The sequence below is a fragment of the Bradyrhizobium sp. MOS003 genome (assembly GCF_003020125.1).
GTDB lineage: Bacteria > Pseudomonadota > Alphaproteobacteria > Rhizobiales > Xanthobacteraceae > Bradyrhizobium.
Window position 1 is genome coordinate 1 of record NZ_PYFW01000008.1, and the last position, 225,941, is coordinate 225,941.

The following is a 225,941-nucleotide window of genomic DNA, read 5'->3' on the forward strand; positions in this document are numbered from 1 at the left end:
CCGTGGGTGCCCGGCCGGCACCCGGTCTTCCCTGCGCCCTCTCCATTCAAGAGGGTGAAGAGATCAAGCAAAGCTCGGGCGAAATCCGCCGCGAGGATGCAAATCTGTGTCTGCGGAGCGAGATGCGGATTGAAGGAGCGAGCCCATCACCACGTCATTGCGAGCGCAGCGAAGCAATCCAGAGTCTTTCCGCGGAGGGATTCTGGATTGCTTCGCTGCGCTCGCAATGACGACGTTGGATGCAGTGTGCGCGAAAACCACGCTCTCGTGCCCCGGACGCAGCGCAGCGTCCCTTCGACGATGCGCTGCAGAGCCGGGGCCCATGCATCAACAGGCCCTGGCTTGCTGGGTCCCCGCTCTGCGCAGCAGCGCAAGGACGCTGCAGCGCGTCCGGGACACGAGAGAGACCCACGATCGCCATGCCTCCCCTTAGCGAGAGCACTTGCCACAAGCAATCCAGACTGTCTCCGCGAAGGCGTTCCGGAAGCCCGGACTGAATGCGCCGCGCGCGAAGCTGTGTCTCACTCCCCCTGGACCCATTCGGCGACGCCGCGCCACAGCGTGTCGCGGTGCTCGGGGCGGAAGAAGCCGAAATGGCCGATTGCCCTGGCGCCGACGTCGGACGGCTTGACGTCGAGCACCTCGGGCTTGATCGCGGTGAAGCCGCTCGCGAGCAGCTCGACCGCCGGCCGCGTCGCCCAGGGATCGTCTGAGAAGCACAGCGCCCGCAGCTCGCCCTTGAACTTTGCAAAATTCTCCAGCGCCGGCAGTTTGGAATCGAAGAGGTAGCGCGGGCTCGAGACCCACTCGGCCCATTGCAGGAAGACGTCCTTGGGCAAATCCTCGCCGACGCCGGCCCAGCCCGGCGCATAGCCGAGCGTATGGGCGAGCGGTACGCCGATGAGGTTCATGAAGGCGAAGACGCGGTATTTCTCCGGCGAGGTCATCAGCCGCCAGGTCGCGGCCTGCGAGGCCACGAAGGCGGCACGCGAGATTTCGCTGTTGTTGGCGATCAGCCCCAGCGCCTGGCCGCCGAAGGAATGGCCGACATAGGCAAGCGGCAGCGTGTTGTACCGCTCGCGCATCCAGCTGACCGCGGCGGTGACGTCGAGCGCGGCCCAGTCCGACATCGAGGCCTTGAAGCCGACCAGCGATTTCGGCTGGTTGTAGCCGACCATCGCGGGGCGCCGGCTATCGCCGATGCCGCGATAGTCGTAGGTGAGCACCGCGCAGCCCCGATGGGCGAGATAGGAGGCAAAGCCGCGATAAATTTTTCGCGGCACCGCGGTCGCGGAGTTGATCAGCACGGCATGGCGCTTTGTGCCGCGCGGCAGGAACAGGGTGCCGGTCAGGGCATACCCGTCGGTCGCCGGGAAATTGATCTCGTCGATGAAAACGTCGTCCGGTGCCGCGTCCATGGGCGCAAGGTATCCTGCCAGTTGCCTCGCCCGCCCAGCAAATGCGAATTTGGCTTTCCCCGCAAGGGTTTGCCGTTCAAGGCGGATTTACGTCTGGCGATGTCGTGCCAGCCTGTGTATAAGGCGGCCCTCGCAACCCCTAGATCAGGTTGTGCTTTTTGCTTCACGGAGAGATTGCGATGTCCGAGCGGTGGACGCCCGAGTCCTGGCGCAGCAAGCCGGTGCTACAGGTGCCCGATTATCCCGACGCCAAGGCCCTGGCCGACGTCGAGGCGCAGCTTGCGACCTTTCCGCCGCTGGTGTTTGCGGGCGAGGCGCGCAACCTGAAGAAGGCGCTGGGGCGCGTTGCGGCCGGCGAGGCTTTCCTGCTGCAGGGCGGCGACTGCGCCGAGAGCTTCGCCGAGCACGGCGCCAACAACATCCGCGATTTCTTCCGCGTGCTGCTGCAGATGGCGGTGGTGCTGACCTATGCCGGCGCCGTGCCGGTGGTGAAGGTGGGGCGCGTTGCCGGCCAGTTCGCCAAGCCGCGGTCCTCGCCGACCGAGAAGATCAATGGCGTCGAGCTGCCGAGCTATCGCGGCGACATCGTCAACGACATCGCCTTCACCAAGGAAGCGCGCATTCCCGATCCGCAGCGCCAGCTGATGGCCTATCGCCAGTCGGCCGCGACGCTGAACCTGCTGCGCGCCTTCGCCACCGGCGGTTACGCCAATCTCGGCAGCGTGCATCAGTGGATGCTCGGCTTCCTCAAGGATAGTCCGCAGTCCCGCCGCTACAAGGAGCTGGCCGACCGCATCTCGGACGCGCTCAACTTCATGCGCGCCTGCGGCCTCGATCTCGAGGCCCATCCCGAGCTGCGCGCCACCGATTTCTACACCAGTCACGAGGCGCTGCTGCTCGGCTACGAGCAGGCCATGACCCGCGTCGATTCCACCACCGGCGACTGGTACGCGACCTCGGGCCACATGATCTGGATCGGCGACCGCACCCGCCAGCTCGATCACGGCCATATCGAGTATTTCCGCGGCATCAAGAACCCGATTGGGCTGAAATGCGGCCCGTCGCTCAAGCCCGACGAACTCCTGAAGCTGATCGACGTGCTCAACCCAGACAACGAGCCGGGCCGGCTGACGCTGATCGGCCGCTTCGGCTCGGACAAGGTCGGCGAGCACCTGCCGAACATGATCCGCGCCGTGAAGCGCGAGGGCAAGGTGGTGGTCTGGTCCTGCGACCCCATGCACGGCAACACCATCACATCGACCTCGGGCTACAAGACGCGTCCGTTCGACCGCATCCTGTCGGAGGTGAAGTCGTTCTTCACGATCCATGCCGCCGAAGGCACCCATGCCGGCGGCGTGCATCTGGAGATGACCGGGCAGGACGTTACCGAGTGTATCGGCGGCGCTCGCGCGATCACGGACGAGCACCTCAACGACCGCTATCACACGGTCTGCGATCCCCGCCTCAATGCCGAGCAATCCATCGACATGGCTTTCCTGATTGCCGAGCTGCTCAAGCAGGAACGCGCGGGCAAGGCCACGCCGATGCCGGCCGCAGCGGGGCTCTAGGGTCTTGCTGCGGATCTGGAAGGCCACGATCAATTCCCGTAACGGTCTGGCCTTTGCGTTCCGATCGGAGCAGGCCGTCCGCGAGGAGATTTTTGCGCTCCTGCTGTCGCTGCCGCTGGCCTGGCTGGTCGGTGCGACCGCGATGCGCGCGGTCGAGCTGGTCTGTTCGGTTGCGTTCGTGCTGACCGTCGAACTGCTCAACACCGCGATCGAGAAGCTCGCCGACCGGCTGACGATGGATCACGACAAGCAGATCGGCCGGGTCAAGGACATGGGCTCGGCGGCGGTCGGCGTCGCGCTGCTGATGGCCGGCGCGTTCTGGATCATCGCCATCATCGAGCGACTGGGATTTATCTGATCGGAGCGCCGCGGCCATGACCGAACGTCTCAAAGCATTCGCGGTCACGCTCGCCCAGCTCAATCCGACCATGGGCGACATCGAGGGCAACGCCGCCAAGGCGCGCGATGCGCGCGCGCGCGCCATCGCCGACGGGGCCGATCTCGTGCTGTTTCCGGAATTGTTCATCGCCGGCTATCCGCCGGAAGACCTGGTGCAGAAGCCGGCCTTCCAGGCGGCCTGCCGCGCCGCGATCGAGGCACTGGCGCGCGAGACCGCCGATGGCGGGCCCGCCATGCTGATCGGCACGCCCTGGGCCGAGGACGGCAAGCTCTACAATGCCTGCGCGCTGCTCGACGGCGGGCGCATCGCCGCACTTCGCTTCAAATGCAATCTGCCGAACTACGGCGTGTTCGACGAGAAGCGGCTGTTTTCGCGCGGCCCCGCGGCGGGCCCCGTGACGGTCCGCGGCGTGCGCATCGGCGTCCCCATCTGCGAAGACATCTGGCTCGAAGAATCCGAGGATTACGAGAACGTGGTCGAGACGCTGGCCGAGACCGGCGCCGAGATCATCCTGGTGCCGAACGGTTCGCCTTACTCCCGCGACAAGAATGATGTGCGCCTGTCGGTCGCGGTCGCCCGCGTCACCGAGAGCGGGCTGCCGCTGGTCTATCTCAACCAAATCGGCGGTCAGGACGAACTGGTATTCGACGGCGCCTCCTTCGCGCTCAACGGCGATCTCTCGCTCGCAGCGCAACTGCCGTCCTTCGAAGATAGCATCGTCACGCTGCGCTTCACGCGAAACGGCGACGACTGGCGTTGCGCGGGACCGATCGCGGAGCAACCCGAGGGCGACAAGGCCGACTATGCCGCCTGCGTGCTGGGCCTGCGCGACTACGTCGTCAAGAACGGGTTTCCCGGCGTGCTGCTCGGCATTTCCGGCGGCATCGACTCCGCGCTGTGCGCGGCGATCGCGGTGGATGCGCTCGGCGCCGACCAGGTGCATGGCGTGATGCTGCCGTATCGCTACACCGCGGCACACTCGATCGCCGATGCGGGCGAGCTCGCCGGCCATCTCGGCATTCGCTATGAGGTGCTGCCGATCGCGGAGGCCGTGACCGGCTTCGAGACCATCCTCTCGGGCCTCTTCAAGAACCTGCCGCCTGACGTCACCGAGGAAAATCTCCAGGCCCGCAGCCGTGGCACGCTCTTGATGGCGATCTCCAACAAAACCGGGCTGATGGTGGTGACGACCGGCAACAAGTCGGAAATGTCCGTGGGCTACGCCACGCTCTATGGCGACATGAACGGCGGCTTCAACCCGATCAAGGACATCTACAAGTCACAGGTGTTTCGGCTGGCGGCCCTGCGCAACGGCTGGAAGCCCGACGGCGCGCTTGGGCCTGCAGGCGAGGTGATCCCGCCCGACATCATCACGCGGCCGCCGTCTGCGGAATTGCGCGAGAACCAGCGCGATGAGGACTCGCTGCCGCCTTACGACGTGCTCGACGCGATCCTGAAGCGTCTGATCGAGCGCGAAGAGCCGCTCGATCACATCATCGCCGCCGGTTTCGATCGCGAGACCGTCACCCGGATCGACCATCTGCTCAACGTCGCCGAATACAAGCGGCGCCAGGCCGCGCCCGGCGTGAAAGTGACGCCGAGAAATTTCGGCCGCGACCGCCGCTATCCGATCACCAACCGCTTTCGCGACAAGGGCGAGAAGCAGCCCGCGCCGGACGAGACGCTGGTCTCGCGCGGCAGCAAGGCGTCGATCGACGCATTCGAGGGGTGAGGGCACGGTTTGTTGGGCGGACGCCGTCGCCGCATTCCACAGTCATCATCCGCGAAAGCGGATGATCCAGTACTCCGCGGCGGGCATTGTCGGATACGCCATCTGCCGCGGAGTACTGGATGTCCCGCCTTCGCGTGGCATGACAGTTGAGATTGGAGCAGGCGCCTTACGCTATTTCTGCTGCTGCGGCAGGAATGTCGGGCCGACCGAGCGGATCGGCTTGTTCTCGGAGCTCGCAGCCGCGCCGGTATCCGGCGTCGCAGCCGGTGCAGCCGCCGTCGTCGGCGCGGGAGCTGCGCCCTTTTTGGCGTTCGCAGGCGTGCCCTTGTTGAGCCGCTGCTGCTGCATTTTCTTGGCGCTTTCCTCGGTGACGATGATGTCGCCCTGCTGCTCGGCCGCCGTCTTGTCGTCGGCGGATTTCAGCGCGTCCGCCCAGGTCTGGCCGGCCGCCTTGCAGGAGCAGGACGGGTTGAACTCGCTGCGGAATTTGAAAGCGGTCGGCAGCGCCGTGTAGGGCTGGCCGCTGATCGAGACCGCCGAGTTCATGTCCTCGCCGGGATTGCGATGGGTGTAGAGCACGGCTTCCGCGGCCGGGCACAGCGCCTTGCAGGTCTTCTCGTCGTCGGGGAAGCGCGCCGGCACCGTGGCAAACGAGACCGGGAAATAGGCGCCGTCGCAGGTGCGCACGCACACGGTGCGGAAAGTGCCGGATTGCGGCCCGAGATCGGAGGGCGGCACGCCTTGCGGATTGCCCGCGTTGTTGCCGCCGAACAGATTGCTGAGGAAGTTGCCGCCGCCTTGGCCTTGCGCGGCGTTGGCGTATTGCGGGCCGCAATTGTTTTGCGCCAGCGCCACTAGTACCGACCGGCGCTGACTGTCGCGCTCCGGGCTGTAGCCGCCGCCACCGCCGCCGCGCAGGCGTTCGAGATTGCCGGTGATCTGGTCCAGATTGGCGCGCATCTGCTGGATCTGGGTGTTGACCGGGCCACATTGGGCCGATTGGCCGTTGAACAGCGAGAAGAAGCCGGAGGAATCGCAGCCCATGCGCTTGGCCTGCATGGTGACGCGGTCGAGCTCGGCCTGCTGCTTGGCCTGGGAGTCCTGGTAACGGCGGATCTGCTCCTCACGTGCGGGGTCGCCACCGCCGCCGCGGTCGAGCGCCGCGAGCTGGCCTTCCAGCCGCACGCACATCGGATTGGGTCCAAGTCCGTTCTGACCGGGCTGCGGCGGCGGTCCGGGCGGGCCGGCCTGCGCGAAAGCGCCGGTGACGAGCACGGCCGTGCTCAAGAGCACGGTGCAGGCAAGGACGAAGCGGGCACGGGAGAGGGATAGGAATTCAGGCATATCCGCCATTCTAGCGAGGTCACGGCCCGATGTGACGTTCCACGTGACTTGGAAGGGCCGAAGCGCGCCCTCCCATAGCCGCTTCCTGCGGCATCGTCACGTCGTTTCGGGGGGCCAAGGGACCGGCCTAAGTTGCGCCAGCTCCGCGTAAATTAGCGCTGGCAGGTGATTGCGACATATTCGTCGCAATGGCCATGGGAGCAATTTGTGCCGGATTTGGGGACAGAGCCGGTAATTTCGTCGGGATCGACCCGGCGGTAGCTTGATGCCTGGGCAAAATCTCGTGACTGGCAATAGGTCCGGGCGACGGAGGCGCCGCATTTGTCACCCTTGGCCAGGCACTGGTCGCCGTAGCCGTTGGCGATGATGAAGACGCGGGTCTCGGCGCAGGCGCCGGATGCGGCGAGGATCGAGGCGCTGAAAATGAGCGCGAGCAAGGATCGCATGAAAATACCGAGAGACAAAAAGGTGGAACAATCAGGTTTCAAAATGGACTCAAATAGTTAAGGATATGAACTATCGGGATCCATCGTCCGGGTAAATGGCGTTCGCGCGGCTCCCTTGACGCGGGGCCGCCTCATAGCCCATATGTTCCGCATGAACGGTCTCCTCGCCATTTGCACCATTTGCGAGATTACGAGCTAGCGATTCGCTGGCTGGAGCCGTCTTTTCTCAAACACGTTGAGAGACCTGGACGCCCGGCCAACAGCCGACGGGTATCCATATGGAATTGCGCCTCTACGATACGCTGAGCCGGGAAAAGCGCACCTTCGTGCCGCTCGATCCCAAGAACGTCCGCATGTATGTCTGCGGACCGACCGTCTACGACTTCGCCCATATCGGCAATGCGCGGCCGGTGATCGTGTTCGACGTGCTGTTTCGGCTGCTGCGCCACCTCTACGGTGAGGCGCACGTCAAATATGTCCGCAACATCACCGACGTCGACGACAAGATCAACGACCGCGCCGCGCGCGATTTTCCGGGCCTGCCGCTCAACGAGGCGATCCGCAAGGTCACCGAGCAGACCGGCGAGCAGTTTCACGCCGATGTCGATGCGCTGGGCTGCTTGCGGCCGAGCGTCGAGCCGCGCGCGACCGAGCACATCGGCGAGATGCGCGAGATCATCGAGCGGCTGGTCAAGGGCGGCTTTGCCTATGTCGCCGAGGATCACGTGCTGTTCTCGCCGCAGGCGATGAACGCTGCCAATTCGACGCTGCCGCGCTATGGTGCGCTGTCGAAGCGTTCGCTCGACGAAATGATCGCCGGTGCCCGCGTCGATGTCGCGCCCTACAAGCGCGATGCCACCGATTTCGTGCTGTGGAAGCCGTCCAAGCCCGGCGAGCCGTCATGGCCGTCGCCTGCCGGAATCGCGGTTGAGGGGCGCCCAGGCTGGCACGTCGAGTGCTCGGCGATGGCCTGGAAGCACCTCGGCGAGCATTTCGACATCCATGGCGGCGGCATCGATCTCGTGTTTCCGCATCACGAAAACGAGGTCGCGCAGACCTGCTGCGCCTTCCATCGGGAGCGTATGGCGAATTATTGGATGCACAACGGTTTCCTGCAGGTCGAAGGCGAGAAGATGTCGAAGTCGCTCGGCAACTTCATCACCATTCACGAGCTGCTCAAGGATTGGCCGGGTGAGGTGCTGCGGCTGAACATGCTCAAGACGCACTACCGCTCGCCGATCGACTGGACCATGAAGTCGCTGGAGGAGAGCGCCAAGACGCTTGACGACTGGTATCGTGTCGCGGCCGACGTTGCGCCCGGCGAGCCGGCTGCGTCGGTGGTCGAGCCAGTGCTCGACGATCTCAACACGCCGCTTGCGATTGCAGCGATGCATGGCCTGCGTGGAGGTGACGTAGGCGCTCTGGCGGGCTCGTTGCGCCTGCTCGGATTCCTGTCCGAGAGTGCCGCGCAATGGGAAGGCCGCAAGCAGCAGGCCAGTGGCGTCGACGCCAAGGAGGTCGAGGGCCTGATCGCGGAGCGGACGGCGGCGCGTAGCCGCAAGGACTTCAAGGAATCCGACCGCATACGCGATCTGCTCGCTGCAATGGGCGTTGCGATCAAGGACTCCAAGGACGGCACCACTTGGGAGTTTTCGCGATGAAGCGGCCCGACACGCCTTTCCCGCGGCACTGGATCTATTACATCGCGCTGAAGATCGCGCTGCTCGCGGGCGCCGTGGCGCTGGCGCTTAAACTCTACGGGATGTGGTGAGGACGATGGGACAGACTTTGCCAAAGCCCGGCCTGCGGCCGTTCCTGCCCGATGACGTGCCGGTGCTCGCGGCGATCTTCGCGGCCAGCATCGAGGGGCTGACCGGTGACGACTATAACGAGGCGCAGCAGCAGGCCTGGATGGAGGCGGCAGAAGACGAAGAGTTCGGCAAGCGGCTCGCGGCCGATCTGACGTTGATCGCGACGATGGAAGGCTCGCCTGTCGGCTTCGCCTCGTTGCGCGGCGCCGATCACATCCACATGCTCTATGTGCATCCGGCTGTCGTCGGGCAGGGTATCGCGACCATGCTGGTCGACGCGCTGGAGAAGCTCGCCGGCGGCCGCGGCGCGACCAGCCTCTCAGTCGATGCCAGCGACACAGCGCAAGGATTTTTCGCCAAGCGCGGCTACGTCGCCATGCAGCGCAATACCATCACCGTTGGAGACGAGTGGCTCGCCAACACCACGATGAAGAAGACGCTCGGAGCGCCGCAATGAGCAAGGAGCGTCTCTATCTGTTCGACACCACGCTGCGCGACGGCGCGCAGACCAACGGTGTCGATTTCACGCTGACCGACAAGCAGGTCATCGCCGCGATGCTCGATGATCTCGGCATCGACTATGTCGAGGGCGGCTATCCCGGCGCCAATCCGACCGACACCGAATTTTTCGGCAGCAAGCCCAAGCTCGCCCATGCGCGCTTCACGGCGTTCGGCATGACGCGACGCGCGGGCCGCTCGGTCTCGAACGATCCCGGCGTGGCCGGGCTGCTGGAAGCGAAGGCCGACGCGATCTGCTTCGTGGCGAAGGCATCCGCCTATCAGGTGCGCGTCGCGCTGGAGACGACCAAGGAGGAAAATCTCGCCTCCATCCGCGACAGCGTTGCGGCGGCGAAGGCTGCCGGTCGCGAGGTCATGCTCGACTGCGAGCATTTCTTCGACGGCTACAAGGAAGATTCGAGCTTTGCGCTCGCTTGCGCCAAAGCCGCCTATGAGGCCGGCGCGCGCTGGGTGGTGCTGTGCGACACCAATGGCGGCACCATGCCTGATGAGATCGAGGCCATCGTCACCGAGGTGACGAAGCACATCCCCGGCGATCACGTCGGCATCCACGCCCATAACGACACCGAGCAGGCGGTGGCCAATTCGCTCGCCGCGGTGCGCGCCGGCGCGCGGCAGATCCAGGGCACGCTGAACGGTCTCGGCGAGCGCTGCGGCAACGCCAATCTGTGCTCGCTGATCCCGACGCTGAAACTGAAAAAGGACTTCGCCGACGCTTTCGAGATCGGCGTCACCTCCGAGAAGCTGGCGACCCTGGTCAAGGTTTCGCGCACGCTCGACGACATGCTCAACCGCGTGCCGAACCGGCATGCTCCTTACGTCGGCGAGAGCGCCTTCGTCACCAAGACCGGCATTCATGCATCCGCGGTGCTGAAGGACCCGCAGACCTACGAGCACGTGCTGCCGGAGACGGTCGGCAACCACCGCAAGGTCCTGGTCTCGGACCAGGCCGGACGGTCCAACGTCATCGCCGAACTCGACCGTGCCGGCATTCCCTACGAGAAGAGCGATCCGAAGCTGACGCGCCTCGTCGAGGAGTTGAAGGAGCGCGAGGCGGCCGGTTACGCCTATGAATCCGCCAACGCCTCGTTCGAGCTGCTGGCGCGCCGCACGCTCGGCAAGGTGCCGCATTATTTCGAGGTCGAGCAGTTCGACGTCAATGTCGAGCAGCGCTACAATTCGCATGGCGAACGTGTCACCGTCGCTTTGGCCGTGGTGAAGGTCGACGTCGCCGGCGAGCATCTGATCTCGGCCGCCGAAGGCAACGGTCCCGTCAACGCGCTTGACCTTGCCATGCGCAAGGATCTCGGCAAGTACCAGAAATACATCGAGGGCTTGACGCTGATCGACTACCGCGTGCGTATCCTCAACGGCGGCACCGGCGCGGTCACACGCGTCCTGATCGAGAGCGAGGACGAGAACGGCGACAGCTGGACCACGGTCGGCGTTTCCCCCAACATCATCGACGCCTCGTTCCAGGCGCTGATGGATTCGGTGATCTACAAGCTCGTGAAGTCTGGCGCGCCGGCGTAAGGCCATGGCGGCGCCACAAACGCCGTCATTGCGAGCGTAGCGAAGCAATCCAGAATCCCTCCGCGGGAACAGTCTGGATTGCTTCGTCGCAAGGGCTCCTCGTAATGACGAGGAGGAGAGGGGGAGCGCCGCCAATGATCGACCACATCTCCGTCGGCGTCAGCGATCTCGAACGCTCCGCAAAATTCTACGAAGCCACGCTCGCCGCCCTCGGCCTTTCGCGCCTCGTCACGCGGCCGCGCACGGTCGGTTTCGGCAAGGCCTATCCGGAATTCTGGATCAATCTGCGCGAAGCCATGCCGCCCGTAGCCCCCGAAAGCGGCGTTCATATCTGCCTGCGGGCGAAGACGACAAGCGAGGTCGATGCTTTTCACGCCGCAGCGCTGTCCGCCGGCGGCGCCTCGGACGGTGCGCCCGGCATCCGTCCGCACGATCGCGTGCGCTACTACGCGGCGTTCGTCGCCGACCCCGACGGTAACCGGATCGAGGCGGTGACGTTTCCGGCAGAGTAGGGCGCTACAGCTTGCGCGCGACTTCCGGCGCGAGATCGCGCTGGCTGTCGGGAATCTGCGCAGCCGCGGCGCGGAGCCGCGGGACGATCTCCTCGACCTTGTCCGCCTTCAGGATATCGACGGAAAGACCGGCGCGAATGAACTGGGTTTGCCGCATATGGGACACCAGAGAGAACAGTGGCTCCCAGAAGCCGTCGACATTGGCGAGTAGCACCGGCTTGGCGTGACGGCCGAGTTGCTGCCAGGTCAGCTGCTCGACCAGCTCTTCGAGCGTGCCGAGCCCGCCGGGCAAGGCCACGAAGGCGTCGGAGCGCTCGAACATCAGCCGCTTGCGCTCGTGCATGTCTGGCGTGACGACCATCTCCTGCACGCGGGTCAGCGCGTTCTCGCGCATCCGGAGGAAGTCAGGGATGATGCCTGTGACAGTGCCGCCGTGATCCAGCACCGAGGTTGCGACCGCCCCCATCAGGCCGAGCGAGCCGCCGCCATAGACGAGGCGGATTTTGTTGTCCGCCAGCGATTTGCCAAGCGCCTTCGCCGCTTCGATGAAGTTGGGATTGGTTCCGGGGCCGGAGCCGCAATAGACGCAGACGGTTTTGATCGTGCTCATTGGTGCCATGATGCATTGCAGCGAAGAGGCGTCAAGCCCAATCGGTGATTCGATACTCCCGGGAATTTATCGGTAAATGGCGACAAACAATGAAGATACGCCATCTGGCGGGGTGCGTTCGCCCTCGGAAGCTTCTATATGACGAGCGAAAATCGTGAATCGCAACGCGGCCCGCATTCGGTGGGCTTTCAGGCTGTTTTGATGAATCCTCCCCATTCGCCCCATGGCTCCGAGGCGCCCGAGCCGGCCGGCGGACCGCTGGAACGCGCGACGCTGATGGGCACGCTGGCGCATCTGTGGCCCTATATCTGGCCGGGCGATCGCTTCGACCTGAAGATGCGCGTGGTCTGGTCGATGGTGCTGCTGCTCGCCGCCAAGCTGATCACGCTCACGGTTCCCTTCAGCTTCAAATGGGCGACCGATGCTCTGACCGGCGCCAACACGGCGCCGGTGCAGGCGGACAATTGGCACCTCTGGGTGATCGCCTCGCCGCTGCTGCTCACCGCGAGCTACGGCGTGATGCGGATTGTGATGGCGGTGCTGACGCAATGGCGCGACGGGATCTTTGCCCGCGTGGCCATGCATGCGGTGCGCAAGCTCGCGACCATCACCTTCATTCACATGCACGAGCTCTCGCTGCGCTTCCACCTCGAGCGCAAGACCGGCGGCCTGACGCGCGTGCTCGAGCGCGGCCGCGAGGGCATCGAGGTCATCGTGCGCATGGTGATCCTGCAACTGATCCCGACCATCGTCGAGGTCTCGTTGCTGCTCGCGGTGTTGCTGTGGCAGTTCGACTGGCGCTACGTGGTCGCAACCCTGATCACGGTGACGGTGTACATGTACTACACCTATGTCGCGACGGAGTGGCGGATCGGCATCCGCCGCAAGATGAACGATTCCGACACCGAGGCGAACACCAAGGCGATCGACTCGTTGCTCAACTACGAAACCGTCAAATATTTCAGCGCCGAGGCGCGCGAGGCGCAGCGCTATGACAAGTCGGTCGCGCGCTACGAGGAGTCGAGCATCCAAGCCTACACGTCGCTCGCCGTCCTCAACACCGGACAGGCCGTGATCTTCACGCTGGGTCTGACCGCGACCATGCTGATGTGCGCGATCGGGGTGCGCAACGGCACCAACACGGTCGGCGATTTCGTGCTGGTCAACGCGATGATGATCCAGCTCTACCAGCCGCTGAATTTCATGGGCATGGTCTATCGCGAGATCAAGCAGGCGATCATCGACATCGAGAAGATGTTCAACGTCCTCGGCCGCGAAGCCGAAATCAAGGACGTGCCCGATGCGAAGCCGCTGGTGGTCTCCGCCGGCAATGTGCGCTTCGAGGACGTGCGCTTTGCCTACGAGCCGGCGCGGCCGATCCTGAAAGGTATCAGCTTCGAGGTGCCGGCCGGCAAGACGGTCGCTATCGTCGGCCCGTCGGGTGCGGGCAAATCGACCATCTCGCGGCTCCTGTTCCGTCTCTACGACATCTCCGGCGGCAGGATCCTGATCGACGGCCAGGACATTCGCGAGGTCACGCAGTCCAGCTTGCGCGCCTCGATCGGCATGGTGCCCCAGGACACCGTGCTGTTCAACGACACCATCCGCTACAACATCCGCTACGGTCGCTGGGACGCCAGCGATGCCGAGGTCGAGGAGGCGGCGCAGCTGGCGCAGATCGATCGTTTCATCCGCATGGCACCGAAGGGCTACGAGACCCAGGTCGGCGAGCGCGGGCTGAAACTGTCGGGCGGCGAGAAGCAGCGCGTCGCGATCGCGCGCACCGTCTTGAAGGCGCCGCCGATCCTGGTGCTGGACGAGGCGACTTCGGCGCTCGATACCCATACCGAGCACGAGATCCAGGGCGCGCTCGACCGCGTGGCGAAGAACCGCACCTCGCTGGTGATCGCGCACCGGCTTTCGACCATCGTCGGGGCCGATGAGATCATCGTGCTGGACCAGGGCCGCATTGCCGAGCGGGGGACCCACGCCCAGCTGCTCGCGCATGGCGGTCTCTATGCCAGCATGTGGAACAGGCAGCGTGAGGCGGAGGCTGCCCGCGAGAAACTGGCCAAGATGGCCGACGCCAGCGAGGCGCCCAACCGGGAGCCGCCGCCGGTCGACGACGCCCTGACGGCGCCTGCGGCAGCGGTGTGACCTTGTCTCCGGTCCCAACTCTGGCCTAAACAGGCCCGCGCGACGACCCGCGCCATTAACCCCGAGCGGCAAATAGCAATGTCCATTCTCGATTCGATCCAGCGTCAGATCCCGCCGATCCACAAGGAGGGCTATCCCTTCATCGGCGGCTTTGCGCTGGCAAGCCTTGTCCTGTTCTGGCTGTGGTCGCCTCTGGGGTGGATCGGCACGATCCTGACGGTGTGGTGCGCGCTGTTCTTCCGCGACCCCGTCCGTGTGACGCCGGTGCGCGATGGGCTGGTGGTGTCGCCGGCCGACGGCCGCGTCTCGATGATCACCATGGCGTTGCCGCCGGCCGAGCTCGGGCTCGGCGACCGGCCGCTGCCGCGAATCTCGGTGTTCATGAGCGTGTTTAACTGCCACGTGAACCGCGCTCCGGTCGCGGGCCGGGTGGACCGCATCGCTTACCGGCCCGGCCTTTTCATCAATGCCGAGCTCGACAAGGCCAGCGAGGACAATGAGCGCAACTCGCTGGTGATCTCGACGCCGACGGCGCGGATCGGCGTGGTGCAGATCGCAGGGCTCGTCGCCAAGCGCATCGTCTGCTTCGTCAGGGAGGGCCAGGCGATCGGCGCCGGGGAGCGCTTCGGTCTGATCCGCTTCGGCTCCCGGCTCGATGTCTATCTGCCTGTGGGGACCAAAGCGCTGGTCTCGGAAGGGCAGACCGCGATCGCCGGCGAGACGATCCTGGCCGATCTTGCCGGAGACGACCCCAGCCGCGCCTTCCGCGCCAATTAACCAGGCCTGTGGGGGCCTCCCGCCCCAATGGCGGAGGGAGACGCGGCTTGCTATATCTCGCCTCGAGGTGAGGACCCGCGATGACGCCCTATGACTTCAAAGACCCCGATGTGCGCCGCCGGCGGTTCCGCCCGATTCCGGTGCGGATGCTGGTGCCCAACGTCATCACGCTGCTGGCGATCTGCGCAGGCCTGACCTCGATCCGCCTGTCGATCGAGGGGCGGATGTCGCTCGCCGTCTACGCCATCGTGTTCGCGGCCGCCCTCGACGGTATCGACGGCCGCATCGCGCGCATGATCAAGGGGCAGTCCAAGTTCGGCGCCGAGCTCGACAGCCTTGCCGATTTCGTCAATTTCGGCGTCGCCCCCGCGCTGATGCTGTATTTCTGGCAGCTGCACGAGCTCGGCAATGCCGGCTGGATCGCCGCCATGGTGTTCGCGATTTCCGGCGGCCTGCGCCTTGCGCGCTTCAATGCCACCATGGATGATCCGAACAAGCCGGCCTTCGCTGCCAATTTCTTCACCGGCGTGCCGGCGCCGGCCGGCGCGATCACCGTGCTGCTGCCGATCTATGTCGCGTTCCTCGATCTCGGCCGCTGGCCCGCCGTGATGACGGCAGCCTATACGCTGCTGATCGCCTTCCTGATGGTATCTCGCCTGCCGGTGTTCTCCGGCAAGACCAAGCGCATGCGCGTGCCGCCCGAACTGGTGTTGCCGGCATTCGTCGCGGTGATCGTCTTCATCGCGCTGCTGATCGCCTATCCCTGGCACGTGCTGTCGATCGGCACGGTACTGTATCTTCTCGCTTTGCCGCTCGGCTACAAATCCTATCGCGACCAGGCGCGCGCGATGGAGGCGACCGGGCCCTCGGGAAGCGAGGTCACCTCGCCGCCATCGGCACCGACGCTGGCGAATTTGTCGGAGCCTCCCAACGACGACGACGACGACCGTCCCGGACGGCTGCACTGAACGGCGGCACGCGGATATCTGCCATGAGGCCCCCCGAGTTGGGTTGAGACCTGATCTCGGCTATATCGCCCTGTGACGGCGGCATCGCGTCAATCAGCCGCCAATCTGGGAGAGAACGCCGTGACCGAAAAAGCGACCGGGCCGCTGCCCGCTTCCGTCCTCGAAGCGCTGGGCCGCTACGACACGCCGACGATCTGCAACGCCATGGAGATCGTGGCGCCCGAGCGCCGGCTGATCGGCTACACCACCAAGCAACTGGTCTGCCCGTTTCCCGACCTGCCGCCAATCGTCGGCTATGCCCGCACGGTTGCGATCCGCTCGGTGCTGAAATCCTCGCTGCCCGCCGAAGAGCAGTCGAAGCGCCGCATCGAATATTACGAATATGTCGGCACCGGCCATGGACCGCGCATCTCGGTGATCCAGGACATCGACGGCCCCGATGTCGGCTACGGCGCGTTCTGGGGCGAGGTGCAGAGCAACGTGCACAAGGCGCTCGGTTGTCTCGGCGTCATCACCGACGGCTCGATCCGGGACATCCCGCAATGGGCCCCTGGCTTCCAGGCGCTGGCGGGCTCGATCGGCCCCTCGCATGCCTGGGTGCATGCGGAAAGCTTCGGCGGCGAGGTGCGCGTCGCCGGCATGACCGTGAAGTCCGACGATCTGATCCACGCCGATCAGCATGGCGCCATCGTGATCCCGCTCGACATCGCTGCCAAGCTGCCGGAGGCCGCCGAACTCTGCGGCCGCCGCGAGACGCCGATCCTGGAGATCGCCCGCAGTCCCGATTTCTCGCTGGAGAAGCTGAAGGCGGCGCTGAAGCGCTCGGCGGAGATTCACTGAGCTTACGGCGATGATGCCTGCCGAGGGCCGCCCTGTTCGGTCAGAAACAGTGCGGCCTGATCGGGCTCACCGAGCATCGCGGCGGCGCATCCGATCAAGGTGAAGCCGCCTGCGAGATCCCACAGCGTGATGTCGTCTGCGCTGTGGGTGCTGTGAATCAATCGTGCTGCAATCACGGCGAACGCTGCTTCGACGAAGAGCAACGCGCTGAATGCCGGCAGGACGAGTTCCGGCTCGAGCAGGTGAAGCGCCAGCACCGCCGGCACCGCGGTGAGAAGACTGAACAGCGTCAACATTGCGATGGCTCCCGCCATGGGCATGTCGCGCTGCTACATGACAGCAAACGAACCACGGCTTCGATGTGGCGCAGGGCCGCAGCCGCAGCGCGCCCTGTTGCGGCCGGTATGGTTAGCGAACGGTTGAAATTCCTATCGCCGGGCGGCAATTCGTGGCTCGCAAGCGCGGCTACCACGCTGTCCGAACTTAACCTTTACGCGGCTTTAAGGGCGGCGCTCTAGGGTTCCTGATGCGGTTCGGGGTTGGGCCGCGCCAGCGGCCAGGACGGCCGTTGTTGCGTACGCGTTGGAGTATGCCATGGACATTATGACAGGCGCCGGACTTGCGGGCGGATTAGCCGTTATTGTGGCCATGGTGCTGATGGGCGGCGATCTGCACATGTTCATCAGTGAACATGCGATGATCATCATCTTCGGTGGCTCCGGCGCCGCGACCATGATCCGTTTCCCGCTGTCGGTGCTGATGCACGGCCTGCCGCTCGGAATGAAGTTTGCCTTCACGATGAGCCGGCTGTCGGCGCATGACCTGGTGGACGAGCTTGCCCGCATCGCCGAGATTGCCCGCAAGCAGGGACCGGTGGGACTGGAAAAGGTCGAGACCGACGAGCCGTTCCTCGCCAAGGGCATCCGCTACGTCGCCGACGGTTACGACCTCGATTTCATCAGAGACAATCTGGAGCGCGATCGCGACAATTTCCTGTTGCATCTCAACGAAGGCAGCAAGATCTACCGCGCGATCGGCGACTGCGCGCCCGCGTTCGGCATGATCGGAACGCTGATCGGCATGGTGCAGATGTTCTCGAACATGTCGGATCCCTCGAAGCTCGGCCCCTTCATGGCGACCGCGCTGCTGGCTACGCTCTATGGTGCGCTGGTCGCGAACCTGCTTTGTCTGCCGATCGCCGACAAGCTGCACACGAAGCTGATCGACGAAGAAACCAATCGTACGCTGATCATCGACGGCATTCTGATGATCCGCGATTCCAAGAGCCCGACCTTGGTGCGCGAGATGCTTCTGGCCTATTTGCCTGAGAAGCATCGCCATGCCGAAGGCGAGCCGGTTCCGGCGTGACGACTTACGCCGGGGTCTGACCGATGGCAAAGAAGAAGCGCGAAGAAGCACACGGCGGCCATGGCTGGTTCGTGACGTTCGCCGATCTGATGGCCTTGCTGCTGGCGTTTTTCGTGATGCTGGTCGCGTTTTCAACCCAGGACGCCAATAAACTGAAGATCGTTGCAGGCTCCATGCGCGAAGCCTTCGGCGTCCAGAGCGAAGCCCGTTACGCCGGCATCATCGAATCCGACGGCCTGCCGACCCGCGCGCGGCTGAAGAACGTCGACCACATCCAGCCAGAAGAGTCGTCGAACACGCCGACGCCGGACCAGGAGGATCACGACAAGACCTCGGGCGCGAGGATGAAGGTCGACCGAAATTTCGCGCTGGCCGCCGCCTCGCTGAGGCAGGCGCTACAGGACATGCCGGAACTGACCGAGATTTCCAAGCACATCATGTTCGAGGAGACCAAGCAGGGCCTCAACCTGGAGATCGTCGACCAGGACGGCCGTTCGATGTTCGCTGACGGCTCCAAAGTGCCCTATGATCGCACCCGCCGGCTGGTCGAGAAACTCGCGATCCCGCTCAAGGCCACGCCGCTGCGCGTCTCCATCGCCGGCCACACCGCGGCTGGCTTCGTGCCGAACCGCAGCGACTATGGCGCCTTCGATCTGTCGGCCGACCGCGCCAACGCCGTGCGCCAGATCCTCGAACGCGAGGGCCTGCCGCCGTCGCACATCTTCGCCGTCTCCGGCAAGGCGGATACCCAGCCGCTGTTTCCCGACGATCCCTCGCTCGCGGCCAACCGGCGGGTGACCATCACCTTGATGCGCGAAGATCCGCCGCTGCCGCCGAATCTGAAGCCCTAGGCCTCTTGCGCTACCATTTTACCTGAGGCATGTCGTCACGCTAGCGACGAACGTGGCCGCGACGTCACAGCATCCGGCTCGGCGCCTGCTATGGTGGTGGGCCGATTGACAGGCGCGCCGGAAGCGTCGAAAGGCGCCGGATCAATTCCAGGGAAGAAGCGTTTTCCACCTCCATGACGGCGAGCATCACACAGGCCGAGACCCAGGACGGGCCGGTCACCTCGGGCTTTTGGTCCCTTACTCTCGGGAGCATTGGCGTCGTCTTTGGCGATATCGGCACCTCGCCGCTTTACGCATTCCATGAGGCCGTCAGAGGCGCAGCCCATGGCGAGCCGGTCTCCCGGGTCATCGTGCTCGGCGTGCTCTCGCTGATCCTGTGGGCGCTCTTTATCGTCGTCACCGCCAAATACGTCCTATTGCTGCTGCGCGCCGACAACAACGGTGAGGGCGGCACGCTCTCGCTGATGGCGCTTGGTCAGCGCGCGCTCGGGCGGCGAAGCTGGTTCCTGCTCGCGCTCGGCGTGGTCGGCGCCTCCATGTTCATCGGCGATTCCATGATCACGCCGGCAATCTCGGTGCTGTCGGCGGTCGAAGGTCTCAAGCTCGCCACGCCGGCGTTCGAGCACTATGTCGTGCCGCTCACCGTCTTCATTTTGGTGCTGCTGTTCGCGGTCCAGAGCAAGGGGACGGCGCTGGTGGCCTCGGCGTTCGGACCGGTGATGGTGATCTGGTTCACCTGCCTGGCGGTGATGGGCGCCGTCCATATCGCCGACGATCCGTCGGTGCTGGCCGCGATCAACCCCTATTACGCGCTGGAATTCCTGCTGTCGCACGGCACGATCGGCCTCGTCACGCTCGGTGCCGTCTTTCTGGCGGTCACCGGCGGCGAGGCGCTCTACGCCGATCTCGGCCATTTCGGCCGCAAGCCGATCCAGTCGGCCTGGATGTTCTTCGTGCTGCCCTCGCTGCTGATCAACTATTTCGGGCAGGGCGCGCTGGTGCTCTCCGATCCCAGTGCGATCGAGCATTCCTTCTACCGCATGGTGCCCGAGTATCTGGTGCTGCCGCTGGTCGGACTTGCGACCGCGGCGACCGTGATCGCGAGCCAGGCGGTGATCACCGGCGCTTATTCGCTGGTCTACCAGGCGGTGCAGCTCGGCCTCTTGCCGCGCTTCGAGGTGCGCTATACCTCCGAAACTCATGCCGGCCAGATCTATCTGCCGCGCGTGAACCGGCTGCTGCTGATTGGCGTGATGCTGCTGGTGCTGTTGTTCCACACCTCCAGCAATCTGGCGTCCGCCTACGGCATCGCGGTCTCCACCACCATGGTCGCCGACGGCATCATGGGCTTCGTCGTGATCTGGAAGTTGTGGAACTGGCGCGCCGCGACAGCGGCCGCCGTCATCATGCCCTTCGTCATCGTCGACATGACTTTCTTCAGCGCCAATCTGCTCAAGCTGCTCGAAGGAGCCTGGGTCCCATTGCTGTTTGGCGTCGTCATGGCCGGGACGATCTGGACCTGGCGGCGCGGCACCGGAATCCTGATCCAGAAGACGCGCCGGATCGAGGTGCCGCTGGACGATCTGATCCGCAGCCTGGAGAAGCGGCCGCCTCACGTCGTCAAGGGCACGGCAGTATTCCTCACCAGTGATCCTTCGTTCGTGCCGACCGCGCTGCTGCACAATCTCAAGCACAATAAGGTGCTGCACGAGCACAACGTGATCCTGACCATCGAGACGGCGCAGACGCCGCGCGTCGACCTGGCGGAGCGGTTCCGCATGGAGAAGATCAGCGACAAGTTCTCCAAGGTCCGCCTGCGCTTCGGCTTCATGGAGCAGCCGAACGTGCCCAAGGCGCTCGCGATCGCGCGCAAGCAGGGCTGGCAGTTCGACATCATGTCCACGTCGTTCTTCGTGTCGCGGAGGTCGTTGAAGGCGTCGGCGCAGTCGGGCATGCCGTTGTGGCAGGACCATCTGTTCATCGCGCTCAGCCGGTCGGCCAACGATGCCACCGACTATTTCCAGATTCCCACCGGGCGCGTGGTTGAAGTCGGAACTCAGGTCACTATCTGAGCGGGACTGGCGCATCCATGCGGAAATTGCATGGCAAGTGCCCAAAATCGGGCTAGGCTATGCCAGCAGCGCAGGACTATAAGCCGCGCGCTCTTCCGCCGTTGTGCAGTGAAGCATTTTAGAGGCCATCGGGCTCTCCCATGACAAGTGACGTAGTGATTTCCGCCCCGGAAACGGCGGCGGCCAATGGGCATGGCGACGCCCACACGACCGCCGGCTTCAGGGCGCTGACGCTTGGCAGCATCGGGGTTGTCTATGGCGATATCGGCACCAGCCCGCTTTACGCGTTCCGTGAAGCGGTGATGGCCGCCTCGGGCGCGGAGGGGGTGCCGACGCCGGCTGCGGTGCTCGGCGTGCTGTCGCTGATCCTGTGGGCGCTGATCGTGGTAGTCACGCTCAAATACGTCGTGATCCTGCTCCGCGCCGACAACAATGGCGAGGGGGGCACACTGGCGCTGATGGCCTTGGCCCAACGCGCGGTCGGAACCGGCGGGGCGACCATCGTTCTGCTCGGCATCATTTCCGGTGCGCTGTTCTATGGCGATGCCGTGATCACGCCGGCACTCTCGGTGCTGTCGGCGATCGAGGGCATGAAAGACGTCACGCTGCGGTTCGAGCCCTATATCGTGCCGCTGACCGTGATCATCCTGGTTGGCCTGTTCGCCGTGCAATCGCGCGGAACTGCCCGGGTCGCCGCCTTCTTCGGCCCGATCATGTGCGTCTGGTTCGCTGTCCTTGCCGTGGCGGCGATCCATCCCATCATCCAGCAGCCGCAAGTCCTGTACGCGCTGAACCCGCTCTATGCGGTCTCTTTCATGCTCCACCACGGCATCATCGGCTTCGTCACGTTGGGGGCGGTGTTCCTGGCGGTCACCGGCGCCGAGGCGCTCTATGCCGACCTCGGCCATTTCGGCAAGCGGCCGATCCAGACCGCCTGGCTGTTCATCGTGCTGCCGTCGCTGGCGCTGAACTACCTGGGGCAGGGCGCGCTCGTGCTCGGCGATCCCGGCGCCATCGTCAGCCCCTTCTTCCAGCTCTTCCCGCAAGGCTTCTTCCGCGGCTGCATGGTCGTGCTCGCCACCATGGCAACCGTCATCGCCAGCCAGGCGGTGATCACCGGCGCGTATTCGCTGACGCGCCAGGCGATCCAGCTCGGTTTGCTGCCCCGCTTCGAAATTCGCCATACGTCGGAAGCCCATTCCGGCCAGATCTTCATTCCCCGCATCAACCAGCTGCTGCTGGTCGCGGTGGTGCTGCTGGTGCTGCTGTTCCGCTCGTCCAGCGCGCTGGCGTCCGCCTACGGCATCTCCGTCACCGGGACCATGGTGGTCACGGCGATGATGGGCTTCGTCGTGATCTGGAAGGTCTGGCGCTGGTCGCCGCTCGCGGCCGGAGCGCTGATTGCGCCGTTCCTGTTCCTCGACCTCACGTTCCTGGCCGCCAACCTGCTCAAGGTGTTCGAGGGCGGCTGGGTGCCGCTGGCGCTCGGCGCGCTCATGATCATCCTGATGTACACGTGGCGGCGCGGCAGCCGGCTGCTGTTCGAGAAATCGCGCAAGCTCGAGTTCCCGCTCGCCGATCTCGTGGCGATGCTGGAGAAGCGGCCGCCGCAACGGGTGCCCGGCACCGCCGTGTTCCTGACCTCGGACCCGCTCAGCGCGCCGACCGCACTGATGCATAGCCTGAAGCACTACAAGGTGCTGCACGAGAAGAACGTCATTCTCACCATCGAGACGGCGCAGACCCCGCGGATCGATCCGGCCGAGCGGGTCAAGCTGGAGCAGATCAGCCCGACCTTCTCCAAGGTGACGCTGAAGTTCGGCTTCATGGAATCGCCGAACGTGCCGAAGGCGCTGGCGATCGCCCGCAAGCTCGGCTGGCAGTTCGACATCATGTCGACCTCGTTCTTCCTGTCGCGCAGGACGCTCAAGCCGGCCGCCCATTCCGGCATGCCGCGTTGGCAGGACCGGCTGTTCATCTCGCTCAGCCGCTCCGCCAACGACGCCACCGACTATTTCCAGATCCCGAGCGGCCGGGTGGTCGAGGTCGGCACCCAGGTGACGATCTAGCCGCCAGGCAACGCCGCACTTCAAGTCGCTGCGATTTAGCTTTAACTTGCGCCCCGGGGCTCAAGCCTTTGTAGCGCTTGATTTTCGTGAGCCGAGAGGCGAGGTTGCCGCCGGCCGGGACACGTCCGGCGGGCACGCGCGACGTTGGAGGATGATGTGGCAAACCAGGTGCAGGATCTGACCCCGGACGAGGTCTCCAAGGGCGTCGCGGAGGGCCGCTATCTCCTCGTCGACGTGCGCGAGCCGAACGAGGTCGAAGCCGAGGCCTATCCCTACGGCGTCGTGGTGCCGCTCTCGACCTTCGATCCCAAGGCGATCCCGGATCCCCAGGGCAAGGACGTCGTGTTCGCCTGCCGCTCCGGCAAGCGCTCGGTGACGGCTTCGCTCGCGGCGCAGGCGGCGGGCCTGCCGTACGACAAGCATCTGGCCGGCGGCATGCTAGGCTGGAAGGCGGCGGGCCTTCCGAGCAAAGTCGGTGGCTGACCCCGCGATGACGACCAAGAGCTCCGCGCTGAACAAGGTCTTCGCCGACCTTCCCGTCACCATCTTCGAGGCGATGTCGCAGGCCGCGCGCGACAACGCCGCCATCAATCTCGGCCAGGGCTTTCCCGACGATCCCGGCCCGGAGGACATCCGTCGCGCCGCGGCGGAGGCCTCGCTGAACGGCTACAACCAGTACCCCTCGATGATGGGCCTGCCGGAGCTGCGCCAGGCGATCGCCACCCATTACGGCCATTGGCACGGGCTCAAGCTCGATCCGATGAGCGAGGTGATGGTGACCTCCGGCGGGACCGAGGCGCTGACCTCGGCGATCCTCGCAGTGGTCCAGCCCGGCGACGAAGTGGTCTGCTTCCAGCCGGTCTATGATTCTTACTTGCCGATCATCCGCCAAGCCGGTGGCATTCCGCGCCTCGTGCGGCTGGAGCCGCCGCACTGGCGCTTGAATGAGGACATGCTGAAAAGCGTCTTCAATTCAAAGACCAAGGCGGTGCTCTTTAACAATCCGCTGAATCCGTCCGCGGTGGTCTATCCGCGCGAGGACCTCGAGCTGCTGGCGCGCTACTGCCAGGAGTTCGACGTCATCGCCATCACGGACGAAGTGTGGGAGCACGTCACCTTCGACGAGCACAAGCATATCCCGCTGATCACCATTCCCGGTATGCGCGAGCGCACCATCAAGGTCGGCTCGGCCGGCAAGATCTTCTCGCTGACGGGCTGGAAGATCGGCTTCGTCTGCGCCGCGCCGCCGCTCTTGCGCGTCGCCGCCAAGGTGCACCAGTTCCTGACCTTCACCACCGCGCCGAACCTGCAGGCTGCCGTCGCCTACGGCCTCGGCAAGCCGGATGAGTATTTCCTGTCGATGCGCAAGGATTTGACGCGGAGCAGGGACCGCCTGACCAAGGGCCTGGAGAGCCTCGGCTTCCCCGTGCTGAAGTCGCAAGGCACCTACTTCCTCACCGTCGACCTGTCGCCGCTCGGGCTGAACGAGAGCGATACCGAGTTCTGCTGGCGGATCGTGAAGGACTACAAGGTCGCGGCGATCCCGGTCTCGGCCTTCTACGAGCAGGACCCGGTGACCTCAGTGGTCCGCTTCTGCTTCGCCAAGAAGGACGAGACCCTCGACACCGCGCTGGAGCGGTTGTCGGACGCGGTGCGCGGTCACAAGAGGTAGATTGAGATGAGGGACGTCGGCCGCTCCAGGCTTTGCCTCGGCTTTGCAATCGCCGCCGCGCTGACGCTTTCCACCCCTGCAAGGGCCGAGGAGCGGGTCGTCAACTTCTACAACTGGTCCAACTACATGGCGCCAGATGTCCTCGAGGCCTTCACCAAGGAGACCGGCATCAAGGTGGTCTACGACACCTTCGATGCCAACGAGACGCTGGAGACACGCCTGATGGCCGGCAAATCCGGCTACGACGTGGTGGTGCCCACCGCCTATTTCCTGCAGCGGCAGATCAAGGCCAACATCTTCCAGAAGCTCGACAAGGCGAAGCTGCCTAACCTCGCCAATGCTTGGCCGATGGTCACCAAGCATCTTGCGACCTACGATCCCGGCAACGACTACGCCGCCAACTATATGTGGGGCACGACGGGCATCGGCTACAACGTCGCCAAGGTGAAGGCGCTCCTCGGGCCGGATGCCAGGATCGACAGCTGGGACATCGTCTTCAAGGCAGAGAACCTCGCCAAATTCAAGGATTGCGGCGTCCACATGCTCGACTCCGCCGACGACATCTTTCCGGCGGCGCTGAACTATCTCGGGCTCGATCCGAACTCGACCAAGCAGGCGGACCTCGAGAAGGCCGCCGATGTCGTCGCCAAAGTCCGTCCCTCCGTGCGCAAGTTCCACTCTTCCGAATACTTAAGCGCGCTGGCCACCGGCGAGATCTGCTTCGTGGTCGGCTGGTCCGGCGACATCATGCAGGCCCGCGCCCGCGCCGCGGAAGCCAAGAATGGCATCGAGATCGGCTACGCCATTCCGAAGGAGGGCGCGCAGATGTTCTTCGACAATCTCGCGATCCCCGCGGACGCCAGGAACGTCAAGGAAGCCTACGAGCTGATCAACTATCTCTACCGTCCGGACGTCGCCGCCAAGAACTCGGACTTTCTGTCCTATGCCAGCGGCAACCTCGCCAGCCAGAAGCTGGTCGATCCGAAGATCCTCGGCGACAAGAACATCTATCCGGACGAGGCCGCGCTCGCGAAACTGTTCGTGATCACCGCGCGCGATCCGGCGACCCAGCGGGTGATCAATCGGCTGTGGACCAGGGTGAAGACGGGGCGCTGAGAGTACCCGTCATTGCGAGGAGCGAAGCGACGAAGCAATCCAGACCGTTTCCGCGGAAAGACTCTGGATTGCTTCGCTTCGCTCGCAATGACGGAGCAAATCACCGCCAGCGGCGATGCAGCCACAACCACTGCTCGGGATGTTCGCGCACCCAGCCTTCCACCACGCTGGTGATCGCCTGGGTCGTGCCCTGGATGTCGATCTTGCCCTCGGTATCACGCACCGGCTGGACCTCCTCGGTGATCTCGGCGGTGAAGCGGCCGCCGGGCAGGCGGATGATGCGGACGCCGTGGATCGGGCACTCGACCTGGCGTAGCAGGCGGGCCAGCATCGGGTTGGCGCGGGTCTTGCGGCCGAAGAAGGTGACCTCGACGCCGCCGGTCAGATACTGGTCGATCAGCATGGCGACGTGCTTGCCGTCCTTGAGCGCCTGGGCGAGCCGCAGCGGCGCATCGCGGCCCGCCGGGATCAGCGTGCCCATGTTGACCTGGCGCATCTCCTGGATGATGCGGTCGGCTGAGGCGATGTTCGGCCGGCGATAGAGGATCGCGGTATCCAGCCCATGCGCGACGGCGGCGAGCGCCGGCAATTCCCAATTGGCCAGATGGGCTGCGAAGATCAGCGCCGGCTTTCCGTCGTCGCGGATGCGGTCGAACAGCTCGATGCTACGCTGAGGCAATTCGATCCGGCTGTTTTCCGGATGGTCGCGATCGTAATCCCAGACGTGGTCCATATGCGCAAACTCGCCGCCGACGCGGCCGAGATTGTCCCACACGCCCATCAGGATATTTTCGATCTCCTCCGGCGACTTCTCGGGGAATGCGGCGGTGAGATTGGCCCGGCCGATGCGGTGCTCGCGCAGGCGCGGCCCGATCAGCTTGGTCACGCGCGCGAAAAAGTCCGAAGTCTTGGCCGGATCGAAATAGCGCGTGGTACGCAGCATGCCGACGGTGGCCGCGCCGATCAGGCTTCCGCTGATCGATTTGGCTGCATTCCGCGCGCGAATCTTCGTGCTGATAGGAATCAGCGCCATGCGTCCGGTCAGGCCGGTTCGCGGGTCAGGATCAGCGAGGCGTTCTGGCCGCCGAAGCCGAACGAGTTCGACATCACCGCGGTGACGCGGGCATCGCGCGCCTTGTTGCCGACGACGTTGAACAGGATCGTCGGATCCGGCGTCTCGTAATTGATCGTCGGCGGGATGCGCTGATGCTCGAGCGTGAGCAGCGAGAAGATTGCTTCCACGGCGCCGGCGGCAGAGATGGTGTGGCCGACCATCGACTTGTTGGACGTCACCGGAATCTTCTGCGCGAGCTCGCCGAACACGGCCGATGTCGTGTTGAATTCCATTTTGTCGTTCTCGGGCGTCGCGGTGCCGTGCGCGTTGATGTGGTCGATCTGGTCCGGCGTCATGCCGGCATCGGCCAGCGTCTTGTTCATGCAGCCGATGATCGGCTTGCCGTCGGGCGACGAGCGGGTGCGATGGAAGGAATCGGTGAGCTCGCCGCAGCCGGCGATCACGCCGAGGATTTTTGCGCCGCGCGCGGTGGCGGCTTCGTAGCTTTCCAGCACGAGCGCGCCGGCGCCTTCGGCCATGACGAAGCCGTCGCGGTTCTTGGAGAAGGGGCGGGAGGCCGCCTGCGGCGGATCGTTCTGGGTCGACAGCGCCGAGAGCAGCGAGAAGCGCACGAGGGCTTCCGGATTCACGGTGCCGTCGGTCGCCACGCACAGCGCAGCGTCGGTCTCGCCGCGGCGGATCGCCTCGACGCCGAGCTGGATCGAGGTCGCGCCCGAGGCGCACGCCGTCGACAGCGAGATGGGCGAGCCCTTGGTGCCGAAGGTCTCGGCGAGATAAGCGGCCACCGAGCCGAACATGAAGCGGTGATGATAGGCGCTGTACTTGCCGCCGCCGGAGATGCGCAGCAAATCGTCATAGGTGAAATCCGGCGCGCCGACGGCGCGGCCGAGTTCGCGGCGTTGCGGCCATTCGACTTCGACCGGCGCGACCGCGAGGAAGAGGGGGCCTGGGAAATCGGCCTTGGCGCCGATACCGGCCTGCGCGAGCGCTTCCTCCGTCACGAGCTCGGCCATCCGCTCGGACAGGCCGGTGGAGGAGAACGGATCGACGCTGACGAAATCGACAGTGCCTGCCATCGTGGTCTTCAGGCCGTCGACCGGAAAACGCGTGATGGTGCGGATGCCGGATTCACCGGCGACGAGCTTGGCCCAATTGTCGGCCTTGCCGGCACCGAGCGAGGTCATGATGCCCATGCCGGTGACGACGACGACGGGACGCTCGAGTTTGTCGCGTGGTGCAGTCATGTCGATCCCCCGGGTGAGCTAGCCAACTGCCTCGACCAGCGCCATGCCTTCGCCGCGCCAGTGTCCGGCTCCGACCACCACAATCTGGGTGGGCGCTCCCTGCATTTCAATCTCGGTGCCCGTCGAATCGTTCGGCGGGAATAGCGCGCCGCGCGAGATCGACAGCGCGGCGAGCGCGATGCCAAGCGGGAATTGCGTCTCCATGGTGTGGCCGAACATCGTGCCGGTCGAGCGCACCGGGAAGTCGGCATGGCCCTTCAGGAAATCATGCTCTTCGCTCGTCGCAGGTTCTGCACCGGTCGCGCCCGAGATGATCGCGCCCTTGCCTTCGCGCCGGGGCAGTTTGGCCCACAGCTGCTCCAGCGTCGCGGCCATGTCGCCGGGCTGCTTGCGCCGGGCGAGGTCGGCGACGACGCTCGTCAATCTGGCGAACGGTTTTGCGCCACGCGCTTGCGCATGCGCCTTCGATTCCAGCACCAGGAAGGCGCCGGCAGACCCCAGCGCGAAGCCGGCGTGATCCTTGCGCGCCCAGACGGGAGCGAATTTGTCCTTGAGGTTGAAATCGCCGAATTCGTAGAGGACGAGCAGGTCCTTGCGCTCGCCATTGTGCGAGCCGCCGACCAGCGCGATGTCGCTCTCGCCCGAGGCGATGCGCGCAAGCGCGATGCGGGCGGCATCGGCGCCAGCGACCTCTTCGCCCATGAAGGTGCGCGAGGTGCCGCCGAGTCCGTGCACGATAGCGATGTTGCCGGCGAGCAGGTTGGAGAGCTGCGCCAGGAACAGCGTCGGCCTGAGATCGCTCATCAGCCGCTCGTTGAGGAAGCCGGGTGCGTTCGCGCCCTTGGCCTCGGCCGTCAAGACGCCGGTGTCGACGTTGAGATCGCGCTCGCCGCCGCCGGCGGCCACCACCATGTCGATCTTCGACAGGATGTCCTTGTTGCCCTTGATCCCGGCGGAATCGAGCGCAAGGCCGGCGGCGTAGGTGCCGATGCGCTGCCAGGCTTCCATCTGGCGCTGGTCGCCCTTCTTCGGGATCTGGCTGTCGAAGCTGACGGGCATCAAGGGATGCACGATGTAGGGCGCAAAGCGCTCCTCGTCGACATTGATGCGCTTCTCGGAAAGCGCGGCCCAGTTGGCGTCCAGGCCCTCGCCAAGCGAGGTCGCGAGTCCAATGCCGGTGATCCAGACTTCGGTCTGGCCGGGCTTCGAAGCAGTGTCAGTCATGGCGATACGGCCTGTTGCGGAAAGCCGACGCGCTCGGCGACTTTCGCCATGTAGCCGCGCATATCCGCATTGGGGAAGGGGATCAGCGTGAAGGTCAGCGAGGAATTGGCGCGCAGCTTGCCACCGACCCTGATCTTGGCTTCGGTCATGGCATAGCCCGAGCCCTCATGGGCCACGCTCGCCTCGAGCGTCATCAGCTCGCCCGGAAAAACCGAGCCGCGGACCTTGGCTTCCTTGACGGCCGCGAGAATCGGCATGCGCTCGAATTTCAACACGCCGAGCAGGAGAAAGCCCGAGGCCTGCGCCATCGATTCGATCAGGAGCACGCCGGGCATCAAGGGGTAACCCGGGAAGTGCCCCTCGAAGACGGTGCTCTCCTGGGGGACCTGGGCTTCGACGACGATCGTCTTCTCGTCGACTTTGAGGTCGACGATCCGATCGATCATGTGGAAGTATTCGAGTTGCATGACCGCGCCCTTAGGCGCTCGCGCCCTTGGCCGCAACCAGTTCGTCGATGCGGGCGCACAGATTCTTCAGCACGAAATACTGCTCGGTGGTCGCCTTGCCGTCGTTGACCTCCTGGGTCCACTTTTCCAGCGGCAGCTTGATGCCGAATTGCTTGTCGATCGCAAACGCGATGTCCAGGAAATCAAGGCTGTCGATGCCGAGATCGTCGATGGCATGACTATCCGGCGTGATCGTGTCGCGCGGGATGTCGCAGGTTTCAGCGATGATCGTGGCGACCTGATCGAATGTGGAAGACATCACTAAGCCTTTGATATATTGCGGATATTTATCAGATTGTCCAGAGTGGCACGGTGGGTGGGCATCGCGCCCCTGATGACGCCCTCAACCCCCCTCTGGCCGGGTCGAAAGCCCGTATATCGGAGCGAAGCCCTGAGTTCAATGGAGCCGGGCGGGCGGCGAGACAGGGCTGGGGATGCTCCGCTGGTGTCCCTTACCCGCCGGGGCCGGCGGCCAGGCGGGCCTAGATATGCGGCGTCGTGATCTTGGCGCAGTCGCGACGGCCCATCAGCACGCAATCCTGAGTCCGGCGCAGGTCGGCGATGCTGACCGCGAGCCAAATTCCGATTGCAGTCAGCGCGATGGTAAAGGCCAGCGCCGCGATGTTGGCGAGCATGCGATGGCGGAAATCGTCCGGCTCGGCGCGGGGTTGCTCGTAGCGGGACAGGTCGAGCGGTTCGGGCGTGACGTGCAACGGCTGCACGGTACCGCTACCGCGGCGGGCCGTTGGGGACGGCGAGGTGCGCGGCCTGAACTGGAGCACCCGGTGCTCGTCGTCAGAGCTTATGGGCCGCTGGGTCGTCATGGGGCGGGGATCACTCCAAAGCAGCGATTTTAGATAGCATACGTGACGAACACGTCGCAGGAAATCTTCTCAATACCCGCGTGCATTCGTGCGCTTGCACTATTTTTGCAGGGACCGGTGTGGAGCGATTGCCGGAACCGGCCCTCATGCCGAAACCGGCACGAGGGTTGCGTTGCAACAACAACCAAGGTTGCGCCGCTTACATCGGCTTGTGATCTCGGTGTCCTCGCGAACACGTTTTGCCGCCGCATGGCCCATGCCATAGTCGGGGAACCTGTACCGTCAGTTGCAGCCGTCCGAAGGGCCTTCGACCATGACCACGACCAACGCGCGCGAGCCGAGAGTGCATCCGGTCCCGATCCTGTCGCTCCGGCCGACGCAGATGACGGTCGGCATGCGCGAGGTCAAGGAGAAGCGCAAGCGCTGGCGCGAGCACGACAAGAAGAAGCAGGCCGATCTGCTCGGCAAGCACATGATCCCTGTCGTCTACGGCCCAGACGCGCGGTACTACGTGATCGACCATCATCATCTCGGCCGCGCGCTACACGACGAAGGAGTCAAGGAGGTGCTGGTGACCATCGTCGGCGACCTCCGCATGGTCGAGCGCGAGGCGTTCTGGGGCGTGATGGACAACAAGCGTTGGGTCTATCCTTACGACGCCAAGGGCGAACGGCGACGGTTCCGCGACCTGCCGAAATCGGTCGCCGATCTCAAGGACGATCCGTTCCGCAGCCTTGCCGGCGAATTGCGCCGCCTGGGCGGCTTCGCCAAGGATACCACGCCGTTCTCCGAATTCCTGTGGGCCGACTTCCTGCGCCGAAAGGTTTCGCGCAAGGTTGTGGAGGCCGATTTCGACAAGGCGCTCGAGAAGGCGATGTCCGCGGCCAAGAGCAAGGATGCGATCTATCTGCCCGGCTGGTGCGGTCCGGAAGACGATGACTAGAGGCCTGGGGCATCGCGTGGGGTGATGCCTCTTGTCAGTCGCGCTGGAAGATCCTGGCGCCGGGATAGGCGCGGCGAGCGTAGGTGACCACCAGCGCGCGATCCTGGGTGTCCAGGAAAGGCGTTCGGATCTGGTACGACCCGACGATGAGGTGCCACAGGCCATTGAGCTTCTGGATCACGATCTTCATTTGGATAGTCCTCGATGACTCCACATGCCAGCGAATGCCGCTCGTCGTCGCATTGCCTGGGATTGCAAACGCGGCTGTAACATTCCGATCGCCGCTTGCATTCCGCCGCAAAACGCGCCGATGATTGTTAGTTGGTTATGGCTTGTGCCCTGATAAGCCGAACCCCATCACAGTCGCTTGAGTGACATCAATTTCCGCGCCCATGAAGCCGTCCTGAAACAGAGCCGTCCCATCTCTATGGGGTAGTCGAGCTCACACAGGAGGCGAACATGCGCCGTCTGGTTTTCGTAATTGCCTTGCTCGCGGTCGCTTCGGCGGGAATTTCGGCATCGTTTGCCGCGGTTCATCACGCCAAGTCGCTGACTTTCGCGGAGCGCTTTGCTCCGGCGCTCGAGTTGATGGCGCAGCGCTAGCGGCCTGGCGCTCTGCCGCCATCGAGCGATGCAGCGGCTGATCGCTGCGACGTCGACATCACGTCGCACCCGTCGACCGGCCGGATCAGGCTTGACCTGCCGCAAGTCCACGTCGTTGCGGTCGGTTAAAGTTCGGCTGCATGATTGCCGAAGCAGCGTTGCGCCCCGATGGCGAGGGCGAGGTCGGCTCCAGGTCATGCTGGCCGGAGACACGACCATGAGCCTCATCTTTCGCATCGTCTTTATCGCCGCAGGCGCGCTCACCGCGTTGTTCGTCGCACGCGATGCCCTGAACTTCACGATCATCCAGACCTTCGTCGCCGTCTTGCTCGTGACAGTCGTCGTGGGCGCTGGAAGTCTCTGGAGCATGCGGCGGAAGACGTGAGCAACGCAGAACGCGGCAGTCCGGCCGGGCTCAGCGAAACAGAGGCCCGGCTGCGGCTGCAACAGGACGGTTACAACGAACTGCCTCGGCCCGAACGGCGCACGCCGCTGCGTATCGTGCTCGAGGTGTTGCGAGAGCCGATGCTCGCGCTCCTTCTGTGCGGCGGGCTGATCTACCTGCTGCTCGGCGACCTCCGCGAGGCCCTGCTGCTTGCGGCATTCGGCGCGATCTCCGTCGTGATCACGATCGTGCAGGAAGCCCGCACCGAGCGCGTGCTGGAGGCGTTGCGGGAGCTGACCAGTCCGCGAGCGCTCGTGGTCAGGGACGGCGAGCGCCGGCGCATCGCGGGCCGGGACGTCGTCCGCGGCGATCTCCTCATGCTGGCTGAGGGCGATCGGATCCCGGCAGATGCAGTCCTCGTCAGCGCGCGTGATCTGGCGGTCGACGAGTCCCTGCTGACCGGAGAATCGGTTCCGGTTCGCAAGCAGGCCATCAAAACGCCGCTCGCCAAAGCATCCTCGACTGAAAAGGCCGTTTTGGCTGAACATCGCCCGGGCGGCGATGACCTGCCGTTCGTGTATTCGGGCTCGCTGGTCGTGCGAGGCGAGGGCCTCGCCGAGGTCGATGCCACCGGCCCTCGTAGCGAGATCGGAAAGATAGGACTGTCGCTGCACAGCCTGCAACAGGAGCCGCCGCGGCTGCAGCAGCAGACCGCACGGCTCGTGCGGCTTTGCTTTCTCGGCGGCGCGGCGATCAGCCTCGCTGCCGTCCTGCTTTATGGAACGTTGCGCGGAGATTGGCTGCAGGCGCTGCTCGGAGGCATCGCGATCGGCATGTCCATGCTGCCTGAGGAGTTTGCCGTCGTCCTCACGGTGTTCATGGCCATGGGCGCCTGGCGGATCTCGAGGGCGCGGGTGCTGACGCGGCGCGCGGCCGCGATCGAGGTGCTGGGCTCCGCAACCGTGCTGTGCACCGACAAGACCGGCACGCTGACGCAGAACCGGATGTCGGTCGCGGAACTGAGGCTGCCCGACGGGGCGAGCGTGCATCTGGCGTCGTCGCAGGCGGCGCCCGTGGGAGCAGAATTTTTCGAGCTGGCGCGTTGCAGTGCTCTGGCGAGTTCGGCCCAACCGTTCGATCCGATGGAGAAGGCCCTGCACGCGTTTGCGCAGGCGAGCCTGCCGGAGGATGATGAAATCCCGGGTGCTCGGATCTTGATCCGCAGCTACGGCCTTCGCCCGGAACTGCTGGCGATGACCCAGGTTTGGCAATCGTCCGAGGCGGTGTTCGCCTCGGCCAAAGGCGCTCCCGAAGCGATTGCGCGCCTCTGCAAGCTGGATGCGGCGGATCAGGACGCGATGCGGGACGCGGTCGCGGTGATGGCGAAGGATGGTCTTCGCGTGCTGGGCGTCGCCGCTGCGACCTGCGACGGCGAGGCCCTGCCGAGCTCGCAGGAAGGCTTTTCGTTTCGCTTCCTCGGTCTGGTCGGGTTGGCCGATCCGCTTCGTCCGCACGTCTCCGAGGCGGTCGCCGAATGCCGTTCGGCCGGCATCCGCGTCGTCATGATCACAGGCGATTATCCGGCGACCGCTTTGGCGATCGCCGGGCAGGCCGGGCTCGACGTCAACCAGGTCGCGACCGGCGAGCAGATCAAGCTCGCGGACGAGAACGGGCTGGAGGCACTCGTCAGGAACGTGAACGTGTTCGCGCGGGTCCTGCCGGAGCAGAAACTTCGGATCGTTCAGGCCATGAAGCGCAACGGCGAGATCGTCGCGATGACCGGCGACGGCGTCAACGATGCGCCGTCGCTGAAGGCGGCCCATATCGGGATCGCGATGGGCGGCCGCGGCACCGATGTCGCCCGGGAGGCCTCCTCGATCGTCCTGCTCGACGACGATTTCGGCTCCATCGTTGCATCCATCCGCCTGGGGCGCCGGATCTACGACAATCTGCGCAAGGCCATGGCCTTCATTTTCGCCGTCCACGTGCCGATCGCGGGACTTGCCCTGCTGCCGCTGGTTTTCGGGCTGCCTCTGGTTCTCGGCCCCGTTCACATCGCGTTTCTGGAGCTGATCATCGACCCCGTCTGCTCGCTCGTATTTGAAGCCGAGCGGGAGGAGCACGATGTCATGAGCCGCCCGCCGCGGCGCGCTGATGCTGAGCTGTTCTCGTGGGCCTTGGTCGGCTGGAGCGTCCTGCAGGGCGTTGTTGCATTTGTGTTGATCGCTGCGATCTTCCTCGTCGCGCTTCGTTGGGGCGTGCCGCCCGAAGAGGCGCGTACGCTGGCTTTCATCGCGCTCGTCGCCTGCATCGTCGCGCTGGTGCTGGCCAACCGGTCCTTCAGCCCGTCCTTCCTGTCTGCCTTCTTCCGTCCGAATCCGGCATTGCTCTGGATATTCCTGTCGATCGCTCTCGTTCTTGCCGCGGCCCTGTTCTGGCCGCCTGCGTCCAGTCTCTTCCGGTTCGGTCCCCTGCACCTGGACGATCTGATGGTCACCCTCGGCGCGGGATTGCTGGTGCTCACGGTGCTCGAACTGCTGAAGCCGATATGGGCACGGCGGTTGCGATTCTAGACGCCGTCCTGGTGGGAGCCGGTCTTCGGCACAGCCTCCGCATGGTGCGGATCTTCCTTGCCGCCGAGGGCGCGATGCAGCCAGCGTTCGACGCGGCGGCCGATCGTGAGCAGCACGAACGTGAAGGTCAGCGCGACCAGCACGATCTTCCATTGCCCGGCGCCGCACGCAATGCCGAGACAGGCGGCGAGGAAGGTGCAGGCCGCGCTGGTCAGGCCGCGCACGCGAAAACGATCGCTCTCGTGGACGATGACGCCGGCTCCAAGGAAGCCGATGCCGGTCAGGATGCCCTGGATCACGCGGCTCGCCGCATCGGTGATCTTGCCGGGCTCGGCGAACTGCACCGCGAGCAGCACGACGGTTGCGGTGGAGAGTCCGACGATGCCGAGCGTCTTCAGTCCGATCGGCTTGCCGTGCAGGTCGCGGTTGAGGCCGATCGCGCTGCCGGCGAATGTCGCGGTGCCGAGGCGCAGCAGGATCTCTGGCCAGTCCATCCCGGTCATGTCTTGTCCGTCACTTCTTCGGCAGGCGTCCCATCAGGTAGAATTCGTCATTCGGGCGCATGCCCGTGAAATTCGCCAGCCGGTTCGACAGCGCGAAGAAGGCGGAGATCGCGGCGATGTCCCAGATGTCGTCGTCGCTGAAGCCGTGCGGGGCGAGTGCGGCGAAATTCTCCTCGGAGATTCGCTGCGCGTCGGCCGAGACCTTCATCGCGAAATCGAGCATCGCCTTCTGCCGCGGCGTGATGTCGGCCTTGCGGTAGTTCACCGCGACCTGGTCGGCAATGAGCGGGTTCTTGGCGCGGATGCGCAGGATCGCGCCGTGGGCGATCACGCAATACTGGCACTGGTTGGCGGCAGAGGTCGCGACCACGATCATCTCGCGCTCGGCCTTGCTGAGGCCGCCGTCCTTCTCCATCAGCGCGTCGTGATAGGCGAAGAAGGCGCGAAACTCGTCGGGACGGTAGGCCAGCGTCAGGAACACGTTCGGCACGAAGCCGCTCTTCTCCTGCACGGCGAGAAGGCGCGTGCGGATGTCGTCAGGCAGCGTATCGAGGGCGGGAGCGGGGAAGCGTTGTGCGGGCTGTGTCATGGCATGGATTCCGGCTTGGGGCCGTCAACCATAGTCGATGCGGGAGGGACGCTCCAGAGGTGTCCGAAGCTCTCGTGCCCCGGACGCAGCGCAGCGCCCCTTTGGCGGTGCGCTGCAGAGCCGGGGCCTGTGTATCCGAGCGTGTCGTGCATGTGGGATGGGTCCCGGCCGTGCGCGGCAGCGTTGCACGCTGCAGCGCGTCCGGGACACGCGAGAAGCTACCGCAGCGGCTTCTTCAACAGCGAGAAGCGATCCGGATCGAGCCCCATGGAGGGCTGCAGCATCGGGGCTTCGACGTTGGAGAGCGTCTTGGCGGGCGGAGCCGAAAACACCGGATCGTTCGGCACGTCGCGCTGCGAGGTGGCGCCGCGCCAGCGTTCGAGCACGGCGCCGACGAAATGCATGTCGTGGCCGGAGGTGACCGAAGGCACGCTGCTGATGGTGGCCTCGCCGCGCGGCAATTGGTGCGGTGGCACCTCCTTGAAGCGCAGCCGGGTCGGCAGCGCGACGCCTTCGCCGAAGGCCAGCACTTCACGCGTGCCGAGCGACGGCACGAAGGACAGCAGGTTCGCGGCAGCGTCCGACACGGCGGCGCGCAGCAGCGCCTGGTCGCGCTCGTTGGCAAGACGCATCGTGAACAGCGTATTGCACTGGGAGATGATGGTGGCATCGAGCTCGGCCGGACGCTGGGTGATGAGACCGAGATAGACGCCGTATTTGCGGCCTTCCTTGGCGATGCGTGACACCGCCTTGCGGGTCGGCCCGAATCCGACGTTGCGGTCCGCGGAGGCGTAGCGATGCGCTTCCTCGCAAACGAACAGCAGCGGCGAGACGCCATCGCTCCACAGGCCGAAATCGAAGGCCATGCGGCAGAGCACCGAGACGACGGAATCGATGACCTCGGCCGGGAAGCCGGCGAGCTGCATCACCGTCATCGGCTTGCCGTTGGCGGGGAGGCGGAACAGCAGGCTGATGACCTCGGCCATGGTGTCGCCGCCGACATTGGCGTTGTCGAACATGAAGGCGTAGCGCGGGTCGTTGCGCACGGCCTCGATGCGCGAGATCAGCTTGTGATAGATGATGCGCGAGGAGCGGTTCTCGAGCTTGCCCATGCGCTCGTCGATCAGCGACATCAGGTCGACCAGGCGATAGGGCACCGGCGTGTCGACGGTGTAGCCGATCTGCTTGGGATCGATGCGCTTGAGGCCGATGCGGTCGGCGTTCTGGTATTGGGTGTAGACACCCTTGGCGAGCGGGATCACCTCGGCGAGGATGTCGAGCTCCTCGGGTACGCCGGCGCGGCCGCCGAACAGCACGTCGACGATTTCCTCGAAGTTGAACAGCCAGAACGGTAGCTTCAGGTTCCGCGGGTTGAGCACCAGTGCGCGGTCGCCGAAGCAGCGGCCATATTCGTTGTGCACGTCGAGCAGGAAGATGCGCAGGTTGGGACGCGCCTTCAGGATCTCGTTGAGCAGCAGGGACACGCCGGTGGATTTGCCGACGCCGGTCGATCCCAGTACCGCAAAATGCTTGGACAGCATTTCCTCGACATCGACATAGGCGATGACGGAGCGGTCCTGCTGGAGGAAGCCGACATTGATCTGGTCCGAGCCGGTCGGCGCGTAGATCGTGCGCAGCTCCTGGCTGGTAATGAGATCGACGGCATCGCCGATGGTCGGATAATTGGTGACGCCGCGCTGGAATTTCGGCTTGTCGCTGGCGTTGAGGATCTCGCCGAGCAGGTCGACCGATGCGACCGCGATATAATTGTCGCTGCTCGACAGGTTCTCGCACGACACCTCGGTGATCATTGCGACGATGACCGAACTGGAACTGCGAATACTGACGAAGCGGCCGACGGTCGCCCGAACTTCCGAGATCGGCATCTGGCTTTCAGCCAGCAGCCCGACCCGGGCGAGCGATCCGCGTACCGAAATCACACGTCCAAAGGATGTCACGATGAATGAACCTGGCATGAGCGAGGAATTTGGCCCTGACTATGCGAGCCGGGGGCTGGACAAACGGTTAAGCGGCAGGTGCAGGCGTTTTCTTAAATCTGCGACAATTCGGTCGATAGGTTTGTTCCGAATGCATACTTGGCGGCGGAATCGGCTCAAAAATGCTGCTTTTCCGGGCCTTTGAGCATGAGTGCGATTAAGGAAGATTTTACCATCCGGGCACTCCGTCGGCCGTTCGGAGGACGGCCGGTCACAGCGGTGCGCGCCGGGTTGCACCGAACTGCACACGTTGATTTGTTGACGGGACCTAATCATTTGTACATTAGTACAAATGAACCCGCGGCCTCGAGTGCCGCCCGGAGGCATGAGCCAATCATGAGCACTGCATCCGGATGCGAGATCCGGTCCGGCGGATCGCAGCCATGCCCTGGAGGAGACCATGCAGCCCGAACCGATCCTCGATCTCGCCCATCTCGGCCATATGGAACTAATGACGCCGAAGCCCGACGAGAGCCTGAAATTCTTCGTCGACGTGATGGGGATGACCGTCAGCGGCCAGAAGGGCGAGTCGGTCTACTTGCGCGGCTGGGACGATTACGAGCGCTATTCGCTCAAGCTGACGGCTTCGAAGACCTCAGGCATGGAGCACATGGCGCTGCGCGCGCGCAGCCAGCAGGCGCTGGAGCGCCGCGTCGCCGCGCTGAAGGGCTCCGGCTTCGACATCGGCTGGATCGACGGCGACATGGGGCAGGGGCCGACTTTCCGCTGCCGCGATCCCGACGGCCACATCGTCGAGCTCTATTACGAGACCGAATGGTATCAGGCGCCGCCCGAGCTGAAGCCGGCGCTGAAGAACCAGGCGCAGCGCTTTCCTGCACGCGGCGTCAATGTCCGCCGGCTCGATCATCTCAACTGCCTCGCCGTCGACATCAAGGCGAACCGCGAGTTCTTCGAGAATTACCTCGGCTGCCGCCTCACCGAGCAGATCGTGCTCAATGACGGACGGGAAGCCGCGATGTGGCTGACGATGTCGAACAAGAGCTATGACTTCGCTTATTCGCTCGACCATTCAGGCGTGCCGGGCCGCTTCCACCACGTCACCTACGCGCTCGACAGCCGCGAGGAGATTCTGCGCGCTGCAGACATCTTCCTGGAGAATGGCATCCACATCGAGACCGGCCCGCACAAGCACGCGATTCAGCAGACCTTCTTCCTCTATGTCTACGAGCCCGGCGGCAACCGCGTCGAAGTCGCCAATGCCGGCGCCCGCCTGATCCTCGCGCCGGACTGGAAGCCGATCGTGTGGACCGAGGAGGAGCGCAAGAAGGGCCAGGCGTGGGGGCTGAAGACGATCGAGTCCTTCCACACCCACGGCACGCCGCCGGTGGACGTGAAGAAGCACGGGTAGTGTTTCGAGTCATTCTGGGCTCAATCGCTACGCTCGGGCCCCGGAATGACGGAATGAACGCTAGTGCGCCGACGTCCGCACGCGTGCGATCGTCTCCCGCACCCCGGTCCATGCCGGCTTGTCCGGCGCGAACTGCTTGCGCAGGAAGGTGACGAGTTCCTCGATTTGCGCGTCGCTCATGCTGTTTCTGAACGCGGGCATGTAGCCGAGGTCGCTCGACACGGGTTCGGCGATGCCGTGCAGGATGACCTGCACGAGATTGTCCGACGTCGCGCTGTGCAGATTGCTGTTGAGCGCGAGGGAGGGCCGCGCGCCGAACAGCGGCAGGCCGCCGACCTCGTGGCAAACGGCGCAGGCGCCTTGATAGAGCCGCGCGCCGGTCGAAGAGCCTGTTGTGACCTGGGTTGCGTTCTCGAGCTTTGCAGCAAGCGCATCCGCATCGGCGGCGGCGTCGTTGAATGAATTGAGATAGACCGCCATCGCGCGGATGTCCTGGTCCGGTAGGGCCCTGAGGTCCCGGACGACAGGTGCCATCGGGCCGGCAGCGACGCCGTGATAGCGCGAATGGCCGGTGCGCAAATAGGCGAACAGCTCGTCCTCGCTCCATGGGATCGGCGCATGCGAGAGCGAGGTCAGCGGCGGCGCCTCCCAGCCCTCGGCAAAGCCGCCGGCGAGGTAGGCGTTGCCTTGCTCGGCGCCCAACGCATTGCGCGGCGAATGACATCCGCTGCAATGGCCGAGGCCCTCCACGAGATAGGCGCCGCGATTCCAGGCTTCGGACTTGGTGGGGTCGGGCTTGAATTCCTTTGTCTGGTGGAAGAGCGCATTCCAACCCGCGAGCAGCGGGCGCAGGTTGAACGGGAAGGCGAGCGTGTTCGCCGGCGCCGTCGCGCGCACTGCAGGCTGAGCCATCAGGTAGGCGTAGAGCGCCTGCATGTCGGCGTCACTGGTCTTCGAAAAATGCGTGTACGGGAAGGCGGGATAGAGTTGCCGTCCGTCGCGGTGCAGCCCGTCGCGCATCGCGCGCTCGAAGGCCGGGTAGGACCAGGCGCCGATTCCGGTCTCGACATCGGGCGTGATGTTGGTCGCGTAGATCGTGCCGAACGGCGTCTCCAATGCGCGGCCGCCGGCGTAGAGCGCGCCGTTGAGTGTGGTGTGGCACTCAGCACAATTGCCGAGCGCTGCGAGTTGCTGTCCGCGCGCGATTGTCGCGGCGGAATAGACCGATACATCCGGACGCGCGATCGGCGTGATCGCGCGTCCCGGCAGCAGCGCCGCGCCGATGCCGATCGCAGCGGTGCAAACCGCCGCAATCGCAGCGACAATGCCGGCGCGTTTGGCGAAGGGATTCTCCCAGATGCGCGAAGGCGGCTTAGCGGGCGCGGGCAGGGCCTGCGGCATCGGCGATATTTCACCGTGCAATCCCTTCAGGATGCGTTCCGGCGTGAACGGCGGCTCGCGAAAGCGCACACCAGTGGCATCGAAAATCGCGTTCGCGATAGCCGCGGCGCTCGGCACCGATGCGGATTCGCCGACGCCGAGCGGCGGCTGATCCGCCCGCGGCAGCATCAGCACGTCGATCTTGGGCACGTCGGGGAAGGGGATGATCGGATAGGCGCCCCATTCCCGCGCCGCCACCGCGCCGCGCTCGAACGAGACCTCCTCCCTCAGCGCGCGGCTGGTGGACTGTATGACGTTGCCGTGGATCTGGTGGCGCACGCCGTCCGGATTGATCATCAACCCGGAATCCTGTCCGGCGACGACCCGCGTCACGCTGACGTCGCCGGTCGATTTGTTCACCGCGACGTCGGCGACCCAGGCCGACCACGCCGCGCCATAGCCGGGAAATTTGCTGTGGACGTAAAGCGCATAGGCAAAGCCGCGCCCGTGCAAGATGTCGCCGTCCTTCTCTTCGCGCACCGGTCGCGGCGTCCAGCCCGCGCGTTCGGCGACCGCGTTGACGAGATCGACGGCGCGATGGTCTTTCAGATAGCGCAGGCGGTATTCGATCGGATCGACTCCGGCCTCGGTCGCGGCTTCGTCGATGTAGGATTCGTGCGCAAAGGTGTTCGGCAGCGCAGAGACGCCTCGGAACCAGGAGGCGCGCACGATCGGCGGCATGTCGTGGGTAACGACGCGCATGTGGTCGTAATCATAGGGCGGGATCGCGGTGCGGTCGCCCATCTGCAGCACGGCGGGCTCGGATGGAATGCGCCCGGTGAGCAGCAGTGCCAGCGTCGGCGCGGCGTTCGAGGGATAACGGGTGGCGAGATCGTAAGCGGCGATGCCGCCGGTGGCATCGAGCCCGCCATTGACATCGATGAGCTGCGCGGTGCCCTTGGGCTCCCAGGCGTGCTCCTGTTCGCGCGTGAGCTGCACGCGCACGGGGCGCCCGACCGCACGCGACAGCAGCAGGGCGTCGGCGGTGACGTCGTCAGCACAGTTGCGACCGTAGCAGCCGGCGGCCTCCAGCCGGATCACCTCGATATCGCTCTCGGGTCGCTCGATCAGCAGCGCGAGGTCGCTGCGCAGTACGTGCGGGTTTTGCGTGCCCGACCAGACCCGGATATTGCCGTCGCTGAAATCGGCAACCGAACAGGATGGGCCGATCGAGGCGTGCATCTGATACGGCCATACGTAAGTGCGCTGCATCGGCTTGGCCGCGCCTGATATCGCCGCATCGACGTCGCCCTTGTCGATCAGCGTGCGCGGCGTCGATGGATTGGCGCGCAGCGCGGTCTCGACGTCGGACAGATCGGTCAATGCCGGCGTCGGCTTCCAGCTCACCTTGAGCTGCTCGGCCGCCCGGATCGCATTTTCCTCACGCTCAGCGACGACACCGACGAAGTCGCCGATACGCACCACCGCGACAAGTCCGGGGATGTCGCGCACCGAGGATTCATCGACGGCAATGAGACTCGTGCCGACGAACGGGCCGGCATCGACGCCGGCATAGGGCGGGCGCACCACGCGGCCCTGCAGCATGCCGGGCACGCGGATGTCGTGCACGAAGGTCAATTCGCCGGTGGCCTTGGCGGGCAGGTCGACGCGCGGGACGGATTGGCCGACGATGGCGTAATCGCCCACCGGTTTGACCTCGACATCGTCGGCAAGCTCGAGCCGGATCTCTTCGCTCCCGATCAACTCGCCATAGCTGACACTGCGGTTGTCGTGCCCCCGCACGAGGCCGTCCTCGATCCTGAGATCGCCCTCCGGCAGGTCCAGCCGCTCCGCCGCGCGCGCCATGAGGAACTGCCGCGCCTGGGCCGCTGCCTTGCGCAAGGGAACGGCGGTGATCTGGATGGTTTCGCTGGCGATCGTCGCGCCCTGGTTCGGCACCACCGCGGTGTCGCCGAGCACCACGACGACGCGCGCAAAGGACACGTCGAGCTCTTCGGCGACGATCTGTCCCAGCGCCGTACGGATGCCGGTGCCGAGATCGACATGGCCGTTATAGGCGCTGACCGATCCATCCGCGGTGATGCGGATGAAGGTCTCGGAGGTGAGCTCGTCCACGGTGCGGACGACCACGAGCGAGCCGGATTGGCGCTCAGCTTCATCAGGGGCAGGGGAAGCCATCAATCAACGGCCTCGGTGAGCTGGCCTGAAGCGCGCATCACGGCGCGCAGGATTTCGACATGGGTGCCGCAGCGGCAGAGATTGTAGCGCAGCGCCGCGAGGGCCTCCTGCTCGGTCGGCCGCGGGTTGATCGCGAGCAGCGCCTTGGTGGTCATGATCATGCCGTTGAGGCAATAGCCGCATTGCGCGGCCTGCTCGTCGATGAAGGCCTGTTGCACCACGTCAGGTTTGTCGCGCGTGCCGAGCCCTTCGAGCGTCACGATGTCGCGGCCGGCGCAGCCACTGACGGGGATCACGCAGGAGCGGGCCGGGGCCCCGTCGATCAGGACAGTGCAGGTGCCGCATTCGCCGAGGCCGCAACCATATTTCGGGCCGTTGAGCGCGAGGTCGTTGCGCAGCACGTAGAGCAGCGGCGTCTCCGGCGCTGCGGCGACCTCGTGGATCGCCCTGTTCACGGTGAGACGGATCGGTGTCTGCGTCATCCTCGTTTCCAAACGCTCGGCCAAGTCGTGTCGAAATCCAAGTCGTGGCGAAAATCTACGTCGCGACGATACCGTTTGTACACAAACGTGCAAGCCGTGCATGCCGCACTGCAGCGCGGCTGCCTTCTTTGTGGACAGAGCGGATAGGCAAATGAGGTTTTATGCAGCAGCCGCATCTTTTGCGCTGCACCGCCGCTTGACAGCCATCCGGGGCGCGCGCACCATCGTTCGTATACGAATGATAACCGCGGTCTCGCTGGCTCTGACATGGTGATGATGGAAACGACGAGCGCTGCTATCGACAAGATCCGCTGCGATGCCTGTCCGGTGATGTGCTACATCAAGCCGGGCGCCGCGGGCGCCTGCGATCGCTACGCCAACCACGACGGCAAGCTCGTCCGCGTCGATCCGCATGTGATCCTGGAGCGCACGGTCTCGCATGGCGGCAAGCTGGTCCCGTTCAGCCGCACCGAAGATTGGGACGGCAAGATCGTCCACGAACCCTCCACATTCGTCACCGCGATCGGCGCAGGCACGACGTATCCCGACTACAAGCCGGCGCCGTTCATCGTCTCTGCGGAGGTCGACGGCGTCGACATGGTGACTGTGGTCACCGAGGGCATCTTCTCCTATTGCGGCATCAAGGTGAAGATCGACACCGATCGCTATCTGGGGCCTGAGACCGCCATCGTCCGCGCGCAGGGCGAGGCGGTCGGTCACGTCACCACCAGCGAATACGGTTCACAGATGCTGTCGCTCGGCGGCGTGCATCACCTGACCGGCGGCTCCAAGAAGGAGGGCCGCGTCACCTGCGACACGCTGATGGATCTCGCCAATTGCAAGGCGGTCGAGTTGACCATCGACGGCGGCGCGAACGTGGTGGTGCAGGCCGGCCAGCCGCCGATCGTCAACGGCATGAAAGAAGAGCGCATGCGCGTCGGCTGCGGCTCGGCGACAATCGGCATGTTCGCCAAGCAATGGCACGGCAAAGTCGACGAGGTCGTCGTGGTCGACGATCACATCACCGGCGTCCTCTCGGAGCATCAGGCCGGCAAGCTGCTCGACATCGCCGACACCGGCATCAAGATGAAGGGCCGCCGCTCGACGCCCGGCCGCTATTTCCAGGTCGCCGATCCCGGCACGGGGTGGGGCGGGACCAACATCTCCGATCCGCTCGCGATCCTCGGGCCGTTCGATGCCAAGGAGGCAAAGCCGGGTCTCTCGATGCTGATGGTCTCCACGACCGGCGAGCATTCGTCCTATTACGTGCTCGACGAGGCCCTGAAGCCGGTCGAGACCGAGATGCCGGCCGATCTGAAGTTCTCGGTCGAGCGCATCCAGGAGAATTGCGAGCCGGCTCTGTGCACGGTGCTGTTCATGGCAGGAGCCGGCGGTTCGCTGCGCGCGGGTGTCACCGACAATCCGGTGCGGCTGACACGGTCGGTGAAGGATGCGCTGACGCGTGTCACCAGCGGCGGCGCGCCGGTCTATGTCTGGCCGGGCGGCGGCATCACCTACATGGTCGACGTGACGCAGATGCCGTCAGGCGCGTTCGGCTATGTGCCGACCCCGGCGCTGGTCGCGCCGATCGAATTCACGATGAAGCTGTCCGACTACGCCGCGCTTGGCGGTCACATGGATTACGTGAAGCCGCTCGCCGAGGTGCAGGCCGGTGACGATGTGCGTCAGCTGCCGTGGCAGAACCCGATTCCGGGACCGCGGTCATGACGAGGCTCCCGCAAATCGCATTGCTGTCTGATGGCCGGCGGCTGCATTTGCAGGATGGACCGATCGACCTGATCGTCGAGGCGAGGGGACGCGCGGCAGATGTGCGTGCGGCTTACGAGGCCGCGGCACGGCGGTTTACCGGGCTGCTCGACGAACTCTGCGCCGAATTGCTTGAACTGCGGAGCGCCGCCGGGACACGCACTTCGCTGAAGGGCGTGGTTGCGCGTCGAATGCACGCCGCTGTCGCGCCCTATGCCGCCGATTGCTTCATCACGCCGATGGCCGCGGTGGCCGGCAGCGTGGCGGAGGAGATTCTGGGCGCGATGCTCGGCGCTGCGACGCTGGACCGCGTCTATGTGAACAACGGTGGCGACATCGCGCTTCATCTCGGTGATGCCGAATATTTCTCCGTCGGCCTGATGGACCGACCTGATCGCGACGGCGTGATGCGGACGATGCAGGTGGACGCCGATGATCCCGTGCGCGGCATCGCGACCAGCGGACGGCACGGCCGCAGTTTTTCGCTTGGCATTGCCGATGCGGTGACAGTGCTGGCGGCGACCGCGTCGCGGGCCGATGCCGCTGCGACCGTCATAGCCAACGCCGTCGATCTGCCCGGGCATCCCGCCATCATGCGGATGCCCGCAAACGAGCTGCAGCCGGACAGCGACCTCGGCGCGCGACTTGTGACCCGCAATGTCGGTGTATTGTCGCAGAATGAGATCGCGACGGCGCTCGAATCTGGCGCGGAATGTGCACGTCAATTGTTCGATCGCGGATTGATCGAGGGTGCCGTCCTGCAGCTTTGTGGTGATATGCTTGTCATCGGACCGAAAGATATTGAACGGCAACGAACGCGTCCGCCTTTGCCGGAGAACGCGGTCTGTGCCTGAACGGGGAAGCGAAGCATGAGCGCGATCATCCGCAAGATCGTCACCGTCGTCGAAGAGACTCAGATGGAGATGGGCCGCCAGGTCTCGCCGCCGACCCGTCGCGCGGCGGCGATTGCCGTCATCGAAAATCCCTTTGCCGGACAATATGTCGAAGACCTCTCGCTCCTGATCGCGATCGGCGAGGAACTGGGCGAGCTCCTGTCGAAGCGCGCGGTGGCGGCGCTCGGCATCGACGGCGCCAAGGCGCAGAGCTACGGCAAGGCCGCGGCCGTCGGCGAGAACGGCGAACTGGAGCATGCCGCCGCGATCCTCCATCCCAAGATGGGCGCGCCGGTGCGCAAGGTGCTGAGCAAGGGCGCGGCGCTGATCCCGTCGTCCAAGAAGCGTAGCGGGCCGGGCACGACGCTCGACATCCCGCTCGGGCACAAGGATGCCGCCTTCGTCCGCAGCCATTTCGACGGCATGGAGGTGCAGATCAACGACGCGCCGCGCGCCAACGAGATCATGGTCGCGGTCGCCGTGACTGACAGCGGTCGTCCACTGCCGCGCGTCGGCGGGCTGACGGTTGCGGAAGTGAAAGGCGAGGACGGTTTGAGATAGAACTCGGAGCGGGAGGCGGGCATAGCCTCTCCGATGAGATCACGCAGAAGACGTAAGAGAGTTCAAAACTGGAGGTTGGGATGCGAGCAAGAAATTACTTCGTCGGCGCGGCCTTTGCGCTTCTGGCGGGCGGCATGGCTCATTCGGCCGTGGCGCAGGACATCAAGATCGGGGAGATCAACAGTTATTCGCTGCTGCCGGCGTTCACCGAGCCCTATCGCAAGGGCTGGCAGCTCGCGGTCGAAGAGATCAACGCGGCCGGCGGTATCAACGGCAAGAAGCTCGTCGTCATCTCCAAGGACGACGGCGGCAAGCCGGCGGATGCGCAGACCGCGGCGAATGAGCTGGTGTCGAGCGAGGGTGTCGCGATGCTGACGGGTACGTTCCTGTCGAACATCGGCCTCGCCGTCAGCGACTTTGCCAACCAGAAGAAGGTGTTCTTCCTCGCGGCCGAGCCGCTGACGGACGCCGTCACCTGGTCCAAGGGCAACAAGTACACGTTCCGTTTGCGCCCCTCCAACTACATGCAGGCGGCGATGCTGGTGGAGGCGGCCGCGAAGCTGCCCGCAAAACGCTGGGCGACCATCGCGCCGAACTATGAATACGGCCAGTCCGCCGTCGCCGTCTTCAAGAAGCTGATGTCGGAGAAGCGCCCTGACATCCAGTGGGTCGACGAGCAGTGGCCGCCGCAGGGCAAGATCGACGCGGGTCCGGTGGTGCAGGCCGTTGCCGCCGCCAATCCCGAGGCGATCCTCAACGTCACCTTCGGCGCCGACCTCGTCAAGCTCGTGCGCGAAGGCAACACCCGCGGACTGTTCAAGGGGCGCGAGGTCGTCTCGTTCCTGACCGGCGAGCCGGAATATCTCGATCCGCTCAAGGACGAGACGCCCGAGGGCTGGATCGTCACCGGCTATCCCTGGTACTCGATCAAGACGCCCGAGCATGACGCGTTCCTGAAGGCCTACCAAGCCAAGTACAACGACTATCCGCGCCTCGGCTCGATCGTCGGCTACCAGACCATCAAGGCGGCCGCCGCGATTCTCGCCAAGGCCGGTTCGACCGATCCTGAGAAGCTGATTACCGCTGCGGAAGGGCTGTCGATGCCATCGCCGTTCGGTGAGATCACCTTCCGCAAGATCGATCACCAGTCAACGCTCGGTGCCTATGTCGGCAAGACCGCGCTGAAGGACGGCAAGGGCGTGATGGTGGACTCGGTCTACAAGAAGGGCGCGGACTATCTCCCGAGCGATGCCGAAGTCGAGAAGCTGCGTCCGAAGGATTGATCACTTCCTTCCCCCTCGCCCCGCTTGCGAGGCGAGGGGGAGCCTCCGCGAGGGAGGTGACATACGACTCGTGGAGACTCCCCCTCACTCGAATTGCTGCGCAATTCGACCTTTCCCCGCAGGCGGGGAGAGGTGAACCAAGACCCGCGTGCCGCGGCATGCAACACCCAACCCGGACCGCCGATGGCCTTTTACGTCGTACAGTTTCTGACCGGTCTCGCCAGCGCGGCGTCGCTGTTCCTGGTGGCCTCGGGCCTGTCGATCATCTTCGGCGTGACGCGGATCGTCAATTTCGCGCATGGCGCCTTCTACATGATCGGCGCCTACATTGCTTTCACCCTGACGGAGCGTCTGTCGGGTGCGTTCGGCTTCTGGGGCAGCATGGTGCTGGCCGCGATTGCCGTGGCGCTGATCGGCGTGCTGGTCGAGATGGTGCTGCTTCGCCGCATCTATCACGCGCCGGAGCTGTTCCAACTGCTCGCGACCTTCGGCCTGACCTTGATGGTCGAGGATCTCGTGGTGCTGATCTGGGGGCCCGACGATCTCGTCGGCCGCCGCGCGCCGGGCTTTCGGGGTGCGATCGATTTCTTCGGCCAGAACATTCCGAGCTATGATCTGTTTCTGATCGTGCTCGGTCCCGTCGTGCTCGGCATTCTCTGGCTGCTGTTCCAGCGCACGCGCTGGGGCGTTCTGGTGCGCGCGGCGACGCAGGACCGCGACATGGTCGCAGCGCTCGGCGTCAATCAGAAATGGCTGTTCACGTCCGTGTTCGCGGTCGGTGTCTTCCTGGCCGCGCTCGGCGGCGCGCTGCAGATCCCGCGCGATGCCGTGCACCACGCCATGGATTTGCGCATCATCGTCGAGGTCTTCGTGGTCGTCGTGATCGGCGGCCTCGGCAGCATCGTCGGCGCCTTCGTCGCGGCCGTGCTGGTCTCCGAGCTCAATGCCTTCGGCATCCTGATCTTTCCGAAGATCTCCATCATCCTGGTCTTCCTGGTGATGGCGGTGGTGCTGATCGTGCGGCCCTGGGGGCTGTTCGGCAAGCCGGAGGCGCCCGCGCGCAAGACGCCCGGGCTTACCGTCAATCCATGGCGCCCGCTGACCTCGAACGAGCGGCTGCTGGCGCTTGCGGCGCTCGTGATCGCGGCGACGCTGCCGCTGTTCGCCGGAAATTACGCGCTTACCGTCGGCTCCGAAATCGCGATCTTCGTGATCTTCGCCGTCAGCCTGCACTTCCTGATGTCGGTCGGCGGGCTCGCGTCGTTCGGCCATGCCGCCTATTTCGGCCTCGGTGCCTACGGCGTTGCCTTCCTCGCCAAGATGGCGGGGTTGCCGATGATCGTGTGCCTGCTGCTGGGGCCGCTGCTGGGCTGCATGGGGGCCGCCGTTTTCGGCTTCTTCGCCGTGCAGCTCTCCGGTGTCTACTTCGCGATGCTGACGCTCGCCTTCGCGCAGATCGTCTGGTCGATCGCGTTCCAGTGGGTGAGCGTCACCGGCGGCGACAACGGCATTTTGGGCGTCTGGCCGGAAAAATGGGCGGGGAGCCCGTCGCACTTCTATTGGCTGGCGCTTGGCGTTGCCGCGCTGGTGACCATCGCGCTGCGGGCCATGGTGTTCTCGCCGTTCGGCTACGCGCTTCGGGCCACGCGCGACTCGCTGCTGCGTACCGAAGCGATCGGCATCAATGCCAAGCGCATCCAGTGGACGGCGTTCGTGATCGCGGGCACGACCGCTGGGATCGGCGGAGCGCTGTTCGCCTATCTGAAGGGGAGCGTCTTTCCCGACAATCTCGGTATCTCGCTGTCGGTCGATGCGCTGGTCATGGTGCTGCTCGGCGGCGTCGAAACGGTGTCGGGCGCGGTGATCGGCGCCATCGTCTACAAGGCGCTGAGCATCTGGCTGATAAGCCAGACGGACCTGTCGAAGCTCGTGCTCGGCGCCTTCATCATGCTGATCGTGGTCGTCTTTCCCAAGGGCATCGTCGGCATGCTGGAAATGCTGGCGCAACGGCGCAGGAAGTCCTCGCCGCCGGGATCATCTCTGCTTGCCAAGCCGATCGAGTCCGCCGAATGAGCGTTGCACCCCCACTTCTCGCTGTCGAAGGCCTGACCAAATCCTATGGCGGCATCCATGCCGTGCGCGGCGTTTCGTTCTCGCTGCGCGCCGGCGAGATTCTGGCGCTGATCGGGCCGAACGGCGCCGGCAAGAGCACCTGCTTCGACATGCTCAACGGCCAGAACCAGCCTGATACCGGACAGGTCCGCCTGCTCGGCGAAGAGACCACCGGCAAGAAGCCGCGCGAAATCTGGCGCATGGGCGTTGGACGCACCTTCCAGATCACCGCGACCTTCGCCACCATGACGGTGCGCGAGAACGTGCAGGTCGCGCTGATCTCGCACGGCAAGCAGCTGTTCAACCTGTTCGGCTCGGCGCCGAAGTTCGAGCGCGGCGAAGCCGGCCGGCTGCTCGAACTGGTCGGCATGGGCGGTTACGCGGATCGTCCTTGCGGTGAGCTGGCTTACGGCGACCTCAAGCGGCTCGAGCTTGCGGTGGCGCTCGCCAACCAGCCGAAGCTGCTCCTGATGGACGAGCCGACCGCCGGCATGGCGCCGCGCGAGCGTGTCGACCTGATGCGGCTCACGGCTCAAATCGCGCGCGAAAAATCGATCGGCGTGCTCTTCACCGAACACGACATGGACGTGGTGTTCGAGCACGCCGACCGCATCATCGTGCTAAATCGAGGCACGCTGATCGCCGAGGGCTCGCCGGCCGAGGTGCGCGGCAATCCGCAGGTTCAGGCGGTCTATCTCGGCGAGGGCCTCGTCTACGATGCCCGCCATCGCGAGGGGGCCTCGGCATGAAGCTGACGGTGCAGGACCTCAACAGCCATTATGGCCCGGCGCATATCCTGTTCGACATCGGCTTCGAGGTCGGCGAGGGCGAGGTCGTTGCGCTGCTTGGGCGCAACGGTGCCGGCAAGTCGACCACGTTCCGCTCGATCGTCGGGCTCGTGGCGCAACGCTCCGGCCGCATCATGTTCGAGGGCAAGGACGTCTCGGCCAAGCCGACCCACGAGATCGTGCGCGAAGGGCTCGGTTATGTGCCGGAGGAGCGGCGCATCTTCACCGACCTGACGGTGGAGGAGAATCTCGAAGTCGGCAAGCAGCTCAAGCGTCCGAACGCGCCATACTGGACCCGCGAAAAACTGTTCGCGCTGTTTCCCAATCTCGGCGAGATGAAAAACCGCCCAGGCGGCCGCATGAGCGGCGGCGAGCAGCAGATGCTCACGATCGCGCGCACCCTGATGGGCAATCCGTCGCTGGTGCTACTCGACGAGCCCTCGGAGGGCCTGTCGCCGAAGATCGTGGAGCAGATGGTCGATGCCATCCTGACCATGAAGAAGGAGGGCGTCAGCATCGTCGTCTCCGAGCAGAATCTGCACTTCGCGCGGTTGATTTCGGATCGCGCCTACATCATCGAGCGCGGCCGCATCTGCTTTGGCGGGACCATGGCCGAGCTCGACGCGCGTCCTGATATCCGCGACGCGCATCTGTCGTTGTGACGGCAAAGAAAAGGGCTGCGAACGGATGGCGAGAAGCGTCACGGCGAAGAAGAGCGTCAAGCCGGGAAAACCGCCTTACGTGCTCGATGAGCAGGTCGGCTTCATCCTGCGTCAGGTCTGGCAGCGCCACAGCTCGATCTTCTCCCGCGATATCGGCACCAATCTGACGCCGACGCAGTGGGCGGCATTGTCGAAACTCGCCGAGACCGGGCCGTGCTCGCAAAACCAGCTCGGCCGGCTTACGGCGATGGACGTCGCGACCATCAAGGGCGTGATCGACCGCCTGACCGCGCGCGGGTTGACCGAGACCAGCCAGGATCCTGAGGACGGTCGGCGGCTCCTTGTCAGCCTGACGCGTGCCGGTCAGCAGCTTTCGGAGAAGGTCGCGCCGAACGCGCTCGCCATCACGCGCGAGACGCTGGCACCGCTCGATCCCAAGGAGCGCGAGATGCTGATGGCGCTGTTGAACAAGCTGCGGTAACGACGGTGCCGTCGGGTGGGCAAAGCGGCTCGTCCGCCGTAGCTCGCAGAGCGAAGGCGCAAGCGTGCCCCCCATCTTGTCAGTCAGGAAAAGATCGTGGGCACGGCGCGTCGCGCCTTTGCCCACCCTACGGCAGTTGAACAAGCTGCGAGAATTGGCGACTAACCTCGATGAGGGTTTTGTCGAGGTCTTTAGTCATGAGAGCCGCCACGAAATTTGCATTGGTCTTGAGTCTAAGTGCGGCGGTGGCGGGAGCATGTGCGCCTGCCTTTGCTGCGCAGCCCTACGAGGGCTTCTGGGCGTCCACCAAAAAGGATTGCCGCGACGACGACAGCCCCAACCGCATGAGCATCGAGGGTGGCAATCGGCTGTATTGGTACGAGACGCGGTGCCGCGCCAGCGAGATCACCGCCGGCGGAAAGCTCGGCTGGAAGATGAAGCTCGCCTGCGAAGGCGAAGGCGAGAAGTTTCGCTCCAATCCCCGGGTCTCCATCGCCACGGACGGCAAGCTGGTGATGGACAACGGACCAGTCGGGCGTGACAAGCGCCAGACCTATGTGCGTTGTGAGATCGCGAAGAAGCGCTGATCTTGAACGCCTACGTCTTGCCCGGCCATTTGGCGCGGTAGCGGATTTCGCTGCCGTCGCCGAGCCGCCGCCACGTTCCGAACTCCGGCGTATGCGGCGCCCGGGCGCTCAGATCGATCGGATAAATCCGGCTCGGTTGGCCCTGGATGTCCACGGCGAGCTGCCGGTGCGAGGTTCGAAACGCGAGCTCGACCTCGCCTGCGATGACTGGTTGGTCGCCGTCACGATGAAAGGCGGCCGGGGTCACTTCGCCGGGCATGGTATTGAGGTCGGTCTGCAATTCGATGGTGATGCCCTGGGCTGATGTCGGCACCGTGACCCCGGCCGGAAAACGGACCTCGAATACGAGCAGGGGATTGGCGCCGTTGCGGTTGAGCCAGGGCGTTGCCGTCGCGTAAGCGTAGGCAATGTAGATGCCGATCCCGGCGGCGCAGAGCAGGACGACGACGCCGAGCGATTTCAGGCTGTTGCGTGCGACGCTGCCATTGCTGGTGTCCTCGCCCGAACGCGTCACCAGCCAGTTTGCGAACACCGCGCCGCCGATCGCGCCGATGGGGGAGTAAACGAAAAGTCCCACAAGCCCCGCTGTTATGGGATCCGCCCGGTTGCCGAAATCGACCAGAGAAAGCAGCACGAAGCTCGCGACATAACCCGCCACCGCGCCGGCAACGCCGACGGCTATCCGTGATGAGTTCTTCATGTCTCCCCCGATGGTCCAGCAATGAACTGCCGCCACCGAGGGCTGCCTGCGTTAGACGCAGCAGGCCGCAGACTTGTTCAACGCCATCGCGGGGCGATGCGGAGCGGAGGGGCGCTCCGTATGCGTCACTTCGCCACGATTTCCGGCACCTTGCCGGCGGGCGGCGTGTTGCGGCTGCGCTGGGTGCGCACGATGCCGTCGATGATGGTCATGCCGATGCCGGGAAGGTCGCCGAGCTGGACGCTCTCCAGGATGGTCTTGCCGGGCGAGTGCTGCGCCTTGTCCATGATGACGAAATCGGCGGCGCGGCCGACCTCGATCAGGCCGCAGTCGAGCTGCCGCATCCGCGCCGTGTTGCCGGTGGCGAGGCAGAACGCGATCTCGGCCGGCAGCTCGCCAATCGAAGACAGCATCGAGACCATGCGCAAAATGCCGAGCGGCTGCACGCCGGAGCCGGCCGGCCCGTCAGTGCCCAGGATGACGCGATGCAGGTCGCCCATCTCGCGCGCGATGCGCAGCGTGTAGAGCGCCGAACGCTCGTTACCGTTGTGGACGATCTCCAGCCCGCGCTTGCAGCCCTCGCAAATGCAGCGGATCTGGTCGTCGGGCAGGGCGGTGTGTCCGCCATTGATATGGCCGACCACGTCGGTGTCGGCCTCCAGCACCACGTCCTTGTCGATCAGGCCGGAGCCGGGGATCGAGGGGCCGCCGGTGTGGATCGTGCTCTGGATGCCATACTTGCGGGCCCAGCCGACCATTTTTCGTGCAGTGGGTCCGTCCTTCACGCCGCCAAGGCCGACTTCGCCGAGCAGCTTGACGCCGGCGGCGGCCAATTCCTTGAAGTCCTCCTCGACCATCTCGCATTCGATGACGGGCGCACCGGCGTGAACTTTCACGCCGCCCGGACGCAAGGTCCAGAACGCGCGCTGGGCGAAGATCGCCATGGCCTTCAGGCCCACCACGTCGCGGGGGCGGCCGGGCATGTGAACTTCGCCCGCCGAGATCATGGTGGTGATGCCGCCATGGAGCGAGCTGTCGATCCAGCCGGTCTGGTTCTGCCGCGGTGTCCAGTCGCCCGCGACGGGGTGGACGTGGCTGTCGATCAGGCCGGGGGTCACCGTCGTGCCGTTGGCGTCGACGATGGTGGTTGCGCCTTCGGTGTTGAGGTCCTTGTAGCGGCCGATCGCGGTGATCTTGCCGTTCTCGGCGACGATGGTGTCGCCGTCCAGGATCGGCTTTTCCAGCGCGCCGGAGAGGATCAGGCCGATATTCCGGATCACGAGTTTCGACGGTCCGGTGGCCTGGGGTGCGTCATGCGCCATGGAAGGGGTCCTTGTCCTTAACTGCAACGCTCCCGATCTTGGGCAGCCTTGACCCCGGGAGCAAGCGGGATTATTCATTAGTATACGAATGATCGTGTACAAACGACGCATAGCTGCCCCGCCTCGACAACCGCATTGACGCGCCACGGATAGGTGAGATGAGCAATTTCAATCAGGAAAGCGTTTTGAGCGTCCACCACTGGACCGACACGCTGTTCTCCTTCAAGACGACCCGCAGCCCGACCTTCCGCTTCCGCAACGGCGAATTCACCATGATCGGGCTCAAGGTCGGCGAGAAGCCGTTGCTGCGGGCCTATAGCGTCGCCAGCGCCAATTACGAGGACACGCTGGAATTCTTCTCGATCAAGGTGCCCGACGGTCCGCTGACCTCGCGGCTCCAGCATCTCAAGGAAGGCGACGAGATCATCGTCAGCCGCAAGGCCACCGGCACGCTGGTGATCGACAATCTGGAGGAGGGGCGCAACCTCTATCTGATCGGCACCGGCACCGGCCTTGCGCCGTTCCTGAGCGTGATCAAGGACCCCGAGACCTACGAGCGGTTCGAGAAGGTCGTGCTGCTGCACGGTTGCCGGCACGTCAAGGAACTCGCCTATGGCGAGATGATCACGGAGACGCTGCCGAAGGACGAACTGATCGGCGAGTACATCCAGAACCAGCTGATCTACTACCCGACCGTGACCCGCGACCCCTTCCGCAACCGCGGCCGCATCACCGATCTCATCACGTCCGGCAAGCTGTTCGCCGATATCGGCCTGCCGGCACTGGAGGCCGCCCACGACCGCGTCATGATCTGCGGCAGCCCGGCCCTTGTCGCAGACACCCGCGTGCTCCTGGGCGAACGCGGCTTGATCGAGGGCAATCACGGTGAGCCGGCCCAATTCGTGGTCGAAAAGGCCTTTGCCGAGCGCTGAGCGCGGAATTCGCGCGCAATAAGACCGTAGTTTCGCCGCTCCACAGGCGTTGCGGCGCCGATTCGGCGCGCGATACACTGTGGGCGCGAATCAGCGGAGTTCCCACATGGTTGCGGACAGCGACAGCCACATCGCCTGGCACCGGGTCCAGTTGAAGAAGAACCGCGCCGAGTTGAAGGCGCTCGAGACCGCGCGCTTCACGATGGGCGAAATCGCCTCCTCGAAGCGGAGCGGCCAGACCCAGAAGACGGTCGCGGAACTCAAGCGCAAGATCGCGCAGTCCGAGCGCGTCATCGCCGATCACGACAAGCGCACGCGCCGGCCGCTCGGCACCGACCTGCAGAGCCTCAGCAATGGCAGTTGGAGTCATTGGGACGCATACACGCAACAGCAGCGCAAGTCGGGGCAGCGTTCGCCGGGAGGCGGATAGGTCGTCTCCTCGCGCGAGTTCCGACCCCTTGCGCGTCGGTCCGCCCATACCATCTGGGTGAGACGCCCATAATCACTCCGGTGATCCCATGACAGCGCGCCTCGATTTCACCAGCGAGGCCTTCTTCCGCGATCCGCCCAAGGCGATCGCGGCGTTGCGCATGTCCGGTCCTTTCGTCGCGTCGCGATTTCCCCTGGTCGGCGATGTCTGGATCACCACGACCCATGACGCGGCGGCACAGGTTCTGAAGGACGGCGCAACCTTCACGCTGCGCAAGGAGGATGGCGACCTCGCGGGTCTGCGCTGGTGGATGCCGAGCTACGTCAGGACCGTCGCCAACAACATGCTGACGATGGACGAACCTGACCATACCAGACTCCGCAGCATCGTGGACGAGGCCTTTCGCCGCCGTGCCATCGTCGCGATGGAGCCGCGCATCCGCGCTATTGCCGATGGCCTTGCCGACGAGCTGTTCGCACAGGGACGTCCAGCCGATCTGGTCCAGCGCTACGCGCGAATCCTGCCGCTCGCCGTGATCTCCGAGCTGCTGGGCCTGCCTCTGGCCGACCGGCCCAAATTCATCGCCTGGGGCAACGCGATGTCCTCGCTGACCAACGTCGTCGGTTTCTTCCGTTTGCTGTGGACCTTTCGCAAGATGAGGGCCTATCTCGAACGGCAATTGCAGGCCGCGCGCGTGCATGGCGGTGAGGGCCTGATTGCCGAATTGGTCCAGGTCGAGCGCGAAGGAGCCGAGATCACGCCGGATGAAATGGTCTCCATGGTGCTCCTGCTGCTCGCAGCCGGCTCCGAGACGACCACGCATCTCATCAGCGGATCCGCCTACGAGCTGCTCCGACGTCCAGACTTGCGCGACTGGCTGGAGCAGGACTGGAGTCGCGCAGGGCTCGCGGTGGAGGAGTTCCTGCGCTTTGTCTCGCCGGTGCAATTTTCAAAACCGCGCTATGTGCGGCGGGACGTCGAGGTCGAGGGCGTGCATCTGAAGAAGGGCGACCGTGTCATGGTGATGCTCGCCGCCGCCAACATGGATCCGGCGGTGCATGATCGTCCCGAAAGCCTCGATCTGAAACGCAAGCCGAACCGACACATGTCGTTCGGAACGGGAATCCATTTCTGCCTCGGCCATCAGCTCGCGCGCATCGAGGCGACCTGCGCGCTGGAAGCACTGTTCGTGCGATGGCCAAGACTTGGTCTCGCCGTCAATCCCGCCGAGGTCCGCTGGCGGCGGCGGCCGGGGATTCGCATGATCGCGCAATTGCCCGTGAGCGCTGACGCACGTGAGGGGCGTCAGCCAGCCGGGAGCAATGCCGCGCGGCTGCTCGCAAGTTAAGGGGAACCGCCATCGCTATACCCTCATGCGACTGCGAGACAAAAACCTGGCGTTGGCCACATGCGGCCCACGGGTTACGAGGAGCCCGAAGATCAGGCGCCGTCATGAGCCCGTCAACTTCTTCGCAGCGACAAGCTCTCTCTCCCAGCCGAACACCGAACGACCGTCGAGGTCGGGGGAGGCCGCGCGCTCGCCGGCGATGTAGGACTCGACCGATGGTCCGCTCGCGGCGCGTTCCAGCCGCCGCGCTTGGTCGTCTAGGCGCTTGATTGCCTGCATCTCCTCGTCACGTCCGAGCTTCGCGTTCTGGATCGCGTCCTTCAGCACGCGGATGGTCTCGTCGTAGACCTTGATCGGGACGGGATAGGGATGCCGGTCCTTGCCGCCATGGGCGAGCGAGAAACGCGCGGGGTCCCTGAAGCGATAAGGTGCGCCGTGCACGACCTCCGCGACCATCGCGAGCGAGCGCACGGTGCGTGCTCCGACTCCCGGCGTCAGCAACAGTTCCGGGAAATCGACCGGGCCGCGTTCGGCGGCTGCGGCGAGGGTGCCGTGCAGGCGCCGTGCGAACACATCCTTGGGTCGGACATCGTGGTGCGCGGGCATGATCAGATGCGGCAACATAGCCTGCGCAGGCTCGGGCGCGGTCCCGGTAAGTCGTTCGAATTCGGTGAGGATACGATCCGGGCCGAGACCGAAGAGCAGTTCGAGCTGCGCGCTGCGCGATATATCGGCGCGATGGTCGGTGAGATTGACGATCTCCCCCTGTTGCGGCCCGTCGATCGCGCTGTGCGGCGTATCGACAAAACTCTTCAGCGCCTCCGAGTGCCAGTGATAGCGGCGGGCCTGCCGCTTGTCGCCGTTCATGCCCTGCTGCACCACCGTCCATTTCGCGTCGGCGGTGACGAAGAAGCCATGCAGATAGAGGTCGAAGCCGTCCTGAACGGCCGCGCTGTCGACCTTCGCCACCAAACGGCTGGCGCGGGTCAGCTTTGCGCCGTCGAATCCGACGCGGTCGCCGAGCTGCATCAACTCGTCCGGCGTCTTGCGCGAATGCCGGCCTCGACCGCCGCAGACGTAAATCCCGAGCTCGTCCTGAAGCGGACCGAGCCCACGCTTCAGCGCGCCGATCACGGAGGTGGTTATCCCCGAAGAGTGCCAGTCCATCCCCATCACGGCGCCGAACGACTGGAACCAGAACGGATGGGACAGCCGCTGGAGAAATGCATCGCGCCCGTAATGATGCACGATCGCCTGCGTGACGATCGATCCGAGCGAAGCCATGCGGCTCGCGAGCCACGGCGGAACTCGTCCACTGTGCAAGGGAAGATCGGCGCTGCCGGTACGTCTGGTCATGATGCCTCAAATTAGCGCAGTTCGGAGACGCTTGCATCTGCGGAATGCTGCGTTGCACGAGGCGGGGGAGCGAAGCCGGCCGGGAGGCGTTGAGCGGGCTACGCGAACGCAATGACGGAACCAATCGATGAACTTGCAGGCCCTGATGGCCCACATCGACAAGATGTTTGGCTGGATACCGACATGGTTCATCGGCCTCAGCCTGATTGCCGGTGCGATCCTGCTGGCACTGTTCTTCTACCGGATCGCCACATGGCTGCTGAACCGCGCCTTCGAAACGCGCATTCCGCTGCTGAGCGTATTCATCGAGCGGACGGCGGGCCCCGCCCAGCTGGCGCTTTGTCTGGCGGCCGTCGCACTGGTGCTGCCTCTCGCGCCGCTCGGCGACACGATCCGCACGCCGATGATGCGCCTGTTCGTCGTGGCCTTCATCGCCCTGATCGGCTGGATTTCGATCCGGATCGTCGACATGAGCGCGGCGCGCTATCTGCAGAATTTCCGCGATGTCACCGAGAATTTCGTTGCGCGCAAGCACGTCACGCAAGTGCGCGTGTTCAAGCGCGTCACCGACACCATCATCGTCGTCATCACGGTGTCCGCCGCATTGATGACATTCGATTCGGTTAGGCAATATGGCGTCAGCCTGTTCGCCTCCGCCGGTGCGGCCGGTATCATCGTCGGTCTTGCCGCGCGGCCGCTGCTCAGCAATCTGATCGCGGGCTTGCAGATCGCGATCACCCAGCCGATCCGCATCGAGGACGCCGTGATCATCGAGAACGAGTGGGGCTGGGTCGAGGATATCGCCTCGACCTATGTCGTGATCCGGCTCTGGGACTGGCGCCGCATGGTGGTGCCGCTGTCCTATTTTATCGAAAAGCCGTTCCAGAATTGGACGCGCGACACCGCCTCCCTGATCGGCGTCATCGCGCTCCACGTCGATTACCGCGCGGACGTGCCGCGCATCCGGCGCTGGCTGGAGGAGGCCGTGAAGCAATCCAAGCTCTGGGATGGGGCGGTGGTCAATCTCCAGGTGATCGACGCGGACTCGCGCACCATCGAGCTGCGTGCGCTGGTCAGCGCGCGAAACGCGCCGCAATCCTGGGATCTGCGCTGCGAGATGCGAGAGAAGCTGATCGCCTTCATCCGCGACGAGATGCCGGAGGCGCTGCCGCGCGAGCGGGCGATCCTGATCCCGTCGGCAGACGATGCCGACTTCCCGCAGCCTGTCAGGCCACCGGAAAAGACGCGGGCGAGTACGCGCAATTGACGTTGGCGCGATCAGGCGGCGCCGACCTCGGCCGCGCCGAATTGCCGGTCGGAATGCGGACGCCGCTTGCGCAGTTTACGTCGGGCCCAGATCAGCAGGCCGCAGCTCTCCATCCTCATAGAGGCGCGCCATGACGCGGCCGCCGCGCGTGCCGATCGAGATCACGTGCGCGAGGTCAAATGACGCTTTGTCCACATTGTCGCGTTGATGTGCCGCAAATGGAAACGAGGTTATCGGCGATGCTGCGATCGCCAATCGTTCGCAGGCTCGAGCGCCGTCGACATTTGTGAAGCGGCCGTGCGGCCACTGCTCTTCCGTCACGAAACGATGGAGCGGGCAGCGCGTCCTGGCCGGCAGCGTGCGGTCGGAGGTCGTGCCTGTGGTGACGCCGATTGAAGTGCCTCACTGGGCGCGGATGTTCGCGGCCTTCAGCACCGGCTCCCATTTGGTCGCCTCGGCGTGCATGTAGGCGTCGAACTCCTTGGGCGAAGAGCCGACCGGCGCGGCGCCGATCTTTCCGAGCGTCGACAGTACGTTCGGATCCTGCAGCGCTGCCTTGAGATCGGTCTCGAGCTTCGCCACGATCTCCGGCGGCATTTTGGCCGGACCGAGCACGCCCCACCAGACCGAGACGTCGTAACCGGAGACGCCGGATTCTGCGACGGTCGGAACGTTGGGCAGCGCCTTGGAGCGCTCGGCCGAGGTCACGGCAAGCGCGCGCACCGGGCCACCTTCGAGCTGGCCGATCGCTTCCGCGAGCGGATTGATGCTGAGCGGTATCTCGCCTGCTATCACGGCGGTCAGCGCCGGCGCGCCGCCCTTGTAGGGGATCGCGACGATCTTGGTGCCGGACATGTATTTGAGCAGCTCACCCGCGAGATGCGCCGAGGTGCCGTTGCCGGACATGCCGTAAGACAGCTTGTCGGGCTCTTTCTTCGCCGCGGCCAGAAGATCGGCGAGCGTCTTGTACGGGCTGTCCTTGGCCACGAGGATCGCGAGCGGCGAGGAGGCGATCTCGGTGATCGCGGTGAAGTCCTTGAACGTGTCGTAGGGCACGCTCGGATAGATGAACTGATTGAGCGGATGGCCGCTGGCGACGAGGATCAGCGTGTAGCCGTCGGGTGCGGCCTGCGTCAGCGCCTGCGAGGCAACGATGCCGCCGGCGCCGGGACGATTGTCGACCACCGGCTGCTGCCCCCAGGTCTTGGCCAGCGCTTGGCTCAGCGTGCGCGCGAGAACGTCGACCGCGCCGCCGGCCGCGTAGGGCACGAGGATGTGAACAGGCTTGCTCGGATAATTGTCGGCGGCCCGCGTCGCGCTGCTCGCGAGCAGCAAACCGGCGCCCAGCACCAATCCGCCGAACATCTTCTTCAAACCCGGCATTTTCCCAGTACTCCTTGCGGGCGCACGCATCCTTGCATCGGTTTTCGAGCCGTCCGGATGCCGCCCATGGTTTTTGTTGACGAGACCTGATTTCTTGTACGATAGTACAAATCACATGGTACGCAAGCCCACCAGCAAGGAAACAGCCCGCAAGCCGAACATGCGCGAGGCGATCCTCGCCGCGGCCGAGGAGCTGTTCGCCACCAACGGCTTCAACGCCGTATCGGTGCGCGACATCGCTCAGGCCGCCGGAGCCAATCCCGGCAGCGTCACCTATCATTTCAAGACCAAGGACGGCCTGCTGCTGGAGATCTACCGGCGCCATTGCGGTCCCATGAATTTGCGCCGCTTCGAGCTTCTTGCCGCCGCAAAACGCGTCCGCGATCTCCAGGATCGGCTCGAGGCGATCGTGCGCGCCTATGTGGTGCCTGCCTTCACCTCGGGCAGCGATCTCGCCGGCGGCGGGGCACGCTTCACGCGGCTGCGGGCCGTGATGTCGGCGGAGGGCAACGAGGTCGCGCGAAAAATCATCGCGCAGACCTTCGACGACACCAGCCACGCTTTCATCGATGCGATCCACGAGAGCCTGCCGCATATTCCGCGCACCGACATCGTCTGGCGCAGTCACTTCCTGCTCGGCGCACTCTATTACTCGCTGGTGACGCCGGGCCGCGTCTCGCGCCTGTCGCGCGGCGAAGCCGACGGTGGCGATGCCGCCAGCGCCATCGAGCAGCTGGTGCAGGCCACGGTCGCCGCGTTCCAGGCGCCGCCGCTCGATCATGCCGCGCCGGCGCGGCGGCGGCCGGTCGTCGGAAGCAAGACTTGAAAGACGCGGCTTCGCCCGGTGGTTGAAGTGATGACGATGATGTACGCGCCCACCATTCCGCCGCCCGATCCGAACACGCGCACGCCGAAGTTCAAATTGCCAAAACTATCCTGCGACGCGCATTGCCACATCTTCGGGCCCGGTGCGAAATACCCTTATGCGCCGGACCGATCCTACACGCCGCCGGATGCGCCGCTCGAAGATTTCAGGGCGCTGCATGCCAGGCTGGGCGTCGAGCGCGCCGTCATCGTCAATGCCAGCGTGCACGGCACTGACAACAGGGTGGCGCTCGATGCGATCGCGCAGAGTAACGGCACCTACCGCGCGGTCGCCAACATCGACGGCGCCATTACCGAGCGCGAGCTACGCGCGCTTCACGAAGGCGGTTTTCGCGGCTGCCGCTTCAATTTCGTCCGCCATCTCGGCGGCGTGCCCGACAAGGACGTATTCGACCGCGTCATCGCGATGGTCGCGCCGCTCGGCTGGCACATCGACCTGCATTTCGATGCGATCGACCTGCCTGACCATGCCGACATGCTGGCAAGGCTGCCGCTGAGCTACACGATCGACCATATGGGACGGGTGAAGGCCTCCGAAGGGCTCGACCAGCTCCCGTTCAGGATTCTGATCGAACTGATGCGGCGCGAGGAGAAGTGCTGGGTCAAGATCTGCGGTTCGGAGCGGGTGTCTTCCAGCGGTCCGCCCTTTACCGACGCGGTGCCATTCGCGCGAAAGATCGTCGAGACCGCGCCGGATCGCGTCATCTGGGGCACCGACTGGCCGCACCCCAACGTCAAGGTGATGCCGAATGACGGCGACCTCGTCGATCTGATTCCGCTGTTCGCGCCGGAGCCGGAGTTGCAGCAGAAGATCCTGGTCGACAATCCCGCACGCCTGTTCGGGTTCGACGATGACGGCGCACGCAATCAATCCAGGCATACGAATGAAAGAGGGGAGTTCGTCCCATGAAGACAGGTCTTGTCGTTACTGCCCATCCCGGCGATTTCGTCTGGCGTGCCGGGGGCGCCATCGCGCTGCATGCGAAGAAGGGCTATCGCATGAAGATCGTCTGCATGTCGTTTGGCGAGCGCGGCGAGAGCCAGTTCGCCTGGAAGGAGAAGGGCGCGACGCTGGAATCGGTCAAGGCCGGCCGCAAGGACGAGGCGGAGCGGGCGGCAAAGCTGCTGGGCGCCGAGATCGAGTTCTTCGATTGCGGGGACTATCCGCTCAAGCTCACCGAGGCGCATTTCGATCGCATGGTCGACATCTACCGCGAGCTCAATCCGAGCTTCGTGCTGACCCACGCACTGGAAGACCCCTATAATTTCGACCACCCGAACGCGGCGCATTTCGCGCAGGAGACCCGAATCGTCGCGCAGGCGATGGGGCACAAGCCCGGCGCGCAGTACAAATACTCCGCGCCGCCGGTGTTCCTGTTCGAGCCGCACCAGCCCGAGCAGTGCAATTACAAGCCCGATCTGCTCCTCAAGATCGACGAGGTCTGGAAGGAGAAGTACGAGGCGTTCCAGATACTCGCCGCGCAAAAGCATCTGTGGGGCTATTACGAGCGCGTTGCGCTCAACCGCGGCATTCAGGGCAGCCGCAACACCGGCGTGCCCATGACCTATGGCGAGGCCTATCAGCGCCTGTTCCCAACGGTCGCCGAGGAGCTCGCATGAAGCCGGTCGTCGTTCGCAACATTGAGCGAGCCGATCCCGCCGGCATGGCGGACTACGGTGTCTCGACCGTGCACGAGGCTTTCGGCCGCATGGGCCTGATGAAGCCCTATCTGCGGCCGGTCTGGGCTGGTGCGTCGATTGCCGGACCTGCCGTCACGGTGCTGGCGCAGCCCGGCGACAATTGGATGATCCATGTCGCGGTGGAGCAGTGCAGGAAAGGCGACATCCTCGTCGTCGGCTGCACCACCGACAATACCGACGGCATGTTCGGCGAACTGCTGGCGACCTCGCTGCAGGCGCGCGGCGTGCATGGCCTGATCATCGATGCCGGCTGCCGGGACGTCAAAGCGCTGCACGAGATGAAGTTTCCGGTGTGGTCGCGGGCGGTATCGGCCAAGGGCACGGTCAAGGCGACGCTCGGCTCGGTCAATATTCCCGTCGTTTGCGCCGGCGTCAGCGTCGATCCCGGCGACATCGTCGTCGCCGATGACGACGGCGTCGTCGTGGTGCCGAAGCGCTATGCCGCCGAAGTCGCCGAGAAGGCGAAGAAGCGCAACGCGGACGAAGGCGGCAAGCGCGAGCGGCTTGCCTCTGGTGAGCTGGGTCTCGACATGTACGGCATGCGCGAGGCGTTGGCGAAGGCCGGGCTCGTCTATGTCGACAATCCCGAGGATGTCTGAAGAGAAGCGGAGCGGGTGGATGGATCGCGTCAAGCTGAAGGCCGTGCTCGGCAATCACCCCCACGTTCAGGCTGTAAAGAGTGGCGCACTGCGCTCCGACCTGTTCGATCTCGATTTCGTCGAATACACGCCGACCAACACGGCGTTCAAGCCGATGGTGCGGGAGCAGGCCTTCGACGTCTGTGAAATGGCGATCGTCACCTATCTGATGGCGAAGGCGCACGGCAAGCCGCTGGTGCTGCTGCCAGCAAGCATGCTCGGGCGCTTCCAGCATTCCTATGCGCTCTATAATCCTGCACGGGGAACGCTCGGGCCGTCGGACCTCGAAGGCAAACGCGTCGGCATCCGCTCGTTCACGACGACGACCGGCGCCTGGATCAGGGGCATCCTCGCCAACGATTACGGCGTCGATCTCGACAAGATCCGCTGGGTAACCTTCGAGGATCCCCACGTCGTCGAATATGTCGACACCACCGAACGCGCGCCGAATGACAAGAAGATCCTGCAGATGCTGCTCGACGGCGAGCTCGATGCTGTCCTCGGCGAGACCTCTGATCATCCCGCGTTGAAGCCGCTTTTCCCCCATCCGGCTGCGGAAGCCGCCAAATGGTACGAGCGCCGCGGCGTCGTTCCGATCAATCATCTCGTTGTCGTGACCGAGCAGCTCGCGAAATCGCGCCCCGACGTGGTCATAGGCATCTATGATCTGCTCAAGCAGAACAAGGAGCGGATGGGGCCTGCGGCAGAGCCCGACCTTGTCCCGTTCGGGGTCGAGGCCAACCGGAAGCCGCTGGAGCTGATCGTCGACTACGCATTCCAGCAGGCGCTGATCCCGCGCCGCTATGCGGTCGAGGAGCTTTTCGACGCGACGACACGAGGATTGAAGTGATGGCAGGTGATCCCAGGCGCTGGCAGATCGGGTTGATCGGCTATGGCGAAGTCGGCCGTATCCTGGCCGAGGATTTGCGTCAGCAGGACATCAAGGTCGCAGCCTTCGACGTCAAGCTCGGGGGCGAGCAGGGCGCGCCGCTGGAGGAGCATGCGGCGAAACACGGTGTGACGCTGGCAGCGTCTCATGCCGAACTGACGGCGAAATCTGACTTCATCATTTCCGCCGTCACCGCGAGCCAGGCGGTGCCTGTCGCAAAGGCCTGCGCCGCTGCGATCAACCAGGGCACCTGGTTCCTCGATTTCAACTCGGCTTCGCCCGGGGCCAAGCAGCGCGCCGCTGCGCTGATCGACGGCGCCGCCGGCCGCTATGTCGAGGGCGCCGTGATGACCTCGGTGCCGCCCTATCGCATCAAGGTGCCGCTGCTGCTCGGTGGCCCCGGCGCGAGAGAGCTGGAGCCGCTTCTAAACTCAATCGGCTTTGCCGCCAAGGTCGCGAGCGACAAGCTTGGCGTGTCCTCCGCGGTGAAGATGTGCCGCAGCATCATGATCAAGGGCCTCGAGGCCATGATCATCGAGAGCTTTACCACCGCGCGCGCCTACGGCGTCGAGGACGCCGTGCTGGCCTCGCTCGCGGAAACCTTTCCCGCCATCAATTGGGAGGAGCAGGGCGCCTATTGCTTTCAGCGCGTGATCGAGCACGGTCGCCGGCGTGCCGAGGAAGTGCGTGAGGTCGCCGAAACCGTGCGCGAGGTGGGGCTGACGCCGTGGTCGGCGCAGGGAACAGCCGAGCGTCAGGCCTGGGTGGCCGATCTCGCCGACGAAGGGCTGTTCGGAATGAAGGGCACGAAAGAGTTCGCCCGCAGTGCCGATTGGCGTACCGAGGCAGACCGAATCCTGGCCAGGATCAAACGCTGAGGCCGAACGCGCAAGTTCAGCTCAGGACCCTGCCGCCGTCGCGATAGTTCGAGATTTCGTCCCGGGCGAGTTCGATCAGATCGACCAGGCTCTTGGCTTCGCGGACGACCTGCTCCTTGGCGGGCGCGGTGCGGAACTCGCTGAGGATCATGCGGATGCACTTGTCGGCGGTGTCGAGTGTCCAAAGCGTGCGGGTCTTATCGTCCTGCGTGTGGATCGCCGAAATATCGAGGCTCGACAGGACTTCGCCGATTCCATTCAGTCGCTTGACGGCCGTTTCCGCCGGCGTGCTGGCCCAAATGGAATGATAATCCATGCTACTGAATGCGCTGAACATACACAACTTCTCCACTGAACATACATCATTCAATGCGTCCCCTTAGTATGAGCCGGATGGCATGTTGTGCAATGCGCGCAGCTACGGTCCGGGATTCTACCGGACTCGCGTTGGGCCGTGAAACCGGTCCGGAACGGTCCGATGATCGACTGCGGGTTCCCGTGATTTTACCGTTGGAACCCTGACTGGAAGCGCGTTCAGCTTCCCGGCCGGAGCAGGACCGGCCGCGGCCGTGCAAAGGTCTGCCGGCCATCCTTGAAGCCCATCATGACATCGGGCAGCTCGGCGATCGCGAAGCGGCTGTCTTGCGTGTCGAGCACGATGAGATCGGCGGGATTGCCGACCTTGACGCCGTAATCGTCGAGATTCATCAGCCGCGCCGGCAAATCGGTCACGAGATCGAGGCAAGTGTCGAAATCGCTGACTGAGGCATGCGCGACGTTGGCGTAGAAATTTGCCATCCGCAGCAGCGAGGCGTCGCCGAATGGCGTGAACGGATTGAGGACGTTGTTGGTCGCGACCGAGCACACGACGCCGTCGCCCGCGAGCTTGTGGGCGAGGGTCAGCCCGCGCGGCGCGTTGTGGGTGGCCTCGCGCCCCATCAAATAGAGATCGGTCGCCGGCAGCACGGTGACGGCGACGCCGGCCTTTGCCAGTTGTGCGGTGGCCGCCTTCATCTGCTCCGGCGGCAAGGCCGACAGTTTTGTCGCGTGGCCGATCGCGACGCGTCCACCGTAGTTGCGCCGCTCGGTCTGGCGGCAGACTTCGTCGAGGTGCCACCAGGATGGATCGAGATCGAAGTCGAGATGGAGATCGACATCGACGTCGAATTCCTGCGCGAGATCGAAGATGCGCGCGAGATGGGCGTTCGGATCCGTGTCCATGTAGGGACAGCCGCCGATGGCCTCGCCGCCATCGCGCAGAGCCTGCACCAGCAACTCGTCGCTGCCGGGGTCGTTGGTCAGGCCCTCCTGCGGAAAGACGCAGAGCGACAGGTCGATCGCCCAGCTATAGTCGCGCTTTAGCGACTTGATCGCCTCGAAGCCGCGCAGGCCGATGCGCGGATCGATCTCGATATGGGTGCGCATCCGTGTGGTGCCGTTCACGATGGCGCGCTCGAGCACGCGCGCGCCGCGGGCGTAGACGTCCTCGACGGTGATGTCCTTCTTCATTCCAGCGACGGCGCGGATGGCTTCCGAGACGCTGCCGTGATCGTGCGCGCAGCGGCCGAGCAGGCAGGCCTTGTCGAGATGGATGTGGGTGTCGACGAAGCCGGGCAGGGCGAGATGCCCGCCGAGATCGATCTCGACCGCTTCGCAAGTGAGCTTCGGCTCAATCGCGGCGATCCGGCCGCCCTTCACGCCGATATCGACGGGTGCGGCGGATGAGCGCAACAGCGCGTTACGGAAGATCAGGTCGAAGGCGGGCTGGGTGATCATGGCATGGAATTCAGCTGCGGTAATCTAGCGGAAGGTTCCGGGGGAGGCAGCTCCAGATTGTGTGCAATAGCTCCACCAAATTGTTCAAAAAATGTGCATACACTTTTTGGGTAGGATTGTAGAATGCCGTAGCATGTCCGCCCCAGCGAAAGCCGAACGCCCGATGACCGATGCCGAGATCGTGGAGGCCTATCTGACGGCCTCGATGATACCCGATCCCGACGCCGCCGCGGCTTTCATGAAGCCCGGCACGCTGATCACGTTCACCGGCGGGCGGGAGTTTGATCATCCGCGCGGGCCGACCGGCTTCAACGCCAAGCGCTATCGCTGGGTGAAGAAGAGGATGGACCGGTTCGACGTCTGCCCCGGCGCCGATGAAACCGTCATCTATAGCGTCGGCACGCTCTATGGCGAGTGGATCGACGGCACGCCGTTCGAAGGCAATCGCTATGTCGATCGCTTCGTCGTCAAGGGCGGGCAGATCGTGAAGATGGACGTCTGGAACGACAGCGCCGAGCGGATTCTCGTCCAACGCGGGATCGAGGCCTGATGCGCATGATCCGGAAAAGATGCAGCGGTTTTTCGATCGGATCATGCGCAAATAAGAAAGCCTAAAGCGCAATTCACTGTGCTTTAGCTTCGCGCGACCTTCGGCAGCTTGACCACGCGGTTGCCGGCGATGTCGTCGGCATAGGGCGCGAGAATGTCGAGCAGATCTCGGCCACGCTGCGGGGTGGGGGCGACCAGCGCGCGATTGGCCACCGAATCCAGGTGATGATGCATCAAGTCCATCACCTTGGCCTCATCGCCCTTGGCCAGGGCGGAAATGATGGCGCGGTGCTCGTTGATCGCGCATTCCGTCGAATGCGGCCGGCTGTAGAGCGACAGCGTCAGGCAGCATCGATAGGCGACTTCGCTGACATAGCGCACCAGTATCGGGCTGTTCGTCATCTGCGCGAGCAGGATGTGGAATTCTGTGGCCAGGCGGATCGAGACCGCATCCGTGCCGCCGCGTGCGCCGTCCTCGGCGTCGACATGGGCATTCAGCTCCGCGATCTGCGCCTTGGTCAGCTTGCCGGCGAGTTGGCGAACGACGAGGCGTTCAAGCTCGATACGGATATCGAAGGCATCGCGCGCTTCCTGCCAGCTCGGCGTCGCCACCACCGCGATGCGGTTGCGACGTAGCTCGACGAGGCCCTCGGCCGCGAGTTGCCCCAGCGCGTGGCGCGCAATGGTGCGGCTGACACCGAAGCGCTCACCAAGCGAATCCTCGGGCAGCTTTGCGCCGGGCTCGAGTGCCTGCTCGATGATCGCGCGTCGTAGCGCGCGGCAGATCACGCTGACCTTGTCGGATGATTCAGACGTCTTTTTAGTGGGGCGCGCCGCCATCGGCGAATCCTCGAGAGTGCGGTCGGAAGCTTTTTCTAGCACAGCCGTGGCGCAATCCAGCGCTCCAATTGCATGCAGTTTTGTGCGCTGATTGCCTAAACTGGGATCTGGCCCTTTCGGAGTGCCACTTGGTCAAGTCCTTGATTTTTCGGGGAGCGAAGGCTGGCATCCAGCTTGCATGCACTTTGGCTGTGATGCGCATGCACCCCCAAGACCAGTTTGACGGCCAGCCTGTTCCCGAAGGCACCGCTGTCTCCGCCATCGAGCTCTCCGAGGCTGTCGTGACCTTCGGGCGCGGCGACCGCGCCGTGCCCGCTCTGTCGAAGACCACGCTCAAGATTGCCGACGGCGAGTTTGTCGCACTGGTCGGCCCGTCCGGATGCGGCAAATCGACCATTTTGCGTCTGGTCAGCGGCCTGGTGCAGCCGACCAGCGGCGTCGTCATCGTCGGCGGGCGCGAGGTCGCGGCGCGGGCGATGCGGGTCGGCATGGCGTTTCAGAATCCGACCATGCTGCCCTGGATGACGATCGAGCGGAACATCATGCTGCCGCTGAAGATCGTCGAGCCGTTCCGCTCCAGCTTCCGCAAACTGCGCAACACCGAATTCCGTGACAAGGCCAATGCGCTGCTGGAGCAGGTCGGCCTCAAAGGATTTGGCAACCGGTACCCCTGGCAGCTCTCGGGCGGCATGCTCCAGCGCGCCAATCTCTGCCGGGCGCTGATCCACCAGCCGCGCATGCTGCTGCTCGACGAGCCGTTCGGCGCGCTCGACCAGTTCACCCGCGAGGAACTGTGGGCGATCCTGCAGAACCTCTGGATGACGCACAGGCCGACGGTGCTGCTGGTCACCCACGATCTGCGCGAGGCTGGCTTTCTCGCCAGCCGCATCTGCGTGATGAGCGCGCGCCCCGGCCGCATCCTCGACGACAGCCGCGTCGAGTTCGCCCGGCCGCGCACCGTCGCCATGACCTTCGAGCCGCATTTCGTCGCGCTGAATCAGAAGCTGCGCGCTTTCATCGAGGACGCGCGCAGCGCAGCTACGCAGGGAACAGGCTGATGTTCGGGATCGATATCAGGCAGAAAGCGTGGTCGGCCGGATTGATCGTGCTGTTCTTCGTCGCCTGGGAATTGTTCTGCGTGATCACGGGCATGTCGGACCTCGTGCTGCCGCGGCCGTCACAAGTGTTCGTGACGCTGGTCCAGCGCTTCCCGGTGCTGTGGCCGCATATCCTGCAGACGCTCGGGACCACGATGTTCGGCTTCGTCCTTGGCGTCGCGCTCGGTGTCACGCTCGGCGCGATCATCGGTGTATCGAAGACGGCCTACGACACCTGCTATCCGCTGCTGATCGGCTTCTCCTCGATCCCCAAGGTCGCGGTGGTGCCGATCTTCGTGCTGTGGTTCGGATCGGGCACGGTGCCCGCGGTGCTGACGGCGCTGTCGATCTGCTTCTTTCCGATCGTCGTGAATATCGCGACGGGCCTTGCGACCACGGAGCCGGAGCTCGAGGACGTGTTGAAGGCGCTCGGCGCCAGCAAGTTCGACATCCTCTGGAATGTCGGTCTGCCCCGGACGATGCCGTTCTTCTTTGCTTCGCTGAAGGTCGCGATCTCCTACGCTTTCGTCGGCGCGGTGCTGTCGGAGACGGTCGCCTCCAACCGCGGCATCGGCAATGTCATGATGACCGCGTCCTCCAATTTCAACGTGCCGCTGGTGTTCGCCGGCCTGTTCGTGCTCGCCGGCCTCGGTGTCGCGCTCTACGCCGTGTTTTCGCTGATCGAGGGCCGCGTCACCGGCTGGGCGACGCGCAAGAACGACGTGATTGCCACCTGATTTTCTGAACCGTCACGCAACGAAGCTTGAGGAGGTCTCGATGTTGAGAAAAGTAACTGCCGCGCTGCTGGGATTGGCCCTGTCCACAGGGGCCGCGATGGCCCAGGAGACCACGATCAAGTTCACGCTGGGCTGGAAGACCCAAGGCAGCGATGCGGCTTTCTTCTACGCCAAGGACAACGGCCTCTTCAAAGAGGAGGGCCTGAACGTCGTCATCGACCAGGGCGAGGGCTCGGGTGCCACCGTGACGCGCATCATGTCCGGCGCCTATGACGCCGGCTTCGGCGACGTCAACGCCATTATCCAGAACGCTTCGACCAAGCCGCAGGAGGCGCCCGTCATGGTCTACATGATGTGGAACCAGCCGCCGTTCGCGATCGTCGCCAAGAAGACCAGCGGCATCAACACCATCAAGGATTTTGAGGGCCACACCCTCGGCGGCGCGCAGGGCACGCCGACGACTCGCCTGCTGCCAGTGTTCACGCGCAAGAACGGCCTCGATGGCGAGAAGATCAAGATCTCCAACATGGCGCCGAATCTCCAGGAGCCGATGCTGATCAAGGGCGATATCGACGGCGCGCTCGTTTTCAACATCACCAGTTATTTCAACCTGGTGCTGAACCGCCAGGACCCAGACAAGGACTTCAAATGGTTCTCGTTCGGTGACTACGGTCTCGACCTCTATTCCAACGGCGTCATGGTCTCCAAGAAATTGATCGCGTCGAACCCGAAAGCGGTCGCGGGTCTCGTGCGTGCCATCAACAAGGCCGCGATCGCGGTGGCCAAGGACCAGAATGCCGGCATGAAGGCCGCGCTGAACTACGACAATCTGATCGACGTCGCGGTCGAGAAGCGCCGGCTTCAATATTCGTTCGACAAGCTGATCGTCTCGCCGGAGATGAAGGAGATCGGCGTCGGCGACATCAAGGACGAGCGCATGACCCGCGCCATCGGCATCATCGTCGAAGGCTATCAGCTCGCCCGCGCGCCGACTCCGGCCGAAGTGTTTTCGCGTGAGTTCCTGCCGCCGCGGGCCGAGCGTGAGCTGGTGTATACGGCCAACTGAGCCCGGAGAGAGGGCCATGGCCACGGAGATTTCGGCGACCAGCCTGTTCCGTGGCCCTGATCTCGGCATCAGCGACGATGTCGTGCTGCGGCACGACGGCGGTGTCATCACCGATATCTCGGAAGCAGCGGGAGCCGCCGGCGGCGCGCGCTCCTTCATCATTCCGGCGTTCGTCAATGCCCACGATCATGCCCGCGCCACGGCATCGTCCTTCGGCGCGGTCGGCATGCCCCTGGAAAGCTGGATCCTGCGAACAGCGCTCGGCACGCCGGTCGATCCTTACCTGACCGCAGCCGCTGCGCTCGCCCGCTCCGCAAAGGCCGGCTGCGCGGCCATGATGGTGCACTACACCCGGCCAAGCGGGACGATGCCATTGCTCGACGAGGCCATGGCGATCGCAAGAGCGGCATCCGACGTCGGCATCCGCATGGCCTTTGCGCTCGCGGTGCGCGACCAGAACCCGATCGTTTATGGCGATGCCGAGCCGGCGATCTCGGGACTTCCCGCCGACGATCGCAAGGCCATCGAAGACATCTTCATCCGCGCGCCGATGTCGCCAAAGGCCTATATCGAGCTGACCGACGCCATTGCCGCCGCCATCGCCGGCCCGATGATCGACGTGCAGCTCGGGCCCGCCGGCGTGCAATGGTGCTCGAAGCCGCTGCTGGAGGCGGTTGCCGAGAATTCGGCGCGGACCGGCCGGCGCATCCACATGCATCTGCTGGAGACCGTGTATCAGCGCGCCTGGGCCGACCAGAACTTTCCGGATATGGTGCGCTGGCTTCGCGACGTTGGTTTCCTTTCGGAGCGGCTGACGCTGGCGCATTGTATCCACGCCCGCCCGGACGAGCTGGAGATGATCGCTGCGTCAGGTGCGCGCATCGTCACCAATTTCAGCTCGAACATGCATCTGCGCTCGGGCCTCGCCCCGCTCGCCGCCGCACACAAATGCGGCTGCGCCATCGCGGTCGGCGTCGACGGGCTGGCGCTGGATGAGGACGACGACATCCTGCGCGAGATGCGGCTGGTGCAGATGGTCCATGGCGGCCTCGGCTTCAAGGCGACTTGGACACCGGCCGAGCTGTTCTCTCTCGCCATCCGCAATGGGCGCCGTGCGACCGGGGCGCCCGGGAGCGGGGAGCTCGTCGTCGGCAACCCCGCCGACTATGTCGTGATCGACCTCGATCGGCTCGATCGCGACCGCATCATGCCTGTCGATCCCATGAGGCTGCTGTTCGCGCGCGGCAACGCCTCGCTGGTCAGGGAGGTCGTCGTTTCAGGCAAGACGATCGTCGGCGATGGGGTGTGTGCCGGCGTCGACCTGCCGGCCATCGAGCGGGAGTTGCGGGCCATGTATCGCATCAATGTCGGCAAGCTCGGCGCTTTCGAGCGCATGTGGCCGCAGCTGTCTGAGCGGGTCGCCGGCTGGTTCGGGCAACAGCTCACCTGCGACTAGGCCGGGCGCGACGTCGGCCTTGGTCCGGCCGATCAAAAACCGCGATAGCTGATAAGCGGAACCTCGTCTGGCGATTGATGCCGGCCTGCGCTATCACAGCTGCGGCGGCGCGCCGGCACTGCCGAGACCTCTTCAAGGAGCCCCCGATGCGTCTTCCCACCCTTTTTCTGGCCGTCACATGCCTCGCGAGCGCAGCTTCTGCCGAAGATCTCACGGGCACGCTCCAGAAGATCAAGGAAACCAAGAAGATCACGCTCGGCTATCAGGAGGCGTCGGTCCCGTTTAGCTATCTGGACGGCAACCAGAAGCCGGTCGGCTTTGCCATGGACATCTGCCTTGCGATCGTCGATGCGGTGAAGAAGCAGCTGGGCATGCCCGACATCACCGTGGACACGCTCGCCGTGACCTCGTCGAACCGGATTCCCCTGATGGTCAACGGCACGCTCGACCTGCATTGCTCGGCGACTACCAACAACGCCGATCGACAGAAGCAGGTCGCTTTCACCAACACCCATTTTCTCAGCGCGACGCGCTTTGCTGCCAAGAAGGCCGCGAAGATCAACACCATCGACGACCTCAAGGGCAAGGCGGTCACGGCAGTGGCCGGCTCGGTCAACCTGACCCAGCTCGCCAAGGTCAATACGGAGCGCAACCTCGGCATCAGCGTGATGCCGGCGAAGGACCAGGCCGAGGCCTTCCTGTTGCTGGAAACCGACCGCGCCCAGGCCTACGCACTCGACGACGTGCAGCTCGCGGTCGCGATCGCGCGCTCGAAGGAGCCGCAAGCCTTCATGATCAGCGAAGAAGCGTTCTCCAAGCCCGAGCCCTACGGCATCATGCTGCGGCGTGAGGATGCGCCGTTCAAGGCGCTCGCCGACCGCGCGACTGCGGAGCTCTATGCAAGCCCGGAGATCGATGTGCTCTACAAGAAATGGCTGCAATCGCCGACGCCGCCGAACGGCCTCGACTACAACGTCCCGATGTCGCCCGCCCTGCGCAACGCCTTCAAGAAGCCGAGCTCGAGCGCAGATCCCGACGTGTATGTGGTGAACTGAGGGGGGACGCTGCCGATCGCGCACTTCGTGCTGCTCATTATTTTCCGTGTGGATGGATACCCCTCATCCGGCGCTTCGCGCCACCTTCACCTAACCGGAGAAGGAACAGTAGCACCTTGGTCGTCCACGATATGGCAGCTTAACTGTTCGAATATTTCTTCAGCTCGAACCGCGCGATTTGGTTCCGATGGACCTCGTCCGGTCCGTCGGCAAGCCGGAGCAACCGCGCGGTGGCGTAGGCCTGGGTCAAGCCGAAATCATTCGAGGTGCCGCCGCCGCCGTGGGCCTGGATCGCCCAGTCGATGACCTGGCAGGCCATGTTGGGGACCGCGACCTTGATCATCGCGATCTCGGCTTTTGCCACCTTGTTGCCGACGGTGTCCATGGCATAGGCCGCGTTCAGCGTCAGCAGCCGGGCCTGCTCGATCATGATGCGGGATTCCGCGATGCGCTCCTGCGTGACCGTCTGCTCCGAGACCGGCTTGCCAAAGGCGACGCGGCTGCGCACGCGGCGGCACATCTTCTCCAGGGTGCGTTCGGCAAGGCCGATCAGCCGCATGCAGTGGTGGATGCGGCCGGGCCCGAGGCGGCCCTGCGCGATCTCGAAGCCGCGGCCCTCGCCGAGCAGCATGTTCTCCCTGGGCACCCGCACATTGGTGAAGACGACCTCGGAGGCGCGGTCGGGCACGCCGTAGAAGCCGAACACGGGCAGGGGACGTTTGACTTCGATGCCTGGCGTGTCCATCGGCACCAGGATCATCGATTGCTGCCTGTGACGGTCCGGATTGTCAGGATCGGTCTTGCCCATGAAGATGCAGATCTTGCAGCGCGGATCGGTCGCGTTCGTCGTGTACCATTTGCGGCCGTTGATGACGTAATGCTCGCCATCGCGCACGATCGAGCTTTCGATGTTGGTCGCGTCGGAGGAGGCCACTGCCGGCTCCGTCATCGCAAAGCAGGACCGGATCTCGCCGGCGAGTAGCGGCTTCAGCCAGCGTTCCTTGTCCTTCTCCGAACCATAACGCTCCAGCACCTCCATATTGCCTGTATCGGGCGCCGAGCAGTTGAAGACCTCAGGTGCAGGATGCGACCGGCCCATCACTTCGCAGAGCGGGGCGTATTCGAGATTGGTCAGGCCAGCGCCATGGCCGGACTCCGGCAGGAACAGGTTCCAGAGGCCTTCCGCACGCGCCAGCGGCTTCAGTTCTTCCACGACCGGATAGACCTTCCAGGGACCCAGCTCTTCCGCCTCGCGATAGAAGCGCTCCTCGCTTGGGTAGATGTGCCGGTCCATGAAGCTCTCGAGCTTGCGCTTGAGCTCGACGACTTTTGGCGACATTTGGTAGAGCATCTCTGGTTTCCTCGATCGGTGAACGGTGCTGGCTCCAGCGCGAGCGCGCGATGCTTCATGCGACGCGATAGTCCCTGAATTTATCGCGCAGCGTGGATTTGAGCACCTTGCCCGTGCCGGTCATCGGGAATTCGTCGAGGAATTCGACGGCGTCCGGCATCCACCAGCTCGCGATTTTCGGGCGCATGTGGTCCAGCAGCGTCTTGCCGTCGACGGTTGCGCCCTTCTTGCGGACGACCAGCAGCAGGGGACGTTCCTGCCATTTCTTATGGTTGATCGCGACCACCGCGGCCTGAAGCACATCGGGGTGGGACAATGCGACGTCCTCGAGCTGGATCGAGGAGATCCATTCGCCGCCGGACTTGATCACGTCCTTGGAGCGGTCGGTGAGCGTGACGTGGCCTTGGCTGTCGATCACGGCCATGTCGCCGGTGATCAGCCAGCCGTCGCGGTCGAGTCCTTCCTCCAGCTTCATGTAGCCGGAGGCGACCCAGGGGCCACGGGCGCGGAGATGACCGACGGTCTTGCCATCGCGCGGTAGCTCGTTTCCAGCGTCATCGACGATACGCAAGGCAGTACCGAAACAGGCGCGGCCGGACACCTGGCGCCGGTCGAATTTCTCCTTCTCGCTGAGGTGCTCGGAGCCGGGCCGTAAGCCCGGCATCGAGCAGCCCAGCGCCTCGGTCATGCCCCAGGCCTGGATGTAGTCGATGCCATAGTCGCGCTTGAGCTTCTCGACCATGGCGCGCGGCGGCGCCGAGCCGGACGACAGCGTCGCCCGCAGCGTGGAGAATTTGTTGCCGGTGCGGCCCAGCCAGTCGAGCAGGATCAGCCAGAAGCTCGGCACGCCAGCCGACAGCGTCACCTTCTCGCCTTCGAGCAATTCATAGAGCTTGTCGGGTTCGTAATTGCGGCCGGGCAGCACCAGCTTCGAGCCGGTATAGGGCGCGGTGAACGGCATGTTCCAGCCATTGCCGTGGAACAGCGGCGCCATCGGCATCATCACCTCGCGCACGCCTTCGGCATGGCCCGGCAGGAAGTCGAAGCTGCTGCAGGTCATGGTCTGCAGGATCGCGGCGCGGTGCGAATAGATCACGCCCTTGGGATTGCCGGTCGTGCCCGAGGTGTAGCAGATGGTGGAGGCGGACTTCTCGTCGAACTCCGGCCAGACGAAGCCGGCGTCGCTCTCCTTCTCCAGCAATTCCTCGTAGCAATGTACGTTGGCGAGCTTCGTCTCCGGCATCCGCTCGCGCGAGGACATCACGACGTAAGCCTCGATCGTCTTCAGCTGCGGCGCGATCGCCTCGACGATCGGCAGCGTGGCGCGGTCGATGAACAGCAGGCGGTCTTCGGCATGGTTGATGATGTAGACGAGCTGTTCGGGAAACAGCCGCGGGTTGACGGTGTGCAGCACATAGCCCATGCCCGGCGCGGCGTAGAACATCTCGAAATGACGGTGGGTGTTCCATGCCAGGGTGCCGACGCGGTCGCCGGGGTTCATGCCGAGCCGTTTCAGCGCCAGCGCCATGCGCTTGATGCGCGGATGGGCGGCCGCATAAGTGGTGCGATGAATGTCGCCCTCGATCTCGCGCGCGACGATCTCGGCTTCGCCGTGATAGTCGGCTGCGTATTGGATGAGGCCGCTGATCAGCAGCGGCATATCCATCATCAATCCCTGCATGGTCTCCTCCGGAAGCCACGTCGTTGCGTGGCGGACGCTCGTGATTTGTGCGCGAGGTTAGCGGAACGTCGCGCGGCGTTCACGCAAAAAGCATGGGACGCGATTGCGTGCGTCACTTTTTCAGGGCTAACGTGAGGTGAGCTGCCGGCGAAGCAGCGTTCGCCGTGGAGGAAATGAATGTCAGCGGAAAGACACAAGACCGGTGCGGCCGGCGATCTTACGGTCGACATTGACGCACTCCGCGCGCGCTATCGCGACGAGCGCGATCGCCGCCTGCGTGCCGAGGGCAAGGCGCAGTATGTCGAGGTATCAGGCGATTTCGGCCGCTACCTCGACGATCCCTGGGCCCATCCCGTATTTTCGCGCGCACCTGTCAGTGAAGAGACTGAAGTGCTCGTCGTCGGCGGCGGCTTTGGCGGTCTGCTTTGCGGCGCGCGCTTGCGTGAAGCAGGCATTGATGATTTCCGCATCGTGGAAAAGGCCGCCGATTTCGGCGGCACCTGGTATTGGAATCGCTATCCCGGCGCGGCCTGCGATACCGAGAGTTACATCTATCTGCCGCTGCTGGAGGAGACCGGCTACATGCCGGTGCGCAAATACGCCCGGGCGCCGGAGATCTACGAGCACTCCCGCCGTATCGGCCGACACTTCGGCCTCTACGATCGCGCGCTGTTTCACACCGTTATCTCGCGGATGGCGTGGCAGGAGCAGGAGGCGCGCTGGCTGGTCGAGACCAGCAGGGGCGATCGCATCCGCGCGCGCTTCGTCATTCTCGCCGGAGGTCCGCTCAGCCGGCCGAAGCTGCCGGGCATTCCCGGCATCGAGACTTTCAAAGGCCACAGCTTTCATACCAGCCGTTGGGATTACGGCTACACCGGCGGCAATGCCGATGGTGGTCTGAGCGGACTTGCCGACAAGCGCGTCGGCATCATCGGCACGGGCGCCACCGCCGTGCAATGCGTGCCGCATCTCGGCCGATCGGCAAAGGAGCTCTACGTCTTCCAGCGCACGCCGTCCGCGATCGGAGTGCGCGACGACCGGTCGACGGATCAGGACTGGGCGCAAAGTCTCAAGCCCGGCTGGCAGCGCGAGCGCATGGACAATTTCACCGCGGTGATATCGGGCGAGCCGTTCGAGCGGGACCTGGTGCAGGACGGCTGGACCGGCCTGCTCGGCGAGATCCTGCTGGCGCCGCGTCGTCAGAAGCAGCCGGTGACCTCCATGGAAGAGGCGCTGAAGGTCATCGAGCAGGCCGACTACCGCAAGATGGAGGAGATCCGCGCCCGGGTCGATGCGGTGGTCAAGGACACCGCGACCGCGGACGCGCTCAAGCCCTGGTACAAGGCGTTCTGCAAGCGGCCATGCTTCCACGACGAATATCTCGACACCTTCAATCGCCCGAACGTTCATCTGGTCGACACCCAGGGACAGGGCGTCGAGCGCATCACCGAGAATGCCGTCGTGGCCGGCGGCAAGGCATACGAGCTCGACTGCCTGATCTACGCCAGCGGTTTCGAGGTCGGCACCGATTACGCCCGCCGCATGGGCTTCGAGGTCTACGGCCGCGACGGCATGAGCCTGTCCGAGCGCTGGCAGGGCGGCGTCAAGACGATGCACGGCTTCTACAGCCGCGGCTTCCCCAACTGCTTCCTGATCGTCACGGTGCAGGCCGGCCAGAGCGCCAACTTCCCGCACATCATCGACGAGCAGTCGCAGCACATCGCCTATGTGATCGCCGAAGTGCGCAAGCGCAAAGCCCGAACGCTGGAGCCGACACTCGCCGCCGAGAACGCCTGGGTCGACGAGGTCGTCAAGGCTGCGATCGGGCGGCAGACCTATCTCGCCGAATGCACGCCCGGCTACTACAACAACGAAGGCGTGTTCGATCCAATCGCGGCAAGAAACAGCCAATATTGGCGCGGGCCGATGGCGTTCCTGCGGCTGCTCGACAAATGGCGCAAGGAAGGCAATCTGGAAGGGCTGGAACTGTCGTATGATCCCGCCATGGAGTCGGCGCCTTCGTCCGGGTAAGCTCGGGCATGCAGTGGCCGGCAAGGTCCACGAGCGCCAGACAGAGAGGATACGTGAACATGACCAGGGGCAGGACTGTAGCCGGGGCGGTTTTTGGAGCGATGGCACTGCTCGGTTGCTTGGCGCCCGCCGCCCAGGCCGCCACTTGCGGCAACGGTCCCGGCGGCTTCGAGGCCTGGAAGCGCGAGTTCAGTGCGGAGGCACAAGGCAAGGGCATTGGTCAGACCGCGCTCGCGGCGCTGATGCAGACCAATTACGCCAGCGCCACCATCGCGGCCGACCGCGGCCAACGCAGCTTCCAGCTGACGCTCGACCAGTTCCTCGCCAAGCGCGGCGCCACCACCATCGTCGCCAAGGGACGCCAGCTCAAGCAGTCGCAGGCGGCCTTGTTCGCCTCCATCCAGCAGCGCTACGGCGTCCCGCCCGGCCCGCTGCTCGCGATCTGGGGCATGGAGACCGGTTTCGGCAGCCAGCGCGGTAACCAGAACATGCTGTCGTCGATCGCAACTCTTGCCTATGACTGCCGTCGTCCCGAATTCTTCACCGATCAGCTCTACGCTGCCCTGAAGCTGGTCGACCGTGGCACGCTGTCGGGGGCGACCCGCGGCTCGATGCACGGCGAGGTCGGCCAGACCCAGTTCATGCCCAAGAACATCCTGGCCTATGGCACCGGCAATCTCGAAGTTGCCGCCAATGCGCTGAACTCGACGGCGAATTTCCTCAAGGCCCATGGCTGGCGCGCGGGAGCCGGATACCAGCCGGGCGAGCCGAATTTCGCTGCCATCGAGGCCTGGAATGCCGCGGGTGTCTATCAGAAGGCGATCGCGCTGATGGGCCGGCAGATCGACGAGGGCGGCGGGGCGGCAGCCTTGCGCTGACGAAAACCGCGTCCACTGCGTTCGAACACGCTCCTGCTCAGCAAGGCGTGATGCGCCGGCACGAGAAAGTTGTTGCCATCAGGAACCGACGGCACGAGGTTTGCTTTGATCAGATTCAGGGCTGGGCATGAGGAGACTCAACATGGCTACCCAGATCGTGATGGACCAGACTGGCGATACGCGCCACGAGTTTGATCCTGGCAATGCCGAAGCGCTGGCGCGAGCCGAACGGCGCTTTCGGGAGCTGACGGGGGCCGGCTTCACCGCCGCCCTCCGAACCGGACCCGGCGAAGTCACTCGCGTCAAATCGTTCGACCCGACCGCGCAGGAAACGCTGTTCTATCCCCGCCTGGTCGGCGGTTGATCTGAGCTGCTCATGATGACGGCGGTTTGGCTCCGCGCGCCGGCGCGTGCGCGTCTGCATGCGCTGCGTGAACTCTATCGGCGCTTCTTCGGCGAGAACACGCCGGATGCGCGTGGCCGCCGGCTGCTCTTCGAATGGCTTTCGCCCGCACAGCGCGCACAATTCGAAGAGCATCGGTATTTCGACGTCATTGGCAGCGACACCGGCAAGACCTACCGTATTCATTACGGCACCGCCGCCAACGTTCACGAAATCGACGGCGAGGGCCGGGCGACGATGGGATGGTGCTTCGTCCCGTCAGGCTTCTTGGTGCCGGGCGACGTCATGCTGGCGCAGAAGATCGCGATCGAGACGGATGAAAGAGGCGCGCTCGCGCTCGCCAACCGGTTTCCGCCCGCGACGCATTCGGAGCAGTTCTACCGGCGGCCTTTCTAGCGGCTGAACGGTGAGGCGATGCTCAGTAATGAGTGGTGCGGTAGGCATCCAGCGCATGCGCTGCGAAGACACCAATGCTGCAGAGGGCGAGTAGGCCCGAGATGAGCTCGATCATAGCTCGTCCTCCCGCAGCGAATGGGCGACGAGGTTGCGGCAGCAGGAATAGTCGTAGATCAGGTCGAGGAGGAATTGCATGGTGGCCGTCCCTGTATTTATTTTGACAACTACTTAGACGGCCGTCTGTTTCAGGCGTGTTTCGTCGCACCGGGAAAGGGGTTTCGCGTGGAACCCTGGGCTGGTTTGTGCGCTGCAGAGAAGCTACATCCCAGTGTTGGTTAATGACGTCAGCCGCGCCTTTCGGCGGCTGATCAATCGCGTTGCGGGGCAAAATCATGGCGCAGGTGGAATGGTTCGACGATCTCAGCATTGGGATGCGGTTCAAATCGCCTGAGGTGACGGTGACCGAGGCCGACATCAAGCGCTTCGCGGCCGAGTTCGATCCGCAGCCGATGCATCTCGACCACGAGGCGGCCAAGGCGACCCTGTTCAGGGGCCTTGCAGCCTCGGGATGGCACACCGCCGCGATTGCCATGAATCTCGCGATCCAGGCTCGCCCGTTCGGCCCGCATCCGCTGATCGGCGCCGGCGTCGACGGCCTGCGCTGGACGATGCCGGTGCGGCCCAATGACCGCCTGCATCTGGTCGGGGAGGTCATGAGCCTGACGCCCTCGAAGTCGAAGCCGCAGGGTATCGCACTAGTGAAATGGACCATGTTCAACCAGAGCGGGGAGGAGGTTTACACCTTCACCCCCATCGCGATTGTGCCGCGGCGGGAATAGGCACAGGCGCCGGTCTGCCCCGGCAAGGCTGCCCAGCAAGACCGCCCAGGTAAGGCCTTGCGGCACTTCCGCGGAGGTGGTCATCTCAGCCCGGGAACGCGCTGGAGGCTGACATGAAACGATTCCTTCTCGCCGCTTTGCTGAGCGCGGGCGTCTTGGGCGCCGGGCCGGCGCTTGCGCAGCAATCCAAGGTCGGCGACTGGACCATCGAAAAGCGCACGCAGGACGCGCATTGCAATGCGAGCCGTGGCTACAAGGACAAGGATGACGAGAACCGCGACTACGTCATCGTGATCACCTATTCCGACAAGGCGATCGTGATCGTGATGATCTACGACGGCTGGGAGTGGGACAAGGTCGGCGAGATTCTCCGGGCCGACGTCGGCACCGACGACGCCGACATCATGAAGAAGGCGAAGTGGGAGGTCATGGACAAGACCACCGTGCGCGGCATCTTCGAGTACGACCAGTCGATGATGGACCGCCTCTCGAAGGCGAGGCGCCTGACGCTCGATTTCGAGGACGATGACGACGACAGTATCGAGATGCAGATCCCGCGGGCCGGCGAAGCGCTGGCGGCGTTGAAGTTCTGCGAGGAGAACCGGAAATAAATCGCCGCTGCCGGTCGTGAAGCCGACAGGATGTCGGCAATGAGCGGTGGCAGCGAACCCGCGCGTGACTCGTCGCACAGAGTCCGCGCGCTGTTCGCATTTATCCTAGTCTTTGGCGAAACCGTCCAAGCCGCACCCTGCGGTTGACGTTACGCAAGGACGATGTTCGAGATTCCAGCATCCGGCTGCACCGTTTTTTTCTCGTCGAAGGCGGCAATTGACCGGCCCGTCTTCTCCGTCAGCTCCCGGATCGCGAGCTCGCCGTCTCGGACGGGCCGCCGGCAAATGGCGTCCGTCCTATGACGATCCATCAGGCAAATCGGTTCTCGTCTCTCATCGGCGAGATCTACGACGCGGCGATTGCCCCCGCGTTGCGCAGCGGCGCGTTGGAACAGATTTCGCAGTTCGTCGGTGGTTGTGCCGCTATGATCCTGTCGAGGGATTCAGCGCGGCTTTCGATCGAGATTCACCAGCATTTTGGAACCGACGCCCGCTTCCGTCAGCTTTATCGCGACCGGTATGTGGAGCTCGATCCTTTGCTCGACCGTCATCTCACCCTCGCGCCCGAACAGACGATCGGCGTGACCGACATCATGTCCCATGCGGATTTTGTCGAGACGAGCTTCCATCGCGAGTGGGTGGAGCCGCAAGGGGCGATAGACCTTGCGACGGTCGGGCTCGAGAAGACGGCCGCCCGCACCACGATTCTGCAGGTGCTACGTCATCGCTCCCGCGGAACCGTCGACGAGGCGATGCGCGAACGCATGCGGCTGCTTGCTCCGCACATCCAGCGGTCGCAACTCATGGGCCGGCAGATCAGGGCTCGCTCCCATACAGTCGACGACCTGGCCGACGTCCTCGACGGATTGAACATGGCGATTTGCCTGCTCGACGCCGACGGCCGGGTCGTCCACGCCAACGCGGCATGCCGCCGGTTGTTCGCCGACGCGAATTTGCTTGCGATGGTCGGCGACCGAATCGTGGCCCGTAACACCCAGGCCGACAAAATATTCCGCGGCCTGTGCGAATTCGATCACGGTACGGATTCCGCTGCTCGTCGTCAGATCGAACTTGCGACGTCGGCCGATGGGCAGCATTATCTGCTCCATGCCTTTCCGCTGAAGCGGGATCGCAGCCTGCTGCGTGACATCGCAGCCACGGTGCTCTTCGTTCAACGAGCTTCGATGCTGCCGTTGCTCGCAGCCGATGCGATTGCAGCAGCCTTCAGACTGACCCCGTCCGAATTGCGCGTGCTCAAGGCAATCGTCGAGATCGGCGGTGTTCCCGATATCGCCGCAAAACTCGGCATCGCCGAGACGACGGTGAAGACGCATCTCGGCCGCCTGTTCGAGAAGACGGGCGCCGGCAGGCAGGCCGATCTCGTGAAGATCGCCGCCGGCTTTGCCGTGCCGTTCGCCAGGCGGACGAACGGCGATGACGGCGCCGCGTGATTCATGTCCCATGCCCCGATGTAACGTGCCGCGCTTTCAATCCATTGTGATAGGCCCGGCCCGCCGGTCCTCCGAACGCAGGACGCGAGCCATTCGAGACTTTCGTATATCGCGCTTCTGAAAAGAAGAGCAGCGCCCGCCGCACGAACATGCCGCGATGGCATCGAACGCGCGTGTGAGGAAACGACAGCGTATGGCCGGCCTGCTCGTCGGTTGGAGATATTGCAGTGAGCAGCATGGTTGATTTTTCCGTTCTGAACGTTTCGACCAACGAAATTCCCGAAGGCGACCGCATCTCGATGCTTCGCGATTTCTATTGTCGCGGGGTGCTGAAGGCAGAGGTCGAGGCTAGGGACGGCAAGCCGGCCGCGGCGAGCTTCACGTCCCACCTCCTGCCGGAAGCCCAGTTGCTGATCGGGGGATTGTGCGGAGCGCGGGTCATTCGCACCAGGCAGCTGGTGGCCGACGGCGACGACAGTCTTGCTTTGATCGTGAACAGGTCCGGTGTTCTCGGGATATCCGAACGAGGGTACGATCTGAAGCTCAATGCGGGAGAGGCGGTCCTGACGAGCGCGGAGGACGTTACGACGTTTGAGCGGTTGTCGCTGGGCAGCTGCTTCTCGTTGCGTGTGCCGAGGCGCGTACTGGCCCCGATGATCGTGGACGTCGATGATGCCGTGATGCGAATCATGCCGGAAAAGTCCACCGGACTCCGGCTGCTGGTCGACTACGCGGTGACGCTGGTGCGGGAGGAGGCGTTCGCGGCACCTGACCTCCGACAGCTCGGGGTCGGGCATCTGCATGACCTTCTGGCCCTCGTCCTCGGTGCGACCGGTGAGACGCGAGAGCTGGCCGGCCGGCGCGGCGTCAAGGCGGCCCGGCTGCAGAAGGCGAAAGTCTCCATCGCCAACAATTGCTGGCGGCAGGATCTGTCGGTGGCCTCGGTCGCGCAGGAGCTCGGCGTGACGCCGCGCTATCTCCAGCGCCTGTTCGAGGCCGACGGCAAGACGTTCTCCTCCTTCCTGATCGAGCAGCGCGTCAAGCGCGCGCATCGCATGCTGCGGGAACCCGGACACGCCGGCCGAACGGTGAGCTCGATCGCATACGACGTCGGCTTCGGCGATCTCTCTTATTTCAACCGCTGCTTCCGGCGGACTTATAATGCGACCCCAAGCGACGTCAGGAGCGGCGAAATGCCGTGATCGCGCGCGATTGAATTTCAGTCAATTGCCGATTTCAACCAGCAGACGGGGATCTGACATGATCCCCGATTGCGAAGCCTTGAACCCCAGCGTTGCGTGCGGCATCAGCAGCCGGAGTATTGAATGCACCGTTTCTTTTTCGACCTTCTGGTCGGCAACATCGTGAAGATCGATCCCGGCGGCATGGTGTTCGAATGTACGGAAGCGACATTCGTGGTGGCCAACGAGATGGCAAACCATCTTTTCGTCTGGCGTGACGATCTGCGCGATCGCAACGCCTGGATCCGCGTCAGGGACAACAGCGGCCGCGAAATCTATCGCGCGCCGGTCTGGGCGGAGAGCGGGGAAAGGGTCGGCTGGGACCAACCGTAGTTCTTTCGGAGGTGTCGCGCCTTTGCATCATCGCTTCACCAAAACCGCGCCTGTTCGTTCCAGACCGAACCCCGGTCGTATCCGTCCAAGTCGAAGGCATTGCTCCTTTCTACGTTGGCGTTCTGCGAATTCAGATTCGCTGGAACCGTTCTCCTTCGATCGCAGCAGGCGGGCGACGAAATAGCTTCGAGGGACTGGGAATGATTGTGTCGGATGCGCGCGGCGTCGCGCCATGGCCTTTGGCTTTGCGATCGCTGTGGCTATTGATACCAGCCGCGCTGGTCGCTGCGGTGTCTACCAGCGAGCCCGCGATGGCCGCCTGTGCTCCGACGGCGCCAGTCAGCAACGCGACAGTGGTATGTGCAAGTGACACGGACACCCAGCAGGGCAGCGGCACGGGCTACGGGACGAGCGGCGATGACAATAACGCCTATGACATCCGCGCGGGTGTGACCGTCAGGGGTAGCGACTTTGGCTTCAAGGTCGGCGACAACAGCGTTTTCACCAACGCAGGCACGATCAGTGGAACGAATGCGGCGGGCATTACCGGCGGCGACATGACGATCACGAACCTGGAAGGGGCAACGATTGCCGGCTTCAACGCTATTACGCCCACGACGATCCTTCTCAGCAATGCTGGCACGATCAGGGGGGAGGACAGGGCCATCGACACCAGCGGCAATGCAACCATCACCAACCTCCGCACGGGCCTGATCACGCAGACCCGAACTTCCGGCGCCGCGATCTTCTCCGACCGCCTGGCGACAGTAAGTAACGCCGGGATAGTTTCCGGCCACGAAGCCGGGATAATGGCGAAAAACATCGATCTGACGAACCTCGCAGGCGGCACCGTGATTGCCGACAACAATTCGGTTTTCGCCGCGACTTCCGCCGTCATCGACAATGCCGGGACGATCAGTGCCGCAGGTAGCATTGGCGTTGCCGTCGTTGTGGACACCGGAGATGCCTTCGTCCGCAATAGCGGCACGATCAGCGGGACCCAGTCCGGCATCAACGCCGGGAACGGTGCGGCTAACGTCCTGAACAGCGGCACGATCACCAGCGGCTCGACCGTCATCTTCGCCACGACGGTCAATGTGACCAACGCAGGGCGGATTGCGACGACGCTCGGCTTCGGCATGAGCGGCATCACGGTGAACCTCGACAATTCCGGAACCGTCACGGCAGATCGCGGCGTCAACGCGATCTTCGGCCACGTCAAGAATTCCGGATCGATCATCGGGCAGAGCGCCGCCGTCAACGCCAACATTGCCAATGTGACGAATACAGGCCTGCTTCAAGGCTCGGCCGTCAATGGCCATGGCATTCTGACGACCCAGGCGAACGTCGCCAATTCCGGCATGATCATCGGTCGGATCGGCATCGAATCGACCGACGGATCGAACATCACGAACTCCGGTACCATCACTGGCGCCGGCGGGGTCGCGATCAAGCTTTCCGCCAAAGCGGACATGCTGACGCTGCTGCCGGGTTCGAGGATCAATGGCGTGGTCGATTTCGGCTTCGGCAATGATGTCGTCAACGTCAATTTCATTCCGCTGAGCAGCCGGGTGTCGTCGCTGACGGCCATTCAGCTCCCGACCTTCGTCAACTTCGAGGGCGTCATCAAAACCAACACCGGAGGCGGGAGCTTCGTTGGCCCGAAGGTGTTTGCGGGCGACACGCTCGCAACCCTCGATCCAACCGCGCTGGCGCAGACCGACCGCACCCTGATGGACTTCACCGGCGGCGCCTCCTCGCTGGTGCAAGGGCGTCTAAACGGCGGCGCCGGTCCGGCCGGCGGCAACATGATGGCGATGGCCTATGCGCCGGAGACGGCGCAGGCTGGTCCCTTCACCAAGTCGCCGCGCAGCTTTTGGACCGATCCGGCGCCAATCACGGTCTGGGCCAACAGCTTCGGCGGCCAGCGCGTCCAGGACGAGACCGTGGCGACGCTGCGCACGACCTCGACGGCGTGGGCTGGCGCGATCGGCATCGATCGCAAGGTTCGGCCGAACTGGCTCGTTGGCGCCTTCCTCGGCGGCGGGCAGGGCGGTCTCTCGGTCGATCTCAATTCGCAATCGGTCGACACCAATTACGTGTTCGCCGGCGCCTACAGCCGCTTCGAATGGGCTTCGCAGTTCTTCGACTTCACGATCCAGGGCGGCAATGCCGACAACAGATCGCGCCGCCTGGTGCTGAACAACGCCGCCGTCGGCGGCATGGAGACGGCGACGGCGAATTACAGCGGCTGGTATGTCAGCCCGGAGGTCGCCTACGGCTACAGGCTCAACATCGGCAGCGGTTATGTGCTGACGCCGACGGCGCGGCTGCGCTACGTCGCGGGCCGATTTGATGGCTATAGCGAGACGGGTTCGGCGCAGTCGCTCTCGGTCGGCGGTCGCACGCTGCAGGATATCGAGGAGCGGGGCGAGGCCGATCTCTCGCGGGTGACGAGCTTCGCCGGCGGTGAGTTGAAGGCCAATGTCCACGGCGGCGTCATCGCGCTCCAGCGCGTCGGCGACACCAACATCAACACCGTGCTGCTCGGCCAGAACCTGTCCTTCGTGACGCCGGGCAGCAGCAGCGCTGTCGGCGCGGTGGCCGGGTTCGGCTTCGACTATCGCACCAGCCGCAACGTGTCCGTGTTCGGCGCGGTCGAAGGCATGATGATGTCCGACCAGAGCCGGACCGGTACGGCCAAGGGCGGTGTTCGCGTCGCGTTCTGAGCCGGCATCAGCCCTGGCGGCTCGAACGCGATGCCGCCGGCCGGGCTCCATCCGCCCGGCCGGCGCCTCCTCCTCCGATCGGAGGATGCTGCTTGCTGCGGTTGTGTTATGCTCCCCGGCATTGATCATTCAGTGCCATTTTGAGCCATGCACGGATCGCAAAAACTGCCAGCTCTCGTCGAGTCCATCTACGATGCCGGGCTCGATCCTTCGCTGTGGAACAATGTGGTGACCGGCATCCGGGATTTCGTCGGCGGCCAGGCCTGCGGGCTGTTCTCCAAGGATGCGATCAGCAAATCCGGTGTTACGCATTACTATTGCGGAGCCGACCCACACTACATCCAGCTCTATTCCGAGACCCATGCGAAATTCGATCCGCTCACGGTCCTGCCGCCACAGGGCCGGATTGTCAGCATTCCGGATCTCGTCAATTTCGATGAGTACCGCCGCGGGCGCTTCTACCAGGAATGGATGCAGCCGCAGGGGTGCCGCGATGCGGCCAATGTCGTGCTCGAGATGTCGAATGCGAGCTGCCCGGTCATGATGACCGTGCTCTCGGGCCGCCGCATGGTCGATCGGGGCATGAAGCAGCGCCTGTCGCTGCTGGTGCCGCACGCCAGCCGCGCGCTGCTGATCAACCGCGCCATGACCTCGCAACTGACGCTGGCGAGGGCACTGGCGGACGTGCTCGACAATCTTGCGGTCGGGATCTTCCTGCTCGACGGCTTTTGCCGCCTGGTGCACGCGAATTCGGCCGGTCAGATACTGCTCGCAGCCGATGACGTGGTGCGCTCCGTCGCCGGGCAGCTCGTGACCAGCAGCACTGAAGCCAATCAGACGTTGCGCAAGGCATTTGCGGACCGCCGTGACCGCGCATCGCTTGCCGCTGGCGACCATGCGATTCCGCTGTTGTCCGCCACCGGCGCGCGCTACGTCGCTCACATGCTGCCGCTGTCGTCCCTGCTGCGCGATCGTAGCGAGCGCGTGGTCGATGCCGCCGGTGCGCTGCTCGTGCGCAAGGTGTCGCTCGGTGGACAATCCTGTGGCGAATTGATCGCGCGAACGTTCGAGTTGACGCCGGCGGAGCTCCGCGTGTTCCTGTCGATCGTGGAGGTCGGCGGCGTCCCGGAAACGTCGACGGCGCTCGGTATCGCCGAGACGACCGTGAAAACGCATTTGCATCGCGTCTTCGCCAAGACCGGCGTGTCGCGGCAGGCCGATCTCGTCAAGCTCGCAGCCGGATTCGCCAATCCGCTGGTCCACTGACAGATCGCGTCGGCGTTGAACCTTTTGCTCTCGCGACAGACTCACAGGAGCCGCAAGGCACGAACACCATTCCGCAAATCTCCACATGTGACCATGGGCTCTTCCGATGCCCCGACCTCAAGGACATTCCGAGCTGATCGAGAGCATCTATGATGCAGGACTCCACCCGGAGCTGTGGAGCGACGTCGTCGTCATGCTCAATGCGTTCATCGGCAGCCGGGCCTGCGGCCTGATTTCGAAGGATACGGTCAGCAAATCCGGTGCGACGCATTATTATTGCGGCGTCGATCCCCACTATATCCAGCTCTATTCCGAAACCTATTCCCGGTACGATCCGCTCGCCCGGCTTCCCCGTTACGGCGAGGTGCGCAACATTCCGGACCTCGTGAATTTCGACGAATACCGCCGCGGGCGCTTCTATCAGGAATGGCTGCGCCCGCAGGGTTGCATCGACGTCGCCAACGTGGTGCTGGAGCAGTCGAACTCGCCGTGTCCGATGCTGCTCACCGTCATCCCGGGCAGGGAGATGCTCGATGCCGAGCAGCGCGCGCGCATGCAGTTCCTGGTCCCGCATGCGAGCCGGGCGCTGATGATCAATCGCGCGATCGAACGGAAGCTGCAACGCGCGAGCGCGCTGGCCGACGTCGTGGATCGTCTGAATGCCGGCGTCATCCTGCTCGATGCAGGCTGCCAGATCATCCACAGCAATCCGGCGGCGGAGACGATCCTGGCCAAGGACGACGTCCTGCGCGCGATCTCCGGTCGGCTGGTGACGAGGTCCTCCGAGGCCAATCTGGCCCTGCGCAATATCTTTCGTGATCCGGGCGAGGTGGCGATGGCCGCGGCCGATGGTCGAAAGATCTCTCTGACGTCGCATGACGGTTCACACTATGGCGCGCACGTGATTGCGCTGCCCTCGCTGCTGCGCGATGGGGCCAACGAGCGTAGTTCAGCCGTCGGAGCCTTGCTGGTCTGGAAAGCGGAACTCGACAGCCGCTCCAGCGCAGGCCTGATCGACCGCACCTTCGAACTGACGCCGGCGGAACTGAGGGTGCTGCAATCGATCGTTGAGGTCGGCGGTGTGCCGGAGACCGCGGTCGCATTGGGGATCGCCGAGACGACGGTGAAGACGCATCTGCACCGCGTCTTCGCCAAGACCGGCGTGTCCCGTCAGGCCGATCTCGTCAAGCTGGCGGCGGGATTCTCCAATCCGCTACTGCACTGACGCGCACGCGCGCAGTGTGACTCTACGCTGCAGCTCGCGAACAGGTTCAAACAGAGACATCATTTGAAAGTTATCGCGCGTCATTCGATCGAATGACGCGATTTTTTTCGTTCTCTTCTAGTGACGCATCACACGAGTTCTTGTTCGACGTGTCGGATTTCTCTGTGAAGCAACTCACGGCAGACAGGCGTGAACCCAATCATTCTCTGTCAAAGGTCGAGAGGAGATCGTCATGCGAAGGACGTCACTGGCCATGGCCGACAAGTTCCGCGACATCGTCGCTCGCGTCGGCGCTGTGTTCCGCGAGCAGCGCAAGATCGAGGCGCGGCGCGCATTGCAGCGCTATCACCATTTGCTGGCCCAGCCTGGCGAAACATTGCCTTTGAACGGAATCACTCCGCTCAGCAAGCAAGAGGATATTTCAGCAAATGCCCACGGATCTGATGCGCGCGAGCGCGCCGCCGGCGAACCGGCCCACGAGCGCGCATAATTTCAACATCGTCGCGATCGCGCTGACCACGGCGCTCGTCGCGCTTCAGTTGGTCGGGCTGGCGCTTCTGGAACGATCCCACGCTCATGCCATGCAAATGTCGTTTCCACGCGAGCCGGCCGCCTGCACCGATACTCCGGGTGCTGCCGTTCCGCAAATCCCCTACGATTGACCGGAGGACGGTCCGTGCCTGATGTCACGACTCTGATGCTGCTCAGCGTTGCCGTGTTCGCCGGCGCCTTCGTTTCGGGGCTCTCGGGCTTCGCGTTTTCGGCCGTCGCGGGCGCGATCCTGCTGCGGGTGTTTCAGCCGCTCGAAGCGGTGCCGTTGATGATGGCGTGCAGCATCGGCGTGCAGGCGACCAATCTGTGGGCGCTCCGGCGTAGCATCCGCTGGGAGGGCAGTCTGCTGCTGATCGTCGGCGGACTGATCGGCGTTCCCATTGCGGTCTCGCTGCTGCAAAGCGCGGATACACATCTGCTCAGGCGCGGCTTCGGCATCATCGTCGCGCTCTATGCGGCCTACATGCTACTGCGCCCCACGCTGATCACCGCCGGTGACGCGGTCGGCCGGCACTGGGTTGCGCTGATCGGCTTCGGCGGAGGGCTCGTCGGCGGGTTGACGGCGATGCCGGGCGCAATCCCGACGATCTGGTGCGACATGCGCGGCATGCCCAAGAGCGAGCAGCGCGGTCTGGTGCAGCCTTTCATCGCCGCGATGCAACTGTTTGCCATCGCGCTGCTGGTCGGACATCAGGATCTGTCGTCGAAAGTCTTCATCGATCTCGCGGTCAGCCTGCCGGCGCTGTTCGCCGGTTCCGCGCTCGGCGTGATCGCCTTTCACCGCGTCAACGAGACGGTGTTTCGCAAGACCGTACTCGTCCTGTTGCTGCTCTCGGGAGTTTCCCTGGTCTAGTGGCTAGGGTTGGTGATCGAGCCCTGGAGCGATGCTGCGCTGATGTCGCTGCCGTGATGCACCAGCGGCTTGTTGCCGGTCACCGTTCGCAGCAGCACGTAAAACACCGGTGTCAGGAACAGGCCGAACACGGTGACGCCGATCATGCCGGAGAACACGGCAACGCCCATGGCGCGCCGCATCTCCGAGCCTGCGCCGGTCGAGAGCACCAGCGGCAGCACTCCCATGATGAACGCCATCGACGTCATCAGGATCGGGCGAAGCCTCAAGCGGCTCGCCTCGATCGCGGCCCGGATCGGCGTGCGACCTGCGAATTCGAGCTCGCGGGCGAATTCGACGATCAGGATGGCGTTCTTGGCCGAAAGTCCCACCAGAACGATCAGGCCGATCTGGGTGAAGACGTTGTTGTCTCCCTTGGAGATCCAGACGCCGAACATGGCGGCGAGCAGGCCCATCGGCACGATCATGATGATCGAGAGTGGCAGGGTCAGGCTCTCGTAGAGCGCGGCCAGCACCAGGAACACCAGCAGGATCGCCAGCGGGAACACCCAGAGGCCGGAATTGCCGGCGATGAACTCCTGATAGGTCAGGTCAGTCCATTCGAAGGCAAAGCCGGGCGGCAACGTCTCCGCTGCGATCCGGGTCGCGGCCTCCTGCGCCTGGCCCGATGAGAAGCCGGGCGCGGCGGCGGCGTTGATGTCGGACGACAGGAATCCATTGTAACGGATCGCGCGCTCCGGCCCCGCGCTCTGGCGGATGTTGAGCAGCGCCGACAATGGCACCATGTCGCCCGAGGACGAGCGCACCTTCAATTGCCTGATGTCGTCGGCACGCGCGCGGAACGGCGCATCGGCCTGGACGCGGACCGAATAGGTGCGGCCAAACTTGTTGAAGTCGTTGACGTAGTAGGAGCCGAGATAGATCTGGAGCGTGTTGAACACCTCCGTCACGGGTACGCCGAGCTGCAGCGCCTTGGTGCGGTCGATGTCGGCGAACAGCTGGGGCACGTTGACCTGGAAGCTCGAGAACACGCCGGCGATCTCCGGCGCCTTCTGCATCGCCGCCACGAATGCGTTGGTCGCCTCGTTCAGGGCTTCGTAGCCGAGGCCGGCGCGGTCCTCGATCTGCAGCTTGAAGCCGCCGATGGTGCCGAGGCCGTTGACCGGCGGCGGCGGGAACATGGCGATGAAGGCTTCCTGGATGCCGGCGTATTTCTTGTTCAGGTCGGCCGCGATGGCATTCCCGCTCAGCGCCGGCCCTTTGCGCTCCTCGAATGGTTTCAGCGTCGAGAAAACGATGCCGGCATTGGACGAGTTGGTGAATCCGGAAATCGACAGGCCGGGGAAGGCGACAGAACTCTCGACACCAGGCTGTGTCAGCGCGATGTCGCTCATCTTGCGGATCACCTCTTCGCTCCGGTCGAGCGCCGCGCCGTCGGGCAGACGGGCGAAGCCGACCAGATATTGCTTGTCCTGGCCCGGCACGAATCCACCAGGCACCTGCTGGAAGAGCAGGGCAGTGATCCCGACGAGCACCACGTAAAGGCCCATCACGGCGGCCTTGCCCGAGATCACCTTGGTGACGCTGCCGCTGTAGTTCTCCGAGGAGCGCGTGAAGGCCTTGTTGAAGCCGCGGAAGAACCAGCCAAGGCCCTTTTCCATGATCAGCGTCAGCCGGTCCTTCGGCTCGTTGTGGCCCTTGAGCAGCAGGGCCGAGAGCGCCGGCGAGAGCGTCAGGGAATTGACCGCCGAGATCACGGTCGAGATCGCGATCGTCAGAGCGAACTGCTTGTAGAACTGCCCGGTGAGGCCGGAGATGAACGCGAGCGGCACGAACACCGCGATCAGCACCATGGCGATCGCGATGATCGGGCCCGAGACCTCCCGCATCGCCTGATAGGTGGCGTCGCGCGGCGACAGCCCGGATTCGATGTTGCGCTCGACGTTCTCGACCACCACGATGGCGTCGTCGACGACGATTCCGATCGCGAGCACGAGGCCGAAGAGGCTCAGCGCATTGATGGAGAAGCCGAACACGTGCATCACGGCGAATGTGCCGACGATCGACACCGGCACCGCCAGCAGCGGGATGATCGAGGCCCGCCAGGTCTGCAGGAACAGGATCACGACCAGCACCACCAGCGCGATCGCCTCCAGAAGGGTGTGAATCACCGCCTCGATCGACGAGCGTACAAACTGGGTGGGATCGTAGACGATCTGGTAGGACACGCCCTCCGGCATGTTCTTCTTGATCTCGGCCATGGTGGCGCGAACGTTGTCGGAAATCTGCAGCGCGTTCGAGCCGGGCGCCTGGAAGATCGGGATCGCCACCGCCTGCTTGTTGTCGAGCAGCGAGCGCAGCCCGTATTCGGAGGCGCCGAGCTCGATGCGCGCGACGTCGCGCAGGCGAACGACTTCGCCGCGCGTTCCGGTCTTGACCACGATGTCGCCGAACTGTTCCTCGGTCGCGAGCCGGCCTTCCGCGTTGACGGACAGTTGCAGGTCGATGCCGCTGACGTTGGGGGAGGAGCCGACGACGCCGGCGGCGGCCTCGACGTTCTGTGCCTGGATCGCCTTGACGATATCGCTCGCGGTCAGGCCATGCTCGGCGGCCTTCTGCGGATCGACCCAGACCCGCATCGAATAGTCGCCGGCGCCATAGAGCTGGACGTCGCCGACGCCGTCGATCCGCGCGAGGCGATCCTTGACGTTGAGCACCGCATAGTTGCGCAAATACGTCATGTCGTAGCGGCCGTTCGGCGACAACAGATGCACCACCATGGTGAGGTCGGGCGACGACTTCTTGGTGATGATGCCGAGCTGCCGCACCACGGCCGGCAGGCGCGGCTCGGCCTGCTGCACGCGGTTCTGCACCAGCTGCGTCGCCTTGTCGGGGTCGGTACCGAGCCGGAACGTCACGGTCAGCGTCATGGCGCCGTCGGTGGTCGCCTGGCTCGACATGTACAGCATGTTCTCGACGCCGTTGATCTGCTCCTCGATCGGGGTCGCCACCGTCTCCGCGATCACCTTGGGATTTGCGCCGGGATAGGTCGCGCGCACCACGACGGAGGGCGGCACCACGTCCGGATATTCCGAGATCGGCATCGCGAACAGCGAGATCAGGCCGGCAAGGAAAATCAGGACCGACAGCACGCCGGCAAAAATCGGACGATCGATGAAGAATTTCGAGAGATTCATGGCCTTGCCCCTGCGCCGGAGACACCTCTCCCGTCACTCCGTCGCGGGAGCGCCCGCGAACCCGGAATCGAGATGGGATGTCTTGGTCGTTCTAAGTCCTGGTCGTTCTATGATTTCGAGCTCCGGGGCGGGCTGCGCGCGCGCCCCGGAACGAGGTAACTAACGTTGCACCACGTCCTGGTTGCTGTGGTTGGAGGCTGCTTGCTGGCCACGCGCGCCCATCGCCGCGACCTCCGTCTTGAGGAGGGCGCCCGGCCGCACGCGCTGCAGGCCGTTGACGACGATGCGATCGCCGGACTTCAGGCCCGAGGTGACGACACGAAGCCCGTCGACGGCGCCGCCGAGCGTGATCGGACGGTACACCGCACGGCTGTCGTCGCCGACCGCCATCACGAACTTCTTGTCCTGGTCGGTGCCGATCGCACGCTCGTCGATCATCACCAGCGTCTGCTGCTTCGGCTGGCCCATGCGCACGCGGGCGAACTGGCCGGGGATCAGACGCCCGTCCTCGTTCTGGAACACCGCGCGCACCCGGATGGTGCCGCTCTGGCCGTTGACCTGGTTGTCGATGAGCTGAATGCGGCCTTTCGCCGAGAAGCCGCCGGAGGTCGCCATCTCCACCGGGATCTGGTCGAGCTTACCGCGCTGGCCGGAGCCATCGGCGATCGAGTTCAGCGCACGCAGCACGACCTCTTCATCGGCATCGAAGGACGCATAGATCGGATTGACCGAGACCAGCGAGGTCAGCACCGGCGAGGCCGTACCGGCTGCGACGAGATTGCCGACGGTGATTTCGATCTTGCCGACGCGGCCGTCCACCGGCGCGCGCACCTCGGTATAGTCGAGATTGAGCTTTGCAGTCTGCAGCGTTGCCTCGGCCGCCTTCACGTTGGCGATAGCTTCGCGGTTGGCGTTCTCGCGCTGGTCGAAATCGCGGCGTGTCACGACTGCATTGCCGACCAGCTGCGCGCCGCGTTCGACCTCGCTGTTCGTGAACACCACGCGCGCCTTTGCCGCCTCGAGCTGGGCGTTGGCCTTGTCGACCTCGGCCGCGTAGGGCGCCGGATCGATCTTGAAGAGGACGTCGCCGGCCTTCACCAGCGCGCCTTCGGTAAACTTCGTCGCAAGGATCGCACCGGCAACGCGCGGGCGGAGCTCGACGCGGTTGATGGCTTCCAATCGGCCGGAGAAGTCATCCCACAGCGCGGTCTGCCGCGGCTCGATCATGGCGACGGTGACGGGCACCGCCTGTTCAGCCGCGGCGGCCGTCGCGGTTGCCTGGGCGGGATGAAGATAGTGACCGGTTGCAATCGCGCCGGCCGCGGCAAGGGTACCGACGATGGCAACGCCGCCAAGAAGGCGGCGGAAACGACCGGTGCGGGAAGTATTTCGGGAGGGGTGCATTTGCGCGCTCCAGATATGTAGTGTTCACTACAGATGTGGAGCTGGATGTCGCAGTGCAAGATACTTATGTACCATTCACTAAGAAAATTGTAGCCGCTTACCGCGATGATGGGAAGACACAAGAAAAATAAAGCTAGAACAATTAGATAGGGACCGGCGTTGGGCTGCTACAGGCCGCCGCTTCCGAGGAGACAGGCACATGCGCATGGGACGCCCGCGCGAATTCGACGCCGAAACGGCGTTGGATCAGGCGATGGAAGTGTTTTGGCGACACGGCTACGAAGGCGCCACCATCGCGCAGCTGACCGAGGCCATGGGCATCAATCCGCCAAGCCTCTACGCCTGCTTCGGCAACAAGGAAGGCCTGCTCAAAGCCGCGCTCGACCGCTACACCAAGCTGCGCAACATCTGGATGAGTGAGGTGGTCGCGGCGCCCACCGCCCGCGATGTCGCCGAACGAATGCTGATGGGCATCGCCGAAAAGCAGACCGATCCCGCCAATCCGCCCGGCTGCCTGCTCGTGCAGGGCGGTATCGCCTGCGGCAGCGGCTCCGAGAACGTCCCCTTCGAACTCGCCGCGCACCGCGCCCGGAATGAAGACCAGCTGCGCGACCGTTTTGTTCGCGCCAAGGCCGAAGGCGACCTGAAGCCGACCTCCGATCCCGCCGCGCTGGCGCGCTACGTATCCGCCGTGTCAGTCGGCATGGGTGTGATGGCGTCGTCGGGCTCGGATCGCGAGGCGCTGCGCCAGGTGGCGAGCGTGGCCGTGCAGGCGGTCGAGGCGCAGTCGGCGGCGGAGGAGAAACGACCGACAGGGCTTCGGGAGTGAACACATCTCCTCACGGGGCGCTGACAACTTTTCAGCTCAGGTCGTGCAGGTCCTTGCCAAGCGGCGGTGTTAGACGAAAAGTGGAGAATGCGACGTCGAGCCCGGCCCGCTCTGGCGTGCAGGCCATCGGCCCCACAAGGTATGAACTTGCGTTCGGAAACGGCGCCAGCCGCATAAGAGGCCAGTAATTGCCGTCGGCTGAAACTTGCAGACGAAGCACCCCATCGGCGACGGTTGCGCGGATCCAGAAGTCACCGGCATCATGCTCATAAGGTGCCGTTGCCCAATCGGATCGCTCATGAGTCAGCACGCTTGCGAGCATGGCGCGACCGTCCGAGAGTTCGATCCCGGCCTTGACCCAATGGTGTGCGTCGATGCGGACCATGATGCCCGCCTGATCGTAGAGGGCCTGGAAGTCGCCTTGAACGCGCAGGCTTGCCGTGAACGCCTCACCGGTTGGAAAGCCCAGGAAATGCCCGCTGTCGCGATTGAATCCGTAGTGGGTTTCCCGCCAGAAGTCAGAGCCTTTGTCAGTGACGAGCTTGAGACTGTCGCTCTCTGCCGTCCATCGTTCCGGTTCATTCAGCCACACACCGTCGCTCGTCCAGAGAGTCATTTCCAACCTCGATGGCCTAATCCTGCCGTGGGGTCCATTGCTGGACCAGCGTGGCATTGTGCCAAATGAGATCGCGGAGGCAACCTCGCCGGCCCGGATTTTTCGCTGCGGCGTGGGAGGCGCCATCAGCGCGGAACGAGGTCGCAATCCCCGAGCACCGCAACGCATGACGCTCCGATGGAACCATCGGAGCGTCCGCAGTGCAGGCCAACAATCGTCAGGAAGCTTCCTTGAGCACCGGCGCTGCCGTTTCCTCCGCCTTCATCTCCTCGAGACTGCGATGCCGCGGCTCGATCCCCAGCGCCCAGACCGTGACGATCTGCACCACCAGCAGGCCGATCATCAGCGCCATCACCCCAGCCACGCCGCGCGACTCGAACAGCGACACGACCAGGAATGGCGTGGCGATGGTGGCACCGCGTCCCAGCGTATTGACGATGCCGGAGGCACGCAGGCGGACCTCGGTCGGAAACAGTTCAGGGATGTAGATGCCGAACAGAAGCGCGACCAGCACGTAGATCGGCACCGTCAGTGCAAAGCCGACGGCCGGAAGCAGGATCGGATCCGAGATCATCGGATAGAGAATGCCGAACGCTACCGTGATCAGGGACGCGCCGATGATGGTCGGCTTTCGGCCCCAGCGGTCGGCGGTCAATGCACCGATGGCCGCGCCGATCGGCGCACCGAGCGCCATCAGCAGTGAATAGCCGAACGAGGTCGCGACCGAGAGACCCTGCTTGACGAAGAACACAGGGAGCCAGGTGACGAATCCATAAAGCAGGGTGTTGATCGTGATCAGGCAGACGGCGCCGACGATCATCCGCGACAGTAGGGGCGCAGTGAACAGCGTGCCGAGATCGGGGGACACCGGCGCTGGTGTCGTGGCCGCAGGCGCGGGCAGAGGCTGCCCTTGGGCCGCCTCCTTCTCGATCGCCTGCATGAGCGCTTCCGCCTCAGTGGTGCGTCCCACAGCCTCCAGCCAGCGCGGCGATTCCGGCAGCGACTTGCGCATGTACCATACGACGAGCGCGCCAATGCCGCCGAGCACGAACATCGAGCGCCAGCCGAATTGCGGCACCAGCACGGATGCGACCAGCAGGGCGACGGGCAGGCCCGTGACGACGCACACGGCCGTCAAGCCGAGCCATTTGCCGCGGGTGCGCGCGGGCACGAACTCGGTCATCGTCGAATAGCCGACGACGTTCTCGGCTCCGAGCCCGACGCCCATCACGAAGCGGCAGGCGATCAGGAAAGCCATGTTCGGCGAGAACGCGGCGGCAAGCGAAGCGATGCCGAAAAGCAGCAAATTGAATTGATAGGTGAAGCGTCGTCCATAGCGGTCGCCGAGAAAGCCGGTACCGAACGACCCCAGCATCATGCCGACGAAGGTCGCGGAGATGAAGGCTGCGTTCTGGGCCAGTGTCGAGAAGCCGGTCTTCAGCGTCACGCTGAGCACGGTCCCTGCGATGTAGATGTCGAAGCCGTCGAAAAACATGCCGATGCCGATCAGTAGCATGATGCGGCGGTGGAATGGCCCGATCGGCAGCCGATCCAGACGGCCGCCCGCGTTCACTGATGTCGACATTGACGCTCTCCCTTGACTGTTATTCTGGTTGATGCGGCCCGCCTTCTCCGGGCGGCCAGCCGCTTTCGTTTTTGCTAGTTCAATCGTTTCTGGTTGGCCGTGTCGCGGTACCAGTCGAACGGCTGCTCGTGGGTCGCGACCATCACGCTCTTGGTGTCGAAGTGGTCGTTGAAACTTTCGGTGCCGCATTCGCGGCCGATGCCGGAATCGTCGACGCCGCCCCAGGGCGAGGCCGGGTCGAGCCGGTGATGGTCGTTGATCCAGACGATGCCGGCCTTGACGGCGGCGGCAACGCGGTGAGCGCGGGCGACGTCGCGGGTGCGGATCGCGGCGGCCAGGCCGAACGGCGAGTCGTTGGCGAGCCGTAGCGCGTCGGCCTCGTCCTTGAACGGCGTCACCGAGGTGAAGGGACCAAACACCTCCTCCTGGAAGATGCGCATGTCGGATCTGACGTCGGCGAACACTGTCGGCTCGACGAAATAACCGTTGTCGTGGCCCGGCACTTTGGCGGCGACGCCGCCGGTGACGAGACGCGCGCCGTCTTCGCGGCCGTAACCGGCATAGGACAGCACGCGATCGCGCTGCTTGGCCGAGATCACGGGACCCATCTGGGTGGCGGGATCGAAGGGATCGCCGACGCGGATCGTGCGGGTCTTGGCCTGCAGCTTCTCGACGAATTCGTCGTAGATCGAGGCTTGGACGATGTGGCGCGAGGCGCAGACGCAGGTCTGTCCGGCGCCGATGAACGCGCCGAACGCGGCATAGTTGACGGCGCGGTCGACGTCGAAATCGTCGAACACCATCACCGGCGTCTTGCCGCCGAGCTCCATCGTCTGATGCGCGAACACTTTTGCGGCCGCGCTGCCGGCGATGCGGCCGGCCTCGGTGCCGCCGGTCAGGACCAGCTTGTTGATGTCACCGTGCTCGGCCAGCATCTTGCCGGCGCTCTGGCCGAGGCCGAGAACGATGTTGAAGACGCCGGGCGGCAGACCTGCCTCGGTGAAGATCTGCGCCAGCTTCAACGTCGTCAGCGGCGTGTATTCGGACGGCTTGACCACGGTGACGCAGCCGGTCGCCAGCACCACGGCGAGCGATTTGCACAGGATCATCAGCGGGTGATTGAACGGCGTACAATTGGCGACGATACCGATGGGGGTACGCAGCGTGTAGTTCAGATATGCGCCTTCGACGGGGATCACGGAGTCCCGACGTGCGAGCGCAACGCCGGCAAAGTAGCGGAAGAAATCCGGCAGGCGGGAGAGCTGCGCGCGGGTCTCGTTGATCGGACGGCCGTTGTTGAGAGTCTCCAGCCGGTACAGGCTGTCGAGATTGGCCTCGAAGGCGTCGGCGAGCTTGTTGACCAGCCTGGACCGAGCACGCGTGTCCATGCCGCCCCAGGCCTTGCCTTCGAACGCGGCGCGCGCGCTGATCATGGCGCGGTCGATATCTTCGGCGGTGGAATTGGGAATGCGTGCGATCACATCGCCGGTTGCGGGATTGCGGACGTCCAGCATCGCGCCATTGCCGGCCTCGACTTCACGCCCGTCGATGAAATTGCCGTGGATCTCGACGTCGATCGACGCGGGTTTTGACGGGATGTTCATGACGACCTCTCTTCGACGATGACGGCGTTGCGCTTGAGCGCCGGCAGGACACGTTTTTCGGTGGCTCCGATATGGGCCTTGATGATGCGCGCGGCGGTTCTCGCTTCGCGGTTCTGCATGGCGTCGATCAGGGCGACGTGCTCGGCGACGAGCTTCGCGGGATCGTGGCCTTTCAGATTGGACACGCTGACGCGGACCAGCCGGTCGGCCTGGCCGATCAGGTCGCACAGCGCGGTTGCCATGCGGCGGTTGCCGGACGCATTGGCGAGTGCTGTGTGGAAGCCGCGATTGTAGGCGATGAAGTCTTCGTGGTTGCCCGAAAAGCGGCGGAATTCGTCGAGCGATTTCAAGACGCTGTCGGGCGCGCTCTCGATCGCCTCGGCAACGCAGGCCGGCTCCAGCGCAAGACGGAAGCGCAGCAGGTCGCGGGCGTCGGACAGCGAGATCGGTGTGACCCGATAACCCTGGCGCGGCTGCACCGTCACCAGGTGCTCGCGCTGCAGTCTCAAAAGCGCATCCCGGACCGGTTGACGGCTCACCGAATAGCGCTCGGCTAAATCCTGCTCTCGCATTTCATCGCCAGGAGCGAGTCGACATGCTAAAATATCAGATCTGAGCAGATCATAGATGTTTTCGCGTAAAAGCATGGATATTTGGAACCTCGTTGGCCTCAATCTGGCAATCCTGATATTTCACGTCAAGGCCCAAAAGCTTGAAATCCCGCAGATTTGATTTATCAGTCGGACCGATGAGGCCTGCGATCACGCGCGGGCCGGCCGACGCAGTCAGGGAAACACCGGACATGGACAGGCTTCTTGCCAACGGGACCGTCAACGCCGCGCAGTTGGGCGAGGGGCCGCCGCTGTTCCTCTTCCACTCGCTGTTGTCGGACCGTGCGAGTTTCGATGCGATCGTGCCCGGCCTTGCCGGATCGTTTCGCATCATCGTGCCGGAACTGCCGGGCTTCGGGAGGTCGCGTGCGGTGGAAGGCGGCCTTGCCAGGATTGCGGACCGAATGGCCGAGGCTGTGAGCGATGCTGCGGGCGGTGCGCCGGCGATCGTGCTCGGCAATGGCTATGGTGGTTTCGTCGCGCTGCAGATGGCGATCCGGCATCCCGACATCGCCAGCAAACTCGTTCTCGCCGACAGCGGCGCAGCCTTCTCGGAGCCCGGCCGCGAAGCGTTTCGCAACATGGCGAAGGTGTCGCGGGAGAAGGGACTGGAGGCGATCACTGACGTCGCGATGCGGCGCCTGTTCGCGCCGGAGTTTCAGGCGCAGCATCCTGAGCTGATGCAGGATCGCCGTGCCGCGTTTCTGCGGACGGATCCGGACGTGTTTCGTGCGGCGTGCGACGCATTGGCAAGCCTGGATCTCCGCTCAGAACTCGTCGCGGTGAAAGTTCCGGTCCTCGTGATGGTCGGCGAGCACGACGAAGCGACGCCGCCGCCGATGTCACATGAGCTGGCCGCCGGATTGCCGCGCGCCGAACTCAGGATCCTCGGTGGTTGTGCGCATGTGCCGCAGCTCCAATCGCCGCGACAGTTTCTCGAAGCCATCGAGGAATTCTTGCGGTGATCGGCGCGTTGGTTCGAAACGGCGATGCCTTCCGAACGGTTAATGGCTCGGCACCGGCCGGCGAATTCACGATTGGTGATGATGCAATTCTGCACCTGATTTGCCCGACGGCGCAAATGAACACTTCGCTGTTCCCGAATTTTGAGAAGGTCAATGATTTCAGTGCGATCCCTTCTGTGCATGGGGTTGTTTTCGCATTTTTGACGTGAGCGTCACCACGCTGCGTGGTTCGGGGCATGAGCTGCCAGCATTGAACCGGAACCCCTAAGGGTTTTTACACACAGTTCTGGCACGTTCCCGCGCGTCAAGATTCCGCAAACTGCATCGTCGCGTCTCAACGCGCGCACGAAAAGACGGGGACGCGGAGACTAAGGGGGCGCTGCTCATGACCGCACTTGCTTCGGACGCCGGTTGCGCGAAGCGGGGGATCGTGCCGATCCTGCTGTGCGTCGTGCCGTTCAGCCAGATTCCGCTCGATGCCTACACGCCCGGCCTGCCGCAGATGGTGGCGGATCTCGCAACTGACTCCGCGTCGATGCAGAACACCGTCACCGCCTACATGCTCGGCATGAGCCTGGCGCTGGTGCCGGTCGGCATCGCCTCCGACACGCTCGGCCGTCGCAATGTTCTGCTTGCGGGCTTCGCCGTGCTCATCGCAATGAGCATCGCCTGCGCGCTCGCCTCCAGTGCTTCGCTGCTGCTGGGCTTGCGCTTCCTGCAAGGAATCGGCGGCTGCACCTGCCTTGTGGTCGCCTATGCGGTTGCAGCCGATTGCTTTCGCGGCCGCGAGCTCATGGCGATCTCCGGCCTGCTTGGCGCGGCCTGGGGGCTCGCGCCCGTGTTGGCACCCGCGGCCGGCGGCTTCATCGTCGAGCTGACCTCATGGCGCGGTGTCTTCGTCATCATTGCGATTGCCGCGGCCATCGTCGCTGCGATCGTCGTGTTGTTTCTGCCCGAAACGTTGCCGGCAGTGCGGCGCGCGCCGTTCGATCCGCGCCGTACCGCCGGCATCTTGCGCGGCGCGCTCGTCCGTCCGGGCTTCCTGGCTTTCGTCCTGGTGTTCGCCGCGTCAGCCAGTGCGCAACTGGCGTTCGGCGTCGTTGCGCCGTTCTTCTACCAGACCGGCCTCGGCTATTCCGCGGCGATCTACGGCCTCGTCGCGCTCGGTCTTGGCGGGGTCAATCTCGCCGGCGAGCTCGGCTGCGCGCATTTCGCGCGCGTCATGCCGGCCCGCATGCTGGGCTTCGGCGCTTTCGCGCTGTTTGTTGCCGGCTCGGCGGTGCTGGCCGGAACAGGCATGGCCGTCGGTCTGGATTTCGTGTCGATCACGATCGGCGGTGCGCTGGTGCTCGGCGGCTGCGGTGTGCTGTGCCCGATGATGTACGGCATGGCGCTCGGCCTGTTCGAGCGCGACCACGGCCTGATCGGCGGCCTCATCAGCGCGGTCTGCTATCTCGCCGTCAGCGGCGCCATGGCGATCACGGCGGTGTTGCCTGAAGCAACCCAGGCGCCGATCGGATGGCTTTATCTCGGCCTCTGCGCCATCGCGGGCACGCTGCTCGCGGTCTCGCTGCCGTCGGCGCACCACGCCACACAGTCTTAAGGAAGGAACCAGTTCATGACCACCGTCGGTATTCGCGGCACGTTTTTCGACTTCATCGACGATCCCTGGAAGCACGTCGGCAACGAGCAGGTCGCCGCTCGCTTTTATCAGGACGGACTCATGGTCGTCACCGACGGCGTCATCAAGGCGTTCGGTGCTCATGACAAGGTTTCCGCCGCGCATCCGGGCGTCGAGATCACCCATATCAAGGACCGCATCATCGTCCCCGGGTTTATCGACGGCCACATCCATCTGCCGCAGACCCGCGTGCTCGGGGCCTATGGCGAGCAGCTGCTGCCGTGGCTGCAGAAGTGGGTCTATCCGGAAGAGCTCAAGTACCGGGATCGCAACTACGCGCGCGAGGGCGTCAAGCGTTTCCTCGACGCGTTGCTGGCGTCCGGCACCACCACCTGCCAGGCCTTCACGAGCTCCTCTCCGGTCTCCACCGAAGAGCTGTTCGAGGAGGCCGCCCGCCGCAACATGCGCGTCATCGCCGGCCTCACGGGCATCGATCGCAACGCGCCGGCGGATTTCATCGACACGCCCGAGAATTTCTATCGCGACAGCAAGCGGCTGATCGCGGAGTATCATAACAAGGGCCGCAACCTCTACGCCATCACGCCGCGCTTCGCGTTCGGTGCTTCGCCGGAATTGCTCAAAGCGTGCCAGCGCCTCAAGCACGAGCATCCGGATTGCTGGGTCAACACCCACATCTCCGAGAACCCGGCCGAATGCAGCGGCGTGCTGGTCGAGCATCCGGATTGCCAGGACTATCTCGGCGTCTACGAGAAGTTCGACCTGGTCGGTCCGAAATTCTCCGGCGGCCACGGCGTCTATCTCTCGAACAACGAATTCCGCCGGATGTCGAAGAAGGGCGCCGCGGTGGTGTTCTGCCCGTGCTCGAACCTGTTCCTCGGCAGCGGCCTGTTCCGCCTCGGCCGCGCCACCGATCCGGAGCACCGCGTGAAGATGTCGTTCGGCACCGACATGGGCGGCGGCAACCGCTTCTCGATGATCTCCGTGCTCGACGACGCCTACAAGGTCGGCATGTGCAACAACACGCTGCTCGACGGCAGCATCGATCCCGTGCGCAAGGACCTGGCCGAAGCCGAGCGCAACAAGCTGTCGCCCTATCGCGGCTTCTGGTCGATCACGCTCGGCGGTGCCGAGGGCCTCTACATCGACGACAAGCTCGGCAATTTCGAGCCGGGTAAGGAGGCCGATTTCGTCGCACTCGATCCGAATGGTGGCCAGATCGCGCAAGCGTGGCACCAGTCGCTCATCGCCGACGGCGCCGGCCCGCGCACGATGGACGAGGCCGCGAGCATGCTGTTCGGCGTCATGATGGTCGGCGACGATCGCTGCGTCGACGAGACCTGGGTGATGGGCAAGCGTCTCTATAAGAAAAGCTGAGACGGCTGCGATGGGCGCATCTCCTGATACGACCGGCCAGCCGGTCGCTCTTGTCATCCAGCGTCGCATCGCCGACGACGGCTTTGCCGCATTCGCGCGCTGGAACGGCGAGGTCGGCGAAGCGCTCAAGGCCTGGCCCGGCTTCCTGGGCCAGGAGGTGGTGCCGCCGCAGCCGCCCGCGCATGTGGATTGGGTGACGATCCTGCGTTTCGCGAGCTCCGCCGCCGCGCGCGCCTGGCTTCAGAGCGAAGTGCGGGCGCGGCTGATCGCCGAGGTGCAGAGCTTCTTCGTCGGTTCGGAGGATGTCCATATCCTGCCCGACACCGGCGTTCAGCGCGACAGCGCGGTCTCGGCCGTCATCTCGTTCAAGGTGCCTGACGGACTCGAGAACGCGTTCCTCAAATGGCAGCAGCGCATCCAGGCCACCGAGGCCGAGTTCAAAGGCTTCTTGCGCCACAAGATCGAGCGGCCGATTCCGGGCCTGCATGACGAATGGATCGTCATCCTGTCGTTCGACAGCGATGCCAATCTCAATGCCTGGCTCGACTCGCCGATGCGGCAGACGCTGCTGGAGGAGGGGGCGCGCTTCAATGCCGGCATGAACGTCAAGCGCGCGAGCTATGGGTTCAATTTCTGGTTTCCCGCCGGCAAGACCCGAGCGCCGGAGCAAAGCGCGGGCCTGATCTGGAAGAGCAATCTCATCGTCCTTCTGGTGCTCTATCCCGTGGTCTATCTCTGGGGCACTTTGGTCAGCGCGCCGCTGATCGACAGTCACGGCGTGCCGGTCTGGCTGTCGCTGTTCGCAGGCAATCTCGTCAGCACCCAGCTGCTCGGGTGGTGGCTGGTGCCGGCCGCCTTCAGGGCGCTTGACTGGTGGGTCACGCCGAAGGCCGCGCTCAGTCGCCAGATCGCGGGCTACGCACTTCTTGCCGCGCTCTACGCCGCCTCGATGGCTCTGTACGCGCTGCTGCTCACGTGGCATTGGGGGCGGTGAGGCCGAGCAGGCGGTTTGGCGCTCAGTTCACACTCGACAGGAAGCCCGCCAGAATCGTCCGGCTTTGGCTGAGCGTCTCGATGCGTTCATCGATGAGGCTGACCTGCTGCGCGAGTATTCTGCGCAGATTGTTGCACGGCGTGAATTCCGGATCGTTGTTCCGAACGCACGGCAGCAATTGCTGGATCGTTTCCAGCGTCATCCCGGCAGCGCCAAGCATTTTGATCCGCCGAACGGTCTCCTCTTCCGCCGGACCATAATCGCGATTGTCCGCTGCGGCGCAAGCAGTCCTTCGGCTTCGTAGTAACGCAGCATCCGGACACTGACGCCCGTCCTGCGGGAGAGCTCACCAATCTTCACTGAAAAATCCTGTTGACCCTGACAGTGCTGTCAGACCTTACAGGTCGTGCTCGTCCATGTGAACACCATCGCGGAGGAGCAACGATGAAAGCCTACCATTTGAACGGCGCTGCCGGTGCAGGTGGCCTTGTGCTAGCCGATGTCGGTCGACCTGAACCCGCCGGCGGCGAGGTCCGTATCCGGGTCGAGGCGGCAAGCCTGAATTATCGCGACCTGATGATCCTCGACCGTGTTGGCCAAGGCGGGCTGAATGGTCGGGTGCCGTTGTCTGACGGCGCGGGTGTCGTCGACGCCATCGGTTCGGGCGTCACGCAATGGCAGCCCGGAGACCGCGTCGTCGCGTCGTTCTTTCGCGATTGGGTCGCGGGGCCGTTCAAGTCCAGCTATGGTCCGTCTGCCCTCGGTGGCAACACCATGGACGGAATGCTCCAGGAGTATGTCGTGCTGCCGGCGACTGCGCTTGTCTCCGCACCGGCGCACTTGTCCGCGGTCGAAGCGGCGACCTTGCCCTGTGCTGGCGTTACGGCCTGGCATGGCCTCATCGCTCGCGGCGGGATGGGCAAAGGCGACACGCTGCTGGTCCAGGGAACAGGCGGCGTGGCGCTGTTCGGCCTTCAGTTCGCCGCGGCGCTGGGCGCGCGCGCGATCGTGATATCCTCCTCGGATGAGAAGCTCGCCCGCGCCAAGGCGCTGGGCGGTTCTATCCTCATCAACTACCGCGACACGCCCGACTGGGATGCCGCGCTGATGAAGGCGACGGACGGCGAAGGCGCCAGTCATATCCTCGAACTCGGTGGACCCGGCACCTATGACCGATCGCTGAGATCGCTCGCTTCGGGCGGCAAGATCATCCAGATCGGTGTCTTGACAGGGTTTGGCCCGAAGCCGGACCTCGCGCGTCTACAGTGGGAGAATGCCGACATCATCGGTGTCACCGTCGGATCGCGCGAGCATTTCACCGCCATGAATCGCTTCTTGACCGACAAGGCAATCCACCCGATCGTCGATCGGGTGTACGGTTTCGACGAGGTCCCCCACGCGTTCGCCCATCTTCGGACCGGCTCCCACTTCGGCAAGGTCGTTGTGAAGCTGTAAGGCCTCAGAGACGACGCTTCATCTCTGGACAAACGACGACCATGTTCGCCCTGACATTCCTCGGGACCTCTGCGAGCGTTCCGTCCGCCGAGCGCAACCATCCGGCCCTGCTGATCGAGGCGGCCGGCCAGCGCATGCTGGTCGATTGCGGCGAGGGCACGCAGCGTCAGTTGCTACGCAGCGGCGCGGGCTTTCGGCGGCTCGATCGCGTGCTGCTGACGCACGCGCATCTCGATCATGTGCTGGGCATCCCCGGTCTGTTTTCAACATTGGGATTGCGGCGGAGTGCCGACGCGATGACCATTCATGGCGGGCCTGGCACGCTCGACATCGTCATCCGGATGCTCGCGGGCCTGTGGGGTGCGGGCAGGGCGCCGATCCCTGTCGAGTTCGCAGCCTTGAGCGAAGGACAGGTCATCGACGCCGGCGACTTCACCATCGGCTGCTTTCCGGTTCGCCACCGCGACACCGACAGTTTTGGTTTCGTCTTCCAAAGTCCCGCGCGCCGTCATCTCTTGTCGGAACGCCTTTCGGCCTTGGGCGTGCCGGATGGCCCTATCCGTGGAGAGTTGGCTGCGGGACGAGCCATCGTGATCGCCGATCGCACGATCGATCCGGAAGACGTCCTGGGTCCGCCGAGCGGCGGCAAGAGGCTCGTCGTGATCGGCGACACCGAAACCACCGAGGGGCTGGCGCAACACGTTGCTGATGCCGATCTGCTCGTGATCGAGGCAACGTTCCTCGATCGTGATGCGTCGACCGCGCGGGACTACGGGCATCTCACCGCGGCAGAAGCGGCGTCGTTTGCGGCAGCGAGCAATGTGAAGCATCTCGTGCTGACCCATATGTCGGGACGCTATCAGAACGAAGAGGTTCTCGCTGAGGCGGCAGGGATCTTTCCGAACAGCCGGATCGCCGCCGACTTCGATCACATCGTGATCTAGCCGTCGCGACGAACCATCGCCAATCGCCGTATCGTCCGGCGCTATAGACCGGCGGCAACACCGAGGCGGCCGATGCCCGGCAGCTTGATGGCGGGCCGCCGGATGTCGAGGCCGAGCACGGCGCCGAAGAAGTTGAGCTCGAGGCCTTCGACCCAGCCCAGGGTCAGGCCGAGATAGCCGGAGAGCGAGGCATAGAAGCCGGTGCGCGAGGCGGTCAGCCCAATCCATTCGCCGGAATAGGGATAATCCTTGCCGATCGCCGTCGGCGGCAGAACCGCGCGAAGTTCCGGCACGGCATCAAGAGCGGCTTGAACGAAGGTGTTCGAATTCGGTCCCGGCCAGGCGCTGTAGTCCCCGTAGGCTCGAAACTTGTAAGTCTCGATCACAGTCCGGATCCTGGGAATGAGGAACTCGGCCTGTGGCCCATCTACGGCGACGACGGTTTCCGGCAGGGCGCCGAACCACCTTCCATCGGGGGCGAAGCCGTTGCTCCGGATCGGTTCGCCCCACGCCGTGTAGTCGTATCGGCTGTAGCTGGTCGCATCCTTTTGCTTGACGACGATCCACGTGTGGACGGCGAAGATGCTTCGCCACCGGACCGTTCGGGCCGCATAAACCCGGATCAGGGCATCGGGATGGGAAGAAGCCGGCGGCAGCAGGCCGGCGCTGGAACGGTCAGCCGTCTGCCAATTGCCGCGGCCATCTCCAAGCCAATAGTACCGCGCGGCCGACAGGCCGATCGGTACGAACAGGAGCAGGAAGAAAATGAGCACGGTTCTTCGCAAGGAGAGATCGGGTTTCGGAAGCAAGTCTTGAGGATATAGGTCCTCAAAGCACTTTCACAATGATGTTCGAATGCAGATCGTCGGCCGTAAGGTCGCGCGAGACACGTTCCCGAAGAGATCGCTCATCGTCTATCTCTCGCATTTTCTCTTCATCAGATCGCGATCAATCTGCAGCTGTTTGATCCGGTCACGTTCACCAATCCGTACATTGTCAGCCATTGGCGAATTCTGTTTCAGACCTTGGGCATCCTGCTCGCATCCACGATGTTCGCGCTCGCCTTCGAGTTCTAGGTGCAGCGAAGGATCGACCTGGCGCGCCGATCGCTGTTCTACAGCCGCAAAGGACCGTAGGACTCCTTCGGCAGGGTTGAGACCTTTTCGTCTTGCCCACGCGAACGCAGCGAGAACAAGCCGGCGATGTTCACAGAGGGGCTGGACCGCGAAGGTCAGCGCGGCTATATGAGCGGCCTGCGAGCCGCTGATTTGCAAAATGGTCAGCCCGCCTTGCAGAACTTCCGAAGAAAGCTTAGCTATTTCAAGCACTTCGGTGGGGAATGGTGTAACGGTAGCACAACAGACTCTGACTCTGTTTGTCTTGGTTCGAATCCAGGTTCCCCAGCCAGCTCCGGGCCTTCCAAGGTCCGGCTTTCCAGGTCCCTCAGTGACAGTGATTGGTCCACCGGCCGCGCCGCCGATCGCGACCGTTTGCCTCATTAGGAAACGCGTTTCCCCGGTCGGATCGCCGCGCGTTCCATCGTCCTTGGGTCACACAACTCAAGGAGATCCTGATGCCATATGTCGATGGATTCGTTCTGGCCGTGCCGAACGACAAGGTCGAGGCCTACAAGACGCTGGCGACGAGCGCCTGCGCGATCTGGATGGAGCACGGCGCGCTCGATTACGTCGAGTGCATCGCCGACGACGTTCCCTATGGCGAACTGACCTCGTTTCCGCGCGCAGTGATGGCGAAGGAGGACGAGGTCGTGGTGTTCTCCTGGATCGTATACCGCGACCGCGAGACCCGCGATGCCGTCAACAAGAAGGTGATGGCGGATCCGCGGCTGAAGATGGAGGGCATGCCGTTTGACGGCAAGCGCATGATCTATGGCGGCTTCACGACGCTGTTGCGGGCGAGCGACATCGTCGGCTGACAGCGGGCGCGAGAGGCTTATCTCGGAGGCGCGCGGTCGACCTCCGCCTGCAGCAACAGCGCCAGGCAACCGGCGAGCCGCGTCTCCATTTCTTTGGACGACAGCGACAGCGGGCCGGGATCGTTGAGGATCGCGTTGACCAGCGTGCCCAGCACGATCTGGAAGCCGAAGGCGATGGTGCGGGTCTTTGCCGCCTTGCGGCCGGTGCCCATCGCCGGCAGCAGGAGCGGGGTGGCACGCGCGGTGGTGGCCTGCGCGAGCGCCTTGAACGGCGTCCATTTGTCCGGACGGGTGTCGTCATGCTGGAGCGCGGCACGCAGCACGCCCTCGTGGTTGCGCATCCAACCGATGATGCCGCTGACGATGATTTGGCAGAGCCTGTCGAGGCCCGGATCGGGTGACGGCGGCCTGATCCCCGCAAGCCGCTGCTCGCCATCGCGCGCGGCTAGCGCCATCAACGCGTTGAAATAGGCCTCCTTGCTCTCGAAGCGGCTGTAGAAGGCGCCGACGGTAGCCCCGACTTCGGTGCAGAGCGCCTCGATCGAAAGCTCCGCCAGGCTGCGCGTTCGCAGCATCGCGGCGCCGGCGCGCAGCAGCGCCAGCGTGGTTTCCCGGCTGCGCTTCTGCCGCGACGGGGCGACGCCCGGCAGGTCGAAATCGCGAAACTCCGGCTGGTCTGACCGTGCGCGCATCCGTGCTTGCATCCGCCAAAAATCATAATCATAATTCTGATTATAATTTAGGGCCGGGCGGGCCGCGGGTCAATCGCGGGCGCGACGACATGAAACACCGGATCCGGCAGGGAGGATCAGATGAGCGTAGGCAGCGGCACGCCGTTCGGCGGCACCGTCGGCAAGACTGTTGCGGAGTCGAAACCCTGGTGGCCGGAAGCACCAAGGCCGCCCGCGGGGGCGCCCAACATCCTCGTGGTACTGTTCGACGACGTCGGCTTCTCCGATTTCGGCTGCTACGGCTCGGCGATCAGGACGCCGACCATCGACAGGCTCGCCGCAGAGGGCCTGCGCTACAGCGGTTTCCACACCACCGCGATGTGCTCGACGACGCGCGCCGCGCTACTAACCGGGCGCAACCATCATTCCGTCGGGGTCGGGTGCCTCGCCAATTTCGATTCCGGCTATCCCGGCTATCGCGGCAAGATCGCGCGCGAGGCGGGCACGCTGGCCGAGATGCTTCGCGTGCATGGCTATCGCAACTACATGGTCGGCAAATGGCACGTCACGCCGCTGACCGAGAGCGGCGCTACCGGTCCGTTCGACGGCTGGCCACTCGGCCGTGGCTTCGATCGCTTCTACGGCTTCCTCGACGCCGAGACCGACCAATACGCGCCGGAGCTGGTCTCCGACAACACGCATATCGACCCGCCGGGCACCTATGCCGACGGCTATCATCTGACCGAGGATCTGATCGACCAATCGATCCGCTTCATCGGCGATCACATCGCCGATCGTCCCGACGTCCCATGGCTGACCTGGGTCGCGCTCGGGGCCTGCCATGCGCCGCATCAGGCGCCGGTCGAGATCATCAGAAGCTATGACGCCGCCTTCGCGCATGGCTGGGACGTCGAGCGGGAGCGGCGTCTTGCGCGCCAAAAGGCAATGGGCCTGGTGCCCGGGGATACGCGGATGCCCGCACGCAATGACGGGGTGAAGGCCTGGAAGGAGCATTCGGCCGACGAGCGCCGCGTCTTCACCCGCCTGCAGGCGGCCTTTGCCGGCATGCTCGACCATTCCGACCGCCATCTTGCGCGTCTAGTCGCATTTCTCGACACGGCCGGCATCCGCGACAACACCGTGATCATCGTGATGTCCGACAATGGCGCGAGCCAGGAAGGCGGGCCGCTCGGCTTCGTCAACGCGATGGGACCGTTCAACTTCAGGCCGGAGCCGATCGCCGAGAAGCTCGCACGTATCGACGACATCGGCGGGCCCGACACCCACAGCAACTTTCCGCATGGCTGGGCGATGGCGTCCAACACGCCGCTGCGGCGCTACAAGCAGAACACCCATGGCGGCGGCATCCGCGATCCCTTCGTCATCAACTGGCCGGACAGGATCGCCGCCAAAGGCGAACTGCGCCACCAGTTCGTTCACGCCTGCGACCTCACGCCGACGCTGTTGGAGCTGATCGGCATCGAGGCGCCCGTCGATATCGCGGGCTGCCGGCAGATGCCGCTGGAAGGCGAGAGCTTTGCGCGTTCGATCACTGATGACTCGGCACCGTCGAAGAGCTCGCCGCAATATTTCGAGATGTTCGGTCATCGCGGTCTCTGGCACGCGGGGTGGAAGGCGGTCGCCTTTCATCCATCGGGGACGCCGTTCGAGAAGGACAAATGGGAGCTGTTCCATCTCGACGCCGATTTCTCCGAGACCGACGATCTCGCGACGAAGGAGCCGGAGCGTCTCGCAGCGATGATCGCGACATGGTGGGAAGAGGCCGAGAAGCACAAGGTGCTGCCCCTCGACGACCGTTTCGGGCCGCGTTTTGCCGAGAATGCCGCGCGCTTCCACGGCGCGCGCCACCATTTCGTCTTCCACGCCGGCATGGGGCACGTGCCAACCGACGTCGCGCCGGACGTGCGCAGCCGCAGCTACACGATCGAGGCGCATGTCGAGATCGGCGAGGCCGGCGCCGACGGCGTGCTGATCTCGCACGGCGATGCGACGTCGGGCTACAGCCTCTATGTCAGCGACGGTCATCTCGTGCACGATCTCAACATCGGCGGCAGTCACCAGATCGTGCGATCGGACCGCAAGGTGCCGACAGGCGCGCGCCGGCTCGGCGTGCACGTCGAACGTCTCGTGCGCAAGGAGGCTCCTGCCAAGGGCTCGCGCACCGGCGTCACCGAATATACGCTGCTGATCGACGGCGAGCCCGCGGGTTCACTCCAGACCCAGCTCGGCTTTCACACGCTGATCTCGTGGTCCGGACTCGACATCGGCCGCGACCGCGGCAGCCCCGTGTCAGATTACGAGGCGCCGTTCGAATTCGCCGGACGGCTCTCGCGCGTCACTGTCACCATGCACAATGACCAGAAGCTCGACGGCGAAGCCGTCGGTAACGCGCAGATGGCGCGGCAGTGAGAGGCGAGGGGCGTCGCTGCATCCGCGTCGTCATTGCGAGCGCAGCGAAGCAATCCAGACTGTCTCCGCGGAAAGATTGCTGGATTGCTTCGCTACGCTCGCAATGACGAGGTGAGAGAGGCGTGCGCTCCAGCAGAAAGCGGGGAGCAGCCCGTTACTTGATCTTGTCGTAGGCGGAAGCGAAGTCGCCCAGCGGCATCGGGATCGCGATCGTCTCCTTGGCCATGTTCTGGAAGGAGACCTTGAGCTGCCTGCCAGACCGCAACGCGGCAAGCAGGTCCGGCGCGATCGGCGACGAGGCGTAGCAGCCGCGGTTCTCGCAGGTCTGGATCTGCAGGTCGACGGTCTTGCCCTCGTCGACCTGGAGCTTGGCGCCGATGGGAAGGTTGAGGCCGAGCGGCAATTGCAGCAGCGCCACCGGCGTGCGGGTATCGGGCGCGATGCGGATGTTGATCAGGACGATGGTCTGGCCGGTCTTGGTCAGCACCGCGTTCTGCTCCATCGCGCATTCGAGCGGCGCGTCACGGCTGGCACTGGTGCAGCGCACGATCCAGCCGGGCTGTTGCGCAGGCGAGCCGTCGGCCTGTGGCTGCGTCGTCGCCGGGGCCGGCTGCGCCGCCGGAGCGGGGGCGTTCTTCTTGGTGCCCTGCTGGGCATAAGCGGCGCCAGTCGACAGCAGGACAGCAGCGGCGAGGGCGACAAGTCTGGATTGCATGAGCATGGCGAAACCGCGTTGGCGTGAACCGGGGGCCTCGCTGTAGCGTCGCCGGAAGAGCCGTGCAAGCCGCTACTCGGCAGCTTCCTTAACGGTGCTGTGCTCGACCGCCTCGCCGCCTTCGCCGTCACCCGAACGGCCCCAGCCCGAGAACCAGTTGTTGAGTTCGTCGAGATAGAGATAGACCACCGGGGTGGTGAACAGCGTCAGCGCCTGGCTGACGATCAGGCCGCCGACCATGGCGTAGCCGAGCGGCTGGCGGATTTCGGCACCGGTGCCGTGACCGAGCATCAGCGGCACGCCGCCGAGCAGTGCGGCCATCGTCGTCATCATGATCGGGCGGAAGCGGAGCAGGGCGGCCTGGCGGATCGATTCCGCCGGCGTCTTGTGCTCGTCGCGCTCGGCGGCGATGGCGAAGTCGACCATCATGATGCCGTTCTTCTTCACGATGCCGATCAGGAGAATGATTCCGATCAAGGCAATGAGGCTGAAGTCGAAGCCCGCCACCATCAGGATCAGAAGCGCGCCGACGCCGGCCGAGGGCAGGGTCGACAGGATCGTGATCGGATGGATGTAGCTCTCGTAGAGGATGCCGAGGATCAAATAGACCACGACCAGCGCGGCGAGGATCAAGAGCGGCACGGTGCCGAGCGATTGCTGGAACGCCTGCGCGGTGCCCTGGAAGCTCGAGTTCAGCGTCGGCGGCGCGCCGAGATCGGCCATCGCCTTCTGCACGGCTTCCGTCGCCTGGCCGAGCGCGACGCCCTGGCCGAGGTTGAAGCTGATCGTGATCGCCGGGAACTGGCCCTGGTGGCTAATCGAGAGCGGACGGACCGGATCGGTGGTCCAGGTCGCGAAGGTCGATAGCGGCACCTGGTCGCCGGTCAGCGGTGACTTCAGATAGAGCTTGTTGAGGCTGTCGAGATTGCCCTGCATCTCCGGCAGGATCTCCAGGATCACCTTGTAGGTGTTGAGCTGGGTGAAATACTGCGTGACCTGCCGCTGGCCGAAAGCGTCATACAGCGTGTCGTCGATCAGCTGGGGCTGGATGCCGTAGCGCGCGGCGGTGTCGCGGTTGATCTTGAGCTGGACCGTGGTGCCCTGGGTCTGCTGGTCGGTCGCGACGTCGCGCAGCTCCGGCAGGGTCTGCATCTTGGCGAGGATCTTGGGCGCCCATTCGTTGAGCTCGGCGAGATCGGCATCCTGGAGCGTAAATTCGAACTGCGTGCGTGTCGGCCGTCCACCGAGCCTGACGTCCTGCGCAGCCTGCATATAGAGGCGCGCGCCCGACACCTTCTCGAGCTTGGGCCGAAGCCGAGCGATGATCTGCTGCGCCGAAGCCTCGCGCTTGTCGCGTGGCTTCAGCGTGATGAACATGTTGCCGTTGTTTCCGGCGCGGCCGCTGCCCCCGATATTCATCGCGATAGTCGCGACGTCGGGATCATCCATGACGATCTTGCCCAGCTCGACTTGGCGCCGTTGCATCTCCTTGAACGAGATGTCCTGCGAGGCTTCCGATGTCGCCGTGATCAGGCCGACGTCCTGCTGCGGAAAGAAACCCTTCGGGATCAGAACGAACAAATAGATCGACAGACCGAGCGTGGCGAAGAAGATCGCAAGCGTCGTGCGCCGCCAGGCGAGGGCATGGTCGAGCACATACTCGTAGCCGCGCAGCATTCCGTCAAAGGCGCGCTCGCTCCATTGATAGAATTTGCCGTGGGTCACTTCGCCATGGGCGCGAAGGAAGCGTGACGCCATCATCGGTGTCAGGGTCAGCGACACGAACATCGAGACGAAGATGGTCATGGCCAGCACGACGGCGAATTCACGGAACAGGCGCCCGATGATGCCGCCCATCAGAAGTAGCGGGATCAGCACCGCGACCAGCGATATGCTGATCGATACGATGGTGAAGCCGATCTCCTTGGAGCCCTTGAAGGCGGCCTCCATCGGCGATTCGCCTTCCTCGATGTAACGCGTGATGTTCTCCAGCATCACGATGGCGTCGTCGACGACGAATCCGACCGCGATGGTGAGCGCCATCAGCGACAGATTGTCGAGTGAGTACCCGACGACCCACATCAGGGCGCACGCGCCCAGCAGCGCCAGCGGAACCGTGATGGTGGGAATGACGGTGGCCCAGAAGCTGCGCAGGAAAATGAAAATGACCATGACCACGAGGGCGATGGTCAGCAGCAGCGTGAACTGGACGTCCTCGACCGCCGCGCGGATGGTCGTGGTGCGATCGCTGATGAGCTCGATCTTGATCGCGGGCGGGATCGCCGCCACGAGGCGGGGCAGCGTCGCCTTGATCCTGTCGACGGTCTCGATGACGTTGGCGCCCGGCTGCTTGAATATCACCAGGAACACGCCGCGCTTGCCGTTGGCCCAGGCCGCCTGCTTGGCGTCTTCAGCGGCGCTGACCGCCTGGCCGATGTCGCGGATTCGCAACGGAGCGCCGTTGCGGTAGGCGATGATGACGTCGTTCCAGTCCTTCGCGTGCGTGAGTTGGTCGTTGGCGTAGATCGTGTAGGCGCGCTTCTCGCCGTCGATGTTGCCCTTCGGGCTGTCGACCGTGGTGATCGCGATCTGGCTGCGCACGTCCTCCATCGACAGGCCCTTGGCGACCAGTTTCGCCGGGTCGATCTGGATGCGGATGGAGGGCTTCTGCTGGCCGCCGATGAAGACCTGGGCAACGCCGGAGAGCTGGCTGATCTGCTGGGCAAGCTGGGCATCGACCGCGTCGCTGACGCTGGTCAGAGGCAGCGTTTCCGACGTTGCCGACAGCAGCAGGATCGGCGCGTCGGCCGGGTTGACCTTGCGATAGGTCGGCGGCGACGGCAGGTTCTTCGGCAACTGGCCGGAGGCCGCGTTGATGGCGCCCTGCACGTCGTTGGCGGCGCCGTCGATGCTGCGGTTGAGATCGAACTGGATGGTGATCGACGCCGTGCCGAGATAGCTCGTCGAGGTCATCTGGGCGATGCCGGGAATCTGGGCGAACTGGCGCTCCAGCGGCTGCGCCACGGACGAGGCCATCGTCTCCGGGCTGCCGCCCGGCAAATTGGCGGTGATCTGGATGGTCGGGAAGTCGACCTGCGGCAACGGTGCGACCGGAAGCAGGGGATAGGCGACGAGACCGACAAAAAGAATTCCGGCCATCAACAGCGAGGTGCCGATCGGGTACCGGATGAAAGGTGCCGAAATCCCGCCCCCGGTCATTCCTGTCGTACCTTGTTCTGGGTCTGGGCCGGGTTCGAGCTTGCCACCGCGGTCGAGACGAGACTGCCCGGCTGCACCTTGAACTGGCCGCCGGTGATCACCTGCTGACCGGGGCTCAGCCCTTCCTCGATGACCGAATGTCCATCGATGGCGTAGCTGACCTTGATCTTGTGCATCTCGGCCTTGTTGTCCTGGTTGACGGTATAGGCGTAGAGGCCGTTGGTCGAATGCTGGACCGCGTCATCCGGAACCACGGTCGCATCCTTCAGCGTCCGGACGAGAAGCCGCGTCGAGACCGACTGGCCCGGCCACAGCGCGTGGTCCTTGTTGTCGAACACGGCCTTCAGCCGGATCGTCCCGCTGGTGGTGTCGACCTGGTTGTTGATGACCGCAAGCTTGCCCTCGGCCAGCGTCTTCTTGCCGTCGGTGGTGAAGGCGATCACTTTGAGCGCGCCGGTCTTCTGGCCTTCGCCGATATAGGGCAGCTGGTCTTCCGGCGCGGTGAAGATCACGGCGATCGGCTCGACCTGCGAGATCGTGACGACGCCTGTCTGCGTCGCGGCATTGACGATGTTGCCGACGTCGACCTGGCGCAGGCCGGCGACGCCGGTGATCGGGGCCTTGACCTGGGTGTAGTCGAGCTGGGTCTGGGCGTTGGAGATCGCGGCTTCGTCGGCGGCGATCTGGGCGGTGAGCTGGGCGACGGTCGATCGCTGGGTGTCGACGCGTTGCGCGGTCGCGAATTCGCCGAGCTTCATGGCGCGCTGAAGTTCGAGATTGGCGTTGGCGAGACTAGCCTCGTCCTGCGCCTTCTTGGCCTTGGCCTGGTCGAGCGTGGCTTGATAGGGACGGGGATCGATCGAGACCAGAAGCTCGCCCTGCTGGACAATCTGTCCTTCCTTGAAGGCGAGCTTGTCGATCTGGCCATCCACGCGGGTGCGGACCTGTACGGTGTTGAACCCCTGAACCGTGCCGAGACCGGTCAGATAGACCGGGAAGTCGACTTTCTGAACCGGGGCGACGCTGACCGGGACGGCGGACGGCCGGGATGGCCCCTTGTCGGCGGTCTGGGTCTTGCCGGCGCTATGCCCGAATTTCTGCCAACCATAGTAACCCGCGGAGGCCACGGCCGCGATGATCAGAATCCAGAGGATCGGCCGGGACTTTTTCATGTCGTCTCGTGTCGGCTCGTATGCCCTCAAAGCCGGATTATTAGGGCAATCGCAGGGTTCCAGCGAGCTTGTATAATACACGCCAAGTTCGAGTGTAAACAGCACTAACCGTCGAGAATCCTAAACAATTGGAAAGCTTTGCACCATCCAGGCAGTGCTGTGGCGCGGCCGCGTGCAATGCTGCATTTTCCCGGCCGGACCGAACTGCGAGCAAGTCCTGGGCGGCACTCGCAGACAGTGTACTCAACCCGAATGATGCCGCGCCGGCCGCAGCCCGGTGACGGCGACAAGAACGGTTCTAAATTGCGCGACAGCCGTTTCGGTTGTCAGGGATATCGCCATCATCCATAGCGGCGCGGCCACACATGGAGCGCAGCATGGACGAACTGAACGGCAAGCTGATCGCGTGTCAGATTCTGATCACGGGATTGATCGCGCGTGTCGCCAACGAGCAGCGTGATCCCTTGCGCTTCCTCACCGACTTCCGCGACGAGATCAAAGCCGTCGTGAACGGTGTCAACATCGCCGGCATGGACTCAACCGATCGCGTGCGCGCTGTCGCGCTGAAAACCGTCGACGAATTGTTTTCGCTGATGAAGCCGCCGAGCAGCGATTGATGCTGTAAACGAAGCGGCGATGTGCAGCTCGCGGCGTTGTTTCTTAGAACGAGTCCAATCTCGATTTAGAACGATTTCAAACTACAGTTTAGAATCGTTTTGATCTGGATCGATTCAAGGGTTCTTGCGAGCTGCTCGCATTGACCCGCTATTTTACGGCCGATACCAACAACTCATCGTTCGTCGAAGTGAACGAGCGAACAGGAAGATGGGGCGTTTGGTAATGGGGCAGGTGGTCGCACCGAAGTCGTTGCGTTCGGTCGCAGCATTCGATTTTGTAGATGAAAAGTTCGCAGGCATTTCCGGCAAGAAGGCCTCGGCGGTTGCGAGCTTGATCGCAGTGGCGTCGGTGTCGAGCGGCGCGCAGGCGCAGCAGTCGAACCTGCCGCCGGTGACGGTCGATGCTCCCGTCGAGCGTCCGCGTCCGACGGCGTCGAAGCCTTCGCCGGAGCAGGTCCGCGCCCGCAACGCGATTCGTCGCGCCGCACAGCGCGAGCAGGCCGCTCAGCAGACGGCGCCGACCACGCCGTCCGGCGCTCCAGACGGCAATCCCTATGCCGATCCGGCCGCGCCCTACAAGGTCGATCACGTCCAGGCGTCCGGCAAGTTCCCGGAGAAGATGCTCAACACGCCCAAGTCCATCACGGTGCTCAGCAAGGAAGTGCTCGAGGACAAGAACGCAACGACGCTGAAGGAGATCGGGCGCTCGACCGCGGGCGTGACGCTGGGCTCGGGCGAGGGCGGCAACGCGTTCGGCGACCGCTTCTTCATCCGCGGCTTCGATGCGCGCAACGACGTGTTCATCGACGGCATCCGAGATCCCGCGGTTTCCATCCGCGAGAACTTCTTCACCGAGCAGATCGAGATTCTGCGCGGCCCCGCATCGTCCTATGCCGGCCGCGGCACCGCCGGCGGCGCGATCAACATCGTCACCAAGCAGGCTGGCGACGTCAACTTCAAGCGCATGGATTCCGAGTTCGGTACCGACATGACCAAACGTGTCACGCTGGACGTCAACCAGGTCATCGACCCGACCTTCTCGGTGCGCACGGGCGGCCTGTTCCAGGACGCCAACGTCGCAGGCCGCGATTACGTGACCGACAATCGCTGGGGCACCTTCATCTCGACCAAGTACACCCCGACCACCGACATCAAGATCACCACGAACTACGTCCATACCGACCTCAGCGGCTACCCGGATTTCGGCGTGCCCTATTACAGGCAGGGCAACGTGCCGGTGACATCGGCGGGCATTCCGCGCGGCAATTGGTACGGCTTCCTCAACCGCGACTTCCAGACGGCACGGCAGGATTTCGGCACCGGCACGATCGAGTACAAGGTCAACGAGGCCATCACGCTGACCAGCAAGGTGCGCGGCGAGCACTCGCTGCTCAACTACATCGGCACGCTGCCACAGAACCCGATTACGACCAGCCCCAATCCGCTGCTCTGGACCACGACGGCGAGCGCGCAGAGCCGCTACCAGACCGCCGACGTTTGGGCCAACCAGAACGAGGCCACGTTCAAGCTCGACACCGGTGGCGTCAAGCACACCGCGGTGTTCGGCGTCGAATATTCGAACGAGAACATCTCGATCGATCGTTACGCCGGCCTCGCGTCGGAGCTGGCCGGGAGTCCCTTCACGAGCACCGGTGCCGTGACGGGGGTCAATCTCTACTCTCCGCAATACACCAACATTCCGTTCGGCACGCCGTCGCTGGTTGGAAATCCGACGCGCTATGGCGTCAACACTAGCAGCGTGTATGTGATGGACACCGCGAATTGGCAGGACACCGTCATCGTCAATGGCGGCATCCGCTACGACGGCTACAGCCAGAGCGCGTCGACGAATTCGGCCTACCTCAAGCAGAGCAACGATCTCGTCAATTACAACGTTGGCGCGGTCTACAAGCCAATGTCGATCGGCAGCGTCTATGCGGCCTACGCGACCTCGGCCAATCCGTTCGGCTCGGAGCTCGACGCGACCGGCACCGACTACGGTGGAGTTCCCGCCAACTCGACCATCCTGCTCGGACCCGAGCGCAACAAGGCGATCGAGGTGGGTACCAAATGGGAGCTTGCTGATCGCCATCTGCTGGTGACCGGCGCGCTGTTTCAAACCACCAAGGACAATGCGCGCGAGACCGTCAATGGCCTGCTGACATCGGGCGCTGCGTACCGGATCCAGGGCATCGACATCGAGGCCGAGGGCAAGATCACCGATCGCTGGAGCATCTTCGGCGGCCTGGTGCTGATGCAATCCAAGGTCACGCAGAGCGGGGTTGCTTCGAACCAGGGTCTGCAGCTTGCCAATATCGCCCACCAGTCGTTCAGCATGTTGACCAAATACAAGTTCGACGATGGCTGGGAACTCGGCGGCCAGGCGGTGTACCGTTCGAAGGTCTATGGCGGCACGTTCGCGGCCAACACCAACGAGCTGCCGAGCTATTGGCGCTTCGACGCGTTCGTCGAGAAAAAGATCGACAAGAACTGGACCATGAAGTTCTACGCGCAGAACCTCACCAACAAGCTGTATTACGACTCGTTCTATCGCAGCGCGGTCCCGTTCGTGGCGGTCGCTCCGGGCCGGGCCTTCTACATCGTCACGACGGCGAAGTTCTGATCATGCTGACGTGCCTGCCTGGCATTCTGAGCAAGGACGATGTGGCGGATTTCCGCCGCATCATGGACGCCAGCGCATGGGAGGACGGCCGGTCGACTGCTGGTGCGCAGTCGGCCATGGTCAAGCGCAACGAGCAATTGCCGCCGGACAGCGAGGTCGCGCGCAAGCTCGGCAACCGGATCATCTCGGCGCTGACGTCGAACCCGCGCTTCATCGCGGCGGCAATTCCGCTCCAGATCTTCCCGCCGCTGTTCAACCGCTATGCGGCGGATGGCGGCCACCATTTCGGCCTGCATGTCGACAATGCGATCCGCGGCGACCGTCTGACCGGCCTTCGCATCCGCACAGACCTCTCGGTCACGCTGTTCCTCGCCGAGCCGGAAGAATATGACGGTGGCGAACTTGTGATCGAGGACACCTACGGCTCGCACGAAGTGAAGTTGCCAGCCGGCGACTGCGTGCTCTATCCCTCGACCAGCCTGCACCTCGTCACGCCGGTGACCAGGGGAACGCGGGTTGCGTCTTTCTTCTGGCTCCAGAGCATGATACGGGACGATCAAGCCCGGAGCATGATCTTCGACCTCGACACCGCGATTCAGGCGCTGGTGGACCGGCTCGGGCGTGACGATCCCGAAACGGTCAAATTGACGGGTATCTATCACAATCTCATTCGCTACTGGGCCGAAGTATGAAGACCATGACCTCGAGAGCAAGCCTTGCCGCAGCTTTGATGCTGGCGGCCGCCTGGCTCGCATCCCCCGTTTTGGCCCAGACACAAACCCCGTCGGCACCGGCGCAGTCGGCGGCCCAGCCGGCCCCTGTTGGTCCGGCTCCGACGGCGGCCAGCCCGGTTGCTCCTGCGGCGTCCCAGGCGGCCGCCGTTTCGACCACTGCCAAGCCTGATGCCAAGCCCGATGCGGCGGCCGGCGTCGCGCCGGCGATGAAGGAGTTGTCACCCTGGGTGATGTTCATGTCGGCGGACGTCATCGTGAAGGCGGTGATGATCGGGCTCGCCTTCGCATCGCTGATGACCTGGACCGTCCTGATCGCCAAGTCGATCGAGCTGTCGGTCGCATCCACCAAGCTTCGTTCGGCCCTGAAGAAGATTGCGGAGTCGCGCTCGCTCGCGGAAGCACAGATGGCGCTCGGAGCCAAGGAGGGCATCCTGCCGTCGTTCCTGGCGGCGGCCCTGCGCGAGGCGCGGATGTCGGCCGGCCTGTCCAGCGATACCGGCATCAAGGAGCGCGCAGCCTCCAGCTTTTCTGAGATCGTGCGCGCCGAAGCGCGGCGGATCCGCATCGGCATGGGCGTGCTCGCGACCATCGGCTCGACCTCGCCCTTCGTCGGCCTGTTCGGCACGGTCTGGGGCATCATGAACAGCTTCATCGGCATCTCGAAGTCGCAGACCACGAACCTCGCCGTCGTCGCGCCCGGCATCGCCGAAGCGCTGCTCGCCACCGCGATCGGCCTCGTCGCCGCGATCCCGGCCGTCATCATTTACAACCACTTCTCGCGCGTGACGAAGAGCTATCTCGAGCTCGTCAGCCGCGCCTCGGGTGCCGCAGGCCGGCTGCTCTCGCGTGATCTCGATCGCAGCCACGGCAGCGTGCATTCGCGCGCAGCGGAGTGAGCCATGGGCGTTTCGCTCGCAGACAACGACGGCGACGACGACGATTTCTCGGAAACGCATGACATCAACGTCACGCCGTTCATCGACGTCATTCTGGTGCTGCTGATCATCTTCATGGTCGCAGCGCCGCTCTCCACGGTCGACCTGCCGATCGACCTGCCGACGTCCAGTGCGACGCCGCAGAAGAAGCCGGACAAGCCGACCTATCTCAGCATCAAGCCCGATCTGACGCTTGCCCTCGGGGAGAACCCGGTCCACCGTGCCGAATTGATCGGGACGCTCGACGGACTGTCCGACATGAGCAAGGATAAATACGTGTTCCTGCGTGCCGACAAGTCGGTGCCGTATGGGGAGTTGATGGGCGTCATGGAGCTCCTGCGCTCAGGCGGCTATACGCGGGTGAAGCTGGTGGCGCTGGAAGGCCCGCCGGGAGCGCCTGCGGCAGGCGCCGCACAGCCTTGAGAAGACACGGCATGTCGGACGAACTCAGACCATCCCGGAAGCTCTGGATCCTCGCGGCGGTGGCCGCGCTCGTGCTCCATCTGGGTGGTGCTGCGCTCGCGCTGGCACATTTGCGCGCTGACGACGACGGCGACGGCCTCGGTGCGAACGGCGCGGAATTCGCGGTGGAGATGGCCTCGCCCAAGGCGCCCGAAACCGATCTGCCGCCCGGGCCTGACAGCGAAGCGATGCAGGAGCAGCAGGCGCTTCCCGAGCAGAAGGCCGAGACCAAGGAGACGGAGCTTCCAAAGGACCAGTCGCAGGAGGTCGAGGATCCCGACCGCGTCGTAACCGAGAACAACGCGAAGAAGCCGACGGAAGACGATCCGAAGATTCAGGCGGTCGAAACGCCGGCCGCCGAAGCCTCGCCGAAATCGGTCGCGACGGCGAGGCAGACGCTCGAGGAGGACGCGCGCGAGGCCGAGAAGGCGCTGGCGCCCGTCATCGGCATCGGCAAGGACATCCTGAAGCTGACGGCCGACTGGAACCGCAAGATCAGCGCGCATTTGTCGCTGCACAAGATCAATCCGGAAGGCAAACATCCCAATAACCAGAAGGTCAAGGTGAGCTTCGCGATCAACCGGAAGGGCAACGTGCTGTCGGTAGATGTCGTGCAGTCATCAGGGGATGCAGCCTACGACGCGGCCGCGGTCTCGATCGTGCGCAAGTCGGATCCGATCCCGCAGCCGCCTGCCGGGCTGACCGAGGACCGGTTCGAGCGGACCGTCGATATCATTTTCACGCCGGCTGACGCGAAAAAGAAGAAGACGGCTCAGCGCCAGTAGAGCCGGATCCCAACATAGACCACGACGAGACAGGCAAAGATCAGCGCCACCGGAAGCGGCCGCTTCTGGGTTCCAGCGGCCGCGCCAGCCCCGAAAAAGCTAGTCGTCTTTGGCTTCGGCGCCGGGCGGCGGAAGGCGGTAACATTGTCCGCTGCCGGCTCTGCCGGGCGCGGACGGACGTCGGGCGGGTTTCCTCCACCGCCCATCTCCGCATAATAGGCCTTGTAGATCGCGCCGATGGTCGCCTCGGTAGCCTCGCCCTCGCTCATCCGAGCCAGCAAGTTCTGGTAGCTCGCGAGGAATTCCTGGGCGCCCGAAGGCAGCGCGGACGCCCCGTTGAGCTTGGCCATCATCTTCCAGGTGGCGAAATCGGCGCGGGCGCGGGTGTCCGCGCGTCGCGCGATCAGCATATCGGCAGCTTTGACCAAGTCGGCCTCTGGCCCTTCGGCTTAAAAGTTCGGGTGCGGCTGTTCAACTACGCATTGCCGGTCATGAAGAGAACAGCCTGAATCACATGACCGGTCAACGTTCGCAGTATTGCTGAAATAACATCAAGATTTAGACCGAACTGGGAACCTGCAAGGGGCAACAGGATCAACAGGCCGATCAGGATCAGCATCCCGAACGGCTCTAGCCGGGCCAGCGGCATGGCGAGGGCGCGCGGCAACAGTCCGACCGCGACGCGCCCGCCATCGAGCGGCGGGATCGGCATCATGTTGAAGACCGCCAGGATGGCGTTGATGATGAGCGCATTCTTGAGGTTGTCGGCGACCCATTTCGCCGAGTTCGCGGGGACAAGGGGCAGGGCGTGGAAGGCGAGGGCCGCTGCAAGCGCCAGCAGGATGTTGGTGGCCGGCCCGGCCAGCGCGACCCAGACCATATCCAGTTTGGGGTTGTTCAGCTTGCGGAAGTTGACCGGCACCGGCTTGGCATAGCCGAACAGGAAGGGCGAGTGCGTAAACAGCAGCATCGCCGGCAGGATCACGGTGCCAAACGGGTCGATGTGCCTGATGGGATTGAAGCTGACGCGGCCGAGCTGCGAGGCCGTGTTGTCCCGGAGCCGGTCCGCGACGAAGGCGTGCGCAGCCTCGTGGAAGGTGATCGCCAGCAACAGCGGGAGCACCCATACCGACAGGTCATAAAAGGAAATGTTCACGGCTCGTTGATCCCGGTTTGTCTGCGGCCTTGCGGACGACCCGGCCAAACCGGTGGTGCGGCAACGCTGGGGCTCAAGATAGGGAGAGCGGTCCCGAAATGCCACGCTGCAAACGGACCGCCGGCGCACGCCGCCGTGCAAATTTATACCGGGATCGTTCCCTGATATTGCACCAGGCCGTCGTCGAGCTTCAGCCAGGCGGGCTTTTCAGAGACCCAGATGTGCTCGGTCGGCGCGAAGGCGTTGCGGTCGTCGAACACGGAGAGGGACACGCCAGCCAGCGTCCCATTGCGTCGCCACGCGAACAGGCGCGTGCCGCAGCGCTTGCAGAACACGCGGTCGATAGCCTCGGACGAGGCATGGCGCTCGGTCTCGCCTTCGACGCTCAGCGCGCGCTGGTCGAATTGCGCGCGGGCAAAGAAGGGCGAGCCCATCGCTTTCTGACAGAGACGGCAATGGCAGACGCGAACGTTGAGCGGTTCGCCCTCCGCCTTGAACCGCACCGCGCCGCACAGGCATCCGCCTTCCCGGATCATGCGGTCCTCAATAGGTTGCGCGTCCGCCCGAGATGTCGAACACCGCGCCTGTCGAGAAGGCGCAATCTTCCGACGCGAGCCAGGCCACCATCGCGGCGAGTTCTTCGACCAGCACGAAGCGCGCCTTTGGAATCTTCGACAGCATGAAGTCGATATGCTGTTGCGTCATCTGGTCGAAGATCGCGGTCTTGGCCGCGGCCGGCGTCACCGCGTTGACGAGGATGTCGTGCGCGGCGAGCTCCTTGCCGAGCGATTTCGTCAGTGCGATCAGGCCTGCCTTCGACGCGGAATAATGCGAGGCGTTCGGATTGCCTTCCTTGCCGGCAATGGAGGCGATGTTCACGATCCGCCCGTATTTCTGCTTGAGCATCACGGGCACAATCGCCTTGCAGACGATGAAGGGACCGTCGAGGTTGATGCGCAGCACCTTGCGCCATTCCTCCAGATCGGTCTCCCAGACCGGCTTGTTGACGCCGGCGATGCCTGCGTTGTTGACCAGGATGTCGATCTTGCCGAACGCGGCCAGCGTCGCATCGCGCGCCTGCTCGACGGCTGCGGTATCGGTGACGTCGACCTTGAAGACCTTGGTCTCACCGCCGATCTCCTTCGCCGTCTTCTCGGCCAGCGCGGCGTCGAAATCCCAGATCGCGACCTTGGCACCGGAGGCGGTGAGGCGCTGGGTGATGGCGCGGCCAAAGCCCTGCGCGCCGCCGGTGACGACGGCGACGCGCCCCTCGAGGTCGATCTTGTTCATGAGACTGATCCTCTGGCCGTCAGAGCATGTAGCCGCCGTCGACGACGAGGTCGACGCCGGTGGTGAAGGCGCTTTCGTCGCTGCCGAGATAGACCGCCATCGATGCGATCTCGTCGGCGGTGCCGAGCCGACCCATCATCTGGCGGGAGATGAACATCTCCTTGCCCTGCGGGCCCTGTGCGGCGGCGCGGTCGAGCATCGAGGGCGTTTCGACGGTGCCGGGGCAGATCGAGTTGCAGCGGATGCCCTTGGTGATGAAGTCGAGCGCGACCGCGCGGGTCAGCAGCGACACTGCCGCTTTCGAGGCGCTGTAGACGTAGCGGTTCGCCGGCGGCCTCAAGGCCGCGCAGGACGAAATGTTGACGATGCTGCCGCCGCCGGCCGCGAGCATCTCGGGCAGGAACGCCTTGATGGTCCGGTGCATCGACTTGACGTTGAGGTCGAACGAGAAATCGAAATCCTCTTCCGAGCACTCCAGGATGGTGCCGTGGTGCACGAAGCCCGCCGCATTCAGCAGGATGTCGATCTTGCCGATGCGCTTGGCGAAGGCGTTGACGTCGGCGGTGTTGCGCACGTCGAGCTTGGCAACCTCGGCGATGCCTTCCTTGGTCAGATCAGCGATGCCGGCTTCGTTGATATCGGTCGCGATGACGGTTGCGCCTTCACGCGCGAATGCGAGAGCGCAGGCGCGCCCGATGCCGGCGGCCGCAGCCGTGATGACGGCACGCTTGCCCTTGAGGCGGTTGGCCATTTTGTTTTTCTCCTTCTTGATTCTCTGTCCGCCGTCATTGCGAGGAGCACTTGCGACGAAGCAATCCAGGCTGTCTCCGTGGACAAATCTCTGGATTGCTTCGCTTCGCCCGCAATGACGGTGTGGCTATCAGTGGTTATCCCGCGCCACGCCGAACGTGCCGGCGACGTTCTGGTAGCGGGTGGCGAGCTCCATGCAGGCGCCGGTCGATTGCTGGCCGACGGTGTTGCGGTAGATCTCCTGCCACGGCGTCTGGTTTGGCGGATGCTTGAAGCCGCCATTGGCCTTGAGGTCGGCGTGGCGCTTCTTCAGCTCCTCGTCCGAGATCAGGATGTTGGCGCTGCCCTTGTTGAGGTCGATGCGGACCTTGTCGCCGGTCTTGAGGATGGCAAGTCCGCCGTTGGCGGCTGCTTCCGGCGAGGCGTTCAGGATCGAGGGCGAGCCCGAGGTGCCGGACTGGCGGCCGTCGCCGATGCAGGGCAGGGCGAGGATGCCGCGTTTGATCAGCGCTGCCGGCGGCTGCATGTTCACGACCTCGGCGCCGCCGGGGTAGCCGATCGGGCCGGTGCCGCGGACGAACAGCATGCAATGCTCGTCGATGTCGAGCGAAGCATCGTCGATCCGCGCGTGATAGTCCTCGGGTCCCTCGAACACGATGGCGCGGCCCTCGAAGGCGCCGGGGTCCTTCGAATTGCTGAGATAGCGGTCGCGGAATTCCTTGGAGATCACGCTGGTCTTCATGATCGCAGAATCGAACAGATTGCCCTTCAGCACCAGGAAGCCGGCATCCTTCACCAGCGGCTTGTCGTAAGCCCAGATCACGTCGTTGTCCGGCTTCGGCGCATCCTTGCAGTTCTCGCCGATGCCGCGGCCGTTGACGGTGACGGCGTCCTCATGGATGCGCTTGTGCTTCATCAATTCGCGCACCACGGCGGGCACGCCGCCGGCGCGGTGGAATTCCTCGCCGAGATAGAAGCCGGCCGGCTGCATGTTGACCAGCAGCGGCACGTCGTGGCCGACCTTCTGCCAGTCTTCGATGGTGAGTTCGACGCCGATGTGACGGGCCAGCGCGTTGATGTGGATCGGCGCGTTGGTCGAGCCGCCGATCGCCGAATTGATCACGATGCAGTTCTCGAACGCCTTGCGGGTCAGGATGTCCGAGGGCTTGAGGTCTTCCCACACCATCTCGACGGCGCGTTTTCCCGTCTCGTAGGCGATCTGGCCGCGCTCGCGGTAGGGGGCCGGGATCGCAGCACATCCCGGCAGCGAGAAGCCAAGCGCTTCGGCAAGACCGTTCATGGTCGAGGCCGTGCCCATGGTGTTGCAATGGCCGACCGACGGCGCCGACGAGGCCACGATCTCCATGAACTCTTCATAGTCGATCTCGCCCGCGGCGAGCCGCTCGCGCGACTTCCAGACGATGGTGCCGGAGCCGGTGCGCTCGCCGGCATGCCAGCCGTTGAGCATCGGGCCGCCCGACAGCACGATCGCGGGCAGGTTCACGGTCGCCGCCGCCATCATGCAGGCCGGCGTGGTCTTGTCGCAGCCGGTGGTCAGCACCACACCATCGAGCGGATAGCCGTAGAGGATCTCGACCAGGCCGAGATAAGCGAGGTTGCGGTCGAGTGCGGCGGTCGGGCGCTTGCCGGTCTCCTGGATCGGATGGGTCGGGAATTCCATCGCAATGCCGCCGGCCTCGCGGATGCCCTCGCGTACGCGATGGGCGAGCTCGATATGGTGGCGGTTGCAGGGAGAGAGGTCGTTGCCGGTCTGGGCGATGCCGATGATCGGCTTGCCGGACTGCAGCTCGGCACGGGTGAGGCCGTAATTGAGGTAGCGCTCCATGTAGAGCGCCGTCATGCCGGGATTATGCGGGTTATTGAACCATTCCTGCGAGCGAAGGTGGCGGCGGGAGCCGTTGCCGGCGGGGGCATGCCCATTGGTTGGCTTTTTTGTCATTGGTTTCTCCTGCAATGCAAACGCACTGGCGTCCGTCCACTTACATCAGTCCTGGGGCGTCGGCTTGTGCGATGCCCAATGGCGCCAATGACGGATCGCTGGCCCGCTGGCGGGTCGTTTCCTCACAAAAGCGATACTAGTCATGGCTACTTGGTAACGCTACCATTTTGTTCGTCGCGCCCGCGCCTGAAACGGCTGGCCTGCTGTCCGAATGGCGCGGCAATGAACTTTGCCGTTCGATCACCCTGAAGCCGAGATCGAGCACCGGCCGCTCCGGGCGCTGTCCGTCGATCGCCTCGATCAGCATGGTGGCGGCCGTCCTGCCCATCTCGTAGCGGTTGGTGCGCACGCTGGTGAGGGTGGGGACGGCGGAGGCCATGAATTCCAGGTCGTTGAAGCCGACGATCGCGATCTGCTCGGGCACGGCGATCTCGCGGCGTCGGCATTCGAACAGCACGCCGAGCGCGAGGTCGTCATTGGCGCAGAACACCGCATCGAGATTGGGCTCGGCCGCCAGAAGATCGGTGAACAGGGCGCCGCCCAGCGTCACCGAGGTCGGCGTCGCCGTGGTGACGACGAGGCGCTGCTCGAACGACCCGGCGTCTTTCATGGCCGAGACATATCCGTCCAGCCGCCGCTGCACCCTGGGATCCATGCGCGCGCCGACGAAGCCGATCTTGCGGCGGCCCTGTTCGAACAGGTGCGCAACGGCTGCGCGGGCTGCATCATAGTGCGAAAAGCCGATCATCATGTCGACCGGATCGGGGCCGATCTCCATGATCTGCACGATCGGGCAATCGGCGGCCTCGAGCATGGCGCGCGATTCCGGGGTCTGGTCGATACCGGTGACGATCAGCCCGGCTGGCTTCTGCGCGAGAAACAGCCGCAGCAGCTTTTCTTCCTGCAGAATGCTGTAGCGCGTGTTCGACAACTGGATTGAGTAGCGGCTGCCTTCGGACGCGTCGTAGATGCCGCGCAGCACGTCCGAGAAGACGTTGTTGGTGAGAGAGGGGATCAAGACACCGATGACCTCGGTGCGTTGCGAGGCTAGCGCGCGGGCCGCAAGGTTCGGCACATAGCCGAGCTCCTTGGCGGCGCTCTCGACTCGCGTCCGCTTGCCGATCGACAGGGCGTCCGGATTACGGAAGAAGCGGGACGCCGTAATCGGGCTGACGCCGGCAAGCTCGGCGACTTCCGCCAGCCGGATCTTGCCTGACTTGGTGCGTTTTCGACCCATTTGCTGCTCTTAACACAGTCATTCCCGCAAACAAAGGAACGTTGACAGCGCTACCAGCAACGACTAACCAAAGACAAATTGCCAAAACCGCACAAACTGCCGACAATGTTGCTCGCTAAGATCGGGCCGAGTTCGGTAAAGTCTGAAAAAACAAGACGGTCGCGGCGCTAGAGGCGTCGTGGACTTTCGAGGAGGGAGCTAGATGTCGTCTGTGCAAATCCGCGACGTGCGGAAATCGTTCGGCAATTTTGAAGTCCTGCACGGCGTGACTGTACCTATCGAGGACGGCCAGTTCGTCGTTCTGGTCGGCCCCTCCGGCTGCGGCAAGTCGACGCTTCTGCGCATGCTCGCCGGTCTCGAGAACATCACCTCCGGCACGATCTCGATCGGTGACCGCGTCGTCAACAATGTCCAGCCCAAGGAGCGGGACATTGCGATGGTCTTCCAGAACTACGCGCTCTATCCGCACATGACGGTCGCCGACAACATGGGCTTTTCGCTGAAGCTGCGGAACGCAGGCGCCGACGAGATCAACAAGCGCGTCAAGCGCGCCGCCGAGATCCTCGCGCTGGGACCGTTGCTCGATCGCTATCCGCGCCAGCTCTCCGGCGGTCAGCGCCAGCGCGTTGCGATGGGCCGCGCCATCGTGCGTGATCCGCAAGTCTTCCTGTTCGACGAGCCGTTGTCCAACCTCGACGCCAAGCTGCGCGTCGCCATGCGCACCGAGATCAAGGAGCTGCACCAGCGGCTGAAGACGACGACCGTCTACGTCACCCACGACCAGATCGAAGCCATGACCATGGCCGACAAGATCGTCGTCATGCATGACGGCATCGTCGAGCAGATGGGCACGCCGCTCGAGCTCTATGACAAGCCCGACAACCAGTTCGTCGCCGGTTTCATCGGCTCGCCCGCGATGAACTTCCTGAAGGGGCATGTGCGGGTCAACGGCGTTGCGACCTTCGAGGGGCCGAACGGGGTCAAGCTGCCGCTCAAGACCGCGCCCGCGGCGTCCGACGGCCGTCCCGCGGTGTACGGCGTGCGGCCCGAGCATTTCACCATCGCCGACGACGGCGCCGAAGCCGAGATCGTGGTGGTGGAGCCGACCGGCTCGGAGACGCAGGTGTTCGCCAAGATCGGCGGCGAGCAGGTCGTCGCGGTGTTCCGCGAACGCCATCAGTTCAACCCGGGCGACAAGATCCGGCTGAAGCCCGAGCCGTCACTGGTGCATCTGTTCGACGAGACGACGGGGAAGCGCCTGAACGCGTAGCGTAAGACCAAGTCAAGACAATAAAAAAGCATCACAGGGAGGACACCATGCAAGACTTTACCCGCCGGACTCTGCTTCAAGGCGGAACGGCATTGGCTGCGACCGGCATGCTCACCGGGCCGGCGCTGTTCGATTTCGCCAAAGCCTGGGCACAGAGCTCGCCCTGGAAAGCGGAGCCCGGCGCCAAGCTGACCGTGATGCGCTGGAAGCGCTTCGTGCCGGCCGAGGACGATGCGTTCAACGCCATGGTCGCCGCGTTCAAGGCCGCCACCGGCACCGAGATGAACGTGTTCAGCGAATCCTTCGAGGACGTGCAGCCGAAGGCGTCGGTTGCGGCCAACACCGGCTCCGGACTCGATCTCGCCTGGGGCCTGCACACGCTGCCGCAGCTGTTCCCCACCAAAGTGCTGAAGATGAACGACGTCGCCGATTATCTCGGCAAGAAATACGGCGGCTGGACCGACGCGGCCGCCAAGACCTGCAAGCAGGGCAACGACTGGCTCGGCATTCCCGTCGCGACCAACGGCGGTTACATGACGTACCGCAAGTCGGCGCTCGACAAGGCGGGGTTCAAGGAATTCCCGAAGGACTTCCCCGGCTTCCTCGAGATGTGCAAGGCGCTGAAGGCGAACAACACGCCGGCCGGCTTCGCACTCGGTCATGCCTCGGGTGACGGCAATTCGTGGCTGCACTGGGTTCTCTGGGGTCACGGCGCCTACACCGTCGACCAGAACGACAAGATCATCATCAATTCGCCGGAGACGGCGAAGGCGCTCGAATATTGCAAGGCGCTGTACGACGCCTTCATCCCGGGCACCGCGTCCTGGAACGATTCCTCCAACAACAAGGCGTTCCTCGCCGGCGAGCTCTACTGCACGGCGAACGGCATCTCGATCTACGTCGCCGCCAAGACCGATGCGAGCAAGAAGGAGCTCGCCGAGGACACCTATCACGCGCTCTGGCCAGTTGGACCGGTCGGCAAGCCGACCGAGCTGCAGCTTGCGCTGCCGATCCTCGCCTTCAACTTCACCAAATATCCGAATGCGTCAAAGGCCTTCATCGCCTTCATGCTGGAGAAGGAGAACTACGAGAAGTGGCTGGACGGCGCGCAGGGCTATCTGACGCAGACCCTGAACGCCTATGAATCGGCGCCGATCTGGAAGGCTGATCCCAAGAACGAGGTCTTTTCTCAGGCCTCCAAGCGCACTCTGCCGGCCGCCGGTATCGGCACCGTCGGCGAAAAGGCGGCAACTGCCATCGCCGACTTCATCGTCGTCGACATGTTCGCCAACTACTGCACCGGCACCAAGGATGCGAAGGGCTCGATGGCGGAAGCCGAGCGCCAGTTGAAGCGCATCTATCGCTGAGCGTCACGGAGCGGGCGGCCATCCGGCCGCCCGCTCGTCAACATTTCGATCAGGGATATCGGGCATGGCTGATGTCGCAATTCCCCGGGCCAAGCCTCAGATGATCGAGGCCAACGCCTGGACCCAGCTCAAACACAATCGTAACTGGCTCGGCTTCTGGTTCATGGTGCCGGCCATGGCGTTCCTGATCTTCTTCCTGGCCTATCCTCTGGGGCTCGGCATCTGGCTGTCCTTCACCGACACCCGCATCGGCAGGGTCGGGCAGTTCGTCGGCACCGAGAACTACGAGTGGCTGTGGGACGATTCCATCTTCTGGCTGTCGGTGTTCAACACGCTGCTCTACACCACGGTCGCAAGCGCCATCAAATTCGCGGTCGGGCTCTATCTCGCGCTGCTGCTGAACGAGAATATGCCGTTCAAGGCGATGCTGCGCGCGATGGTGCTGATCCCCTTCATCGTGCCGACGGTGCTCTCGGCGCTGGCGTTCTGGTGGATCTTCGATTCGCAATTCTCGATCATCTCGTGGTCGCTGAAGCATCTCGGCCTGATCAACCAGAACATCAACTTCCTCGGTGACACGACCTGGGCGCGCATTTGCGTGATCTTCGCCAATATCTGGCGCGGCGTGCCGTTCGTGGCGATCACGCTGCTGGCGGGCCTGCAGACGGTGTCGCCGTCGCTCTATGAAGCGGCGACGCTCGACGGCGCCACGCGCTGGCAGAATTTCCGCTTCATCACCTATCCGCTGCTGACCCCGATCATCGCCGTCGTGATGACGTTCTCGGTGCTGTTCACCTTCACCGACTTCCAGCTGATCTGGGCGATGACGCGCGGCGGCCCGGTCAACGCCACCCATCTGATGGCGACGCTGTCCTACCAGCGCGCGATCATCGCCGGGCAGCTCGGCGAGGGCGCGGCGATATCCAGTGCCATGATTCCGTTCCTGCTCGCCGCGATCATGGTGTCCTGGTTCGGCCTGCAGCGCAGGAAATGGCAGCAGGGAGAGAACAATGACTGATCTGCCGACCAGGTCGATTGATCTCAAGGCCGTGCTATCGGGGTCCTCTCCGACGGCGGCGAAGGACGATCACAGCGAGGGTATGAGCTATCTGCAGTCGGTGCCGCGCCGGCTCGTGACGCTGTACCTGCCGCTCACGATCATCGTCGTCGTCCTCCTGTTTCCGTTCTACTGGATGGCGCTGACCTCGGTGAAGCCGGACGACCAGCTGCTCGATCTCGACAAGTTCAATCCGTTCTGGACCTGGAATCCGACCTTCAAGCATTTCCACAAGCTGCTGTTCGAGAGCTACTATCCGCACTGGCTCTGGAACACGATGTATGTGGCGATCTGCGCCACGATGCTCTCGATCATCGCATCGGTGCTGGCTGCCTACGCCATCGTGCGCTTGCGCTACAAGGGCGCCAACCTCGTCGGCGGGCTGATCTTCCTCGCTTACCTGGTGCCGCCGTCGATCCTGTTCATCCCGCTCGCCACCGTCGTGTTCCAGTACGGCCTGTTCGACTCGCCGCTGGCGCTGATCCTGACCTATCCGACCATCCTGATCCCGTTCTCGACCTGGCTCTTGATGGGCTATTTCAAGACCATCCCGTTCGAGCTCGAGGAATGCGCGCTGATCGACGGGGCGAGCCGTTGGCAGATCCTGACCAAGATCGTGCTGCCGCTCGCGATCCCCGGGCTCATCTCGGCCTTCATCTTCTGCTTCACGCTGTGCTGGAACGAGTTCATCTACGCGTTGACCTTCCTGCAGTCGACCAGCAACAAGACGGTGCCGGTCGCGATCGTCAACGAGTTCGTGGATGGTGACATCTACCGCTGGGGCTCGCTGATGGCCGGAGCCTTGGCCGGCTCGCTGCCGCTCGTCATCCTTTACGCCTTCTTCGTGGAGCATTATGTGTCCGCGATGACCGGCGCCGTGAAGGAATAGTCGCGGGGTCTGCACGGGAGCGCGCCCGGGAGAACTGCCAAAGGCTGCGCGTTCCGGCCAATAAGAAGGAGTTGAGCTCTTGCATATCCTGGTTCTGGGCGCCGCCGGTATGGTCGGCCGCAAACTCTGTGAACGACTGTTGCGTGACGGCCGGCTGGGTAAGAGCGACATCACCAGGCTGACCCTGCATGACGTGGTCGAGCCCAAGCAGCCGGAAAAGGCTGGTTTCCCCGTCGAGACGGTGTCGGGCGATTTCGCCGTGCCGGGCGCGGCCGAAAAGCTGATCGCCGGCCGCCCGGACGTGATTTTCCATCTCGCCGCGATCGTCTCGGGCGAAGCCGAACTCGATTTCGACAAGGGCTACCGCATCAATCTCGACGGCACGCGGATGCTGCTCGACGCCGTCAGGCTCGTGGGCGGCGGCTACAAGCCCCGCGTGGTATTCACGTCCTCGATCGCGGTGTTCGGCGCGCCGTTCCCCGATGCCATCGGCGACGAGTTCTTTCACACCCCGCTGCTCAGCTATGGCACCCAGAAGGCGATCGGCGAACTCCTGCTGGCCGATTATTCGCGCCGCGGCTTCCTCGACGGCATCGGCATCCGCCTGCCGACCATCTGCATCCGGCCCGGCCTGCCCAACAAGGCGGCATCGGGCTTCTTCTCCAACATCCTGCGCGAGCCGCTGGCCGGCAAGGAGGCGATCCTCCCGGTGTCCGAGGACGTCCGTCACTGGCACGCCACGCCGCGCTCCGCGGTCGGCTTCCTGCTGCACGCCGGCACCATGGACCTCGAAAAGGTCGGCCCGCGCCGCAACCTGACCATGCCGGGCCTGTCGGCGACGGTCGGCGAGCAGATCGCCGCCTTGAAGCGGGTTGCGGGCGACAAGGTCGCCGCGCGCATCAAGCGCGAGCCTGATCCGTTCATCGTCGGCATCGTCGGCGGCTGGCCGCGCAATTTCAATGCGAAGCGGTCGCTCGAGCTCGGCTTCACGACCGCCGAGAAGACCTTCGACGACATCATCCGCATTCACATCGAGGACGAACTCGGCGGCAATTTCGTCGCCTGATCTCCGGCAGAGCGGGTACCCGAGATGGCGAGCGTTGCTTGCATCGGCGAATGCATGGTCGAGCTCAGGCAGGCGCAAAGCGGCGCGTCTGCCGGGCAGGGCGGCGGGCTGTACTCGCGCGGCTTCGGCGGTGACACCCTCAACACCGCCGTCTATCTGGCGCGGCTCGAGGTCAAGGTCGACTATCTCACCGCGCTTGGCGACGACGCCCTGAGCGACGAGATGATCGCAGCCTGGACCGCGGAGAACGTCGGCACACGCCGCGTCGTGCGGCTCGCGGGCAAGCTGCCAGGCCTCTACATGATTCAGACGGATGCGAACGGCGAGCGCCAGTTCTTCCACTGGCGCGACAGCGCGGCGGCGCGGCAGCTGATGAGTCTGCCGGAGACCGGCGAGTTGCTCAACTCGCTGATGAGCTACGACATCATCTATCTCTCCGCGATCACGCTTTCGATCTACGATCAAGCCGGGCGCGAGCGCCTGTTCGCGGCGATCAAGCGGGCGCGCCTGCTCGGCACCCGCTTCGTGTTCGACACCAACTTTCGCGCACGCGGCTGGCCGGACCGCGACGTCGCCCGCGAGGTGTTCGATGCGGCCTTCGCGGCCGCCGACATCGTGCTGACCTCGACCGAGGACCTGCTCGCGCTCTATCCCGGCGAGAGTAACGAGCAGCTCATGGCGCGCATCCTGACATCAGAGCTGGTGTTCCGCCTCGCCGAGCCGGTGAGCCTGCTGCGCTTCCCCGGGGCGACCCACGAGGTCCGCGCCGAGCCGATGACCAACCCTGTCGTCGACACCACAGCGGCCGGCGACAGCTTCGCCGCGGCCTATATCGCGGCCCGGCTCGCCGGTTCCGACCCGGTCGAGGCCGCCCAGGCCGGGCATCGCCTCGCCAGCGTCGTGATCTGCTATGCCGGCGCCATCATTCCGGGCTATGCCATGCCGCCGAAGAAACGGCACCGGCCGGCGACCTCCCGCCAGGCGACCAAATAAAGATCGAAACCTATGACCACGACCGCCCAACAGAACCACCTTGCCGCGCTGTTCAAGGCGGCAACCGTGATCCCCGTGCTCACCATCGAGCGCATCCAGGATGCCGTGCCGCTCGCGCGGGCGCTGGTGGCCGGCGGCGTCCGCACGCTGGAGGTGACCATGCGCACCCCCGTTGCGATCGAAGCGGCGCGGGCGATGATGTCCGAAGTCCCCGAGGCGGTCGTCGGCATCGGTACGATCCTCAATCCGGCCGACTTCACCCGTGTCGAGAAGCTCGGCGTCGCCTTCGCCATCAGCCCGGGCCTGACCCCGGATCTCCTCAAGGCCGCAGCCCACAGCTCCCTGCCGTTCGCGCCGGGTATCGCCACCGCGTCTGAGCTGATGATGGCGCTGTCGCACGGCTTCGACGTCGCAAAGTTCTTCCCGGCCGAGCAGGCCGGCGGCATCAAGGGCCTCCGCTCGCTCGGCGGACCGTTCCCGAACGTGCGGTTCTGCCCGACCGGCGGCATCGGCGAGGCCAATGCGGCGAGCTGGCTCGCCGAGCCCAACGTGCTCTGCGTCGGCGGGTCCTGGCTGTGCCCGTCCGCCGAGATCAAGGCCGGGAACTGGGCCGGCATAACTGCCATCTGCCAGCGCACCCTCAAGGCCCTGAAACCCGCGTGAAGTCTTGCCATCGCTGGGCTAAGACTTAGCTCAGGAAGAGACCCCCAGGGAGAGATGACCATGACCGCCAGCATCGTCGGATGGGCGCATACACCGTTCGGCAAGTTCGACACCGAAACCGTCGAAAGCCTCGTCACCCGCGTGGCCAATGAGGCGATGGCCGATGCCGGCATTTCGGCCGGCGATGTCGACGAGATCGTGCTCGGCCATTTCAACGCCGGCTTCTCGGCGCAGGATTTTACCGCCTCGCTGGTGCTCCAGGCCGACCCCAAGCTGCGCTTCAAGCCGGCGACGCGGGTCGAGAATGCCTGCGCCACCGGCTCGGCCGCCGTGCATCAGGGCCTGCGCGCGATCGCCGCGGGCGCCGCCAAGATCGTCCTGGTGGTCGGCGTCGAGCAGATGACCCGCACCCCGGGCCCCGAGATCGGCAAGAACCTGCTCAAGGCGTCCTATCTGCCCGAGGACGGCGACACCGTCGGCGGCTTCGCCGGCGTGTTTGGCAAGATCGCCAGCTCCTATTTCCAGAAATACGGCGATCAGTCCGACGCGCTGGCGCTGATCGCGGCCAAGAACCACAAGAACGGCGTTGCCAATCCCTTCGCCCAGATGCGCAAGGATTTCGGCTTCGACTTCTGCCGTGCCGAGAGCGAGAAGAACCCTTTCGTTGCCGGTCCCCTGAAGCGGACCGATTGCTCGCTGGTCTCCGACGGCGCCGCGGCGCTGGTGCTGGCCGATGCCGAGACCGCCAAGACGATGACCAAGTCGATCGGCTTCCGCGCCACCGCGCATGCCCAGGACTTCCTGCCGATGTCCAAGCGCGACATCCTCCAATTCGAGGGCTGCACGGTCGCCTGGCAGCGCGCGCTGGAGCAGGCCGGCGTCACGCTCAACGATCTCTCCTTCGTCGAGACACATGACTGCTTCACCGTGGCCGAGCTGATCGAATACGAGGCGATGGGCCTGACGCCGAGGGGGCAGGGTGCCCGCGCCATCAAGGAAGGCTGGACGCTCAAGGACGGCAAGTTGCCGGTCAATCCGTCCGGCGGCCTGAAGTCCAAGGGCCATCCGATCGGCGCCACCGGCGTTTCCATGCATGTGATGACAGCGATGCAACTCGCCGGCCAGGCCCCCGAGGGCATGCAGCTCAAGAACGCAAAGCTCGGCGGCATCTTCAACATGGGCGGCGCCGCGGTCGCCAACTACGTCTCCGTGCTGGAGCCGCTGAAATAAGGCTCTCGTCGGGGTGGGCAAAGGCGCGAAGGCGCCGTGCCCACCATCTTCCTTGCGTTAGATCATGGTGAGCCCGCTTCGCTTGGCCCATCTTAACGCACCTGATTGATTGGCGGAAAAGCATCATGAGCACTGACTACGAAGACTCGCTGTCGATGGACGCACTCAACGATCGCATCGCGATCCTCGAGGACAACATAAGGCAGCTCATCGAGCAGGCCGCTGCCGCCTCGGGCGAACAGAACGAGTCGCGCATCGCCGACCGGATCAGCCAGCAGAACGAAGAGCTCGACCGGCTCCTCAAGATCCGCGAATCCCGCCAGAAGAAATAGCGGCCGATATCACCGCGCGACGCATGCGGCCATACGCACGCTGCCCTTGCGCGTGCGGCACCGCTGCCCTTAGCTGGGCCGAAATCGCGGGGCCGCGTTTTGATCCCCCGCGCGATCGGGAGTGAACGAATGGGGCCGCTGAAGGGCGTCAAGGTCGTCGACATGACCACCGTGCTGATGGGGCCTTACGCGACCCAGATGCTCGGGGACTACGGCGCAGATGTCGTCAAGGTGGAATCGCTCGACGGCGACGTCACCCGCCTGATCGGCCCGATGCGCCACGCCGGTATGGGTCCGGTGTTCCTCAACACCAACCGCAGCAAGCGCTCGATCTGCCTCGATCTCAAGAAGCCCGCGGGCCGCGAGGCGGTGCTGCGGCTGCTGAAGGACGCCGACGTATTGGTCTACAACGTCCGCCCGCAGGCGATGGCGCGGCTTCAGCTCGGCTACGACGTCGTCTCCGAGATCAATCCGCGCCTGGTCTATGCCGGCGTGTTCGGCTTCGGCCAGGACGGGCCTTATGCGGCAAAGCCCGCCTATGACGATCTGATCCAGGGCGCCACCGCGCTGCCGGCCTTGATGGCGCAGACCGGCGACGGTGTGCCGCGCTACGTGCCGAATGCGCTGGTCGACCGCATCGTCGGCCTCACCGCGGTCGGCGCGATCTGCGCCAGCCTCGTCCATCGCGACCGCACCGGCCGCGGCCAGCGGGTCGACATCCCGATGTTCGAGACCATGGCGGGCTTCGTCATGGGCGACCACATGGGCGGGCTCACCTACGAGCCGCCGCTCGACAAGGGTGGCTATGCCCGCCACCTCTCGCGCGACCGCAGGCCTTACAAGACCTCGGACGGCTATCTCAGCGTCATCGTCTACAACGACAAGCAGTGGGAGAATTTCTTCAAGGCGACGGCGCGCGATGATCTGCGCGCCGATCCCAAATTCGCGACCTTCGCCGGCCGCGCCGCGAACATCGACGTCGTCTATGCCGAGCTCGCGCGCATCTTCGAGACGCGCCCCACCGCCGAATGGATCGACCTGCTGACCAGGGCCGACGTGCCTGTGATGCCGATGCATGATTTGCAGGGTGTGCTCCACGACGAGCATCTGGAGGCGACGAAGTTCTTCCCGGTCGTGAATCATCCGACCGAGGGGCCGATCCGCAGCATGAAGGTGACGGCGACCTGGTCGGAAACCGAGGCAGAGCCGGTGCGGCTGGCGCCGCGGCTGAACGAGCATGGCGCGGAGATTCTTCGCGAGATCGGATACTCCCCAGACGAGTTCGCCGCCATGGTCCGCGACGGCATCACGCGATCAGTGCCGGAGTAGGGGGTGACAATAGCTCTCTCATCCGTCATTCCGGGGCGCGCCCTCTTGGGCGCGCGCCCGGAATCCATTCCTCCTCCGCACATGCCGCTCGATGGATTCCGGGCTCGGCCCTTCGGGCTGCCCAGGAATGACAGGGAGGAGAGAACATGAGCTTTATCACCGGCGTCGGCCTCACGCCGTTCGGCAAGCATGAAGGCTCGTCCTCGCTCGACCTGATGAGCCAGGCGGCACAAGCAGCGCTCGACGACGCAGGCCTGAAGCGCTCCGACATCGACGGCATTCTGTGCGGCTATTCCACCGTCTCGCCCCACATCATGCTGGCGACCGTGTTCGCCGAGCACTTTGGCATTCGCCCGTCTTATGCGCATGCCGTACAGGTCGGCGGCGCCACGGGGCTCGCGATGACGATGCTCGCGCATCATCTCGTCGAAGCAGGCGTCGCGCGCAACGTGCTCGTCGTCGCCGGCGAGAACCGTCTCACCGGGCAGAGCCGCGACGCCTCGATCCAGGCGCTGGCGCAGGTCGGCCATCCCGACTACGAGGTGCCGCTGGGCCCGACCATCCCCGCCTATTACGGCCTCGTCGCCACGCGCTATATGCACGAATACGGCGTGACCGAACGGGACCTCGCCGAGTTCGCGGTGCTGATGCGCGCCCACGCCTGCACCCATCCCGGCGCGCAATTCCAAGAGCCCATCACCGTCGCCGACGTCATGGACTCGAAGCCGGTTGCGATGCCGCTCAAGCTGCTCGATTGCTGCCCGGTGTCCGACGGCGGCGCGGCTTTCATCATCAGCCACGAACGGACCGGCGAGGCGGGCGTGCGCATCCGGGGCTGCGCCCAGGCTCACACGCATCAGCATGTCACGGCGGCGCCGGCACTCAGCGAGCTCGGTGCGGAAATCTCGATCGCGCGCGCCAAGGAAGCCACGGGCCTGGAGATCTCCGACGTGCGCTACGCCGCGATCTACGACAGCTTTACGATCACGCTCGCGATGCTGCTGGAGGACCTCGGCCTTGCCGGCCGCGGCGAGGCCGCAGCCCGCGTGCGATCAGGCCATTTCAGCCGAGACGGCGCGATGCCGCTGAACACCCATGGTGGCCTGCTCAGCTACGGCCATTGCGGCGTCGGCGGCGCGATGGCGCATCTGGTCGAGGCGCATTTGCAGATGACGGGGCGGGCGGCTTCCCGCCAGGTGCGCGACGCCTCGATCGCGCTGCTGCATGGCGACGGCGGCGTGCTGTCGTCGCACGTGAGCATGTTCCTGGAGCGGGTGCGATGAGCGGGCGAATCGTGGACTGGACCAGGGGCGAGGAGGCCATCACCTACCAGACCTGCGGCGACTGCGGCCATGTGCAGTATTTCCACCGCGCCTTCTGCGGGGCGTGTGGCGAATCGAATCCGCGCGAGCAGCGCGCCAGCGGCAAGGGCACAGTGTACGCGACCTCGCTGGTCTGCCGCGCCGCGACGCCTGAGACCCGCGCTCACGTGCCCTACAACATCTTGCTGGTCGATTGCGCCGAGGGCTTTCGGATGATGGCTCACGGTGAGAACGATCTTGCTATCGGCGATACGGTCACCGCGAGCTTCAGGCCGTTTGCCGGCAAGCTCGTGCCGTTCTTCACGAAGGAAACGTAAGTGGATTCGTCATTCGGGGGCGGTCAGACGACCGAGCCTGGAACGGGTATTCTGGGCCTGGCCTGCCAGGGCCGCGCTTTGCGCGGTCCCGGGAGAGCCACCCCGGAATGACGAAAACTCTTGCTAACGCAACTCCAACTCAACGCCCGTAGAACAAGATGCTGGCGATGACGAGCATCGCTGTCACCGCCAGCATATGCGCGAGCGCTCCCGAGGCCGCCCCCTTGGTGGCTTCCTTCATGCCTTTTCTCCCTAGACTTGGGCGTGACTCATCGTTGTGCGGCTAGCGCACCCGACGGCCAATTGTTTTACTCGGAACACCCCATTTGCGAGTACTCACCGCGATGTGTCCCCACGCGGCGAATATCGACTATCTCAGGGTCGATCAGCAATGCGGCGGCATTTTGACTCGATGTTGTTGCTCCCAAGGACGCGCAAGAATAGAGTTTCGCGGAACTTTCGCCGCTGGCGACAAAAAGCATCAAAAATTCAGGGAAAACTTCAGGAAAATCATGGCCCGCATCGATTACAGCGACCTGTCCAAGGCATCCGATCGCACCCGCGAAATTCTCGACAAGAATCGCAATGCCAACATCTTCCGCATGATGGCGCACTCGCCGAGTTACTTCGAGCAGTACTGCCGTTTGGGCGGCGCCATCCGCCACAAGGGTGAGCTCGATCCGGTCGTGCGCGAGCTCGCGATCACCCGCACCGGCATCTTGTGCGAGGCACCGTACGAGATCGTCGCACACAAACGGATCGGCAAGAATTTCGGCGTCACCGACGCTCAGAACGAGGCGCTCGAGAACTGGCAGGCCGCGACCTGCTTCGACGAGGTCCAGCGCGCCGCGCTCGCCTTCACCGACGAGATCGTGAAGCTGAAGAAGCCGACCGACGCGACCTTCAAGTCGGTCGCAGCAAAACTGACGCCGGCCGCGCTGGTCGAGTTGCAGCTTTCGGTCGGCTTCTACATCATGACCTCGAAATTCCTGGAGACGTTCGAGATCGATCTTCAACCCGTCACCGAAGTGGTGGGCTGATCGAAGCACCGCGATGAGGGATGCCGATGACGATCGATGAATATGCGGCCTGGGCCGCGAGCGTCGCGAAAGTCGATGAGCATCCCTCCAACGAGCGGCTGTCCTATCTCGGGCTCGGCCTGGCCGGTGAGGCCGGCGAGGTCGCCGAGCACATCAAGAAGCTGCTGCGCGACGACTGGCTCGACAAGGCGGGGCTCGTCGATGAGCTCGGCGATGTCATCTATTACTGGGCCTGCCTGTGTGCCGCGACCGGCCAGCAGCCATCCGAACTGCTCATGGCAAGCGCCGCCAAGATCAAGCGGCGGCTGAGCGAGGCGGCGAGCCGGTAGAGAACGGCGCCAACTGAAGACAAGACAGCTTCCACAGCGTCATGGCCGGGCTCTTCCCGGCCATCCACGTCTTGCAAGCGGTAAGAAGAGCGTGGATGCCCGGGACGAGCCCGGGCATGACGACGTCTTGCGGAGCAAGGTCGACAGTCATCACGTCGACGTCAGGATATCCACCTTGGCATTGGCCACGATCAGGCGATCGGCCAGTAGTTTCGCCAGGTTGCGCATGATGCGCTCGCTGGCGTGCGGGTGCTGCTCGCGGAAGCGCTCGAAATCTTTCAGCGGGACTTCGTACGCCGTCGCGGCCATGTCGGCGAAGACGTCGGCCGAGCGCGTCGGCTCCAGCAGCGCCATCTCGCCAAAGGCCATACCGGCGGTGAGCGTTGCCAGTCGTACGCCGTCGGGCAAGGTGACGTGCACCGCGCCGCTGCGCAGAAAGAACAGCGAATTGGCGGGATCGCCCGTGGTGAGAATCTTGGCGCCGGACTGATAGGTGCGGATGGTGCAGATCGATGCGAGGTCCGTCAGCTCGTCCTCGCCGAGGCCCTCGAGCAGGGGCTGCTCGGCAAGTTCGGTGGTCTCGTGGAAGTCGATCGAGCCGCCATAGCGGTAGACGATCTGATCTTCGGCCCATTCGATCGCGGTGTCGAGCAGATAGAAGTCGCGGACGTTCTTCAGCTCGGCGGTCCATTCCCGCAGCGTATCCCATTCCCTCGATGCGCGCCTGACGCCTGACAGCACCACCGTCACGTTGAGTGCGGCGAGCTCCTCGAACGCTTCGGCGACCAGCCGCGCGCCGGCGCGGGTGGTGGAGGTGACGCGGTGGAGATCGAAGATCACGAATTGGGGACGGGGCCGGGCGGCGAGCCGCCGGGAGACGTAGTCCACCGCCGACAGCGACAGCGTGCCGACCAGCTCGATGATCCGCACCTCCTGCTCATGGGCGGCGAGGATCTCGCGCTCCTGCGGCCGCCGTACGCGACGTGACGGGCTCTTGCCGATGTCGTAGTCGGCGATGACGGCGTTGCGGGCGTCGTCGCTGCGGTTGAGCATGTGCAGGTCGTAATGCGCCGACAACGCCTCGCAGACCTTGATGCCGCGCACGCTGTTGCCGTGCTTGTCGAGCTTCGGCGAATAGCTGCCGAGCCCGAGGCGGGCGGGGAGAGCGGCGAGGATGCCGCCGCCGACGCCGCTCTTGGCGGGGATGCCGATCCGGTAGATCCATTCGCCGGCATAGTCGTACATGCCCGAGGATGTCATCACCGACAGCGTGCGGGAGATCGCGTAGGCGCTCAACACCTGCTCGCCCGTGACCGGATTTACGCCGCGATTGGCGAGCGTTGCCGCCATCACCGCGATGTCGCGCGCGGTGACCAGCACCGCGCATTGCCGGAAATAGACGTCGAGGACGCCTGCGACGTTGTCCGAGATCACCGCATTGGTCTTCAGGAGGTAGCCGATGGCGCGGTTGCGGTCGCCGGTCTGGCTCTCCGAGCCGTAGACGGCTTCGTCCACGGCGAGATCGCGGCCTGCGAAGCGGCTCAGCGCGAGGCGGATCTGTTCGAAGGCCTCGGGCCCCTTGCTGTCGTAGATCAACCCGGTGCAGGCGATCGCGCCGGCATTGACCATCGGGTTGAACGGATGGTTGTCGGCGTTGAGCCGGATCGAGTTGAAGGGATCTCCCGACGGCTCGACGCCGATCGCGCTCTCGACCCGGCCTGCACCGAGCAGGTCCAGCGCCAGCGCGAACACGAACGGCTTCGACATGGACTGGATGGTGAAGGGCACTCTGGTGTCGCCGACTTCGTAGACATGGCCGTCCAGTGTCGCGAGGCTGATGCCAAAACAGGCAGGATCAGCCTTGCTCAGTTCGGGAATGTAATTGGCGACACTGCCTGAAGTTTCGGCAGAGAATTCGTTGAGGCAATTGTCCAGAAACCGCAGCAAGGGCGGCTTCGAGCGGGTCCAGGCGGCGGCGAGAGGCGAGAGTGGGGTCATCGCCTCTCTTGTGCAACGCAATCAGGGTACGCGCAACCCGTTCGGCACCATGGTCTGCCGTCGGACCAGCAGCAGGGCGAGCAGGACCGTGGGCAGGAGGATGCCAAGGCCGAGCAGCGTCACCTGCATCTGCGACAGCGGCATGATCCCGCCGCCCGGCGTTGCCACCACGAAGCCGCCGATCACCAGCAGCACGCGGATCGGCCATTCGAGGCCGCCTGCGCCGCGGAGATCCCCGACGAAGGGCTGGTAGCCCTGGATGCCGCCGCAGATGAACAGCGTGCCGAACGCAGCGAGTCCCATCAGGCCGAGGCCGGCCAGATACGGGCTCGGCCCCTGCAGCACCAGCGCCGGATTGAGCACGAAGAAGAACGGGATGAAATAGATGATGCTGCCGACCCACATCGATTCCCAGCCCGTCTTCATCGCCGGCGAGCCGGCAATGCCGGCAGCGGCGAAGGAGGCGATCGCGACCGGCGGCGTGATCGACGACAGCATGCCCCAATAGAAGATGAACATGTGCACCGCCATCTTGTTCAGCCCGAGCTTTTCCAGCGCCGGCGCGACCAGGATGGCCAGGAAGATATAGCAGGCCGTCGTCGTCAGCCCGAGGCCGAGGATGAGGCTGGTGAGCGCGCACATGCCGAGCAGCAGAAACGGATTGTCGCCGGCAATATGCAGGAGGTCGTTGGCAAGGCTCGACACCACGCCGGTCATCGAGAACGCGCCGATCAGCAGGCCGCATCCGGCGAGAATGCCGACCAGCTCGACGAAGGTGCGGCCGTTGACCTCCAAGAATTTACCGATGGTCGCAAAGGTCCAGCGCGTATCCTTGGAGAAGAGCTGGTTGAGCACCAGCAGCAGGGCGGTAGCGTAGAACGGCGCGTGGCTCTCGCGCTTGAAGTAGAGCAGCATCACGATCAGCAGCGCGATGACGAACACGTAATACCAGCCGTCCTTGATCGTATCCATGATCCGCGGCAGCTCGGCGCGCGGAATGCCCTTCAGCCCATGGCGCGCGGCGTAGGAATCGACCTGCATGAACAGCCCGATATAATAGAGCACGGCCGGAATGATCGCGGCGAGCGCGACGTCGGCGTAGTTGACATTGAGGAATTGCGCGATCACGAAGGCGGTCGCGCCCATCACCGGCGGCGCCAGCACCGCGCCGGTGGAGGCGCAGGCCTCGATCGCGGCGGCATAGGAGGCGCGGAAGCCGCTCTTCTTCATCACGGGGATGGTCATGGTGCCGGCGGTCAGCACGTTGGAGATGATCGAGCCCGACATCATGCCGAGCAGGCCGCTGGCAAAGATGCAGACCTTCGCCGCGCCGCCGCGGAACGTGCCGCACAGCGCAAAGGCGAGGTTGATGAAGAACTTTCCAGCGCCGGTCATCATCAGCGCAGTGCCGAACACCAGGAAGCCGATCACGGTGTCGGCGAAGGCCTGGATGGGGATGCCGAGCAGGCTCTCGCCGGACAGCACGTGATAGGCGGTTGCCTGCTCCAGTGTCGATTGCGTGCCGCGGAACGGCCCGAGCCAGCCGGATTCGGCGAACAGCGGATAGAGCGTGAAAGGGAGCACGCTCAACAGCAGGCTCCAGCCGCCGGTGCGGCGCAGCGCCTCCATCAATATCGCCCACATCACGAGGCCCGCCGCGATCACGTTGGTCGGCGCGCCGCCGAATTCCCAACCGGCTTCCGCCGCCTTGCGTACGCTCGACATCAGGAGCAGCGCCGCGGCGAAAGTCGCGACGAACAGGACGAGGTCGTACCAGGGAATGCGGTCGAGCGGCGCACGATTCGTGCCCGGAAAGATCAGGAAGGTGAACGGCAGCATCAACGCGATCAGGAGATAGAAATATTCCGTGTTGAGCTGGGTGTAGCCGATGAAGAAGCGCAGCGAGAATTGCTGGTTGATGCAGAGCAGGATCGTCGCCGCGGTCGCCGCCACCAGCGCCCAGCGCCACGCGCCGCGCAAGGTGCGCACGCGCGTCACCTCCGCTTCCTGCATGTTGGCGGCGGCGCCGTGCGGATCGTCGAACACGACCCGCTTGGGCTCGTCTTGCGGGGCGATGGAGGTGGAAACAGAAGACATCATCGACCCCGCGCGTGGGCAGTTGAACGTTACAGATTAATCCTCGAACCCGTTCGGCATGTCGGCCTTCGCAAGCGCCGCCGCGCGGGCCTTCATCCAGCCGTCGAGGAATGCCTTGTCGTCCGACGGGGGATTGGACTTGCCGTAATCGGTCCACGCGGCTGCCAGCACCTCTTGCCGCTTGGTCAGTCTGTTGTTGTGCGTCTCCTGCGCATCGCTCCATTGCCCGGCTTCCTTCAGCGCCTTCACCGAGCCGGGATGCACCGGCACCACCCAGTTCTTGGTCTGGCGGTCGGCCGCGAGCCCGCCGGCGCCGGGCGCCGAATCCTTGTAGGCATCGTAATTCGTGATCATCGCCTTGGTGATCGCATAGACCTGGTCGGCCGGCTGCGAGGCGTAGGCGACGAAGATCGGGTAGGGGTAGTTGCCGAGCTCGACCGGCTTGTCCGGCGAGATGCCGGCACCGCAGGTCGCGGTTTGCGGGAAGAAGAACGAGCCGACCTTCTGCATCCGCGCCCAGCCTTCCTTGTCCTTGGCGGGCAGCGGCGGCCAGATCAGGCCGCGCGGCGAGGTCTCGGCTTCCTTGGCGGGGCCGGTGATGGTGGTGCCGAAAGCGGCATCGACGTCGTTGTTGATCAGCCCTTTCCACATCGCGCCGTAGCTTGCGAATTCGACGGCTTTGACGTCCTTCTGAGTCAGTCCGGCAAATGCGAGTACGGCGAGCGAGTTCTGGTTCAGCGCGGGCGAGCCGACCACGAAGCCGACGCGCTTGCCCTTGAGGTCCTTCAGCTCCTTCACGCCGGTGTCGGCGGCGACGCCGAGCGAACCGCAATTGCAGTCCACGGTCGAAAGCAGGATCTGGAGCGGCTGCGGGCCCCATTCCTTCGCGCCGAACTCGAACACGCCTTCCTGCGCGAAATAGGTGCCGGATCCCATCGCCGAGGAGGCGGCGCGCTTGGCGCGCAGCGGCGCGAGGCGGGCGACGTCGTTGCCTGCGGGCAGCACGCGCACGTCGGTGCCGTATTTGTCCTTCATCATCTTGCCGACGCCGACGGCGATGTTGAAGCCGGCAGTTCCGGTGTCATAGGCGGTGAACGTCAACGTCGCCGGCAGCTTGATGTCTTCGGCGAACGAATAGCGTGTAGACGCAAAAGAAATGCCGGCCACCAAGGCAGGCGCGAGCATGAGCAGCCCACGAAGCATGTTTCCCTCCAATGAACTTCGCGTTCGCCGCGAAGATTTTCGTTCTTTGTTTGAAACAGAGTTTGTTTGCGACGGATCATGTCATCCGTATCAGGCGATGGCAACGCCGTACCGCGCATGTAGGAATGAGACTGACAGATTGCCGCGGAAACAATGGAGAGCGAGCCAGCTCGCGATGATCGCAGCCGCCTGTCCCTCCGCCACGACGTCATCGAGCTTCATTGGACGCGACGTGATCATGCCGCGGGCGGGCGAGGATACCGGCATCTCCATCTTCATGGCTTCGCCGATTACAATTTCATCGCCATCCGCAACGGTTCCTCCAACTTGCACGGGAGTTGCGCAGACGCACTGCGCGACTTCCGTGACGCATCTTAATTTCTGGCATGCCATCGCCTTTTTGTTGTCGCCGCAAAATGAGTGAGGTAGCGTCATCTCCAAGTGGAATTTAATTCCGCACAGCGGAACAAACGGTAGGGAACATGGGAAGACGATCCGAGCGGTTGAGTAGGCAGGGCGTGCTCGCTGGCGATGCCGGCGAGGGTGATGTCATTCAGGTGGTGTCGCGCGCGTTCGACGTGTTGCGATGCTTCGAGGGCCATGAGGCCAGGCTCGGCAATCTCGAGATTTCAAATCGCTGCGGCCTGCCGCGCTCGACGGTGTCGCGGCTGACGCACACGCTGACGCGGATGGGCCAGCTGGTCTATCTGCCGCGTGACCAGAAGTATCGCATCGGCCCGAGCGCGGTGGCGATGAGCGCTTCGATGATGAAGGGCGCGCAGCTGCGCAGCATGATCCGGCAACGGCTGCAGGAAGTCGCCGAGCAGCTGCCGGGCACCGTCGGCTTCGTCGTGCCCGATCGCTTCCATCTGGTCTATCTGCAGTTCGCGCGCTCGGCCTCGGCGCTGGGCCTTCACGAGGGCACCGGCAGCCGCATCTCGATGGCTTCGACCGCCGCGGGCGCGGCCTACACCGCAGCGCTAGCGCCGGAGATCGGCGATGCCTTCATCGCGGACGTCGAGCGCGAAGCGCCCGAGGCCGCGAAGATCCTCAAGCCACGCATCGAGGCCAACCGGCAGATGCTGCGCGAGCGCGGCTATGTCGTGGCCTGCGGCTTGTGGAGCCCGCACATCAACGGGCTCGCGGTGCCGATCTGGTCGCCGCAGTACCAGACCTACGTCGTCATCACGATCGGCCTTCTGTCAACGATGTATGACGAGCAGCGGCTGCATGCTGAAGTCGCACCCCTGATGCTCGAGCTCGGCCGTTCGCTCGGCAGCCTGATGGAGGGCGCGGAAGGCGACGCCTTCAACAACCGCATGTCGCGTAAACCGGTCGCAATGGCCGTGCACAACAATAACAAGCCGATCAATTCGGAGGGAGTGAATGAACTGGAAGCCGGAACTCGACGAGCTCGCCCGGCGCGAAGCCTTCGCGCGGGAGATGGGCGGCGTTGACAAGGTCAAGCGACAGCATGACCAGGGCCGGCTGACTGTTCGGGAGCGTATCGACGAGCTGATCGACCGCGATAGCTTCCACGAGATCGGTGCCGTCTCCGGCATCGGTGAGTACGATTCCAGCGGCGAGCTGCAGAAATTGACGCCGGCCAACTGCGTGTTCGGCCGCGCGCGCGTCGATGGCCGCACCGTGGTCGTGGTCGGCGACGATTTCACGGTCCGTGGTGGTTCGGCGGATGCGTCGATCTCCGCAAAGCCGTTGATGGCGGAGGAGATGGCGCATGATCTCCGTCTGCCCATCGTCCGTATCATCGAAGGCTCCGGCGGCGGCGGTTCGGTCAAGACCATCGAGACCAAGGGCGCGGCGAACCTGCCGGGCGGTATCGGCGGCACGCGCTGGTATCGCTTCACGACTGAGAACCTGTCGCGCGTGCCGGTGGTCGCACTCGGCCTCGGCTCCGTCGCAGGGCTCGGCGCCGCGCGGCTTGCCGCCAGCCACTATTCGATCATGACCCGGAAGTCCGCGATGTTCGTCGCGGGGCCGCCGGTGGTGAAGGCGTTGGGGCAGGACCTCTCGAAGGAGGAACTCGGCGGCGCCGACATCCAGACCCGCGCCGGCGCGGTCGATCATGCGGTCGACACCGAGGAGGAGGCCTTCGCCTGCGCGCGGCGCTTCCTGTCTTATTTGCCGTCCTCGGTCTACGAGCTGCCGCCGACCCTGCGCTGCACCGACAATCCAGAGCGCAGCGACGAGGCGCTGATGAACGCGGTGCCGCGCAACCGGAAGCAAGTCTACAAGATGCGCCCGATCATCGAGTCGGTCGTCGACAGGGGCTCGTTCTTCGAGGTCGGCAAGAATTTCGGCAAGCCTATCATCGTCGGTCTCGCCCGGCTCGAAGGCAGGGCCGTGCTGCTGCTCGCCAGCGATAGCTTTCACTATGGCGGCTCCTGGACGGCGGATGCCTGCCAGAAGGTGGTGCGCTGGGTCGACTTCGCCGAGACCTTCCATCTGCCGGTGGTCTATCTCATGGATTGCCCGGGCTTCATGATCGGTCTCGATGCCGAGAAGGCGGCGACCATCCGTCACGGCGTCCGCGTCATGGCCGCGGTGAACCAGACCACCGTGCCCTGGTGCACCGTGATCCTGCGCAACGCGTTCGGCGTTGCCGGGGTCGTGCACCAGCCGGCCGACCGCTTCTCGATCCGTTACGCCTGGCCCTCGGCCTATTGGGGCTCGCTGCCGCTCGAAGGCGGCATCGAGGCCGCCTACCGCGCCGACATCGACGCGGCCGAGGACAAGGCGGCCAAGCTGGAGGAAATCCAGGAGCGCCTCAACAAGCTGCGCTCGCCGTTCCGCTCGGCCGAGAAATTCTGGGTCGAGGAGATCATCGATCCCCGGAAGACACGGTCGCTGTTGTGCGAATTCGCCCGGCTGGCAGAGCCCTTGCGCAAGCCGGGACCGCCGGCGAACTTTTCGATCAGGCCGTAGCAGTGCGGCTGTCGTTGCGAAGCAATCGAGAAACTCAATAGACGCAACAGGAAGCGCCAATCGTGTATGACTTCATTATCGTGGGCGGCGGCTCTGCGGGGTCCGTGCTGGCCCACCGGCTTTCGGCGAAGAGTGCCAACAAGGTCCTGCTGTGCGAAGCCGGTCAGGACACGCCGCCCGGCAACGAGCCGGCCGAGATCAGGGACAGCTATCCGGGCACGGCCTATTTCGATCCGCGCTTCCACTGGACCGAGCTCAAGGTCACGACCCAGGTCGTCAGCCACAACAATCCGAACGAAGCCCGTCCCCCCTTACGTAAATACGAGCAGGCGCGCGTGCTGGGCGGCGGCTCGTCGATCAACGGCCAGATGGCCAATCGCGGCGCGCCCACCGATTACGACGAATGGGACGCGCGCGGCGCCGAGGGCTGGCGCTGGAACGATGTGCTGCCGTTCTTCAAGAAGGTCGAACGCGATCTCGATTTCGACGGCCCTTACCACGGCAAGGACGGCAGGATCCCTGTGCGCCGCATACCGCGCGAGCACTGGACGAAGCATTCGCAGGCCTTCGCCGATGCCTTCCAGCAGGCCGGCCATCAATTCCTGCCCGATCAGAACGGCGAGTTCGTCGACGGCTTCTTCCCGGTGACGCATTCCAACCAGGCCGAGCAGCGCGTCTCGGCCGCGATGGGCTATCTCGACCGCGACACCCGCCAGCGCGCCAATCTCACCATCTCCACCAACACGCAAGTCCGCGAGCTGCTGTTCGAGGGCACGCAATGCGTCGGCGTGAAGGCCGTGGTGAACGGACGCGAGCAGGAATTCCGCGGCCGCGAGATCATCCTCTCCAGCGGCGCGATCCATTCTCCGGCGCACCTGCTGCGCGCCGGCATCGGCCCGGTCGGCCACCTCAAGGATATGGGCATTCCCGTGCTGATGGGACTGCCCGGCGTCGGGCAACGCCTGATGGATCATCCCTCGATCTCGCTGTCGTCCTTCGTCCGCCGCGGCGCGCGCATGAACGAGCACACCAGGCGCCACATGCAGCTCGGCCTGCGCTATTCCTCCGGTCTCGAAGGCGTGCCGAAGGGCGACATGTTCGTCGTGCTGCTTTCCAAATCGGCCTGGCATGCGGTCGGCGAGCAGATCGGCTCGCTCTTGACCTTCGTCAACAAGACCTATTCCGAGACCGGACAGGTCAAGCTCGCCTCGCGCGATCCTTCGGCCGAGCCGATCGTCGAGTTCAATCTGTTGTCCGACCGGCGCGATCTCGATCGCCTGATGAGCGGCTTCCGCAAGATGGCGGCCATTCAGATGAGCGACATCGTGAAGAAGGTGACGGACAAGCCGTTCCCGGCCGCCTATACCGACAAGGTCCGCAAGATCGGCGTGGTCAATAACAAGAACAGGCTTCTGACCAAAATTGCCGCGACGCTGATGGACGGGCCGGCTGCGCTACGCCACTACATGATCGACAATTTCGTGGTCGAAGGGTTCACTTTCGATCAGGTGATCAACGACGACGAGGCGCTGGAAGCCTTCGTGCGCAAGGCGACCATCGGCGTCTGGCACGCCTCCTGCTCATGCCGCATGGGCCGCGCCGATGACCCGATGGCCGTGGTCGACAATCAGGGCCGCGTCAAGGGCATCCAGGGCCTGCGCGTCGTCGATGCCTCGATCTTCCCGGTGGTGCCATGCGCCAACACCAACTTTCCCGTGTTGATGTCGGCCGAGAAGATCGCGGCTGCGATCATGCAGTAGCGGTTGAACGCGCAGCGGTTTAGCAAGCCGCCCACCACACGGATTACGGAACATAACCTGTGTTAAGGGCGTCAGCAGAAGTCTTTTTCTGCCGCCTTTCAGGCCTATTTCGGTCAAACCAATATTGGTTTCTCCGAAGCGGGGCAGGACCTCCAACCCAGAGTCCTGCAAATGATCAAGCAAGTTCTTTCTGCGTGTTTCCTCATTGTCGCCGCCTCCGCCGCTTCCGAAGCTCGGCCTTATCGAATTCAGCAAGCGTCCGAATGCAACGTCACCATGCCCTGCGACTTCTCGTATTCGCAGCCGCGCCGCGAGCGGGCTCAAAGGTCCCCGTCATTGCAGGCCTATCGCTCGATGCAAATGACCGTGACTGATGGCAGCCCCGCCACCACCACAATGAGTGTTTCCGGCGAGCGCGTCGTCGGCGGCCGGCCGGCCGGTTGTCCCTCGTCCTTCTGCGGCTGCGGTGCATCGCTGCGCGTGTTCGGCCGCGTCGTACCGGAATTGAATCTGGCGTCCAACTGGTTGCGCTTTCCGCGCACGGCGCCGGCGCCGGGCATGGTCGCAGCGCGCCGCGGCCATGTCTTCGTTCTGGAGCAGCATCTCGCAGGCGACACCTGGATGGCGTATGACGCCAATTCCGGCGGTCACGCCACACGCATCCACGCGCGTTCGCTGCGGGGCTATACGGTCGTCAATCCGCGCGGCTGAGACCGTGTTGGAGGTGCCCGGCGTCATCACAGCCGGAGCACCTTGCCGGGATTCATGATGTTCCCGGGATCGAGCGCGCGCTTGATGGTCCGCATGATGTCGAGTTCGGTCTTCGAGCGGTAATGGCTGAGTTCGTCGAGCTTGTCGATGCCGATGCCGTGTTCCGCCGAGATCGAGCCGCCCATCGAGGTGACGAGATCGTTCACGGCCCGCGTGATGGCGCCCTTGTATTGGGTCAGCGTCTGCTGATCCATGCCTGATGGCCCCATGAACGAAAAGTGCAGATTGCCATCGCCGATGTGCCCGAGAGGATAGGGCCGGATGGTCGGGAGGATATCGCGCACGTCTTTGATGCCCTTGTCGATGAACTCCGAAATCCGGGAGATGGCCACCGACACATCGAAGCTGAGCCCGGGACCTTCGGCCCGGGAGGCCTCGGCGACAGTTTCGCGGATGCGCCACATGTTGCGCGATTGACCGACGGTCTGAGCGATCACCGCATCGAGCACGCGGCCGGGCTCGAGTTGATGACCAAGAAACTGCTCCATCTTCTCGGACATGCCCTCCGTGCCGTCCTGGCGCGCCCGCGAGGACGACCATTCCAGCAGCAGGTACCATGGCGTGTTCGCCTTGAGAGGATCCTGGGTGCCGGGAATATGGCGTAGCACCATGTCGATGGCGGCGCGGCTCATCAGCTCGCAGGAGCCGACATTGTCTGCGGATGCCGCATGCGCCTCCGACAGGATCTCCAGGGCCGCGCGCGGATCGCGGATCGCGAGCCACGATGTCGAGACGTCCTTCGGCGCCGGCCACAGCTTGAGCACGGCCTTGGTGATGATGCCGAGCGTACCCTCGGCGCCCATGAAGAGGTGCTTGAGGTCGTAGCCGGTATTGTCCTTCTTCAGCGCGCGCAATCCGTCCCAGACCTCGCCGCTCGGCAGCACGACCTCCAGCCCCAGCACGAGATTGCGGGCATTGCCGTAGCGCAGCACCTGCACTCCGCCGGCATTGGTCGACAGATTGCCGCCGATCATGCACGAGCCCTGGGCGCCGAGGCTGAGCGGCAGGAACCTGTCGTGCCGGCTTGCCGTCTCCTGAAGGGTCTGCAGCACGCAGCCGGCCTCGACCGTCATGGCGTAGCCGACGGGATCGACGTCCAGCACGCGGTTCATGCGGCCGAGCGACAACACGATGCCGGTGTGTGCAGGCCAGGGCGTGGCCCCGCCCATCAGGCCGGTATTGCCACCCTGCGGCACGATGGCGACGCCGTGCTGATGGCAAAGCCGGACCACTTTCGCGACTTCCTCTGTGCTGCCCGGCCGGACGACGGCGCCGGCACTGCCAGCCAGCAATCCGCGCCAATCCGTCACGAACGGCTGCTTGCCGTGCTCGTCCTCGATGAGGCCCTTCTCACCCACGATCGCGCGCAACGCATCCCGCAACTCGGCGGTCAGGGGAGTGGTCGGAATGGTGGGTTCGGACGACGGGAAGGCAGTCGGCATTTTCGTTTCCCCTTGGCGCATCTTGCTGTGCACTGCGCACGTAACGTGCCCTGCCATTGTTCACGTTTGGAGCGGGGAGTCTAACGGCAAGATGTCTCGACTGAGGCCGCTGAGCAAACGAGCCGCGAACTCGCCAAGTCATTGATCGATAATGATCCGGCTACTGTGCATGGGGTGGTTTTGGCGTTTCGGGTGGCCGGGCGCCCGCGCCAGCCCAAAAATTCGCTTTACAAGAATTCGGATATACCGTATGTGTTGCCCATCCCGCCCGCCGAAAAGGGGCGCTTCGCGATCGTCACGAGACGCGGGCCGGGAGGCGGTGGCCGCGACGGCGTCGGCGCGCTGGGCAGACTGCAGGGCGGGAAACCCCGTGAGCAGCGGCACGCGCGGTACGACACGGCGCTGACGGCGTCCTCGTTCGGTCCCGATGGCGAGCGCACGCCAGCCATCGGAGACAGGGGCGGGGATGTGCGCGGCGGCAAAATCGTGTGGTCCTGACGCCCGGGGTCTGTGCGTCAAGTGTTGCGGTGATGTTGCGGCCCGACCGGGTCGATACATCAGTCATCCGCAAGGCGACGGGGGCAATAGTGCATCGCTCCCCGGGGAGAGCGCGACATAAGCCGTAAAACCATCCGCGCAGGGAAGGCCGGACGACCGGCAACACCTGTGGTCCACCCCGTGCGCATCTTTGTTCGCACACGGGACTTCGGGTGCCAGCCGGCGCCCGGCCTTCCCTGCGCCCTTTCTTGACGAGAGGGCGCAACGAAGAGAGCAAAGCTCGGGCGAAATGTGCCGCGAGAATGCGGAAGTGTGTCTACATCCTGGCGGAAACGGCCTCCTCGCAAAGCTTGCTAGGTCGAGGCCGCCGCTGGCTGCAGCTTCGGTTGCCGCGAGAGCGCCAGCACGATCAGCGCGGCGAACACGCAGAGCGCACCCGCGATGAAAAATGCGGGCAGGTAGCTCTGGAGAAGCGTGCGCGACAGACCGGCACCGAATGCGGCGGTTCCGGCGCCGAGCTGATGGCCGGCGAAGATCCAGCCGAACACCAGATTGGCGCGTTCGGGCCCGAATTTCTGCGCGGTGAGGCGCACCGTCGGCGGCACCGTCGCGATCCAGTCGAGACCGTAGAACATCGCGAAGATCGACAGGCCGTAGAACGAGAAGTCGCTGAAGGGCAGGAAGATGAGCGAGAGCCCGCGCAGGCCGTAGTACCAGAACAGCAGATAGCGGTTGTCGTAACGGTCCGACAGCCAGCCCGACATGATGGTGCCGAAGAAGTCGAAGATGCCCATCGCCGCGAGCAGGCTGGCGGCCTGCACCTGCGGGATGCCGAAATCGAGGCACATCGGAATCAGATGCACCTGGACGAGACCGTTGGTGGAAGCGCCGCAGACGAAGAAGGTCGCGAACAGTATCCAGAACGCGCGCGACTTCGACGCATCGCGCAGCGTGCCGAGCGCCACGCCCGTGATCGAGCCATGGCTCACGGGCGGGGCAGGCAGGGGCTCGGTGCCCTCGTCGCCGAACGGGCGCAGGCCGACATCGCTCGGACGGTCGCGCATGACGAGAAGGACACCCAGTGCCGAAACGCCAAGCGCGATGCAGACGAAGCCGAGCGCCAGCCGCCAGCCGTAGCGCTCGGTCAGGCTTGCAAGGAGCGGCAGGAACACGAGCTGGCCGGTGGCAACGCTCGCGGTCAAAATGCCGACGACGAGACCGCGCCGTGCGGCGAACCAGCGCGTGGCAATCGTGGCGCCCAGCACCAGCGCGGTCATGCCGGTGCCGATGCCGATCACGACGCCCCAGAGCGCGACGAGCTGCCAGACCTGCGTCATGCCGAGCGAGGCGAGCAGCGCCGAGACGACGATAAGCTGGGCCAACAGCGTGACGTTGCGCAGGCCGTAGCGGTTGAGCAGGGCGGCGGCGAACGGTGCCATCAGCCCGAACAGGATGAAGCGGATCGACAGCGCGGAGGAGATCTCCGCCGTGCTCCAGCCGAACTCCTTCTGCAAGGGAATGATGAACACGCCGGGCGCGCCGACCGTGCCCGCGCTGATCAGCGCGGTGAGGAAGGTGACGCCGACCATCACCCAGCCATAATGGATATTGCGGCGGGACAATGCTGCCGCGAGCCAGTTCGAGATCATTGGGCCTCAATGTGGGTTGGCGGGGCCCGGGGGACCCGCGTCATCGTTGCAGTCTGGCATGAACAAGGGAAGTCTGAAATGACACATTTCCCTCTATTTCGGACGAAGCGGGTCAGCGCCCGAGCCGCTCCACCGCGGTCGCCGTCGCTTCGCCGCCGCCGATGCAGAGCGCGGCGATACCGCGTTTGAGATTGTTCGCCTCGAGCGCATGCAGGAGAGTCACGATCAGCCGCGCGCCGGTGGCACCGATCGGATGGCCGAGCGCGCAGGCGCCGCCATTGATGTTCAGCTTGTCGCGGGGAATGCCGAGGTCACGCTGCGCCGCCATCGCCACCACGGCAAAGGCCTCGTTGATTTCGAACAGATCGACATCGGAGGCAGCCCAACCGACCTTGTCGAGCAGCTTGCGGATCGCCGGGATCGGCGCCGTGGTGAACCATTGCGGCTCCTGGCTGTGAGTGGCGTGGCCCTTGATCTCCGCGAGAACGGGCAGGCCACCCCGATCGGCAAGCGAGCGCTTCGTCAGAACCAGCGCGGCCGCGCCGTCGGCATTGGCGGAGGAGGCGGCCGGCGTGATGGTGCCGTTGGCGCGGAATGCCGGCTTGAGGCCGGGGATCTTGGCCGGATCGACCTTCAGCGGATGCTCGTCATTGGCGACGATGCGGGGGCCAGCCTTCTCCGCGAGCGTGATCGGCGCAATCTCGGCCTTGAACGCGCCGCCCTCGACGGCCTTGCGGGCACGGCTGAGCGTTTCCATCGCATAGGCGTCCTGGTCCTTGCGGGTGAACTGATAGGCCTCCGCGGTGGCCTCGCCGAAATCGCCCATGGAACGGCCGGTCTCGTAGGCGTCCTCCAGGCCGTCCATCATCATGTGGTCGATGATGCGGTCATGGCCGACGCGATAGCCGCCGCGTGCCTTGGCCAGCAGATACGGCGCGTTGCTCATGCTCTCCATGCCGCCGGAGACGACGATGTCGGCCGAGCCGGCACGGATGATGTCGTGTGCCAGCATGGTCGCTTTCATGCCGGAGCCGCAGACCTTGTTGACGGTGGTGGCGCCGGTGGCGTCGGGCAGCCCGGCCGTGCGCGCCGCCTGGCGGGCGGGGGCCTGGCCTTGTCCTGCCGGCAGCACGCAGCCCATGAAGACCTCGTCGACCTTCTCCGGCGCCAGCCTCGCGCGCTCCAGCGCGGCGCCGATCACATGCGATCCAAGCTTGTGTGCGGGGAGCGGCGACAGCTCGCCCATGAAACGGCCGAGCGGGGTACGGGCGGCGGAAACGATGACGACGGGATCGGCGGCTTCGGCCATGATGGAGCTCCCTTGGCGATGATGTATAAGATTATGATCATCATATGATGCGGCGCAAAAAATGCAACCCGCGCCAGGGATGAGAAATTGTCGTGGGTGGGATGAGATTTGGTCGTCGATCGGAGGAGGCAGCCCTACCGCTTCCGGTTCACGAACGCCTGCATCAGCCGCGTCGGCTCGTCCGTCAGGAACGACTCGCCGAACACCTTCACGCTCAGATTCACCGACTCCGTCAGCGGCAGCTCCTCCCATTGCCGCAGCAGCGCCTTCTGCGAGCGCAGCGCTTCTGGGCCGCAGTCGAGCAGCGTGTTCACCAGATGCTCGACGGCGGCATCCAGTTCGCCCGGCGGGGCGACCTTGTCGACCAGTCCCCAAGCCAGCGCCGTCGGTGCGTCGATGTTCTCTGCGGTCATCACCAGCCAGCGCGCACGGGCCCAGCCGATCAGGCGAGGCAAGAGCGCCGCGTGGATCACCGAGGGGATGCCGACGCGAACCTCCGGCATGCCGAAATGCGCATCATGCGCGGCAATCCGAAAATCGCAGGCTGCCGCCACTTCGAGCCCGCCGCCGAGGCACCAGCCGGGCATGCGCGCGATCACGGGTGCTGGGAACTGGCGTACGGCCTCGCAAAGATCGCGCAGGTGGCTGATGAAGGCTTCGGCGGATCGTTGGTCGAGCTTGGCCATCTCCTTGATGTCGGCGCCGCCGATCATGCTCTTCTCGCTCTGGCCGCGCAGCACCACGACGCGGATGCTGCGGTCGGATGCAAGCTGCTGCAGGCCTTCGCGCAAGGCGTCGGTCACCGGCGAGCCGAGAATATTGAGCGGGCCGGCGTTGCAGATCGCGACATGAACGACGCCGCGTGCATCGCGCGTCACGCCGCAGTGGGGGTTGAGCATTTCCATCGTGGCATCTCGAAGGTTTCGTGGACCGGCGCGAGGCGCGCGGGTCGGTGCCACTTCCGGGCCGAAACGTCCTTGTTGTCAAGCGGGTGGGGAGGCGAGTTGCAAGTGCGAAGTCCGTGGCATAGTATGACGTTCATAATACCAAAGGGGTCCCATGACTGAACCCGACCAATTCGATCTGTTTTCGCCCGCGCAGCGGCGTGAACGCGTGGTGGACTGGCAGGTGCCGGCACCCGTCGCGAAAGTGGCGATGGGCCTGTCGGGCATGGATGCCATGCTGGGCATTCGCGACGGCCGGCTGCCGCCGCCGCCTTTTGCGAAACTGATCGGGTTCACAATGGCCGTTGTCGAGCCGGGCCGGATCGTCATGGAACTGGAGCCGCGCGAGGATCTCGAAAATACCATCGGCCTCCTGCATGGGGCGACGGCGGCGGCACTGATCGACACCGCGATGGGATGCGCGATCTCGACCCGGCTGGAAGCAGGGCAGAGCTCAGTGACGCTCGACCTGAAAATGACCTTCCTGCGTCCGCTCTCGGTTCGCTCGGGCCTGATCTCGGCCGAAGGCAAGGTGATCAAGCTCGGACGGCAGACCAGCTATACCGAAGGTTTCGTCCGGGACGGCAAGGGAGGCCTTGCGGTGCATGCAACTGCAACGTTTTCCATGATCGGAAGCAACTTAACATGAATTAATGCACCGGTTTCGGCATTTGCGTGTTATGAGATGACCCTCGACATTCAATGAGAACTGCATGCGCTATTCCCCGGAACACAAGCAGGAAACCCACGACCGCATCGTGAAGAAGGCCTCGGTGCGGCTGCGCGAAAAGGGCGCCCATGGCATCGGCGTCGCCGACCTCATGAAGGAGGCGGGCCTGACCCATGGCGGCTTCTATGCGCATTTCGATTCCCGCGAGGCGCTGGTCATCGAGGCGTTCGGTTATGCGATGGACCGCTCGATGGAGCACTGGCGCAAGCTCACGGACGAGGTTTCGCCGGACAAGCGGCTGGCGATGATCGCGGACGCCTACCTGTCGACACTGCATCGTGACAATCCCGGCCATGGCTGCTCGATTCCCGCGCTCGGTGCCGAGATTGCCCGCGAGAGCCCGAAGGCGCGAAAGGCATTTGCCGGCAAGCTCGACGAGATGATCGAGATGCTGGCGGACAACATCCCGAACGTGCCCCGCAAGGCCGCTCGCAAGCAGGCGGTTGCGACGTTGGCGACGATGGCCGGCACCATGCTGCTGGCGCGCATCGCCGGGTCGAGCGAGCTCTCCGACGAGGTGTTGAAGGTGGGCCGGGACAGTGCGCTGGATTGCGTGAAGCGCGAGCCGAGGGCGTCGGCGGGGAAGAAGGCGAAGACCTAGTCGAGGTGCTGCCGTAGGGTGGGCAAAGGCGCGATTGCGCCGTGCCCACCATCTGTCTCGATGGATAGAGGAGGTGGGCACGCTACGATTTGCCCACCCTACGAGACCTACACTACCTCCCCGCAAATAGAGCCCGTTCACGCTCGACGATCTCGCCGATGTAGTCGGCCACCGCGCGTATCCGCGCCAGATCCTTGCTGTCGGCGTGCATCAGCATCCAGAACGTCCGGGTGATCGAGATCTCCTCCGGCAGCACGGCTTTCAGCTGCGGATAATCACTCGCCATGAAATGCGGCAGCACCGCGATGCCGAAGCCTGAGAGCGTGGCATTGAGCTGCGCGATCAGATTGGCGCTGCGGAAGCGCGCTGAGATCCGCGGCGAGACCTGCGGCAGATAATCGAGTTCCGGCGTGAACAGGAGTTCCTCGATGTAGCCGACGAAGCGGTGCTGCGGCAGGTCCTGCCGCGAGGCGATTCTCGGGAAGCGGTCCAGGTAGGTGGGGGCGGCGTAGAGGCCGAGACGGTAGTCGAGCAGCTTGCGGCCGACGATGCGGCCTTCCTTCGGCATGGTCAGGCTGATGGCGATATCGGCCTCGCGCTTGGAGAGACTGAACAGCCGCGCGGTGGCCACAAGTTGCAGATCGAGATCGGGATACCGGTCGGCGAAGGGTGCCAGCCGTGGCGCCAGGAAAGCGGTGCCGAACCCGTCGGGCGCGCCGATCCGCACCGTGCCGGTCAACCGCGCCACGGAGCCGCCGACCTGCTCCTGGTTGGCGACGATGGTCGATTCCATGGCTTCCGCGCTGTCGGCAACGCGCTGGCCGGCCTCGGTGAGGAGGTAGCCGGTCTTGCGCCGGTCAAACAGCTTGGCCGAGAGGTGCTTCTCCAGGCGGTCGACGCGGCGGATCACGGTGGCGTGGTCGACCCCAAGCTGTTTCGCCGCAGCCGAGACCGAGCCGCCCCGCACGATGGCCAGCACAAAGCGAAAGTCGTCCCAATCGATAGCGCCTTGATCCAGCATTTTCGCACATCTATGGTGCATTATCTCGGACTTGAATCCTATAAAATGCAGGTCGATAGGATTTGTCAAAGCGGATCAGGCCTTAAGGAGAGCATTCCATGCGTTCAGTCGGACATTTCATCGGGGGCAAGGAAGTCAAGGGCACCTCGGGCCGCACCGCCGACGTTTTCGAGCCGATGACCGGTGACGTCCAGGCCAAGGTGGCGCTGGCGTCCAAGGCCGAAGTCCGCGCCGCCGTCGAGAACGCGCGCGCCGCACAGCCGGAATGGGCCGCGACCAATCCGCAGCGCCGCGCCCGCGTCATGATGAAATTCGTCGAGCTGGTTCAGCGCGACTATGACAAGCTCGCCGAGCTGCTTGCCCGCGAGCACGGCAAGACCGTTCCGGACGCCAAGGGCGACATCCAGCGCGGCCTCGAGGTCGCCGAATTCGCCTGCGGCATTCCGCATCTGATGAAGGGCGAATATACCGAGGGCGCCGGCCCCGGCATCGACATCTATTCGATGCGCCAGGCGCTCGGCGTCGTCGCCGGCATCACGCCGTTCAACTTCCCGGCGATGATCCCGATGTGGAAGTTTGCCCCGGCGATTGCCTGCGGCAATGCCTTCATCCTCAAGCCGTCCGAGCGCGATCCCGGCGTACCGATGCTGCTTGCCGAACTGATGATCGAGGCGGGCCTGCCGGCCGGCATCCTCAACGTCGTCAACGGCGACAAGGAAGCCGTCGATGCCATCCTTGACGACCCCGATATCAAGGCCGTCGGATTCGTCGGCTCCACCCCGATCGCGCAGTACATCTATGAGCGCGCCGCCCAGACCGGCAAGCGCTGCCAGTGCTTTGGTGGGGCCAAGAACCACGCCATCATCATGCCCGACGCCGACATGGACCAGGCCGTGGATGCGCTGATCGGCGCGGGTTATGGCTCGGCCGGCGAGCGCTGCATGGCCGTCTCCGTCGCGGTCCCCGTCGGCAAGTCCACCGCCGACCGTTTGATGGAAAAGCTGATCCCGCGCGTCGAGTCGCTCAAGATCGGTACCTCGATCGATCCGTCCGCCGATTACGGTCCGCTCGTGACGCGCGAAGCGGTCGAGAAGGTCAAGGGCTACATCGACATCGGCATCAAGGAAGGCGCCACGCTCGCCGTCGACGGTCGCGGCTTCAAGATGCAGGGCTACGAAAACGGCTTCTATCTCGGCGGTTCGCTGTTCGACAACGTCACCAAGGACATGCGGATCTACAAGGAAGAGATCTTCGGTCCCGTGCTCTCCGTCGTGCGCGCGCACGACTACAAGGAAGCGCTGGCGCTGCCGTCGGAGCATGATTACGGCAACGGCGTTGCCATCTTCACCCGCGACGGCGATGCCGCGCGAGATTTCGCGGCCAAGGTCAATGTCGGCATGGTCGGCATCAACGTGCCGATCCCGGTGCCGATCGCCTATTACACCTTCGGCGGCTGGAAGAAGTCGGGCTTCGGCGACCTCAACCAGCACGGCCCGGATTCGGTCCGCTTCTACACCAAGACCAAGACGGTGACCTCGCGCTGGCCGTCCGGTGTCAAGGAAGGTGCGGAGTTCTCGATCCCGCTGATGAAGTGACGGCCTCGGCCGTCATTGCGAGGAGCCCTTGCGACGAAGCAATCCAGGGTCTTTCCGCGAAGACAGTCTGGATTGCTTCGCTGCGCTCGCAATGACGGAAATAAGGTAGGCGGCAGCATGCAATTCGCTCTGAACGAGGATCAGATCGCAATTCGCGACATGGCGCTGGCGTTTGCGGCGGAAAAGATTGCGCCGCATGCGCTGCGCTGGGACGAGGAGAAGCATTTCCCCGTCGAGGTGATGCGCGAGGCGGCCATGCTCGGCATGGGCGGCATCTACATCCGCGAGGATGTCGGGGGATCCGCGATGACGCGGTTCGACGCGGCGCTGATCTTCGAGGCGCTGGCGACGGGCTGTCCGACCACCTCGGCCTTCATCTCCATTCACAACATGGCGAGCTGGATGATCGATGCCTTCGGCAGCGACACCCAGCGCCACACATGGCTGCCAAAGCTCTGCACCATGGAGCTGATCGCGAGCTACTGCCTGACCGAGCCGGGCGCGGGCTCCGATGCGGCCGCGCTGCGCACCCGCGCGGTGCGCGACGGCGAGCATTACGTGCTCAACGGCCAGAAGCAGTTCATCTCGGGCGCCGGTGGCACAGATCTCCTGGTCGCGATGGTGCGCACCGGCGGCGATGGCCCGGGCGGTATTTCGACCCTCGTCATCGACGGCAAGACGCCGGGCGTCTCCTTCGGCGCCAATGAACGGAAGATGGGCTGGAACGCGCAGCCGACCCGCGCTGTGATGTTCGAGAATGCCCGTGTGCCGGTCGCCAATCGCCTCAGCGAGGAGGGCATCGGCTTCAAGATCGCGATGGCCGGGCTCGACGGCGGCCGCCTCAACATCACGGCCTGTTCGATCGGCGGCGCCCAGACCGCGCTCGACAAGGCGCGCGCCTACATGAAGGAGCGCAAGGCGTTCGGAAAGCGCCTCGACGAATTCCAGGCACTGCAATTCCGCCTCGCCGACATGGCGATCGAACTCGAGGCTGCGCGCACGTTCCTGTGGCGGGCGGCTGCGGCGCTGGACCGAAAAGACCCCGATGCCACCATGCTGTGCGCGATGGCAAAACGCTTCGGCACCGACGTCGGCTTCGAGGTCGCCAACCATGCGCTGCAGCTCCACGGCGGCTACGGGTACTTAAGCGAATACGGCATCGAGAAGATTGTGCGCGATCTGCGCGTGCACCAGATCCTCGAAGGCACCAATGAAATCATGCGGCTGATCGTGGCGCGCAAGCTGATCGAGGGCGCGCGATGAATTCGGTGGAAGAGGGCGATCTGATCGCCCGCGTCGAGGGCGCGGCTGGCGTCATCAGGCTCAACCGTCCGAAGGCGATCAACGCCGCGACGCTGGAGATGTTTCGCGACATCGACAAGGCGCTCGACCGCTTCGAGGCCGATCCGGCCGTCGCATTGATCGTGCTGGAAGGTGCCGGCGAGCGTGGCCTGTGTGCCGGCGGTGACATTCGTACGCTCTGGGAGAGCTCGAAAGCCAATGGCGATCTCGGCAAGATCCTGTGGCGCGAGGAATACATCCTCAACGCCCGGATCAAGAAATTCCCAAAGCCGTATGTCGCGTTCATGGACGGTATCGTGATGGGCGGCGGCGTCGGCCTCTCGGCTCATGCCAGCCACCGCATCGTCACCGATCGCACCAAGCTCGCGATGCCCGAGGTCGGGCTCGGCTTCTTTCCGGATGTCGGCGGCACCTATCTGCTGTCGCGCTCGCCGGGCGAGATCGGCACTTACTTCGGGCTGACCGGCCAGACAATGAACGGGCCCGACGCCATCCATGCGAAGTTCGCCGACGCGGTGGTGCGGTTGGCCAAATGGCCGGAGCTGCGCGAAGCGCTGACCAAGGTTCGTCCAGGCGTAACTGCGGCCGATGTCGGCAAGCTGATCAACGGCTTTGCGACCGGCGAGACCGCCGGGCCGGTGGCCGCGAAGCAGTCTGTGATCGACGCATTGTTCGGCTTCGACCGCATGGAAGACATTTTTGCCGCGCTGAAACGTGAGGGCTCGGAGTTCGCCTTGGCGACCCTGAAGACGCTCAACGAAAAATCGCCGCGCGGTATGGTGGTGACGCTGAAACTGCTGCGGCTCGCGCGTACCGCGTCGAGCCTGGAGGAGTGCCTGGTGCGCGAATATCGCGCCGCGCTCGAAGTTTTCCGCAGCGACGATTTCCGAGAGGGCGTGCGTGCGGCCGTGATCGACAAGGACCGCAACCCGGTCTGGTCGCCGCCGCGGATCGAGGATGTGACGCCAGAGATGCTTGCGCCGTATCTCGCCGGGATCGGTGCCGACGAGCTGAAGTTCAACTAAGCAACGATTGAAGCGGAGGAAACGACAATGGCCACGATCGCATTCATCGGTCTCGGCAACATGGGCGGCCCGATGGCGGCCAATCTGGTCAAGGCGGGCCACAAGGTGGTGGCGTTCGATCTCGTCGAGGCCTCGCGCAATCAGGCCAAGGCTGACGGCGCGGCCATCGCCGACAGCGCCGCGGGCGCGGCGAAGGACGCCGATGTCGTCGTCACCATGCTGCCCGCAGGCAAGCACGTGCTCGGCGTCTGGAACGAAATCCTTCCCGCGATGACCAAGGGCGCGCTGGTCATCGACAGCTCCACCATCGACGTGGAGAGCGCGAGGGCCGCGCATGCGCTCGCCGCCAAGCACGGCGTGCTTTCGGTGGATGCGCCGGTCTCCGGCGGCACCGGCGGCGCCAAGGGCGCGACGCTCACCTTCATGTGCGGTGGCGAGGCGAACGCATTCGCGGCGGCCAAGCCGGTGCTGGAGAACATGGGCAAGAAGATCGTCCATTGCGGCGGCGCCGGCGCGGGGCAGGCGGCCAAGATCTGCAACAACATGATCCTCGGCATCTCCATGATCGCGGTGAGCGAGGCGTTTGCACTGGCTGAGAAGCTCGGGCTCTCGCACCAGGCGCTGTTCGATGTCGCCTCGACCTCGTCGGGCCAGTGCTGGTCGCTGACGACCTATTGCCCGGTGCCGGGCCCGGTGCCGACCTCGCCCGCCAACAACGACTACAAGCCGGGCTTTGCTTCCGCGTTGATGGTGAAGGATCTGACGCTGGCGCAGGACGCCGCGAAGGCCGCGGGCGCGGCCACCCCGCTCGGCAAGCATGCGCAGGAGATCTATCAGTCTTTCGACGCAGCCGGCCAAGGCGGGGTGGATTTTTCCGGAATTATCAAGCACGTTCGCGGCCTCGCTGGACAATAGCGAGGCTTCGTAGCCCGGATGGAGCGAAGCGAAATCCGGGATAGTCCCTTCTGGGGCTGGCCGCGCCGGATTGCGCTTCGCTCCATCCGGGCTACGCTCGAACATCCATTCGACGGGCCCGGAACATGACGACATTTCAGGACGCGCGCGCGTTTCTGCTCAAGCACCGCACGGATTACGAGGCCGCGGTCAAAGGATTCCGCTGGCCGGATCCGGTTCCCTTCAATTGGGCGCTCGACTGGTTCGACGAACTGGCGAAGGATGCCGAAGCCAAGGACCGGCCGGCACTCTGGATCGTCGACGCCGCGCAGGATCGCCAGACCAAGCTGTCCTTCGCGGCGCTCTCGAAGCGCTCAAACCAGGTCGCGAATTTCCTTCGCGCGCAGGGTCTGAAGCGCGGCGATCATCTGCTGCTGCTGCTCGGCAACGTGGTTCCGCTGTGGGAGACGATGCTGGCGGCGATGAAGCTCGGCGTCGTCGTGATTCCCGCGACCACGCTGCTCACCGCCGATGAGCTGCGCGACCGGCTCGATCGCGGCAGGGCGAAGGCGGTGGTGGCGGCCGAGGACCAGGTCGCGAAATTCGCAAGCCTGGGTGCGGAGAATATCGTCCGCATCGTGGTCGGCGCGGCCCATGACGGATGGCTCTCCTATGATGAGTCCGCAAAGGCCCTTGAGAGTTTTTCCGCCGACGGCCCCACCAATGCCGACGATCCGATGCTGCTCTATTTCACCTCGGGCACGACGGCAAAACCAAAACTCGTCCGGCACAGCCAGCGCAGCTATCCCGTCGGTCATCTCTCGACCATGTACTGGATCGGGCTGAAACCCGGCGACGTCCATCTCAACATCTCCTCGCCCGGCTGGGCCAAGCATGCATGGAGCTGTTTTTTCGCACCGTGGAATGCGGGCGCGACCGTGTTCGTGGTCAACCAGCCGCGCTTCGATGCGAAGGGCCTGCTTGCCACGATCGGCCGGTGCGGTGTCACCACGCTGTGCGCGCCGCCGACCGTGTGGCGGCTGTTCATCCAGGAGAACCTGGCGTCGTTCAAGGTGGCCTTGCGCGAGGTCTGCGGCGCCGGCGAGCCGCTCAACCCTGAAGTGATCGACCAGGTGCAGGCCGCCTGGGGTCTCACCATTCGCGACGGCTATGGCCAGACCGAAACCACGGCATTGGCCGGCAACTCGCCGGGCCAGAAGATCAAGATCGGCTCGATGGGCCGGCCGCTGCCGGGCTATCGCGTGCAGATCAGCGACGCCGACGGCAACAAGGCGAGGGAAGGCGAGGTCACGCTGGTGCTCGGCACCGAGCGGCCCGCCGGCCTGATGCAGGGCTATCAGGGCGATGACGGCAAGCTCTCCGGCGCCGAGGGCGAGCTCTATCGCAGCGGCGATGTCGTGTTCGAGGATGACGACGGCCATCTTACCTTCGTCGGTCGTTCCGACGACGTGTTCAAGTCGTCGGATTACCGTATCAGCCCGTTCGAGCTGGAAAGCGTCTTGCTCGAGCACGAGCTTGTCGCCGAAGCGGCGGTGGTGCCGAGCCCCGATCCGATCCGGCTCGCGATCCCCAAGGCGTTCGTGCTGCTGAGATCAGGCGCGGAGCGGACGCCGGAGACCGCGCTCTCCATTTTCAAGCATCTGCACGCGCGCCTTGCGCCATTCAAGCGGATCCGCCGCCTCGAGATCGTCACCGAGCTGCCGAAGACGATCTCAGGAAAAATCCGGCGCGTTCAGCTGCGGCGGCTCGAGCGCGACGACGACCGCGAGGATCCCCTGCGCGGTCGCGAATTCCGGGAAGAGGATTTTCCGGAGCTGGTGAAGACAAGAAGTGAGACTTAATTGGAGCATGTCATTCCGGAGCGATGCGTAGCATCGAGCCCGGAATCCATATTGGGCGGCAGAATCGTTGCCAAATGGATTCCGGGCTCGCGCTGCGCGCGCCCCGGAATGACGGCATTTGGAGTTGCTGAATGAACGAAATCTGGAAGAAGCCGCCGATCACGCTTCAGGCCTATCAGGCCATGATCGGCAAGGAGATCGGCGTGTCCTCGTGGCACCTGATCGATCAGCCCCGCATCGACACCTATGCCGACGTGACCGAGGATCACCAGTTCATCCACGTCGATCCCGAGAGGGCGAAGGAGACGGCGTTCGGCACCACCATCGCGCACGGTTTCCTCACGATGTCGATGCTGTCGGTGATGTCCTACGAAGTGATGCCGGCAATTGCGGGGACCACGATGGGCGTCAATTACGGCTTCGACAAGCTGCGCTTCATTTCGCCGGTCCGCTCTGGCAAGCGCGTCCGCGGCCGGTTCGTGTTGGCCGAAGCCAAGCTGCGCAAGCCGAACGAGTTGCAGTCCCGCACCAACGTCACGGTGGAGATCGAAGGCGAGGACAAGCCGGCGCTTGTCGCGGACTGGCTCGGGTTGATCTATTTCGCCTGATCCGGGCGTCGGTGCCGGGCTTGACCCGGCAACCCATCGCTGCTCAAAAGCCGGTCAAATCGCGCTCGGTGCACCCTCTCCCCTTGCGGGAGAGGGTGGCTTCGCGGAACGCGAAGCCGGGTGAGGGGTATCTCTCCACGAACTCGGCTGCCGAGAGAGACCCACATCCGGCGCTGCGCGCCACCTTCTCCCACAAGGGGAGAAGGGAAGAAGACAGGAAGTTGCACAATGGCAATCAGGTTCGACGGACGCGTCGCCATCGTCACCGGCGCGGGCAATGGTCTCGGCAAGGCGCATGCGCTGGGGTTGGCCAGCCGCGGCGCAAAGGTCGTCGTCAACGATTTCGGCGGCGCGCGTGACGGCACCGGCGGTTCGCTGTCGCCGGCGGAGAGCGTGGTCGAGGAAATCCGCAAAGCCGGTGGCACCGCGATGGCCGACGGTGCCGACGTCTCGAATTTCGAGCAGGTCACTGCCATGGTCGAGCGCGCCACCAAGGAGTGGGGCAGCGTCGATTTGATGTGCGCCAATGCCGGCATCCTGCGCGACAAGTCGTTCGGCAAGATGGAAGCGGCCGATTTCCAGAAGGTGCTCGACGTGCATCTCGTCGGGACCTTCTATTGCTGCAAGGCGGCCTGGGCCGGCATGCGCGACCGCAGTTACGGCCGCATCGTGCTGACGACGTCGTCCTCCGGCCTCTACGGCAATTTCGGCCAGGCCAATTACGGCGCGGCGAAGTCCGGCATGGTCGGCCTGATGAACGTGCTCGCCGAAGAAGGCCGCAAGAACAACATCCGCGTCAACATCATCTCGCCGACGGCCGCGACCCGCATGACCGAAGAGCTGCTGCCGCCGCAGGCGCTGCAGCTGATGAAGCCGAACGCGATCACGCCCGCGGTCGAGTACATGCTGAGCGAGGACGCGCCGACCCGCACCATCATGGGCGCCGGCGCCGGGTCCTTTGCCGTGATCAAGATCCTGGAGAGCGAAGGCATCAACCTGCCGGAATCCGAATGGACGCCGGACGCGGTTGCCGCGCATTTCGAAGAGATCAGCGACATGTCGAAGGCCAGGGCGCTGCAGGGCGCGTTCGAGCAGACGCAGAAATACGTGGCGCAGGCCGCGGCACGGGCGGGGATCAAGCTCTGACCGACGTCGCCGTCATCGGGGCCGGTCCCGCCGGGCTGATGGCGGCGGAGGTGCTGGTGCAAGGCGGTGCCCGCGTGACGGTCTATGACGCGATGCCGTCAGCTGGCCGCAAGTTCCTGATGGCGGGCCGCGGCGGGCTCAATCTGACCCACAGCGAGCCGCTCGCTCAATTCATGGCGCGGTATCGCGAGGCGGGACCCAAGCTGCAAGCGGCGATCGAGGCGTTTTCGCCCGACGCGCTGCGCGCGTGGAGCGAAGCGCTGGGTGAGCCGACTTTCGTCGGCACCAGCGGGCGGGTGTTTCCAAAAGCGTTCAAGGCCTCGCCCTTGCTGCGCGCCTGGCTGCGGCGGCTCGATGCGAGCAGTGTACGGTTTGCGTTTCGCCATCGCTGGACCGGCTGGGACGGTGAGGGACGGCTGCTGTTTCGAACGCCTGAGGGCGTGGCACCCGTTGTCGCCAATGCGACCGTGCTGGCGTTGGGCGGTGCAAGCTGGCCGCGGCTGGGGTCGGACGGCAGCTGGGCCGACATCCTTGCCGCGAAGGGCGTTGCCGTCTCAGAGCTTCGGCCAGCCAATTCCGGCTTCATGGTCGCCTGGTCAAATGTGTTCCGCGATCGTTTCGAGGGTCAGCCGCTCAAGGGTGTGGCGCTGACCGTCGGTGCACACACCGTGCGCGGCGAAGCCATGATCACGCGCAGCGGCATCGAGGGCGGTGCGATTTACGCGCTGTCGGCGGAATTGCGCGAGGCGGTCCTGGGTCTCGGGCAGGCGACGCTGATGATCGCCTTGCGGCCAGATCTCGATGCCGCGGTTCTGACGACGCGGCTATCGGGCACGCGCGGCAAGCAATCGCTCGCGAACTTCCTGCGCAAGGCGGCGCAATTGTCGCCGGTCGGCATCGGCCTGTTGCAGGAGGCTGCGCTTGCATCCGGCCGACCGCTGGCCGCGTTCTCGCCGGCCGAGCTTGCGCAACTCGTGAACGCGATTCCGGTGCAGCTCACCGGCGTTGCTCCGATCGAGCGCGCGATCTCGACCGCGGGAGGGATCACCTTCGACGAACTCGACGAGCACTTCATGCTGCGCAAGCTGCCCGGCGTTTTCGCCGCTGGCGAGATGCTGGATTGGGAAGCGCCGACCGGTGGGTATTTGTTGCAGGCGTCGTTCGCGACGGGGGCTGCGGCGGGCAGGGGCGTGCTGGAGCGGCTCAAGCACTAACCGCCGTCATTGCGAGCGTAGCGAAGCAATCCAGAGTCTGTCCGCGGTAAGAGTCTGGATTGCTTCGTCGCTTCGTTCCTCGCAATGACGGTCGAGAGAGTTGCGGCCTACCGCAACTTCCCGCGCGCCGCCACCGGCAGCGTTCCGATGATCTCCTCGCCGCGGACCATCACCACTTCGTCCATCATGTTGACGACGACGCAGACGTGGTTCGGCACGATGCGGACGACGTCGCCGACGTTGGGCCGCGTGTTGCTGCGGGAGAGATCGAGGAAGCCGTGCTCCTCGGCGAATTTCGCGATCTTGGCTTCGGGGTGCTCGAGGATCAGGCCGTGGCCGTCGAGGCCACCGGTATCAGTGGTCAGCGTCTTCGAGCCGGCGTCGAGAATACCGCGCTCGGGAGCGGCGCGGCTCACCACGGTCGAATAGATGTGCAGCGCGCAGTCGTCCCAGCTGGCGACGCCGGCCGCGACCTGCATGCGGTCGTTGTAGATGTAGGTGCCGAAGCGGTGCTCGGTGCCGCCCTTGAGCTTGCCGATGTTCGTGAGGTTCGGCGTGCCGCCGGTCGAGACGATCTTGGCGTCTAGCCCGTGCGCGCGCACGCCGGCCAACGCCTCGTCGAGAAATTTCTGCGCATCGCCCCAGCCGGTCTCGGTCGGATACATCATGAAGCCGGCGAATTGCAGTCCCTTCGATGCGGCGATCTCGCGCGCCAGAGCAATGGCTTCGGCGGGCGTCTCGACGCCGGCGCGTTTGCGTCCGGTGTCGCATTCGACCACGACCAAGAGCGGGCGGCCCGACGCCGCAGCAGCCTTGGGCAGGCCGGCGACGACGGTGGAATTGTCGGCCGCGACCGTCATGCTGACCTTGGCATTCAGCGCGCCGAGCCGCGCCATCTTCTCCTCGCCGAGAAGGTTGTAGCTGATCAGGATGTCATCGATGCCGGCATTGGCCATGATCTCGGCCTCGCCGATCTTCTGGCAGGTGATGCCCCTGGCGCCGGCCGCGACCTGCATCTTCGCGAGCGTCGGGTTCTTGTGCGTCTTGATGTGGGGACGGTTGGCGATGCCGGCGTCATCGCAGGCTTGCTGTATCCGCGCGATGTTGCGCTCGACCTTGTCCATGTCGATGACGGCGCAGGGCGTGCCGTATTCGCGGGCGATCTTGGCGGCGAGAGTGGTGGTCATGGAAGTCTCTTAGTTGGCGCGCATTCTGATCGCAAAACCGGTGCCCACTTTTGCGGAATGCGCGCTAGGCCTGTTCAATCTCTTCACGAAGCATTTCGAGCTCGAGCCACCGCTCTTCAGCGGCGGACAGTTCGTCGTGCGCCTTGGCGATGGCGGCGGAAGTGTCGTCGAATTTCTTGCGATTCTTGGTGTAGAGATTGGGATCGTCGAGCACGCGCTGCAGTCTTGCAATATCGGCTTGCAACGCTTCCATCTTCTTCGGCAGCGTGTCCAGCGCGTGCTTCTCGTTGAAGCTCAGCTTGCGCTTCGGCGCGGAGGCGGGGGCAGCGGAGCGCCCCTCTTTCTTCTCGGCAGCCGGCGTTGCCTTGGCCGCTTCGCGTTTCAAATCCGCGCCGCGCTGGATCAGCATGTCGCTGTAGCCGCCGGCATATTCGGTCCATTTGCCGTTGCCCTCGGGCGCGATCACGGAGGTGACGACGCGATCGAGGAAGTCGCGGTCATGGCTGATCAGGATGACTGTGCCCTCGTAGTCGCCGAGCATGTCTTCGAGCACGTCGAGGGTTTCGAGATCGAGGTCGTTGGTCGGCTCGTCCAGCACCAGCAGGTTCGACGGCTTGGCCAGCGCGCGCGCCAGCATCAGCCGGCCGCGCTCGCCGCCGGAGAGCACTTCCACCGGCGTGCCGCGCTGCTCCTGCGCAAACAGGAAGTCCTTCATGTAACCGACGACATGCTTCGGCTTGCCGCCGACCATGATCTGGTCGCCGCGGCCACCGGTCAGCGCTTCCGCCAGGGTGGATTTCGGATCGAGGCTTTCGCGGTGCTGATCGAGCGTCGCGACCTCCAGATTGGCGCCGAGACGTATCGTGCCGGAATCCGGCTGCGCGGCTCCGGTGAGCAGATTGACCAGCGTGGTCTTGCCGGCGCCGTTCGGGCCGATGATGCCGAGCCGGTCGCCGCGCTGGATGCGTGTCGAGAAATTGTCGACGATCATGCGGTCGCCATAGGCCTTGGTGACGCCCTTCGCCTCGATCACCAGCTTGCCGGATTGCTCCGCCTCTGCCGCCGCGAGACTGGCGCTGCCGGCCGTGCCGCGATAATTGCGCCGCTGGTCGCGCAGCGCATGCAGATTGCCGAGACGCTTCACGTTGCGCTTGCGCCGGCCGGAGACGCCGTGGCGCAGCCAGTGCTCTTCGTCGACGATCTTGCGGTCGAGCTTGTGCTGGTCGCGCTCTTCTTCCGCCAGCACCTCGTCGCGCCAGCTCTCGAACGAGGCAAAGCCGCGGTCGATCTGCTTGATCTTGCCGCGGTCGAGCCAGGCGGTGGAGCGCGACAGATTGGTCAGGAAGCGGCGGTCATGGCTGATGATCACCAGCGCGCTGCGGCGGCTGTCCAGCTCCTGCTCCAGCCACTCGATAGTCGCGAGATCGAGGTGGTTGGTCGGCTCGTCCAGCAGCAAAATGTCGGGCGAGGGCGCCAGCACAAAAGCCAGCGCTGCGCGGCGCGCCTCGCCGCCGGAGAGATTATGCGGGTCCTCCTCGCCGGTCAGCCCGAGTTGTTCCAGCAGATAGCGTGCCTGGTGCTGGTCGTCGCCGGGCGCGAGCCCGGACTCGACATAGGCCAGCGTGGTCTTGTGCTCGCCGAAGTCAGGCTCCTGCGGAAGATAGCGGACGGTTGCGCCCGGCTGCACGAAGCGTGTCCCGCCGTCGGGTTCGACGAGGCCGGCCGCGATCTTCAGCAGTGTCGATTTGCCGGAGCCGTTGCGGCCGATCAAACAGACGCGCTCGCCGGGTGCGACGTTCAGCTCGACACCGCTCAAAAGCGGCGTGCCGCCAAAGGTCAGCTTGATGTCTTTCAGTTGGATCAGCGGGGGCGCCATGATCAGCCTTGATGTGTTGCGGCCTGGTCGGCGCGGCGGCGCTGGATCCGGCGCAGCGTCTGGTCGAGCGCCGAGAGAAACGTGGAGCGGTCGCGCGGCGCGAACGAGCGCGGGCCGCCGGTGACTTCGCCGGCCGAGCGCAGATCCGTCATCAGGTTGCGCACCGCCAGCGTCATGCCGATCGACTCTTCCGTGAACGGCTTGCCGTTCGGGGCGATCACATCGGCGCCGGCCTTCACGCAGCGGCTCGCGAGCGGAATGTCCGATGTCACCACGACGTCGCCGGGTTTGACGCGCTCGACGATCCAGTCGTCGGCGGCGTCCATGCCGGCGCCGGCCGCGATGCGCTCGATCAGCGGGTCCTGTGGCACGCGGATGAAATTGCCGGCGACCACGCTGACGGGCACGCCGTGCCGCAGCGCGACGCGGTAAATCTCGTCCTTGACCGGGCAGGCGTCGGCGTCGACATAGATGCGGGTAGGGGTGTCAGTCATTCGCCGCGTGGTACCCCATTCGGGCCGCAAAGGCGAGGGGATTGACCGGTGTTCCCCGGGGCTTACGATCGTCCCGAAACAACAAGAACAGGGAAGATGACCCCATGCCGAACCGGCTCGAGACTTGGCGCGTCGAGGCCTACAACACCGCCAAGCAATCGGAAAACAAGATGCATGACGACACGGTCGCGCGCCGCTTCGGCTTTTCCGGCGGGCTGGTGCCCGGCGTCGATGTCTTCGCCTACATGATGCACGTGCCGGTGGCGCGCTGGGGCCGCGATTTCCTGTCGCGCGGGCTGATCGAGGCCCGCTTCATCAAGCCGGTTTATGACGGCGAGACCGCCGATGTCGACGCGACCGAGCACAACGGGGTGCTGACCATCGAAGTGTTCAGCCGCACCACACTGTGCGCCACGGGCACGGCCTCGCTGCCGGCGGCGGCGCCTGTGGTGTCACTGAGCGACTATGTCGCGGTGCCCGTCGTGGCCGAACGCACGCCGGTCAGCCCAACGACATTCGAGACCGGCAAATGGCTGGGCACCACGCCCCGGCGCTGGGCCGGGCAGGATGCGGCGGACTACCTCGCCGACATCAGGGAGACAGATCCGATCTTTGCGCGCGAACGCCTCGGCCATCCCGGCCTGATCCAGCGGGTGATGAACCGCGTGCTGGTCGACAACACCATTCTGGGCCCGTGGATCCACGTCGGCAGCCGCATGCAGCTGCTGTCGGCGGCGCGCGCCGGCGATGAAATCACCGCGCGGGCCAAGGTGACAGCGAACTACGAGAAGAAGGGCCACCGCTTCGTCGAGCTCGACGCACTCGTCGTCGCCAACGGCACCACGCCGATTGCACACTGCCAGCATACCGCGATCACCCAGCCGCGCGAGCAGGCGGTGGCGTAGGATTCAGTGCTTCTCGCGTTCGCTGTCATTCTCCGCGAAGGCGGGAATCCACTACGTCGCGGCCTGTCGGTCAATCACGACCGCCTTGGAGTACTGGATCGCCCGGTCAAGCCGGGCGACGACAGTGTGTCCGTGGAGGCAAAAGGGGGAGACCTCAAGCCGCCTTTGCCTTCGCGTCCTGGATCGCGCGCCACACCCGCTCCGAGGTCAGCGGCATGTCGATGTGCTTGATACCGTACTCGGACAAGGCGTCGAGCACCGCGTTCACCACCGTCGACAGGCTGCCGGCGCAGCCGGCTTCGCCGCAGCCCTTGCTGCCGAGCGGGTTGGTCGTCGCGGGCACCGGGTGGTCGCCGATCGTCATGTTGGGCACGTCCTCGGCGCGGGGCAGGGCGTAGTCCATCAGCGAGCCCGTGATCGGCTGGCCGCTCTCGTCGTAGCGGATGTGCTCCATCAGCGCCTGGCCGATACCTTGCACGACGCCGCCATGGAGCTGGCCTGCGACCAGCATCGGGTTGACGACCGTGCCGAAATCGTTGACCGCGCTGTAGCGAACGATCTGCACCACGCCGGTCTCCGGATCGATCTCGACTTCGGCAACGTGACAGCCGTTCGGGAACGCCGAGGCGACCGGTTCGCTGGTGTGATCGACGTCGAGGCTGTCGGGCACGCCCTCCGGCGTCTTGCCGTCATGCAGGCGCTTGGCGAGCTCCATGATGTCGATGCTGCGGTCGGTGCCGGCGATGGTGAAGCTGCCGCCTTCGAATTCGATGTCGGCTTCGGATGCTTCGAGCATATGCGCCGCTGCCCGCTTGCCCTTCTCGATGACGAGCTTGGCAGCCCCCACGATGGCCTGGCCGGTCGCCATGATCGAGCGCGAGCCGCCGGTGCCGTTGCCGGTGTGGACGATGTCGCTGTCGCCCTGCACGAGCTTGACGCTCTCGAAGGGAACGCCGAGCTGCGCACTCAGCACTTGCGCGAACGGCGTGGCATGGCCCTGGCCGTAATCGAGCGTGCCCGTGATGAGCTGCACGGTGCCGTCGGCATCGAACACGATCTTGCCGAGCTCCGGGCTCGGCGGTGCGGTGACCTCGAGATAGGAGCCGACGGCGATGCCGCGCAGCTTGCCGGCCTTCTTGCTCTCTTTCTTGCGCTTGGCGAAATTATCGTGGTCGGAGATTTCGAGCGCCTTGTTGAACACGGCCTGGAAGTCGCCGCTGTCATAGGTAACGCCGGAGGAGGCCGCGAACGGGATCTGGCTCGGCTTGATGAAATTGCGCTTGCGCAAGGTCAGCCGGTTGATGCCCATCTCGTCGGCGGCGCGGTCGATCAGCCGCTCCATGTAATAGTTCGCCTCGGGCCGGCCGGCGCCGCGATAGGCGCCCATCAGCGTGGTGTTGGTCAAGACCACCTTGATGTCGACGGCCATCAGCGGCGTGCGGTAGACGCTGGAAAAGTTCTTGCCGGTGTTGAGTGACAGGGGCCCCGGCGCGACGCCGGTGATGTAGGCGCCGAGATTGCCATAGCCATCGAGTTTGGCCGCGAGGAAATTTCCTTCGGCGTCGAGCGCGAGCTCGGCATGGATCTTCTGCGCACGGCCGTGGCTGTCGGAAAGGAAAGCGGTCGAGCGCTCGTCGAGCCACTTCACCGGCTTGCCCAACTCCTTCGCCGCGTACAGGATGCACATATATTCGGGATAGTTGATGTTCTTCATGCCGAAGGAGCCGCCGACATTGGCGGTGAGGATGCGCACCTTGTCGTTCGGCACTTTGAGGTTCTTGGCGAGGTTGGCGCGGTTGCCGGCGACGCCCTGCGTCGGGACCTGAAGCGTGTAGCGCTCGGTCTTCTTGTCGTAGGAGGCCAGCCCGACGCGCGGTTCCATCGACACCACGGCGACACGGGTGTTCTCGATGTCGACCTTGGTGACATGGGCGGCGCCGGCGAAGGCCGCGGTGACCTTGTCCATGTCGCCATAATGGTAGTCGAGCACGACGTTACCAGGAATGTGGTCGTAGAGCTGCGGCGCGCCGGGTTTTGCGGCTTCCTCGGGATCGGTCACCGCCGGCAGCGGCTCGATATCGAGCTCGACCGCCTCTGCGGCATCGCGCGCCTGCGCCAGCGTCTCGGCGACCACGAAGGCGACGGGATCGCCGACGAAGCGGACCTTGTCGGTCGCGAGCGGCTGGCGGTTGGTCTGCAGCAGGGGCGAGCCGTCGCGGCTCTTGAGCGGCAGGCCGCAGGTGAAGGGACCGTAGCCGGCGGCATCGAGATCCTTGCCGGTCCAGACCCCCAGCACGCCCGGCATGGCCTTGGCGGCATCGATGCCGATGCCGCGGATGAGTCCATGGGCGTGGGTGGAACGAACGACCACGGCATAGGCCTGACCGGGCAGGTTGAAATCGTCGGTATAGCGGCCCTTGCCGCGCACCAGGGTGTCGTCCTCCTTGCGGCGGACGGGCTGCCCGACGCCGTATTTTTGCAGTGCAATAGCGTTTTCGAGCGTGGACGATGAGGTGTGATCTTGCATGGAATTGACCTGAAAAGCCGGCATTTGCGCAAATTCGCGGCAGCGGGGCACCGGGCTCTCCTCAAATAACCCACCGCCCCGTTCACGACAACGCACGAATGGGCATGGTCCCATGTGATGCGTTGTTGCGCATACCCGCCGCGCTGCTAAGGTTTCAGGCGAAAAATCAATTCCAGACCGGCCCGACCGGCCGCGGAAAGACAGTTTAGATGAATGACCACACGCGGCTCCGCGACGGCCATGCGCCGCACGGTGAGCTGGAGGGGTCGATGGCGGCGGTGGCGTTGGCTACCGGACCGGCCGTCGGCGCGCAGGCGTCGGGAACCGGCGTCTATGCTGCGCTGGACCTCGGCACCAACAATTGCAGGCTACTGATCGCCTGTCCGACCCAGGACGGCTTTCGCGTCGTCGATTCCTTCTCGCGCATCATCCGGCTCGGGGAGGGGGTCTCGTCGACCGGCTGCATCAGCGAGGCCGCGATCGAGCGTGCCATCGCCGCGCTCAGCATCTGCCGTGACAAGATCAATTTGCGCAAGGCGCGCCGGCTGCGGCTGATCGCGACCGAGGCCTGCCGCGCGGCCTCGAACGCGGAGGGGTTCCGCAGCCGCGTCGCGGCCGAGACCGGCATCGAGTTGGAGGTGATCGACCGCGAGACCGAGGCCGCGCTTGCGGTGGTCGGCTGCTCGCCGCTGGTCGACCCCAGGGGACGCGGCGCGATCCTGTTCGACATCGGCGGCGGCTCGACCGAACTGGTGCGGATCGAGCGCGACGCAGACAATCCGCAGCCGCGCATCAAGGCCTGGATGTCGATCCCTTACGGTGTGGTCACGCTCGCCGAGCAGTTCGGCGGCCGCGACGTGACGCCGGAGATTTACGCCGCGATGGAGCAGGAGGTCGCCAACCACGTCGCGCCGTTCGCCGAGGTGCACGGCGGCGATCTCGCCGACATGCACCTGCTCGGAACCTCGGGCACGGTGACGACGCTCGCCGGCATCCACCTCAACCTCGCGCGCTATGACCGGCGCCGCATCGACAGCATCTGGATGAACGATTCCGACATCACCGCGACCATCAACAAGCTGCTCGGCATGAGCTACGAGGAACGCGCCAACAACAGCTGCATCAGCGTCGAGCGCGCCGATCTCGTGCTCGCCGGCTGCGCCATCCTCGATGCCATCAGGCGGTCCTTCCCGCTGCCGCGCCTGCGCGTCGCCGACCGTGGCCTGCGCGAGGGCATGTTGGTCGAGATGATGCGCGAGGACGGCGCCCTCAGGAGCTGGTGAGATGGCGAAAGACACCACCGGCCGCTTGCACGTCCAGGTCAAGACCGGCGGCAAGCGCAAATTGTCGTCAAAGCTCTGGCTGGAGCGGCAGCTCAACGATCCGTACGTCGTCAAGGCCAAGGCGCTCGGCTATCGCTCGCGCGCCGCCTTCAAGCTGCTCGAGATCGACGACAAGTACCGGCTGCTGAAGCACGGCATGGCGGTGGTCGATCTCGGCGCGGCGCCGGGCGGCTGGAGTCAGATCGCCGCCAAGCGAGTCGGCTCGGTCGACGGCAAGGGCAAGGTCGTCGCGATCGACCTGCTGGACATGCCTGAGATTGCCGGCGTCGATTTCGCGCAGCTCGATTTCATGGACAACGATGTCCCGGAAAAGCTCAAGGCCATGCTCGGTGGCGGCGCCGACTTTGTGATGTCCGACATGGCCGCCAACACCACCGGGCACCGCAAGACCGACCAGCTCCGCATCGTCGGCCTGATCGAGACCGCCGCGGCGTTTGCCTGCGACGTGCTCAAGCCCGGCGGCGCGTTCCTGGCCAAGACGTTCCAGAGCGGCGCCGATGCCGATCTGCTCGCCCAGCTCAAGCGCGACTTTGCGACGGTGCGCCATGTGAAGCCGGCGGCGAGCCGGCAGGATTCCTCGGAACGCTACGTGCTGGCGACGGGATTTCGGGGTGGGACGAAGGAATAGCCGCCAACTCCGTCATTGCGAGGAGCTCTTGCGACGAAGCAACCCAGACTGCTTCAACGGAAAAATTCTGGATTGCTTCGCTTCGCTCGCAATGACGAGAAGAGAGACTACCCCAACCTTTGATCCCGTACGTCCTGCGTATCCTCGGACGCGGCCTTCACCCCCGCCTTCTCTGCACCCTTGCCGGCGCCTTTGCGGCTGGCGATCTCCACGGCCTTGCGGCCGGAGATTTCGTGGCCGGCATCGACGGGCATCTGCCAGAAGAACCAGCTCGATGCCGCCGAGGTCAGCGCGATTACCAGAAAGGCGGGAGCGAACACGGTGGCGTCGATTTCGCTGACATGGTGGAACCACATCGTCGTTTCCACGCAGGCCGCGCCGACGGCGACACCGGCCGAGACTGCGAGCTGCTGGTTGACGCTGACGAGCGTGGTGGCGCGGCTCATCTGCGGGGTCTCCACGTCAGCGTAGGCGACGGTGTTGATCGCGGTGAATTCGAGCGAGCGGAAGAAGCCACCCACCACCAGGATCACCATGATGATCAGCAGCGGCGTCGTCACCGTGAACAGCGCGCAGACGCCGAGGAAGAACGCGCTGATGATCGCATTCACGGTCATCAGGTTGCGGAAGCCGAAGGTGCGGATCAGGCGGGCGGCCAGCGTCTTCATGCCCATCGCCCCCAAAGAGGACGAAAAGGTGACGAGACCCGAGTGGAACGGCGACAGCCCGAAGCCGATCTGCATCAGGAGCGGGAGCAGGAACGGTAGCGCGCCGATGCCGAGCCGGAACAGGAAGCCGCCGAGCACGGCCGCGCGTAGCGTCGGCAGCTTCAGGAGCGAGAAATCGAGCACCGGCGAGCCCGTGCGCCTTGCGTGGATGACGTAGAGCGTCATCGAGATCGCGCCGCCCGCGATCAGTGCGGCGACGGTGCTCCATGGCAGCAGGTTGAGACCGGCTACCGACAGGCCGAAGGCGATGCCGGCGAGGCCGATGCCCGCCAGCACCATGCCATAGAGGTCGAACGGCTCGCGTTCCTCGCTCTTGATCGGGTCGATGAACTTCAAGGCCATGAAGATGCCGAGCAGCCCGATCGGGATGTTGATCAGGAAGATCCAGTGCCACGACGCATAGGTCGTGATGAAGCCGCCGAGCGGCGGGCCGATCACCGGACCGATCAGGGCAGGGACCGTCACCCAGGCCATGGCGTTGACCAGCGCGCTCTTGTCGACCGAGCGCAGCAGTACGAGACGCCCGACCGGTGTCATCATCGCCCCGCCCATGCCTTGCAGGATGCGCGCGAACACGAAATCGGTGACCGAACCCGAGAGCGCGCAGCCGATCGATCCCACCATGAACACGCCGACCGCGATCGCGAACACCATCCGCGCGCCGAACCGGTCCGCGGTCCAGCCGCTCGCCGGGATGAACACCGCGAGCGACAGCAGATAGGACGTGATCGCGAGCTTGAGCGTCAGCGGGCTGGTGCCGATGTCGGCCGCGATCGCAGGCAGCGAGGTGGCGATCACGGTCGAGTCCATGTTCTCCATGAAGAGAGCAGTGGCCACGATCAGCGGAATGACGCGTTGCTTGTCGACCATGACGGAATTGTAATGAAAATCGGAAGAGGGTGGAGTTGCGGCTTACCACCGCTGTCCAGCCGGGACCATTGCGGTTCGACGCATAGCACCTAAATCCTGCGCGACAACGGCGTGCCTGGCACCCTCGTCATTCCGGGGCGCGCTCCTCGGCGCGAGCTATGGTGCGCAATTGCGCACCTGAGAATCCATCTGGCCTCAGGGACCGCTGCGGGAACGACGGTAGGTCACGCACGGGCTATCCACGCTGAATTTACCCAAAAAGCCTGTGCATGGCTGGCCAGCCATCCGAATTGCTTTGATTCGTCACACGGCCGTGCTATCGACCCGCGTCAACCCCACCGATGGGCTCCGATTCTCAGGCGATGCCGCAAGGTACGCCGAGGGTGGCGCTCATCCATAAGCATTTGCGGCAGGGCCGCGGAAGGAGTTGGCACATGGCCACGGTGCAACAAGGCATTCGCGAAGCCCTTACGTTCGACGACGTGCTGTTGAAGCCGGGCCTGTCGGACGTCATGCCCGGCGAGGTCGACATCCGCTCCCGCGTCACCCGCGCCATTCCGCTCAACATTCCGATCATGGCCTCGGCCATGGACACCGTCACCGAAGCCCGCATGGCGATCGCCATGGCGCAGGCCGGCGGTCTCGGCGTCATCCACCGCAATTTCGATCCCGAAGGGCAGGCTGCCCAGGTGCGGCAGGTCAAGCGCTACGAGTCGGGCATGGTGGTGAACCCGCTCACCATCAGCCCCGATGCCACGCTCGACGACGCGCTGAAGCTGATGAACGACCACGGCATCTCAGGCATTCCCGTCGTCACCGGCGCCGGCAAGAACACGCCCGGCAAGCTGGTCGGCATCCTCACCAACCGCGACGTGCGCTTTGCCACCGACCGCCGGCAAAAAGTCTCCGAGCTGATGACCCATGAAGGTCTCGTCACGGTGCGCGAGAATGTCAGCCAGGACGAGGCGCGGCGGATGCTGCATCAGCATCGCATCGAGAAGCTGCTCGTGGTCGACGAGCAATATCGCTGCGTCGGCCTCGTCACCGTGAAGGACATGGAGAAGGCGGTCGCCCATCCGCTCGCCTGCAAGGACGCGCAGGGGCGCCTGCGCGTTGCCGCCGCCACCACCGTTGGCGATACCGGCTTCGAGCGCACCGAGCGGCTGATCGATGCCGGCGTCGATCTCATCGTCGTCGACACCGCGCACGGCCATTCCCGGCACGTGCTGCATGCCGTGAACCGCATCAAGCGCCTGTCCAACTCGGTTCAGGTCGTTGCCGGCAACGTCGCCACCACTGAAGGCACGCAGGCACTGATCGACGCGGGCGCTGACTGCATCAAGGTCGGCATCGGTCCGGGCTCGATCTGCACCACGCGCATCGTCGCGGGCGTCGGCGTTCCCCAGCTCACCGCGATCATGGATGCGGTCGAGGCGGCGAAGAAGGCCGACATTCCCGTCATTGCCGACGGCGGCATCAAGTTCTCCGGCGATCTCGCCAAGGCGCTCGCCGCCGGCGCCGACATCGCCATGGTCGGCTCGCTGCTGGCCGGCACCGACGAGACACCCGGCGAAGTGTTCCTGTGGCAGGGCCGTTCCTACAAGGCCTATCGCGGCATGGGCTCGGTCGGCGCGATGGCGCGCGGCTCGGCCGACCGCTATTTTCAGCAGGACATCAAGGACACGCTCAAGCTCGTCCCTGAAGGTATCGAGGGCCAGGTGCCCTACAAGGGCGCGGTCGGCCATGTCATGCACCAGCTCGCCGGCGGCCTGCGCGCCGCGATGGGCTATGTCGGCGCAAAGGACATGAAGGAGCTGCACGAGAAGGCCCAGTTCGTCCGCATCACCGGCGCGGGCCTGCGCGAGAGCCACGTCCACGACGTCACGATCACCCGCGAGAGCCCGAACTATCCGGGCGGGGGTTAGACGCTCGCTCTCAGCACCGCGCGAGCGCGTGTGTATCGACGCGCTTGCCTCAAGGACGGTGTCATGCCCCGGCTTGACCGGGGCATCCAGTACGCCGCGGCTTCTCGGCTCAATTGCGACCGTCTCTGGAATACCGGATCGCCCGATCAAGTCGGGCGATGACAGCGCGTGTGTGGCTCCGCCGCTTTTGTGTTGACGCGCCTCGCCGCCTCCGCTTCCGTTCACGCCGAAACACAATTCGGAGGAAGCCATGTCCCAAGGCAAACGTATCGTTCTCGCCGCCCGTCCCGTCGGCGAACCCAAGCCGTCTGATTTCCGCATCGAGGAATTCACGGTGCCGACGCCCGGCGCAGGCGAAGTCCTGCTGCGCACGATCTGGCTGTCGCTCGATCCCTATATGCGCGGACGCATGAGTGATGGTCCGTCCTATGCCGCGCCGGTGCCGGTCGGCGGCGTGATGGAAGGCGAGGCGGTCAGTGAGGTTGTCGCCTCTAACAATCCGGACTTCGCCAAGGGCGACATCGTCCGTGCACGCACGGGTTGGCAGACCAACGCGATCTCGAATGGCAAGGGCCTGATCAAGGTTGATCCCAAGCTCGGTCCGATCTCAACTTCGATCGGCGTGCTCGGCATGCCCGGCATGACGGCGTACACGGGCCTGCTCGACATCGGCAAGCCGCAGGAAGGCGAGACCGTCGTCGTGGCCGGTGCCTCCGGTGCGGTCGGCTCGGCCGTCGGCCAGATCGCGAAGATCAGGGGGGCGCGCGCGGTTGGCATCGCCGGCGGCAAGGACAAGTGCGACTACGTCGTGAAAGAGCTCGGCTTCGATGCCTGCATCGATCACCGCGATCCCGATCTTGCCGCCAAGCTGAAAGAGGCTTGCCCGAAAGGGATCGACGTCTATTTCGAGAATGTCGGCGGCGCCGTGTTCGAGGCGGTATTCCCGCTGCTAAACCCGTTCGCGCGCGTGCCGGTCTGCGGCCTGATCGCGCATTACAACGATACCGAAGCCAAGCCGCCGAAATGGGCCGCGAGCATGATGCGCGCGACGCTGACCAAGCGGCTGACCTTCCGCGGCTTCATAGTCTCCGACTTCGCCTCCCGCCACGGCGACTTCCTGCGCGACATGTCCTCCTGGGTCCGCGACGGCAAGGTCAAATACAAGGAGTTCGTCACCGAGGGCCTGGAAAGCGCGCCAAGCGCCTTCATCGGCCTGCTAAAGGGCGCCAATTTCGGCAAGCAGCTGGTTCGGGTCGGGCCGGACAAGGTCTGAACCACCACCTCCGCCCCACGAAGGCGGACGAATATGGTTAATAAAGAGTGACCGATCGGCCACACCTGCTCCGTAAAAGCCGCAGGTGTGACCGTCGGTTCATTGACCGCAAGGCGAAGACATTGAATCATCGGGCATATTTTAGGTGCTGCGATGTTAGAGATCAGTGTTTTCTGCGTTATCCTGCTTGCCGCCGGCTATTGGACGGCCATGTTCATCATGGGTCGTCACGACGACGTCATTCATGGCAAGTTCGTCCATGTCGACCATGAGGGCGATCTTGCCCGCCCGGCCATGCCGGAACCGCCGCCGCCATTCCCGAAGCGCCCGGTCAAGGCCGCGCAGCCCGTCAGGCAGCCGCCCGCCAACGATCTCTCGGCCAGGCCGGTGAACAGCGACGCGTTGCAATCCCTGCTCGCCGCGATCCAGCAGGATCTCAAGAGCGTCGCCTGAGCGCTGAACAGCTCAACAAAGTTTAGAGCACGCGATAGCGGATCTTGTAGGCGTCTTGAGGCGCCACGGTGTCGGCGAGCGGCGAGGCAATGCGGTCGGCGAGGTGCCAGGGGCCGAACTCCTGGGAGCGATGAGGCTCGGCGGGCAGGCGGAGGCGGAATTCGAAAATGCCCTTGCCCGGCAGGTTCACGACCAGCACGCGGTCCGCGGTGCGGTGGTTGAGCGCGACCGCGCCGCGCAGCAGCGAGCGACCGTCGCCGAGTTCGCTCACACCGTCGACCAGCGCCAGGGTCTGGTTGCGGTCGGTGTGCAGCTCGATCTGGGAATCGGACGCGGTCGTCAACGTTTCCCGGGGCATGCGGATCTCGAACTCGACCGCCGGCTTGGACGGGTTGAGGCCGAGATAGGCCGCTGCGGCATGGCGCATGTCGTAGGCGGCAAAGGCAAACAGGACGAGCGCGGCGAGGGTGGCGAGGCCATGCCTGACCACATCGCGCCAGCTGCGGTAGGACAGGCGCAAGTACACGGTCATTGCCAGCGCGACCGCGAGGGCGGCCGCAACACCCGACAGCGCCGACATCAGGATGCCCAGCCTGCCGTCGGCGGAGTCAATCAGAAGGCTGGACAGGGTGGTCATGGCTGGCTCGCCGTGCGGCCCGAAGGAGCAAAATCGCTTTAACTATCGGCGGTTGGTCGCGGAAACGGGAACGCCGGTTCAACTCGTTGATTGTCAGGGCCAGCGGACGCGGCTAATGACGGTCCGCGGCATGCCGCCTTACGGGAAAGTTCCGATGTCCATCCAAATGGTTCTGCTGCCTGTGTTCGTGCAGGTGGGTCTCACCTTCGCGCTGCTGATCGGCATGGTGCTGGCGCGCCGCCGCACCCTGGTCGCGGGCGAGACCAAAATTCGCGACATTGCACTCGGCGAGCCGAACTGGCCGAAGGGCGCCACGCAGATCGCCAATTGCTACCGCAACCAGTTCGAACTGCCGGTGCTGTTCTATGTCCTGATCGCGCTGGCGCTCCCGCTCCGCCATGCCGATCTCTTCATCGTGCTGATGTCCTGGGTGTTCGTGGTGACGCGCTTTGCCCATGCCGGGGTGTTCGTGTCCTCGAACGATCTCGGCCGGCGCTCCACGGTCTGGCTCGCCAGCGTGCTGGTGCTGCTCGCAATGTGGATCTACTTCGCGCTGAAGATGCTGTTGTTGATCTGACGCTTGCGCGCCAATCCTGACCTGAAAGATTCAAATGACTCCCGCTGCCCGGCTGTCCGCAGCCATCGAACTGATCGACACCATCGAGAAGGACCGCGTGCCCGCTGCCAAGGCGCTGAAGGAGTGGGGTACCGCGCACCGCTTTGCCGGCTCGGGTGACCGCGCCGCCATCGCCGGCCTGGTCTGGGACGTGCTGCGCCGCTACGCCTCGAGCGCGTTCCTGATGGAGTCCGATACCGCGCGTGCTAGGCTGATCGGCATGCTCCGGCTCGAGCGTGACATGGACACGGCCACGATGGGCGCGTTGTTCGACGGCAGCCGCTTCGCGCCGGCGCCGCTGACCGAGGCCGAGCAGGCGGCGCTCAGCCATCGGTCCCTCAAGGACGCGCCGGCCGCGATTGCCGGCGACTATCCCGAATGGCTGGATCCGCACCTCGCAAAAGTGTTCGGCGAGGACCGCGCGGCGGAGGCGGCCGCGATGGCCAGCCGTGCGCCGCTCGACCTCCGCGTCAACACGCTAAAATCCAATCGCGACAAGGCGCTGCAGTCGCTTGCTCATCTTCATGCGAAACCGACGCCCTGGTCGGCAACGGGCCTGCGCATCGCGCTTTCGGCCGATGCGCGCAACCCCGGGATCCAGGCCGAGGAGGATTTCATCAAGGGTGCGATTGAAGTTCAGGACGAGGGGTCGCAGCTTGCGGCCCAGTTGACCGCTGCAAAACCCGGCGAGCAGGTGATCGACCTCTGCGCCGGTGCGGGCGGAAAGACGCTGGCGCTCGCTGCCCTGATGCAGGGTAAGGGCCGGCTGATCGCGACCGACAGCGACAAGCGCCAGCTCGCGCCGATCCACGAGCGGCTGTCGCGCGCCGGCGTCCACAATGCAGAGGTCCGCACGCCAAAGGGCGACGCCGATCCCTTGGCAGACATCAGCAGCACCGCCGATCTCGTCGTGATCGATGCGCCCTGCACGGGAACCGGGACGTGGCGTCGCAACCCCGACGCGAAATGGCGCATGCGTCCCGGCGCGCTGGAGATTCGCCTGCGCGACCAGACCGAGGTGCTGGAGCGCGCGGTGCCGCTGGTGAAGGCCGGTGGCCGCATCGCCTACATCACCTGTTCGGTGCTGTCGGAAGAGAACGGCGAGCAGGTGAGGGCATTCGTCGCGCGCCATCCCGAGTTTGCGCCCGTCCCGCCGGAGCAGACTGCGAGCGTGCTCTGGGACAAGGCGGAGGCTTTCGGCGAGGCCGCGCTGCAGTCGCCGGAGGGGTGGCTGATGACGCCGCGGCGGACCGGGACCGACGGATTTTTCGTGTCGGTGCTTAAGAAGGTAGGCTAACCACACTCCGCCGTCATTCCGGGGCGGCCGCAGGGCGAGCCCGGAATCCATCGCGCAGTACGTGCGGTTCGATGGATTCCGGGCTCTCGCTTCGCGACCCTGAATGCCAGTTGCCAAAACAAAAACCCCGCAGACCGGATCCCGGCCGCGGGGTTTTCGAGCTCTGGCGTTCTGCCGGTACGTCCGTGGTCAGAACGATGCGTTGGCGTTAGCCGACGCGGAGATTGTCAGCCGAGGACTTGCCGCTGCGACGATCGGCGACGATGTCGAACGAGACCTTCTGACCCTCGTTGAGGGAGGAGAGGCCAGCGCGCTCGACGGCGCTGATGTGCACGAATACGTCCTTCTGGCCGTCGTCCGGCTGGATGAAACCATAACCCTTTTGGGTGTTGAACCACTTCACGGTGCCCATAGCCATGGGAATTTCCTTTAGTTAGTTAAAGAGCCTACGCACGTGGACCGGTACGCGGCATGCGCCCATAGTCCTGTTCAGTCGATGTTTGGAGAAGTCATCTGAAGCGTGCGCGCCCGTCAGCAACGAAGCGAAGCGGCCCAGTCGTTCGGCCAAGTATCGATGATCACAATATAGCGAGAATTTGGGGCCAGTTCAAGGCATCACCCGCGACCCGGCACGTCGCACGACTTTGCTATTTTGCGGTGCAAATAAACCGTCGGTCGTTTCTCAGTCCACGATGAAGAGCGTCGCCCCGGTTGCGGTCGAAGACCGGTGCGCGGCGTCGCCGTAGTCCGAAACCTGGTAGCTCATCCCCGCCGTCAGCTTGAATTTTCGCCCGTCGCGCAGCTCGCTGTCGAGCTCGCCCTTCAGCACGTAGAGCACGTGGCCGCGATCGCACCAATGGTCGGCCAGATAACCCGGCGAATATTCCACCATCCTGACCCGGAGATCGCCGATGTCGAGCGTGCGCCAAATGGCCTCACCGCGCTCGCCGGCATGTTTGGTCGGGCTGACCTTGCTCCAGTCGGTGACGGTAAAGGGGGAGGTGGGGAGCTTCATGAGGAGGTCCTGTTTCAGAGCCGGCGGAGCCCTTGTTATCGGATGCGACCGCCGCAGTCCTCATCTTTGCTGGTGCGTCAATGCGCACGCGGCAGGCACCTGCAGCCTGCTCGCAATCATGACCCAGACCAGCAGCGCGGCGGCGCTGATCCCGGCGCCGAGCATGCAGACGCCGGTCCAGCCGGCCATCGCATACACCATCGTCGAGGTGATCGCGCCAACAGCGCTTCCGACCGAGTAGAACACCATGTAGCCGCCGATCAGCCGGCTGGCCGCATCCGGGCGCGCGGCGACGAGCAGGCTCTGGCTGGTCACATGCACGGCCTGAAGCCCGAAATCCAGCATGATGACACCTGCGACCACGAACCAGAGCGAGGCTTCCAGGCAGGCGATCGGAGCCCACGCCGCCAGCATCAGCATCAGCGAGAGCCCGGTGGTGCGCTGGCCCCATCCGAGATCGGCGAGGCGCCCGGCATTGCGCGCGGCAAGTGCTCCAGCGAATCCGGCGATGCCGAGCAACCCGATCGTGGTGTGCGACAGCGCGAAGGGAGGCGCCGAGAGCGGCAGCACGATCGACGTCCAGAACACGTTGAGATCCGCGAAAATCAGGAACGCAAACAGCGCGCGCTCGCGCAGGAGCGGCTCCGCGGCAAACAGCGCGGCCGTCGAGCGCAGCAACGACGGATAGGACGCTCCGGCCATCGCGGTCGGCCGGCCGGGCGGCAGCACGCGCACCAGCAGGGCGGCGAGGGCGAGCATGAGGCCGGCCGAGACCAAATAGACCATGCGCCAGCCGCCGATATCGGCCAGCGCGCCGGAGGCGAACCGCGCCAGCAGGATGCCCGCGACCACGCCGCTGGTGACGGTGCCGATGGCGCGGCCGCGCCCGTCTGGCGTCGCGAGCGTCGCCGCAAAGGCAACGAGGACCTGGACGACGACGGCCAGCACGCCGACCAGCGCCATTCCCGCAAGCAGCACCGCGGCGTGCGTCGCCGTGCCGACCACGACGAGCGCGATCGCCGACAGCACGGTCTGGCCGACGATCAGGCGGCGGCGATCCCGGAGATCGCCGAGCGGCACGATCAGGATCAGGCCGAGGGCGTAGCCGATCTGGGTGAATGTCACCACCATGCCGATCGCGGCGGGCGCGATGTCGAGGTCGTGCGTCATGGCGTCGAGCAGGGGCTGCGCGAAGTAGATGTTGGCGACGCTCAGGCCGCAGGTCAGCGCGAACAGCAGCGCCATGGCGGGAGAGAGCCCGCGCCCGGTCGAGTTGCCGTCACCAGCTTTCAGTCCCGCGGGCGCGGTGTCGTTCCCCGTCATCGTCGTCTCCGGCGCATTCCATCTGGTCTTAAAAGAAGACCAGTTGCATCAGATGCTGTCCAGTCTTATTTTAGGACCAGTCTGAAGGGGCTGTGAATGAAACGGACCGGTTTTGCCGAGGCGAGCTGCCCGGTGGCGCGCGCGCTCGATGCCATCGGGGACGTCTGGTCGTTGCTGATCGTGCGCGATGCCTTCGATGGCTTGCGCCGGTTCGGCGATTTCCAGAAGAATCTGGGCATCGCCAAGGGCATGTTGAGCGCGCGCCTGCACAGGCTGGTGGAGCTCGGCGTGCTCGAACCGGTTCCGGCCTCGGACGGCAGCGCCTATCAGGAATATGCGCTGACGAAGAAGGGGCGCGACCTCTTTCCGGTCGTCGTCAGCCTGCGCCAGTGGGGCGAGGCCAATCTGTACGCCCGAGGCGAAGTGCATTCCGATCTGGTGGACGAGGCGGGCCAGCCGGTCGGCAAGCTCGTGCTTCCGTCTCGGGCCGGCCGGCCCCTGACATGGTCGGACACCAGGGTGAGAAAGGCCGGCGCGCGCAAGCGCTGAAGGCGCACCGGCCTCTTCAAGCTGGGATCGCGGGGTCAGTGCGGCAGATGGTTCGCCGAACCCTGCACGATCAACCCGGCCTCGTTGACCCGCAGATATTCGCAGATCCGCTTGCCGCGCTCGTTCTCGTAGAACACAACCACGCTGTCCGGGCTGACGAAAACGTCGATCACCGTGAAATGCAGGTTCGGGATCAGCCCGAGCGCCTTGCCCCAATAGGCCCGCAGCGCATCCTTGCCACGGACCGTGCCGCTGGCATCGAACCCCAGCATGGGGATACGGTCGGACGTCATCACGGCCGCCTCGTCATAGAGTGTGAGCACGCGCTCGAGATCGCGCGCATTCCAGGCCTCGACCCAGGTCCGGCCGAGCGCGGCGAGCGTTGATGGCTGATGGTGCGGTGACATAAGCGTTCTCCCTGATTGGGCTCCTCTGTGATCGGGAGCCAATTAGGTCAAGAATACTGACCTATTTTCATTTGTCCATGCCCAAAGAAGAATGTGGGTGCGTGCCCCGCGCGGTTGCGGGCCGGTCGCACGTCGCGTATCTGCTGGCCATGACAGCAGCACAGCACGACCGCTCCGCGTCGACGCCCTCCGTGGCCTCGGCGCACGACAAGATTCTCATCGTCGATTTCGGCAGCCAGGTGACGCAGCTGATCGCGCGCCGCGTGCGCGAGGACGGCGTTTATTGCGAGATCGTCCCGTTCAACAAGGCCGAACAGGCCTTCAAGGAGATGAAGCCGAAAGCGGTGATCCTCTCCGGCGGGCCGGAGTCGGTGCATGAGGCAGGCTCCCCCCGCGCGCCGCAGCTGATCTTCGATTCCGGCGTGCCCGTGATGGGCATCTGCTACGGCCAGATGACCATGGCCGAGCAGCTCGGCGGCACCGTCGAAGGCGGCCATCACCGCGAATTCGGACGCGCCGATGTCGAGGTGAGAGCGCCGAGCCAGCTGTTCGAGGACGTCTGGTCACCCGGCGGCAAGAACCAGGTCTGGATGAGCCATGGCGACCGCATCACCAAGATGCCGCCAGGCTTCTCGGTGGCTGGCACCTCGCCGAACGCGCCGTTCGCGATCATCCAGGACGAGACGCGCAAATATTACGGCCTGATGTTCCACCCCGAAGTGGTGCACACGCCCGACGGCGCGAAACTCATTCGCAATTTCGTCCGCAAGATCGCCGGCCTCTCCGGCGACTGGACCATGCGCGCCTTCCGCGAGGAGGAGATCGCCAAGATCCGCGCGCAGGTAGGCCAAGGCAAGGTGCTCTGCGGCCTCTCCGGCGGCGTCGATTCAGCGGTCGCAGCCGTGCTGATCCATGAGGCCATCGGCGACCAGCTCACCTGCGTGTTCGTCGACCATGGCATGCTGCGCCTGGATGAGGCCAAGACCGTGGTTGACCTGTTCCGCCACCACTACAACATCCCGCTCGTGCACGTGGATGCCTCCAAGCAGTTCTTGGGCGAACTCGAAGGCGTCACCGACCCGGAAACCAAGCGCAAGACCATCGGCCGCCTCTTCATCGAGGTGTTCGAAGCGGAGGCCAAGAAGATCGGCGGCGCCGATTTCCTCGCGCAAGGGACGCTCTATCCCGATGTGATCGAGAGCGTCTCCTTCACCGGCGGCCCCTCGGTCACCATCAAGTCGCACCACAATGTCGGCGGTCTGCCCGAGCGCATGAACATGAAGCTCGTCGAGCCCCTGCGCGAGCTGTTCAAGGACGAGGTCCGCAAGCTCGGTCGCGAACTCGGCCTCCCCGAAATCTTCGTCGGCCGCCACCCGTTCCCGGGCCCGGGCCTCGCCATTCGCTGCCCCGGCGAGATCACCCGCGACAAGCTCGACATCCTGCGCAAGGCCGACGCCGTCTACATCGACCAGATCCGCAAGCACGGCCTCTACGACGACATCTGGCAGGCCTTCGCGGTGCTGCTTCCGGTGAAGACGGTCGGCGTCATGGGCGACGGCCGCACCTACGACTTCGTCGTCGGCTTGCGCGCCGTCACCTCCACCGACGGCATGACCGCGGACTTCTACCAGTTCGACATGAAGTTTCTGGGCGAGACGGCGACGCGCATCATCAACGAGGTGAAGGGCGTGAACCGGGTGGTGTACGACGTGACGAGCAAGCCGCCGGGGACGATTGAGTGGGAGTAGGGGGCTAATACAGGCGGCAGACAAACAATGATGCGATGTAGCAATGGCTGAGAATTACTCTGAGGCTGCAACCCGGCATTTTCAGGACTCCGAGCTCCTAGCGAAGGACTCGCGGTGGGCTAATGCAAGTCACCTCGTGGGCTTCGCAGCTGAATGCGCGGTGAAGTATCGCCTCGAGAATTTGCGGCCCGCGGCGGAGGTGCCGCACGTGCATTTTCCAAGCTTGCTAGCGGTTGCGAGAAAGCATTTGAAGGGCCGACGTGACGCCACTCTCCACACTGTTTTGAAAATGAGCGCATTGATGGATGGGTGGAGTGTTAACGATCGATATGCACCAAACGCCGCCGTTGGGAAACGGCAATATGACGTCTGGCGCGGACATGCCGCTCGTTTAATGTCTGCCGCGGGGCTCAAGCGATGATGGGAAAGAAAGCAAAAAAAGGAAAGGCGCAGAGGACTAAGTCCACAATCCGCTACGACGAAGCTTTGCCGAAATTCACGGACTTGGTATCTGAGCACTTGGGGTCAAAAGCACTTCGACGAGATTGTTTTCTACGTGATGCGGATGGAAATTTGACGTACGTCGTTCGGGGCAAGATCGCACCGGCGAAGCGTGACGCGCTTGCAAACGCCGTAAAGTTGGAGATGGGAACATACGCGGGCGACCTCCCGATAGCTACACCTGATGAATTGTTTGACGATGCCTTAAACGATTCCGAAGTTGGCATTCTTGAGTACGTTGCGACGGCAGCTACTCAACGAGCGATATTCAATTTGATTGCTGGCGAGTTTATGGGGGCCGATCGACGGCGAGGCCGTACTTACACTTGGGTCATAGATCATCTCGCAGACGCTTTCCATGAAACTACACCCCGTAGTTTTCTCATTGCCTTGCGTAAGGCAGCGCAAACCCGAATTAATCCGAAGGTCACGCCGATCGATCACCTTGGTATTCGAGAGGGTGTTCAGGCGGCTTCAACGGTGCGCGTGGATCAATTGGGCGAAGACTATCCGTGGATCAAAACTGTGCTCGACGACCTAGAGGGGCTCGAAGTTCCCTGCCCCCCAGATGCCTTTGTAAAGCGATGGCGGAGCCAAGGGACTGTGACCCGGGTCAATCAAGTTGCTCGTCGAAGCAGTCGACCCGGTCCGATTGGACTTGAAGGTACTTTAGGACACAGTGCGGCCGAGGAGGTTTTGCTGGATGCACTAAAGAGTATTGGTGTGGTCGAAGAACGGTCCGGCGACCGCATTAACATGCCGGATCTGTTCCGGGTAGCGGCGAAGATCAAGCGTCGCGGAGGCGTGCGGCCGCCCACTGCTAGGTAGTTATTTTCGGCCCCGTGCCGGCGCGCAATCGCGTGAGGATGCGGTCGAGGATGGTCCCGCATCCTGAAGCCGCCCTATGGGGCGGTTTTTTCTCAACCACGCAGCTGCTGCGCCTGCGCGCTGGAAATGTTCGATAGGGCCCAGTCCACAGAATCCCAATCCGCATGTGAACTGTTCACAGCTCTGCGGCGTTGAAGGTCGGTGCAAGTCTCCTCCTTAGCCCCAGAGCCATACATCCTGATCCTGACGGGAGGGGGTCTGCTGATCGCGCTCGTCGCTTGGCTACCCCTCGCCCTGAAGCGGCTGCCCCTGTCTCTTCCGATCGTCTGCATCGGGATCGGAGCTGCGATCTTCTCGCTGCCGGCCGTCACGCTCCGGCCGCTGCCGCTCGATTACCCCGAACTCACCGAGCGTTTCACCGAGTTCGTCGTGATCATTGCGCTGATGGGGGCGGGGTTGAAGCTCGATCGCCCGTTCAGTTGGCGGAAGTGGGGCGTCACCTGGCGATTGCTGGCGATCACAATGCCGATTGGAATCCTCGCAATCACGGCAATGGGAGGGTGGTTGCTGGGCCTGTCCTGGATCGCGGCGCTGCTGTTGGCGGCAAGCCTCGCGCCGACCGATCCGGTGCTCGCGTCCGACGTTCAGGTCGGGCCTCCAAAGACGGGGGAAGAGGATGAGGTTCGCTTCGGGCTGACATCTGAGGCAGGCTTGAACGACGGCTTCGCGTTTCCGTTCGTGCATCTTGCGATCGCCCTCGGCTTGGCCGCGACAACGGGAAAACCCTGGGCCGGGCAGTGGCTTCTCCACAACGTCCTGTGGGAGATTTCCGCCGGCCTGATCGGTGGCTGGCTCATTGGTCGGCTGTTCGGCTGGCTCACGTTCCACGTCCCTGCCGACACGAAGCTGGCCAAAACGGGAGACGGCCTGATCGCAATCTCGGCCACCTTCGTTTCTTACGGCGTGACCGAACTGATCCACTGCTACGGCTTCCTCGCCGTTTTCGTCACCGCGCTGACGCTGCGCCGCTCGCACCGCGATCACGAATTCAACCGGCAAATGCACGACATCACCGAGCAGGTAGAGCGGCTGGCCATGATGGTCCTGTTGCTGCTGTTCGGCGGGGCGCTGGTCAGCGGTTTGCTGCGCCCGCTCGAATTGGTGGATGTGGCTGCGGCCGTGGCGATCCTGCTCATCATCCGGCCGGTCGGCGGATTAATCGCCCTGGCTGGATTCAAGGCTCGGTTTTCGGAGAAGATGACGCTTGCTTTCTTCGGGATCCGAGGTGTGGGCTCGTTCTATTATCTCGCCTATGGGCTCAACCATATGGAGCTAACCGTGGGCGAGCGGCTGTGGGCGATCGTTGGCCTCGTCGCGCTGCTCTCGATCTTGCTTCACGGACTGACGGTCACGCCAGTGATGCGACAGCTCGACAAGAGTGTAGGGCGCGATCCAGATGTCGACGATGCGACTCCATCGCCAAGCCTGCAAGGACCGTCTTCGACGTAAGACGGGGCGTCCGCGCATCGATGCCGTTTGGTCGCCGGCGCAGTTTGTTGCCGTCCTGAGCGCGCGTGCGTACCCGGCGCAAACGTTGGGTGTCCGTCTCGCGCTCTCGTGATACGACGTCCGGATCGTTCCCTTCCGGAGCCCGCCTTTATGTCTGTCGCGACTGCCTCGAGCCAAACATCCAGTGCTGCCGAAGCTGATCCCGAAACCGTCGGCTGGATGCGCGGCTTCCCGCCATCCCCGGACCGCCTCATCACCTTCCAGAACGGCTCATTCCGCAGCTTCCCCGAGCTGCGCTGGGCGTGGTCCAACATCCGCCAGCTCGTGCCGACCGTAAACGTCTGGCGCGGGGCAGGGCCCGCCTCACCGCTGCCGCGCGCGGAGCAGTACATCGGCGCGGTCGCGTCGATCACGATGGACGGCCGTCCGATGACGTTCGCAAAGATGCTGGAGGAGACCTACACCGACGGCATCGCCGTGCTGCACCGGGGCAAGCTGATCTACGAGCGTTACTTTGGCGCGCTGAAGCCGCATAAGCCGCATATCGGCATGTCCGTGACGAAGTCGTTCACCGGCGTGCTCGCCGGGATCCTGGTCAGCGAGGGCAAGATCGATCCGCAGGCGCCGGTCACGGACTATGTGCCGGAGCTGAAGGCGAGCGGGTTTGGCGACGCGCGTGTGCACGAGGTCATGGATATGACCACAGGGCTCGCCTACACCGAGGTTTACACCGACAAGAATTCGGATGTGTGGGGGCTGCGGCGTGCCAACGGCATGGCGCCGATCCCGCCGGACTACGAAGGCCCGACCAACATCTTCGATTTCCTCGTCGCGCAGGCAAAGCAGGGCGAGCACGGCAAGGCCTTTGCCTACAAGACCGTCAACACCGACGTGCTCGCATGGATCTGCCGGCGCGTCAGCGGCCTGACGCTGGCGGAGCTGTTGTCCGAGCGGATCTGGCAGCCGATGGGCGCCGAGGAGGATGCGCATTACCACGTCGACCGCATCGGCACCGAAAGCGGCGGCGGCGGCCTCTCCACGACGTTGCGCGATCTGGCTCGCTTCGGCGAGACCATGCGCAATCACGGCCGCTTCAACGGCCGCCAGATCGTGCCGTCGCAGGTGGTCGAAGACATCGCGTGCGGCGGTGATCCCGCCAAGTTCGCGCCGGCCGGCTATCCCACGCTGCCCGGCGCGTCCTACCGCAACCAATGGTGGGTCACGCACAACGAACACGGCGCCTACATGGCGCGCGGTGTCTACGGCCAGGGCATCTACATCGATCCCAAGGCCGAGATGGTGATCGCGCGCTACGCCTCGCACCCCGTCGCCGGCAACGCCGCCAACGATCCCGTGACGCTTCCGGCCTACATGGCGCTGGCGAAGGCGCTGATGGCGGGCGGGTAGGGCGTCGCACGTTCGCGCCTCACACGCGCTGTCATCGCCCGACTTGATCGGGCGATCCAGTATTCCACAGATGGTTGGGATTGGGCCGAAAAGCTGCGGCGTACTGGGTCGCCCGGTCAAGCCGGGCGACGACAGTGAGCCAAACCGCAAGATCGGTCGAGCACGTCATAGCCGTCCGTGACCAGATGGAGCCGCCACGGAGGAGGGACGATGAAGGCGGCGCTGCACAACTATCAGGACCGGATGCGACGGGTGCTGGACCATATCGACCGGCACCTCGACGAGGATCTGGACCTGGAAAGGCTGAGCGCTGTTGCCGCCTTCTCGAAATTTCATTTCCACCGTCAGTTCGCGGCGACGTTCGGGCTGTCCGTGCATCGCTATGTCCAGCTCGCCCGTATGAAGCGCGCTTCCTACCGGCTGGCCTACAGTGACGCCCAAAGCGTGACGGATATCGCGATGGATGCCGGTTACGATGCCCCGGATGCCTTCGCCCGCGCCTTTCGGCAACGGTTCGGGCAATCGCCGTCGTCGTTTCGCAACTCGCCGGACTGGGAACCGTGGCTTGTGGCCTTCGGGCCTCTCGATAACGCGAGGAGCAAGCGCATGAGGACTTTTACCCACGACGACGTAACGATCCGCGACGTACCCACGACGCGGGTTGCGATCATGGAGCATCGGGGCGACCCGGCAACGCTCGGCAACACCGTCCGGCGATTCATCGCCTGGCGCAGGGCAGCGGGCCTGCACCCCAGGACACATCCGACCTTCAATGTCTGGCGGTCCGAACGGCGCCCCTCGACGCCGGCCGCTTACAGCACGGACCTCTGTGTCGGGACCGACCAGCCGATCGAGCCGAATGGCGAAGAGATCAAGGCCGGCGAGATTCCCGGCGGACGCTGCGCCGTGCTGCGGGTCGTCGGCTACACCGATAATCTTGAGCCCGCCGCGCTCTACCTCTATCGCGACTGGCTTCCGGCCAGCGGCGAGGAGGCGCGCGACTTCCCGATCTATTGCCAGCGGCTGAGCTTCTTCCCGGAAGTGCCCGAGCATGAGACGGTGGCGGAGCTGTTCCTGCCGCTCAAGTAGCGACCTTGGCCTTCATGGTTCGAGACGCCCGCTTGTGCGGGCTCCTCACCATGAGGTCCAAGAAACTGGCCGCAAGATAAGACCTCACCCTGAGTGCCCGCCGCAGGGGGCGCCTCGAAGGATGGGCCGCGGGCGAGCTCGCGCTTACTCGCCCGCCTCCTGCCAATGCGGATAGGTGACATAGGCGGTGACGGCACCCTGCTCGTGCGAGCGGATGGTGACCGTCTCGCCCTTCGGCATGTAGACGATCTCGCCGGCACCTGCCGTGACGGTGCTGCCGGCGCTGCTGACCGAGAGCTGTCCTTCCAGGACGAGCATGACGTCGTCGACGCCGAGCTTTTCGTCCAGCTGCTGGTTCGGTGCGTAACGGCCGAAGCCGATGGTGATCGGCCCGCCGTGACGCTGGTCGATCACATTCGCCGCGAAAATCTCGCCGTCCTGTCCGGGTGAGCGTTCGAACGATGCATCGGCGAGGGTGAATTTGCGAACTTTCATGACAGCCTTCCGTCTGCGAGCACTGATGGGGTGGGGACGGAATAGACGTTGGGCAGGTGTTTGGTTCGCCGCCTGCGAGGTGGTTTGACGCAGCGCGGCGCATTAATATAAGTATTGACTTATATTCGTGGAGGCCGATATTTCCGCTCGAACGAAACGATCGGGAGAAACGCCATGCAGATCGACGTCGCCAAAGTTCTGGGCCTCGTTGCGCGCTCGGTGCGCAATTTCGAGAAGGACGGGCAACCCGCGAGCGCAGTGACTCTGACGCGGCTCTACGACACCGGCGTCGACGATCTCTGGGACGCCGTGACCAGCAGGGAACGCATTCCGCGCTGGTTTGCGGCGGTCGAGGGCGACCTCCGGCTCGGCGGACGTTACCAGGTCAAGGGAAACGCCGGCGGCACCATCACGGCCTGCACGCCGCCGACCCATTTCGCAGCGACGTGGGAGTTCGGCGGCGCGATCAGCTGGATCGACGTCACGCTGGCGGCCGAACGAGAGCAGGCGCGTCTGACGCTCGAGCACACCGCCATCATCGAGGATCACTGGACTCAGTTCGGTCCGGGCGCGGTGGGCGTCGGCTGGGACCTCGCGCTCGCGGGGCTGGATCGCTATGTTGCGACGGGGGCATCGGTCGACCATGAGACGGCCGAGGCCTGGATGGTCTCGCCGGAGGGCAAGGAGTTCATGACGACCAGCGGCGAGTCCTGGCGCGCGGCGCATGTCGCCAGCGGAGTCGATCCCGACGACGCGAAGCGGCGCTCCGACCGGACCATCGCGTTCTATCGCGGCGAGATGCCGCCCGACATCGCACATCCCGGCACAGGAAGCTGATGCACGTTTTCGAAGTCCTCGCCGATCCCGTGCGCCGCCGCATCCTCGAGTTGCTGGCGCGCGGCGAAATGGCGTCCGGTGAGGTCGTCGAAATGATCGGGGCCGAGTTCGGAATCACCCAGGCGGCGGTCTCGCAGCACCTCAAGGTGCTGCGAGAGAGCGGCTTTGCCAACGTCCGCGCGGAGGCGCAGAGGCGGTTCTATTCGGTCGACGTCGCCGGGCTTCGCGCGGTGGATGCGTGGGTCGGCCAGTTCCGGAATTTCTGGGAGCCGAAGCTCGACGCGCTGGCAACCGAGATCGCGCGCGGCAAGCGCGAGCGTCGCAACGCGCCGATCACCAAGCGGCGTGGGAAGCGGGCGTGAGGATGCGGTTCGCAAGGTGGGGCGGCTTCGCCTGCTGCCATCCTTGGAGACGCCCGCCGTTGGCGGGCCCTCAGGATGAGGACCTGATGTGTGGCACTCGTTGTCAGCGCACTGACGCTGCTTAGCCTCATCCCGATGAGACCGCGAAGCGGGCGTCTCGAAGGACGAGGCGCGCGCTCAGATCGCGCAAGGCGACGTATGCGATAGTCCTCCGCGGGGGCGCGTACATTACGAACTCCGGCCCATCTTCTCGAACTTCTTCACCAGCCGCTCGCGCTTCAGCCGCGACAGCCGCTGGATCCAGAAGATGCCGTCGAGCTGGTCGATCTCGTGCTGGTGGCAGACGGCGCGCAGGCCGTCCGATTCCTCGCTTCGCACGTTGCCGTCGAGATCCCAATAGCTGATCCGCACCCGCGCGTGGCGCTGCACCTCGTCCTTGACCCCCGGCATCGAGACGCTGCCTTCGCGGTGGAGGATCATCTCGGGTGAGGTCCATTCTATGACCGGATTGACGTAGGTGAGGGGGCCATCTTTGGCGTCGAGCTCGAGCACGACGAGCCGCAAGGGCACGCCGATATGCGGAGCGGTGATGCCGATGCCGGGCGCGGCGCGCATGGTGTCGAGCAGGTCAGCTGCGAGTTCGCGCAAGCCGGCATCGTATGCAGTGACCGGGCGGGCCGGCATCGCGAGCCGGCGGTCGGGATAGCGGACGATCGGGCGGATGGTCATGCACACCTCCTAGCATTCACGGATCATTGAAGCATCCCGTCTTGACCGTTCTACCAACTGGAAGGTAGATAGCTGGCATGAGCAACGTTTCCTCCACTGCCGACGACATCCTGGCCTGTGCGCGCTCGCTGATCATTGCCGGCGGCTATAACGGCTTCAGCTATGCCGACATCGCTGACGTCGTCGGCATTCGCAAGCCGAGCATTCACCATCACTTCGCCAGCAAGGTCGATCTGGTCCGCACGCTGGTGTCACGCTATCGCGAGGAGGCGCAGGCAGGATTGGCTGCGCTCGAACGCAACATTCCCGACCCGCGCGATCAGCTCGAAAACTATGTGGCCTATTGGGAGGCGTGCATCACCGATGCGACAGCTCCTTTCTGCGTCTGTGCGCTGCTGGCGAGCGAGCTTCCAATGCTCCCGGACGAGGTCGCGCTGGAAGTCCGCGCGCATTTTCGTGCCGTGGCATCCTGGCTGACGGCGGTGCTGGAGCGCGGCAAGCGGAAGGGCCGGCTGCACTTGTCCAGCTCTGCGAAGATCGAGGCTGAAGGCGTCATGGCGACCGTTCACGGCGCGATGCTGTCATCGCGTGCCTATGGCGATCCCAAGATGTTCGGAGCGATCACCCGGCCGTTGCTGGACCGGCTGTCCATCAGGCACTGACGGAGATCGCGCGAGCCCGGCGGTGCAGCCGGCCTGCGGCACTGAATCTGAGCCATGAATCTACCAACTAGTAGGAAGTATCTAACATGACAAATCGTGAGACAACCTTGGACATCGCCGACCGCGCGCAATGGCTGAAGCAGTATTACTTCCTGCGGGCGGCGTTTTCGCTGGCCTGGGTCATCGCGGCCTTGGCCATCGCGCCATCATCGGCAGTCGTCGCCGCGACGCTGCTCGTCGCCTATCCGGCGTGGGATGCCGCCGCCAATTATCTCGACGCGCTCTGGAGCGGCGGATTGAATCAGAACCGGACGCAGGGCCTGAACGTGCTGGTCAGCCTGCTGACCGCATTCGCGGTCGCACTGGCGCTGCGGGTGAGCATGAACTGGATGCTCGGGATCTTCGGCGCCTGGGCGATGTTGTCGGGCTTGTTGCAGCTCGGAACGGCGTTGCGGCGCTGGAAGCTTTACGGCGCGCAATGGGCCATGGTGCTCAGCGGCGGCCAATCCGCGCTGGCTGGCGGCTTCTTCATCTTTCAGGCCACGATGCCGGCAGTCCCGTCGATCGCGAACGTCGCCGGCTATGCCGCGATCGGCGCGGTCTACTTCCTGGTCTCCGCGGTCTGGCTCACGGTCAGCACCTGGCGCCGCAGCGCCGCCGTCTGAGACCTTGCATCGGACGTTTCATGCGTCAGAATCGCGCTGAATCGTCCCTGTGCAGGAACCGGCCGTCGGACAAGTGTTTTGCCCGACGGGTCAAATCGCGGCGGGCCGCCTTCGGCTCATCGCCGCCGCTCGTTAAGTCCTTGATCCAGCAGGGGCCGGCTACTGTGCATGGGGTTGTTTTCGCGAATTTTACTTGGCGGGTCCTGCAAAAACTTGCGTGATCCCTGTCGGCCGGCGCAGTTCCCATTCGTCTTCCCTTCGGACAAGATTGGATGCGGAGGCCAGAGATGAATTCTTCCACCTATCGCTGGGTGATCGTCGCCGCCGGCGGCCTGCTCGGCTGCGTCGCCATCGGCGGCATGTTTTCGTTGCCGGTGTTCCTGCAGCCGATCGCCAAGGACACCGGCTGGTCGGTGACCGGCATCTCCAGCGCGATGACGATCGGCTTCCTGGCAATGGCGTGCACCAGCATGGTCTGGGGCACGCTGTCCGACCGGTTCGGTCCGCTGCCGGTGGTGCTGACGGGGTCGACGGTGCTGACGCTCAGCCTGTTCGCGGCGAGCCATGCGACCTCCCTGATCGTGTTCCAATTCGTGTTCGGCCTTCTGACCGGTGCCTCCTGCGCGGCGATCTTCGCGCCGATGATGGCGACCGTGACCGGCTGGTTCGATACCCATCGCAGCCTTGCCGTGTCGCTGGTGTCCGCCGGCATGGGCGTGGCGCCGATGACGATGTCGCCGCTCGCGGCCTGGCTGGTCTCGAATCACGACTGGCGCACCTCGATGCAGATCGTGGCTCTGGTGGTCGGCGCCATCATGATCCCGGTCTCGTTCCTGGTGCGCCGTCCGCCGGCGCTCGCGCAGGCCGCGGCCGCACCGCTGGGCGAGGGGGCCGGGCAGGACGAGATGTCGATGGGCGAGGCGCTGCGCTCGCCGCAATTCCTGATTCTGCTCGCGACCAACTTCTTCTGCTGCGCCACCCATTCCGGCCCGATCATCCACACCGTCAGCTATGCCGTGAGCTGCGGCATTCCGCTGGTCGCGGCGGTGACGATCTACAGCATCGAGGGTTTTGCCGGTCTCGGCGGCCGCATCGCCTTCGGCCTGATGGGCGATCGTTTCGGGGCCAAGCGCGTGCTGGTCTCGGGGCTGTTGCTGCAGGCATTCGGCGCGCTCGCCTACGTCGTCGCCCATCAGCTTGCGACCTTCTACGCCGTCGGCGCCGTGTTCGGCTTCATCTATGCCGGCACCATGCCGCTCTACGCCGTGCTGATCCGCGAAAACTTTCCGCTCAAGATGATGGGCACGGTGATCGGCGGCACGGCGATGGCCGGCAGCCTCGGCATGGCGACGGGCCCGCTCGCCGGCGGCCTGATCTACGACGCCTTCTCCAGCTACGCCTGGCTGTACATTCTTTCCTGGGCGATGGGCCTCGGTGCCTTCCTGATGGCGATGACGTTCAAGCCCTTCGCGAAGCCGCAGGTCGCCGTTGCCCCGGCGGCCGCATGATCGGAGAACTCAGAGGCGCTTCTCGAAGAACAGGTCCGGATAAGGGTCGTCGTTGAACCGCGGAATCTCGCGCCAGCCCGTGCTGCGGTAGAGTTGGCCGGCCTCGGGCAGCGCGCTGTTGGTGTCGAGCCGCAGCAGCGTGATGCCGAGCTCGCGCGCGGCGCTTTCGGCTGCGTCCATCAGCCGCCGGCCGAGCCGCAATCCGCGCGCGGCGGGCGCGACCCACAGCCGCTTGATCTCGGCATAGCCGTGATCCGTTCCTTTCAGGCCGACGCAGCCGATCGGCAGCGTGTCCGACATCGCGACGATGAAGCTGCCGCGCGGGCGGCGCATGTCCTTGGCGTCGGGGTCGCGCGACAGCGAGACGTCAAAACCTTGGCTGAAGCGGCGGCCGAGTTCGGCATAATACTCGCCGAGGCAGTAACGCGCTTGCTCGCTCCGCGGATTCATCTCCTCCAGCGCGATCCGGTCGCGCGTCAAGGTGGAGGCGATCAGGTCCATCGCCACCAGCAGCGCCTCGGTTTGCGAATGCTGCGCGAGGAAGCCTTCGGCCTGCGTGTTCGACAGCGCCTCGTAGGCCGCAAACTCGCGCCGGCCGGTCCGCGTCAATGTCGCGACCCGCCGGCGCGCGTCGCTTTCATGCGTTTCGGTCTCAATCAGTCCTTCGTCCTCGAGGCTGCGCAGGAGACGGCTCATCAATCCGGAATCGAGGCCGAGATAATCGCGGATCTCGGCCACGTCCGAACGCCCGTGGCCGATCGCGTTGAGCACCCGCGCCGCGCCGAGCGGCCGGCCGCGCCCCAGGAACGAAGTATCGAGCGCGCCGACGGCGGATGTGACGGCGCGGTTGAAGCGGCGGACGCGCGAGACGGGGTCGAGCATGATATCTGACTCTAGTCAGATATCATCGTCTGTCAATCGAGCGATCAAGCGAACAGTCGCGCTTCTTTGTGAGTTGTGCCGGAGCGGCAGGCCGCTACCATATGCCATCTGCCGTGGAACACGGGAGCCAGAAAAGCGGAGGCGACATGAGCGGGCAGGAACGCAAGGCAAAGGGATCGGACCTGTTTGTCGCGGCGCTGGAGAACGAAGGGGTCGATCGCATCTTCGGCGTTCCCGGCGAGGAGAATCTCGATCTCGTGGAATCGCTGCGCACCTCCAAGATCGAGCTGGTCCTGACCCGTCACGAGCAGGCCGCCGCCTTCATGGCAGCCACGCATGGCCGGCTGACCGGCAAGCCCGGCGTTTGTCTGTCCACCCTCGGCCCAGGCGCGCTCAACCTGTCCACCGGCGCGGCCTATGCGCATCTCGGCGCGATGCCGATGATCCTGATCACCGGCCAGAAGCCGATCATGAGCAGCCGGCAGGCGCGCTTCCAGATCGTGGACGTGGTCGCGACCATGAAGCCGCTGACGAAGCTGTCGCGGCAGATCATCAGTGCCTCCAGCATTCCGACCGTGGTGCGCGACGCCTTTCGCGTCGCGATGGAGGAGCGGCCCGGGCCGGTGCATCTCGAATTGCCCGAGGACATCGCTGGTGACGAGGTGCCTGATGTCCCCGTGATCCCGGTCCATCCGATCGAAATCCCGGTCGCCCATCGCGCCGCGCTCGACCGCGCCGCGGAGATGATCCTGGCTGCGAAACACCCGCTGGTGATGATGGGGGCTGCGACCAGCCGGCCGCGTTCGACGCACGGCATATCGAGCTTCGTGCGTCGCACCGGCATTCCGTTCTTCACCACGCAGATGGGCAAGGGCACCGTGCCCGGCGGCACAAATCTCTACATGGGCACCGCCGCACTGTCCGAGCGCGACTATGTCCACGACGCCATCGATGCCGCCGACCTGATCGTCGCGATCGGTCACGACCCGATCGAGAAGCCGCCCTTCATCATGGGGCCGTCGGGGCCGAAGGTCATTCACGTCAGCTACACGTCGGCCAGTGTCGAGCAGGTCTATTTTCCGGACGCCGAGGTTGTCGGCGATGTTGGCCCGAGCCTCGAGCTGCTCGCCGACCGGCTCGAAGGCAAGCTGCCGCAGGCTGCAGCGCTGCTGCCGCTGCGCGAGGAAATCCTGCGCCACATCGCCGACCGCGCCACCGAGGCGCGCTGGCCGCCGACGCCGCAGCGCATCGTGCACGACATCCGCCAGGTGATCCCCGAGAACGGCATCGTCGCGCTCGACAACGGCATGTACAAGATCTGGTTCGCGCGCAACTACCGCACCCGCGTCGCCAACACGCTGCTGCTCGACAATGCGCTGGCGACCATGGGTGCCGGCCTGCCGTCGGCGATGATGGCCGCGATGCTCTATCCCGACCGCCGCGTGCTCGCGGTCGCCGGCGACGGCGGCTTCATGATGAACAGCCAGGAGATGGAGACCGCCATCCGTCTCAAGCTCAACCTCGTCGTGCTGGTGCTGGAGGACAACGCTTACGGCATGATCCGCTGGAAGCAGGCCGTCGACCATTTCGCCGACTACGGCATGACCTTCGGCAATCCCGACTTTGTTCAGTATGCGAAGGCATACGGGGCGAAGGGGCATCGGATCGAGAGCATCGACAGTTTTGGCGCCACGCTGGATGCCGCGTTCAAAGAGGGCGGGGTGCATCTGGTCGTGATCCCGATCGACTATTCGGAGAACGTGCGGGTGCTGGTCGACGAGCTGCGGGCGCATGAGAAGGCGAAGAGGTGATGATTGGCTATCATGCCCCGGACGCGGCGCAGCGCCTCTTGGCGGGCGCTGCAGAGCCGGGTCCATCTACCAGCGAGCCTTATCGCCTGCTGGGACGCGGCAGTGATAACTTGCGCTGCCCTCTCTGAGCGCCGAAACTGAGTAGCCCACCAACAATAGGAAAAAATCATGACCCGCATTCGCTGCGTTACCGAGATGGGCATGGGCGTCGACGTGCACGGCAGGGACGCCACCAAAGCGGCCAAACGTGCGGTGTCGGATGCCATCAGGCATTCGAGCCTTGGCTTCTTCCGGATGATCGGCAAGACTGCGAACGACATGTTTGTCGACGTCACGATCGCGGTGCCCAATCCGGAAGCCGTTGACAAGGAAGCGGTGGCGAAGGAGCTGCCTTACGGCACCGTCACCGTCACCGCGGTCAAGGGCGGATTGGAAATTCCCTCGGCCACGGAAGTCGCCAACGACCCCATCCTGATCGCGAATGCCGCCGTCATCGTCAGCTTCGAGAAGGACTGAGACGGTGTCCGCCAGCGATGAGGCGCTGCTCGATCGTCCGATCTGGAGCGCTCTGACGACCAGCCATAAACATCTGGCCGAGGGCGGGCCGCGGGCGCTGCGCTATCCCGTCGACATGACGCCATTCGCAGACATGGCCAACATATCCGAGGCCAGCTTTGCCGCGCTCGGCGATCTCATGTCGGGCTCGCAGGTCGCCGCATTGTTCACGCCGGAGCCGGTCGAAATTCCATCCGGATTCAAGGTCGTGATCGCCGGGCCTTGCGAGCAGATGATCGGCTCGCCCGCCGACAGTCCGCTTCGCGATGCCGAGATCGTCACGCTTGGTGCCAACGACGTTTCAGCGATGATGGCGCTGACGGAACTGACGAAGCCCGGGCCGTTTGCGCGGCGCACCCATGAACTCGGCACGTTCCTCGGCATCCGCGCCGGGGACCAGTTGGTCGCGATGACCGGCGAGCGGATGAAGCCGGGCAAGTTCACCGAGATCACGGCCGTGTGCGTGCATCCCGACCATCGCGGCCGCGGCTATGCGCAGGCGCTGCTCGCGGCGGTGGCGCGCGGGATCGAGGCCCGCGGGGAAATTCCGTTCCTGCACGTGTTTTCCAGCAACGCGTCGGCGATCGCGCTGTACCAGCGGCAGGGCATGCGCATCCGCCGCTGCCTGCACGTCACCGCGTTCATGAAGCAGCAATAGTCGCTGCGGCCTTCAATTCCCGCGAAAGCGCGCTATATCCGTCCAAACACAATTGGGGGAGACTGATGGACGCCAAGGTGACGGAATTTTCCGCCGTGCGGACGGCGATGCAGCGTTACGTCGATCAGGAAATCATTCCGGGCGCATCCTGGGCCGTGCTGCGCGGGCGCGAATTGGTCGATCAGCAATGCGTCGGCTTTGCCGACCGCGAGGCCAATACGGCGCTCCGGCCCGACCATATCTTCCGCGCCTTCTCCAACACCAAGATCTTCGTCACCTGCGCGATCATGCTGCTGGTCGAGGAAAGCCGCATCGGGCTCGATGACGCGGTCGAGACATTCCTGCCGCAGCTCGCTGGTCGCAAGGTGCTGAAGCCGGGCGCTTCGAGCCTTGCCGATGTCGAGCCGGCGAAGAGCCCGATCACGATCCGGCAGCTCCTGACCCACACCGCGGGCCTCAGCTACGGCATCTTCGATCCCGGCACGGTGCTGTTCAAAGGCTATAACGAAGCGCGCGTGCTCAATCCGCTGACGCCGCTCTCCGACATGATCGACAAGCTCGCCGATCTGCCGTTGTCCTATCATCCCGGCACGGCCTGGGAATATTCGGTGGCCACCGACGTGCTCGGCCGTATCGTGGAGGTGGTTTCCGGCCAGCCGCTCGATGCCTTCCTCAAGGCGCGCATCTTCGATGTCCTGGGCATGACCGACACCGGCTTCCACGCTCTCGAAGCGCAGCAGGGCAGGCTGGTTGCGCTCTACACCGGTGCCGACGTGCTCGATCCCATGAAGCCGGGCCTCACGCGGGCCGACAATCTGCCGTTTCCGCAAGCCTATCGGCGGCCGTTCCCGCGGCTCTCGGGCGGCGGCGGTCTGGTCTCGACCTTGCCCGACATGCTCGCGCTGGTCCGCGCGCTGCTGCCTGGTTCGGATGCGCTGCTGAAGCCGGAGACGCTGCGGCAGATGATGACGAACCAGCTCCCGGCAGGGCAGACCATCCGCTTCGCCAATCTCGGCCCGATCCCCGGCAAGGGTTTTGGCCTCGGAGGCGCCGTCACCTTTGCGCCGACGCCGTTTGATCCGCCGAACTCCACCGGCGAATTCCAGTGGGGCGGCCTTGCCGGCACCCATTGGTGGATTTGCCCGCAGGCCAATACCGCGGGCGTCCTGATGACCCAGCGTTACATGGGCTTCTGGAATCCGTTCTTCTTCGAGTTCAAGCGCCTGGCCTATCAGGCCGTCGGAGGCTGACGCGAAAAAAATCACGCTGCCCGCGAATCCTTTCCGGCCGGCGCGCCCTCTTGATGGTCGAGGCATTGGGCCTCGGCTCATCTCGGAGGATGCAATGGCATTTTACAGGAAAAACATCGGCGGCCTGCACCAGGCGGTGCGGATCTCCTTGGGCGTGGCGGTGGTGATCGCGGCATTCGTTTATCTGGCGGGTGCGACCGCGTGGCTGGTCGCGCTCGGCGGCGTCGGCTTCGCGCTGACCGGCCTTGTCGGTTATTGCCCGATGTGCGCGATGGCAGGTATTGGGCGAGGGGACGTGTCGTGAGCGCGGCTGTGATCTCACCAAAGCTGTTCGAGTCCGCCCGGCTCGGCGACCCCCATGCGATCGCCTCGCTGCTCGAGACGGCACATCCGGACATCCGCCGCTATGCCCGTGCGACGTGCCGCAGCTCGGCGGATGCCGAGGATGCGGCGCAGGAAGCGTTGTGGATCCTGTTCCGTCGCGTCGGCACCATCCGCTCCTGGCTCGCGTTTTCGGCGTGGCTGTTCAGCGTCGTCCGCCGCGAATGCCTGCGGCTGGCGCGCAGAGCAGGCCTCGCGCCTGATATTGATGACGCTGCGGCCGAAGCGCTGCTGTTGACGCGTCCTGAAAACGATCTGCGGATCGACGTGGCCGCGGCCTTCGAGGCGCTGCCGCCGCACTATCGCGATGTCGCGCTGATGCGCGACGTCAAGGAGATGACCATTGATGAAATCGCCGACGCAATTGGTGCGACCCGGCAAACCGTAAAGGCGCGCCTGCATCGCGCCCGCGCCTTGATGCGCGAATATCTGACGAGGTGAGCCATGACCGATTATCAAAGCCCTGACGATCTCAAGTCGGTCCCGGCGTTCGCAGCCCTCGCGCCGGTCGAGGCCAAGGCGTTCCTGGCCTTCAACCATGCGGTCGAGCGCAAGGACGGATTGATTCCGCCGAAATACCGCGAGCTGATCTCGCTCGCGGTTGCCCTCACCACGCAGTGTGCCTATTGCCTGGACGTGCATACGGCGGCAGCCGCCAAGGCCGGTGCCTCCCGGGAAGAAGTTGCAGAAGCCGCAATGATCGCGGCGGCTGTCCGGGCTGGCGGCACGCTCGGCCATGCATTGCTGGCGCAGCGTCTGTTTGAACGCCATCGCGACAAGACGTTATAGGTCTTCGGGCGCATGAGGACATCGACCATGACGGACGCGTAACTTGCCAAACTATCTCGGCCTCGACGGATTTCGCCTTGGCTGGGTTGCGGCCTGGATCAACGAGCGCGGCGATCATGGCTTCGATTATTCGCCGGGCCTGACGCGCCTGCTCGCAATGCCGCATGCGCGAGCGATGATCGACATGCCGATCGGATTGAATCCGGCCGGCTATCGCGCCTGCGACCTGCGTGCGCGCGAGCTGATTGGCCCCGCCGTGTTTCTCGGTGCGCGGCGGGATCTCTGGACGTTCACCGACATGGCTGAAGCCAACCGTTACTACTGGACGCAGGAGGGCAAGGGCAGGGGTGTGTCGGCGCAGCTATGGAATATCAGGGACAAGATCAGGGAAGTCGACGATGTCATGACGCCGGCGCGGCAGGCGACGATCGGCGAAGCGCATCCGGAGTTGATTTTCTGGAATCTTGCCGGACGAGTACGGCTCGCGAACAAGACATCGGTGCAAGGCCGCGAGCAGCGCCTTGCGCTGCTGAGAGATCGGGGTTTCACTGAGGTCGCGAGATGGTTGGCGCTTCGCCACGGCACCGGCATCGGTCGCGACGATCTCATCGACGCCTGTGCCTGCGCAGTGGCGGCGCGCGACAGCACACAGCGTGTCGGCGGCGAGGAGATCGATACCCGCGGATTGCGGATGGAGATCAATTATTGAGAGCGAGGGGTCGGTCCAGTTCGGGAAAAAGCGGCAATTTATTTGAAGCATGCAGGAACTGGCGCCGGTCGATCCGCGTTCCCGTCCGAACAGATGCCGGGGAAGCTCTTGCGATGAATGATGCCAGTCAGTTCGCCACTGCGATGCTCGCGCTCGTTTTCACTGGAGCACTTCTCGTCACCGGCCAGCTCTTCATCGAGCAACGCGCACAGCGTGACGTCGCCTACACCAGCGGGCACGTGTTGCGGCCGATGTGACGGGCTGGCTGCACGGGCATTGAACTGACAACTGCTCGGCCTTGCGCCGTCGGCCGGCTGGCCTAGACTAGGCGGCGTTTCACCAACGCAGCCGCAGCCGGAGTGCCGATGTCTGATCTCGCCGCCTTTCCCGTCACCAAGCGCTGGCCCGCCAAACATCCCGAACTGCTCCAGCTCTATTCGCTGCCGACGCCGAACGGCGTCAAGGTCTCGATCATGCTGGAAGAGATAGGGCTGCCCTACGAAGTCCATCTCGTCGACTTCGGCAAGGACGACCAGAAGACGGCGGAATTCCTCTCGCTCAACCCGAACGGCAAGATTCCGGCGATCATCGATCCCAACGGACCCGGCGGCAGGCCGCTGCCGCTGTTCGAGTCCGGGGCGATCTTGCAATATCTCGCGGAGAAAACCGGCAAGCTTCTGCCCGAGGACGCCGCGCGCCGCTACCAGACCATCCAGTGGGTGCACTTCCAGATGGGCGGCATCGGGCCGATGTTCGGCCAGGTCGGCTTCTTCCACAAGTTCGCCGGCAAGGATTTCGAGGACAAGCGGCCCCGCGATCGCTACGTCGCTGAAGCCAAGCGCCTGCTCGGCGTGATGGAAGCGCATCTGGCTGGTCGGCAATGGTTCATGGATGATGACTACACCATCGCCGACGTCTCCATGCTCGGCTGGGTGCGCAATCTCATCGGTTTCTACGGCGCCGGCGATCTGGTCGAATTCAGCCAGTTCAAATCGGTCGGTACCTGGCTCGAACGCGGGCTGGCGCGCCCGGCGGCGCAGCGTGGGTTGAACATTCCACCGCGGCCGTGAGAGATCAAAACAGCCGTCCCCCGTTTGGCACCGGCTTGCTCGGCTGCACCAGCACGACCTTGCCCTCGGCACCGGGGAAGCCGAGCGTCAGCACTTCGGAAATGACCGGTCCGATCTGGCGCGGCGGGAAGTTGACCACGGCGGCGACCTGTTGTCCCACCAGGGTATCGAGCGGATGGTTCTCGGTGATCTGGGCCGAACTCTTGCGCACCCCGATCACCGGGCCGAAGTCGATCCACAGCCGGAAGGCCGGCTTGCGTGCCTCCGGAAACGGCTTTGCATCGACGACGGTGCCTACGCGGATATCGACCGCGAGGAAGCTGTTGAAGTCGATGGTCGGCGTGGCGGCGGCTGCGGGATCGTGGGTGACGTGCATGGGGTGTCCGTTCGGCGTTGGCGTTCGCAATATTGTCGCGCGAGGCGGAGTTTCGTACAACGCTGCGAACATCACGAAGGCCATGCGCGAGGAACATCTTGTCCACCACCATCTACGGCATCAAAAACTGCGACACCATGAAGAAGGCGCGCGCCTGGCTCGACACCCATGGGGTCGCGTATGAATTCCACGACTACAAGGCGTTAGGCGTGGACAAAGACAAGCTCAAGCAGTGGAGCGACAAGGTCGGCTGGGAGATGCTGCTCAACCGCGCCGGCACGACCTTCAAGAAGCTGCCCGATTCCGACAAGGAAGGTGTCACCGAGAAGAAGGCGCTGGCACTGATGCTAGCGCAACCATCGATGATCAAGCGGCCGGTGCTGGAGATCGGCGGCAAGCTGCTGGTCGGCTTCAAGCCGGACATCTATGCCAAGGACGTCAAATCGCACTGAAGGTCAGTTGAGCTCGACGGTCTCGGTGGCGACGGCGGGACCGGACGAGTCGGCGAACTCGACAACGTCAGCGGCCGCGATGCGGCCGGGTGCGCGGTGGAACAGGTCGCGTTCGATCACGGCGCGCAGCTTTGGGCGCGGAAGCGCGTCATTTCCGCGCATCAGATTCTTGATCTCGAAGCCGCCGTCCTCGCAGAAAGTCTTGAGCGAGGCGATGATGTGGCAGACCTTGCCGTCGGTCTGGAACGGTAGCAGCAGCCGTTCGTAGGCGACCACGCGACCGTAGATGTCGTCAACGTCGGCAATGCTGTAGACCGGCAGTCCGCGCGCCGCGCATTCATAATAGATCGGCATCACGAAAGGCGCGAGGCGCGGCCCGATATAGTCGTCGAGCAGCACGCCCTTGCCGGTATGGCCGTAGGCGCGGGAGATGCGCGTGCCTTCGCTCTGGATGGTGAGCTGCGGCTCCGGTGTCGAGGCATCCACCGTATAGTAGATCAGATCGGACAATTCATCTTCGAGGCGCTCGGGCTGGTACTCCCAAATCGCCGGCGCGCTCTGCTGGCGCGCATAAAGTCGCAGCCACGTGTTCAGTAGATCACGCTGCCTGATCGACTTGACGACGGAGGGAGCGGAGCTTGCGAAATTCAAAACAATATTCCCGGCAGTTCGAAACCCGCGCATGATCCTCCCCGCGGGAAAATTTTCTATGAAGGCTGGCGCGCGGGCCGAAAGACCGTTAACGACGGCTTGACGACCGGTGTCTTGTGAACCGGGAGGCCGGGCAGGCGATACCGAAACGGGTCCGACTAAGGGAGCATAAGTCTCCCGGGCGGAGACCTGATCTGCTCAGCTTTCCGCCTTGCCTAACCCCCGTCACCTCCGGCATATTCCGCGCCCGGAGGCGACGTTTCGGGACAGGCTGCAAGGATAAGCTCCAAGGCCCCCGGAAAGCCGAAGCAACTAGGGATAGCCACGCTTTTTGCGGGCAGGGGGAAATCTGTTTGGCCGATGAGTTTATTCTCGAAACGGAGGGCTTGAGCAAGGAGTTCGCGGGCTTCTTCGCCGTCCGCGACGTTGCGCTCAAGGTTCGCCGTGGCAGCATTCATGCGTTGATCGGCCCGAACGGGGCCGGCAAGACGACGTGCTTCAATCTTCTGACCAAGTTCCTGAAACCGTCTGCCGGAAAAATCCTCTACAAGGGGCAGGACATCACCGCGATGGCGCCCGCCGATGTGGCGCGCCTGGGGCTTGTTCGTTCGTTCCAGATTTCGGCGGTGTTTCCGCATCTCACCGCGCTGGAAAACGTCCGCGTCGCGCTTCAGCGCCAGCACGGCTCCTCGTTCGATTTCTGGCGCTCCAAGTCCGTGCTCAACCAATTCAATGATCGCGCGCGCGATCTGTTGAACGACGTCGGTCTCAGCGAGTTTGCCAACACGCCCGCGGTCGAGATGCCCTATGGGCGCAAGCGCGCACTGGAGATCGCAACCACGCTTGCGCTCGACCCTGAGATGATGCTGCTGGACGAGCCGATGGCCGGCATGGGCCACGAAGACATCGACAAGATCGCGGCGCTGATCAAGCGCATCTCGGCGAAATACACCATCCTGATGGTCGAGCATAATCTAAGCGTCGTGGCCAACCTCTCCGACATCATCACCGTGCTGACGCGCGGGCAGGTGCTGGCGCAAGGCCATTACAGCGAGCTCACCAAGGACGAGCGCGTCAAGGAAGCCTATCTGGGAGCCGGTCATGCCTGACACTGCGATCGCCGAGGCTCCGGCCAAGGCTGCGACCGGCGGAAACATCCTCCAGGTCCGCAACCTCGAAGCCTGGTACGGCGAGTCCCACATCCTGCACGGGATCAACTTCGACGTGAACGCGGGCGAGGTCGTCACCCTGCTCGGACGTAACGGCGCCGGCAAGACGACGACGCTGAAGTCGATCATGGGCATCATCGGCAAGCGTACCGGCTCGGTGAAGTTCAACAATCAGGAGATCATCCGCGCGACCTCCGACAAGATCGCGCGCATGGGCATCGCATTCTGCCCGGAAGAGCGGGGCATATTCGCCAGTCTCGACGTGCGGGAGAATTTGCTGCTGCCGCCGGTGGTCCGCGAAGGCGGGCTGCCGCTCGACCAGATCTTCGATCTGTTCCCGAACCTGAAGGAACGCCTCAACAGCCAGGGCACAAAGCTGTCCGGTGGCGAGCAGCAGATGCTGGCGATCGCGCGCATCCTGCGCACGGGCGCGAGCTTCCTGATGCTGGACGAGCCGACCGAGGGCCTGGCGCCCGTTATCATCCAGCAGATCGGCCACACCATTGCGCGGCTCAAGAAGGAGGGCTTCACGATCCTCCTGGTCGAGCAGAATTTCCGCTTCGCATCCACCGTCGCCGACCGCTACTATGTCGTCGAGCACGGCAAGATCATTGACGGATTTGCCAATGCGGATCTTGCCGCCAACATGGACAAGCTCCACACCTATCTTGGTGTCTGATACTGCCAACGAGAAAATTCAAAAAGGAAAGTTGCATGAAGACGACGTCGATTGCATCATTGCTGCTGAGCACCGCGCTCTCCTTCGCCGTGACGGGCGTCGCATCCGCGCAGGACAAGACCGTGAAGATCGGCGCGTTGTCCGATCAGTCCGGCCTCTACGCCGATCTCGGCGGTCCCGGCTCGACGCTCGCCGCACAGATGGCCGTTGAGGATTCCGGCCTGGCTGCGAAGGGCTGGAAGATCGACATCATTTCGGGCGATCACCAGAACAAGCCCGACATCGGCACCGCGATCGCGCGGCAATGGTTCGACGTCGACAAGGTCGACATCATCGTCGACGTGCCGAATTCCGGCGTGGCGCTTGCCGTCAACAACGTCGTCAAGGAAAAGAACGGCGTCTACATCAATTCGGGCGCGGCGACCTCCGACCTCACCAACGCGCAGTGCTCGCCCAACACCGTGCACTGGACCTACGACACCTACATGCTGGCCCACACCACCGGCCAGGCGCTGGTGAAGGCGGGCGGCGACAGCTGGTTCTTCCTGACCGCCGACTACGCCTTCGGTGCTGCGCTCGAGCGCGACACCAGCGCGGTCGTCACCGCCAACGGCGGCAAGGTGATCGGCGGCGTCAAGCATCCGCTGAACACGCCGGACTTCTCGTCCTTCCTGCTCCAGGCGCAGTCATCCAAGGCAAAGATCATCGGTCTTGCCAATGCTGGCGGCGACACCACCAACACGATCAAGCAGGCAGCCGAATTCGGCATCGGCAAGGGCGGCCAGAAGCTCGCGGCGCTGCTGCTCTTCCTGACCGACGTCAAGGCGATCGGCCTGGAGACGGCGCAGGGCCTCAACTTCACCGAGACGTTCTACTGGGACATGAACGACCAGACCCGGGCGTTCTCGAAGCGTTTCGGCGAGAAGATGAAGAACGGCGCGATGCCGACCATGGTGCAGGCCGGCGTCTATGCGGGCGTGCGTCACTATCTCAAGGCGCTCGATGCGCTCGGCGGCAATCCTCATGACGGCGTCAAGGTCGTCGAGAAGATGAAGTCGATGCCGACGGAGGATGAGCTGTTCGGCAAGGGCGAGATCCAGCCCAACGGCCGCACCATCCACAACGCCTATCTGTTCGAGGTGAAGAAGCCCTCCGAATCCAAGGGGCCGTGGGACTTCTACAAGCTGGTCGGCACGGTGCCGGGCGACCAGGCTTTCACGCCGCTGTCCGAGAGCAAGTGTGCGCTCTTGAAGAAATAGGATAACAGCCCGCGGCGCCGTCAGGCCCGCGGGCGACTTTCAGGGAACGCCGAAGGACCGGGTGCGGGATCGATGCAGGCTCTATACGCTCAGCTACTGGTTGGACTGATCAACGGCTCGTTCTACGCGCTGCTCAGTCTCGGGCTTGCCGTGATTTTCGGCATGCTCAACATCATCAATTTCGCCCATGGCGCGCTCTACATGATGGGCGCCTTCGTTGCCTATTTCCTCTTGAACCTCGGCGGCATCAACTATTGGTGGGCGTTGCTGCTTGCGCCCATTATCGTCGGCATCTTCGGCATGATTCTTGAGCGGACCATGCTGCAATGGCTGACAGGGCTCGACCATCTCTACGGCCTGCTCCTGACCTTCGGCATCGCGCTGATCGTGCAGGGCGTATTCCAGAACTATTTCGGCTCCTCCGGCCTGCCTTACGCCATTCCGGATCAGCTCAAAGGCGGCATGAATCTCGGTTTCATGTTCCTGCCGATCTACCGCGGCTGGGTCGTCATCTTCTCGTTGGTGGTGTGCATCGCAACCTGGTTCCTGATCGAGAAGACGCGGCTCGGCGCCTACTTGCGCGCCGCCACCGAAAATCCGACGCTGGTCCGCGCTTTCGGCGTCAACGTGCCGCGCATGATCACGCTCACTTACGGTCTCGGCGTCGGCCTTGCCGCGCTTGCGGGCGTGCTCTCGGCGCCGATCAACCAGGTGCGGCCGCTGATGGGCGCCGATCTCATCATCGTGGTGTTCGCGGTGGTCGTGATCGGCGGCATGGGATCGATCATGGGCTCCATCATCACCGGCTTCGCGCTCGGGGTGATCGAGGGACTGACCAAGTACTTCTACCCCGAGGCCTCCAACACCGTCGTGTTCGTGCTGATGGTGCTGGTGCTCTTGGTGAAGCCAACGGGATTGACGGGAAGGGCAGCCTGATATGACAACCCTGACGGACGACACGCTGCCGGTGACCCCTCGCGCAATGCGCGACGAGATGATCGCTTTCGTATTGATGGCGCTGCTGCTGGCGTCGGTGCCATTCACGGGCGTCTACCCGTTCTTCGTGATGCAGGCGCTGTGCTTTGCGCTGCTCGCCTGTGCCTTCAATCTGCTGATCGGCTATGGCGGCCTGTTGTCGTTCGGACACGCCATGTTCCTAGGGACGGCAGGCTATTGCTGCGCGCATGCGCTGAAAGTGTGGGCGTTGCCGCCCGAGCTCGGCATCCTCGTCGGCATCGCCGCGGCTTTCGTACTCTCGCTGATCACCGGCTACATCTCGATCCGCCGCCAGGGCATTTATTTCTCGATGATCACGCTGGCGCTGTCGCAGCTGTTGTACTTCATCTACCTCCAGGCTCCGTTCACCCACGGTGAGGACGGCATCCAGGGCATCCCGCAGGGACGCATGTTCGGCGTCTTCGATCTGTCCAAGCCCACGGTGCTCTATTACGTCGTGCTGGTCGGGTTTCTCGCCGGCTTCCTGCTGATCTTCCGCATCATCAATTCGCCGTTCGGCGAGGTGCTGAAGGCGATCCGCGAGAACGAGCCGCGCGCGATTTCGCTCGGCTACCGGACCGACCAGTACAAGTTCCTGGCTTTCGTGCTGTCGGGAACGCTGGCCGGTTTTGCCGGAGCGCTGAAGGTGTTCGTGGCGCAGAACGCCTCGCTCACCGACGTCCATTGGTCGATGTCGGGCGAGGTCGTGCTGATGACGCTGGTCGGCGGCCTGGGAACCATCTTTGGCCCCGTGGTCGGTGCCTTCGCGATCATCGCAATGCAGCAATACCTCGCCGGCTTCGGCCAGTGGGTGACGGTGATCCAGGGCTCGATCTTCGTGGTCTGCGTGCTCACCTTCCGCCGCGGCGTTATCGGCGAAATCGCGCATTACTTCCGGCGATCGCTCTAACTATCTGATTTGGAAGCGGTTTGCCGGTCGTCTGAAAGCGGTGGATGACCCGGCTCCGCGGGCGTGAGATGACACGCGCGCGGATCGAAAATGGTCTATGACAGTTTCATGACGGCCTGACAGGGCCGGGCCTTTTCCAATCGGTAGCCTACCCCCATGATGCGATGGTTTCGTGCATTCCTGCCCAAGGAAGAACGGTTCTTCGACCTGTTCGACCGGCATGCCCAGACGGTGATCCAGGGCTCCATCGCGCTCCAGGGCATGCTGAAGGGGGGCGAGGAGACGCCGGTCTATTGCCAGCGCGTCAACCAGTTCGAGAATGATGCCGACAACATCACCCGAGAGGTGCTGACCGCGGTGCGCCGCACCTTCATCACCCCGTTCGACCGCGGCGACATCAAGAACCTGATCACGTCGTTGGACGACGCCATCGACCAGATGCAGCAGACGGCCAAGGCGGTGATGCTGTTCGAGGTCCGCACCTTCGAGCCGCCGATGCGCGAGATCGGCGGGCTTCTGATCGAATGCGCCAATCTGGTCGGCCGCGCGCTGCCGCTGATGCAATCGATCGGTCCGAACGTCGCCATGCTGACCGCGATCACGGAGGAGCTCGGCAAGCTCGAGGGCCGCGTCGACGATCTCCACGACATCGGCCTGAAGGAGCTGTTTCTCAAGCACCGCGACGGCAATGCGATGGACTTCATCGTCGGCGTCGAGATCTACGACCACCTCGAGAAGGTGGCCGATCGCTTCGACGACGTCGCGAACGAGATCAACAGCATCGTCATCGAGCAAGTATAGGGCAGGGCCGCTGTGGATGCCGCGTTGGGTCTTCCCGTCCTGGTCGGACTGATCGCCGTCGCGCTGCTGTTCGACTTCCTGAACGGCCTGCACGACGCGGCCAATTCGATCGCGACCATCGTTTCGACCCGCGTTTTGCGGCCGCAATTCGCGGTATTCTGGGCCGCGTTCTTCAATTTCGTCGCCTTCATGGTGTTCGGGCTGCACGTCGCCCAGACCATCGGCACCGGCATCATCGATCCCGCGATCGTCGATGCCCAGGTGATCTTCGCAGCCCTGGTCGGCGCCATCGTCTGGAACCTCGTGACCTGGGCGCTCGGCATCCCATCGTCCTCGTCTCACGCCTTGATCGGCGGCTTGTTTGGTGCCGGCGTGGCCAAAGCCGGCCTTTCGGCGGCGGTCTGGAGCGGATTGTCCAAGACGGTGATCGCAATCGTGCTGTCTCCGCTGGTCGGCTTCCTGCTCGCGATGGTGCTGGTGGCGATCGTGTCCTGGGCCTCGGTGCGCTCAACGCCCTTCGCGGTGGATCGCGCCTTCCGGATCCTGCAATTCGCGTCCGCCTCGCTCTATTCGCTCGGCCATGGCGGCAACGACGCGCAGAAGACCATGGGCATCATCGCGGTGCTGCTCTATTCGCAGGGCCATCTCGGCAGCGAGTTCTCGGTGCCGTTCTGGGTGGTGCTGTCCTGCCAGGCAGCGATGGCGATGGGCACGCTGATGGGCGGCTGGCGCATCGTCCGCACCATGGGCCTGCGCATCACCAAGCTGACCCCGATGCAGGGCTTTTGCGCCGAGACCGGCGGAGCGGCGACGCTGTTCATGGCGACCTATCTCGGGGTTCCCGTCTCGACCACCCACACCATCACCGGCGCCATCGTCGGCGTGGGCGCCGCCCGGCGCCTCTCGGCGGTGCGCTGGAATGTCGCCAGCTCGATCGTCTATGCCTGGGTCATCACGATGCCGGCCTCGGCCATCGTGGCGGCGCTGACCTGGTGGGCGGTCAAGCTCTTCGTCAGGTAACCAGCTTCAGCCCGACGATCCCGGCGACGATCAGCCCGATGCTGGCGAGGCGGAGGGCGGTGGCCGGCTCGCCGAACAGGATGATGCCCAGCGTTGCGGTGCCGACCGCGCCGATGCCGGTCCACACCGCATAGGCGGTTCCAACGGGCAGGGATTTGAGCGCAAATCCGAGCAAGATGACGCTGCCGGCCATGGCCGCGAGCGTGACGACGGACGGAACGAGCCTGGTAAAGCCCTCGGTGTATTTCAGGCCGATCGCCCAGGTGATCTCGAGAAGGCCCGCAACGAACAGGATGCTCCAGGCCATGACGACCCTCCATTCAAGGCAGGGGCGTCCCCGCGGCTGACATGCTGATGGGCGGGGAGGCCGTCCTCCCCCCGAGGCCAGTAGGGCCAAGGCCGATATGGGGCTGGCTGGAATGCTCCGCAATCACCAGATGAGGCTTGATAAGGCCCGTTTTCCCTGCCACACGCTGCCGCCATGTCCGACATCGCCACCACCACCGCCGAATCGCCGGCCCGTTCGCCGCTTGCCGCCGAAGTGGCGCGGCGGCGCACGTTTGCGATCATCTCCCATCCCGACGCCGGCAAGACCACGCTGACCGAAAAGCTGCTGCTGTTCGGCGGCGCCATCAACCTCGCCGGCCAGGTCAAGGCCAAGGGTGAGCGGCGTAACACACGGTCGGACTGGATGAAGATCGAGCGCGAGCGCGGCATCTCGGTCGTGACCTCGGTGATGACCTTCGAATTCGAAGGCCTCGTGTTCAACCTCTTGGACACGCCGGGCCACGAGGACTTTTCGGAGGACACCTATCGCACGCTCACGGCGGTCGATTCCGCCGTCATGGTGATCGACGCCGCCAAGGGCATCGAGGCGCGCACCCGAAAGCTGTTCGAGGTGTGTCGTCTTCGGGATATCCCGATCATCACCTTCATCAACAAGATGGACCGCGAGAGCCGCGACGTGTTCGAGCTGCTCGACGAGATCGAGAAGACGCTGGCGCTCGATACCACGCCGATGACATGGCCGGTCGGTCGCGGCCGCGACTTCCTCGGCACCTACGACGTCGTCAACGGCGGCGTGCGCCTGCTCGAAGGTGGCGGCGCCAAGACCGGCGCGGCTCAGCAGATCGAGATCGAGGAACTCGCCAAGCTCAACGCCAATCTCGACGTCTCCGCGGTCAAGGACGAGCTTGAGCTCGTCACCGCGGCGTCGAAACCGTTCGAGCTCGATGCGTTCCGTGAGGGCCATCTGACGCCGGTCTATTTCGGCAGCGCGTTGCGCAATTTCGGCGTCGGCGACCTCTTGGAAGGCCTCGGCAAGTTCGCGCCGGAGCCGCGCGCGCAGGACAGCGACCAGCGCAGGGTCGAGGCCACCGATCCGCGCATGAGCGCCTTCGTGTTCAAGATCCAGGCCAACATGGATCCGAACCACCGCGACCGCATCGCGTTCGCGCGCCTCTGCTCGGGCAAGCTCAGCCGCGGCATGAAGGCCAAGCTGGTGCGCACCGGCAAGAGCATGCCGCTGTCGAGCCCGCAATTCTTCTTCGCGCAGGACCGTTCGGTCGCGGACGAAGCCTTCGCCGGCGACGTGGTCGGCATTCCCAATCACGGCACGCTGCGCATCGGCGACACGCTGACCGAGGGTGAGGATTTCAACTTCGTGGGCGTGCCGAGCTTCGCGCCGGAAATCGTCCGCCGCGTCCGCCTCACCGACGCGATGAAGGCCAAGAAGCTGAAGGAAGCGCTGCAGCAGATGTCGGAGGAGGGTGTGGTGCAGGTGTTCCGTCCGCGCGACGGTGCGCCTGCGCTGGTCGGTGTCGTCGGCGCACTCCAGCTCGACGTGCTCAAGGCGCGGCTGGAGGCGGAGTATTCGCTGCCGGTCGAGTTCGAGGTCAGCGAATTCCAGCTGGCGCGCTGGGTCTCCTCGGACGATCGCAAGAAGCTCGACACCTTCATCGCCGCCAACACCTCCAGCATCGCCGACGACGTCGACGGCGATCCCGTCTATCTCGCCCGGAACGAATTCTATCTCGGCTACACCAAGGAGCGCGCCGAGGGCATCGAGTTCACCAACGTCAAGGACGTCAAGAAGAAGGGGTAGAGCGCCCCAGCCAATTGCACGCGAGCATGTGAACGCGCGCCGGCTTGACGCGTTCAAGGACGGTGCCACGTTTGTCCAAGTGGCATCGCGAGTTCGCATCATGTGGCGCAGCATCTTCATTCTTCTCTTGCTGGCGATATCGATCGCTGCGGCCGACGCGCGGCGCCGCCAGATCAATCCGATCCCGTTCGCGCACGAGCCGTGCAGTGTGCTCGACGGTCGGCCCTGCACGCCGTCCTATTGCAGCCCGCTCGAACCCGGTCCCTGCATTCCCGAGATCGACTATCCCTACGGCCAGAATCTCCAGCTCACCATCGAGAGCGTTCCTTCAAAGGCC

Annotated in this window: 216 protein-coding genes, 1 tRNA gene and 2 pseudogenes (1 of these 219 running past the window's edge); 146 read left to right on the plus strand and 73 right to left on the minus strand. The window is 64.4% G+C overall.

Features of this window, described 5'->3' with window-relative positions; genetic code table 11:
- A partial coding sequence (locus C7G42_RS35630; RefSeq protein ID WP_210205719.1) for a hypothetical protein occupies window positions 1-230 on the plus strand: 230 nt, incomplete at its 5' end.
- 291 nt (window positions 231-521) lie between these two features.
- Here the strand turns inward: C7G42_RS35630 and C7G42_RS27380 are convergent.
- Entirely contained in the window at window positions 522-1,418 is an 897-nt protein-coding gene (locus tag C7G42_RS27380) for an alpha/beta hydrolase family protein (RefSeq protein ID WP_106952042.1), read from the minus strand.
- 179 nt (window positions 1,419-1,597) lie between these two features.
- Between C7G42_RS27380 and C7G42_RS27385 the strand changes: the two genes are divergently transcribed.
- The 3 genes from C7G42_RS27385 to C7G42_RS27395 are packed head-to-tail and all read left to right on the plus strand — an operon-like array spanning window position 1,598 to window position 5,118.
- A complete protein-coding gene (locus C7G42_RS27385; RefSeq protein ID WP_106952043.1) occupies window positions 1,598-2,986 on the plus strand; it encodes a class II 3-deoxy-7-phosphoheptulonate synthase in 1,389 nt (462 codons plus the stop codon).
- Between the two features lie 4 nt (window positions 2,987-2,990).
- Window positions 2,991-3,344, plus strand: a complete 354-nt coding sequence (locus C7G42_RS27390) for a diacylglycerol kinase (protein WP_094974787.1) — start codon at window positions 2,991-2,993, stop codon at window positions 3,342-3,344.
- Window positions 3,345-3,360: 16 nt separating this feature from the next.
- Window positions 3,361-5,118 (plus strand): NAD+ synthase, encoded by a 1,758-nt coding sequence (locus C7G42_RS27395; protein ID WP_106952044.1) that lies wholly within the window; start codon window positions 3,361-3,363, stop codon window positions 5,116-5,118.
- 171 nt (window positions 5,119-5,289) lie between these two features.
- Here the strand turns inward: C7G42_RS27395 and C7G42_RS27400 are convergent, their stop codons facing one another.
- Window positions 5,290-6,471, minus strand: a complete 1,182-nt coding sequence (locus tag C7G42_RS27400; protein ID WP_106952045.1) for a DUF2865 domain-containing protein — start codon at window positions 6,469-6,471, stop codon at window positions 5,290-5,292.
- 143 nt (window positions 6,472-6,614) lie between these two features.
- On the minus strand, window positions 6,615-6,908 hold the full coding sequence (locus tag C7G42_RS27405) for a hypothetical protein (protein WP_106952046.1): 294 nt from the start codon (window positions 6,906-6,908) through the stop codon (window positions 6,615-6,617).
- Between the two features lie 278 nt (window positions 6,909-7,186).
- On the opposite strand from C7G42_RS27405, the gene cysS reads away from it, so the two are divergent.
- From cysS to C7G42_RS27425, 4 genes are all read left to right on the plus strand, one after another.
- Window positions 7,187-8,569, plus strand: a complete 1,383-nt coding sequence (gene cysS, locus C7G42_RS27410; RefSeq protein ID WP_106952047.1) for a cysteine--tRNA ligase — start codon at window positions 7,187-7,189, stop codon at window positions 8,567-8,569.
- 115 nt (window positions 8,570-8,684) lie between these two features.
- Window positions 8,685-9,176 (plus strand): GNAT family N-acetyltransferase, encoded by a 492-nt coding sequence (locus C7G42_RS27415; protein ID WP_199581177.1) that lies wholly within the window; start codon window positions 8,685-8,687, stop codon window positions 9,174-9,176.
- Window positions 9,173-10,771: a citramalate synthase gene (gene cimA / locus C7G42_RS27420; RefSeq protein WP_106952049.1), complete on the plus strand. Its 1,599-nt coding sequence runs from the start codon at window positions 9,173-9,175 to the stop codon at window positions 10,769-10,771. Before C7G42_RS27415 ends, cimA begins: the two co-directional genes overlap by 4 nt.
- Window positions 10,772-10,905: 134 nt before the next feature.
- On the plus strand, window positions 10,906-11,283 hold the full coding sequence (locus tag C7G42_RS27425) for a VOC family protein (protein WP_106952050.1): 378 nt from the start codon (window positions 10,906-10,908) through the stop codon (window positions 11,281-11,283).
- Between the two features lie 4 nt (window positions 11,284-11,287).
- Here C7G42_RS27425 and C7G42_RS27430 read toward each other — a convergent pair whose 3' ends face one another.
- On the minus strand, window positions 11,288-11,893 hold the full coding sequence (locus C7G42_RS27430; protein ID WP_199581178.1) for an LOG family protein: 606 nt from the start codon (window positions 11,891-11,893) through the stop codon (window positions 11,288-11,290).
- 201 nt (window positions 11,894-12,094) lie between these two features.
- Between C7G42_RS27430 and C7G42_RS27435 the strand changes: the two genes are divergently transcribed.
- The 4 genes from C7G42_RS27435 (at window position 12,095) to C7G42_RS27450 (ending at window position 16,635) form a co-directional block, all read left to right on the plus strand.
- On the plus strand, window positions 12,095-14,050 hold the full coding sequence (locus C7G42_RS27435) for an ABCB family ABC transporter ATP-binding protein/permease (protein ID WP_106952278.1): 1,956 nt from the start codon (window positions 12,095-12,097) through the stop codon (window positions 14,048-14,050).
- A 54-nt stretch (window positions 14,051-14,104) separates the two neighbouring features.
- Entirely contained in the window at window positions 14,105-14,827 is a 723-nt protein-coding gene (locus C7G42_RS27440; protein WP_283809866.1) for a phosphatidylserine decarboxylase, read from the plus strand.
- An 80-nt stretch (window positions 14,828-14,907) separates the two neighbouring features.
- Window positions 14,908-15,795 (plus strand): CDP-diacylglycerol--serine O-phosphatidyltransferase, encoded by an 888-nt coding sequence (pssA, locus tag C7G42_RS27445; RefSeq protein WP_106952053.1) that lies wholly within the window; start codon window positions 14,908-14,910, stop codon window positions 15,793-15,795.
- 120 nt (window positions 15,796-15,915) lie between these two features.
- The gene (locus C7G42_RS27450; RefSeq protein ID WP_162308497.1) at window positions 15,916-16,635 is read left to right on the plus strand and encodes an RraA family protein; all 720 of its coding nucleotides are present in this window, start codon (window positions 15,916-15,918) and stop codon (window positions 16,633-16,635) included.
- Window positions 16,636-16,637: 2 nt separating this feature from the next.
- On the opposite strand, the gene C7G42_RS27455 is transcribed toward C7G42_RS27450, so the two are convergent.
- Entirely contained in the window at window positions 16,638-16,931 is a 294-nt protein-coding gene (locus tag C7G42_RS27455; protein WP_106952279.1) for a hypothetical protein, read from the minus strand.
- Between the two features lie 298 nt (window positions 16,932-17,229).
- Here C7G42_RS27455 and C7G42_RS27460 point away from each other — a divergent pair, with 298 nt between their 5' ends.
- The 7 genes from C7G42_RS27460 (at window position 17,230) to C7G42_RS27490 (ending at window position 25,783) form a co-directional block, all read left to right on the plus strand.
- On the plus strand, window positions 17,230-18,003 hold the full coding sequence (locus C7G42_RS27460) for a motility protein A (RefSeq protein WP_106952054.1): 774 nt from the start codon (window positions 17,230-17,232) through the stop codon (window positions 18,001-18,003).
- A gap of 23 nt (window positions 18,004-18,026) precedes the next feature.
- Entirely contained in the window at window positions 18,027-18,854 is an 828-nt protein-coding gene (locus C7G42_RS27465; RefSeq protein ID WP_094896445.1) for an OmpA/MotB family protein, read from the plus strand.
- Between the two features lie 173 nt (window positions 18,855-19,027).
- The gene (locus C7G42_RS27470) at window positions 19,028-20,926 is read left to right on the plus strand and encodes a potassium transporter Kup (RefSeq protein WP_199581179.1); all 1,899 of its coding nucleotides are present in this window, start codon (window positions 19,028-19,030) and stop codon (window positions 20,924-20,926) included.
- A 140-nt stretch (window positions 20,927-21,066) separates the two neighbouring features.
- Window positions 21,067-22,995 carry a potassium transporter Kup gene (locus C7G42_RS27475; RefSeq protein ID WP_106952056.1) on the plus strand — a complete coding sequence of 643 codons (1,929 nt, stop codon included), beginning with the start codon at window positions 21,067-21,069 and terminating at the stop codon, window positions 22,993-22,995.
- A gap of 156 nt (window positions 22,996-23,151) precedes the next feature.
- Entirely contained in the window at window positions 23,152-23,478 is a 327-nt protein-coding gene (locus C7G42_RS27480) for a rhodanese-like domain-containing protein (protein ID WP_026202463.1), read from the plus strand.
- Between the two features lie 7 nt (window positions 23,479-23,485).
- Window positions 23,486-24,667, plus strand: coding sequence for an aminotransferase (locus C7G42_RS27485; protein WP_106952057.1), 1,182 nt, complete (start codon window positions 23,486-23,488; stop codon window positions 24,665-24,667).
- Window positions 24,668-24,673: 6 nt separating this feature from the next.
- Window positions 24,674-25,783, plus strand: coding sequence for a polyamine ABC transporter substrate-binding protein (locus tag C7G42_RS27490; protein ID WP_106952058.1), 1,110 nt, complete (start codon window positions 24,674-24,676; stop codon window positions 25,781-25,783).
- Window positions 25,784-25,883: 100 nt separating this feature from the next.
- Here C7G42_RS27490 and C7G42_RS27495 read toward each other — a convergent pair whose 3' ends face one another.
- From C7G42_RS27495 to C7G42_RS27520, 6 genes are all read right to left on the minus strand, one after another.
- Window positions 25,884-26,816: a lipid A biosynthesis lauroyl acyltransferase gene (locus tag C7G42_RS27495; protein ID WP_106952059.1), complete on the minus strand. Its 933-nt coding sequence runs from the start codon at window positions 26,814-26,816 to the stop codon at window positions 25,884-25,886.
- A gap of 8 nt (window positions 26,817-26,824) precedes the next feature.
- Window positions 26,825-28,102 (minus strand): beta-ketoacyl-ACP synthase, encoded by a 1,278-nt coding sequence (locus C7G42_RS27500; protein WP_106952060.1) that lies wholly within the window; start codon window positions 28,100-28,102, stop codon window positions 26,825-26,827.
- Window positions 28,103-28,120: 18 nt separating this feature from the next.
- Window positions 28,121-29,326, minus strand: coding sequence for a beta-ketoacyl-ACP synthase (locus C7G42_RS27505; protein WP_106952061.1), 1,206 nt, complete (start codon window positions 29,324-29,326; stop codon window positions 28,121-28,123).
- Window positions 29,323-29,793 (minus strand): 3-hydroxyacyl-ACP dehydratase FabZ family protein, encoded by a 471-nt coding sequence (locus C7G42_RS27510; protein WP_106952062.1) that lies wholly within the window; start codon window positions 29,791-29,793, stop codon window positions 29,323-29,325. The genes C7G42_RS27505 and C7G42_RS27510 overlap by 4 nt, the downstream gene beginning before the upstream one ends.
- A 10-nt stretch (window positions 29,794-29,803) precedes the next feature.
- Complete coding sequence (locus C7G42_RS27515; protein ID WP_007592476.1) at window positions 29,804-30,091, minus strand: acyl carrier protein; 288 nt, start codon at window positions 30,089-30,091, stop codon at window positions 29,804-29,806.
- Between the two features lie 223 nt (window positions 30,092-30,314).
- The gene (locus C7G42_RS27520; protein WP_106952063.1) at window positions 30,315-30,656 is read right to left on the minus strand and encodes a hypothetical protein; all 342 of its coding nucleotides are present in this window, start codon (window positions 30,654-30,656) and stop codon (window positions 30,315-30,317) included.
- Between the two features lie 313 nt (window positions 30,657-30,969).
- Here C7G42_RS27520 and C7G42_RS27525 point away from each other — a divergent pair, with 313 nt between their 5' ends.
- The gene (locus C7G42_RS27525) at window positions 30,970-31,599 is read left to right on the plus strand and encodes a ParB-like protein (RefSeq protein ID WP_106952064.1); all 630 of its coding nucleotides are present in this window, start codon (window positions 30,970-30,972) and stop codon (window positions 31,597-31,599) included.
- Between the two features lie 34 nt (window positions 31,600-31,633).
- Here the strand turns inward: C7G42_RS27525 and C7G42_RS35500 are convergent, their stop codons facing one another.
- Window positions 31,634-31,789 (minus strand): hypothetical protein, encoded by a 156-nt coding sequence (locus C7G42_RS35500; protein ID WP_174719233.1) that lies wholly within the window; start codon window positions 31,787-31,789, stop codon window positions 31,634-31,636.
- Between the two features lie 269 nt (window positions 31,790-32,058).
- Here C7G42_RS35500 and C7G42_RS35505 point away from each other — a divergent pair, with 269 nt between their 5' ends.
- Both C7G42_RS35505 and C7G42_RS27535 read left to right on the plus strand, forming a co-directional pair.
- Window positions 32,059-32,202: a hypothetical protein gene (locus C7G42_RS35505; RefSeq protein WP_199581180.1), complete on the plus strand. Its 144-nt coding sequence runs from the start codon at window positions 32,059-32,061 to the stop codon at window positions 32,200-32,202.
- A 144-nt stretch (window positions 32,203-32,346) separates the two neighbouring features.
- A complete protein-coding gene (locus tag C7G42_RS27535) occupies window positions 32,347-35,160 on the plus strand; it encodes an HAD-IC family P-type ATPase (protein WP_245427993.1) in 2,814 nt (937 codons plus the stop codon).
- Here C7G42_RS27535 and C7G42_RS27540 read toward each other — a convergent pair.
- The 3 genes from C7G42_RS27540 to C7G42_RS27550 all read right to left on the minus strand — a co-directional run bounded on the left by C7G42_RS27540 (window position 35,157) and on the right by C7G42_RS27550 (window position 38,228).
- Window positions 35,157-35,663, minus strand: coding sequence for an MgtC/SapB family protein (locus C7G42_RS27540; protein ID WP_106952067.1), 507 nt, complete (start codon window positions 35,661-35,663; stop codon window positions 35,157-35,159). The two genes, C7G42_RS27535 and C7G42_RS27540, sit on opposite strands and share 4 nt — an antisense overlap.
- Before the next feature lie 10 nt (window positions 35,664-35,673).
- Window positions 35,674-36,252, minus strand: a complete 579-nt coding sequence (locus tag C7G42_RS27545; RefSeq protein ID WP_106952068.1) for a peroxidase-related enzyme — start codon at window positions 36,250-36,252, stop codon at window positions 35,674-35,676.
- A gap of 218 nt (window positions 36,253-36,470) precedes the next feature.
- Window positions 36,471-38,228: an ATP-binding protein gene (locus C7G42_RS27550; RefSeq protein WP_106952069.1), complete on the minus strand. Its 1,758-nt coding sequence runs from the start codon at window positions 38,226-38,228 to the stop codon at window positions 36,471-36,473.
- A 421-nt stretch (window positions 38,229-38,649) separates the two neighbouring features.
- Between C7G42_RS27550 and C7G42_RS27555 the strand changes: the two genes are divergently transcribed.
- A complete protein-coding gene (locus tag C7G42_RS27555) occupies window positions 38,650-39,618 on the plus strand; it encodes a catechol 2,3-dioxygenase (protein ID WP_106952070.1) in 969 nt (322 codons plus the stop codon).
- A gap of 60 nt (window positions 39,619-39,678) precedes the next feature.
- Here C7G42_RS27555 and C7G42_RS27560 read toward each other — a convergent pair whose 3' ends face one another.
- Entirely contained in the window at window positions 39,679-43,197 is a 3,519-nt protein-coding gene (locus C7G42_RS27560) for a molybdopterin cofactor-binding domain-containing protein (RefSeq protein WP_106952071.1), read from the minus strand.
- Window positions 43,197-43,679 carry a (2Fe-2S)-binding protein gene (locus C7G42_RS27565; RefSeq protein WP_106952072.1) on the minus strand — a complete coding sequence of 161 codons (483 nt, stop codon included), beginning with the start codon at window positions 43,677-43,679 and terminating at the stop codon, window positions 43,197-43,199. Before C7G42_RS27565 ends, C7G42_RS27560 begins: the two co-directional genes overlap by 1 nt.
- Before the next feature lie 273 nt (window positions 43,680-43,952).
- Here C7G42_RS27565 and C7G42_RS27570 point away from each other — a divergent pair, with 273 nt between their 5' ends.
- From C7G42_RS27570 to C7G42_RS27610, 9 genes are all read left to right on the plus strand, one after another.
- Window positions 43,953-45,407 carry a 6-hydroxynicotinate reductase gene (locus C7G42_RS27570; RefSeq protein WP_106952280.1) on the plus strand — a complete coding sequence of 485 codons (1,455 nt, stop codon included), beginning with the start codon at window positions 43,953-43,955 and terminating at the stop codon, window positions 45,405-45,407.
- The gene (locus tag C7G42_RS27575; protein ID WP_106952073.1) at window positions 45,404-46,300 is read left to right on the plus strand and encodes a UPF0280 family protein; all 897 of its coding nucleotides are present in this window, start codon (window positions 45,404-45,406) and stop codon (window positions 46,298-46,300) included. The genes C7G42_RS27570 and C7G42_RS27575 overlap by 4 nt, the downstream gene beginning before the upstream one ends.
- A 15-nt stretch (window positions 46,301-46,315) precedes the next feature.
- A complete protein-coding gene (locus C7G42_RS27580; protein ID WP_106952074.1) occupies window positions 46,316-46,900 on the plus strand; it encodes an amino acid synthesis family protein in 585 nt (194 codons plus the stop codon).
- Window positions 46,901-46,980: 80 nt separating this feature from the next.
- Window positions 46,981-48,183 carry an ABC transporter substrate-binding protein gene (locus C7G42_RS27585; RefSeq protein ID WP_106952075.1) on the plus strand — a complete coding sequence of 401 codons (1,203 nt, stop codon included), beginning with the start codon at window positions 46,981-46,983 and terminating at the stop codon, window positions 48,181-48,183.
- A 183-nt stretch (window positions 48,184-48,366) separates the two neighbouring features.
- Window positions 48,367-50,256, plus strand: a complete 1,890-nt coding sequence (locus C7G42_RS27590) for an ABC transporter permease (RefSeq protein ID WP_106952076.1) — start codon at window positions 48,367-48,369, stop codon at window positions 50,254-50,256.
- Window positions 50,253-51,044, plus strand: a complete 792-nt coding sequence (locus tag C7G42_RS27595) for an ABC transporter ATP-binding protein (RefSeq protein ID WP_106952077.1) — start codon at window positions 50,253-50,255, stop codon at window positions 51,042-51,044. Before C7G42_RS27590 ends, C7G42_RS27595 begins: the two co-directional genes overlap by 4 nt.
- Window positions 51,041-51,745, plus strand: a complete 705-nt coding sequence (locus C7G42_RS27600; protein WP_106952078.1) for an ABC transporter ATP-binding protein — start codon at window positions 51,041-51,043, stop codon at window positions 51,743-51,745. The genes C7G42_RS27595 and C7G42_RS27600 overlap by 4 nt, the downstream gene beginning before the upstream one ends.
- Before the next feature lie 25 nt (window positions 51,746-51,770).
- Complete coding sequence (locus tag C7G42_RS27605) at window positions 51,771-52,226, plus strand: MarR family winged helix-turn-helix transcriptional regulator (protein ID WP_106952079.1); 456 nt, start codon at window positions 51,771-51,773, stop codon at window positions 52,224-52,226.
- Between the two features lie 197 nt (window positions 52,227-52,423).
- The gene (locus C7G42_RS27610) at window positions 52,424-52,813 is read left to right on the plus strand and encodes a hypothetical protein (RefSeq protein ID WP_106952080.1); all 390 of its coding nucleotides are present in this window, start codon (window positions 52,424-52,426) and stop codon (window positions 52,811-52,813) included.
- 10 nt (window positions 52,814-52,823) lie between these two features.
- Here the strand turns inward: C7G42_RS27610 and C7G42_RS27615 are convergent, their stop codons facing one another.
- Window positions 52,824-53,513 carry a hypothetical protein gene (locus C7G42_RS27615; RefSeq protein WP_106952081.1) on the minus strand — a complete coding sequence of 230 codons (690 nt, stop codon included), beginning with the start codon at window positions 53,511-53,513 and terminating at the stop codon, window positions 52,824-52,826.
- Between the two features lie 125 nt (window positions 53,514-53,638).
- Window positions 53,639-54,835, minus strand: coding sequence for an amidohydrolase family protein (locus tag C7G42_RS27620; protein WP_106952082.1), 1,197 nt, complete (start codon window positions 54,833-54,835; stop codon window positions 53,639-53,641).
- 158 nt (window positions 54,836-54,993) lie between these two features.
- Here C7G42_RS27620 and C7G42_RS27625 point away from each other — a divergent pair, with 158 nt between their 5' ends.
- The 3 genes from C7G42_RS27625 (at window position 54,994) to C7G42_RS27635 (ending at window position 57,545) form a co-directional block, all read left to right on the plus strand.
- On the plus strand, window positions 54,994-55,767 hold the full coding sequence (locus tag C7G42_RS27625; RefSeq protein ID WP_106952083.1) for a ferredoxin--NADP reductase: 774 nt from the start codon (window positions 54,994-54,996) through the stop codon (window positions 55,765-55,767).
- 106 nt (window positions 55,768-55,873) lie between these two features.
- Window positions 55,874-56,197, plus strand: coding sequence for a hypothetical protein (locus C7G42_RS27630; protein ID WP_106952084.1), 324 nt, complete (start codon window positions 55,874-55,876; stop codon window positions 56,195-56,197).
- 88 nt (window positions 56,198-56,285) lie between these two features.
- Window positions 56,286-57,545, plus strand: a complete 1,260-nt coding sequence (locus C7G42_RS27635) for a cytochrome P450 (protein WP_106952085.1) — start codon at window positions 56,286-56,288, stop codon at window positions 57,543-57,545.
- A 102-nt stretch (window positions 57,546-57,647) separates the two neighbouring features.
- Here C7G42_RS27635 and C7G42_RS27640 read toward each other — a convergent pair whose 3' ends face one another.
- Window positions 57,648-58,901, minus strand: coding sequence for a DUF763 domain-containing protein (locus tag C7G42_RS27640; RefSeq protein ID WP_106952086.1), 1,254 nt, complete (start codon window positions 58,899-58,901; stop codon window positions 57,648-57,650).
- 127 nt (window positions 58,902-59,028) lie between these two features.
- Here C7G42_RS27640 and C7G42_RS27645 point away from each other — a divergent pair, with 127 nt between their 5' ends.
- A complete protein-coding gene (locus C7G42_RS27645; protein ID WP_106952087.1) occupies window positions 59,029-60,168 on the plus strand; it encodes a mechanosensitive ion channel family protein in 1,140 nt (379 codons plus the stop codon).
- A gap of 75 nt (window positions 60,169-60,243) precedes the next feature.
- Here the strand turns inward: C7G42_RS27645 and C7G42_RS35925 are convergent, their stop codons facing one another.
- On the minus strand, window positions 60,244-60,489 hold the full coding sequence (locus C7G42_RS35925) for a hypothetical protein (protein WP_245427996.1): 246 nt from the start codon (window positions 60,487-60,489) through the stop codon (window positions 60,244-60,246).
- 81 nt (window positions 60,490-60,570) lie between these two features.
- Window positions 60,571-61,551 carry a tripartite tricarboxylate transporter substrate binding protein gene (locus C7G42_RS27655; protein WP_106952088.1) on the minus strand — a complete coding sequence of 327 codons (981 nt, stop codon included), beginning with the start codon at window positions 61,549-61,551 and terminating at the stop codon, window positions 60,571-60,573.
- A 115-nt stretch (window positions 61,552-61,666) separates the two neighbouring features.
- Between C7G42_RS27655 and C7G42_RS27660 the strand changes: the two genes are divergently transcribed.
- Genes C7G42_RS27660 through C7G42_RS27685 form a run of 6 tightly spaced genes read left to right on the plus strand, consistent with a single transcriptional unit; the run spans window position 61,667 to window position 66,542 of the window.
- Window positions 61,667-62,377: a TetR/AcrR family transcriptional regulator gene (locus C7G42_RS27660; protein WP_106952089.1), complete on the plus strand. Its 711-nt coding sequence runs from the start codon at window positions 61,667-61,669 to the stop codon at window positions 62,375-62,377.
- Between the two features lie 30 nt (window positions 62,378-62,407).
- Complete coding sequence (locus C7G42_RS27665) at window positions 62,408-63,346, plus strand: amidohydrolase family protein (protein WP_106952090.1); 939 nt, start codon at window positions 62,408-62,410, stop codon at window positions 63,344-63,346.
- On the plus strand, window positions 63,343-64,056 hold the full coding sequence (locus tag C7G42_RS27670) for a PIG-L deacetylase family protein (RefSeq protein ID WP_106952091.1): 714 nt from the start codon (window positions 63,343-63,345) through the stop codon (window positions 64,054-64,056). The genes C7G42_RS27665 and C7G42_RS27670 overlap by 4 nt, the downstream gene beginning before the upstream one ends.
- A complete protein-coding gene (locus C7G42_RS27675) occupies window positions 64,053-64,736 on the plus strand; it encodes a 4-carboxy-4-hydroxy-2-oxoadipate aldolase/oxaloacetate decarboxylase (RefSeq protein ID WP_106952092.1) in 684 nt (227 codons plus the stop codon). Before C7G42_RS27670 ends, C7G42_RS27675 begins: the two co-directional genes overlap by 4 nt.
- A 19-nt stretch (window positions 64,737-64,755) precedes the next feature.
- Window positions 64,756-65,625, plus strand: a complete 870-nt coding sequence (locus C7G42_RS27680; RefSeq protein WP_106952093.1) for a substrate-binding domain-containing protein — start codon at window positions 64,756-64,758, stop codon at window positions 65,623-65,625.
- A complete protein-coding gene (locus C7G42_RS27685) occupies window positions 65,625-66,542 on the plus strand; it encodes a DUF1932 domain-containing protein (protein ID WP_106952094.1) in 918 nt (305 codons plus the stop codon). Before C7G42_RS27680 ends, C7G42_RS27685 begins: the two co-directional genes overlap by 1 nt.
- A gap of 16 nt (window positions 66,543-66,558) precedes the next feature.
- Here C7G42_RS27685 and C7G42_RS27690 read toward each other — a convergent pair whose 3' ends face one another.
- Together C7G42_RS27690 and C7G42_RS27695 are read right to left on the minus strand one after the other, a co-directional pair.
- Window positions 66,559-66,879, minus strand: a complete 321-nt coding sequence (locus C7G42_RS27690) for a hypothetical protein (protein ID WP_106952095.1) — start codon at window positions 66,877-66,879, stop codon at window positions 66,559-66,561.
- A gap of 197 nt (window positions 66,880-67,076) precedes the next feature.
- Window positions 67,077-68,318, minus strand: coding sequence for an amidohydrolase family protein (locus C7G42_RS27695; protein WP_106952096.1), 1,242 nt, complete (start codon window positions 68,316-68,318; stop codon window positions 67,077-67,079).
- 133 nt (window positions 68,319-68,451) lie between these two features.
- On the opposite strand from C7G42_RS27695, the gene C7G42_RS27700 reads away from it, so the two are divergent.
- On the plus strand, window positions 68,452-68,868 hold the full coding sequence (locus C7G42_RS27700) for a nuclear transport factor 2-like protein (RefSeq protein ID WP_199581181.1): 417 nt from the start codon (window positions 68,452-68,454) through the stop codon (window positions 68,866-68,868).
- Between the two features lie 83 nt (window positions 68,869-68,951).
- Here C7G42_RS27700 and C7G42_RS27705 read toward each other — a convergent pair whose 3' ends face one another.
- Window positions 68,952-69,707, minus strand: coding sequence for a GntR family transcriptional regulator (locus tag C7G42_RS27705; RefSeq protein WP_106952098.1), 756 nt, complete (start codon window positions 69,705-69,707; stop codon window positions 68,952-68,954).
- Window positions 69,708-69,901: 194 nt separating this feature from the next.
- Here C7G42_RS27705 and C7G42_RS27710 point away from each other — a divergent pair, with 194 nt between their 5' ends.
- From C7G42_RS27710 to C7G42_RS27730, 5 genes are all read left to right on the plus strand, one after another.
- Window positions 69,902-70,765, plus strand: coding sequence for an ABC transporter ATP-binding protein (locus C7G42_RS27710; RefSeq protein WP_106952099.1), 864 nt, complete (start codon window positions 69,902-69,904; stop codon window positions 70,763-70,765).
- A complete protein-coding gene (locus C7G42_RS27715; RefSeq protein WP_106952100.1) occupies window positions 70,765-71,541 on the plus strand; it encodes an ABC transporter permease in 777 nt (258 codons plus the stop codon). Before C7G42_RS27710 ends, C7G42_RS27715 begins: the two co-directional genes overlap by 1 nt.
- A 40-nt stretch (window positions 71,542-71,581) precedes the next feature.
- Window positions 71,582-72,607: an ABC transporter substrate-binding protein gene (locus C7G42_RS27720; RefSeq protein ID WP_106952101.1), complete on the plus strand. Its 1,026-nt coding sequence runs from the start codon at window positions 71,582-71,584 to the stop codon at window positions 72,605-72,607.
- Window positions 72,608-72,623: 16 nt separating this feature from the next.
- The gene (locus tag C7G42_RS27725) at window positions 72,624-74,063 is read left to right on the plus strand and encodes an amidohydrolase family protein (protein ID WP_106952102.1); all 1,440 of its coding nucleotides are present in this window, start codon (window positions 72,624-72,626) and stop codon (window positions 74,061-74,063) included.
- A 146-nt stretch (window positions 74,064-74,209) separates the two neighbouring features.
- The gene (locus tag C7G42_RS27730; protein WP_106952103.1) at window positions 74,210-75,118 is read left to right on the plus strand and encodes an amino acid ABC transporter substrate-binding protein; all 909 of its coding nucleotides are present in this window, start codon (window positions 74,210-74,212) and stop codon (window positions 75,116-75,118) included.
- Between the two features lie 139 nt (window positions 75,119-75,257).
- Here C7G42_RS27730 and C7G42_RS27735 read toward each other — a convergent pair whose 3' ends face one another.
- The gene (locus C7G42_RS27735; RefSeq protein ID WP_106952104.1) at window positions 75,258-76,469 is read right to left on the minus strand and encodes an acyl-CoA dehydrogenase family protein; all 1,212 of its coding nucleotides are present in this window, start codon (window positions 76,467-76,469) and stop codon (window positions 75,258-75,260) included.
- A gap of 55 nt (window positions 76,470-76,524) precedes the next feature.
- A complete protein-coding gene (locus C7G42_RS27740; protein ID WP_106952105.1) occupies window positions 76,525-78,150 on the minus strand; it encodes a long-chain fatty acid--CoA ligase in 1,626 nt (541 codons plus the stop codon).
- A gap of 177 nt (window positions 78,151-78,327) precedes the next feature.
- On the opposite strand from C7G42_RS27740, the gene C7G42_RS27745 reads away from it, so the two are divergent.
- The 14 genes from C7G42_RS27745 to C7G42_RS27815 all read left to right on the plus strand — a co-directional run bounded on the left by C7G42_RS27745 (window position 78,328) and on the right by C7G42_RS27815 (window position 92,958).
- Window positions 78,328-80,181 (plus strand): flavin-containing monooxygenase, encoded by a 1,854-nt coding sequence (locus C7G42_RS27745; protein WP_106952106.1) that lies wholly within the window; start codon window positions 78,328-78,330, stop codon window positions 80,179-80,181.
- A 59-nt stretch (window positions 80,182-80,240) separates the two neighbouring features.
- Window positions 80,241-81,059 (plus strand): lytic murein transglycosylase, encoded by an 819-nt coding sequence (locus C7G42_RS27750; RefSeq protein ID WP_106952107.1) that lies wholly within the window; start codon window positions 80,241-80,243, stop codon window positions 81,057-81,059.
- 142 nt (window positions 81,060-81,201) lie between these two features.
- Window positions 81,202-81,423: a hypothetical protein gene (locus C7G42_RS27755; protein WP_106952108.1), complete on the plus strand. Its 222-nt coding sequence runs from the start codon at window positions 81,202-81,204 to the stop codon at window positions 81,421-81,423.
- Window positions 81,424-81,435: 12 nt separating this feature from the next.
- Window positions 81,436-81,858 carry a hypothetical protein gene (locus C7G42_RS27760; RefSeq protein ID WP_106952109.1) on the plus strand — a complete coding sequence of 141 codons (423 nt, stop codon included), beginning with the start codon at window positions 81,436-81,438 and terminating at the stop codon, window positions 81,856-81,858.
- 392 nt (window positions 81,859-82,250) lie between these two features.
- On the plus strand, window positions 82,251-82,697 hold the full coding sequence (locus C7G42_RS27765; RefSeq protein WP_106952110.1) for a MaoC family dehydratase: 447 nt from the start codon (window positions 82,251-82,253) through the stop codon (window positions 82,695-82,697).
- A gap of 113 nt (window positions 82,698-82,810) precedes the next feature.
- Window positions 82,811-83,308, plus strand: coding sequence for a hypothetical protein (locus C7G42_RS27770; protein WP_106952111.1), 498 nt, complete (start codon window positions 82,811-82,813; stop codon window positions 83,306-83,308).
- Window positions 83,309-83,607: 299 nt separating this feature from the next.
- Entirely contained in the window at window positions 83,608-84,759 is a 1,152-nt protein-coding gene (locus C7G42_RS27775) for a helix-turn-helix transcriptional regulator (RefSeq protein ID WP_106952112.1), read from the plus strand.
- 236 nt (window positions 84,760-84,995) lie between these two features.
- Window positions 84,996-85,961, plus strand: a complete 966-nt coding sequence (locus C7G42_RS27780; RefSeq protein WP_199581182.1) for a helix-turn-helix transcriptional regulator — start codon at window positions 84,996-84,998, stop codon at window positions 85,959-85,961.
- A gap of 123 nt (window positions 85,962-86,084) precedes the next feature.
- Window positions 86,085-86,333 carry a DUF6894 family protein gene (locus C7G42_RS27785; protein WP_106952114.1) on the plus strand — a complete coding sequence of 83 codons (249 nt, stop codon included), beginning with the start codon at window positions 86,085-86,087 and terminating at the stop codon, window positions 86,331-86,333.
- A gap of 200 nt (window positions 86,334-86,533) precedes the next feature.
- Window positions 86,534-89,062 (plus strand): autotransporter family protein, encoded by a 2,529-nt coding sequence (locus C7G42_RS27790; RefSeq protein ID WP_106952115.1) that lies wholly within the window; start codon window positions 86,534-86,536, stop codon window positions 89,060-89,062.
- Window positions 89,063-89,209: 147 nt separating this feature from the next.
- Complete coding sequence (locus C7G42_RS27795; protein WP_106952116.1) at window positions 89,210-90,328, plus strand: helix-turn-helix transcriptional regulator; 1,119 nt, start codon at window positions 89,210-89,212, stop codon at window positions 90,326-90,328.
- Between the two features lie 106 nt (window positions 90,329-90,434).
- On the plus strand, window positions 90,435-91,553 hold the full coding sequence (locus tag C7G42_RS27800) for a helix-turn-helix transcriptional regulator (protein ID WP_106952117.1): 1,119 nt from the start codon (window positions 90,435-90,437) through the stop codon (window positions 91,551-91,553).
- Window positions 91,554-91,806: 253 nt separating this feature from the next.
- The gene (locus C7G42_RS27805) at window positions 91,807-92,043 is read left to right on the plus strand and encodes a hypothetical protein (protein WP_245428000.1); all 237 of its coding nucleotides are present in this window, start codon (window positions 91,807-91,809) and stop codon (window positions 92,041-92,043) included.
- A gap of 186 nt (window positions 92,044-92,229) precedes the next feature.
- Window positions 92,230-92,958 carry a sulfite exporter TauE/SafE family protein gene (locus C7G42_RS27815; protein WP_106952120.1) on the plus strand — a complete coding sequence of 243 codons (729 nt, stop codon included), beginning with the start codon at window positions 92,230-92,232 and terminating at the stop codon, window positions 92,956-92,958.
- On the opposite strand, the gene C7G42_RS27820 is transcribed toward C7G42_RS27815, so the two are convergent.
- The gene (locus tag C7G42_RS27820) at window positions 92,955-96,155 is read right to left on the minus strand and encodes an efflux RND transporter permease subunit (RefSeq protein WP_106952121.1); all 3,201 of its coding nucleotides are present in this window, start codon (window positions 96,153-96,155) and stop codon (window positions 92,955-92,957) included. The two genes, C7G42_RS27815 and C7G42_RS27820, sit on opposite strands and share 4 nt — an antisense overlap.
- A gap of 159 nt (window positions 96,156-96,314) precedes the next feature.
- Window positions 96,315-97,559, minus strand: a complete 1,245-nt coding sequence (locus C7G42_RS27825; protein WP_106952122.1) for an efflux RND transporter periplasmic adaptor subunit — start codon at window positions 97,557-97,559, stop codon at window positions 96,315-96,317.
- A gap of 199 nt (window positions 97,560-97,758) precedes the next feature.
- Here C7G42_RS27825 and C7G42_RS27830 point away from each other — a divergent pair, with 199 nt between their 5' ends.
- Window positions 97,759-98,388 carry a TetR/AcrR family transcriptional regulator gene (locus tag C7G42_RS27830; RefSeq protein WP_106952123.1) on the plus strand — a complete coding sequence of 210 codons (630 nt, stop codon included), beginning with the start codon at window positions 97,759-97,761 and terminating at the stop codon, window positions 98,386-98,388.
- Window positions 98,389-98,419: 31 nt separating this feature from the next.
- Here C7G42_RS27830 and C7G42_RS27835 read toward each other — a convergent pair whose 3' ends face one another.
- The 5 genes from C7G42_RS27835 to C7G42_RS35095 all read right to left on the minus strand — a co-directional run bounded on the left by C7G42_RS27835 (window position 98,420) and on the right by C7G42_RS35095 (window position 102,997).
- Window positions 98,420-99,004, minus strand: a complete 585-nt coding sequence (locus C7G42_RS27835; protein ID WP_106952124.1) for a DUF1349 domain-containing protein — start codon at window positions 99,002-99,004, stop codon at window positions 98,420-98,422.
- Between the two features lie 217 nt (window positions 99,005-99,221).
- Window positions 99,222-100,589 carry an MFS transporter gene (locus C7G42_RS27840; protein ID WP_199581183.1) on the minus strand — a complete coding sequence of 456 codons (1,368 nt, stop codon included), beginning with the start codon at window positions 100,587-100,589 and terminating at the stop codon, window positions 99,222-99,224.
- A gap of 74 nt (window positions 100,590-100,663) precedes the next feature.
- Window positions 100,664-102,193, minus strand: coding sequence for an aldehyde dehydrogenase (locus C7G42_RS27845; RefSeq protein WP_106952126.1), 1,530 nt, complete (start codon window positions 102,191-102,193; stop codon window positions 100,664-100,666).
- Window positions 102,190-102,840, minus strand: a complete 651-nt coding sequence (locus C7G42_RS27850) for a GntR family transcriptional regulator (RefSeq protein ID WP_106952127.1) — start codon at window positions 102,838-102,840, stop codon at window positions 102,190-102,192. Before C7G42_RS27850 ends, C7G42_RS27845 begins: the two co-directional genes overlap by 4 nt.
- Window positions 102,815-102,997 carry a hypothetical protein gene (locus C7G42_RS35095; RefSeq protein ID WP_158537640.1) on the minus strand — a complete coding sequence of 61 codons (183 nt, stop codon included), beginning with the start codon at window positions 102,995-102,997 and terminating at the stop codon, window positions 102,815-102,817. Before C7G42_RS35095 ends, C7G42_RS27850 begins: the two co-directional genes overlap by 26 nt.
- Between C7G42_RS35095 and C7G42_RS27855 the strand changes: the two genes are divergently transcribed.
- From C7G42_RS27855 to C7G42_RS27870, 5 genes are all read left to right on the plus strand, one after another.
- The gene (locus C7G42_RS27855; protein ID WP_106952281.1) at window positions 102,996-103,769 is read left to right on the plus strand and encodes an alpha/beta fold hydrolase; all 774 of its coding nucleotides are present in this window, start codon (window positions 102,996-102,998) and stop codon (window positions 103,767-103,769) included. The two genes, C7G42_RS35095 and C7G42_RS27855, sit on opposite strands and share 2 nt — an antisense overlap.
- On the plus strand, window positions 103,766-103,978 hold the full coding sequence (locus C7G42_RS34885; protein WP_147250291.1) for a hypothetical protein: 213 nt from the start codon (window positions 103,766-103,768) through the stop codon (window positions 103,976-103,978). Before C7G42_RS27855 ends, C7G42_RS34885 begins: the two co-directional genes overlap by 4 nt.
- 176 nt (window positions 103,979-104,154) lie before the next feature.
- Window positions 104,155-105,372, plus strand: a complete 1,218-nt coding sequence (locus C7G42_RS27860) for an MFS transporter (protein WP_106952128.1) — start codon at window positions 104,155-104,157, stop codon at window positions 105,370-105,372.
- A 15-nt stretch (window positions 105,373-105,387) separates the two neighbouring features.
- Entirely contained in the window at window positions 105,388-106,785 is a 1,398-nt protein-coding gene (guaD, locus tag C7G42_RS27865) for a guanine deaminase (RefSeq protein ID WP_106952129.1), read from the plus strand.
- A 10-nt stretch (window positions 106,786-106,795) separates the two neighbouring features.
- Window positions 106,796-107,779 (plus strand): antibiotic biosynthesis monooxygenase, encoded by a 984-nt coding sequence (locus C7G42_RS27870; RefSeq protein ID WP_106952130.1) that lies wholly within the window; start codon window positions 106,796-106,798, stop codon window positions 107,777-107,779.
- A gap of 22 nt (window positions 107,780-107,801) precedes the next feature.
- Here the strand turns inward: C7G42_RS27870 and C7G42_RS27875 are convergent.
- Window positions 107,802-108,139, minus strand: a pseudogene (locus C7G42_RS27875) (MerR family transcriptional regulator).
- Window positions 108,140-108,223: 84 nt separating this feature from the next.
- Between C7G42_RS27875 and C7G42_RS27880 the strand changes: the two are divergent.
- Both C7G42_RS27880 and rnz read left to right on the plus strand, forming a co-directional pair.
- Window positions 108,224-109,234 (plus strand): zinc-dependent alcohol dehydrogenase family protein, encoded by a 1,011-nt coding sequence (locus tag C7G42_RS27880; protein ID WP_106952131.1) that lies wholly within the window; start codon window positions 108,224-108,226, stop codon window positions 109,232-109,234.
- A 41-nt stretch (window positions 109,235-109,275) separates the two neighbouring features.
- Window positions 109,276-110,178, plus strand: coding sequence for a ribonuclease Z (gene rnz / locus C7G42_RS27885; protein WP_106952132.1), 903 nt, complete (start codon window positions 109,276-109,278; stop codon window positions 110,176-110,178).
- Window positions 110,179-110,219: 41 nt separating this feature from the next.
- On the opposite strand, the gene C7G42_RS27890 is transcribed toward rnz, so the two are convergent.
- Together C7G42_RS27890 and C7G42_RS34890 are read right to left on the minus strand one after the other, a co-directional pair.
- Window positions 110,220-110,951, minus strand: coding sequence for a DUF3750 domain-containing protein (locus tag C7G42_RS27890; RefSeq protein ID WP_106952133.1), 732 nt, complete (start codon window positions 110,949-110,951; stop codon window positions 110,220-110,222).
- A gap of 141 nt (window positions 110,952-111,092) precedes the next feature.
- On the minus strand, window positions 111,093-111,506 hold the full coding sequence (locus C7G42_RS34890; protein ID WP_147250292.1) for a hypothetical protein: 414 nt from the start codon (window positions 111,504-111,506) through the stop codon (window positions 111,093-111,095).
- A gap of 5 nt (window positions 111,507-111,511) precedes the next feature.
- Here C7G42_RS34890 and C7G42_RS27895 point away from each other — a divergent pair.
- Together C7G42_RS27895 and C7G42_RS27900 are read left to right on the plus strand one after the other, a co-directional pair.
- Window positions 111,512-111,585, plus strand: a tRNA-Gln gene (locus C7G42_RS27895).
- Window positions 111,586-111,751: 166 nt separating this feature from the next.
- On the plus strand, window positions 111,752-112,114 hold the full coding sequence (locus C7G42_RS27900; protein WP_199581184.1) for a DUF1428 domain-containing protein: 363 nt from the start codon (window positions 111,752-111,754) through the stop codon (window positions 112,112-112,114).
- Between the two features lie 17 nt (window positions 112,115-112,131).
- On the opposite strand, the gene C7G42_RS27905 is transcribed toward C7G42_RS27900, so the two are convergent.
- The gene (locus C7G42_RS27905) at window positions 112,132-112,806 is read right to left on the minus strand and encodes a TetR/AcrR family transcriptional regulator (RefSeq protein WP_199581185.1); all 675 of its coding nucleotides are present in this window, start codon (window positions 112,804-112,806) and stop codon (window positions 112,132-112,134) included.
- 120 nt (window positions 112,807-112,926) lie between these two features.
- Here C7G42_RS27905 and C7G42_RS27910 point away from each other — a divergent pair, with 120 nt between their 5' ends.
- Window positions 112,927-115,215 (plus strand): arylsulfatase, encoded by a 2,289-nt coding sequence (locus C7G42_RS27910; RefSeq protein ID WP_106952135.1) that lies wholly within the window; start codon window positions 112,927-112,929, stop codon window positions 115,213-115,215.
- A 154-nt stretch (window positions 115,216-115,369) separates the two neighbouring features.
- On the opposite strand, the gene C7G42_RS27915 is transcribed toward C7G42_RS27910, so the two are convergent.
- The 3 genes from C7G42_RS27915 to C7G42_RS27925 form a co-directional block, all read right to left on the minus strand.
- Complete coding sequence (locus C7G42_RS27915; protein WP_199581186.1) at window positions 115,370-115,936, minus strand: invasion associated locus B family protein; 567 nt, start codon at window positions 115,934-115,936, stop codon at window positions 115,370-115,372.
- Between the two features lie 66 nt (window positions 115,937-116,002).
- The gene (locus C7G42_RS27920; protein WP_106952136.1) at window positions 116,003-119,149 is read right to left on the minus strand and encodes a multidrug efflux RND transporter permease subunit; all 3,147 of its coding nucleotides are present in this window, start codon (window positions 119,147-119,149) and stop codon (window positions 116,003-116,005) included.
- A complete protein-coding gene (locus C7G42_RS27925) occupies window positions 119,146-120,321 on the minus strand; it encodes an efflux RND transporter periplasmic adaptor subunit (RefSeq protein ID WP_199581187.1) in 1,176 nt (391 codons plus the stop codon). The genes C7G42_RS27920 and C7G42_RS27925 overlap by 4 nt, the downstream gene beginning before the upstream one ends.
- A 377-nt stretch (window positions 120,322-120,698) precedes the next feature.
- Between C7G42_RS27925 and C7G42_RS27930 the strand changes: the two genes are divergently transcribed.
- From C7G42_RS27930 to C7G42_RS27955, 6 genes are all read left to right on the plus strand, one after another.
- Window positions 120,699-120,938: a hypothetical protein gene (locus C7G42_RS27930; protein WP_018319817.1), complete on the plus strand. Its 240-nt coding sequence runs from the start codon at window positions 120,699-120,701 to the stop codon at window positions 120,936-120,938.
- Window positions 120,939-121,161: 223 nt separating this feature from the next.
- Window positions 121,162-123,561: a TonB-dependent receptor gene (locus C7G42_RS27935; protein ID WP_106952138.1), complete on the plus strand. Its 2,400-nt coding sequence runs from the start codon at window positions 121,162-121,164 to the stop codon at window positions 123,559-123,561.
- A gap of 2 nt (window positions 123,562-123,563) precedes the next feature.
- The gene (locus tag C7G42_RS27940) at window positions 123,564-124,253 is read left to right on the plus strand and encodes a Fe2+-dependent dioxygenase (protein WP_106952139.1); all 690 of its coding nucleotides are present in this window, start codon (window positions 123,564-123,566) and stop codon (window positions 124,251-124,253) included.
- Entirely contained in the window at window positions 124,250-125,191 is a 942-nt protein-coding gene (gene exbB, locus C7G42_RS27945) for a tonB-system energizer ExbB (RefSeq protein ID WP_106952140.1), read from the plus strand. Before C7G42_RS27940 ends, exbB begins: the two co-directional genes overlap by 4 nt.
- A 3-nt stretch (window positions 125,192-125,194) precedes the next feature.
- The gene (gene exbD / locus C7G42_RS27950; RefSeq protein ID WP_106952141.1) at window positions 125,195-125,653 is read left to right on the plus strand and encodes a TonB system transport protein ExbD; all 459 of its coding nucleotides are present in this window, start codon (window positions 125,195-125,197) and stop codon (window positions 125,651-125,653) included.
- An 11-nt stretch (window positions 125,654-125,664) separates the two neighbouring features.
- Entirely contained in the window at window positions 125,665-126,477 is an 813-nt protein-coding gene (locus tag C7G42_RS27955) for an energy transducer TonB (protein ID WP_106952142.1), read from the plus strand.
- Here the strand turns inward: C7G42_RS27955 and C7G42_RS27960 are convergent.
- From C7G42_RS27960 to gntR, 7 genes are all read right to left on the minus strand, one after another.
- A complete protein-coding gene (locus C7G42_RS27960; RefSeq protein WP_106952284.1) occupies window positions 126,465-126,887 on the minus strand; it encodes a hypothetical protein in 423 nt (140 codons plus the stop codon). The genes C7G42_RS27955 and C7G42_RS27960 overlap by 13 nt on opposite strands.
- A 65-nt stretch (window positions 126,888-126,952) precedes the next feature.
- Complete coding sequence (locus tag C7G42_RS27965; RefSeq protein WP_106952143.1) at window positions 126,953-127,633, minus strand: site-2 protease family protein; 681 nt, start codon at window positions 127,631-127,633, stop codon at window positions 126,953-126,955.
- A 143-nt stretch (window positions 127,634-127,776) separates the two neighbouring features.
- Window positions 127,777-128,169, minus strand: a complete 393-nt coding sequence (locus C7G42_RS27970; protein ID WP_106952144.1) for a GFA family protein — start codon at window positions 128,167-128,169, stop codon at window positions 127,777-127,779.
- Between the two features lie 7 nt (window positions 128,170-128,176).
- On the minus strand, window positions 128,177-128,923 hold the full coding sequence (locus C7G42_RS27975; RefSeq protein ID WP_106952145.1) for an SDR family NAD(P)-dependent oxidoreductase: 747 nt from the start codon (window positions 128,921-128,923) through the stop codon (window positions 128,177-128,179).
- Between the two features lie 19 nt (window positions 128,924-128,942).
- Window positions 128,943-129,674 (minus strand): SDR family oxidoreductase, encoded by a 732-nt coding sequence (locus C7G42_RS27980; protein ID WP_106952146.1) that lies wholly within the window; start codon window positions 129,672-129,674, stop codon window positions 128,943-128,945.
- A 129-nt stretch (window positions 129,675-129,803) separates the two neighbouring features.
- Window positions 129,804-131,633 (minus strand): IlvD/Edd family dehydratase, encoded by a 1,830-nt coding sequence (locus tag C7G42_RS27985; protein WP_106952147.1) that lies wholly within the window; start codon window positions 131,631-131,633, stop codon window positions 129,804-129,806.
- A gap of 136 nt (window positions 131,634-131,769) precedes the next feature.
- Window positions 131,770-132,870 (minus strand): HTH-type transcriptional regulator GntR, encoded by a 1,101-nt coding sequence (gntR, locus tag C7G42_RS27990; RefSeq protein WP_106952148.1) that lies wholly within the window; start codon window positions 132,868-132,870, stop codon window positions 131,770-131,772.
- Window positions 132,871-133,072: 202 nt separating this feature from the next.
- On the opposite strand from gntR, the gene C7G42_RS27995 reads away from it, so the two are divergent.
- The 14 genes from C7G42_RS27995 (at window position 133,073) to C7G42_RS28060 (ending at window position 146,074) form a co-directional block, all read left to right on the plus strand.
- Complete coding sequence (locus C7G42_RS27995; RefSeq protein WP_094896537.1) at window positions 133,073-134,140, plus strand: ABC transporter ATP-binding protein; 1,068 nt, start codon at window positions 133,073-133,075, stop codon at window positions 134,138-134,140.
- Window positions 134,141-134,187: 47 nt separating this feature from the next.
- Window positions 134,188-135,507, plus strand: coding sequence for an ABC transporter substrate-binding protein (locus C7G42_RS28000; protein WP_106952149.1), 1,320 nt, complete (start codon window positions 134,188-134,190; stop codon window positions 135,505-135,507).
- Window positions 135,508-135,607: 100 nt separating this feature from the next.
- A complete protein-coding gene (locus tag C7G42_RS28005) occupies window positions 135,608-136,525 on the plus strand; it encodes a carbohydrate ABC transporter permease (RefSeq protein WP_199581196.1) in 918 nt (305 codons plus the stop codon).
- Window positions 136,518-137,453 (plus strand): carbohydrate ABC transporter permease, encoded by a 936-nt coding sequence (locus C7G42_RS28010; protein ID WP_106952151.1) that lies wholly within the window; start codon window positions 136,518-136,520, stop codon window positions 137,451-137,453. Before C7G42_RS28005 ends, C7G42_RS28010 begins: the two co-directional genes overlap by 8 nt.
- Window positions 137,454-137,532: 79 nt before the next feature.
- Window positions 137,533-138,519, plus strand: a complete 987-nt coding sequence (gene denD, locus C7G42_RS28015; protein ID WP_106952152.1) for a D-erythronate dehydrogenase — start codon at window positions 137,533-137,535, stop codon at window positions 138,517-138,519.
- A gap of 24 nt (window positions 138,520-138,543) precedes the next feature.
- Window positions 138,544-139,512, plus strand: a complete 969-nt coding sequence (locus C7G42_RS28020) for a sugar kinase (RefSeq protein ID WP_106952153.1) — start codon at window positions 138,544-138,546, stop codon at window positions 139,510-139,512.
- 12 nt (window positions 139,513-139,524) lie between these two features.
- Window positions 139,525-140,175, plus strand: coding sequence for a bifunctional 4-hydroxy-2-oxoglutarate aldolase/2-dehydro-3-deoxy-phosphogluconate aldolase (gene eda, locus C7G42_RS28025; RefSeq protein ID WP_106952154.1), 651 nt, complete (start codon window positions 139,525-139,527; stop codon window positions 140,173-140,175).
- 60 nt (window positions 140,176-140,235) lie between these two features.
- Window positions 140,236-141,405 carry an acetyl-CoA acetyltransferase gene (locus C7G42_RS28030; protein ID WP_106952155.1) on the plus strand — a complete coding sequence of 390 codons (1,170 nt, stop codon included), beginning with the start codon at window positions 140,236-140,238 and terminating at the stop codon, window positions 141,403-141,405.
- 125 nt (window positions 141,406-141,530) lie between these two features.
- A complete protein-coding gene (locus C7G42_RS28035) occupies window positions 141,531-141,737 on the plus strand; it encodes a hypothetical protein (RefSeq protein ID WP_035674530.1) in 207 nt (68 codons plus the stop codon).
- A gap of 129 nt (window positions 141,738-141,866) precedes the next feature.
- Window positions 141,867-143,066: a CaiB/BaiF CoA transferase family protein gene (locus C7G42_RS28040; RefSeq protein ID WP_106952156.1), complete on the plus strand. Its 1,200-nt coding sequence runs from the start codon at window positions 141,867-141,869 to the stop codon at window positions 143,064-143,066.
- Between the two features lie 146 nt (window positions 143,067-143,212).
- Window positions 143,213-144,349 carry a thiolase family protein gene (locus C7G42_RS28045; RefSeq protein ID WP_106952157.1) on the plus strand — a complete coding sequence of 379 codons (1,137 nt, stop codon included), beginning with the start codon at window positions 143,213-143,215 and terminating at the stop codon, window positions 144,347-144,349.
- Window positions 144,346-144,705, plus strand: coding sequence for a Zn-ribbon domain-containing OB-fold protein (locus C7G42_RS28050; protein WP_106952158.1), 360 nt, complete (start codon window positions 144,346-144,348; stop codon window positions 144,703-144,705). The genes C7G42_RS28045 and C7G42_RS28050 overlap by 4 nt, the downstream gene beginning before the upstream one ends.
- Window positions 144,706-145,217: 512 nt before the next feature.
- Window positions 145,218-145,745, plus strand: coding sequence for a carboxymuconolactone decarboxylase family protein (locus C7G42_RS28055; protein WP_106952159.1), 528 nt, complete (start codon window positions 145,218-145,220; stop codon window positions 145,743-145,745).
- A 26-nt stretch (window positions 145,746-145,771) separates the two neighbouring features.
- The gene (locus C7G42_RS28060; protein ID WP_199581188.1) at window positions 145,772-146,074 is read left to right on the plus strand and encodes a nucleoside triphosphate pyrophosphohydrolase family protein; all 303 of its coding nucleotides are present in this window, start codon (window positions 145,772-145,774) and stop codon (window positions 146,072-146,074) included.
- 150 nt (window positions 146,075-146,224) lie between these two features.
- Here the strand turns inward: C7G42_RS28060 and glsA are convergent, their stop codons facing one another.
- From glsA to C7G42_RS28080, 4 genes and pseudogenes are all read right to left on the minus strand, one after another.
- Window positions 146,225-148,072 (minus strand): glutaminase A, encoded by a 1,848-nt coding sequence (gene glsA, locus C7G42_RS28065; RefSeq protein WP_106952161.1) that lies wholly within the window; start codon window positions 148,070-148,072, stop codon window positions 146,225-146,227.
- 21 nt (window positions 148,073-148,093) lie between these two features.
- Window positions 148,094-150,169 carry a TRAP transporter permease gene (locus C7G42_RS28070; protein ID WP_106952285.1) on the minus strand — a complete coding sequence of 692 codons (2,076 nt, stop codon included), beginning with the start codon at window positions 150,167-150,169 and terminating at the stop codon, window positions 148,094-148,096.
- A gap of 36 nt (window positions 150,170-150,205) precedes the next feature.
- Window positions 150,206-151,372: a TAXI family TRAP transporter solute-binding subunit gene (locus C7G42_RS28075; protein WP_106952162.1), complete on the minus strand. Its 1,167-nt coding sequence runs from the start codon at window positions 151,370-151,372 to the stop codon at window positions 150,206-150,208.
- A 168-nt stretch (window positions 151,373-151,540) separates the two neighbouring features.
- A pseudogene (locus C7G42_RS28080) lies at window positions 151,541-151,760 on the minus strand (biotin/lipoyl-containing protein); the annotation flags it as partial.
- 94 nt (window positions 151,761-151,854) lie between these two features.
- Here C7G42_RS28080 and C7G42_RS28085 point away from each other — a divergent pair.
- The 4 genes from C7G42_RS28085 to C7G42_RS35510 all read left to right on the plus strand — a co-directional run bounded on the left by C7G42_RS28085 (window position 151,855) and on the right by C7G42_RS35510 (window position 156,789).
- On the plus strand, window positions 151,855-152,829 hold the full coding sequence (locus C7G42_RS28085) for an IclR family transcriptional regulator (protein WP_106952163.1): 975 nt from the start codon (window positions 151,855-151,857) through the stop codon (window positions 152,827-152,829).
- Entirely contained in the window at window positions 152,759-154,318 is a 1,560-nt protein-coding gene (locus C7G42_RS28090; RefSeq protein WP_106952164.1) for an acyl-CoA carboxylase subunit beta, read from the plus strand. Before C7G42_RS28085 ends, C7G42_RS28090 begins: the two co-directional genes overlap by 71 nt.
- 62 nt (window positions 154,319-154,380) lie before the next feature.
- Window positions 154,381-156,078, plus strand: coding sequence for a GMC family oxidoreductase (locus C7G42_RS28095; RefSeq protein ID WP_106952165.1), 1,698 nt, complete (start codon window positions 154,381-154,383; stop codon window positions 156,076-156,078).
- A 360-nt stretch (window positions 156,079-156,438) separates the two neighbouring features.
- Window positions 156,439-156,789: a hypothetical protein gene (locus tag C7G42_RS35510; protein ID WP_502694239.1), complete on the plus strand. Its 351-nt coding sequence runs from the start codon at window positions 156,439-156,441 to the stop codon at window positions 156,787-156,789.
- A gap of 26 nt (window positions 156,790-156,815) precedes the next feature.
- Here C7G42_RS35510 and C7G42_RS28105 read toward each other — a convergent pair whose 3' ends face one another.
- The 4 genes from C7G42_RS28105 to C7G42_RS28125 all read right to left on the minus strand — a co-directional run bounded on the left by C7G42_RS28105 (window position 156,816) and on the right by C7G42_RS28125 (window position 162,652).
- Window positions 156,816-158,291: an FAD-binding oxidoreductase gene (locus C7G42_RS28105; RefSeq protein ID WP_106952166.1), complete on the minus strand. Its 1,476-nt coding sequence runs from the start codon at window positions 158,289-158,291 to the stop codon at window positions 156,816-156,818.
- A gap of 851 nt (window positions 158,292-159,142) precedes the next feature.
- A complete protein-coding gene (locus tag C7G42_RS28115; RefSeq protein WP_106952168.1) occupies window positions 159,143-160,438 on the minus strand; it encodes an MFS transporter in 1,296 nt (431 codons plus the stop codon).
- A gap of 112 nt (window positions 160,439-160,550) precedes the next feature.
- Window positions 160,551-161,747, minus strand: coding sequence for an acetyl-CoA C-acyltransferase (locus tag C7G42_RS28120; protein WP_106952169.1), 1,197 nt, complete (start codon window positions 161,745-161,747; stop codon window positions 160,551-160,553).
- Between the two features lie 134 nt (window positions 161,748-161,881).
- Window positions 161,882-162,652: an enoyl-CoA hydratase gene (locus C7G42_RS28125; RefSeq protein WP_106952170.1), complete on the minus strand. Its 771-nt coding sequence runs from the start codon at window positions 162,650-162,652 to the stop codon at window positions 161,882-161,884.
- Window positions 162,653-162,806: 154 nt separating this feature from the next.
- On the opposite strand from C7G42_RS28125, the gene C7G42_RS28130 reads away from it, so the two are divergent.
- The gene (locus C7G42_RS28130) at window positions 162,807-163,340 is read left to right on the plus strand and encodes a PaaI family thioesterase (RefSeq protein WP_106952171.1); all 534 of its coding nucleotides are present in this window, start codon (window positions 162,807-162,809) and stop codon (window positions 163,338-163,340) included.
- Window positions 163,341-163,404: 64 nt separating this feature from the next.
- Window positions 163,405-164,022 carry a TetR/AcrR family transcriptional regulator gene (locus C7G42_RS28135; RefSeq protein ID WP_106952172.1) on the plus strand — a complete coding sequence of 206 codons (618 nt, stop codon included), beginning with the start codon at window positions 163,405-163,407 and terminating at the stop codon, window positions 164,020-164,022.
- Between the two features lie 112 nt (window positions 164,023-164,134).
- Here the strand turns inward: C7G42_RS28135 and C7G42_RS28140 are convergent, their stop codons facing one another.
- Complete coding sequence (locus C7G42_RS28140) at window positions 164,135-165,043, minus strand: LysR family transcriptional regulator (protein ID WP_106952173.1); 909 nt, start codon at window positions 165,041-165,043, stop codon at window positions 164,135-164,137.
- A gap of 98 nt (window positions 165,044-165,141) precedes the next feature.
- On the opposite strand from C7G42_RS28140, the gene C7G42_RS28145 reads away from it, so the two are divergent.
- The 8 genes from C7G42_RS28145 to C7G42_RS28185 all read left to right on the plus strand — a co-directional run bounded on the left by C7G42_RS28145 (window position 165,142) and on the right by C7G42_RS28185 (window position 174,689).
- Window positions 165,142-166,638 (plus strand): CoA-acylating methylmalonate-semialdehyde dehydrogenase, encoded by a 1,497-nt coding sequence (locus C7G42_RS28145; protein ID WP_038946438.1) that lies wholly within the window; start codon window positions 165,142-165,144, stop codon window positions 166,636-166,638.
- Window positions 166,639-166,755: 117 nt separating this feature from the next.
- Window positions 166,756-167,901 (plus strand): isobutyryl-CoA dehydrogenase, encoded by a 1,146-nt coding sequence (locus C7G42_RS28155; RefSeq protein ID WP_106952175.1) that lies wholly within the window; start codon window positions 166,756-166,758, stop codon window positions 167,899-167,901.
- Complete coding sequence (locus C7G42_RS28160) at window positions 167,898-168,965, plus strand: enoyl-CoA hydratase/isomerase family protein (RefSeq protein WP_106952176.1); 1,068 nt, start codon at window positions 167,898-167,900, stop codon at window positions 168,963-168,965. Before C7G42_RS28155 ends, C7G42_RS28160 begins: the two co-directional genes overlap by 4 nt.
- Window positions 168,966-168,971: 6 nt before the next feature.
- A complete protein-coding gene (mmsB, locus tag C7G42_RS28165) occupies window positions 168,972-169,880 on the plus strand; it encodes a 3-hydroxyisobutyrate dehydrogenase (protein WP_349627536.1) in 909 nt (302 codons plus the stop codon).
- A gap of 125 nt (window positions 169,881-170,005) precedes the next feature.
- Window positions 170,006-171,721 carry an AMP-binding protein gene (locus C7G42_RS28170; RefSeq protein ID WP_106952178.1) on the plus strand — a complete coding sequence of 572 codons (1,716 nt, stop codon included), beginning with the start codon at window positions 170,006-170,008 and terminating at the stop codon, window positions 171,719-171,721.
- A 131-nt stretch (window positions 171,722-171,852) separates the two neighbouring features.
- Window positions 171,853-172,329 carry a MaoC family dehydratase gene (locus C7G42_RS28175; protein ID WP_106952179.1) on the plus strand — a complete coding sequence of 159 codons (477 nt, stop codon included), beginning with the start codon at window positions 171,853-171,855 and terminating at the stop codon, window positions 172,327-172,329.
- A 228-nt stretch (window positions 172,330-172,557) separates the two neighbouring features.
- Entirely contained in the window at window positions 172,558-173,475 is a 918-nt protein-coding gene (locus C7G42_RS28180) for an SDR family NAD(P)-dependent oxidoreductase (protein WP_106952180.1), read from the plus strand.
- Window positions 173,472-174,689: a BaiN/RdsA family NAD(P)/FAD-dependent oxidoreductase gene (locus C7G42_RS28185; protein WP_106952288.1), complete on the plus strand. Its 1,218-nt coding sequence runs from the start codon at window positions 173,472-173,474 to the stop codon at window positions 174,687-174,689. Before C7G42_RS28180 ends, C7G42_RS28185 begins: the two co-directional genes overlap by 4 nt.
- A gap of 107 nt (window positions 174,690-174,796) precedes the next feature.
- On the opposite strand, the gene C7G42_RS28190 is transcribed toward C7G42_RS28185, so the two are convergent.
- The 3 genes from C7G42_RS28190 to C7G42_RS28200 form a co-directional block, all read right to left on the minus strand.
- Window positions 174,797-175,876, minus strand: a complete 1,080-nt coding sequence (locus C7G42_RS28190; RefSeq protein ID WP_106952181.1) for a D-TA family PLP-dependent enzyme — start codon at window positions 175,874-175,876, stop codon at window positions 174,797-174,799.
- A gap of 64 nt (window positions 175,877-175,940) precedes the next feature.
- Window positions 175,941-177,752 (minus strand): ABC-F family ATP-binding cassette domain-containing protein, encoded by a 1,812-nt coding sequence (locus tag C7G42_RS28195; protein WP_106952182.1) that lies wholly within the window; start codon window positions 177,750-177,752, stop codon window positions 175,941-175,943.
- Between the two features lie 2 nt (window positions 177,753-177,754).
- Entirely contained in the window at window positions 177,755-178,246 is a 492-nt protein-coding gene (locus tag C7G42_RS28200; RefSeq protein WP_106952183.1) for a YaiI/YqxD family protein, read from the minus strand.
- A 104-nt stretch (window positions 178,247-178,350) separates the two neighbouring features.
- On the opposite strand from C7G42_RS28200, the gene C7G42_RS28205 reads away from it, so the two are divergent.
- Window positions 178,351-179,151 (plus strand): hypothetical protein, encoded by an 801-nt coding sequence (locus C7G42_RS28205; RefSeq protein ID WP_106952184.1) that lies wholly within the window; start codon window positions 178,351-178,353, stop codon window positions 179,149-179,151.
- A gap of 154 nt (window positions 179,152-179,305) precedes the next feature.
- Here C7G42_RS28205 and C7G42_RS28210 read toward each other — a convergent pair whose 3' ends face one another.
- On the minus strand, window positions 179,306-181,678 hold the full coding sequence (locus C7G42_RS28210) for a xanthine dehydrogenase family protein molybdopterin-binding subunit (RefSeq protein WP_106952289.1): 2,373 nt from the start codon (window positions 181,676-181,678) through the stop codon (window positions 179,306-179,308).
- Between the two features lie 209 nt (window positions 181,679-181,887).
- Here C7G42_RS28210 and C7G42_RS28215 point away from each other — a divergent pair, with 209 nt between their 5' ends.
- Entirely contained in the window at window positions 181,888-182,961 is a 1,074-nt protein-coding gene (locus C7G42_RS28215; RefSeq protein ID WP_106952185.1) for a Ppx/GppA phosphatase family protein, read from the plus strand.
- A gap of 1 nt (window position 182,962) precedes the next feature.
- Window positions 182,963-183,649, plus strand: coding sequence for an RlmE family RNA methyltransferase (locus C7G42_RS28220; RefSeq protein ID WP_106952186.1), 687 nt, complete (start codon window positions 182,963-182,965; stop codon window positions 183,647-183,649).
- A 107-nt stretch (window positions 183,650-183,756) separates the two neighbouring features.
- Here the strand turns inward: C7G42_RS28220 and C7G42_RS28225 are convergent, their stop codons facing one another.
- Window positions 183,757-185,247: a DHA2 family efflux MFS transporter permease subunit gene (locus tag C7G42_RS28225; protein WP_106952187.1), complete on the minus strand. Its 1,491-nt coding sequence runs from the start codon at window positions 185,245-185,247 to the stop codon at window positions 183,757-183,759.
- Between the two features lie 434 nt (window positions 185,248-185,681).
- Between C7G42_RS28225 and guaB the strand changes: the two genes are divergently transcribed.
- The 3 genes from guaB (at window position 185,682) to C7G42_RS28240 (ending at window position 188,898) form a co-directional block, all read left to right on the plus strand.
- A complete protein-coding gene (guaB, locus tag C7G42_RS28230; protein WP_106952188.1) occupies window positions 185,682-187,172 on the plus strand; it encodes an IMP dehydrogenase in 1,491 nt (496 codons plus the stop codon).
- Between the two features lie 250 nt (window positions 187,173-187,422).
- The gene (curA, locus tag C7G42_RS28235) at window positions 187,423-188,445 is read left to right on the plus strand and encodes an NADPH-dependent curcumin/dihydrocurcumin reductase (protein ID WP_106952189.1); all 1,023 of its coding nucleotides are present in this window, start codon (window positions 187,423-187,425) and stop codon (window positions 188,443-188,445) included.
- 153 nt (window positions 188,446-188,598) lie between these two features.
- Window positions 188,599-188,898 (plus strand): hypothetical protein, encoded by a 300-nt coding sequence (locus C7G42_RS28240; RefSeq protein ID WP_106952190.1) that lies wholly within the window; start codon window positions 188,599-188,601, stop codon window positions 188,896-188,898.
- 22 nt (window positions 188,899-188,920) lie between these two features.
- On the opposite strand, the gene C7G42_RS28245 is transcribed toward C7G42_RS28240, so the two are convergent.
- Window positions 188,921-189,535, minus strand: a complete 615-nt coding sequence (locus C7G42_RS28245) for an acriflavin resistance protein (RefSeq protein ID WP_106952191.1) — start codon at window positions 189,533-189,535, stop codon at window positions 188,921-188,923.
- Window positions 189,536-189,689: 154 nt separating this feature from the next.
- Here C7G42_RS28245 and C7G42_RS28250 point away from each other — a divergent pair, with 154 nt between their 5' ends.
- Window positions 189,690-190,112, plus strand: coding sequence for an MAPEG family protein (locus C7G42_RS28250; protein WP_199581190.1), 423 nt, complete (start codon window positions 189,690-189,692; stop codon window positions 190,110-190,112).
- Between the two features lie 34 nt (window positions 190,113-190,146).
- A complete protein-coding gene (locus tag C7G42_RS28255) occupies window positions 190,147-191,448 on the plus strand; it encodes an RsmB/NOP family class I SAM-dependent RNA methyltransferase (RefSeq protein ID WP_106952192.1) in 1,302 nt (433 codons plus the stop codon).
- A 208-nt stretch (window positions 191,449-191,656) separates the two neighbouring features.
- Here the strand turns inward: C7G42_RS28255 and C7G42_RS28260 are convergent, their stop codons facing one another.
- The 3 genes from C7G42_RS28260 to C7G42_RS28270 all read right to left on the minus strand — a co-directional run bounded on the left by C7G42_RS28260 (window position 191,657) and on the right by C7G42_RS28270 (window position 193,786).
- Window positions 191,657-191,866: a cold-shock protein gene (locus tag C7G42_RS28260; RefSeq protein WP_008141931.1), complete on the minus strand. Its 210-nt coding sequence runs from the start codon at window positions 191,864-191,866 to the stop codon at window positions 191,657-191,659.
- 264 nt (window positions 191,867-192,130) lie between these two features.
- Window positions 192,131-192,463: a DHCW motif cupin fold protein gene (locus C7G42_RS28265; RefSeq protein ID WP_106952193.1), complete on the minus strand. Its 333-nt coding sequence runs from the start codon at window positions 192,461-192,463 to the stop codon at window positions 192,131-192,133.
- 60 nt (window positions 192,464-192,523) lie between these two features.
- The gene (locus C7G42_RS28270; protein ID WP_106952194.1) at window positions 192,524-193,786 is read right to left on the minus strand and encodes an MFS transporter; all 1,263 of its coding nucleotides are present in this window, start codon (window positions 193,784-193,786) and stop codon (window positions 192,524-192,526) included.
- Between the two features lie 96 nt (window positions 193,787-193,882).
- Here C7G42_RS28270 and C7G42_RS28275 point away from each other — a divergent pair, with 96 nt between their 5' ends.
- Window positions 193,883-194,335 (plus strand): winged helix-turn-helix transcriptional regulator, encoded by a 453-nt coding sequence (locus C7G42_RS28275; RefSeq protein ID WP_106952195.1) that lies wholly within the window; start codon window positions 193,883-193,885, stop codon window positions 194,333-194,335.
- A gap of 35 nt (window positions 194,336-194,370) precedes the next feature.
- Here C7G42_RS28275 and C7G42_RS28280 read toward each other — a convergent pair whose 3' ends face one another.
- Complete coding sequence (locus C7G42_RS28280; RefSeq protein ID WP_106952196.1) at window positions 194,371-194,742, minus strand: nuclear transport factor 2 family protein; 372 nt, start codon at window positions 194,740-194,742, stop codon at window positions 194,371-194,373.
- 149 nt (window positions 194,743-194,891) lie between these two features.
- Here C7G42_RS28280 and guaA point away from each other — a divergent pair, with 149 nt between their 5' ends.
- The 5 genes from guaA to C7G42_RS28300 all read left to right on the plus strand — a co-directional run bounded on the left by guaA (window position 194,892) and on the right by C7G42_RS28300 (window position 201,824).
- Complete coding sequence (gene guaA, locus C7G42_RS28285; protein WP_106952197.1) at window positions 194,892-196,490, plus strand: glutamine-hydrolyzing GMP synthase; 1,599 nt, start codon at window positions 194,892-194,894, stop codon at window positions 196,488-196,490.
- Between the two features lie 417 nt (window positions 196,491-196,907).
- Window positions 196,908-197,819 carry a hypothetical protein gene (locus tag C7G42_RS34895; RefSeq protein WP_147250293.1) on the plus strand — a complete coding sequence of 304 codons (912 nt, stop codon included), beginning with the start codon at window positions 196,908-196,910 and terminating at the stop codon, window positions 197,817-197,819.
- Between the two features lie 201 nt (window positions 197,820-198,020).
- Window positions 198,021-199,328 carry a cation:proton antiporter gene (locus C7G42_RS28290; RefSeq protein WP_106952198.1) on the plus strand — a complete coding sequence of 436 codons (1,308 nt, stop codon included), beginning with the start codon at window positions 198,021-198,023 and terminating at the stop codon, window positions 199,326-199,328.
- A 150-nt stretch (window positions 199,329-199,478) separates the two neighbouring features.
- A complete protein-coding gene (locus C7G42_RS28295) occupies window positions 199,479-200,735 on the plus strand; it encodes a serine hydrolase domain-containing protein (protein WP_106952199.1) in 1,257 nt (418 codons plus the stop codon).
- 210 nt (window positions 200,736-200,945) lie between these two features.
- Window positions 200,946-201,824, plus strand: coding sequence for an AraC family transcriptional regulator (locus C7G42_RS28300; RefSeq protein ID WP_106952200.1), 879 nt, complete (start codon window positions 200,946-200,948; stop codon window positions 201,822-201,824).
- A gap of 144 nt (window positions 201,825-201,968) precedes the next feature.
- Here C7G42_RS28300 and C7G42_RS28305 read toward each other — a convergent pair whose 3' ends face one another.
- Entirely contained in the window at window positions 201,969-202,319 is a 351-nt protein-coding gene (locus C7G42_RS28305; protein WP_106952201.1) for a EutQ-related cupin domain-containing protein, read from the minus strand.
- A gap of 174 nt (window positions 202,320-202,493) precedes the next feature.
- Here C7G42_RS28305 and C7G42_RS28310 point away from each other — a divergent pair, with 174 nt between their 5' ends.
- Window positions 202,494-203,156, plus strand: a complete 663-nt coding sequence (locus C7G42_RS28310) for an SRPBCC family protein (RefSeq protein WP_106952202.1) — start codon at window positions 202,494-202,496, stop codon at window positions 203,154-203,156.
- A complete protein-coding gene (locus C7G42_RS28315) occupies window positions 203,156-203,518 on the plus strand; it encodes an ArsR/SmtB family transcription factor (protein ID WP_106952203.1) in 363 nt (120 codons plus the stop codon). The genes C7G42_RS28310 and C7G42_RS28315 overlap by 1 nt, the downstream gene beginning before the upstream one ends.
- 228 nt (window positions 203,519-203,746) lie before the next feature.
- Here C7G42_RS28315 and C7G42_RS28320 read toward each other — a convergent pair whose 3' ends face one another.
- Window positions 203,747-204,247, minus strand: coding sequence for a peptide deformylase (locus C7G42_RS28320; RefSeq protein ID WP_106952204.1), 501 nt, complete (start codon window positions 204,245-204,247; stop codon window positions 203,747-203,749).
- 77 nt (window positions 204,248-204,324) lie between these two features.
- Here C7G42_RS28320 and C7G42_RS28325 point away from each other — a divergent pair, with 77 nt between their 5' ends.
- The 3 genes from C7G42_RS28325 (at window position 204,325) to C7G42_RS28335 (ending at window position 207,082) form a co-directional block, all read left to right on the plus strand.
- Window positions 204,325-204,909, plus strand: a complete 585-nt coding sequence (locus C7G42_RS28325; protein WP_106952205.1) for a TetR/AcrR family transcriptional regulator — start codon at window positions 204,325-204,327, stop codon at window positions 204,907-204,909.
- Window positions 204,910-204,995: 86 nt separating this feature from the next.
- Window positions 204,996-205,574, plus strand: a complete 579-nt coding sequence (locus C7G42_RS28330; RefSeq protein WP_106952206.1) for a hypothetical protein — start codon at window positions 204,996-204,998, stop codon at window positions 205,572-205,574.
- A gap of 287 nt (window positions 205,575-205,861) precedes the next feature.
- Window positions 205,862-207,082 carry an MFS transporter gene (locus C7G42_RS28335; RefSeq protein WP_106952207.1) on the plus strand — a complete coding sequence of 407 codons (1,221 nt, stop codon included), beginning with the start codon at window positions 205,862-205,864 and terminating at the stop codon, window positions 207,080-207,082.
- A gap of 9 nt (window positions 207,083-207,091) precedes the next feature.
- On the opposite strand, the gene C7G42_RS28340 is transcribed toward C7G42_RS28335, so the two are convergent.
- On the minus strand, window positions 207,092-207,964 hold the full coding sequence (locus C7G42_RS28340; RefSeq protein WP_106952208.1) for a bifunctional helix-turn-helix transcriptional regulator/GNAT family N-acetyltransferase: 873 nt from the start codon (window positions 207,962-207,964) through the stop codon (window positions 207,092-207,094).
- A gap of 146 nt (window positions 207,965-208,110) precedes the next feature.
- Here C7G42_RS28340 and C7G42_RS28345 point away from each other — a divergent pair, with 146 nt between their 5' ends.
- The 10 genes from C7G42_RS28345 (at window position 208,111) to C7G42_RS28385 (ending at window position 215,187) form a co-directional block, all read left to right on the plus strand.
- Complete coding sequence (locus C7G42_RS28345; protein WP_106952209.1) at window positions 208,111-209,775, plus strand: acetolactate synthase large subunit; 1,665 nt, start codon at window positions 208,111-208,113, stop codon at window positions 209,773-209,775.
- A gap of 168 nt (window positions 209,776-209,943) precedes the next feature.
- On the plus strand, window positions 209,944-210,291 hold the full coding sequence (locus C7G42_RS28350) for a Lin0512 family protein (RefSeq protein WP_106952210.1): 348 nt from the start codon (window positions 209,944-209,946) through the stop codon (window positions 210,289-210,291).
- Window positions 210,257-210,988 (plus strand): GNAT family N-acetyltransferase, encoded by a 732-nt coding sequence (locus C7G42_RS28355; protein WP_106952211.1) that lies wholly within the window; start codon window positions 210,257-210,259, stop codon window positions 210,986-210,988. The genes C7G42_RS28350 and C7G42_RS28355 overlap by 35 nt, the downstream gene beginning before the upstream one ends.
- Window positions 210,989-211,053: 65 nt before the next feature.
- The gene (locus tag C7G42_RS28360; protein WP_106952212.1) at window positions 211,054-212,238 is read left to right on the plus strand and encodes a serine hydrolase domain-containing protein; all 1,185 of its coding nucleotides are present in this window, start codon (window positions 211,054-211,056) and stop codon (window positions 212,236-212,238) included.
- A gap of 94 nt (window positions 212,239-212,332) precedes the next feature.
- Window positions 212,333-212,542, plus strand: coding sequence for a YgaP family membrane protein (locus C7G42_RS28365; protein ID WP_199581191.1), 210 nt, complete (start codon window positions 212,333-212,335; stop codon window positions 212,540-212,542).
- Entirely contained in the window at window positions 212,539-213,060 is a 522-nt protein-coding gene (locus tag C7G42_RS28370) for an RNA polymerase sigma factor (protein ID WP_106952214.1), read from the plus strand. Before C7G42_RS28365 ends, C7G42_RS28370 begins: the two co-directional genes overlap by 4 nt.
- 3 nt (window positions 213,061-213,063) lie before the next feature.
- Window positions 213,064-213,408: a carboxymuconolactone decarboxylase family protein gene (locus C7G42_RS28375; RefSeq protein WP_106952215.1), complete on the plus strand. Its 345-nt coding sequence runs from the start codon at window positions 213,064-213,066 to the stop codon at window positions 213,406-213,408.
- Between the two features lie 43 nt (window positions 213,409-213,451).
- Window positions 213,452-214,117: a DUF429 domain-containing protein gene (locus C7G42_RS28380; protein ID WP_106952216.1), complete on the plus strand. Its 666-nt coding sequence runs from the start codon at window positions 213,452-213,454 to the stop codon at window positions 214,115-214,117.
- Window positions 214,118-214,230: 113 nt separating this feature from the next.
- Complete coding sequence (locus C7G42_RS35515) at window positions 214,231-214,374, plus strand: hypothetical protein (protein ID WP_199581192.1); 144 nt, start codon at window positions 214,231-214,233, stop codon at window positions 214,372-214,374.
- A 108-nt stretch (window positions 214,375-214,482) separates the two neighbouring features.
- Window positions 214,483-215,187, plus strand: a complete 705-nt coding sequence (locus C7G42_RS28385) for a glutathione S-transferase family protein (RefSeq protein WP_106952217.1) — start codon at window positions 214,483-214,485, stop codon at window positions 215,185-215,187.
- 4 nt (window positions 215,188-215,191) lie between these two features.
- Here C7G42_RS28385 and C7G42_RS28390 read toward each other — a convergent pair whose 3' ends face one another.
- Window positions 215,192-215,563 carry a tRNA-binding protein gene (locus C7G42_RS28390; protein ID WP_106952218.1) on the minus strand — a complete coding sequence of 124 codons (372 nt, stop codon included), beginning with the start codon at window positions 215,561-215,563 and terminating at the stop codon, window positions 215,192-215,194.
- A 98-nt stretch (window positions 215,564-215,661) separates the two neighbouring features.
- Between C7G42_RS28390 and C7G42_RS28395 the strand changes: the two genes are divergently transcribed.
- Complete coding sequence (locus C7G42_RS28395) at window positions 215,662-216,015, plus strand: ArsC family reductase (protein ID WP_106952219.1); 354 nt, start codon at window positions 215,662-215,664, stop codon at window positions 216,013-216,015.
- Between the two features lie 3 nt (window positions 216,016-216,018).
- On the opposite strand, the gene C7G42_RS28400 is transcribed toward C7G42_RS28395, so the two are convergent.
- Window positions 216,019-216,699, minus strand: a complete 681-nt coding sequence (locus tag C7G42_RS28400; protein ID WP_106952220.1) for a hypothetical protein — start codon at window positions 216,697-216,699, stop codon at window positions 216,019-216,021.
- 320 nt (window positions 216,700-217,019) lie between these two features.
- On the opposite strand from C7G42_RS28400, the gene C7G42_RS28405 reads away from it, so the two are divergent.
- The 7 genes from C7G42_RS28405 (at window position 217,020) to C7G42_RS28435 (ending at window position 223,500) form a co-directional block, all read left to right on the plus strand.
- A complete protein-coding gene (locus C7G42_RS28405) occupies window positions 217,020-217,775 on the plus strand; it encodes an ABC transporter ATP-binding protein (protein WP_094974563.1) in 756 nt (251 codons plus the stop codon).
- The gene (locus C7G42_RS28410; RefSeq protein WP_106952221.1) at window positions 217,768-218,514 is read left to right on the plus strand and encodes an ABC transporter ATP-binding protein; all 747 of its coding nucleotides are present in this window, start codon (window positions 217,768-217,770) and stop codon (window positions 218,512-218,514) included. Before C7G42_RS28405 ends, C7G42_RS28410 begins: the two co-directional genes overlap by 8 nt.
- Before the next feature lie 35 nt (window positions 218,515-218,549).
- The gene (locus C7G42_RS28415) at window positions 218,550-219,773 is read left to right on the plus strand and encodes an ABC transporter substrate-binding protein (protein WP_106952222.1); all 1,224 of its coding nucleotides are present in this window, start codon (window positions 218,550-218,552) and stop codon (window positions 219,771-219,773) included.
- Window positions 219,774-219,845: 72 nt separating this feature from the next.
- Window positions 219,846-220,709 (plus strand): branched-chain amino acid ABC transporter permease, encoded by an 864-nt coding sequence (locus tag C7G42_RS28420; RefSeq protein ID WP_106952223.1) that lies wholly within the window; start codon window positions 219,846-219,848, stop codon window positions 220,707-220,709.
- A gap of 1 nt (window position 220,710) precedes the next feature.
- Window positions 220,711-221,679, plus strand: coding sequence for a branched-chain amino acid ABC transporter permease (locus C7G42_RS28425; protein ID WP_106952224.1), 969 nt, complete (start codon window positions 220,711-220,713; stop codon window positions 221,677-221,679).
- 156 nt (window positions 221,680-221,835) lie between these two features.
- The gene (locus tag C7G42_RS28430; RefSeq protein WP_106952225.1) at window positions 221,836-222,480 is read left to right on the plus strand and encodes a DUF47 domain-containing protein; all 645 of its coding nucleotides are present in this window, start codon (window positions 221,836-221,838) and stop codon (window positions 222,478-222,480) included.
- 12 nt (window positions 222,481-222,492) lie between these two features.
- Entirely contained in the window at window positions 222,493-223,500 is a 1,008-nt protein-coding gene (locus C7G42_RS28435; RefSeq protein ID WP_106952226.1) for an inorganic phosphate transporter, read from the plus strand.
- Here C7G42_RS28435 and sugE read toward each other — a convergent pair.
- Window positions 223,493-223,807: a quaternary ammonium compound efflux SMR transporter SugE gene (gene sugE, locus C7G42_RS28440; protein ID WP_106952227.1), complete on the minus strand. Its 315-nt coding sequence runs from the start codon at window positions 223,805-223,807 to the stop codon at window positions 223,493-223,495. The two genes, C7G42_RS28435 and sugE, sit on opposite strands and share 8 nt — an antisense overlap.
- Before the next feature lie 174 nt (window positions 223,808-223,981).
- Between sugE and C7G42_RS28445 the strand changes: the two genes are divergently transcribed.
- Both C7G42_RS28445 and C7G42_RS28450 read left to right on the plus strand, forming a co-directional pair.
- Entirely contained in the window at window positions 223,982-225,604 is a 1,623-nt protein-coding gene (locus C7G42_RS28445; RefSeq protein WP_106952228.1) for a peptide chain release factor 3, read from the plus strand.
- 100 nt (window positions 225,605-225,704) lie between these two features.
- Window positions 225,705-225,941: the 5' portion of a UCP034077 family protein gene (locus C7G42_RS28450; RefSeq protein ID WP_106952291.1), read on the plus strand. 342 nt of this gene lie beyond the right edge of the window; the window shows 237 of its 579 coding nt (coding positions 1-237); it begins with the start codon at window positions 225,705-225,707; the stop codon falls past the right edge of the window.

Bases quoted from the DNA above. Each gene is read 5' to 3' on its own strand.
- C7G42_RS27700 (WP_199581181.1), top strand. From the start codon at position 68,452: ATGTCCGCCCCAGCGAAAGCCGAACGCCCGATGACCGATGCCGAGATC.
- C7G42_RS28275 (WP_106952195.1), top strand. From the start codon at position 193,883: ATGAAACGGACCGGTTTTGCCGAGGCGAGCTGCCCGGTGGCGCGCGCG.
- glsA (WP_106952161.1), bottom strand. From the start codon at position 148,072: ATGACCCCACTCTCGCCTCTCGCCGCCGCCTGGACCCGCTCGAAGCCG.
- C7G42_RS27380 (WP_106952042.1), bottom strand. From the start codon at position 1,418: ATGGACGCGGCACCGGACGACGTTTTCATCGACGAGATCAATTTCCCG.
- C7G42_RS28280 (WP_106952196.1), bottom strand. From the start codon at position 194,742: ATGTCACCGCACCATCAGCCATCAACGCTCGCCGCGCTCGGCCGGACC.
- C7G42_RS28105 (WP_106952166.1), bottom strand. From the start codon at position 158,291: ATGCCGACTGCCTTCCCGTCGTCCGAACCCACCATTCCGACCACTCCC.
- C7G42_RS28070 (WP_106952285.1), bottom strand. From the start codon at position 150,169: ATGTCTTCTGTTTCCACCTCCATCGCCCCGCAAGACGAGCCCAAGCGG.
- C7G42_RS27910 (WP_106952135.1), top strand. From the start codon at position 112,927: ATGAGCGTAGGCAGCGGCACGCCGTTCGGCGGCACCGTCGGCAAGACT.
- C7G42_RS28335 (WP_106952207.1), top strand. From the start codon at position 205,862: ATGAATTCTTCCACCTATCGCTGGGTGATCGTCGCCGCCGGCGGCCTG.
- gntR (WP_106952148.1), bottom strand. From the start codon at position 132,870: ATGGGTCGAAAACGCACCAAGTCAGGCAAGATCCGGCTGGCGGAAGTC.
- C7G42_RS27670 (WP_106952091.1), top strand. From the start codon at position 63,343: ATGAAGACAGGTCTTGTCGTTACTGCCCATCCCGGCGATTTCGTCTGG.
- C7G42_RS28220 (WP_106952186.1), top strand. From the start codon at position 182,963: ATGGCGAAAGACACCACCGGCCGCTTGCACGTCCAGGTCAAGACCGGC.
- C7G42_RS27595 (WP_106952077.1), top strand. From the start codon at position 50,253: ATGAGCGTTGCACCCCCACTTCTCGCTGTCGAAGGCCTGACCAAATCC.
- C7G42_RS27735 (WP_106952104.1), bottom strand. From the start codon at position 76,469: ATGCTCTACCAAATGTCGCCAAAAGTCGTCGAGCTCAAGCGCAAGCTC.
- C7G42_RS27790 (WP_106952115.1), top strand. From the start codon at position 86,534: ATGATTGTGTCGGATGCGCGCGGCGTCGCGCCATGGCCTTTGGCTTTG.
- C7G42_RS27415 (WP_199581177.1), top strand. From the start codon at position 8,685: ATGGGACAGACTTTGCCAAAGCCCGGCCTGCGGCCGTTCCTGCCCGAT.
- C7G42_RS27575 (WP_106952073.1), top strand. From the start codon at position 45,404: ATGACGAGGCTCCCGCAAATCGCATTGCTGTCTGATGGCCGGCGGCTG.
- cimA (WP_106952049.1), top strand. From the start codon at position 9,173: ATGAGCAAGGAGCGTCTCTATCTGTTCGACACCACGCTGCGCGACGGC.
- C7G42_RS27785 (WP_106952114.1), top strand. From the start codon at position 86,085: ATGCACCGTTTCTTTTTCGACCTTCTGGTCGGCAACATCGTGAAGATC.
- C7G42_RS27455 (WP_106952279.1), bottom strand. From the start codon at position 16,931: ATGTTGACGCTGTTCAGTCTTCTCACCGCGGTGCCGGCGGTGCTGGCG.
- C7G42_RS27770 (WP_106952111.1), top strand. From the start codon at position 82,811: ATGAAACGATTCCTTCTCGCCGCTTTGCTGAGCGCGGGCGTCTTGGGC.
- C7G42_RS28265 (WP_106952193.1), bottom strand. From the start codon at position 192,463: ATGAAGCTCCCCACCTCCCCCTTTACCGTCACCGACTGGAGCAAGGTC.
- C7G42_RS27615 (WP_106952081.1), bottom strand. From the start codon at position 53,513: ATGAAGAACTCATCACGGATAGCCGTCGGCGTTGCCGGCGCGGTGGCG.
- C7G42_RS28225 (WP_106952187.1), bottom strand. From the start codon at position 185,247: ATGGTCGACAAGCAACGCGTCATTCCGCTGATCGTGGCCACTGCTCTC.
- C7G42_RS27705 (WP_106952098.1), bottom strand. From the start codon at position 69,707: ATGGCGGCGCGCCCCACTAAAAAGACGTCTGAATCATCCGACAAGGTC.
- C7G42_RS28075 (WP_106952162.1), bottom strand. From the start codon at position 151,372: ATGCTTCGTGGGCTGCTCATGCTCGCGCCTGCCTTGGTGGCCGGCATT.
- C7G42_RS27490 (WP_106952058.1), top strand. From the start codon at position 24,674: ATGAGGGACGTCGGCCGCTCCAGGCTTTGCCTCGGCTTTGCAATCGCC.
- C7G42_RS27830 (WP_106952123.1), top strand. From the start codon at position 97,759: ATGCGCATGGGACGCCCGCGCGAATTCGACGCCGAAACGGCGTTGGAT.
- sugE (WP_106952227.1), bottom strand. From the start codon at position 223,807: ATGGCCTGGAGCATCCTGTTCGTTGCGGGCCTTCTCGAGATCACCTGG.
- C7G42_RS27635 (WP_106952085.1), top strand. From the start codon at position 56,286: ATGACAGCGCGCCTCGATTTCACCAGCGAGGCCTTCTTCCGCGATCCG.
- C7G42_RS28315 (WP_106952203.1), top strand. From the start codon at position 203,156: ATGCACGTTTTCGAAGTCCTCGCCGATCCCGTGCGCCGCCGCATCCTC.
- C7G42_RS27565 (WP_106952072.1), bottom strand. From the start codon at position 43,679: ATGACGCAGACACCGATCCGTCTCACCGTGAACAGGGCGATCCACGAG.
- C7G42_RS27675 (WP_106952092.1), top strand. From the start codon at position 64,053: ATGAAGCCGGTCGTCGTTCGCAACATTGAGCGAGCCGATCCCGCCGGC.
- C7G42_RS27905 (WP_199581185.1), bottom strand. From the start codon at position 112,806: ATGCGCGCACGGTCAGACCAGCCGGAGTTTCGCGATTTCGACCTGCCG.
- C7G42_RS28210 (WP_106952289.1), bottom strand. From the start codon at position 181,678: ATGCAAGATCACACCTCATCGTCCACGCTCGAAAACGCTATTGCACTG.
- C7G42_RS27600 (WP_106952078.1), top strand. From the start codon at position 51,041: ATGAAGCTGACGGTGCAGGACCTCAACAGCCATTATGGCCCGGCGCAT.
- C7G42_RS28270 (WP_106952194.1), bottom strand. From the start codon at position 193,786: ATGACGGGGAACGACACCGCGCCCGCGGGACTGAAAGCTGGTGACGGC.
- C7G42_RS27500 (WP_106952060.1), bottom strand. From the start codon at position 28,102: ATGACTGCACCACGCGACAAACTCGAGCGTCCCGTCGTCGTCGTCACC.
- C7G42_RS27590 (WP_106952076.1), top strand. From the start codon at position 48,367: ATGGCCTTTTACGTCGTACAGTTTCTGACCGGTCTCGCCAGCGCGGCG.
- C7G42_RS28350 (WP_106952210.1), top strand. From the start codon at position 209,944: ATGACCCGCATTCGCTGCGTTACCGAGATGGGCATGGGCGTCGACGTG.
- C7G42_RS27820 (WP_106952121.1), bottom strand. From the start codon at position 96,155: ATGAATCTCTCGAAATTCTTCATCGATCGTCCGATTTTTGCCGGCGTG.
- C7G42_RS28260 (WP_008141931.1), bottom strand. From the start codon at position 191,866: ATGGCTATGGGCACCGTGAAGTGGTTCAACACCCAAAAGGGTTATGGT.
- C7G42_RS27920 (WP_106952136.1), bottom strand. From the start codon at position 119,149: ATGACCGGGGGCGGGATTTCGGCACCTTTCATCCGGTACCCGATCGGC.
- C7G42_RS27640 (WP_106952086.1), bottom strand. From the start codon at position 58,901: ATGACCAGACGTACCGGCAGCGCCGATCTTCCCTTGCACAGTGGACGA.
- C7G42_RS27860 (WP_106952128.1), top strand. From the start codon at position 104,155: ATGACCGCACTTGCTTCGGACGCCGGTTGCGCGAAGCGGGGGATCGTG.
- C7G42_RS27970 (WP_106952144.1), bottom strand. From the start codon at position 128,169: ATGATCCGGGAAGGCGGATGCCTGTGCGGCGCGGTGCGGTTCAAGGCG.
- C7G42_RS28415 (WP_106952222.1), top strand. From the start codon at position 218,550: ATGAAGACGACGTCGATTGCATCATTGCTGCTGAGCACCGCGCTCTCC.
- cysS (WP_106952047.1), top strand. From the start codon at position 7,187: ATGGAATTGCGCCTCTACGATACGCTGAGCCGGGAAAAGCGCACCTTC.
- C7G42_RS27755 (WP_106952108.1), top strand. From the start codon at position 81,202: ATGGCTACCCAGATCGTGATGGACCAGACTGGCGATACGCGCCACGAG.
- C7G42_RS27745 (WP_106952106.1), top strand. From the start codon at position 78,328: ATGTCAGCGGAAAGACACAAGACCGGTGCGGCCGGCGATCTTACGGTC.
- C7G42_RS27560 (WP_106952071.1), bottom strand. From the start codon at position 43,197: ATGGCTTCCCCTGCCCCTGATGAAGCTGAGCGCCAATCCGGCTCGCTC.
- C7G42_RS27405 (WP_106952046.1), bottom strand. From the start codon at position 6,908: ATGCGATCCTTGCTCGCGCTCATTTTCAGCGCCTCGATCCTCGCCGCA.
- C7G42_RS28155 (WP_106952175.1), top strand. From the start codon at position 166,756: ATGCAATTCGCTCTGAACGAGGATCAGATCGCAATTCGCGACATGGCG.
- C7G42_RS28340 (WP_106952208.1), bottom strand. From the start codon at position 207,964: ATGCTCGACCCCGTCTCGCGCGTCCGCCGCTTCAACCGCGCCGTCACA.
- C7G42_RS28410 (WP_106952221.1), top strand. From the start codon at position 217,768: ATGCCTGACACTGCGATCGCCGAGGCTCCGGCCAAGGCTGCGACCGGC.
- C7G42_RS27780 (WP_199581182.1), top strand. From the start codon at position 84,996: ATGGTTGATTTTTCCGTTCTGAACGTTTCGACCAACGAAATTCCCGAA.
- C7G42_RS27585 (WP_106952075.1), top strand. From the start codon at position 46,981: ATGCGAGCAAGAAATTACTTCGTCGGCGCGGCCTTTGCGCTTCTGGCG.
- C7G42_RS35500 (WP_174719233.1), bottom strand. From the start codon at position 31,789: ATGAAGATCGTGATCCAGAAGCTCAATGGCCTGTGGCACCTCATCGTC.
- C7G42_RS28325 (WP_106952205.1), top strand. From the start codon at position 204,325: ATGAGCAACGTTTCCTCCACTGCCGACGACATCCTGGCCTGTGCGCGC.
- C7G42_RS27580 (WP_106952074.1), top strand. From the start codon at position 46,316: ATGAGCGCGATCATCCGCAAGATCGTCACCGTCGTCGAAGAGACTCAG.
- C7G42_RS28205 (WP_106952184.1), top strand. From the start codon at position 178,351: ATGCCGAACCGGCTCGAGACTTGGCGCGTCGAGGCCTACAACACCGCC.
- C7G42_RS27680 (WP_106952093.1), top strand. From the start codon at position 64,756: ATGGATCGCGTCAAGCTGAAGGCCGTGCTCGGCAATCACCCCCACGTT.
- C7G42_RS35505 (WP_199581180.1), top strand. From the start codon at position 32,059: ATGCGCCGTCTGGTTTTCGTAATTGCCTTGCTCGCGGTCGCTTCGGCG.
- C7G42_RS28360 (WP_106952212.1), top strand. From the start codon at position 211,054: ATGGACGCCAAGGTGACGGAATTTTCCGCCGTGCGGACGGCGATGCAG.
- C7G42_RS27840 (WP_199581183.1), bottom strand. From the start codon at position 100,589: ATGTCGACATCAGTGAACGCGGGCGGCCGTCTGGATCGGCTGCCGATC.
- C7G42_RS27710 (WP_106952099.1), top strand. From the start codon at position 69,902: ATGCGCATGCACCCCCAAGACCAGTTTGACGGCCAGCCTGTTCCCGAA.
- C7G42_RS27385 (WP_106952043.1), top strand. From the start codon at position 1,598: ATGTCCGAGCGGTGGACGCCCGAGTCCTGGCGCAGCAAGCCGGTGCTA.
- C7G42_RS27515 (WP_007592476.1), bottom strand. From the start codon at position 30,091: ATGTCTTCCACATTCGATCAGGTCGCCACGATCATCGCTGAAACCTGC.
- C7G42_RS27765 (WP_106952110.1), top strand. From the start codon at position 82,251: ATGGCGCAGGTGGAATGGTTCGACGATCTCAGCATTGGGATGCGGTTC.
- C7G42_RS27955 (WP_106952142.1), top strand. From the start codon at position 125,665: ATGTCGGACGAACTCAGACCATCCCGGAAGCTCTGGATCCTCGCGGCG.
- C7G42_RS28180 (WP_106952180.1), top strand. From the start codon at position 172,558: ATGGCAATCAGGTTCGACGGACGCGTCGCCATCGTCACCGGCGCGGGC.
- C7G42_RS28050 (WP_106952158.1), top strand. From the start codon at position 144,346: ATGAGCGGGCGAATCGTGGACTGGACCAGGGGCGAGGAGGCCATCACC.
- C7G42_RS27775 (WP_106952112.1), top strand. From the start codon at position 83,608: ATGACGATCCATCAGGCAAATCGGTTCTCGTCTCTCATCGGCGAGATC.
- C7G42_RS35515 (WP_199581192.1), top strand. From the start codon at position 214,231: ATGAATGATGCCAGTCAGTTCGCCACTGCGATGCTCGCGCTCGTTTTC.
- C7G42_RS28145 (WP_038946438.1), top strand. From the start codon at position 165,142: ATGCGTTCAGTCGGACATTTCATCGGGGGCAAGGAAGTCAAGGGCACC.
- C7G42_RS27740 (WP_106952105.1), bottom strand. From the start codon at position 78,150: ATGCAGGGATTGATGATGGATATGCCGCTGCTGATCAGCGGCCTCATC.
- C7G42_RS27805 (WP_245428000.1), top strand. From the start codon at position 91,807: ATGGCCGACAAGTTCCGCGACATCGTCGCTCGCGTCGGCGCTGTGTTC.
- C7G42_RS27400 (WP_106952045.1), bottom strand. From the start codon at position 6,471: ATGGCGGATATGCCTGAATTCCTATCCCTCTCCCGTGCCCGCTTCGTC.
- C7G42_RS27850 (WP_106952127.1), bottom strand. From the start codon at position 102,840: ATGCTTTTACGCGAAAACATCTATGATCTGCTCAGATCTGATATTTTA.
- C7G42_RS34895 (WP_147250293.1), top strand. From the start codon at position 196,908: ATGATGGGAAAGAAAGCAAAAAAAGGAAAGGCGCAGAGGACTAAGTCC.
- C7G42_RS28040 (WP_106952156.1), top strand. From the start codon at position 141,867: ATGGGGCCGCTGAAGGGCGTCAAGGTCGTCGACATGACCACCGTGCTG.
- curA (WP_106952189.1), top strand. From the start codon at position 187,423: ATGTCCCAAGGCAAACGTATCGTTCTCGCCGCCCGTCCCGTCGGCGAA.
- C7G42_RS28390 (WP_106952218.1), bottom strand. From the start codon at position 215,563: ATGCACGTCACCCACGATCCCGCAGCCGCCGCCACGCCGACCATCGAC.
- C7G42_RS27730 (WP_106952103.1), top strand. From the start codon at position 74,210: ATGCGTCTTCCCACCCTTTTTCTGGCCGTCACATGCCTCGCGAGCGCA.
- C7G42_RS27510 (WP_106952062.1), bottom strand. From the start codon at position 29,793: ATGCAACTCGAATACTTCCACATGATCGATCGGATCGTCGACCTCAAA.
- C7G42_RS27695 (WP_106952096.1), bottom strand. From the start codon at position 68,318: ATGATCACCCAGCCCGCCTTCGACCTGATCTTCCGTAACGCGCTGTTG.
- C7G42_RS27540 (WP_106952067.1), bottom strand. From the start codon at position 35,663: ATGACCGGGATGGACTGGCCAGAGATCCTGCTGCGCCTCGGCACCGCG.
- C7G42_RS27940 (WP_106952139.1), top strand. From the start codon at position 123,564: ATGCTGACGTGCCTGCCTGGCATTCTGAGCAAGGACGATGTGGCGGAT.
- C7G42_RS28245 (WP_106952191.1), bottom strand. From the start codon at position 189,535: ATGACCACCCTGTCCAGCCTTCTGATTGACTCCGCCGACGGCAGGCTG.
- C7G42_RS27720 (WP_106952101.1), top strand. From the start codon at position 71,582: ATGTTGAGAAAAGTAACTGCCGCGCTGCTGGGATTGGCCCTGTCCACA.
- C7G42_RS27900 (WP_199581184.1), top strand. From the start codon at position 111,752: ATGCCATATGTCGATGGATTCGTTCTGGCCGTGCCGAACGACAAGGTC.
- C7G42_RS27935 (WP_106952138.1), top strand. From the start codon at position 121,162: ATGGGGCAGGTGGTCGCACCGAAGTCGTTGCGTTCGGTCGCAGCATTC.
- C7G42_RS28310 (WP_106952202.1), top strand. From the start codon at position 202,494: ATGCAGATCGACGTCGCCAAAGTTCTGGGCCTCGTTGCGCGCTCGGTG.
- C7G42_RS27845 (WP_106952126.1), bottom strand. From the start codon at position 102,193: ATGAACATCCCGTCAAAACCCGCGTCGATCGACGTCGAGATCCACGGC.
- C7G42_RS28295 (WP_106952199.1), top strand. From the start codon at position 199,479: ATGTCTGTCGCGACTGCCTCGAGCCAAACATCCAGTGCTGCCGAAGCT.
- guaA (WP_106952197.1), top strand. From the start codon at position 194,892: ATGACAGCAGCACAGCACGACCGCTCCGCGTCGACGCCCTCCGTGGCC.
- C7G42_RS28445 (WP_106952228.1), top strand. From the start codon at position 223,982: ATGTCCGACATCGCCACCACCACCGCCGAATCGCCGGCCCGTTCGCCG.
- C7G42_RS28190 (WP_106952181.1), bottom strand. From the start codon at position 175,876: ATGACCACCACTCTCGCCGCCAAGATCGCCCGCGAATACGGCACGCCC.
- C7G42_RS27795 (WP_106952116.1), top strand. From the start codon at position 89,210: ATGCACGGATCGCAAAAACTGCCAGCTCTCGTCGAGTCCATCTACGAT.
- C7G42_RS28020 (WP_106952153.1), top strand. From the start codon at position 138,544: ATGGCGAGCGTTGCTTGCATCGGCGAATGCATGGTCGAGCTCAGGCAG.
- C7G42_RS28005 (WP_199581196.1), top strand. From the start codon at position 135,608: ATGATCGAGGCCAACGCCTGGACCCAGCTCAAACACAATCGTAACTGG.
- C7G42_RS28425 (WP_106952224.1), top strand. From the start codon at position 220,711: ATGACAACCCTGACGGACGACACGCTGCCGGTGACCCCTCGCGCAATG.
- C7G42_RS27985 (WP_106952147.1), bottom strand. From the start codon at position 131,633: ATGACAAAAAAGCCAACCAATGGGCATGCCCCCGCCGGCAACGGCTCC.
- exbD (WP_106952141.1), top strand. From the start codon at position 125,195: ATGGGCGTTTCGCTCGCAGACAACGACGGCGACGACGACGATTTCTCG.
- C7G42_RS28330 (WP_106952206.1), top strand. From the start codon at position 204,996: ATGACAAATCGTGAGACAACCTTGGACATCGCCGACCGCGCGCAATGG.
- C7G42_RS27835 (WP_106952124.1), bottom strand. From the start codon at position 99,004: ATGACTCTCTGGACGAGCGACGGTGTGTGGCTGAATGAACCGGAACGA.
- C7G42_RS27605 (WP_106952079.1), top strand. From the start codon at position 51,771: ATGGCGAGAAGCGTCACGGCGAAGAAGAGCGTCAAGCCGGGAAAACCG.
- C7G42_RS27870 (WP_106952130.1), top strand. From the start codon at position 106,796: ATGGGCGCATCTCCTGATACGACCGGCCAGCCGGTCGCTCTTGTCATC.
- C7G42_RS27495 (WP_106952059.1), bottom strand. From the start codon at position 26,816: ATGGCGCTGATTCCTATCAGCACGAAGATTCGCGCGCGGAATGCAGCC.
- C7G42_RS27645 (WP_106952087.1), top strand. From the start codon at position 59,029: ATGAACTTGCAGGCCCTGATGGCCCACATCGACAAGATGTTTGGCTGG.
- guaD (WP_106952129.1), top strand. From the start codon at position 105,388: ATGACCACCGTCGGTATTCGCGGCACGTTTTTCGACTTCATCGACGAT.
- C7G42_RS27685 (WP_106952094.1), top strand. From the start codon at position 65,625: ATGGCAGGTGATCCCAGGCGCTGGCAGATCGGGTTGATCGGCTATGGC.
- C7G42_RS28060 (WP_199581188.1), top strand. From the start codon at position 145,772: ATGACGATCGATGAATATGCGGCCTGGGCCGCGAGCGTCGCGAAAGTC.
- C7G42_RS27475 (WP_106952056.1), top strand. From the start codon at position 21,067: ATGACAAGTGACGTAGTGATTTCCGCCCCGGAAACGGCGGCGGCCAAT.
- C7G42_RS28420 (WP_106952223.1), top strand. From the start codon at position 219,846: ATGCAGGCTCTATACGCTCAGCTACTGGTTGGACTGATCAACGGCTCG.
- C7G42_RS27725 (WP_106952102.1), top strand. From the start codon at position 72,624: ATGGCCACGGAGATTTCGGCGACCAGCCTGTTCCGTGGCCCTGATCTC.
- C7G42_RS28320 (WP_106952204.1), bottom strand. From the start codon at position 204,247: ATGACCATCCGCCCGATCGTCCGCTATCCCGACCGCCGGCTCGCGATG.
- exbB (WP_106952140.1), top strand. From the start codon at position 124,250: ATGAAGACCATGACCTCGAGAGCAAGCCTTGCCGCAGCTTTGATGCTG.
- C7G42_RS28365 (WP_199581191.1), top strand. From the start codon at position 212,333: ATGGCATTTTACAGGAAAAACATCGGCGGCCTGCACCAGGCGGTGCGG.
- guaB (WP_106952188.1), top strand. From the start codon at position 185,682: ATGGCCACGGTGCAACAAGGCATTCGCGAAGCCCTTACGTTCGACGAC.
- C7G42_RS27620 (WP_106952082.1), bottom strand. From the start codon at position 54,835: ATGGCGCATGACGCACCCCAGGCCACCGGACCGTCGAAACTCGTGATC.
- C7G42_RS28345 (WP_106952209.1), top strand. From the start codon at position 208,111: ATGAGCGGGCAGGAACGCAAGGCAAAGGGATCGGACCTGTTTGTCGCG.
- C7G42_RS28010 (WP_106952151.1), top strand. From the start codon at position 136,518: ATGACTGATCTGCCGACCAGGTCGATTGATCTCAAGGCCGTGCTATCG.
- C7G42_RS28400 (WP_106952220.1), bottom strand. From the start codon at position 216,699: ATGCGCGGGTTTCGAACTGCCGGGAATATTGTTTTGAATTTCGCAAGC.
- C7G42_RS27750 (WP_106952107.1), top strand. From the start codon at position 80,241: ATGACCAGGGGCAGGACTGTAGCCGGGGCGGTTTTTGGAGCGATGGCA.
- C7G42_RS27435 (WP_106952278.1), top strand. From the start codon at position 12,095: ATGAATCCTCCCCATTCGCCCCATGGCTCCGAGGCGCCCGAGCCGGCC.
- C7G42_RS27660 (WP_106952089.1), top strand. From the start codon at position 61,667: ATGGTACGCAAGCCCACCAGCAAGGAAACAGCCCGCAAGCCGAACATG.
- C7G42_RS27550 (WP_106952069.1), bottom strand. From the start codon at position 38,228: ATGCCAGGTTCATTCATCGTGACATCCTTTGGACGTGTGATTTCGGTA.
- C7G42_RS27960 (WP_106952284.1), bottom strand. From the start codon at position 126,887: ATGCTGATCGCGCGACGCGCGGACACCCGCGCCCGCGCCGATTTCGCC.
- C7G42_RS27395 (WP_106952044.1), top strand. From the start codon at position 3,361: ATGACCGAACGTCTCAAAGCATTCGCGGTCACGCTCGCCCAGCTCAAT.
- C7G42_RS27880 (WP_106952131.1), top strand. From the start codon at position 108,224: ATGAAAGCCTACCATTTGAACGGCGCTGCCGGTGCAGGTGGCCTTGTG.
- C7G42_RS28355 (WP_106952211.1), top strand. From the start codon at position 210,257: ATGCCGCCGTCATCGTCAGCTTCGAGAAGGACTGAGACGGTGTCCGCC.
- C7G42_RS28120 (WP_106952169.1), bottom strand. From the start codon at position 161,747: ATGGCCGAAGCCGCCGATCCCGTCGTCATCGTTTCCGCCGCCCGTACC.
- eda (WP_106952154.1), top strand. From the start codon at position 139,525: ATGACCACGACCGCCCAACAGAACCACCTTGCCGCGCTGTTCAAGGCG.
- C7G42_RS28250 (WP_199581190.1), top strand. From the start codon at position 189,690: ATGTCCATCCAAATGGTTCTGCTGCCTGTGTTCGTGCAGGTGGGTCTC.
- C7G42_RS28160 (WP_106952176.1), top strand. From the start codon at position 167,898: ATGAATTCGGTGGAAGAGGGCGATCTGATCGCCCGCGTCGAGGGCGCG.
- C7G42_RS27505 (WP_106952061.1), bottom strand. From the start codon at position 29,326: ATGACTGACACTGCTTCGAAGCCCGGCCAGACCGAAGTCTGGATCACC.
- C7G42_RS27570 (WP_106952280.1), top strand. From the start codon at position 43,953: ATGATGGAAACGACGAGCGCTGCTATCGACAAGATCCGCTGCGATGCC.
- C7G42_RS27460 (WP_106952054.1), top strand. From the start codon at position 17,230: ATGGACATTATGACAGGCGCCGGACTTGCGGGCGGATTAGCCGTTATT.
- C7G42_RS27930 (WP_018319817.1), top strand. From the start codon at position 120,699: ATGGACGAACTGAACGGCAAGCTGATCGCGTGTCAGATTCTGATCACG.
- C7G42_RS28115 (WP_106952168.1), bottom strand. From the start codon at position 160,438: ATGATCTCGAACTGGCTCGCGGCAGCATTGTCCCGCCGCAATATCCAT.
- rnz (WP_106952132.1), top strand. From the start codon at position 109,276: ATGTTCGCCCTGACATTCCTCGGGACCTCTGCGAGCGTTCCGTCCGCC.
- C7G42_RS27465 (WP_094896445.1), top strand. From the start codon at position 18,027: ATGGCAAAGAAGAAGCGCGAAGAAGCACACGGCGGCCATGGCTGGTTC.
- C7G42_RS28045 (WP_106952157.1), top strand. From the start codon at position 143,213: ATGAGCTTTATCACCGGCGTCGGCCTCACGCCGTTCGGCAAGCATGAA.
- C7G42_RS27995 (WP_094896537.1), top strand. From the start codon at position 133,073: ATGTCGTCTGTGCAAATCCGCGACGTGCGGAAATCGTTCGGCAATTTT.
- C7G42_RS28300 (WP_106952200.1), top strand. From the start codon at position 200,946: ATGAAGGCGGCGCTGCACAACTATCAGGACCGGATGCGACGGGTGCTG.
- C7G42_RS28240 (WP_106952190.1), top strand. From the start codon at position 188,599: ATGTTAGAGATCAGTGTTTTCTGCGTTATCCTGCTTGCCGCCGGCTAT.
- C7G42_RS28140 (WP_106952173.1), bottom strand. From the start codon at position 165,043: ATGCTGGATCAAGGCGCTATCGATTGGGACGACTTTCGCTTTGTGCTG.
- C7G42_RS28135 (WP_106952172.1), top strand. From the start codon at position 163,405: ATGCGCTATTCCCCGGAACACAAGCAGGAAACCCACGACCGCATCGTG.
- C7G42_RS27485 (WP_106952057.1), top strand. From the start codon at position 23,486: ATGACGACCAAGAGCTCCGCGCTGAACAAGGTCTTCGCCGACCTTCCC.
- C7G42_RS28430 (WP_106952225.1), top strand. From the start codon at position 221,836: ATGATGCGATGGTTTCGTGCATTCCTGCCCAAGGAAGAACGGTTCTTC.
- C7G42_RS28195 (WP_106952182.1), bottom strand. From the start codon at position 177,752: ATGGCGCCCCCGCTGATCCAACTGAAAGACATCAAGCTGACCTTTGGC.
- C7G42_RS27520 (WP_106952063.1), bottom strand. From the start codon at position 30,656: ATGACGACCCAGCGGCCCATAAGCTCTGACGACGAGCACCGGGTGCTC.
- C7G42_RS27545 (WP_106952068.1), bottom strand. From the start codon at position 36,252: ATGACACAGCCCGCACAACGCTTCCCCGCTCCCGCCCTCGATACGCTG.
- C7G42_RS27625 (WP_106952083.1), top strand. From the start codon at position 54,994: ATGAGCAATTTCAATCAGGAAAGCGTTTTGAGCGTCCACCACTGGACC.
- C7G42_RS35510 (WP_502694239.1), top strand. From the start codon at position 156,439: ATGACCGTGACTGATGGCAGCCCCGCCACCACCACAATGAGTGTTTCC.
- C7G42_RS28385 (WP_106952217.1), top strand. From the start codon at position 214,483: ATGTCTGATCTCGCCGCCTTTCCCGTCACCAAGCGCTGGCCCGCCAAA.
- C7G42_RS28170 (WP_106952178.1), top strand. From the start codon at position 170,006: ATGACGACATTTCAGGACGCGCGCGCGTTTCTGCTCAAGCACCGCACG.
- C7G42_RS28000 (WP_106952149.1), top strand. From the start codon at position 134,188: ATGCAAGACTTTACCCGCCGGACTCTGCTTCAAGGCGGAACGGCATTG.
- C7G42_RS27855 (WP_106952281.1), top strand. From the start codon at position 102,996: ATGGACAGGCTTCTTGCCAACGGGACCGTCAACGCCGCGCAGTTGGGC.
- C7G42_RS27610 (WP_106952080.1), top strand. From the start codon at position 52,424: ATGAGAGCCGCCACGAAATTTGCATTGGTCTTGAGTCTAAGTGCGGCG.
- C7G42_RS28255 (WP_106952192.1), top strand. From the start codon at position 190,147: ATGACTCCCGCTGCCCGGCTGTCCGCAGCCATCGAACTGATCGACACC.
- C7G42_RS28305 (WP_106952201.1), bottom strand. From the start codon at position 202,319: ATGAAAGTTCGCAAATTCACCCTCGCCGATGCATCGTTCGAACGCTCA.
- C7G42_RS27470 (WP_199581179.1), top strand. From the start codon at position 19,028: ATGACGGCGAGCATCACACAGGCCGAGACCCAGGACGGGCCGGTCACC.
- C7G42_RS28055 (WP_106952159.1), top strand. From the start codon at position 145,218: ATGGCCCGCATCGATTACAGCGACCTGTCCAAGGCATCCGATCGCACC.
- pssA (WP_106952053.1), top strand. From the start codon at position 14,908: ATGACGCCCTATGACTTCAAAGACCCCGATGTGCGCCGCCGGCGGTTC.
- C7G42_RS27925 (WP_199581187.1), bottom strand. From the start codon at position 120,321: ATGAAAAAGTCCCGGCCGATCCTCTGGATTCTGATCATCGCGGCCGTG.
- C7G42_RS35095 (WP_158537640.1), bottom strand. From the start codon at position 102,997: ATGTCCGGTGTTTCCCTGACTGCGTCGGCCGGCCCGCGCGTGATCGCA.
- C7G42_RS27825 (WP_106952122.1), bottom strand. From the start codon at position 97,559: ATGCACCCCTCCCGAAATACTTCCCGCACCGGTCGTTTCCGCCGCCTT.
- C7G42_RS27715 (WP_106952100.1), top strand. From the start codon at position 70,765: ATGTTCGGGATCGATATCAGGCAGAAAGCGTGGTCGGCCGGATTGATC.
- C7G42_RS28030 (WP_106952155.1), top strand. From the start codon at position 140,236: ATGACCGCCAGCATCGTCGGATGGGCGCATACACCGTTCGGCAAGTTC.
- C7G42_RS27525 (WP_106952064.1), top strand. From the start codon at position 30,970: ATGACCACGACCAACGCGCGCGAGCCGAGAGTGCATCCGGTCCCGATC.
- C7G42_RS27915 (WP_199581186.1), bottom strand. From the start codon at position 115,936: ATGCTCATGCAATCCAGACTTGTCGCCCTCGCCGCTGCTGTCCTGCTG.
- C7G42_RS27555 (WP_106952070.1), top strand. From the start codon at position 38,650: ATGCAGCCCGAACCGATCCTCGATCTCGCCCATCTCGGCCATATGGAA.
- C7G42_RS28125 (WP_106952170.1), bottom strand. From the start codon at position 162,652: ATGGAAATGCTCAACCCCCACTGCGGCGTGACGCGCGATGCACGCGGC.
- C7G42_RS28215 (WP_106952185.1), top strand. From the start codon at position 181,888: ATGAATGACCACACGCGGCTCCGCGACGGCCATGCGCCGCACGGTGAG.
- C7G42_RS27630 (WP_106952084.1), top strand. From the start codon at position 55,874: ATGGTTGCGGACAGCGACAGCCACATCGCCTGGCACCGGGTCCAGTTG.
- C7G42_RS28085 (WP_106952163.1), top strand. From the start codon at position 151,855: ATGGGAAGACGATCCGAGCGGTTGAGTAGGCAGGGCGTGCTCGCTGGC.
- C7G42_RS28200 (WP_106952183.1), bottom strand. From the start codon at position 178,246: ATGACTGACACCCCTACCCGCATCTATGTCGACGCCGACGCCTGCCCG.
- C7G42_RS28035 (WP_035674530.1), top strand. From the start codon at position 141,531: ATGAGCACTGACTACGAAGACTCGCTGTCGATGGACGCACTCAACGAT.
- C7G42_RS28090 (WP_106952164.1), top strand. From the start codon at position 152,759: ATGAACTGGAAGCCGGAACTCGACGAGCTCGCCCGGCGCGAAGCCTTC.
- C7G42_RS28175 (WP_106952179.1), top strand. From the start codon at position 171,853: ATGAACGAAATCTGGAAGAAGCCGCCGATCACGCTTCAGGCCTATCAG.
- C7G42_RS27665 (WP_106952090.1), top strand. From the start codon at position 62,408: ATGACGATGATGTACGCGCCCACCATTCCGCCGCCCGATCCGAACACG.
- C7G42_RS27690 (WP_106952095.1), bottom strand. From the start codon at position 66,879: ATGTTCAGCGCATTCAGTAGCATGGATTATCATTCCATTTGGGCCAGC.
- C7G42_RS27800 (WP_106952117.1), top strand. From the start codon at position 90,435: ATGCCCCGACCTCAAGGACATTCCGAGCTGATCGAGAGCATCTATGAT.
- C7G42_RS27425 (WP_106952050.1), top strand. From the start codon at position 10,906: ATGATCGACCACATCTCCGTCGGCGTCAGCGATCTCGAACGCTCCGCA.
- C7G42_RS27760 (WP_106952109.1), top strand. From the start codon at position 81,436: ATGATGACGGCGGTTTGGCTCCGCGCGCCGGCGCGTGCGCGTCTGCAT.
- C7G42_RS28375 (WP_106952215.1), top strand. From the start codon at position 213,064: ATGACCGATTATCAAAGCCCTGACGATCTCAAGTCGGTCCCGGCGTTC.
- C7G42_RS28130 (WP_106952171.1), top strand. From the start codon at position 162,807: ATGACTGAACCCGACCAATTCGATCTGTTTTCGCCCGCGCAGCGGCGT.
- C7G42_RS27655 (WP_106952088.1), bottom strand. From the start codon at position 61,551: ATGCCGGGTTTGAAGAAGATGTTCGGCGGATTGGTGCTGGGCGCCGGT.
- C7G42_RS27430 (WP_199581178.1), bottom strand. From the start codon at position 11,893: ATGAGCACGATCAAAACCGTCTGCGTCTATTGCGGCTCCGGCCCCGGA.
- C7G42_RS27980 (WP_106952146.1), bottom strand. From the start codon at position 129,674: ATGGCCAACCGCCTCAAGGGCAAGCGTGCCGTCATCACGGCTGCGGCC.
- C7G42_RS27975 (WP_106952145.1), bottom strand. From the start codon at position 128,923: ATGAACAAGATCGACCTCGAGGGGCGCGTCGCCGTCGTCACCGGCGGC.